At 51.2% G+C, this 230,686-nt stretch carries 203 protein-coding genes, 6 tRNA genes, 5 other RNA genes, 3 pseudogenes and 1 riboswitch (2 of these 218 running past the window's edge); of the genes and pseudogenes, 103 read left to right on the forward strand and 114 right to left on the reverse strand.

The genetic code is table 11. From position 1 onward, the window contains the following. The 6 genes from dmsA to lrp form a co-directional block, all read right to left on the reverse strand. On the reverse strand, window positions 1–2,223 hold the 5' portion of the coding sequence (gene dmsA / locus ACK8NJ_RS15400) for a dimethylsulfoxide reductase subunit A (RefSeq protein ID WP_000850305.1). Its footprint begins 222 nt before the window's first position; 2,223 of the gene's 2,445 nt are visible here — the first part of the coding sequence; its start codon is at window positions 2,221–2,223; the stop codon falls past the left edge of the window. 238 nt (window positions 2,224–2,461) lie between these two features. Further along, window positions 2,462–3,754, reverse strand: a complete 1,293-nt coding sequence (serS, locus tag ACK8NJ_RS15405) for a serine--tRNA ligase (protein WP_000886683.1) — start codon at window positions 3,752–3,754, stop codon at window positions 2,462–2,464. 90 nt (window positions 3,755–3,844) lie between these two features. After that, a complete protein-coding gene (gene rarA, locus ACK8NJ_RS15410; protein ID WP_000067755.1) occupies window positions 3,845–5,188 on the reverse strand; it encodes a replication-associated recombination protein RarA in 1,344 nt (447 codons plus the stop codon). A 10-nt stretch (window positions 5,189–5,198) separates the two neighbouring features. Then, window positions 5,199–5,810 carry an outer membrane lipoprotein chaperone LolA gene (gene lolA / locus ACK8NJ_RS15415; protein WP_001295343.1) on the reverse strand — a complete coding sequence of 204 codons (612 nt, stop codon included), beginning with the start codon at window positions 5,808–5,810 and terminating at the stop codon, window positions 5,199–5,201. A 158-nt stretch (window positions 5,811–5,968) separates the two neighbouring features. Next, window positions 5,969–10,114, reverse strand: a complete 4,146-nt coding sequence (ftsK, locus tag ACK8NJ_RS15420) for a DNA translocase FtsK (protein WP_411961773.1) — start codon at window positions 10,112–10,114, stop codon at window positions 5,969–5,971. 134 nt (window positions 10,115–10,248) lie between these two features. Next, window positions 10,249–10,743, reverse strand: coding sequence for a leucine-responsive transcriptional regulator Lrp (lrp, locus tag ACK8NJ_RS15425; protein ID WP_000228473.1), 495 nt, complete (start codon window positions 10,741–10,743; stop codon window positions 10,249–10,251). A gap of 544 nt (window positions 10,744–11,287) precedes the next feature. Here lrp and trxB point away from each other — a divergent pair. From trxB to ACK8NJ_RS15460, 10 genes are all read left to right on the forward strand, one after another. After that, the gene (gene trxB, locus ACK8NJ_RS15430) at window positions 11,288–12,253 is read left to right on the forward strand and encodes a thioredoxin-disulfide reductase (protein ID WP_411961774.1); all 966 of its coding nucleotides are present in this window, start codon (window positions 11,288–11,290) and stop codon (window positions 12,251–12,253) included. 122 nt (window positions 12,254–12,375) lie between these two features. Then, on the forward strand, window positions 12,376–14,142 hold the full coding sequence (gene cydD, locus ACK8NJ_RS15435) for a heme ABC transporter permease/ATP-binding protein CydD (RefSeq protein ID WP_001043582.1): 1,767 nt from the start codon (window positions 12,376–12,378) through the stop codon (window positions 14,140–14,142). Further along, entirely contained in the window at window positions 14,143–15,864 is a 1,722-nt protein-coding gene (gene cydC / locus ACK8NJ_RS15440; RefSeq protein WP_097438618.1) for a heme ABC transporter ATP-binding protein/permease CydC, read from the forward strand. Between the two features lie 41 nt (window positions 15,865–15,905). Next, window positions 15,906–16,610 (forward strand): leucyl/phenylalanyl-tRNA--protein transferase, encoded by a 705-nt coding sequence (gene aat / locus ACK8NJ_RS15445; RefSeq protein WP_001241678.1) that lies wholly within the window; start codon window positions 15,906–15,908, stop codon window positions 16,608–16,610. 284 nt (window positions 16,611–16,894) lie between these two features. Further along, window positions 16,895–17,113, forward strand: coding sequence for a translation initiation factor IF-1 (infA, locus tag ACK8NJ_RS15450; RefSeq protein ID WP_001040187.1), 219 nt, complete (start codon window positions 16,895–16,897; stop codon window positions 17,111–17,113). Between the two features lie 253 nt (window positions 17,114–17,366). Then, window positions 17,367–17,454: transfer RNA gene (locus ACK8NJ_RS15455), tRNA-Ser, on the forward strand. Window positions 17,455–17,496: 42 nt separating this feature from the next. Next, window positions 17,497–17,633, forward strand: a non-coding RNA gene (locus tag ACK8NJ_RS23880) — RtT sRNA. Window positions 17,634–17,675: 42 nt separating this feature from the next. Beyond that, window positions 17,676–17,812, forward strand: a non-coding RNA gene (locus ACK8NJ_RS23885) — RtT sRNA. A gap of 42 nt (window positions 17,813–17,854) precedes the next feature. Then, window positions 17,855–17,991, forward strand: a non-coding RNA gene (locus ACK8NJ_RS23890) — RtT sRNA. 41 nt (window positions 17,992–18,032) lie between these two features. Next, window positions 18,033–18,169, forward strand: a non-coding RNA gene (locus tag ACK8NJ_RS15460) — RtT sRNA. A gap of 331 nt (window positions 18,170–18,500) precedes the next feature. Here the strand turns inward: ACK8NJ_RS15460 and tnpA are convergent. The 4 genes from tnpA to yljB all read right to left on the reverse strand — a co-directional run bounded on the left by tnpA (window position 18,501) and on the right by yljB (window position 21,964). Then, on the reverse strand, window positions 18,501–18,959 hold the full coding sequence (gene tnpA / locus ACK8NJ_RS15465) for an IS200/IS605-like element IS200C family transposase (protein ID WP_000526135.1): 459 nt from the start codon (window positions 18,957–18,959) through the stop codon (window positions 18,501–18,503). 204 nt (window positions 18,960–19,163) lie between these two features. Next, window positions 19,164–21,440, reverse strand: coding sequence for an ATP-dependent Clp protease ATP-binding subunit ClpA (gene clpA / locus ACK8NJ_RS15470; protein ID WP_000934041.1), 2,277 nt, complete (start codon window positions 21,438–21,440; stop codon window positions 19,164–19,166). A gap of 30 nt (window positions 21,441–21,470) precedes the next feature. Beyond that, a complete protein-coding gene (clpS, locus tag ACK8NJ_RS15475; protein WP_000520781.1) occupies window positions 21,471–21,791 on the reverse strand; it encodes an ATP-dependent Clp protease adapter ClpS in 321 nt (106 codons plus the stop codon). Between the two features lie 98 nt (window positions 21,792–21,889). Beyond that, window positions 21,890–21,964 carry a protein YljB gene (gene yljB, locus ACK8NJ_RS15480; RefSeq protein ID WP_001406719.1) on the reverse strand — a complete coding sequence of 25 codons (75 nt, stop codon included), beginning with the start codon at window positions 21,962–21,964 and terminating at the stop codon, window positions 21,890–21,892. A gap of 149 nt (window positions 21,965–22,113) precedes the next feature. On the opposite strand from yljB, the gene cspD reads away from it, so the two are divergent. Continuing rightward, window positions 22,114–22,338, forward strand: coding sequence for a cold shock-like protein CspD (gene cspD, locus ACK8NJ_RS15485; RefSeq protein WP_000410785.1), 225 nt, complete (start codon window positions 22,114–22,116; stop codon window positions 22,336–22,338). Window positions 22,339–22,410: 72 nt separating this feature from the next. Here cspD and macB read toward each other — a convergent pair whose 3' ends face one another. Together macB and macA are read right to left on the reverse strand one after the other, a co-directional pair. Further along, complete coding sequence (gene macB, locus ACK8NJ_RS15490; RefSeq protein WP_000188136.1) at window positions 22,411–24,357, reverse strand: macrolide ABC transporter ATP-binding protein/permease MacB; 1,947 nt, start codon at window positions 24,355–24,357, stop codon at window positions 22,411–22,413. Beyond that, complete coding sequence (macA, locus tag ACK8NJ_RS15495) at window positions 24,354–25,469, reverse strand: macrolide transporter subunit MacA (RefSeq protein ID WP_000746460.1); 1,116 nt, start codon at window positions 25,467–25,469, stop codon at window positions 24,354–24,356. The genes macB and macA overlap by 4 nt, the downstream gene beginning before the upstream one ends. 150 nt (window positions 25,470–25,619) lie before the next feature. On the opposite strand from macA, the gene ACK8NJ_RS15500 reads away from it, so the two are divergent. Continuing rightward, window positions 25,620–26,576: a VirK/YbjX family protein gene (locus ACK8NJ_RS15500; RefSeq protein WP_411961775.1), complete on the forward strand. Its 957-nt coding sequence runs from the start codon at window positions 25,620–25,622 to the stop codon at window positions 26,574–26,576. Here the strand turns inward: ACK8NJ_RS15500 and ACK8NJ_RS15505 are convergent. Continuing rightward, window positions 26,573–28,231: an ATP-dependent endonuclease gene (locus tag ACK8NJ_RS15505; RefSeq protein WP_000599806.1), complete on the reverse strand. Its 1,659-nt coding sequence runs from the start codon at window positions 28,229–28,231 to the stop codon at window positions 26,573–26,575. The genes ACK8NJ_RS15500 and ACK8NJ_RS15505 overlap by 4 nt on opposite strands. 425 nt (window positions 28,232–28,656) lie before the next feature. Between ACK8NJ_RS15505 and aqpZ the strand changes: the two genes are divergently transcribed. The 8 genes from aqpZ (at window position 28,657) to ACK8NJ_RS15545 (ending at window position 38,953) form a co-directional block, all read left to right on the forward strand. Further along, window positions 28,657–29,352 carry an aquaporin Z gene (gene aqpZ, locus ACK8NJ_RS15510; protein WP_000488716.1) on the forward strand — a complete coding sequence of 232 codons (696 nt, stop codon included), beginning with the start codon at window positions 28,657–28,659 and terminating at the stop codon, window positions 29,350–29,352. Window positions 29,353–29,835: 483 nt separating this feature from the next. Beyond that, window positions 29,836–30,735, forward strand: a complete 900-nt coding sequence (gene lysO / locus ACK8NJ_RS15515; RefSeq protein WP_001338421.1) for an L-lysine exporter LysO — start codon at window positions 29,836–29,838, stop codon at window positions 30,733–30,735. A 143-nt stretch (window positions 30,736–30,878) separates the two neighbouring features. Next, complete coding sequence (gene hcp / locus ACK8NJ_RS15520) at window positions 30,879–32,531, forward strand: hydroxylamine reductase (RefSeq protein WP_000458817.1); 1,653 nt, start codon at window positions 30,879–30,881, stop codon at window positions 32,529–32,531. Between the two features lie 11 nt (window positions 32,532–32,542). Then, on the forward strand, window positions 32,543–33,511 hold the full coding sequence (gene hcr, locus ACK8NJ_RS15525) for an NADH oxidoreductase (protein WP_001558898.1): 969 nt from the start codon (window positions 32,543–32,545) through the stop codon (window positions 33,509–33,511). A gap of 132 nt (window positions 33,512–33,643) precedes the next feature. Continuing rightward, window positions 33,644–35,362: a ubiquinone-dependent pyruvate dehydrogenase gene (gene poxB, locus ACK8NJ_RS15530; protein ID WP_000815339.1), complete on the forward strand. Its 1,719-nt coding sequence runs from the start codon at window positions 33,644–33,646 to the stop codon at window positions 35,360–35,362. 36 nt (window positions 35,363–35,398) lie between these two features. Further along, a complete protein-coding gene (gene ltaE, locus ACK8NJ_RS15535; RefSeq protein ID WP_411961776.1) occupies window positions 35,399–36,400 on the forward strand; it encodes a low-specificity L-threonine aldolase in 1,002 nt (333 codons plus the stop codon). Between the two features lie 10 nt (window positions 36,401–36,410). Beyond that, window positions 36,411–37,841 carry an SDR family oxidoreductase gene (locus tag ACK8NJ_RS15540; RefSeq protein WP_411961777.1) on the forward strand — a complete coding sequence of 477 codons (1,431 nt, stop codon included), beginning with the start codon at window positions 36,411–36,413 and terminating at the stop codon, window positions 37,839–37,841. 98 nt (window positions 37,842–37,939) lie between these two features. Beyond that, window positions 37,940–38,953, forward strand: a complete 1,014-nt coding sequence (locus tag ACK8NJ_RS15545; protein WP_001305933.1) for an NAD-dependent epimerase/dehydratase family protein — start codon at window positions 37,940–37,942, stop codon at window positions 38,951–38,953. Here ACK8NJ_RS15545 and amiD read toward each other — a convergent pair. The 3 genes from amiD to ACK8NJ_RS15560 all read right to left on the reverse strand — a co-directional run bounded on the left by amiD (window position 38,950) and on the right by ACK8NJ_RS15560 (window position 42,080). After that, complete coding sequence (amiD, locus tag ACK8NJ_RS15550) at window positions 38,950–39,780, reverse strand: N-acetylmuramoyl-L-alanine amidase AmiD (protein WP_409023413.1); 831 nt, start codon at window positions 39,778–39,780, stop codon at window positions 38,950–38,952. The genes ACK8NJ_RS15545 and amiD overlap by 4 nt on opposite strands. Beyond that, window positions 39,777–40,100, reverse strand: coding sequence for a heavy metal-binding domain-containing protein (locus ACK8NJ_RS15555; protein WP_409023414.1), 324 nt, complete (start codon window positions 40,098–40,100; stop codon window positions 39,777–39,779). Before ACK8NJ_RS15555 ends, amiD begins: the two co-directional genes overlap by 4 nt. 210 nt (window positions 40,101–40,310) lie before the next feature. Continuing rightward, the gene (locus tag ACK8NJ_RS15560) at window positions 40,311–42,080 is read right to left on the reverse strand and encodes a pentapeptide repeat-containing protein (protein WP_411962541.1); all 1,770 of its coding nucleotides are present in this window, start codon (window positions 42,078–42,080) and stop codon (window positions 40,311–40,313) included. Window positions 42,081–42,726: 646 nt separating this feature from the next. On the opposite strand from ACK8NJ_RS15560, the gene ACK8NJ_RS15565 reads away from it, so the two are divergent. The 6 genes from ACK8NJ_RS15565 (at window position 42,727) to artJ (ending at window position 47,285) form a co-directional block, all read left to right on the forward strand. Then, on the forward strand, window positions 42,727–43,242 hold the full coding sequence (locus tag ACK8NJ_RS15565) for a lipoprotein (RefSeq protein ID WP_001270657.1): 516 nt from the start codon (window positions 42,727–42,729) through the stop codon (window positions 43,240–43,242). Between the two features lie 217 nt (window positions 43,243–43,459). After that, window positions 43,460–44,188: an arginine ABC transporter ATP-binding protein ArtP gene (gene artP, locus ACK8NJ_RS15570; protein WP_000027205.1), complete on the forward strand. Its 729-nt coding sequence runs from the start codon at window positions 43,460–43,462 to the stop codon at window positions 44,186–44,188. A 17-nt stretch (window positions 44,189–44,205) separates the two neighbouring features. Continuing rightward, window positions 44,206–44,937, forward strand: coding sequence for an arginine ABC transporter substrate-binding protein ArtI (gene artI / locus ACK8NJ_RS15575; protein WP_000756575.1), 732 nt, complete (start codon window positions 44,206–44,208; stop codon window positions 44,935–44,937). A gap of 6 nt (window positions 44,938–44,943) precedes the next feature. Continuing rightward, entirely contained in the window at window positions 44,944–45,660 is a 717-nt protein-coding gene (artQ, locus tag ACK8NJ_RS15580; protein ID WP_001001690.1) for an arginine ABC transporter permease ArtQ, read from the forward strand. Beyond that, on the forward strand, window positions 45,660–46,328 hold the full coding sequence (artM, locus tag ACK8NJ_RS15585) for an arginine ABC transporter permease ArtM (RefSeq protein ID WP_000464491.1): 669 nt from the start codon (window positions 45,660–45,662) through the stop codon (window positions 46,326–46,328). The genes artQ and artM overlap by 1 nt, the downstream gene beginning before the upstream one ends. Window positions 46,329–46,553: 225 nt before the next feature. Then, window positions 46,554–47,285 carry an arginine ABC transporter substrate-binding protein ArtJ gene (gene artJ, locus ACK8NJ_RS15590; RefSeq protein ID WP_001295905.1) on the forward strand — a complete coding sequence of 244 codons (732 nt, stop codon included), beginning with the start codon at window positions 46,554–46,556 and terminating at the stop codon, window positions 47,283–47,285. A 28-nt stretch (window positions 47,286–47,313) separates the two neighbouring features. On the opposite strand, the gene rlmC is transcribed toward artJ, so the two are convergent. The 10 genes from rlmC to ACK8NJ_RS15640 form a co-directional block, all read right to left on the reverse strand. Beyond that, window positions 47,314–48,441 carry a 23S rRNA (uracil(747)-C(5))-methyltransferase RlmC gene (rlmC, locus tag ACK8NJ_RS15595; protein ID WP_411961779.1) on the reverse strand — a complete coding sequence of 376 codons (1,128 nt, stop codon included), beginning with the start codon at window positions 48,439–48,441 and terminating at the stop codon, window positions 47,314–47,316. Between the two features lie 40 nt (window positions 48,442–48,481). Next, window positions 48,482–48,970 (reverse strand): YbjO family protein, encoded by a 489-nt coding sequence (locus ACK8NJ_RS15600; protein ID WP_000389260.1) that lies wholly within the window; start codon window positions 48,968–48,970, stop codon window positions 48,482–48,484. Window positions 48,971–49,029: 59 nt separating this feature from the next. After that, entirely contained in the window at window positions 49,030–49,875 is an 846-nt protein-coding gene (potI, locus tag ACK8NJ_RS15605) for a putrescine ABC transporter permease PotI (RefSeq protein WP_001061658.1), read from the reverse strand. Beyond that, complete coding sequence (gene potH / locus ACK8NJ_RS15610) at window positions 49,872–50,816, reverse strand: putrescine ABC transporter permease PotH (RefSeq protein WP_000105416.1); 945 nt, start codon at window positions 50,814–50,816, stop codon at window positions 49,872–49,874. The genes potI and potH overlap by 4 nt, the downstream gene beginning before the upstream one ends. 9 nt (window positions 50,817–50,825) lie before the next feature. Next, window positions 50,826–51,959: a putrescine ABC transporter ATP-binding subunit PotG gene (potG, locus tag ACK8NJ_RS15615; RefSeq protein WP_000996007.1), complete on the reverse strand. Its 1,134-nt coding sequence runs from the start codon at window positions 51,957–51,959 to the stop codon at window positions 50,826–50,828. A 94-nt stretch (window positions 51,960–52,053) separates the two neighbouring features. Next, complete coding sequence (gene potF / locus ACK8NJ_RS15620; protein ID WP_000126075.1) at window positions 52,054–53,166, reverse strand: spermidine/putrescine ABC transporter substrate-binding protein PotF; 1,113 nt, start codon at window positions 53,164–53,166, stop codon at window positions 52,054–52,056. A gap of 350 nt (window positions 53,167–53,516) precedes the next feature. Beyond that, entirely contained in the window at window positions 53,517–53,993 is a 477-nt protein-coding gene (locus tag ACK8NJ_RS15625; protein ID WP_000203025.1) for a YbjN domain-containing protein, read from the reverse strand. Window positions 53,994–54,080: 87 nt separating this feature from the next. Next, on the reverse strand, window positions 54,081–54,983 hold the full coding sequence (rimK, locus tag ACK8NJ_RS15630; RefSeq protein ID WP_000684321.1) for a 30S ribosomal protein S6--L-glutamate ligase: 903 nt from the start codon (window positions 54,981–54,983) through the stop codon (window positions 54,081–54,083). A 60-nt stretch (window positions 54,984–55,043) separates the two neighbouring features. Continuing rightward, window positions 55,044–55,766: a nitroreductase NfsA gene (gene nfsA, locus ACK8NJ_RS15635; RefSeq protein ID WP_001599617.1), complete on the reverse strand. Its 723-nt coding sequence runs from the start codon at window positions 55,764–55,766 to the stop codon at window positions 55,044–55,046. After that, complete coding sequence (locus tag ACK8NJ_RS15640; protein WP_001201580.1) at window positions 55,750–56,037, reverse strand: DUF1418 family protein; 288 nt, start codon at window positions 56,035–56,037, stop codon at window positions 55,750–55,752. The genes nfsA and ACK8NJ_RS15640 overlap by 17 nt, the downstream gene beginning before the upstream one ends. A gap of 159 nt (window positions 56,038–56,196) precedes the next feature. Here ACK8NJ_RS15640 and grxA point away from each other — a divergent pair, with 159 nt between their 5' ends. Next, entirely contained in the window at window positions 56,197–56,454 is a 258-nt protein-coding gene (gene grxA / locus ACK8NJ_RS15645; protein WP_180565933.1) for a glutaredoxin 1, read from the forward strand. A 29-nt stretch (window positions 56,455–56,483) separates the two neighbouring features. On the opposite strand, the gene ACK8NJ_RS15650 is transcribed toward grxA, so the two are convergent. Next, window positions 56,484–56,861: an inner membrane protein YbjM gene (locus ACK8NJ_RS15650; RefSeq protein WP_000681108.1), complete on the reverse strand. Its 378-nt coding sequence runs from the start codon at window positions 56,859–56,861 to the stop codon at window positions 56,484–56,486. Window positions 56,862–57,130: 269 nt separating this feature from the next. On the opposite strand from ACK8NJ_RS15650, the gene ACK8NJ_RS15655 reads away from it, so the two are divergent. Next, window positions 57,131–58,816, forward strand: coding sequence for an aspartate:alanine antiporter (locus ACK8NJ_RS15655; protein ID WP_001024876.1), 1,686 nt, complete (start codon window positions 57,131–57,133; stop codon window positions 58,814–58,816). Between the two features lie 174 nt (window positions 58,817–58,990). Here ACK8NJ_RS15655 and rcdA read toward each other — a convergent pair whose 3' ends face one another. Beyond that, window positions 58,991–59,527 carry a DNA-binding transcriptional regulator RcdA gene (rcdA, locus tag ACK8NJ_RS15660; RefSeq protein ID WP_001295289.1) on the reverse strand — a complete coding sequence of 179 codons (537 nt, stop codon included), beginning with the start codon at window positions 59,525–59,527 and terminating at the stop codon, window positions 58,991–58,993. An 83-nt stretch (window positions 59,528–59,610) separates the two neighbouring features. On the opposite strand from rcdA, the gene ACK8NJ_RS15665 reads away from it, so the two are divergent. From ACK8NJ_RS15665 to ybjH, 3 genes are all read left to right on the forward strand, one after another. After that, window positions 59,611–60,819 carry an MFS transporter gene (locus ACK8NJ_RS15665; RefSeq protein WP_000217859.1) on the forward strand — a complete coding sequence of 403 codons (1,209 nt, stop codon included), beginning with the start codon at window positions 59,611–59,613 and terminating at the stop codon, window positions 60,817–60,819. After that, window positions 60,819–61,634, forward strand: coding sequence for a 5-amino-6-(5-phospho-D-ribitylamino)uracil phosphatase (gene ybjI / locus ACK8NJ_RS15670; protein WP_001308518.1), 816 nt, complete (start codon window positions 60,819–60,821; stop codon window positions 61,632–61,634). Before ACK8NJ_RS15665 ends, ybjI begins: the two co-directional genes overlap by 1 nt. An 85-nt stretch (window positions 61,635–61,719) precedes the next feature. Further along, complete coding sequence (gene ybjH, locus ACK8NJ_RS15675) at window positions 61,720–62,004, forward strand: protein YbjH (RefSeq protein WP_000605487.1); 285 nt, start codon at window positions 61,720–61,722, stop codon at window positions 62,002–62,004. Window positions 62,005–62,044: 40 nt separating this feature from the next. Here the strand turns inward: ybjH and mdfA are convergent, their stop codons facing one another. Next, window positions 62,045–63,277 (reverse strand): multidrug efflux MFS transporter MdfA, encoded by a 1,233-nt coding sequence (gene mdfA, locus ACK8NJ_RS15680; protein WP_001308516.1) that lies wholly within the window; start codon window positions 63,275–63,277, stop codon window positions 62,045–62,047. A 284-nt stretch (window positions 63,278–63,561) separates the two neighbouring features. On the opposite strand from mdfA, the gene ybjG reads away from it, so the two are divergent. Together ybjG and deoR are read left to right on the forward strand one after the other, a co-directional pair. After that, window positions 63,562–64,158 carry an undecaprenyl-diphosphate phosphatase gene (ybjG, locus tag ACK8NJ_RS15685; protein WP_000892317.1) on the forward strand — a complete coding sequence of 199 codons (597 nt, stop codon included), beginning with the start codon at window positions 63,562–63,564 and terminating at the stop codon, window positions 64,156–64,158. A gap of 57 nt (window positions 64,159–64,215) precedes the next feature. Then, complete coding sequence (gene deoR / locus ACK8NJ_RS15690; protein ID WP_000450121.1) at window positions 64,216–64,974, forward strand: DNA-binding transcriptional repressor DeoR; 759 nt, start codon at window positions 64,216–64,218, stop codon at window positions 64,972–64,974. 46 nt (window positions 64,975–65,020) lie between these two features. On the opposite strand, the gene dacC is transcribed toward deoR, so the two are convergent. After that, window positions 65,021–66,223: a serine-type D-Ala-D-Ala carboxypeptidase gene (dacC, locus tag ACK8NJ_RS15695; protein WP_000195961.1), complete on the reverse strand. Its 1,203-nt coding sequence runs from the start codon at window positions 66,221–66,223 to the stop codon at window positions 65,021–65,023. Between the two features lie 246 nt (window positions 66,224–66,469). Here dacC and gstB point away from each other — a divergent pair, with 246 nt between their 5' ends. After that, window positions 66,470–67,096 carry a glutathione S-transferase GstB gene (gene gstB, locus ACK8NJ_RS15700; protein ID WP_001295292.1) on the forward strand — a complete coding sequence of 209 codons (627 nt, stop codon included), beginning with the start codon at window positions 66,470–66,472 and terminating at the stop codon, window positions 67,094–67,096. Here the strand turns inward: gstB and yliI are convergent. Together yliI and bssR are read right to left on the reverse strand one after the other, a co-directional pair. Next, on the reverse strand, window positions 67,093–68,208 hold the full coding sequence (gene yliI, locus ACK8NJ_RS15705) for an aldose sugar dehydrogenase YliI (RefSeq protein ID WP_000555031.1): 1,116 nt from the start codon (window positions 68,206–68,208) through the stop codon (window positions 67,093–67,095). The two genes, gstB and yliI, sit on opposite strands and share 4 nt — an antisense overlap. A 110-nt stretch (window positions 68,209–68,318) precedes the next feature. Continuing rightward, the gene (bssR, locus tag ACK8NJ_RS15710; protein WP_000497137.1) at window positions 68,319–68,702 is read right to left on the reverse strand and encodes a biofilm formation regulator BssR; all 384 of its coding nucleotides are present in this window, start codon (window positions 68,700–68,702) and stop codon (window positions 68,319–68,321) included. A gap of 212 nt (window positions 68,703–68,914) precedes the next feature. Here bssR and rimO point away from each other — a divergent pair, with 212 nt between their 5' ends. Continuing rightward, window positions 68,915–70,240, forward strand: a complete 1,326-nt coding sequence (rimO, locus tag ACK8NJ_RS15715) for a 30S ribosomal protein S12 methylthiotransferase RimO (RefSeq protein WP_000049367.1) — start codon at window positions 68,915–68,917, stop codon at window positions 70,238–70,240. A gap of 46 nt (window positions 70,241–70,286) precedes the next feature. Here rimO and ACK8NJ_RS15720 read toward each other — a convergent pair whose 3' ends face one another. The 7 genes from ACK8NJ_RS15720 to iaaA all read right to left on the reverse strand — a co-directional run bounded on the left by ACK8NJ_RS15720 (window position 70,287) and on the right by iaaA (window position 80,382). Then, entirely contained in the window at window positions 70,287–71,615 is a 1,329-nt protein-coding gene (locus tag ACK8NJ_RS15720; protein WP_247840482.1) for a GGDEF domain-containing protein, read from the reverse strand. Between the two features lie 7 nt (window positions 71,616–71,622). Further along, window positions 71,623–73,971 carry a sensor domain-containing phosphodiesterase gene (locus ACK8NJ_RS15725; RefSeq protein WP_407228071.1) on the reverse strand — a complete coding sequence of 783 codons (2,349 nt, stop codon included), beginning with the start codon at window positions 73,969–73,971 and terminating at the stop codon, window positions 71,623–71,625. Between the two features lie 177 nt (window positions 73,972–74,148). Then, window positions 74,149–75,060: a glutathione ABC transporter permease GsiD gene (gene gsiD / locus ACK8NJ_RS15730; RefSeq protein ID WP_407228072.1), complete on the reverse strand. Its 912-nt coding sequence runs from the start codon at window positions 75,058–75,060 to the stop codon at window positions 74,149–74,151. Between the two features lie 2 nt (window positions 75,061–75,062). After that, a complete protein-coding gene (gene gsiC / locus ACK8NJ_RS15735) occupies window positions 75,063–75,983 on the reverse strand; it encodes a glutathione ABC transporter permease GsiC (protein ID WP_000936052.1) in 921 nt (306 codons plus the stop codon). Window positions 75,984–76,000: 17 nt separating this feature from the next. Then, window positions 76,001–77,539 (reverse strand): glutathione ABC transporter substrate-binding protein GsiB, encoded by a 1,539-nt coding sequence (gene gsiB, locus ACK8NJ_RS15740; RefSeq protein WP_000090158.1) that lies wholly within the window; start codon window positions 77,537–77,539, stop codon window positions 76,001–76,003. Between the two features lie 19 nt (window positions 77,540–77,558). Beyond that, the gene (gene gsiA, locus ACK8NJ_RS15745) at window positions 77,559–79,430 is read right to left on the reverse strand and encodes a glutathione ABC transporter ATP-binding protein GsiA (protein ID WP_085459470.1); all 1,872 of its coding nucleotides are present in this window, start codon (window positions 79,428–79,430) and stop codon (window positions 77,559–77,561) included. Further along, window positions 79,417–80,382, reverse strand: coding sequence for a beta-aspartyl-peptidase (iaaA, locus tag ACK8NJ_RS15750; RefSeq protein ID WP_328116955.1), 966 nt, complete (start codon window positions 80,380–80,382; stop codon window positions 79,417–79,419). Before iaaA ends, gsiA begins: the two co-directional genes overlap by 14 nt. 203 nt (window positions 80,383–80,585) lie before the next feature. On the opposite strand from iaaA, the gene moeA reads away from it, so the two are divergent. Both moeA and moeB read left to right on the forward strand, forming a co-directional pair. Further along, window positions 80,586–81,821 carry a molybdopterin molybdotransferase MoeA gene (gene moeA / locus ACK8NJ_RS15755; protein ID WP_411961781.1) on the forward strand — a complete coding sequence of 412 codons (1,236 nt, stop codon included), beginning with the start codon at window positions 80,586–80,588 and terminating at the stop codon, window positions 81,819–81,821. Continuing rightward, the gene (gene moeB, locus ACK8NJ_RS15760) at window positions 81,821–82,570 is read left to right on the forward strand and encodes a molybdopterin-synthase adenylyltransferase MoeB (protein WP_000829255.1); all 750 of its coding nucleotides are present in this window, start codon (window positions 81,821–81,823) and stop codon (window positions 82,568–82,570) included. Before moeA ends, moeB begins: the two co-directional genes overlap by 1 nt. Before the next feature lie 87 nt (window positions 82,571–82,657). On the opposite strand, the gene fsa is transcribed toward moeB, so the two are convergent. Continuing rightward, on the reverse strand, window positions 82,658–83,320 hold the full coding sequence (fsa, locus tag ACK8NJ_RS15765) for a fructose-6-phosphate aldolase (RefSeq protein WP_001305948.1): 663 nt from the start codon (window positions 83,318–83,320) through the stop codon (window positions 82,658–82,660). 130 nt (window positions 83,321–83,450) lie between these two features. Here fsa and ACK8NJ_RS15770 point away from each other — a divergent pair, with 130 nt between their 5' ends. From ACK8NJ_RS15770 to ACK8NJ_RS15785, 4 genes are all read left to right on the forward strand, one after another. Continuing rightward, window positions 83,451–84,350: a glycyl-radical enzyme activating protein gene (locus ACK8NJ_RS15770; RefSeq protein WP_256270585.1), complete on the forward strand. Its 900-nt coding sequence runs from the start codon at window positions 83,451–83,453 to the stop codon at window positions 84,348–84,350. 5 nt (window positions 84,351–84,355) lie between these two features. Beyond that, window positions 84,356–86,788, forward strand: a complete 2,433-nt coding sequence (locus ACK8NJ_RS15775; RefSeq protein ID WP_000209345.1) for a glycyl radical protein — start codon at window positions 84,356–84,358, stop codon at window positions 86,786–86,788. A 145-nt stretch (window positions 86,789–86,933) separates the two neighbouring features. Continuing rightward, a complete protein-coding gene (gene ybiV, locus ACK8NJ_RS15780; RefSeq protein WP_000114269.1) occupies window positions 86,934–87,749 on the forward strand; it encodes a sugar-phosphatase YbiV in 816 nt (271 codons plus the stop codon). A gap of 151 nt (window positions 87,750–87,900) precedes the next feature. Next, window positions 87,901–89,160 carry a DUF1479 domain-containing protein gene (locus ACK8NJ_RS15785; protein WP_256270584.1) on the forward strand — a complete coding sequence of 420 codons (1,260 nt, stop codon included), beginning with the start codon at window positions 87,901–87,903 and terminating at the stop codon, window positions 89,158–89,160. A 240-nt stretch (window positions 89,161–89,400) separates the two neighbouring features. Here the strand turns inward: ACK8NJ_RS15785 and ACK8NJ_RS15790 are convergent, their stop codons facing one another. After that, on the reverse strand, window positions 89,401–90,993 hold the full coding sequence (locus ACK8NJ_RS15790) for an ABC-F family ATPase (RefSeq protein WP_411961782.1): 1,593 nt from the start codon (window positions 90,991–90,993) through the stop codon (window positions 89,401–89,403). Between the two features lie 218 nt (window positions 90,994–91,211). Between ACK8NJ_RS15790 and ldtB the strand changes: the two genes are divergently transcribed. Further along, on the forward strand, window positions 91,212–92,132 hold the full coding sequence (ldtB, locus tag ACK8NJ_RS15795) for a L,D-transpeptidase (RefSeq protein ID WP_001056384.1): 921 nt from the start codon (window positions 91,212–91,214) through the stop codon (window positions 92,130–92,132). 57 nt (window positions 92,133–92,189) lie between these two features. On the opposite strand, the gene ACK8NJ_RS15800 is transcribed toward ldtB, so the two are convergent. Both ACK8NJ_RS15800 and mntR read right to left on the reverse strand, forming a co-directional pair. Then, window positions 92,190–93,308, reverse strand: a complete 1,119-nt coding sequence (locus ACK8NJ_RS15800; RefSeq protein WP_411961784.1) for an anion transporter — start codon at window positions 93,306–93,308, stop codon at window positions 92,190–92,192. Beyond that, entirely contained in the window at window positions 93,305–93,772 is a 468-nt protein-coding gene (gene mntR, locus ACK8NJ_RS15805) for a manganese-binding transcriptional regulator MntR (RefSeq protein WP_000091016.1), read from the reverse strand. The genes ACK8NJ_RS15800 and mntR overlap by 4 nt, the downstream gene beginning before the upstream one ends. Window positions 93,773–93,957: 185 nt before the next feature. Between mntR and mntS the strand changes: the two genes are divergently transcribed. Both mntS and opgE read left to right on the forward strand, forming a co-directional pair. Continuing rightward, entirely contained in the window at window positions 93,958–94,086 is a 129-nt protein-coding gene (gene mntS, locus ACK8NJ_RS15810; protein ID WP_001001761.1) for a manganase accumulation protein MntS, read from the forward strand. Between the two features lie 271 nt (window positions 94,087–94,357). Next, complete coding sequence (gene opgE / locus ACK8NJ_RS15815) at window positions 94,358–95,941, forward strand: phosphoethanolamine transferase (RefSeq protein ID WP_001562815.1); 1,584 nt, start codon at window positions 94,358–94,360, stop codon at window positions 95,939–95,941. 48 nt (window positions 95,942–95,989) lie between these two features. Here opgE and ompX read toward each other — a convergent pair whose 3' ends face one another. Continuing rightward, window positions 95,990–96,505, reverse strand: a complete 516-nt coding sequence (ompX, locus tag ACK8NJ_RS15820; protein WP_001295296.1) for an outer membrane protein OmpX — start codon at window positions 96,503–96,505, stop codon at window positions 95,990–95,992. 52 nt (window positions 96,506–96,557) lie between these two features. Then, complete coding sequence (locus ACK8NJ_RS15825) at window positions 96,558–96,623, reverse strand: protein YliM (protein ID WP_120795379.1); 66 nt, start codon at window positions 96,621–96,623, stop codon at window positions 96,558–96,560. A gap of 234 nt (window positions 96,624–96,857) precedes the next feature. Here ACK8NJ_RS15825 and rhtA point away from each other — a divergent pair, with 234 nt between their 5' ends. The 6 genes from rhtA (at window position 96,858) to ybiO (ending at window position 103,556) form a co-directional block, all read left to right on the forward strand. Next, entirely contained in the window at window positions 96,858–97,745 is an 888-nt protein-coding gene (gene rhtA / locus ACK8NJ_RS15830) for a threonine/homoserine exporter RhtA (protein WP_001295297.1), read from the forward strand. A 298-nt stretch (window positions 97,746–98,043) separates the two neighbouring features. Next, a complete protein-coding gene (gene dps / locus ACK8NJ_RS15835) occupies window positions 98,044–98,547 on the forward strand; it encodes a DNA starvation/stationary phase protection protein Dps (RefSeq protein ID WP_000100800.1) in 504 nt (167 codons plus the stop codon). Window positions 98,548–98,950: 403 nt separating this feature from the next. After that, on the forward strand, window positions 98,951–99,697 hold the full coding sequence (gene glnH / locus ACK8NJ_RS15840) for a glutamine ABC transporter substrate-binding protein GlnH (protein ID WP_000843866.1): 747 nt from the start codon (window positions 98,951–98,953) through the stop codon (window positions 99,695–99,697). A 138-nt stretch (window positions 99,698–99,835) separates the two neighbouring features. Continuing rightward, window positions 99,836–100,495, forward strand: coding sequence for a glutamine ABC transporter permease GlnP (glnP, locus tag ACK8NJ_RS15845; protein ID WP_001159065.1), 660 nt, complete (start codon window positions 99,836–99,838; stop codon window positions 100,493–100,495). Further along, window positions 100,492–101,214: a glutamine ABC transporter ATP-binding protein GlnQ gene (glnQ, locus tag ACK8NJ_RS15850; protein ID WP_000569080.1), complete on the forward strand. Its 723-nt coding sequence runs from the start codon at window positions 100,492–100,494 to the stop codon at window positions 101,212–101,214. Before glnP ends, glnQ begins: the two co-directional genes overlap by 4 nt. Before the next feature lie 116 nt (window positions 101,215–101,330). Next, window positions 101,331–103,556, forward strand: coding sequence for a mechanosensitive channel protein (gene ybiO / locus ACK8NJ_RS15855; RefSeq protein ID WP_001267274.1), 2,226 nt, complete (start codon window positions 101,331–101,333; stop codon window positions 103,554–103,556). Here the strand turns inward: ybiO and rlmF are convergent. Further along, window positions 103,553–104,479 carry a 23S rRNA (adenine(1618)-N(6))-methyltransferase RlmF gene (rlmF, locus tag ACK8NJ_RS15860; protein ID WP_166741100.1) on the reverse strand — a complete coding sequence of 309 codons (927 nt, stop codon included), beginning with the start codon at window positions 104,477–104,479 and terminating at the stop codon, window positions 103,553–103,555. The genes ybiO and rlmF overlap by 4 nt on opposite strands. Window positions 104,480–104,754: 275 nt before the next feature. On the opposite strand from rlmF, the gene mcbA reads away from it, so the two are divergent. The 5 genes from mcbA (at window position 104,755) to ybiJ (ending at window position 109,146) form a co-directional block, all read left to right on the forward strand. Beyond that, entirely contained in the window at window positions 104,755–105,015 is a 261-nt protein-coding gene (gene mcbA, locus ACK8NJ_RS15865) for a DUF1471 family periplasmic protein McbA (protein WP_000710619.1), read from the forward strand. Window positions 105,016–105,279: 264 nt separating this feature from the next. Next, window positions 105,280–107,562, forward strand: a complete 2,283-nt coding sequence (locus ACK8NJ_RS15870; RefSeq protein ID WP_000429996.1) for a catecholate siderophore receptor Fiu — start codon at window positions 105,280–105,282, stop codon at window positions 107,560–107,562. Between the two features lie 41 nt (window positions 107,563–107,603). Next, complete coding sequence (gene ybiX / locus ACK8NJ_RS15875; RefSeq protein ID WP_000990177.1) at window positions 107,604–108,281, forward strand: PKHD-type hydroxylase YbiX; 678 nt, start codon at window positions 107,604–107,606, stop codon at window positions 108,279–108,281. Window positions 108,282–108,354: 73 nt separating this feature from the next. Beyond that, a complete protein-coding gene (gene ybiI / locus ACK8NJ_RS15880) occupies window positions 108,355–108,621 on the forward strand; it encodes a C4-type zinc finger protein YbiI (RefSeq protein ID WP_000146357.1) in 267 nt (88 codons plus the stop codon). A 264-nt stretch (window positions 108,622–108,885) separates the two neighbouring features. Beyond that, window positions 108,886–109,146, forward strand: coding sequence for a DUF1471 family protein YbiJ (ybiJ, locus tag ACK8NJ_RS15885; RefSeq protein ID WP_000849301.1), 261 nt, complete (start codon window positions 108,886–108,888; stop codon window positions 109,144–109,146). 13 nt (window positions 109,147–109,159) lie between these two features. Here ybiJ and ybiE read toward each other — a convergent pair whose 3' ends face one another. From ybiE to rhlE, 6 genes are all read right to left on the reverse strand, one after another. After that, window positions 109,160–109,219, reverse strand: a complete 60-nt coding sequence (gene ybiE, locus ACK8NJ_RS15890) for a hypothetical protein (protein ID WP_212734104.1) — start codon at window positions 109,217–109,219, stop codon at window positions 109,160–109,162. 66 nt (window positions 109,220–109,285) lie between these two features. Further along, the gene (hcxB, locus tag ACK8NJ_RS15895; protein WP_411961785.1) at window positions 109,286–110,371 is read right to left on the reverse strand and encodes a hydroxycarboxylate dehydrogenase HcXB; all 1,086 of its coding nucleotides are present in this window, start codon (window positions 110,369–110,371) and stop codon (window positions 109,286–109,288) included. Between the two features lie 140 nt (window positions 110,372–110,511). Continuing rightward, entirely contained in the window at window positions 110,512–111,474 is a 963-nt protein-coding gene (ybiB, locus tag ACK8NJ_RS15900; RefSeq protein WP_411961786.1) for a DNA-binding protein YbiB, read from the reverse strand. A gap of 27 nt (window positions 111,475–111,501) precedes the next feature. Beyond that, window positions 111,502–113,652, reverse strand: coding sequence for an ATP-dependent DNA helicase DinG (gene dinG / locus ACK8NJ_RS15905; protein WP_411961787.1), 2,151 nt, complete (start codon window positions 113,650–113,652; stop codon window positions 111,502–111,504). 283 nt (window positions 113,653–113,935) lie between these two features. Next, on the reverse strand, window positions 113,936–115,948 hold the full coding sequence (locus tag ACK8NJ_RS15910) for a type III effector (protein WP_411961788.1): 2,013 nt from the start codon (window positions 115,946–115,948) through the stop codon (window positions 113,936–113,938). A 607-nt stretch (window positions 115,949–116,555) separates the two neighbouring features. Continuing rightward, entirely contained in the window at window positions 116,556–117,917 is a 1,362-nt protein-coding gene (rhlE, locus tag ACK8NJ_RS15915) for an ATP-dependent RNA helicase RhlE (RefSeq protein WP_000007113.1), read from the reverse strand. A gap of 228 nt (window positions 117,918–118,145) precedes the next feature. Between rhlE and cecR the strand changes: the two genes are divergently transcribed. From cecR to ACK8NJ_RS15940, 5 genes are read left to right on the forward strand one after another with little or no spacing between them, the layout of a single operon-like run. Beyond that, window positions 118,146–118,817: a DNA-binding transcriptional regulator CecR gene (gene cecR, locus ACK8NJ_RS15920; RefSeq protein ID WP_001296991.1), complete on the forward strand. Its 672-nt coding sequence runs from the start codon at window positions 118,146–118,148 to the stop codon at window positions 118,815–118,817. Between the two features lie 2 nt (window positions 118,818–118,819). Further along, the gene (gene hlyD / locus ACK8NJ_RS15925; protein ID WP_131199705.1) at window positions 118,820–119,815 is read left to right on the forward strand and encodes a secretion protein HlyD; all 996 of its coding nucleotides are present in this window, start codon (window positions 118,820–118,822) and stop codon (window positions 119,813–119,815) included. Beyond that, window positions 119,808–121,544 carry an ATP-binding cassette domain-containing protein gene (locus ACK8NJ_RS15930; RefSeq protein ID WP_024216620.1) on the forward strand — a complete coding sequence of 579 codons (1,737 nt, stop codon included), beginning with the start codon at window positions 119,808–119,810 and terminating at the stop codon, window positions 121,542–121,544. The genes hlyD and ACK8NJ_RS15930 overlap by 8 nt, the downstream gene beginning before the upstream one ends. Next, a complete protein-coding gene (locus ACK8NJ_RS15935) occupies window positions 121,537–122,670 on the forward strand; it encodes an ABC transporter permease (protein ID WP_000070131.1) in 1,134 nt (377 codons plus the stop codon). The genes ACK8NJ_RS15930 and ACK8NJ_RS15935 overlap by 8 nt, the downstream gene beginning before the upstream one ends. Window positions 122,671–122,680: 10 nt before the next feature. Then, the gene (locus tag ACK8NJ_RS15940; RefSeq protein WP_000469031.1) at window positions 122,681–123,787 is read left to right on the forward strand and encodes an ABC transporter permease; all 1,107 of its coding nucleotides are present in this window, start codon (window positions 122,681–122,683) and stop codon (window positions 123,785–123,787) included. On the opposite strand, the gene ACK8NJ_RS15945 is transcribed toward ACK8NJ_RS15940, so the two are convergent. Then, complete coding sequence (locus ACK8NJ_RS15945) at window positions 123,749–124,159, reverse strand: YbhQ family protein (RefSeq protein ID WP_000871982.1); 411 nt, start codon at window positions 124,157–124,159, stop codon at window positions 123,749–123,751. The two genes, ACK8NJ_RS15940 and ACK8NJ_RS15945, sit on opposite strands and share 39 nt — an antisense overlap. A 132-nt stretch (window positions 124,160–124,291) precedes the next feature. On the opposite strand from ACK8NJ_RS15945, the gene ACK8NJ_RS15950 reads away from it, so the two are divergent. The 3 genes from ACK8NJ_RS15950 to ACK8NJ_RS15960 are packed head-to-tail and all read left to right on the forward strand — an operon-like array spanning window position 124,292 to window position 127,247. Continuing rightward, window positions 124,292–125,053: an endonuclease/exonuclease/phosphatase family protein gene (locus ACK8NJ_RS15950; protein WP_001113348.1), complete on the forward strand. Its 762-nt coding sequence runs from the start codon at window positions 124,292–124,294 to the stop codon at window positions 125,051–125,053. Beyond that, window positions 125,050–126,291, forward strand: coding sequence for a cardiolipin synthase ClsB (clsB, locus tag ACK8NJ_RS15955; RefSeq protein WP_411961789.1), 1,242 nt, complete (start codon window positions 125,050–125,052; stop codon window positions 126,289–126,291). The genes ACK8NJ_RS15950 and clsB overlap by 4 nt, the downstream gene beginning before the upstream one ends. Continuing rightward, on the forward strand, window positions 126,291–127,247 hold the full coding sequence (locus ACK8NJ_RS15960; protein WP_000045450.1) for a lysylphosphatidylglycerol synthase domain-containing protein: 957 nt from the start codon (window positions 126,291–126,293) through the stop codon (window positions 127,245–127,247). Before clsB ends, ACK8NJ_RS15960 begins: the two co-directional genes overlap by 1 nt. Window positions 127,248–127,282: 35 nt before the next feature. Here the strand turns inward: ACK8NJ_RS15960 and ACK8NJ_RS15965 are convergent, their stop codons facing one another. The 7 genes from ACK8NJ_RS15965 to moaA form a co-directional block, all read right to left on the reverse strand. After that, window positions 127,283–127,672, reverse strand: coding sequence for a hypothetical protein (locus tag ACK8NJ_RS15965; protein ID WP_000446922.1), 390 nt, complete (start codon window positions 127,670–127,672; stop codon window positions 127,283–127,285). A 204-nt stretch (window positions 127,673–127,876) separates the two neighbouring features. Beyond that, window positions 127,877–128,581: a Bax inhibitor-1/YccA family protein gene (locus ACK8NJ_RS15970; RefSeq protein ID WP_000373624.1), complete on the reverse strand. Its 705-nt coding sequence runs from the start codon at window positions 128,579–128,581 to the stop codon at window positions 127,877–127,879. Between the two features lie 136 nt (window positions 128,582–128,717). Next, window positions 128,718–129,170 carry a molybdopterin synthase catalytic subunit MoaE gene (moaE, locus tag ACK8NJ_RS15975; RefSeq protein ID WP_411961790.1) on the reverse strand — a complete coding sequence of 151 codons (453 nt, stop codon included), beginning with the start codon at window positions 129,168–129,170 and terminating at the stop codon, window positions 128,718–128,720. Window position 129,171: 1 nt separating this feature from the next. Beyond that, window positions 129,172–129,417 (reverse strand): molybdopterin synthase sulfur carrier subunit, encoded by a 246-nt coding sequence (gene moaD, locus ACK8NJ_RS15980; protein WP_000598613.1) that lies wholly within the window; start codon window positions 129,415–129,417, stop codon window positions 129,172–129,174. Further along, window positions 129,410–129,895 (reverse strand): cyclic pyranopterin monophosphate synthase MoaC, encoded by a 486-nt coding sequence (gene moaC, locus ACK8NJ_RS15985; RefSeq protein ID WP_000080885.1) that lies wholly within the window; start codon window positions 129,893–129,895, stop codon window positions 129,410–129,412. The genes moaD and moaC overlap by 8 nt, the downstream gene beginning before the upstream one ends. Window positions 129,896–129,897: 2 nt before the next feature. Continuing rightward, a complete protein-coding gene (moaB, locus tag ACK8NJ_RS15990) occupies window positions 129,898–130,410 on the reverse strand; it encodes a molybdenum cofactor biosynthesis protein B (protein WP_000084639.1) in 513 nt (170 codons plus the stop codon). Between the two features lie 21 nt (window positions 130,411–130,431). Continuing rightward, window positions 130,432–131,421, reverse strand: a complete 990-nt coding sequence (gene moaA, locus ACK8NJ_RS15995) for a GTP 3',8-cyclase MoaA (RefSeq protein ID WP_054496068.1) — start codon at window positions 131,419–131,421, stop codon at window positions 130,432–130,434. Continuing rightward, window positions 131,409–131,553, reverse strand: a riboswitch (molybdenum cofactor riboswitch). (Overlaps the previous gene by 13 nt.) Window positions 131,554–131,817: 264 nt before the next feature. Here moaA and yvcK point away from each other — a divergent pair. Continuing rightward, the gene (gene yvcK, locus ACK8NJ_RS16000) at window positions 131,818–132,726 is read left to right on the forward strand and encodes a uridine diphosphate-N-acetylglucosamine-binding protein YvcK (RefSeq protein ID WP_264106217.1); all 909 of its coding nucleotides are present in this window, start codon (window positions 131,818–131,820) and stop codon (window positions 132,724–132,726) included. Window positions 132,727–132,763: 37 nt separating this feature from the next. Here the strand turns inward: yvcK and uvrB are convergent, their stop codons facing one another. The 5 genes from uvrB to bioB all read right to left on the reverse strand — a co-directional run bounded on the left by uvrB (window position 132,764) and on the right by bioB (window position 138,967). Next, the gene (gene uvrB, locus ACK8NJ_RS16005; RefSeq protein ID WP_000042533.1) at window positions 132,764–134,785 is read right to left on the reverse strand and encodes an excinuclease ABC subunit UvrB; all 2,022 of its coding nucleotides are present in this window, start codon (window positions 134,783–134,785) and stop codon (window positions 132,764–132,766) included. 578 nt (window positions 134,786–135,363) lie between these two features. After that, complete coding sequence (gene bioD / locus ACK8NJ_RS16010; protein WP_411961791.1) at window positions 135,364–136,041, reverse strand: dethiobiotin synthase; 678 nt, start codon at window positions 136,039–136,041, stop codon at window positions 135,364–135,366. Next, window positions 136,034–136,789, reverse strand: a complete 756-nt coding sequence (bioC, locus tag ACK8NJ_RS16015) for a malonyl-ACP O-methyltransferase BioC (RefSeq protein ID WP_411961793.1) — start codon at window positions 136,787–136,789, stop codon at window positions 136,034–136,036. The genes bioD and bioC overlap by 8 nt, the downstream gene beginning before the upstream one ends. Next, window positions 136,776–137,930 (reverse strand): 8-amino-7-oxononanoate synthase, encoded by a 1,155-nt coding sequence (bioF, locus tag ACK8NJ_RS16020; RefSeq protein ID WP_112066372.1) that lies wholly within the window; start codon window positions 137,928–137,930, stop codon window positions 136,776–136,778. The genes bioC and bioF overlap by 14 nt, the downstream gene beginning before the upstream one ends. Beyond that, complete coding sequence (gene bioB / locus ACK8NJ_RS16025) at window positions 137,927–138,967, reverse strand: biotin synthase BioB (protein ID WP_000951213.1); 1,041 nt, start codon at window positions 138,965–138,967, stop codon at window positions 137,927–137,929. Before bioB ends, bioF begins: the two co-directional genes overlap by 4 nt. Before the next feature lie 86 nt (window positions 138,968–139,053). On the opposite strand from bioB, the gene bioA reads away from it, so the two are divergent. The 3 genes from bioA to ACK8NJ_RS16040 all read left to right on the forward strand — a co-directional run bounded on the left by bioA (window position 139,054) and on the right by ACK8NJ_RS16040 (window position 142,313). Continuing rightward, window positions 139,054–140,343: an adenosylmethionine--8-amino-7-oxononanoate transaminase gene (gene bioA, locus ACK8NJ_RS16030; protein WP_085459458.1), complete on the forward strand. Its 1,290-nt coding sequence runs from the start codon at window positions 139,054–139,056 to the stop codon at window positions 140,341–140,343. A gap of 58 nt (window positions 140,344–140,401) precedes the next feature. Then, a complete protein-coding gene (locus ACK8NJ_RS16035; protein ID WP_000767389.1) occupies window positions 140,402–140,878 on the forward strand; it encodes a kinase inhibitor in 477 nt (158 codons plus the stop codon). Window positions 140,879–141,029: 151 nt separating this feature from the next. After that, window positions 141,030–142,313, forward strand: a complete 1,284-nt coding sequence (locus tag ACK8NJ_RS16040; RefSeq protein WP_001091559.1) for a putative acyl-CoA thioester hydrolase — start codon at window positions 141,030–141,032, stop codon at window positions 142,311–142,313. A 69-nt stretch (window positions 142,314–142,382) separates the two neighbouring features. On the opposite strand, the gene ACK8NJ_RS16045 is transcribed toward ACK8NJ_RS16040, so the two are convergent. The 3 genes from ACK8NJ_RS16045 to ACK8NJ_RS16055 form a co-directional block, all read right to left on the reverse strand. Beyond that, window positions 142,383–144,644: a hydratase gene (locus tag ACK8NJ_RS16045; protein ID WP_000593905.1), complete on the reverse strand. Its 2,262-nt coding sequence runs from the start codon at window positions 144,642–144,644 to the stop codon at window positions 142,383–142,385. A gap of 182 nt (window positions 144,645–144,826) precedes the next feature. After that, window positions 144,827–146,260, reverse strand: a complete 1,434-nt coding sequence (locus tag ACK8NJ_RS16050; protein ID WP_001036475.1) for an anion permease — start codon at window positions 146,258–146,260, stop codon at window positions 144,827–144,829. A 75-nt stretch (window positions 146,261–146,335) separates the two neighbouring features. After that, window positions 146,336–147,388, reverse strand: a complete 1,053-nt coding sequence (locus ACK8NJ_RS16055; RefSeq protein WP_411961794.1) for a 4-oxalomesaconate tautomerase — start codon at window positions 147,386–147,388, stop codon at window positions 146,336–146,338. 183 nt (window positions 147,389–147,571) lie between these two features. Here ACK8NJ_RS16055 and ACK8NJ_RS16060 point away from each other — a divergent pair, with 183 nt between their 5' ends. After that, window positions 147,572–148,525 carry a LysR family transcriptional regulator gene (locus ACK8NJ_RS16060; protein ID WP_000679972.1) on the forward strand — a complete coding sequence of 318 codons (954 nt, stop codon included), beginning with the start codon at window positions 147,572–147,574 and terminating at the stop codon, window positions 148,523–148,525. Between the two features lie 40 nt (window positions 148,526–148,565). Here the strand turns inward: ACK8NJ_RS16060 and pgl are convergent, their stop codons facing one another. Beyond that, on the reverse strand, window positions 148,566–149,561 hold the full coding sequence (gene pgl / locus ACK8NJ_RS16065) for a 6-phosphogluconolactonase (RefSeq protein ID WP_000815435.1): 996 nt from the start codon (window positions 149,559–149,561) through the stop codon (window positions 148,566–148,568). 154 nt (window positions 149,562–149,715) lie between these two features. Here pgl and ybhA point away from each other — a divergent pair, with 154 nt between their 5' ends. Next, the gene (gene ybhA / locus ACK8NJ_RS16070; protein WP_000213425.1) at window positions 149,716–150,534 is read left to right on the forward strand and encodes a bifunctional pyridoxal phosphate/fructose-1,6-bisphosphate phosphatase; all 819 of its coding nucleotides are present in this window, start codon (window positions 149,716–149,718) and stop codon (window positions 150,532–150,534) included. Here ybhA and modC read toward each other — a convergent pair whose 3' ends face one another. From modC to acrZ, 4 genes are all read right to left on the reverse strand, one after another. Further along, window positions 150,535–151,593 (reverse strand): molybdenum ABC transporter ATP-binding protein ModC, encoded by a 1,059-nt coding sequence (gene modC / locus ACK8NJ_RS16075; RefSeq protein ID WP_000891692.1) that lies wholly within the window; start codon window positions 151,591–151,593, stop codon window positions 150,535–150,537. It abuts the gene before it with no gap. A gap of 2 nt (window positions 151,594–151,595) precedes the next feature. Next, complete coding sequence (gene modB / locus ACK8NJ_RS16080) at window positions 151,596–152,285, reverse strand: molybdate ABC transporter permease subunit (protein ID WP_000604034.1); 690 nt, start codon at window positions 152,283–152,285, stop codon at window positions 151,596–151,598. Next, the gene (modA, locus tag ACK8NJ_RS16085) at window positions 152,285–153,058 is read right to left on the reverse strand and encodes a molybdate ABC transporter substrate-binding protein (protein ID WP_042096230.1); all 774 of its coding nucleotides are present in this window, start codon (window positions 153,056–153,058) and stop codon (window positions 152,285–152,287) included. Before modA ends, modB begins: the two co-directional genes overlap by 1 nt. A gap of 166 nt (window positions 153,059–153,224) precedes the next feature. Then, a complete protein-coding gene (acrZ, locus tag ACK8NJ_RS16090) occupies window positions 153,225–153,374 on the reverse strand; it encodes a multidrug efflux pump accessory protein AcrZ (protein WP_000891515.1) in 150 nt (49 codons plus the stop codon). Window positions 153,375–153,502: 128 nt separating this feature from the next. Between acrZ and modE the strand changes: the two genes are divergently transcribed. From modE to gpmA, 7 genes are all read left to right on the forward strand, one after another. Then, window positions 153,503–154,291, forward strand: coding sequence for a molybdenum-dependent transcriptional regulator (gene modE / locus ACK8NJ_RS16095; RefSeq protein WP_001147439.1), 789 nt, complete (start codon window positions 153,503–153,505; stop codon window positions 154,289–154,291). 67 nt (window positions 154,292–154,358) lie between these two features. Continuing rightward, window positions 154,359–155,831: a molybdate ABC transporter ATP-binding protein ModF gene (gene modF, locus ACK8NJ_RS16100; protein WP_001599578.1), complete on the forward strand. Its 1,473-nt coding sequence runs from the start codon at window positions 154,359–154,361 to the stop codon at window positions 155,829–155,831. Between the two features lie 261 nt (window positions 155,832–156,092). Continuing rightward, the gene (gene galE / locus ACK8NJ_RS16105; protein WP_001265443.1) at window positions 156,093–157,109 is read left to right on the forward strand and encodes a UDP-glucose 4-epimerase GalE; all 1,017 of its coding nucleotides are present in this window, start codon (window positions 156,093–156,095) and stop codon (window positions 157,107–157,109) included. 9 nt (window positions 157,110–157,118) lie between these two features. After that, window positions 157,119–158,165, forward strand: coding sequence for a galactose-1-phosphate uridylyltransferase (gene galT / locus ACK8NJ_RS16110; protein ID WP_000191508.1), 1,047 nt, complete (start codon window positions 157,119–157,121; stop codon window positions 158,163–158,165). A 3-nt stretch (window positions 158,166–158,168) separates the two neighbouring features. Next, window positions 158,169–159,317 carry a galactokinase gene (galK, locus tag ACK8NJ_RS16115; RefSeq protein WP_000053412.1) on the forward strand — a complete coding sequence of 383 codons (1,149 nt, stop codon included), beginning with the start codon at window positions 158,169–158,171 and terminating at the stop codon, window positions 159,315–159,317. Continuing rightward, window positions 159,311–160,351: a galactose-1-epimerase gene (gene galM / locus ACK8NJ_RS16120; protein WP_000931389.1), complete on the forward strand. Its 1,041-nt coding sequence runs from the start codon at window positions 159,311–159,313 to the stop codon at window positions 160,349–160,351. Before galK ends, galM begins: the two co-directional genes overlap by 7 nt. A gap of 202 nt (window positions 160,352–160,553) precedes the next feature. Next, window positions 160,554–161,306, forward strand: coding sequence for a 2,3-diphosphoglycerate-dependent phosphoglycerate mutase (gene gpmA, locus ACK8NJ_RS16125; RefSeq protein WP_001295305.1), 753 nt, complete (start codon window positions 160,554–160,556; stop codon window positions 161,304–161,306). 165 nt (window positions 161,307–161,471) lie between these two features. Here the strand turns inward: gpmA and aroG are convergent, their stop codons facing one another. Continuing rightward, window positions 161,472–162,524 carry a 3-deoxy-7-phosphoheptulonate synthase AroG gene (gene aroG / locus ACK8NJ_RS16130; protein WP_001109181.1) on the reverse strand — a complete coding sequence of 351 codons (1,053 nt, stop codon included), beginning with the start codon at window positions 162,522–162,524 and terminating at the stop codon, window positions 161,472–161,474. A gap of 315 nt (window positions 162,525–162,839) precedes the next feature. On the opposite strand from aroG, the gene ACK8NJ_RS16135 reads away from it, so the two are divergent. Both ACK8NJ_RS16135 and zitB read left to right on the forward strand, forming a co-directional pair. Next, window positions 162,840–163,220, forward strand: a complete 381-nt coding sequence (locus ACK8NJ_RS16135; protein WP_411961795.1) for a YbgS-like family protein — start codon at window positions 162,840–162,842, stop codon at window positions 163,218–163,220. A gap of 113 nt (window positions 163,221–163,333) precedes the next feature. After that, window positions 163,334–164,275, forward strand: a complete 942-nt coding sequence (zitB, locus tag ACK8NJ_RS16140; RefSeq protein WP_000951276.1) for a CDF family zinc transporter ZitB — start codon at window positions 163,334–163,336, stop codon at window positions 164,273–164,275. Here zitB and pnuC read toward each other — a convergent pair. The 19 genes from pnuC to cydA all read right to left on the reverse strand — a co-directional run bounded on the left by pnuC (window position 164,272) and on the right by cydA (window position 176,184). Then, a complete protein-coding gene (pnuC, locus tag ACK8NJ_RS16145) occupies window positions 164,272–164,991 on the reverse strand; it encodes a nicotinamide riboside transporter PnuC (RefSeq protein WP_000345406.1) in 720 nt (239 codons plus the stop codon). The two genes, zitB and pnuC, sit on opposite strands and share 4 nt — an antisense overlap. A gap of 37 nt (window positions 164,992–165,028) precedes the next feature. Next, window positions 165,029–166,072, reverse strand: coding sequence for a quinolinate synthase NadA (nadA, locus tag ACK8NJ_RS16150; RefSeq protein ID WP_000115263.1), 1,044 nt, complete (start codon window positions 166,070–166,072; stop codon window positions 165,029–165,031). 247 nt (window positions 166,073–166,319) lie between these two features. Continuing rightward, a non-coding RNA gene (locus ACK8NJ_RS16155) (RtT sRNA) lies at window positions 166,320–166,445 on the reverse strand. A gap of 30 nt (window positions 166,446–166,475) precedes the next feature. Continuing rightward, a tRNA-Lys gene (locus ACK8NJ_RS16160) sits at window positions 166,476–166,551 on the reverse strand. A 33-nt stretch (window positions 166,552–166,584) separates the two neighbouring features. After that, a tRNA-Lys gene (locus ACK8NJ_RS16165) sits at window positions 166,585–166,660 on the reverse strand. A 146-nt stretch (window positions 166,661–166,806) separates the two neighbouring features. Continuing rightward, a tRNA-Lys gene (locus tag ACK8NJ_RS16170) sits at window positions 166,807–166,882 on the reverse strand. 3 nt (window positions 166,883–166,885) lie between these two features. Then, window positions 166,886–166,961: transfer RNA gene (locus ACK8NJ_RS16175), tRNA-Val, on the reverse strand. Window positions 166,962–167,012: 51 nt separating this feature from the next. After that, window positions 167,013–167,088, reverse strand: a tRNA-Lys gene (locus tag ACK8NJ_RS16180). Window positions 167,089–167,252: 164 nt separating this feature from the next. Then, on the reverse strand, window positions 167,253–168,044 hold the full coding sequence (cpoB, locus tag ACK8NJ_RS16185) for a cell division protein CpoB (protein ID WP_000097572.1): 792 nt from the start codon (window positions 168,042–168,044) through the stop codon (window positions 167,253–167,255). A gap of 9 nt (window positions 168,045–168,053) precedes the next feature. Continuing rightward, window positions 168,054–168,575, reverse strand: a complete 522-nt coding sequence (pal, locus tag ACK8NJ_RS16190) for a peptidoglycan-associated lipoprotein Pal (RefSeq protein ID WP_001295306.1) — start codon at window positions 168,573–168,575, stop codon at window positions 168,054–168,056. Between the two features lie 34 nt (window positions 168,576–168,609). Continuing rightward, complete coding sequence (tolB, locus tag ACK8NJ_RS16195) at window positions 168,610–169,902, reverse strand: Tol-Pal system beta propeller repeat protein TolB (RefSeq protein WP_001295307.1); 1,293 nt, start codon at window positions 169,900–169,902, stop codon at window positions 168,610–168,612. Between the two features lie 132 nt (window positions 169,903–170,034). Beyond that, window positions 170,035–171,300, reverse strand: a complete 1,266-nt coding sequence (gene tolA / locus ACK8NJ_RS16200) for a cell envelope integrity protein TolA (RefSeq protein WP_000030637.1) — start codon at window positions 171,298–171,300, stop codon at window positions 170,035–170,037. 64 nt (window positions 171,301–171,364) lie between these two features. After that, window positions 171,365–171,793 carry a colicin uptake protein TolR gene (gene tolR, locus ACK8NJ_RS16205; protein WP_000090097.1) on the reverse strand — a complete coding sequence of 143 codons (429 nt, stop codon included), beginning with the start codon at window positions 171,791–171,793 and terminating at the stop codon, window positions 171,365–171,367. Between the two features lie 3 nt (window positions 171,794–171,796). Beyond that, window positions 171,797–172,489 (reverse strand): Tol-Pal system protein TolQ, encoded by a 693-nt coding sequence (gene tolQ / locus ACK8NJ_RS16210; protein ID WP_000131314.1) that lies wholly within the window; start codon window positions 172,487–172,489, stop codon window positions 171,797–171,799. Next, complete coding sequence (gene ybgC, locus ACK8NJ_RS16215) at window positions 172,486–172,890, reverse strand: tol-pal system-associated acyl-CoA thioesterase (protein WP_001098384.1); 405 nt, start codon at window positions 172,888–172,890, stop codon at window positions 172,486–172,488. The genes tolQ and ybgC overlap by 4 nt, the downstream gene beginning before the upstream one ends. Window positions 172,891–173,039: 149 nt before the next feature. Continuing rightward, window positions 173,040–173,333 (reverse strand): cyd operon protein YbgE, encoded by a 294-nt coding sequence (gene ybgE / locus ACK8NJ_RS16220; RefSeq protein ID WP_000034602.1) that lies wholly within the window; start codon window positions 173,331–173,333, stop codon window positions 173,040–173,042. Further along, on the reverse strand, window positions 173,333–173,446 hold the full coding sequence (cydX, locus tag ACK8NJ_RS16225; protein ID WP_000270282.1) for a cytochrome bd-I oxidase subunit CydX: 114 nt from the start codon (window positions 173,444–173,446) through the stop codon (window positions 173,333–173,335). The genes ybgE and cydX overlap by 1 nt, the downstream gene beginning before the upstream one ends. 14 nt (window positions 173,447–173,460) lie before the next feature. Further along, entirely contained in the window at window positions 173,461–174,600 is a 1,140-nt protein-coding gene (gene cydB, locus ACK8NJ_RS16230) for a cytochrome d ubiquinol oxidase subunit II (protein WP_000568275.1), read from the reverse strand. A gap of 15 nt (window positions 174,601–174,615) precedes the next feature. Next, window positions 174,616–176,184: a cytochrome ubiquinol oxidase subunit I gene (cydA, locus tag ACK8NJ_RS16235; RefSeq protein ID WP_000884361.1), complete on the reverse strand. Its 1,569-nt coding sequence runs from the start codon at window positions 176,182–176,184 to the stop codon at window positions 174,616–174,618. An 805-nt stretch (window positions 176,185–176,989) separates the two neighbouring features. Between cydA and ACK8NJ_RS16240 the strand changes: the two genes are divergently transcribed. The 11 genes from ACK8NJ_RS16240 (at window position 176,990) to cobO (ending at window position 189,028) form a co-directional block, all read left to right on the forward strand. Continuing rightward, a complete protein-coding gene (locus tag ACK8NJ_RS16240; RefSeq protein WP_064762122.1) occupies window positions 176,990–177,934 on the forward strand; it encodes a hypothetical protein in 945 nt (314 codons plus the stop codon). 80 nt (window positions 177,935–178,014) lie between these two features. After that, window positions 178,015–178,437: a hypothetical protein gene (locus tag ACK8NJ_RS16245; RefSeq protein WP_000613115.1), complete on the forward strand. Its 423-nt coding sequence runs from the start codon at window positions 178,015–178,017 to the stop codon at window positions 178,435–178,437. 547 nt (window positions 178,438–178,984) lie between these two features. Continuing rightward, a complete protein-coding gene (glmS, locus tag ACK8NJ_RS16250; RefSeq protein ID WP_054250112.1) occupies window positions 178,985–179,434 on the forward strand; it encodes a methylaspartate mutase subunit S in 450 nt (149 codons plus the stop codon). Beyond that, a complete protein-coding gene (glmL, locus tag ACK8NJ_RS16255) occupies window positions 179,434–180,822 on the forward strand; it encodes a methylaspartate mutase accessory protein GlmL (protein WP_236936856.1) in 1,389 nt (462 codons plus the stop codon). The genes glmS and glmL overlap by 1 nt, the downstream gene beginning before the upstream one ends. An 18-nt stretch (window positions 180,823–180,840) precedes the next feature. Further along, a complete protein-coding gene (locus tag ACK8NJ_RS16260) occupies window positions 180,841–182,286 on the forward strand; it encodes a methylaspartate mutase subunit E (RefSeq protein ID WP_236936855.1) in 1,446 nt (481 codons plus the stop codon). Beyond that, on the forward strand, window positions 182,286–183,527 hold the full coding sequence (locus tag ACK8NJ_RS16265; protein ID WP_328116061.1) for a methylaspartate ammonia-lyase: 1,242 nt from the start codon (window positions 182,286–182,288) through the stop codon (window positions 183,525–183,527). Before ACK8NJ_RS16260 ends, ACK8NJ_RS16265 begins: the two co-directional genes overlap by 1 nt. Before the next feature lie 3 nt (window positions 183,528–183,530). Next, window positions 183,531–184,901 (forward strand): acyclic terpene utilization AtuA family protein, encoded by a 1,371-nt coding sequence (locus ACK8NJ_RS16270; RefSeq protein WP_000124264.1) that lies wholly within the window; start codon window positions 183,531–183,533, stop codon window positions 184,899–184,901. After that, the gene (locus ACK8NJ_RS16275) at window positions 184,898–185,215 is read left to right on the forward strand and encodes a DUF4387 domain-containing protein (protein WP_000813947.1); all 318 of its coding nucleotides are present in this window, start codon (window positions 184,898–184,900) and stop codon (window positions 185,213–185,215) included. Before ACK8NJ_RS16270 ends, ACK8NJ_RS16275 begins: the two co-directional genes overlap by 4 nt. A gap of 160 nt (window positions 185,216–185,375) precedes the next feature. Beyond that, window positions 185,376–186,656, forward strand: a complete 1,281-nt coding sequence (locus ACK8NJ_RS16280; RefSeq protein ID WP_000724203.1) for a dicarboxylate/amino acid:cation symporter — start codon at window positions 185,376–185,378, stop codon at window positions 186,654–186,656. A 107-nt stretch (window positions 186,657–186,763) separates the two neighbouring features. Next, on the forward strand, window positions 186,764–188,416 hold the full coding sequence (locus ACK8NJ_RS16285) for a class I fumarate hydratase (protein ID WP_328116056.1): 1,653 nt from the start codon (window positions 186,764–186,766) through the stop codon (window positions 188,414–188,416). Window positions 188,417–188,425: 9 nt separating this feature from the next. Further along, window positions 188,426–189,028, forward strand: a complete 603-nt coding sequence (gene cobO / locus ACK8NJ_RS16290; RefSeq protein WP_000388202.1) for a cob(I)yrinic acid a,c-diamide adenosyltransferase — start codon at window positions 188,426–188,428, stop codon at window positions 189,026–189,028. 33 nt (window positions 189,029–189,061) lie between these two features. Here the strand turns inward: cobO and ACK8NJ_RS16295 are convergent, their stop codons facing one another. The 9 genes from ACK8NJ_RS16295 to sdhC form a co-directional block, all read right to left on the reverse strand. Next, a complete protein-coding gene (locus ACK8NJ_RS16295; protein ID WP_001214260.1) occupies window positions 189,062–189,967 on the reverse strand; it encodes a LysR substrate-binding domain-containing protein in 906 nt (301 codons plus the stop codon). Window positions 189,968–190,632: 665 nt separating this feature from the next. After that, on the reverse strand, window positions 190,633–191,502 hold the full coding sequence (gene sucD / locus ACK8NJ_RS16300; RefSeq protein WP_000025458.1) for a succinate--CoA ligase subunit alpha: 870 nt from the start codon (window positions 191,500–191,502) through the stop codon (window positions 190,633–190,635). Continuing rightward, window positions 191,502–192,668 (reverse strand): ADP-forming succinate--CoA ligase subunit beta, encoded by a 1,167-nt coding sequence (gene sucC / locus ACK8NJ_RS16305; RefSeq protein ID WP_001048602.1) that lies wholly within the window; start codon window positions 192,666–192,668, stop codon window positions 191,502–191,504. Before sucC ends, sucD begins: the two co-directional genes overlap by 1 nt. A 93-nt stretch (window positions 192,669–192,761) precedes the next feature. Continuing rightward, window positions 192,762–193,979: a 2-oxoglutarate dehydrogenase complex dihydrolipoyllysine-residue succinyltransferase gene (gene odhB / locus ACK8NJ_RS16310; RefSeq protein WP_000099823.1), complete on the reverse strand. Its 1,218-nt coding sequence runs from the start codon at window positions 193,977–193,979 to the stop codon at window positions 192,762–192,764. A gap of 14 nt (window positions 193,980–193,993) precedes the next feature. After that, window positions 193,994–196,795, reverse strand: coding sequence for a 2-oxoglutarate dehydrogenase E1 component (sucA, locus tag ACK8NJ_RS16315; protein WP_001181473.1), 2,802 nt, complete (start codon window positions 196,793–196,795; stop codon window positions 193,994–193,996). 203 nt (window positions 196,796–196,998) lie between these two features. Next, window positions 196,999–197,715 (reverse strand): succinate dehydrogenase iron-sulfur subunit SdhB, encoded by a 717-nt coding sequence (gene sdhB / locus ACK8NJ_RS16320; protein ID WP_001235263.1) that lies wholly within the window; start codon window positions 197,713–197,715, stop codon window positions 196,999–197,001. 15 nt (window positions 197,716–197,730) lie between these two features. Next, window positions 197,731–199,497, reverse strand: coding sequence for a succinate dehydrogenase flavoprotein subunit (gene sdhA, locus ACK8NJ_RS16325; protein ID WP_130222244.1), 1,767 nt, complete (start codon window positions 199,495–199,497; stop codon window positions 197,731–197,733). Continuing rightward, the gene (sdhD, locus tag ACK8NJ_RS16330; protein WP_328115482.1) at window positions 199,497–199,844 is read right to left on the reverse strand and encodes a succinate dehydrogenase membrane anchor subunit; all 348 of its coding nucleotides are present in this window, start codon (window positions 199,842–199,844) and stop codon (window positions 199,497–199,499) included. Before sdhD ends, sdhA begins: the two co-directional genes overlap by 1 nt. Continuing rightward, window positions 199,838–200,242, reverse strand: a complete 405-nt coding sequence (sdhC, locus tag ACK8NJ_RS16335; RefSeq protein WP_000263355.1) for a succinate dehydrogenase cytochrome b556 subunit — start codon at window positions 200,240–200,242, stop codon at window positions 199,838–199,840. Before sdhC ends, sdhD begins: the two co-directional genes overlap by 7 nt. Before the next feature lie 380 nt (window positions 200,243–200,622). On the opposite strand from sdhC, the gene ACK8NJ_RS16340 reads away from it, so the two are divergent. From ACK8NJ_RS16340 to ACK8NJ_RS16370, 7 genes are all read left to right on the forward strand, one after another. After that, window positions 200,623–200,730, forward strand: coding sequence for a hypothetical protein (locus tag ACK8NJ_RS16340; protein WP_001305582.1), 108 nt, complete (start codon window positions 200,623–200,625; stop codon window positions 200,728–200,730). A 205-nt stretch (window positions 200,731–200,935) separates the two neighbouring features. After that, entirely contained in the window at window positions 200,936–202,219 is a 1,284-nt protein-coding gene (gene gltA, locus ACK8NJ_RS16345; RefSeq protein ID WP_000785834.1) for a citrate synthase, read from the forward strand. Between the two features lie 389 nt (window positions 202,220–202,608). Beyond that, window positions 202,609–203,175 (forward strand): fimbrial protein, encoded by a 567-nt coding sequence (locus tag ACK8NJ_RS16350; protein WP_001558845.1) that lies wholly within the window; start codon window positions 202,609–202,611, stop codon window positions 203,173–203,175. Window positions 203,176–203,225: 50 nt separating this feature from the next. Further along, a complete protein-coding gene (locus tag ACK8NJ_RS16355) occupies window positions 203,226–205,685 on the forward strand; it encodes a fimbria/pilus outer membrane usher protein (protein WP_328115486.1) in 2,460 nt (819 codons plus the stop codon). 15 nt (window positions 205,686–205,700) lie between these two features. After that, complete coding sequence (locus ACK8NJ_RS16360) at window positions 205,701–206,432, forward strand: fimbrial biogenesis chaperone (protein WP_223024480.1); 732 nt, start codon at window positions 205,701–205,703, stop codon at window positions 206,430–206,432. Further along, window positions 206,429–207,490 (forward strand): type 1 fimbrial protein, encoded by a 1,062-nt coding sequence (locus ACK8NJ_RS16365; RefSeq protein WP_411961797.1) that lies wholly within the window; start codon window positions 206,429–206,431, stop codon window positions 207,488–207,490. Before ACK8NJ_RS16360 ends, ACK8NJ_RS16365 begins: the two co-directional genes overlap by 4 nt. A 151-nt stretch (window positions 207,491–207,641) precedes the next feature. Continuing rightward, complete coding sequence (locus ACK8NJ_RS16370) at window positions 207,642–208,688, forward strand: AbrB family transcriptional regulator (protein WP_328115490.1); 1,047 nt, start codon at window positions 207,642–207,644, stop codon at window positions 208,686–208,688. Here the strand turns inward: ACK8NJ_RS16370 and nei are convergent. The 5 genes from nei to ybgI are packed head-to-tail and all read right to left on the reverse strand — an operon-like array spanning window position 208,685 to window position 212,584. Next, entirely contained in the window at window positions 208,685–209,476 is a 792-nt protein-coding gene (gene nei, locus ACK8NJ_RS16375) for an endonuclease VIII (protein WP_001558838.1), read from the reverse strand. The two genes, ACK8NJ_RS16370 and nei, sit on opposite strands and share 4 nt — an antisense overlap. 35 nt (window positions 209,477–209,511) lie before the next feature. Beyond that, window positions 209,512–210,246 carry a 5-oxoprolinase subunit PxpA gene (pxpA, locus tag ACK8NJ_RS16380; protein ID WP_411961798.1) on the reverse strand — a complete coding sequence of 245 codons (735 nt, stop codon included), beginning with the start codon at window positions 210,244–210,246 and terminating at the stop codon, window positions 209,512–209,514. Beyond that, window positions 210,236–211,168, reverse strand: coding sequence for a 5-oxoprolinase subunit PxpC (gene pxpC / locus ACK8NJ_RS16385; RefSeq protein ID WP_000912722.1), 933 nt, complete (start codon window positions 211,166–211,168; stop codon window positions 210,236–210,238). The genes pxpA and pxpC overlap by 11 nt, the downstream gene beginning before the upstream one ends. Next, window positions 211,162–211,818 (reverse strand): 5-oxoprolinase subunit PxpB, encoded by a 657-nt coding sequence (gene pxpB, locus ACK8NJ_RS16390; protein WP_001188343.1) that lies wholly within the window; start codon window positions 211,816–211,818, stop codon window positions 211,162–211,164. Before pxpB ends, pxpC begins: the two co-directional genes overlap by 7 nt. A 22-nt stretch (window positions 211,819–211,840) precedes the next feature. After that, window positions 211,841–212,584: a radiation resistance protein YbgI gene (gene ybgI, locus ACK8NJ_RS16395; RefSeq protein ID WP_000798871.1), complete on the reverse strand. Its 744-nt coding sequence runs from the start codon at window positions 212,582–212,584 to the stop codon at window positions 211,841–211,843. A gap of 270 nt (window positions 212,585–212,854) precedes the next feature. On the opposite strand from ybgI, the gene dtpD reads away from it, so the two are divergent. Further along, entirely contained in the window at window positions 212,855–214,336 is a 1,482-nt protein-coding gene (dtpD, locus tag ACK8NJ_RS16400) for a dipeptide permease DtpD (protein ID WP_001032697.1), read from the forward strand. Window positions 214,337–214,378: 42 nt separating this feature from the next. Here dtpD and phrB read toward each other — a convergent pair whose 3' ends face one another. The 3 genes and pseudogenes from phrB to ACK8NJ_RS16415 form a co-directional block, all read right to left on the reverse strand. After that, complete coding sequence (phrB, locus tag ACK8NJ_RS16405) at window positions 214,379–215,797, reverse strand: deoxyribodipyrimidine photo-lyase (RefSeq protein ID WP_411961800.1); 1,419 nt, start codon at window positions 215,795–215,797, stop codon at window positions 214,379–214,381. After that, the gene (locus ACK8NJ_RS16410; RefSeq protein ID WP_219390933.1) at window positions 215,794–216,303 is read right to left on the reverse strand and encodes a YbgA family protein; all 510 of its coding nucleotides are present in this window, start codon (window positions 216,301–216,303) and stop codon (window positions 215,794–215,796) included. The genes phrB and ACK8NJ_RS16410 overlap by 4 nt, the downstream gene beginning before the upstream one ends. Before the next feature lie 141 nt (window positions 216,304–216,444). Then, window positions 216,445–216,966 (reverse strand): annotated as a pseudogene (locus ACK8NJ_RS16415) (ISAs1 family transposase); the annotation flags it as partial. A gap of 149 nt (window positions 216,967–217,115) precedes the next feature. Between ACK8NJ_RS16415 and ACK8NJ_RS16420 the strand changes: the two are divergent. Continuing rightward, window positions 217,116–217,520 (forward strand): annotated as a pseudogene (locus tag ACK8NJ_RS16420) (transposase); the annotation flags it as partial. A 125-nt stretch (window positions 217,521–217,645) separates the two neighbouring features. On the opposite strand, the gene ACK8NJ_RS16425 reads toward ACK8NJ_RS16420, so the two are convergent. The 4 genes and pseudogenes from ACK8NJ_RS16425 to ACK8NJ_RS16440 form a co-directional block, all read right to left on the reverse strand. After that, window positions 217,646–217,972 carry a hypothetical protein gene (locus ACK8NJ_RS16425; protein ID WP_001039055.1) on the reverse strand — a complete coding sequence of 109 codons (327 nt, stop codon included), beginning with the start codon at window positions 217,970–217,972 and terminating at the stop codon, window positions 217,646–217,648. Between the two features lies 1 nt (window position 217,973). Beyond that, window positions 217,974–222,608: an RHS repeat-associated core domain-containing protein gene (locus ACK8NJ_RS16430; protein WP_411961801.1), complete on the reverse strand. Its 4,635-nt coding sequence runs from the start codon at window positions 222,606–222,608 to the stop codon at window positions 217,974–217,976. Between the two features lie 18 nt (window positions 222,609–222,626). After that, a pseudogene (locus tag ACK8NJ_RS16435) lies at window positions 222,627–222,830 on the reverse strand (DcrB-related protein); the annotation flags it as partial. 780 nt (window positions 222,831–223,610) lie between these two features. Then, entirely contained in the window at window positions 223,611–223,817 is a 207-nt protein-coding gene (locus ACK8NJ_RS16440) for a YbfA family protein (protein ID WP_000424924.1), read from the reverse strand. Between the two features lie 312 nt (window positions 223,818–224,129). Between ACK8NJ_RS16440 and kdpF the strand changes: the two genes are divergently transcribed. The 5 genes in view from kdpF to kdpD are tightly spaced (at most 22 nt apart) and all read left to right on the forward strand, a layout consistent with a single transcriptional unit that may run on beyond the window. Further along, a complete protein-coding gene (gene kdpF, locus ACK8NJ_RS16445; protein WP_277137656.1) occupies window positions 224,130–224,219 on the forward strand; it encodes a K(+)-transporting ATPase subunit F in 90 nt (29 codons plus the stop codon). Further along, entirely contained in the window at window positions 224,219–225,892 is a 1,674-nt protein-coding gene (gene kdpA, locus ACK8NJ_RS16450) for a potassium-transporting ATPase subunit KdpA (RefSeq protein ID WP_328180612.1), read from the forward strand. The genes kdpF and kdpA overlap by 1 nt, the downstream gene beginning before the upstream one ends. A gap of 22 nt (window positions 225,893–225,914) precedes the next feature. Then, on the forward strand, window positions 225,915–227,963 hold the full coding sequence (kdpB, locus tag ACK8NJ_RS16455) for a potassium-transporting ATPase subunit KdpB (protein ID WP_089647020.1): 2,049 nt from the start codon (window positions 225,915–225,917) through the stop codon (window positions 227,961–227,963). Window positions 227,964–227,971: 8 nt separating this feature from the next. Then, complete coding sequence (kdpC, locus tag ACK8NJ_RS16460; RefSeq protein ID WP_048969678.1) at window positions 227,972–228,544, forward strand: K(+)-transporting ATPase subunit C; 573 nt, start codon at window positions 227,972–227,974, stop codon at window positions 228,542–228,544. Then, window positions 228,537–230,686: the 5' portion of a two-component system sensor histidine kinase KdpD gene (kdpD, locus tag ACK8NJ_RS16465; RefSeq protein ID WP_411961802.1), read on the forward strand. The gene runs 535 nt beyond the window's last position; the window shows 2,150 of its 2,685 coding nt (coding positions 1–2,150); the start codon lies at window positions 228,537–228,539; the stop codon falls past the right edge of the window. The genes kdpC and kdpD overlap by 8 nt, the downstream gene beginning before the upstream one ends.

Consider the following 230,686-nt stretch of genomic DNA (forward strand, 5'->3'; position numbering starts at 1 on the left):
TTTATCGCCGTTGTTGATACCGCGTTTTTGTGCATCAAGCGGGTTGATCCACATTTCCTGACGGCAAGCTGCTTTCAGCACATCAACGTTGCCGTAAGTTGAGTGAACGCGAGATTTGTAGTGGAAGCCAGTAAGCTGCAGCGGATATTGTTTGTTCAGCGGATCCTGATAACTTTCAAAGCCCGGCGTATAGATCGGCAGTGGATCGATCACATCGCCTTCTGGCAATTCCCAGGTCGCGGCAATGTCAGCCAGCGCCTGCGAATAAATCTCAATTTTACCCGATGGCGTGGTCAGTGGATTTGCCTGAGGATCTTCACGGAAAGCTTTATAAGCAACGTGGTGCCCTTGTGGGTCGCGCTTTTTAAAGATCCCCTGCTTGCGGAACTCTTCAAACGTTGGCAGTTCAGGAATCGCTTCCCGCGACTGGGCATACAGATGCCGCATCCACTCTTCCTGTGTACGGCCTTCAGTAAACTGTTGCTCAACGCCAAGACGTTTTGCCAGTTCGCTGGTCATTTCATAGATGGTCTTACATTCAAAGCGCGGTTTAATCACCTGATCGTTGAAAATCACGTAAGACATATTCCCGCAGGATGCATCCAGTGCAAAGTCCATCTGTTCGGAAGCGGTGCAGTCAGGCAGCAGGATGTCAGCATATTTCGCTGATGAGGTCATGTGGCAGTCGATAACCACAATCAGCTCGCACTTCTTATCATCCTGAAGGATTTCATGGGTACGGTTGATTTCAGAATGCTGGTTAATCAGGCAGTTACCGGCATAGTTCCAGATCATTTTGATCGGCACATCCAGCTTATCTTTCCCGCGCACACCATCACGCAGCGCTGTCATTTCCGGGCCACGTTCAATGGCATCGGTCCACATAAACATAGAAATGCTGGTCTGGATCGGGTTTTCGAGGGTCGGCATACGCACAAACGGTAAGCTGTATGAACCTTCACGCGCGCCGCTGTTCCCTCCATTAATACCAACGTTACCGGTCAGAATCGCCAGCATCGAGATAGCACGGGTTGCGATTTCACCGTTAGCGTGACGCTGCGGGCCCCATCCCTGGCTGATAAACGCCGGTTTGGTACTACCGATTTCACGAGCCAATTTGATGATTTTGTCTGCCGGAACACCGGTGATTTGCGAGGCCCATTCCGGCGTTTTAGCCACGCCATCTGGTCCTTCACCCAGAATATAAGCTTTATAGTGACCATTTTTCGGCGCACTGGCTGGCAGTGTTTTCTCGTCGTAGCCAACGCAATATTTATCGAGGAATGCCTGATCCACCAGGTTTTCGGTGATCATGACATACGCCAGACCGTTAACCAGTGCGGCATCTGTTCCCGGACGAATGGGGATCCACTCATCTTCGCGCCCGGCTCCGGTGTCGGTATAGCGCGGATCGATGATGATCATGCGAGCATTAGATTTCTGACGCGCCTGTTCAAGATAGTAAGTCACCCCACCGCCACTCATTCGCGTTTCGCCAGGGTTATTACCAAACAGCACTACCAGTTTACTGTTTTCGATATCCGACGGGCTGTTACCATCTGCCCAGCCGCCGTAGGTATAGTTCAAACCTTCCGCAATTTGCGCGGAAGAGTAGTCACCGTAATGGTTCAGATAACCGCCGCAGCAGTTCATCAGGCGAGCGACCAGGGTATTTCCCGGCGGCCAGGAGCGGGTCATGGTGCCGCCCAGCGTACCGGTACCATAGTTCAGATAGATAGACTCGTTGCCGTACTCTTTGATCAGGCGCTGCATATTGGTCGCGATGATGTCGTAGGCTTCTTCCCAGCTAATGCGCTCGAATTTGCCTTCACCGCGCGCCCCGACTCGTTTCATCGGATATTTCAGGCGGTCCGGATTGTAGACACGGCGACGCATGGAACGCCCACGCAGACAGGCGCGCACCTGGTGCAGGCCGTCATAGTTGTCATCGCCGGTATTATCCGTTTCAACATATTTAATTTCACCGTCCACAACGTGCATACGTAGCGGGCAGCGACTACCACAGTTAACTGTACAGGCGCTCCAGATAACCTTTTCGTCTGATTTTGTTGGAATGGCGCTATCGACAGCGTGCGCAATCCGACTAAAAGGTAATGTTAATGCGCTGCTGGCCATTGCCAGGCCGCCGATCGCTGTCGTTTTTACCAAACCACGGCGACTCACCTCAGCAGCCAATACCGCATCAGGGATTTTCGTTTTCATAATGGCTCACTCAAGCTTGCTCACGATTGATTCCAGTAACAAACCGTATTGTGTAATTATTTCTATAGCAGGTCGCTATATAGGTTTGTATACATCGAATAATTTGAAAATCAAAGAGATAGGTAGATTTTCACTCGAAAGTAGTATTACGTGTAAGTGAGGAGTAATTATTGTTCGGTATCAAAGGGAGACAAAAAAAGCGCCCGCAGGCGCTTTTTAGATTCAGAAAAATTGGGTATTAGCCAATATATTCCAGTCCGTTCATATACGGACGCAGAACTTCTGGTACTTCAATACGACCATCAGCCTGCTGATAGTTTTCCATAACCGCAACCAGCGTACGACCAACAGCCAGACCAGAACCGTTCAGGGTATGAACCAGACGGGTTTTCTTGTCCGACTTGCTGCGGCAACGTGCCTGCATACGACGTGCCTGGAAATCCCAAACGTTGGAGCAGGAAGAGATCTCACGGTAGGTGTTCTGTGCCGGGATCCATACTTCCAGGTCGTAAGTTTTGCAAGCGCCAAAGCCCATGTCGCCAGTGCAAAGGATGATTTTACGGTACGGCAGGCCCAGCAACTGCAGGACTTTTTCTGCATGACCAGTCATCTCTTCCAGCGCCGCCATTGAGTCTTCCGGGCGCACGATCTGCACCATTTCAACTTTGTCGAACTGGTGCATACGGATCAGACCACGGGTGTCACGACCATATGAACCGGCTTCAGAACGGAAGCATGGGGTGTGGGCGGTCATCTTAATTGGCAGATCATCTTCATCGATGATTTCACCGCGTACCAGGTTGGTCAGCGGAACTTCTGCCGTTGGGATCAGCGCATAGTTACTGGTGTCTGCTTCTTCTTCCAGCGGACGAGTATGGAACAGATCGCCAGCAAATTTCGGCAGCTGACCCGTACCGTACAGCGTGTCCTGGTTAACCAGGTACGGAACATAATTCTCACTGTAGCCATGCTGTTCGGTATGCAGATCCAGCATAAACTGCGACAGTGCGCGGTGCATGCGAGCAATCTGCCCTTTCATTACCACAAAGCGGGAACCGGTCAACTTAACTGCGGCTGCAAAGTCCAGGCCAGAGTGCATTTCACCCAGCGTCACGTGGTCACGAACTTCGAAGTCAAACTCACGCGGGGTACCCCAGCGGCTGACTTCAACGTTGTCATTTTCATCTTTACCTACCGGCACTTCATCTGCTGGCAGGTTAGGGATTGTCAGCGCGATATCGCGAATTTCAGCCTGTAAAGCATCCAGCTCGGCTTTTGCTGCATCCAGCTCTTCGCCCAGTTTGTTCACTTCCAGACGTAAAGGCTCGATATCTTCCCCGCGCGCTTTCGCCTGGCCAATGGATTTCGATCGGGAGTTACGCTCCGCTTGCAGGTTTTCCGTTTTGACCTGCAATACTTTACGACGCTCTTCAAGAGCGCCCAGCTTATCTACATCCAGCTTAAAGCCCCGGCGTGCCAGTTTTTCAGCGACTGCGTCTGGCTCATTACGCAGCAGATTGGGATCGAGCATGCTTATCCTGTGCTTATCGAATTAAATGGGAGATGTGGCCACAGCCTGCGACCACAGGGATACAGTAACAACATTACCGCAACGATAACATTAACGGTAGCGTTTTATGGGGCTATTTTGATCCTGTTCAGCCAGCCAGGCGAGCTTTTCGCCAATCTTGCCTTCAAGGCCCCTGTTTGTCGGGAAATAATAGCGTGTTTGTGCTATTTCCGGCGGGAAATAAACCTCACCGGCAGCATAAGCGTTTGCTTCATCATGAGCGTAACGATATTCCTGCCCGTAGCCCATTTCCTTCATTAATTTCGTCGGCGCATTACGCAAATGAACCGGCACGTCATAATCCGGACGTTCGCGAGCATCGGCCAGCGCGGCTTTAAACGCAGTGTAGACAGCGTTGCTTTTTGGCGCGCAGGCCAGGTAAACAATCGCCTGAGCAATGGCGCGTTCACCTTCCGCCGGGCCAACTCGGGTAAAGCAATCCCAGGCCGCAATTGCCACCTGCATCGCTCGTGGATCAGCATTACCCACATCTTCCGACGCTATCGCCAGACAGCGACGCGCGACATATAACGGATCGCCACCGGCAGTAATAATTCGTGCATACCAGTACAGCGCCGCATCGGGTGCGCTACCACGTACCGACTTATGCAGTGCGGAAATGAGATCGTAAAAGCGATCGCCTTTGTTATCAAAGCGGGCGCTACGTTCACCGGCGATTTCGGTCAGTAATTCAGGCTTCAGGACCCGCTTACCGCTATCATCGACTTCGGCCATATCCGCCATCATTTCCAGCGTATTTAACGCCCGGCGCGCGTCGCCATTCACCAGTTCAGCAATGGCGCGTCGTGTTTCATCTGGCAGAACAATATCCTGACCACCATAGCCACGGGTTTTGTCTTCCATCGCCTGAGTCAGTACTTGCTCAATATCCTCTGTACTCAGGGATTTCAGCAGATAGACACGGGCACGGGAAAGCAGTGCCGAATTAAGCTCAAATGACGGGTTTTCAGTGGTTGCACCAATAAAAGTGATGGTGCCGTCTTCAATATGTGGCAGAAACGCATCCTGCTGGCTTTTGTTGAAACGGTGAACTTCGTCAACAAAAAGAATAGTGCGGCGACCAGCATTGCGGTTTTGCCGAGCGCGCTCGATCGCCTCGCGAATCTCTTTCACGCCAGAAGTAACGGCAGAAATACGTTCCACATCAGCGTTCGCATAGCGGGCAATCACTTCAGCGAGGGTTGTTTTGCCGGTACCCGGTGGCCCCCAGAGGATCATAGAATGCAAATGCCCGGCTTCGATAGCACGCGGCAACGGCTTCCCCGCAGCCAACAAATGTTGTTGGCCGATATACTGTGCTAAATTTTCTGGCCGCATACGCGCGGCCAGAGGTTGAAAAGTATTATCCGAAAAATCGAGCGACAGATTGCTCACTCAGGTGCCTCTACTTACGTTGATCATCTACCGTGACGCCTTGCGGCGGGGTGAAGGTAAATTTCGCTGCATCCACAGCCCCATTTTGCTGGGATTTCAGTTGATAACTGCTGCGCTGATCGTCCTGCTCCACCGCGCTAAACTGATGGATTGTGCCATCACGTCCCACGTTAATGGTGAACTGCTTCAGATTGCCATTGCTGGCTTTCGGCGTCAGGACAAAGTCATCGCCATTCTGTTTGATATTGTACTGCTGCCAGTCGCTGGACTGGTTGCGGGCAATCAGCATAAACGGCGTATTACCGGTGGCATCTTTCAGCCAGGTTGCCGTAGCTTGCTCAACGAACGGGTTATAGAACCACAGTGTTTTACCGTCAGAAACCAGAATGCTTTCATCAGGTTGAGTCATATGCCAGTTGAATAAGTTTGGACGTTTCACCCACAGATCGCCCTGACCTTCCTGCACCGCCGCGCCGCTACCGTCAGTCACTTTTTGTGTGAAGCTGGCGTGGAAGCTGCTGACTTTATCCAGGCGGCTTTTCAGATCGCTTGCGGCATCAGCCCAAACGCTGCTTGCTACTAAGCTTGAGAGTAATGCACAGGTGATGGCAATTTTTTTCATCATTATTCCTCAAATTACGTCACTCCCGACCGGGAGTTCCCTCTACTCTCTATTCCAGGCTAATAATCAGCTTGAGGAAAGAAGAAAATACTGAATTTTCAGTTGATAGAGTGCCGGATGCGACGCTACCGCGCCTTTTCCGGCATACGATGCATTAATTAGTCAAACGGCGGTGGGGCCAGCACTTCACGATTACCGTTGTGCCCCTGTTCGCTGACAATCCCCTGCGCTTCCATCTGTTCGATAATACGCGCTGCACGGTTATAACCAATGCGGAACTGACGCTGTACGCCTGAAATTGATGCTTTGCGTTTTTCAGTGACAAACTGCACCGCCTGATCGAACAACGGATCCAGTTCTTCAGCGCCATCGAAACCGCCCGCGCCACCTTCGCTTTCACTGTCGGAGGTGATGCCATCAACATACTGTGGGCGACCACGCGCTTTCCAGTCCTGCACCACGGCATGAACTTCCTGATCGCGAACAAAAGCACCATGGACACGTACCGGCAACGTGGAGTTCGGCCCAGAGTAAAGCATATCCCCCATACCCAGCAGTGATTCCGCGCCAGCCTGATCAAGAATGGTACGTGAGTCAATCTTACTGGATACGGTAAAGGCGATACGGGTCGGAATATTCGCTTTAATCAGACCAGTAATAACATCAACCGATGGACGCTGAGTTGCCAGTACGAGGTGGATACCCGCGGCACGGGCTTTTTGCGCCAGACGTGCTATCAGCTCTTCCACTTTTTTACCTACGGTCATCATCAGGTCGGCAAATTCGTCCACCAACACCACAATGTATGGCTCTTTTTTCAGCACCGGATGCTGAGCATCCATACTGTCACCCGGCTTCCAGTACGGGTCTGGAATCGGACGCATCATGCGATCGGCTTCAGCAATTTTTTCGTTATAACCCGCCAGATTACGCACACCTAGGGCGGACATCAGCTTATAACGACGTTCCATTTCATTTACGCACCAGCGCAAAGCGTTGGCAGCATCTTTCATGTCGGTAACGACTTCCGTTAACAGATGCGGAATGCCTTCATAAACCGAAAGCTCCAGCATTTTCGGGTCGATCATGATGAAACGCACATCTTCTGGCTGTGCTTTATAAAGCATGCTCAGGATCATCGCGTTCACACCGACAGACTTACCGGAACCGGTAGTCCCCGCAACCAACAAGTGCGGCATTTTCGCCAGATCGGCAACCACCGGCTCACCGGCGATATCTTTACCCAGCACCACGGTTAATGGCGACGGATTATCGCGGAATTTGGCGTTATCCAAAACTTCGCGCAGATAAACGGTTTGTCGTTTTTTATTCGGTAACTCCAGACCTACATAGGGTTTGCCAGGAATAACTTCAACGACACGCACCGCCACCGTCGAAAGTGAACGGGCAAGGTCACGTGACAAGTTAGAAATACGCGCCGCTTTTACGCCCGGTGCCAGGTTCAATTCAAAGCGAGTGATAACCGGCCCCGGAGAATAATTGACGACATCGGCTTTAATACGGAAATCAGCCAGACGCGCTTCCACCAGACGCGCCATTTGTTCAAGCGCAAAGGTATCTACCGGCTCCACTTCGCTCGGCGGAGGTGTCAACAAATCCAAAGAAGGCAGCGGCGTCGTCGGTTTATGCAACGGACGGCTGTCGCCATTACGCATCAACAGCGGATGAAGCAGGGTATCCTGCGGCTGTGGCGCAACTGGCTGTTGTGGCTGCTGATACTGCGGCTGCGGTGCAACCGGTTGTTGCGGCTGTTGATACTGCTGCTGCGGCGCAACTGGTTGTTGCGGCTGTTGATACTGCTGCTGCGGCGCAACTGGTTGTTGCGGCTGCTGATATTGCTGCTGTGGCGCAACCGGTTGTTGCGGCTGCTGATATTGTGGCTGCGGCGCAACCTGCTGTTGTGGCTGCTGATACTGCTGCTGCGGCGCAACCGGCTGTTGCGGCTGCTGATATTGCTGCTGTGGCGCAACCGGCTGTTGTGGCTGCTGATACTGCTGCTGCGGTGCAACCGGTTGTTGCGGCTGCTGTACAGGTTCAACAATTGGCGTAAACAACGGTTCGTGTGGACCATCATCCAGCAACGCTTTCATTGGCGAAAATTCAAAATCATCCAGCGAGAACGGATTCGCCCCAGCCGGTTGTTCGCCGGAATAACGTTGTTGTTGAGTTTGCGCAAACTGACGAGCCAGTTCAGCCTCTGCCGCAGCATCTGCATCTTCTGCGTTTACGGGCACATCATGTTGATACTGTTCGCCATAGCGTTGCTGCTGTGTCTGGGCGAACTGACGTGCCAGTTCATCCTGCTGCATCGCATCGATTTCATCATCGTTGTACTGATCGCCAGAATCGTACTGATTGCGCTGGGCTTCACGGGCTTTTTCTTCTGCCGCACGCTGTGAGGGCAGCTTAATACCGTAAGACGCCAATTCACGACGAGTTGGCACGCGGATACGTTTCGGTCGTGGCAACTGCGGGCCAATCCCCTCTTTGACCTGCGGACGCGGTCCACCGCTATTTGCCAGACTGAAGACTGGCGCGGCAACGGTTGCGGCAGCCCCCGTCGCCAGTGTCGCTTTTTTCACGCCAGATGCCAGCGGAGAAACAGCGGCAGCGGCTTCTACTGGAGGTACTGCTGCAACAGAAGGTGCTTTCAGCGAAGATTTGATCGGTTCTGGTTCTTTAACCGGTTCTGGAATCGGTTGATACCAGGCCGCAAGTTGTTCACGTTCACGGGCTCGCTTCTCTTCCACTTCTTCAAAGTAGTAAAGCGGCGGACGCGCGGGTTTTGTCTCTTCTACAACGGGTTCAGGCTCCACAACAGGCTGCTGTTCAACAGGTTGCGGCTGTTGGTACAACGGCTCCTGAGCGACTGGCTGCTGATAAGTTTGCTCAGTCTGGTATGTAGACTGTGGAGCAAAAGTGGATTGCTGCTCTTCGGCTTGCCAGGCGTTACCTGCCACCGATTGTTCTGGCGCAGGGGCGTAATACGACTGTTGCGCAGACTGTTCCGGCGCAGTTGCGTAATACGGTTGCTGAACAGGTTGTTCCGCCGCAGGCGCATAATACGGCTGCTGTGGCTGTACAGGTTGTTGCAGCGGCTCATTATATTGCACTGCAGGCTGCGCATATTGTGGCTGCTGTGGGTAACCTTCCGGTGCAGGAGCAATCACCGGCTCTCCCGTTTGTGGCCCCGGTACAGGCTGCCAGGCTACTGTAGGTTGTGCAGGTGCAACATCAACAGAGGCAACAGGTGGCGTCTGAGTCACAGGTTCAACCGGTGCAGCCCAGCTTTGCGTCGCCGTGGTAGCAGCAGCTGCTACAGCAACAGGTTCGGTAATTGGCGCACCGTTTAATAATGGATCGTACTCGTCATATTCTGGCTGCGTTGCACGATTGCCCGAAAAGAGGACGTCGTCAGGGTCGGCAGCCACACCGCGTGCAGTGTAGGTAATCTCTTCGTCATCATCCATCCGCTTACCGGAGAACAACGCAGCGTCTGTTTGCCGCCCCATCGGATTAATGAATTTTTCCGCCAACCGTTTACGACGCGCTAGCGCGCCGCGAAGAATACGAGCACGGCGTGATTCATGCTGTTTGCCGTGATTTTCATCTTCATACTCTTCGTCATCTTCATACTCATCTTCATCGACCCAGGTATCATCGCGACGGGTACGATTACTGGCGAAGGTGAGAATGTTTAAAATCCAGCCGCCGAGTTTTTCAGCAATGGTCACCCATGACCAACCGGTGAACAGCGTCAGGCCCGCTGCCCAAACGCAGAGCAGCGCAATAGTTCCCCCGCTACTGTGTAGCAGTGGTTGTAGCGTAGTGCTTAGTAAGCTGCCAATGACGCCACCGGAAGCAAAATACCAGATATCGTCAGCGTTGATTGCCGCCAGACCACAGGAGGTAAGGATGAGCGCCAAAACGCCAATGATGCGTAGCGAAACGGCAAAATAATCAATGTATTCGTCGCTGGACTGATGACGCCAGGCAAACCAACAACCGCCGACAATAATGACGGGAATGGTGTAAGCCATCACGCCAAAAATAAAGAACAGCGTATCTGCCAGCCACGCACCGGGCATCCCACCTAAATTATGGATAGGTTCATGCCAGGCCGTTTGAGACCAGCTGGGGTCCGAAGGGTTAAAGCTTAGTAAGGCAGCCATCAACCAGACGGCAAACAGGACAATAAGGATCAGCAACGCCTCCAGAAGGCGGCGGCCGCTACTTAACTTTGTCAATGTGACTTCTTTGTCTTCAGTGTATTCCTGGCTCAAGAAAGGCTCTCCAGGTTACAGGCTTTTCCTGCCCGATGCTAAAACGGACAACAGTACCAGGTTACCCCAGTACTGTTGCTGTATGGATTAACAGGAGTGTAATCAAAATACGCCGATTTTGCACCTGTTCCGTGTTAGCGCGTCTTAATAACCAGACGATTACTCTGCTTGACTTCTTCCATAACAACGTATGTCCGTGTGTCATTGACGCCAGGCAGACGCAGCAGGGTTTCCCCCAACAACTTACGGTAAGCTGACATATCCGGCACGCGTGTTTTCAACAGGTAGTCGAAATCACCGGATACTAAATGACACTCCTGAATTTCTTCAAGTTTTTGTACAGCGGTATTGAATTGTTCAAACACATCCGGTGCGCCACGATTCAGAGTAATCTCAACGAATACCAGAAGTGATGCATCCAGATAATGAGGGTTCAGCAGCGCCGTATAGCCCTGAATAAACCCTTGTCTTTCCAGCCGACGCACACGCTCAAGGCACGGCGTTGGGGAAAGTCCCACACGTTTAGAAAGCTCGACGTTAGAAATACGCCCATCCTTTTGCAACTCATTAAGAATGTTACGATCGATACGGTCGAGATCTTTGCCAGGGCGCTTCTTGCTATCTACCATTATTATTGTCTCTCTGTATTCCTTCCCTACTCCTGTCTGACCCTGAAACATCACTGTTCAGAGTCGCTACCCGTCACGATAGACCGAAATCATGAAGATTCACGGCGCGCAATGCCTGGGTCTACGGTGAGAAGACCGTTGCCTTGTGGCAGCTATCGACATCACGAATGGCGTCTGTCCACGCCATACGTAGATTTCACTAGCACGGTAAACATGGTATTTACATGCATGGTTATGCGCATATAAGAATACTGTTTTTTTTCTTCCTCGAATGTTTTCGCAAAACACCAGGGGATTGTCAAAGCAAAACATCGATTTTTAGTACAACATGCCAGATATTCATTACCAGGGGCGTTTATTCATCATTTAATCGGCTTATAAAGCGGGAAATTTAAGTAGCAGAGGTGATAATGACGGGAGAATTTGACCGTCTTATCGATGCTGCCGATTGCACAAATTGTTAACAAAATCGTCATACTCTTTTTTTACGTCTGTAAATTCCCTACAATCCTGCTCATTGTCTGCCAACAACTATGGGGATCTCATGGGCACGACCAAACACAGTAAACTGCTTATCCTGGGTTCAGGCCCGGCGGGATACACCGCTGCTGTCTACGCGGCACGCGCCAACCTGCAACCTGTGCTGATTACCGGCATGGAAAAAGGCGGCCAACTGACCACCACCACGGAAGTGGAAAACTGGCCTGGCGATCCAAACGATCTGACCGGTCCGTTATTAATGGAGCGCATGTACGAACATGCCACCAAATTTGAAACTGAAATCATCTTTGATCACATCAACAAAGTTGATTTGCAGAATCGTCCGTTCCGTCTGACTGGCGATAGCGGCGAATATACTTGCGACGCGCTGATTATTGCCACCGGAGCTTCTGCACGCTATCTCGGCCTGCCATCTGAAGAAGCCTTTAAAGGCCGTGGAGTTTCTGCTTGTGCAACCTGCGACGGTTTCTTCTATCGCAACCAGAAAGTTGCGGTCATCGGCGGCGGCAATACCGCGGTTGAAGAGGCGCTGTATCTGTCTAACATCGCTTCGGAAGTGCATCTGATTCACCGCCGTGACGGTTTCCGCGCGGAAAAAATCCTTATTAAGCGTCTGATGGATAAAGTGGAGAACGGCAACATCATTCTACACACCAACCGTACGCTGGAAGAGGTGACCGGCGATCAGATGGGCGTCACTGGCGTTCGTCTGCGCGATACGCAAAACAGCGATAACATCGAGTCACTCGATGTTGCCGGTCTGTTTGTTGCTATCGGTCACAGCCCGAATACTGCCATTTTCGAAGGGCAGCTGGAACTGGAAAACGGCTACATCAAAGTACAGTCGGGTATTCATGGTAATGCCACCCAGACCAGCATCCCTGGCGTCTTTGCCGCAGGCGACGTGATGGATCACATTTATCGCCAGGCTATTACATCTGCTGGTACAGGCTGCATGGCAGCACTTGATGCGGAACGCTACCTCGATGGTTTAGCTGACGCAAAATAATTTTACAAATCAGTAACAAAAGTAAAGAAGGCGACACCATGCGACTATGGGTCGCCTTTATTTTTTCCTCGTTGTAACATTGCTCTGCAAATAATTCTGATAACTCACCTGCTAAGCGTGCAATGAATAAATCCCGTCAAAAAGAGTTAACCCGCTGGTTAAAACAGCAAAGCGTCATCTCCCAACGTTGGCTGAATATTTCTCGTCTGCTGGGCTTTGTGAGCGGCATATTGATCATTGCCCAGGCCTGGTTCATGGCGCGAATTCTGCAACATATGATTATGGAGAATATTCCCCGTGAAGCCCTGCTGCTTCCCTTTACGTTACTGGTTCTGACCTTTGTACTGCGCGCATGGGTGGTCTGGTTACGCGAACGGGTGGGTTATCACGCCGGGCAGCATATCCGCTTTGCCATCCGCCGTCAGGTTCTCGACCGTCTGCAACAAGCAGGGCCAGCGTGGATTCAGGGCAAACCGGCGGGGAGCTGGGCGACGCTGGTACTCGAGCAAATTGACGATATGCATGATTACTATGCACGCTACCTGCCGCAAATGGCGCTGGCAGTGTCGGTGCCGTTGCTGATTGTGGTGGCTATCTTCCCCTCTAACTGGGCTGCGGCGCTCATTCTGCTGGGCACTGCTCCGTTAATTCCGTTGTTTATGGCGCTGGTTGGAATGGGGGCTGCCGATGCTAACCGACGTAACTTTCTCGCTCTTGCTCGCTTAAGTGGGCATTTTCTCGATCGCCTGCGCGGCATGGAAACATTGCGTATTTTTGGTCGTGGTGAAGCTGAAATTGAAAGTATTCGCTCTGCTTCGGAAGATTTCCGCCAACGGACAATGGAAGTGCTACGGCTGGCGTTTTTATCCTCCGGCATTCTCGAATTTTTTACCTCGCTGTCAATTGCTCTGGTGGCGGTCTACTTTGGTTTTTCCTATCTCGGCGAGCTGGATTTTGGTCACTATGATACTGGCGTGACGCTGGCTGCGGGTTTTCTGGCCCTGATCCTTGCGCCGGAGTTTTTCCAGCCATTACGCGATCTCGGTACGTTTTATCATGCTAAAGCCCAGGCTGTTGGCGCAGCTGACAGTCTGAAAACGTTTATGGAAACCCCGCTCGCCCATCCGCAACGTGGTGAGGCGGAATTAGCATCAACCGATCCGGTGACCATTGAAGCCGAGGATCTGTTTATTACATCACCAGAAGGTAAAACGCTGGCTGGACCGCTGAACTTTACTTTGCCAGCAGGCCAACGTGCAGTGTTGGTTGGTCGCAGCGGTTCAGGTAAAAGCTCACTGCTGAACGCGCTTTCTGGTTTTCTCTCATATCAGGGATCGCTACGAATCAACGGGATAGAATTACGCGATTTATCACCGGAATCATGGCGTAAACATCTCTCCTGGGTTGGGCAAAACCCACAATTACCGGCAGCAACACTACGGGATAACGTACTACTGGCACGACCTGATGCCAGCGAACACGAGTTACAAACAGCGCTGGATAACGCCTGGGTCAGTGAGTTTCTACCGCTCCTGCCACAAGGCGTTGATACGCCTGTTGGCGACCAGGCTGCCCGCCTTTCCGTGGGGCAGGCACAGCGCGTGGCGGTGGCCCGAGCATTACTAAATCCCTGTTCGCTATTACTGTTGGATGAACCCGCTGCCAGCCTTGATGCTCACAGTGAACAGCGCGTAATGGAGGCGCTTAATGCCGCCTCTCTGCGCCAGACAACGTTAATGGTCACCCACCAGTTAGAAGATCTTGCTGACTGGGATGTCATTTGGGTAATGCAGGATGGTCAGATTATTGAGCAAGGATGTTACGCGGAATTAAGTGTGGCTGGTGGCCCATTCGCCACATTACTGGCCCATCGTCAGGAGGAGATTTAAATGCGCGCTTTGCTACCCTATCTGGCACTGTATAAACGTCATAAATGGATGTTAAGTCTTGGTATTGTGCTGGCAATTGTCACGCTGCTCGCCAGTATCGGTCTGTTGACACTTTCCGGCTGGTTCCTCTCGGCCTCAGCGGTAGCGGGGGTTGCCGGACTGTACAGCTTCAACTATATGCTACCCGCTGCGGGCGTGCGTGGTGCAGCAATCACCCGTACTGCCGGGCGCTATTTTGAACGTCTGGTAAGTCACGACGCGACTTTCCGCGTGTTGCAGCATCTGCGCATTTATACCTTCAGCAAATTGCTGCCCCTCTCCCCTGCCGGGCTGGCGCGCTATCGTCAGGGCGAATTGCTCAACCGCGTGGTGGCGGATGTTGATACGCTCGATCATCTTTACCTGCGCGTTATCTCGCCGCTGGTGGGCGCTTTTGTGGTGATTATGGTGGTGACAATCGGGTTAAGTTTCCTTGATTTCACCCTCGCCTTTACGCTGGGCGGCATTATGTTACTGACGCTTTTCCTTATGCCACCACTGTTTTATCGTGCGGGAAAAAGCACCGGGCAAAATCTGACTCATCTTCGCGGGCAGTATCGCCAACAACTGACGGCCTGGCTGCAAGGGCAAGCTGAGCTGACCATTTTTGGTGCCAGCGATCGTTATCGCACGCAGTTAGAGAATACCGAAATTCAGTGGCTGGAAGCGCAACGTCGTCAATCTGAACTCACCGCATTGTCGCAAGCGATAATGCTGCTCATTGGCGCGTTAGCGGTGATCCTGATGCTGTGGATGGCGTCTGGCGGCGTTGGCGGCAATGCTCAACCCGGCGCGTTAATTGCCCTGTTTGTCTTCTGCGCGTTAGCCGCGTTTGAAGCACTGGCACCAGTAACGGGTGCATTTCAGCATCTGGGGCAAGTCATTGCCTCTGCCGTTCGGATCACTGATTTAACGGATCAAAAACCGGAAGTCACCTTCCCTGAAACCCAAACTCGTGTTGCCGCTCGCGTTTCGCTGACGTTACGGGATGTTCAGTTCACTTATCCGGAGCAATCCCAACAAGCACTTAAAGGGATTTCTCTTCAGGTAAATGCCGGGGAACATATTGCGATTCTTGGGCGAACCGGATGCGGCAAATCAACACTGTTACAACTGCTGACCCGCGCATGGGACCCGCAACAAGGCAAGATTTTGCTTAACGATAGCCCCATAGCCAGCCTGAATGAAGCGGCTCTACGACAGACCATCAGCGTTGTTCCTCAGCGAGTGCATCTGTTTAGCGCCACGCTGCGTGATAATCTGTTACTCGCCTCACCTGGCAGTAGTGATGAGGCTCTGGCGGAGATCTTGCGTCGCGTTGGTCTGGAGAAGCTGCTCGAGGATGCAGGTCTCAACAGTTGGTTGGGTGAAGGCGGACGCCAGCTCTCCGGTGGTGAACTGCGCCGTCTGGCTATCGCCCGTGCGCTGTTACATGATGCGCCGCTGGTATTGCTGGATGAACCTACAGAAGGCTTAGATGCCACAACCGAAAGTCAGATCCTTGAATTGCTTGCAGAAATGATGCGTGAGAAAACGGTGTTAATGGTCACCCATCGACTTCGCGGACTCTCTCGTTTCCAACAAATAATAGTGATGGACAACGGGCAAATTATTGAGCAAGGTACTCACGCAGAACTGCTTGCCAGACAGGGGCGTTATTACCAGTTCAAGCAGGGTTTGTAAGCTATTATTGAACGATCCGACTTGCGTGGAGTTTTGCGGTCATGCGCCTGGTTCAGCTTTCTCGCCATTCAATAGCCTTCCCTTCCCCGGAAGGCGCATTACGTGAGCCTAACGGCCTGCTGGCACTGGGGGGCGATCTTAGCCCTGCGCGCCTGTTAATGGCTTACCAGCGTGGTATTTTTCCGTGGTTTTCTCCAGGTGACCCCATCCTCTGGTGGTCTCCCGATCCCCGCGCGGTGCTTTGGCCTGAATCACTGCATATCAGCCGTAGTATGAAGCGATTTCATAAACGCTCGCCCTATCGAGTCACGATGAATTACGCTTTTGGTCAGGTCATTGAAGGCTGTGCCAGCGATCGCGAAGAAGGAACCTGGATCACGCGTGGCGTGGTCGAAGCCTACCATCGCCTTCACGAACTCGGTCATGCCCACTCTATTGAAGTCTGGCGTGAAGATGAGCTTGTCGGCGGTATGTACGGCGTGGCCCAGGGAACGCTATTTTGTGGCGAGTCCATGTTCAGCCGGATGGAAAATGCGTCTAAAACGGCGCTTCTGGTATTCTGTGAGGAATTTATTGGTCATGGCGGTAAACTTATCGACTGCCAGGTCCTTAACGATCACACAGCGTCGCTTGGTGCCTGCGAAATTCCCCGCCGGGATTACCTCAATTATCTCAATCAAATGCGCCTCGGACGATTGCCGAATAATTTCTGGGTACCACGGTGCTTGTTTTCACCACAAGAATGAATGTTTTCGGCACATTTCTCCCCAGAGTGTTATAATTGCGGTCGCAGAGTTGGTTACGCTCATTACCCCGCTGCCGATAAGGAATTTTTCGCGTCAGGTAACGCCCATCGTTTATCTCACCGCTCCCTTATACGTTGCGCTTTTGGTGCGGCTTAGCCGTGTGTTTTCGGAGTAATGTGCCGAACCTGTTTGTTGCGATTTAGCGCGCAAATCTTTACTTATTTACAGAACTTCGGCATTATCTTGCCGGTTCAAATTACGGTAGTGATACCCCAGAGGATTAGATGGCCAAAGAAGACAATATTGAAATGCAAGGTACCGTTCTTGAAACGTTGCCTAATACCATGTTCCGCGTAGAGTTAGAAAACGGTCACGTGGTTACTGCACACATCTCCGGTAAAATGCGCAAAAACTACATCCGCATCCTGACGGGCGACAAAGTGACTGTTGAACTGACCCCGTACGACCTGAGCAAAGGCCGCATTGTCTTCCGTAGTCGCTGATTGTTTTACCGCCTGATGGGCGAAGAGAAAGAACGAGTAAAAGGTCGGTTTAACCGGCCTTTTTATTTTGTGATATGTATGAAGTACTTTGGAAGTATAAGTCCATAACTTGTCTCGATGTAGATATACTGCACAACTTGTTTACAGTATGAGCAAACAATAATTATCATTAAAATTCTTCTTGACCGTTTTACTCCAACTCCCTATAGTAGCGCCCCGTTGCCACCCATGAGGTTTGGTAGCAAAACAATTTGGTGAGGTGTCCGAGTGGCTGAAGGAGCACGCCTGGAAAGTGTGTATACGGCAACGTATCGGGGGTTCGAATCCCCCCCTCACCGCCATATTCAAAGAAGAGCTCGTACGAAAGTGCGAGCTTTTTTTTCGCATATTGCACTCCAGGGGGGATGAGAAGCCCCGACCGGGGTTCGACAACTGGCGCAGCCAGTTGGACAGACCACGAACACAGTGAGTGGGCTGCCCGCAGGGCGAGCGAAGCGAGTCAATCCCCCCCTCACCGCCATATTCAAAGAAGAGCTCGTACGAAAGTGCGAGCTTTTTTTTCGCATATTGCACTCCAGGGGGGATGAGAAGCCCCGACCGGGGTTCGACAACTGGCGCAGCCAGTTGGACAGACCACGAACACAGTGAGTGGGCTGCCCGCAGGGCGAGCGAAGCGAGTCAATCCCCCCCTCACCGCCATATTCAAAGAAGAGCTCGTACGAAAGTGCGAGCTTTTTTTTCGCATATTGCACTCCAGGGGGGATGAGAAGCCCCGACCGGGGTTCGACAACTGGCGCAGCCAGTTGGACAGACCACGAACACAGTGAGTGGGCTGCCCGCAGGGCGAGCGAAGCGAGTCAATCCCCCCCTCACCGCCATATTCAAAGAAGAGCTCGTACGAAAGTACGAGTTTTTTTTCGCATATTGCACTCCAGGGGGGATGAGAAGCCCCGACCGGGGTTCGACAACTGGCGCAGCCAGTTGGACAGACCACTCACGCAGTGAGTGGGCTGCCCGCAGGGCGAGCGAAGCGAGTCAATCCCCCCCTCACCGCCATATTCAAAGAAGAGCTCGTACGAAAGTACGAGTTTTTTTTCGCATTTTATCTGCCTGTACGGCAGTGAACTCAAATACTACACGTCTAGCCCGTTGTTAATAAAGCAAAACCATCTCATTTTCCTGCTACCACCCTTTTTTATCCTTACCTTCCCGCAGCACTAATTATCAACAACTTACCATCATCATCAAAAAAAGGGTCTGAACCTCCTCCACCCCATAAATAAATATCCTCCGGCATAGCCGGAGGTTTTTCAAATGCGCCTATAAGGCTCTCTTACCAGCCGCGCCCTAACAGGCGCACACGATCTGATATTTGTATCCAACTTCGTTACTTACGGCCCGTAAACGGGCTGCCCGGATAGGGAATCGATAACTGCTCTCCCATTTTATCCTCTTCAAGCTGGTGCTTTATGTAATCCTGTATCTTCGCCGTGTTCTTACCCACCGTATCGACGTAGTACCCTCTGCACCAGAACTCCCTGTTCCTGTATTTGAATTTCAAATCACCAAACTGCTCGTAAAGCATCAGACTGCTTTTCCCTTTCAGATATCCCATAAAGCCGGATACGCTCATTTTGGGCGGGATCTCCACAAGCATATGGATATGATCTGCACAGCATTCAGCTTCCAGAATCCGTACACTTTTCCACTCACACAGCTTTCTCAAAATACTGCCTATTGCTCTACGCTTCTCTCTGTAGAACACCTGTCTTCGGTATTTTGGCGCAAAAACTATGTGATATTTACAGTTCCATCGGGTGTGCGCTAAGCTCTTTTCGTTCCCCATTGGGACCCCCTTTTGATTTCTTGTTTGACACTTGCAGTTGCCAGACCGCAAGGTGTTTTAACAAATCAAAAGGGGTTTTAATAACTGGCTTAAAGCTGAAAGCTTTCCGGAACCCCCAGCCTAGCTGGGGGTTTTCTGTGCACAACAAAAAGTCCGTAACCTCTTTCGAGATTACGGACTTCACCAACCTACCTAACAATCAGATTAATGCGCTGCTTCCGCCTTGTGCTTTTGTGCACTCTGGAATCCGTAAGTCAGCTCATTTTTCTCTTTATCCAGCGCGACGGTGACCTGACCGCCGTCCACCAGCGAACCAAACAGCAGTTCGTTGGCGAGCGGTTTTTTCAGGTTGTCCTGGATGACACGCGCCATCGGACGTGCGCCCATTGCCCGGTCGTAACCTTTCTCGGCCAGCCAGTTACGCGCTTCCTGGCTCACTTCCAGAGAAACACCTTTCTGATCCAGCTGAACCTGCAACTCGACGATGAATTTATCCACTACCTGATGGATCACGTCGGTGGAGAGATGATCGAACCAGATAATGTTGTCGAGACGGTTACGAAACTCCGGCGTAAAGATCTTCTTGATCTCTTCCATCGCATCGGTACTGTTGTCCTGGTGGATAAGACCAATCGATTTACGCTCAGTTTCTCGTACCCCAGCGTTGGTGGTCATCACCAATACCACGTTACGGAAGTCCGCTTTGCGTCCGTTGTTATCGGTCAGCGTACCGTTGTCCATCACCTGCAACAGAATATTGAACACGTCCGGGTGCGCTTTCTCGATTTCGTCCAGCAGCAGCACCGCATGTGGATGCTTGATGACCGCATCAGTCAGCAAACCGCCCTGATCAAAACCAACGTATCCCGGAGGCGCACCAATCAGACGGCTGACGGTATGGCGTTCCATATACTCGGACATATCAAAGCGCAGAAGCTCAATGCCCAAAGCTTTCGAAAGCTGTACCGTCACCTCTGTTTTCCCGACCCCGGTAGGGCCTGCAAACAGGAACGAACCGACCGGTTTATGTTCGTGACCTAAACCTGCACGCGCCATCTTAATGGCTTCAGTCAGAGCCTCAATGGCTTTATCCTGACCGAAGACCAGCATTTTCAGGCGATCGCCGAGGTTTTTCAGGGTATCGCGGTCACTCTGAGAAACACTCTTCTCTGGAATGCGTGCAATACGGGCCACCACGGACTCAATATCCGCCACATTAACGGTTTTCTTGCGTTTGCTTACCGGCATCAGGCGTGCGCGAGCGCCCGCTTCGTCGATAACGTCAATGGCTTTATCCGGCAGATGACGATCGTTAATGTATTTCACCGCCAGCTCTACCGCTGCACGCACCGCTTTTGCGGTATAACGCACGTCGTGGTGCGCTTCATACTTCGGTTTCAGGCCATTGATGATTTGAACAGTTTCTTCGATCGACGGTTCAGTAATATCAATTTTCTGGAAGCGACGCGCCAGAGCACGGTCTTTCTCGAAAATGTTGCTGAACTCCTGATAGGTTGTCGAACCAATTACGCGAATTTTACCGCTGGAGAGCAGCGGTTTGATCAGGTTAGCCGCATCGACCTGGCCACCAGAGGCTGCACCCGCACCGATAATGGTGTGGATCTCATCAATAAACAGGATGCTGTTAGTATCCTGCTCCAGCTGCTTGAGCAACGCTTTAAAACGTTTTTCAAAGTCGCCGCGATATTTTGTACCCGCTAACAGAGAACCGATATCGAGAGAGTAAATCGTACAGTCAGCCATCACTTCCGGCACATCACCCTGAACAATTCGCCAGGCAAGACCTTCTGCAATCGCGGTTTTACCGACACCAGATTCCCCCACCAGCAGCGGGTTGTTTTTACGGCGACGGCAGAGAACCTGAATAGCACGCTCCAGCTCCTTCTCACGACCAATCAGTGGGTCGATTCCGCCCACGCGTGCAAGCTGATTCAGGTTCGTCGTGAAATTCTCCATACGTTCCTCCCCACCAGCTTGTTCTTCGCTGTTTGGCTGGCTGCCAGGATCAGAAGACTGTGTCGGCTCGTCTTTACGCGTGCCATGAGAGATAAAGTTCACCACATCGAGACGGCTGACTTCATGTTTACGCAACAGATATGCCGCCTGCGACTCCTGTTCGCTAAAGATAGCGACCAGAACGTTTGCACCGGTAACCTCATTGCGACCGGAGGACTGGACATGGAAGACCGCACGTTGCAGTACACGCTGAAAACTCAGCGTCGGCTGTGTGTCGCGCTCCTCTTCACTGGCAGGCAGAACGGGTGTGGTTTGTTCAATAAAGGCTTCCAGTTCCTGACGGAGCGCAACCAAATCCACAGAACACGCTTCCAGCGCCTCCCGGGCAGATGGGTTACTGAGCAGCGCCAGTAACAAGTGCTCGACGGTCATAAACTCATGACGGTGCTCGCGCGCTCTGGCGAAAGCCATATTTAAACTGAGTTCCAGTTCTTGATTGAGCATAGGCACCTCCCCCAATTTTTATGCCTGCATTCAGGCTTTTTCTAGCGTACACAGCAATGGATGCTCATTCTCCCTCGCGTACTTGTTCACCATCGCCACTTTGGTTTCTGCAACCTCGGCGGTAAAGACTCCGCAAATGGCCTTCCCCTGGTAGTGAACAGCGAGCATCAATTGCGTTGCACGTTCTACATCATAAGAAAAGAATTTTTGTAACACGTCAATAACAAACTCCATCGGAGTGTAATCATCATTGACTAATATCACTTTATACATAGATGGCGGTTTTAGCGCGTCGCGAACTTTTTCTTCCGCCAGTTGATCAAAGTCCAGCCAGTCGTTCGTTTTACCCATTGTCAGTTATCATCTTCGGTTACGGTTATCGGCAGAACGCCCTGCCGCTGACAAGAGCTTATTTGCCTGACCAATCTACTCCACATGATAGATAACTATCATCTATCGTTGGCATCAGCGACATCTGTCACATTCCTGTCAATAGCGTTAACTGCTTCAAATTTTTGATTCATACCTGCCCCCTGGCCCCTGTCAAATGCTTGACGGCTCGCCCTAATTCTCTAAATTGTATTTCTAGAGTTGGCGAGGTTTTGAACAGCCCCCTCTCTGACCCCGGTTTATTCCATCTTACTTGTATAAGATTTGCGAAGGATGTCGAAGCATGGAAAAGGGTACTGTTAAGTGGTTCAACAATGCCAAAGGGTTTGGTTTCATCTGCCCTGAAGGCGGCGGCGAAGATATTTTCGCTCATTATTCCACCATTCAGATGGATGGTTACAGAACGCTAAAAGCTGGACAATCCGTTCAGTTTGATGTCCACCAGGGGCCAAAAGGCAATCACGCCAGTGTTATTGTGCCCGTCGAAGTAGAAGCGGCAGTCGCATAGCTCTTCTGTCTCATTGTGTACATCCTAAAGGCAAAATGCCAGCCCGATCGGCTGGCATTTTTATCTCAAAAATTACTCTCGTGCCAGAGCATCTACTGGATCCAGTCGTGCCGCATTTCGTGCGGGTAACCAGCCAAATAAAATCCCGGTGACCGTCGAGCAGAGAAACGCCAGCAGCAGCGCCAACGGTGAAAAACCAATCTCCCAGCCGGGTAAGAAAAGCTGCAAGGTGAAAGCAATTAACAGTGACAGTGTTATTCCCAACGCGCCACCGACCAGGCAAACCAGTACGGCTTCGATCAGAAACTGTTGCAAAACATCGCTTGCTCGCGCACCTACAGCCATGCGAATGCCAATTTCCCGCGTCCGCTCGGTCACTGACACCAGCATAATATTCATTACACCAATACCGCCCACCACCAGTGAAATCACCGCCACCAGCGTCAGAAACAGTTGTAAAGTACGTGTGGTCTTTTCAACGGTTTTCAAGACGCCGTCCATGTTCCAGGTAAAGAAATCCTTCTTACCGTGGCGCAGTGAAAGTAAACGCGTGAGTTGCTGTTCCGCCTCAGCGCTGTCAAATCCTTCTTTCACCCTGACAGTAATGGAGTTCAGCCACGACTGGCCCATAACTCGCCCGGACATCGTGCTGTAAGGTAGCCAGACACGCAGCACTTTACTGCTACCAAACATCGACTGTTTTTCTTCCGCCACACCAATGACTCTGGCGGGCATATTGCCGACCAGAATCACCTCGCCAACCACATCTGCTTTATGGGGGAAAAGCTGGCGGCGAGTATTACTGTCGAGAACTACGACCTGCGCACGACCGTTCAGCTGCTCCTGATTAAAGGTGTTCCCTTCACTGAAGGTCATGCCATAGACATTAAAATAATCGCCGCTCACGCCATTGGCACTGGCAGCAACATCAACATTGTTATAACGCAGGCGCAGGTTTTGCGAGACGGCAGGTGTGGCTGAGGCGACCCACGGTTGTTTTTGAATGGCGATTAAGTCGTCGTACTTCAGCGCCTGCTGATATTGCGGATCGTCATCGCCAAAATCTTTTCCGGGATAGACATCAATAGTATTCGTACCAATAGAACGAATATCCGCCAGCACCATTTGTTTGGCGGCGTCGCCCACCACGACAATGGAAACCACCGACGCAATACCGATAATAATCCCCAGCATGGTCAGTAAAGTACGCATTTTATTCGCTGCCAGCGCCCGCCATGCCATCGTCAGCGCCTCGTTAAAACCGCTGACAAACTGCCGCCAGCCAGAGGCCGTGTTGACAACAGGTTCCGTCCCGCCAGCAACATTCACTTTTTCAATGGCGGGAGGATTGCGCACAATTTCGCCGTCGCGAATTTCGATCACCCGCTCGGCCTGAGCAGCGACCTGCGGATCGTGGGTAACGATAATCACCGTATGCCCGCGATCGCGCAGCTGATGCAGGATCGCCATCACCTCTTCGCCAGAATGGCTGTCCAGTGCGCCGGTCGGTTCATCGGCAAGAATTACCTGACCGCCGTTCATCAATGCCCGCGCGATGCTGACGCGCTGTTGCTGACCACCCGAAAGCTGTGCCGGATAATACTCTGTACGGTCTTCCAGCCCCAGTCGTTGCAGCAACTCCTGGGCGCGAAGCAGCCGCTGTTTCCGCTCAAGACCGGCATAGACGGCGGGTACTTCAACGTTCTGCTCGGCGGTTAAATGCGAAAGCAAATGGTAACGCTGGAAAATAAAGCCGAAATGCTCGCGGCGCAGTTGCGCCAGCGCATCGGCGTCCAGCGTGGCAACATCCTGACCGGCTACGCGATAGGTGCCGCTGGTGGCCTTATCCAGGCAGCCGAGAATATTCATCAGGGTCGATTTACCGGAACCCGAAGCGCCAACAATCGCTACCATCTCACCCGCATAAATATCGAGGCTGATGCCCTTCAGCACCTCAACCTGCTCATCACCGGCAGGATAGCTGCGACGAATATCCTTTAATTCGAGCAAAGGCGTCATTGTGCAGCTCCTGGTTTGGCCTCACCAATCACCACTTCATCGCCCGCTTCCAGCCCTTTGACAATCTCAACATCGGTATCGTTACGTGCGCCAATCGTCACTTCACGCTCGCGTGTTTCACCATTACGCAACAATTTGACTTTATAACGATTATCGCCAACCGGATCGCCTAACGCCGACAGAGGGATCGTCAGCACATTTTTCACATCGGTGAGCTGAATATGCACTTGCGCGGTCATATCCAGCCGCAGCAAACCATTGGGGTTGGGGACTTCAAAACGGGCGTAATAGAAAATAGCGTCGTTAACCTTTTCCGGCGTCGGTAGCACATCCTTGATTTGTCCCTCATAGCGCGTCAGCGGATCGCCAAGCACCGTAAACCAGGCTTTTTGCCCCGGCTTCAGGTGGATTACATCCGCTTCAGAAACCTGCGCTTTTACCAGCATGGTGCTCATATCTGCCAGCGTCAGAATGTTCGGTGCTTGTTGTGCGGCAATCACCGTCTGGCCTTGCAGAGTGGTGATTTGCGTGACTTCCCCGGCCATCGGAGCAACGATGCGGGTGTAATCGAGATTGGTTTTAGCCGTATCGAGAGAGGCCTGATTGCGCTTGATTTGCGCGTCAATGGTGCCAATTTGCGCCTGTTTCACAGCCATCTCCGTCGCGGCGGTATCGAGATCCTGCTGTGAAACCGCTTGCGTTTGTGCAAGACGTTGCTGACGGGAATACGTCACCCGCGCCAGTTTCAGCTCCGCTTCCGCCTGCTGCCGCTGCGCGCGTAGCTCCATCAGCGTTGCTTCCACCTCCTTAATCTGGTTTTCAGCCTGTTCAGGATCAATAACCCCTAAAAGCTGGTCTTTTTTTACTTTATCGCCAATCGCCACCGACAGCGTTTTCAACTGACCGCTGACCTGCGCGCCCACATCAACCTTACGCAGCGCGTCCAGCTTTCCGGTCGCCAGCACGCTTTGCTGTAAATCACCGGGGCGCACAATCAGCGTCTGATAAGTCGGCACGGGTGCGTTAAGAATTCTCCATAACGTAATCAGCCCGGCGATGACTATCACCAGCGCAATAACGTAACGCTTCTTCACGGTTTTCCGCTTTTTCATAAATATTCTGAATACTCCATATGCCAATCCGGGTCATTAACTTCAACGAAATATCAACAAAACCCTAAAATTTACGTTAGTAATCACACTATTGATGTTTGGTTAAGATACGCAATGGTGAAATCGACGTCATGTATAACCATTGATTTCATGAATATGTCGCAGCTAACTGAACGGACCTTTACGCCATCTGAATCTCTCAGCAGCCTGTCACTTTTTCTTAGTCTGGCACGTGGACAGTGTCGGCCGGGTAAATTCTGGCATCGCCGTAGTTTTCGCCATAAATTTTTGCTGCGCTCGTTGATTATGCCGCGTTTAAGCGTTGAGTGGATGAACGAACTTTCCCACTGGCCTAATCTCAATGTGTTGTTAACGCGCCAGCCGCGACTGCCTGTGCGTCTGCATCGCCCTTACCTTGCGGCGAATCTTAGCCGTAAGCAATTGCTGGAGGCGTTACGTTACCATTATGCGTTACTCCGCGGGTGTATGTCGGCGGAAGAATTCAGCTTATATTTGAATACCCCCGGGCTGCAACTGGCTAAACTGGAAGGCAAAAACGGCGAGCAGTTCACGCTTGAGCTGACCATGATGATCTCAATGGATAAAGAAGGTGACAGCACAATCCTGTTCCGCAACAGCGAAGGTATTCCTCTGGCAGAGATCACGTTTACCCTGTGTGAATATCAGGGGAAAAGAACAATGTTTATTGGCGGACTGCAAGGCGCAAAATGGGAAATTCCACATCAGGAAATCCAGAATGCGACGAAAGCCTGCCACGGGCTATTTCCCAAACGCCTCGTGATGGAAGCGGCCTGTCTGTTTGCCCAACGTTTGCAGGTAGAGCAGATTATTGCCGTCAGCAATGAAACGCATATTTACCGCAGCCTGCGTTATCGCGATAAAGAAGGCAAGATCCATGCCGATTACAACGCGTTCTGGGAGTCGGTTGGCGGCGTATGTGATGCTGAACGCCATTACCGCCTTCCGGCACAGATAGCACGAAAAGAGATTGCCGAAATCGCCAGTAAAAAACGGGCTGAATACCGTCGGCGCTATGAGATGCTCGACGCTATTCAGCCACAAATGGCCACGATGTTTCGCGGTTAATCCGCGCGACCGCGCGCCAGCCACAGCACGCGTGAGAACATTTTTTTCAGCAGCGTCGGTACGGAATCCACACCACGACGTCCTGCCTCCATTGCCACTTCAATGGCAAGATCGGGTTTGGAAGAGCGATGGATCGCTTTCGAGATAATTTTGCGCAGATTCATCGGTACATTTTCCGGGATTTGCGCCACGCGGTGGAACACATCGGAAAATCCCTGGCGATACATAAAATGTTCCATATCCAGCGCCGGTAACGCCGTTAAATGTTCTCGTTCGGCTTCCCGATCGTTATTCAACAGGCTGCGTACCGTAGCGGCATATTTCTTCCCTGCTTCATCGCCATCGACCAGTACATGCCATTCAATCCCCATTCGCCGGGCAAATTTAACCAGTGGCTTTAGCCCGGACTGGGCAAACTCAATGACCTTGATCCCTTCGGCATCAAAATGATGTCCGCACTGACGCGCCAGTTCATTGATAACCCAGGTTTCCGTTTCGCCTTCCACCAGCAGCCAGCAGCGTGCAAACAACGATGACGGACGATTAAAACGAATATGGAAAGAGATGCGTCGGCTGTCTTCGGTACTCAAACCACTCGGCCCCAGACGCCAGGCGGCAACGCGCGAGGACTCACGTACCAGTCGGCAAACATGCTCTACCGGCGTTAACGAAAGCAACTCACCCGAGTTGGTGGTGGCAATGCGCTGCAATGGTAGAAGATTCAACAGATGCCAGGCAACTGAAAGCATAATGGGGTGTAAACGGGTTTCTGGATCTTCGATCAGCAACAATGGACGGGCGTCTTTATCCAGCCGCAATGTGCCTTTTGCCTGCAATAAAGTAGCAAACAGGCCGAGCAAAATAACCCGATACGAGCGCCCTCCAGGTCGGTCAATCATCCGGTTGATGATATCCAGATAGCGCCAGCTTCGTTGCTCATTGCTGGCTCGCCGCCGCATTAAACGATATCGCGCCTGTCCGGCCCCCTGCTCAGAGAAATAATGCTCAAGCAGCTGTACCATTGCGGAAAGTCCCTGACGAATCTGCCCATCAGAGAGATTTTGCGGATGTGAGGACAACTCACGGGCGAGGAAATCGAGCTGGCGCGCGGTGACTTCCACATTAGGGACATTTGGCACCGTGCCGTTACGAATACGGCGCATAAAACGGGCATCACGCAAGCGCAGCACCGGCATTAAACGCACCAGATGGCGTGCCTGATCGTTAATATCCTCGACATCAATCGGATGTCCGTCTTTATCGAGAAAACTGCGCAGTGTCATCACGCTGCCGTCTTCCGCACTCTCCCCTTCCAGACGATAAAAAATACGGTGATAGCCATCGGTGCATGGCGTCCAGCACGCTTCCAGCGGCCGATAGCGGCGAACCCGATGTCGGCCTGGCAGCGATTCGCGGAAGGTCAAAATAATATGCAGATGATGTTCTCGCCCGTTGATATCTCCCGGCGGGAACCAGAAATCGTCGCGCTCAAAATGGTAGAGATCTGATTCTGGCGATAGCAGCAGGGTTAAGGCGTCCAGCAAGCTGGATTTACCCCACGCGTTCTCCCCAATCAGGACGTTGTTTTGTTCCAGCATCAACGACAAACGGTTGATACCGCGAAAACCCACAATTTCAACGCGCTCAAGAATCATATCCCCTCCAGAAATATGTGACTTATCCTTTACGCTGGCAGTATAACGGGAAAGGCCTTACTAATACGTGATGACATCACATTTAAGCATGGCAAATGTCTGAAAAATGAGCGAATAATCGCGTTATACTCCCTCTTGCTGATAAGCCTGCAAAAACAACAAAATCAAATAATTAGCATGATAAATTATTTTTTATTACGCCTAAAGGATTAAATCTTTCGCTTGCACTACACTGTCAATCAGACAAATGACTATATGGGGCAACCCGCTGTTGCCCTAAATCAAATTTACTGGATTTATTTATCTGGCGAATGATTTGCCTTCGTTTTTAAAATAGCCGCGCATTATTTCCGTCGTCACTTTTTTACGACGACCCTATAAAACGACCATATTTTTCACAGGGTCAATTTTTAATTGAGGTGGATATGTTCAGAAAATTAGCAGCTGAATGTTTTGGTACTTTCTGGCTTGTTTTTGGTGGCTGTGGTAGTGCCGTACTGGCCGCAGGCTTCCCGGAATTAGGCATTGGTTTTGCCGGCGTGGCGCTGGCATTCGGTCTGACCGTTCTGACGATGGCCTTTGCTGTTGGTCATATTTCTGGTGGTCATTTTAACCCGGCGGTCACTATTGGTTTATGGGCTGGCGGACGTTTCCCGGCAAAAGAAGTCGTTGGCTACGTAATTGCCCAGGTTGTCGGCGGTATTGTTGCGGCGGCGCTGCTGTATTTAATTGCCAGTGGTAAAACGGGTTTTGACGCGGCAGCCAGCGGTTTTGCTTCTAACGGTTATGGCGAGCATTCGCCAGGCGGTTATTCCATGCTTTCCGCACTGGTAGTTGAACTGGTATTGAGTGCAGGTTTCCTGCTGGTGATCCACGGCGCAACCGACAAATTCGCTCCTGCTGGTTTTGCGCCGATCGCTATTGGTCTGGCCTTAACCCTGATTCACTTAATCAGTATTCCGGTGACTAACACTTCTGTTAACCCGGCGCGCAGCACCGCGGTTGCTATCTTCCAGGGCGGCTGGGCATTAGAACAACTGTGGTTCTTCTGGGTGGTGCCAATTGTCGGCGGTATTATCGGTGGTCTGATTTACCGGACCCTGCTGGAAAAACGTAATTAATTAACGCAGAAGGCCTGGCGCAATGTCAGGCCTTTTTTAAATATATTGATTCATCTTCCTGTTGCGCTCCTTGATGTGTTAAGCCACATATAGTCACTGGCGCAGGGAGCGCGCAGGGGGCGGCCAATCGCCGCCGCCCCCTGCACCCCCGGGCTCTGGCGAACAAAATCGCCGCTGCGCGGTGCCCTCGACTTATCCCTTGCGGCTACCGGGTCGGGCGCGAGGTAACATCCCTGTAAAACGCGCCCTCAGCCCACATCCATGTGGGCTGCCCCGGCCTTCAGGGAACGCCTCGGCGATTTTGACGCCACCAACACCGGTGCGGTTTGTAATTAAAGCGCAAGAATATCTTTAAATGAAAATGAATACCCTACCGATCCTTATGCATAACATTTCCTTTTAATTGCAACTTTACTCGTCCTTCCGCTTTCAGTAGTGTGTCATCGCGCATTTCGACTTCATCTTTGCAAGGACTGGGTTTTCATGTTTTCTGGGCTGTTAATCATTCTGGTTCCCCTGATTGTGGGTTACCTCATTCCTCTTCGCCAAAAAGCTGCATTAAAAGTTATTAATCAGCTATTAAGCTGGATGGTTTACCTTATCCTCTTTTTTATGGGTATCAGTCTGGCGTTTCTCGATAACCTCGCCAGTAACCTGTTGGCGATTCTGCATTATTCTGCCGTCAGTATTACCGTTATTTTACTGTGTAATATTGCCGCCCTTATGTGGCTGGAGCGAGGCCTGCCATGGCGCAATCACCATCAGCAAGAAAAACTCCCGTCGCGTATTGCGATGGCGCTGGAGTCGCTAAAACTGTGCGGCGTAGTAGTGATTGGTTTTGCCATTGGCCTGAGTGGACTGGCTTTCTTACAACATGCGACCGAAGCCAGTGAATACACCTTAATTCTGCTACTTTTCCTCGTCGGTATTCAGTTGCGCAATAATGGCATGACCTTAAAGCAGATTGTCCTTAATCGCCGGGGAATGATTGTCGCCGTGGTGGTGGTTGCCAGTTCATTAATTGGTGGTTTAATTAACGCCTTTATTCTTGATCTTCCCATCAATACCGCGCTGGCAATGGCCTCTGGTTTCGGCTGGTATTCTCTTTCCGGTATTTTATTGACTGAATCTTTTGGTCCGGTAATCGGGAGCGCGGCGTTTTTTAATGATCTGGCCCGTGAGCTGATTGCAATTATGTTGATCCCTGGGCTGATTCGCCGCAGCCGCTCTACCGCACTGGGCTTATGCGGTGCGACGTCGATGGATTTCACCCTGCCCGTTCTTCAACGTACTGGCGGGCTGGATATGGTCCCGGCGGCAATTGTTCACGGTTTTATTCTTAGCCTGTTAGTGCCGATCCTCATCGCCTTTTTCTCTGCGTAATACCTCTCTGGCGGTAGATCCCTGCCGCCAAAATTGCGCTAAATCAATCTCCCTTAAAGTTGCATGAAAAATCCCTTTTATCCCTGCGTTAAGCGTCTTAACCTTAAACATGTATATTAAATATAACTTTAAAAGGTGTGATCATGTTTTGTGTGCAATGTGAACAAACTATCCGTACTCCGGCAGGAAACGGCTGCTCATACGCGCAGGGGATGTGTGGTAAAACGGCGGAAACCTCTGACCTTCAGGATTTACTCATCGCGGCGCTGCAAGGGCTTTCGGCCTGGGCGGTAAAAGCGCGTGAATACGGCATCATCAACCACGATGTAGACAGCTTTGCGCCACGCGCATTTTTCTCAACCCTGACCAACGTTAACTTCGATTCTCCGCGTATAGTCGGCTACGCTCGTGAAGCGATTGCCCTGCGCGAGGCGCTGAAAGCACAATGCCTGGCTGTAGATGCCAACGCCCGCGTCGATAACCCGATGGCTGACCTGCAACTGGTGAGCGATGATCTCGGCGAGCTGCAACGTCAGGCAGCAGAATTTACCCCTAACAAAGATAAAGCGGCGATTGGCGAAAACATTCTCGGCCTGCGTCTGCTGTGCCTGTATGGCCTGAAAGGTGCGGCGGCCTATATGGAACACGCACACGTTCTCGGTCAATACGACAATGATATTTACGCCCAGTACCATAAAATCATGGCGTGGCTGGGGACCTGGCCTGCCGATATGAACGCGCTTCTTGAGTGTTCAATGGAAATCGGCCAGATGAACTTCAAAGTGATGAGCATTCTGGATGCAGGCGAAACCGGTAAATACGGTCACCCGACGCCAACCCAGGTCAACGTCAAAGCGACGGCGGGTAAATGCATTCTGATTTCCGGTCACGATCTCAAAGATCTCTACAACCTGCTGGAACAGACCGAAGGCACGGGCGTTAATGTCTACACCCACGGCGAAATGCTGCCTGCGCATGGCTACCCGGAGCTGCGTAAATTCAAGCATCTGGTCGGTAACTACGGCAGCGGCTGGCAGAATCAGCAAGTGGAGTTCGCTCGTTTCCCTGGCCCCATCGTGATGACCTCGAACTGCATCATCGACCCAACCGTAGGCGCTTATGACGATCGTATCTGGACCCGCAGCATCGTTGGCTGGCCGGGTGTGCGTCATCTGGATGGCGAAGATTTCTCTGCGGTCATTGCCCAGGCGCAACAAATGGCGGGCTTCCCGTACAGCGAAATTCCGCACCTGATCACCGTCGGTTTTGGCCGCCAGACGCTGCTTGGCGCAGCGGATACGCTGATTGATCTGGTGAGCCGTGAAAAACTGCGTCATATCTTCCTGCTTGGTGGCTGTGACGGCGCACGCGGCGAACGTCACTACTTCACCGATTTCGCCACCAGCGTGCCGGATGACTGCCTGATCCTGACTCTCGCCTGTGGTAAATATCGCTTTAACAAACTTGAGTTTGGCGATATCGAAGGTCTGCCTCGTCTGGTGGATGCCGGTCAGTGTAACGATGCTTACTCAGCAATTATTCTGGCGGTTACGCTGGCAGAAAAACTGGGCTGCGGTGTCAACGATCTGCCGCTGTCGCTGGTGCTCTCCTGGTTTGAACAGAAAGCGATTGTCATTCTGCTGACGCTGCTTTCTCTGGGCGTGAAAAATATCGTCACCGGCCCGACTGCACCAGGTTTCCTGACACCAGATCTGCTGGCGGTGCTGAACGAGAAATTCGGCCTGCGTTCTATCACCACTGTTGAAGAAGACATGAAGCAACTGTTGAGCGCGTAAGGAGTTTGTCGATGACGATGCCAACGAATCAATGCCCGTGGCGGATGCAGGTTCATCACATTACGCAAGAAACGCCGGATGTGTGGACGATTTCCCTGATTTGCCACGATTACTACCCATATCGCGCCGGGCAATATGCACTGGTCAGCGTGCGAAACTCAGCGGAAACGCTGCGTGCTTACACCATTTCCTCCACGCCAGGCGTCAGTGAATACATCACCTTGACTGTGCGGCGGATTGATGACGGTGTCGGCTCCCGGTGGCTGACGCGCGATGTAAAACGCGGTGATTATCTCTGGCTTTCAGACGCAATGGGGGAATTTACCTGCGACGATAAAGCAGATGATAAATTCCTGTTGCTGGCGGCAGGCTGCGGCGTCACGCCGATTATGTCGATGCGTCGCTGGCTGGCGAAGAACCGTCCGCAGGCCGATGTGCAGGTGATCTACAACGTGCGTTCGCCGCAGGATGTTATTTTCGCCGATGAGTGGCGCAACTATCCGGTGACGCTGGTGGCAGAAAATAACGTTACCGAAGGCTTTATCGCTGGTCGTCTCACTCGCGAACTGCTGGCAGGTGTCCCTGACTTAGCTTCACGTACCGTGATGACCTGCGGCCCGGCTCCGTATATGGATTGGGTAGAGCAGGAAGTGAAAGCGCTCGGCGTGACGCGTTTCTTTAAAGAGAAATTCTTCACCCCAGTAGCGGAAGCGGCGACCAGCGGTCTGAAATTCACCAAACTGCAACCGGCACGAGAATTTTACGCCCCGGTTGGTACCACGCTACTGGAGGCGCTGGAAAGCAATAACGTTCCGGTTGTCGCCGCCTGCCGTGCAGGTGTTTGCGGCTGCTGTAAGACGAAAGTGGTTTCCGGTGAATATACGGTGAGCAGCACAATGACGCTGACCGACGCCGAAATCGCTGAAGGTTACGTACTGGCCTGCTCCTGCCATCCGCAGGGGGATTTGGTTCTCGCATAATCGCCTTATGCCCGATGATATTCCTTTCATCGGGCTATTTAACCGTTAGTGCCTCCTTTTTCCCCCATCCCTTCCCCCTCCGTCAGATGAACTAAACTTGTTACCGTTATCACATTCAGGAGATGGAGAACCATGAAACAAACTGTTGCAGCTTATATCGCCAAAACACTCGAATCGGCAGGCGTGAAACGCATCTGGGGAGTCACGGGCGACTCTCTGAACGGTCTTAGTGACAGTCTTAATCGCATGGGCACCATCGAGTGGATGTCCACCCGCCATGAAGAAGTGGCGGCCTTTGCCGCTGGCGCTGAAGCACAACTTTCAGGAGAACTGGCGGTCTGTGCCGGATCGTGCGGCCCCGGAAACCTGCACTTAATCAACGGCCTGTTTGATTGCCACCGCAATCACGTTCCGGTACTGGCGATTGCCGCTCATATTCCCTCCAGCGAAATTGGCAGCGGCTATTTCCAGGAAACCCACCCACAAGAGCTATTCCGCGAATGTAGTCACTATTGCGAGCTGGTTTCCAGCCCGGAGCAGATCCCACAAGTGCTGGCGATTGCCATGCGCAAAGCGGTGCTTAACCGTGGCGTTTCCGTTGTCGTGTTACCGGGCGACGTGGCGTTAAAACCTGCGCCAGAAGGGGCAACCTCGCACTGGTATCATGCGCCACAGCCAGTCGTGACGCCGGAAGAAGAAGAGTTACGCAAACTGGCGCAACTGCTGCGTTATTCCAGCAATATCGCCCTGATGTGTGGCAGCGGCTGCGCGGGGGCGCATAAAGAGTTAGTTGAGTTTGCCGGGAAAATTAAAGCGCCTATTGTTCATGCCCTGCGCGGTAAAGAACATGTCGAATACGATAATCCGTATGATGTCGGAATGACGGGATTAATTGGCTTCTCGTCAGGTTTCCATACCATGATGAACGCCGACACGTTAGTGCTACTCGGTACTCAGTTCCCCTACCGCGCCTTCTACCCGACCGATGCCAAAATCATTCAGATTGATATCAACCCAGCCAGCATCGGCGCTCACAGCAAGGTGGATATGGCACTGGTCGGCGATATCAAGTCGACTCTGCGTGCATTGCTGCCATTGGTGGAAGAAAAAGCCGATCGCAAGTTTCTGGATAAAGCGCTGGAAGATTACCGCGACGCCCGCAAAGGGCTGGACGATTTAGCTAAACCGAGCGAGAAAGCCATTCACCCGCAATATCTGGCGCAGCAAATTAGTCATTTTGCCGCCGATGACGCTATTTTCACCTGTGACGTTGGTACGCCAACAGTATGGGCAGCGCGTTATCTGAAAATGAACGGCAAGCGTCGCCTGTTAGGTTCGTTTAACCACGGTTCGATGGCTAACGCCATGCCGCAGGCGTTGGGTGCGCAGGCAACCGAGCCGGAACGTCAGGTGGTCGCCATGTGCGGCGATGGCGGTTTTAGCATGTTGATGGGCGATTTCCTCTCAGTAGTGCAGATGAAACTGCCGGTGAAAATTATCGTCTTTAATAACAGCGTGCTGGGCTTTGTGGCGATGGAGATGAAAGCCGGAGGCTACCTGACAGACGGTACTGAGCTGCACGACACCAACTTTGCCCGCATTGCCGAAGCGTGCGGAATTACGGGTATTCGCGTGGAAAAAGCCTCTGAAGTCGATGAAGCCCTGCAACGCGCCTTTTCCATCGACGGTCCGGTGCTGGTGGATGTGGTGGTCGCCAAAGAAGAATTAGCCATTCCACCGCAGATCAAACTCGAACAGGCCAAAGGTTTCAGCCTGTATATGCTGCGCGCAATCATCAGCGGACGCGGCGATGAAGTGATCGAACTGGCGAAAACAAACTGGCTAAGGTAAAAAGGGTGGCATTTCCCGTCATAATAAGGACATGCCATGATTGATTTACGCAGTGATACCGTTACCCGACCGAGCCGCGCCATGCTCGAAGCGATGATGGCCGCCCCGGTTGGGGACGACGTTTACGGAGACGACCCTACCGTTAATGCTCTGCAGGACTATGCAGCAGAGCTTTCCGGTAAAGAAGCCGCCATTTTTCTGCCTACCGGCACTCAGGCCAACCTGGTCGCTCTGCTCAGTCACTGTGAACGCGGCGAAGAGTATATTGTCGGTCAGGCCGCGCATAACTATCTGTTTGAAGCCGGTGGTGCGGCGGTGCTGGGCAGTATTCAACCGCAACCCATCGACGCGGCTGCCGACGGCACGCTACCGCTGGATAAAGTGGCGATGAAAATCAAACCCGACGATATCCATTTCGCCCGCACCAAATTACTCAGTCTGGAAAACACCCACAACGGCAAAGTGTTGCCGCGTGAATACCTTAAAGATGCATGGGAATTTACTCGCGAGCGCAATCTGGCGCTGCATGTTGACGGTGCGCGCATCTTTAATGCCGTGGTGGCTTACGGCTGCGAACTGAAAGAGATCACGCAATATTGTGATTCGTTCACCATTTGCCTGTCGAAAGGTCTTGGGACGCCAGTCGGTTCGTTACTGGTCGGTAACCGTGACTACATTAAACGTGCAATTCGCTGGCGGAAAATGACCGGTGGCGGGATGCGCCAGTCCGGCATTCTGGCAGCCGCCGGGATGTATGCGCTGAAAAATAACGTCGCACGCTTGCAGGAAGACCACGACAACGCCGCCTGGATGACGGAGCAGCTGCGTGAAGCAGGCGCAGATGTGATGCGTCAGGACACCAATATGCTGTTTGTTCGCGTCGGGGAAGAAAATGCTGCCGCGTTAGGCGAATACATGAAAGCGAGAAACGTGCTGATTAACGCCTCGCCGATTGTCCGCCTGGTGACCCATCTTGACGTCTCGCGTGCACAACTGGCGGAAGTCGCCGCCCACTGGCGCGCATTCCTGGCGCGTTAAGGAGGGAGACGTGCCGCAACGCATTTTAGTTCTCGGTGCCAGTGGCTACATTGGTCAGCATCTGGTGCGCACACTCAGCCAGCAAGGGCATCAGATCCTGGCGGCGGCACGTCATGTCGACAGGCTTGCAAAGCTGCAACTGGCAAACGTCAGTTGCCATAAAGTCGATCTCAGCTGGCCGGATAACCTTCCGGCCCTGTTGCAGGATATCGATACCGTCTATTTTCTGGTGCACAGCATGGGCGAAGGCGGCGATTTAATCGCTCAGGAGCGCCAGGTGGCTCTCAACGTCCGCGATGCGCTACGCGAAGTCCCTGTTAAGCAATTAATCTTCCTCAGTTCGTTGCAGGCCCCGCCACATGAGCAGTCTGACCATCTGCGCGCCCGTCAGGCTACGGCGGATATTCTTCGTGAAGCGGGTGTCCCGGTGACCGAATTGCGTGCCGGAATAATCGTTGGCGCAGGTTCAGCGGCGTTCGAAGTCATGCGCGATATGGTCTACAACCTACCAGTGTTAACGCCGCCACGCTGGGTTCGTTCACGCACCACGCCCATCGCGCTGGAAAACTTGCTGCACTATCTGGTGGCGCTGTTAGATCATCCGGCCAGCGAACATCGCATCTTCGAAGCCGCCGGACCAGAAGTGCTCAGTTATCAGCAACAGTTTGAACATTTTATGGCGGTGAGCGGTAAGCGCCGCTGGTTGATCCCCATCCCCTTTCCGACCCGCTGGATTTCGGTGTGGTTTCTCAATGTGATTACTTCCGTACCGCCCACCACCGCCAAAGCGTTGATTCAGGGGCTGAAACACGATCTGCTGGCAGATGACACCGCGTTACGTGCACTCATCCCACAACGGCTGATTGCTTTCGATGACGCGGTACGTCGCACCCTGAAAGAGGAAGAAAAGCTGGTCAACTCCAGCGACTGGGGATACGACGCTCAGGCCTTTGCCCGCTGGCGACCGGAGTACGGTTATTTCGCCAAACAGGCGGGGTTTACCGTTAAAACGTCCGCCAGCCTTGCGGCTTTATGGCAGGTGGTGAATCAAATCGGCGGTAAAGAGCGTTATTTCTTTGGCAATATTTTGTGGCAGACACGGGCGTTGATGGACCTTGCGATCGGTCATAAGTTAGCGAAAGGCCGCCCGGAGCGTGAATATTTGCAGACCGGAGATGCGGTGGATAGCTGGAAAGTGATTGTCGTTGAACCGGAAAAACAACTTACGCTGTTATTTGGCATGAAAGCGCCGGGGCTGGGACGACTGTGTTTTACCCTGGAAGATAAAGGTGACTATCGTACTATCGATGTTCGCGCATTCTGGCATCCGCACGGTATGCCGGGGCTGTTTTACTGGTTATTGATGATCCCCGCGCATCTGTTTATTTTTCGCGGAATGGCAAAACGAATCGCCAGACTGGCAGAACAAAGCACAGATTAATCGACAAAACCTGCGTTATTCTTTCATGTTTCCCATTGCATCATGGGGGAAATCACGGAAGAATGCGCACGTCATTTTCTCAACAACAGTGGATTGATATGAAGGTACTGGTTACCGGCGCCACCAGCGGCTTAGGTCGAAACGCGGTAGAGTTTTTATGCCAGAAAGGCATCAGCGTGCGAGCGACCGGTCGCAACGAGGCAATGGGTAAATTGCTGGAAAAAATGGGCGCAGAGTTTGTTCCGGCGGATCTGACCGAGCTAGTCTCATCACAAGCTAAAGTGATGCTCGCGGGCATTGATACGCTGTGGCACTGCTCCAGCTTTACCTCGCCCTGGGGGACACAACAGGCTTTCGATCTGGCTAACGTTCGCGCCACTCGCCGCCTGGGTGAATGGGCTGTCGCCTGGGGTGTGCGTAACTTTATTCATATCTCTTCCCCCTCCCTGTACTTCGATTATCACCATCATCGCGATATTAAAGAAGATTTTCGCCCTCACCGCTTCGCTAACGAGTTTGCCCGTAGCAAAGCAGCCAGCGAAGAAGTGATCAATATGCTTTCGCAGGCGAATCCACAAACGCGCTTTACTATTCTGCGCCCACAAAGTCTGTTCGGACCGCACGATAAAGTCTTTATCCCCCGTCTGGCGCATATGATGCACCACTATGGCAGCATTCTGTTACCGCATGGCGGCAGTGCGCTGGTCGATATGACCTACTATGAAAATGCCGTGCACGCCATGTGGCTGGCAAGCCAGGAAGCCTGCGATAAGCTACCTTCCGGGCGTGTGTACAACATCACCAACGGCGAGCATCGCACACTGCGCAGCATCGTGCAGAAGCTAATCGACGAGTTGAATATTGACTGTCGTATTCGTTCCGTCCCCTACCCGATGCTGGATATGATCGCCCGCAGCATGGAGCGTTTAGGCCGCAAGTCAGCAAAAGAGCCGCCGCTGACCCACTACGGCGTCTCCAAGTTGAATTTTGACTTTACGCTGGATATTACGCGTGCGCAGGAAGAGTTAGGTTATCAACCAGTCCTCACCCTGGATGAAGGTATCGAGAAAACTGCCGCCTGGCTACGCGACCACGGAAAACTGCCGCGCTAATCCTGCCCGTATTTCTCCAGCAACGCTTCGGCAATCGCCTGAGTTTCTGCATCCGCTTCGCCGTTGTATAACGTCGGGCGGAAATGCATCTGGAACGCCATAATCACGCGCCGCTGCTCGCGCGGTGTCATATCAGGTTTAACGTCATAACCGTAGCACGCCAAAAGCTCCAGCAATGATGCGGTATCTACCGGTGTGTGCGGCGCGCGCCCGGCAAGGTAAAAGTTCACCCGCTGCGCATCGGGCCAGGCACCAATCCCCTGCTGCGCCAGTTGTTGCCAGGGGAATAACGGCCCCGGATCGTCTTTGCGCTGCGGCGCAATATCCGCATGCGCCACTACGTTTTCCGGCTTGATGTGATAACGGGCAATAATATCTTTCGCCAGCGGAATAAGCGCCTGAATCTGTGCCTGTTCAAACGGGGCAAAATATTTCACTCCGGATGATTTCTGCCAGCCACGGTTTTCCAGCTCAATGCCAATAGAGGTGTCGTTAAGGCGCGTTGCCCCGCGCCAGGCGCTAATCCCCGCATGCCAGGCCAGCTCCTGTTCCGGCACCAGTTGCCAGATGCGCGGTTTACCGTTGTATCGCGGTGGCACAGCAGGCACCAGATAATGCGAACTGACCTGCTTATCGGTCAGTGTCGCCAGCGAGCTATCAAAATCATCTGCGGTGTAGTGGATAACCAGCACTTTAATGCGCGGATACGCCGCCTGCGCCTGGCGTCGGGTATCAAGCTGATATCCCTCTTTCTCGACAATGCCCTTTTCGCCGGCACACCCTGCCAGTAACAGAGCGGCGGCGACCAGCCAGAAGACTCTTCTCATCGACGCGTTTTCACCGCCGTACCGCTGACGCTAACCATCAGCATACTGCCATTTTGCCCGACCGTTTCGTAGTCGATATCAATACCGACTACGGCATCAGCCCCCAGCGCCCGGGCCTGATCGCCGAGCTCCTCAAAGGCAATCTCCCGCGCTTTACGCAATTCTTTTTCATAAGCCCCGGAGCGTCCGCCAACGATATCGCGGATACCGGCAAAGAAATCACGGAAAATATTGGCACCTAAAATCGCTTCGCCGGTCACCACACCGCAATATTCGACGATGGTCTGGCCTTCCAGAGTTGGGGTTGTAGATAATTGCATGATCGATCTCCTTGTTTGTTAAGCCTTCGATCTCTAAAGCATTATCGGACTGATATGCCATGTTGGGAAGAAGGTTTTGATCAGTTTAGGAAATCATCTCATTGTGTCAAAAACACCCACTTAAGTCTTTACGATTATCCGTTGCATAACCCGATATTGGTTTCATTATAGGGTACCGCTTACCTGTCTTATTATGTTGCACCAACAACATTAATGAGCGGAAAGAGGCAACTTATATTGTAAATGACTCCTAAAGTCTTCCCCATCTTGTGACTGAGGTATATACCTCTGGATTGCTTTTTGGTCAGACGCCGCAAAACAAGAAAGTAATAAGATCTCAATGCTTTTGTCATTAATATAAGCGAAGATCATTCTTGCAAATTCGTAAATAAACGCCCGATCCTGAGCGCTTAATAGTTTAATGCAATATTTATTCTTAAGAGAGAAAATAATTTCAAGGAAAGCATCCGCAGCAACCTTCACGTTATTCCCGGCGCTCATATTATATATATCCCTTGCACAGATAGAGTACAGAGATAGTAAACAGCCATAAAAATAATCATTTATTAACTCTTTTGTCCATTTTACTGGCAACCAGGGTTTTATCTTGACACCATGCATACTACAGTCATGAAAAAGACATTTGCTGAAATTAACTCTTATCATATCAACATAAAAAAAATGGCAGTTAATAAATTTTAAAGAATGAGTATTTACGTTGTTAATTTTAACAGATCTAAACGAAATATTTTTGAATACATTATTTATGATATTACTATTTGTTATTTTAACATCACCTAAACTGCCGTTTTCAAAACAACATTTTTTCAATATGCTTTCATTCACAACAGTGTGTGATAAATAGAGATTACTTATGTTTTGTTTTATTAATGCCACGTCATTAAAATGACTATATTTAATAAAGCAACCATCATTGAGTAGTGTTTTAAGATTGACTAAATTAGTTACATCTTCACGAACCATCGTGGCAACTGGAACAGGCAGAGACATGAAAACTTCTTCATTCACCATCAAGTGGATCATACATTGCGTTCCCTTTGTCATATCCACACTTACGCTACAAATATCGTGGTAATGCGAAGAGTGCATTTCAGGAAACAGATTAAACACGGTATCTTGAAAGGCACTAAATCGTGTTAATAAATCCTGATAATGAACAGGTTTTGTTTCAAAATTATCATCAGCAAATCCAAGCACTATTGTATGCTCTACATCTAACGCAGTTTCAAATGACTCTTCTTCTGTAAAATCATTATTTAAAACCTCACCTGACGTATTATCACTGTCATAAAAAGTGCTCATCAATGCGATATTGTTTGTTACAGCGTCTTTTTCGATATTCTCATTAATTGCATATCGCGTGCTATAATCATAAAAATGAATAAACGCGTCCTTTATAAAGGATATATATTGTTCTTTGTTAAAGTCAATACGACTGTATAACTTTTCAAAAATCACATTCGCAATCTTACTACCAATGGTATACCTGTATAATAATGGGTGCGATTCAATCGTAAAATGCTTATCTAATTGTTCTTGTAATTTATTCTCATACTCTAGTGGGAAAAGAAATTTTTGTCTTTCAAGTTTTCCATTCGATACATTACGTATTCCAATAGAGATTCTTTCATTACCCGCCTTTATTTCAACTTCGTTATCTTCTGATTTACCCAGATATTTTTTAACATCAGTTTCGAAAGCATTGCTAAAAAATGTATTAAACTGGTAATTCGCTGATAGAATATTTTCCGCGAGCAACACATCATTTTTTATGAGATCACTGTCAGCATTTATTGCTAATATCAGATGCAAGTAGATGGTGTCCCATGTAGACAACTCCCCCCTACGACTAGAATTTAATATCGCGAAAAATTCCCTCAGTGAATCCAGGAAATTATCACTTTGATTCAGTTGTGTGCCTGAAAATGATGATGCTTGATCAGATATATTGTTTATCATATTAAAAATCACCCAAGGGAAAAGATATTCCACTGAACTCCTCGTGCTTTATTATTATAAAAGCACAACGCATTTATACTCATATTAATTAACGAAACACTGATACAGTTTGATTTATTCTTCGCTCAAATTCATTAGCTTAAATTCTTTACCCACAACTGTAGCATATATAATATTATCAAAAGTCAAAGCTGGGACTATCAAATTTCGCTCATTTTCAAAAATACAATGTAATTTTGGCAATCATCTTAATCGCAGGATCTCTTATCGCATGTGAAAGTTTTGTAATGATTAGACAATAACCGCGTTCATTTATCACGCGTTATAAATGTGAAACTGGCTTCTTGCAGATGCTCTTAACCTCTACAGGAGGATTTATACCACCATTTCAGAACTATCATATTTACCTTAAATGATCATTTCAGCCATATAACACGCTCAACCTCACAAATGGTTTACACTGTCTATTGTTTGGGTAATTTAAGTAAGTCAGCTACGAGCAACCTTGAGTGGGTAGCCAGCAATGGACTCAAACCCAATCAGGTGTTCAGATTATTTCAGAATTGTATTAAAAACAATGTATTAAATAATCTGATAGCGTTTGGTCGTAGTGTGACGCAGACAGCAAGCTAATAAGGAAATGATTATGCGCTACCGTTCACTATCTCTACTTATTCCATGTGCACTGCTGCTGAGTGCCTGTACCACCGTCACGCCAGCTTATAAAGATAACGGCCCCCGCACCGGTTCCTGTGTCCAGGGTGGCCCTGACAGCGTGGCTCAACAATTCTATGACTACCGCATTCAACATCGCAGCAATGACATTACCGCCCTGCGCCCCTATTTGAGTGACAAACTGGCAACCCTACTTAGCGATGCCAGCCGCGATAACAGTCATCGTGAATTGTTAAGCAGCGATCCGTTCTCCAGTCGAACCACCTTGCCAGACAGCGCCCACGTTGCCAGTGCATCGACTATCCCTAATCGTGATGCCCGTAACATTCCATTGCGCGTGGATCTCAAACAGGGTGACCAGGGCTGGCAGGATGAAGTGTTAATGATTCAGGAAGGCCAGTGTTGGGTCATCGACGATGTGCGCTACTTAGGCGGTAGCGTTCATGCCACAGCGGGTACGCTCCGTCAGTCCATCGAGAATCGCTAACGCCTTGATCAACCAATAAACCCCGTAAATTGTCCGGCATTTCGTGAGGAATGCCGACATTTATGCTCGCCGACCACCGCCCCCGTTATTTTGTGCTATGTTTATTGAATAATGCGCTTTGCTTTTAACTTTTAAAGCAGAAATATTGCATAATTATTCTGTCAAAGGTACTATCTTCGACCTCAATAGCTATCAGACTGCCAGTATACGAGTGTCAATGAGTATTCAATTAAACGGCATTAATTGCTTCTACGGCGCGCATCAGGCGCTGTTCGATATCACGCTGGATTGCCCACAGGGCGAAACGCTGGTGTTACTTGGCCCCAGCGGCGCGGGTAAAAGCTCGCTGCTGCGTGTACTCAATCTGCTTGAGATGCCGCGCTCCGGTACGCTCAACATTGCAGGCAACCATTTCGATTTCACCAAAACACCCTCTGACAAAGCGATTCGCGATTTGCGTCGTAACGTTGGCATGGTGTTTCAGCAATACAACCTGTGGCCGCATCTGACCGTGCAGCAAAACCTGATTGAAGCGCCCTGCCGTGTACTGGGGTTGAGCAAAGATCAGGCGCTGGCCCGTGCAGAAAAACTGCTGGAACGTCTGCGTCTCAAACCTTATAGCGATCGTTACCCGTTGCATCTTTCTGGTGGTCAGCAGCAGCGTGTTGCTATTGCCCGTGCGTTGATGATGGAACCGCAGGTACTGCTGTTCGATGAACCGACCGCCGCACTGGACCCGGAAATTACGGCACAAATCGTCAGCATCATTCGTGAGTTGGCAGAAACGAATATTACCCAAGTGATCGTCACCCACGAAGTTGAAGTGGCGCGTAAAACCGCCAGCCGAGTGGTGTATATGGAAAACGGTCATATCGTAGAACAAGGCGACGCGAGCTGCTTTACCGAGCCGCAAACCGAAGCATTTAAAAACTATCTCTCTCACTAATATTCGGGATAACAACAATGAAAAAAGTTCTGATTGCCGCGTTAATTGCAGGTTTTAGTCTTTCCGCCACAGCTGCCGAAACCATTCGTTTTGCTACCGAAGCCTCCTATCCTCCGTTTGAATCGATTGATGCAAACAACCAGATCGTTGGTTTTGACGTCGACCTGGCACAGGCGCTGTGTAAAGAGATTGATGCAACCTGTACTTTCTCTAACCAGGCGTTTGACAGCCTGATCCCAAGCCTGAAATTCCGTCGCGTGGAAGCGGTGATGGCCGGGATGGATATCACCCCAGAACGTGAAAAGCAGGTGCTGTTTACCACGCCGTACTATGACAACTCTGCCCTGTTTGTGGGTCAGCAAGGCAAATACACCAGTGTTGATCAGCTGAAAGGCAAAAAAGTCGGCGTTCAGAACGGGACGACACACCAGAAGTTCATTATGGATAAGCACCCGGAAATCACCACCGTTCCGTATGACAGCTACCAGAACGCAAAACTGGATCTGCAAAACGGCCGTATCGACAGCGTATTCGGTGACACTGCAGTGGTCACCGAGTGGCTGAAAGACAACCCGAAACTGGCGGCAGTGGGCGATAAAGTGACCGATAAAGATTACTTCGGTACTGGCCTCGGCATCGCAGTACGCCAGGGCAACACTGAACTGCAGCAGAAACTCAACACTGCGCTGGAAAAAGTGAAGAAAGATGGCACTTACGAAACCATCTACAACAAATGGTTCCAGAAGTAATTCCTGATGAATGAATTTTTTCCTTTAGCAAGCGCCGCCGGGATGACCGTCGGCCTTGCCGTTTGTGCATTGATTGTCGGGCTGGCGCTGGCGATGTTCTTTGCGGTATGGGAGTCGGCAAAATGGCGTCCTGTCGCGTGGGCAGGTTCAGCGCTGGTAACCATTCTGCGTGGCCTGCCAGAAATTCTGGTGGTGCTGTTTATCTATTTTGGCTCCTCGCAGCTGCTGCTGACGCTTTCGGATGGCTTCACTATCAATCTTGGGTTCGTGCAGATCCCGGTGCAGATGGACATTGAGAACTTCGACGTTAGCCCGTTCCTTTGTGGTGTCATCGCTCTGTCACTGCTGTATGCCGCCTATGCCTCGCAAACGCTGCGTGGTGCATTAAAAGCGGTGCCGGTGGGTCAGTGGGAATCCGGTCAGGCGCTGGGGCTGTCGAAATCAGCTATCTTTTTCCGTCTGGTGATGCCGCAAATGTGGCGTCATGCGCTGCCGGGTCTCGGTAACCAGTGGCTGGTGCTGCTGAAAGATACCGCGCTGGTCAGTTTGATTAGTGTGAATGATTTAATGCTACAAACCAAAAGCATCGCTACCCGTACCCAGGAACCATTTACCTGGTACATTGTGGCGGCGGCGATTTACCTGGTGATCACCCTGCTCAGTCAGTACATTCTCAAACGCATTGACCTGCGCGCGACACGTTTTGAGCGGAGGCCTGGCTAATGTTTGAGTATTTACCCGAACTGATGAAAGGGCTGCACACCAGCCTGACGCTAACCGTTGCCTCGCTGATTGTGGCACTGATTCTGGCGTTGATTTTTACCATCATCCTGACGCTGAAAACGCCGGTACTGGTGTGGCTGGTGCGGGGTTATATCACGCTGTTTACCGGTACGCCGCTGCTGGTGCAGATCTTCCTGATTTATTACGGGCCGGGCCAGTTCCCGACGTTGCAGGAGTATCCGGCACTGTGGCATTTGCTGTCAGAACCGTGGCTGTGTGCGCTGATTGCGTTGTCGCTGAACAGTGCGGCGTATACCACGCAGCTGTTTTACGGTGCAATTCGTGCGATCCCGGAAGGTCAGTGGCAGTCCTGTAGCGCCCTGGGAATGAGCAAAAAAGATACGCTGGCGATCCTGCTGCCGTATGCCTTTAAACGCTCGCTCTCTTCTTATTCCAACGAAGTGGTGCTGGTGTTCAAAAGTACCTCTCTGGCTTACACCATTACGCTGATGGAAGTGATGGGATACAGCCAGTTGTTGTACGGACGCACCTACGATGTCATGGTGTTCGGTGCGGCAGGGATTATTTACCTGGTCGTCAACGGCCTGCTGACGCTGATGATGCGTCTGATCGAGCGCAAAGCACTGGCATTCGAACGGCGGAATTAATGTAGCTGCGTGCTGATGCCGGATGCGTCGTGGACGTCTTACCCGACCTGCATAGTGCATAAATTCTTATAATGAAGACGGTCAACCCACTAAGTTGTCCGTCTTTTTTTATTTTATATAAATTATTTAATCATATTTATTGCATATAAATTCACTTGATGGCATTGTTATCCCATGCCGCAGACACGGCCAAAAATCATAAGATTGACAGACGGGAGTTCCATCATGAAAAAGTTAGTTCTTGCCGCTTTACTTGCTTCCTTTACTTTCGGTGCTTCTGCCGCAGAGAAAATCAATTTTGGCGTTTCAGCCACCTATCCCCCCTTTGAATCTATAGGTGCTAATAATGAGATTGTCGGCTTTGATATCGACCTGGCAAAAGCCTTGTGTAAACAAATGCAGGCAGAATGTACTTTTACGAATCACGCTTTCGACAGCCTGATCCCGTCACTGAAATTCAGAAAATATGACGCCGTAATCTCCGGTATGGATATCACCCCGGAGCGTAGCAAACAGGTATCGTTTACCACGCCCTACTATGAAAACTCAGCCGTCGTGATTGCCAAAAAAGATACCTACAAAACGTTTGCCGATCTGAAAGGCAAACGTATTGGGATGGAAAACGGCACCACGCACCAGAAATATATTCAGGATCAGCACCCGGAAGTGAAAACTGTCTCCTATGACAGTTATCAGAATGCCTTTATCGATCTGAAAAATGGCCGTATTGATGGGGTATTTGGTGACACAGCGGTGGTTAATGAATGGCTGAAAACCAACCCGCAACTGGGCGTTGCGACTGAAAAAGTGACCGATCCGCAATACTTCGGCACCGGCCTGGGTATCGCTGTACGTCCGGATAACAAAGCTCTGCTGGAAAAACTGAATAATGCGCTGGCAGCAATTAAAGCTGACGGTACATATCAGAAAATCAATGACCAGTGGTTCCCACAGTAAGATTCAGAAAGCCGCACCTGCGGCTTTTTTATTGCTTAACCAGCAGTGTCAGCACTTCGTAATGCGCAGTGTGCGGGAACATATCAAAAAGCTGTACCCGTTCAATACGGTAACCTGGCAGTTCGCGGATATCTTTCGCCATGGTTTGGGCGTTACAGCTGGAGTAGATGATAAAACGCGGTGCCATCGTTGAGAGATAATCACATAGCGGTTTACCAATGCCACGTCGCGGCGGGTTAACCAGCACCAGCTCAGGCACTTCCCCCTGGGCGGTGGCAAACTGAGTGGAGTCCAGCGCCTGAAATTGCAAACGCGTTAAGCCCAGTTCAGCGGCTGACTGCTTCGCACAGGCAATGGCCTCTGGTGCAATTTCGATCCCGGTTAACTGCATGTCAGGCGTCGCGCAGTGTAAACCAAACCCCCCCACACCGCAGAAGAGATCCCACATATGTTTAACCGGCAGCTGTCGTACCCAGTCGCGCGCGGTGGCGTACAACTGGCTGGCAACCGCCGGATTAGTCTGGAAGAAACTTTGCGGACGGATCCACAGCGGTACGTCATTAAAACGCTCTACCAGTGCCTGTTGTTCGGTCAGGTAGATCTCCGTCTCCCCTTCCATAATCGCCATATGTACCGGCTGAATATTGACGGTAATAACTTTCAGCTGCGGTAGTTGTTCGTGTAACCACGGCAGCGCCTTACGCAGTTGCGCCAGCTTGGTATCAGAACGCAGTACAAAGCGCAGCATCATGCCGCCATCACTCTGGCTTTCAGTCAGCAGAATGTATTTCAGTTCGCCACGCTTACGCGCCACGTTGTAGGGCGTTAACCCCGCTCGGGCGATAAACGGTTTTAGCGCCGCAAAAACGGGCGCAAATGAGGCAGGATAAAGCGGGCAGTCACAAAGGTCTTCTGGTGTGCCGTCTCGATGCAGCATACCGAGCAGTGGTTTTTCAACGCTACCACTCACCACCATTTTGGCTTTATTACGAAACCCTTGTTCCGGGCCTGACACCGGCGCGCACCATTCCTCAACCGGAAAGTCGGCGAGCAGATTTTTAAGATCGGCGGTTTTAGCGGAGAGTTGCTCTGGAATCGGCTGCGTTATCCACTGACAGGAACGACAGCGACCCGCGTCGTAAAGTGCGCACTGCATACATTGACCTTCACATCATCAGGGGCGACGATTATACACATTATTGCAACTGGAAGAACCGCCGACTGGTCGAGGGAACGAACAGCAGCATCAGGATGAGCATATCCGGCAGCTTCTGCAGCATCAGGCTATGGAAGATTTCACGTTTTGATTCACCGGGAATGCTGAACAGCTCCGGATAACCATACCCCAGCGAAGCCGCCCACAAGTAACTTGCGGCCGTGATTTGTGTCAACAGATACAGCCAGCGCGCCCAGCGACGCCCTTTCACCAGTGAAAACGCACACCAGATCTCAATAAAAACCAACACCAGACTGCTTAAAAAGACCAGCGTTAAACTCCAGGTTTGTACGCTGCGATGAATGAACTCGCCAATACCGCGCACGCCCAGCGTATTGAAAATCATCAGCACGTCGAGGCCACGGATCATAATAATGGCGAGCGCCGCCACCTGCACCAGCGCAGGCACATTCAGGCGAGCATGAGATGAAGATGTTTTCTTAAAAAATCCCAACGTTTCGTCTTCCATGAAAACAATGCCGCGACATGCGCGGCATTATGTAGCCAGGTTGGCAAATTTTAGTGTCTTCAGCCACGTCTTGCACGCTGGATGTCGCGTATCCGCTGTTTTTCTGCGCGAGCCATCAGATACCAGGCGATAAATCCGACAATTCCGACCGCGCCGAGGATCAATGTTGCCAGGGCGTTGATTTCCGGATTCACCCCCATCCGCACGCTGGAAAAGACCAGCATCGGTAACGTGGTGGCTCCCGGCCCGGAAACAAAGCTGGCGATCACCAGATCATCAAGCGACAAAGTAAAAGCCAGTAACCAGCCAGAAATGATCGCGGGCATGATCATCGGTAGCGTAATGACGAAAAACACTTTCAGCGGCGTCGCACCGAGATCCATCGCTGCTTCTTCTATCGAGCGATCCAGTTCCCGCAGACGCGACGAAATAACGACTGCCACATAAGCCGTACAGAAAGTGACATGCGCCAGCCAGATGGTGAGCATACCGCGGTCCGCAGGCCAGCCAATGGCATGAGCAAGCGCGACGAATAACAACAATAGCGACAAGCCCGTGATGACATCTGGCATCACCAGCGGCGCGGTGATCATAAAGGCAAAACCATTTGATCCGCGAAACCTGCCAAAGCGCACCAGCACGACCGCCGCAATCGTCCCGAGGATCGCCGCCGCCGTCGCCGCACAGGCCGCAATTGTCAGGCTTAAACCAACCGCACTCATCATTGCGTCATCGCGCAATAACTCACCATACCAGCGTGTTGACCAGCCGGCCCACACCGTCACCAGCTTCGAGCTGTTGAATGAATAGATCACCAGCATCAGCATTGGCGCGTAGAGAAAGGTGAAGCCCAGCAGCAAAATCACAATCCGCCAAGGCGAACGAACTACCGGTAAATTATTCATCCGTGTTCTCCCACGCTTTTTTGCTGATGCTTGTGGAACCACATTATCGGCACAATTAGCAGCAGCAACATGATGATCGCTACCGCTGAGGCCACCGGCCAGTCGCGATTGTTAAAGAACTCCTGCCATAGCACGCGCCCGATCATGATGCTGTCCGGGCCACCGAGCAGTTCAGGGATCACAAACTCGCCCACAGCCGGGATAAACACCAGCATCGATCCGGCAATAATCCCGCCTTTGGTCAGCGGCACGATCACAGTAAAGAACGTTTTCAGCGGTCTTGCACCGAGATCCAGTGCCGCTTCCACCAGCGAATAATCAATACGAATCAACGCGGTATAAATCGGCAGCACCATAAACGGCACATAGGCGTAAACAATGCCAATATAAACGGCCAGATTGGTATGCAGAATGGTCAGAGGTTGATCGATAACCCCCAGCCACAGCAGAAAATTATTCAGCACGCCGTTATTTTTTAATATTCCCATCCAGGCATAAACGCGAATCAGAAACGAGGTCCACGACGGCAGGATCACCAGTAGCAATAAGATATTACGGGTCGAAGGCTTACTGTGCGCCACCGCCCACGCCAGCGGATAGCCGATCAGTAAACAGCAAATAGTCGAAATCGCCGCCACCTGTAGCGACTGGAGATAAGCATCGAAATAGAGCGGATCGTCGGTCAGTTGCAGGAAATTACCGAGATTAAGAGTGATGGAAAGTTGCCCGTCAGCCCACTCCATCAGTTCGGTATAAGGTGGAATGGCGCGCGCCATCTCCGCCAGGCTTATTTTAAAGACGATCAGAAATGGCAGCAGAAACAGCAGGATTAGCCAGATATAGGGCAGCGCAATCACCAGTTTGCGCCCATGCTTCATTTGCAACTGCGACAGCCACAGCTTAAAGGGTTTTGGCTGGGCAGCAGGTTCAAGTGTACTCATCTTTGCTCCTTAAACCGTCAGCACCACACAGCTGTCCACTTCCCAGCACAAACGCACTTCGTCGCCCCAGGTCGGTAACCCTTTACGATGACGATGGGCGTTTTGTAGCTGGGCGCTAATCATTTGCCCACTTTTCAGACGAACGTGATACACCGAAAGATCGCCGAGATAGGCAATGTGTATCACCTCCCCCACCGCGAAGTTACAACCATTGGCGGGCGGCTCTTCGCAAAGCATGATTTTTTCCGGACGCAGCGCTACGTGTACCGGCACGTTATCAACCACTGAAGCATCTGCATCGACTTTCAGTGGGTGCACCAGTCCCGGCGAATAAAGCACCAGACCATCTTCCTGACGCTCTTTGAGTACACCTTCAAAGACATTAACCGAACCGATAAATTCAGCGCTATAGCGGGTGGTCGGATGCTCATAGATCTCTTCCGGTTCGCCAATCTGGACAAATTTCCCTCGATTCATAATGGCGATACGCCCCGCCATGGTCATCGCCTCTTCCTGATCGTGAGTAACCATCACGCAGGTCACACCGACGCGCTCCAGAATATCCACCACTTCAAGCTGCATCCGGTCACGCAGCTTTTTATCCAGCGCGCCCATAGGCTCATCGAGCAGTAATAGTTTCGGGCGCTTGGCAAGGCTTCGGGCCAGTGCCACACGCTGTCGCTGACCGCCGGAAAGCTGATGCGGTTTGCGTTTGGCGAACTCCTGCATATGCACCAGCCCGAGCATCTCATTGACCCGGCTGGCAATTTCCGCTTTCGGCAATTTGTCCTGTTTCAGGCCAAAAGCGATATTCTGTTCCACGGTCATATGCGGAAACAGCGCGTAAGACTGAAACATCATATTGATGGGGCGCAGGTAAGGCGGTACCTGTGACAAATCGACGCCATCAAGCATGATCTGCCCGGCAGAAGGTTGTTCGAAACCTGCCAGCATACGCAGCAGCGTGGACTTGCCACAGCCGGATGCGCCCAGCAGCGCGAAGATTTCGCCTTTATAGATGGTCAGGCTGACATCATCGACCGCATGCTGACCATCGTAAGATTTAGTCAGATTACGGATTTCTAATAGCGGCGTCAGCGCCTTACGGGTTTTCGCCTGCGGGCGAGGGATAGCGTCATTCACGGCTGCTCTCCGGCATTGAATGTGTGCAAGCGCACCATAATGGTGCGAATTGCCGGCGGGTGTGGTGCGCCCGTCCGGCATCTACGACTGCGGATTATTTTCCGCTCTTCACTTTGGTCCACGCGCGGGTGCGCACACGGTCTATTTTTGGATCCTGCACTTTCAGAGTGAACAACTTCGCACGAACGTCCGCCGGAGGATAAATCCCTGGATTATCACGGACTTCCGCGCTTACCAGCGGCGTAGCTTCTTTGTTCGCATTGGCATAGAACACATGGTCGGAAATATGCGCCACCACATCCGGGCGCAGCAGGTAATTCAGGAATTGATAGGCTTCGTCTTTATTTTTGGCATCCGCAGGCATGGCGAAGACATCAAAGAACGCCATCGCCCCTTCTTTCGGAATCGAGAACGAGACATTAACGCCATTCTTCGCTTCCTTCGCGCGGTTTGACGCCTGCCAGACATCGCCCGCCCAGCCAATAGCGACGCAGATATCGCCGTTTGCCAGGTCGTTAATGTATTGAGATGAATGGAAATAACGAATGTTCGGGCGCAGCTTTAACAGCAGATCGGTTGCCGGTCCGGTGTAATCATCTGCTTTAGTGCTGTTGGGATCTTTACCGAGATAATTCAGCACGGTAGCAAACACTTCTTCCGGTGCATCAAGGAAAGAGACGCCGCAGCTTTTCAGTTTTTCCAGATTTTCAGGTTTGAGGATCAAGTCCCAGCTATCGACGGGCGCGTTTTCGCCCAGCACCGCTTTAACTTTATCGACGTTATAACCAATCCCGGTCGTCGCCCACATATAGGGCATAGCAAATTTATTATCCGGGTCGTGTTTGGCGACCAACTTCAGCAGTTCCGGGTCGAGATTCTTCCACTCCGGCAATTTGCTTTTATCCAGCGGCTGGAAAACTCCCGCAGTCAACTGGCGCTCCAGAAAGCTGGCAGATGGAACCACCAGGTCAAAGCCGGTGCTCCCTGCCATTAATTTGCCTTCCAGTACTTCGTTAGAGTCGAAAACATCGTAGACGACTTTAATACCGGTTTCTTTTTCAAAATTGGCCACCGTGTCCGGGGCGATATAATCAGACCAGTTATAAATGTGGAGTGTTTTTTGTTCAGCCGCGAGCGTGCCGACAGAGACGGCCATCAGAGCACCCGCAACCAGACCCGATAGCCATTTTTTATTTAAGGCGGTCATATCTCTTTCCTTCTGAAAGTTCGTTAACAAACGAACAAAAGTTGTCACACTGAAAGATATGCAATAAACGTGCATATTTTTTATCGGCGCGGTGTAAGAAAAGAGAACTCTCTCCCGGCCAGCACTGCTCGCTATATAAAAGCATCGCAAGAATAACTTTAGCCAGGGTTTGAGACTATAGCTCGGATTAAAAAACGGTATTTAACAAATTTTTATGCGTATTTGCTCTATGTGATAAAGCCAAATCGGCACAAGGGAAGTGAAATAATCTTTAAGAAAAGGTTAAAAACAGCAGATAATTTTGCAGCACGCAGTCACTGCGGCAGCGACTGCGTACTCGAAAGGAGTTATCAGTGGAGGAAATAGTTTTCGGTAACGTTGTTTTGCCCTTCATCGTCAGTCGGTAACAGCAGTTGATGGGCATTAGCTTCAAGAATGACCATCGAAATCTGCTCTTCGCTCTGACGCACGAACCATGCAAACTGCTCATAGGTTACGCCCTGCATAACGGATAAAGACTGGCAAACCACCAGCTTTGGCAGATTATCATCCTGCATATCAAGAAATGCTTTCACGGTCAGCGAACTGGCATTGATGGCAGATAAATCCGCCGCCAGCGGCAATACGGCTGAAGGTCGGACTTCCGCCATGGCAGAAAACAGGATCGTGTTATCGATCAGATCGATTTTGGCATCAAAGACACCGTCGAAATTCTGCATATGGGGCAGATGCAGAGCCTGACAGTTATCACATTCAAAAAAACTCATCCCCAGGTCATCGAGCCATTGACGCAACGTATCCAGACCAGGAACGACCAGCGATGTCATAATTTTGTACAACCTCTTTCGATAAAAAGACCGGCACAGCTTACGCAAAAAGCGCAGGCAAAACCATGATCAGTAATGTGATTGCGACTAACCACCCGTTTTCAGGCAATATTCTGTCGTAGCGTGGCGTTCGATCCAGCGGATCATTTTACCCGCGATGTCGATACCGGTGGTTTTTTCTATTCCTTCCAGCCCCGGCGACGCATTCACTTCCATCACCAACGGCCCGCGATTAGCACGCAGAATATCCACACCAGCAACGTCCAGCGCCATCGTTCGCGCGGCTTTTATCGCGATTTCACGCTCCTGTGGTGTGATACTGGCGACGCTTGCCGCGCCGCCACGATGCAAATTGGAACGAAAATCGCCCTCTTTCGCCCGCCGTTCAATCGCCGCGACCACTTCATCGCCAACAACCAGACAGCGGATATCGCACCCTTGCGCCTCTTTGATATATTCCTGCACCAGAATATGCGCGTTCAGACCGCGGAAAGCGTCAATCACGCTTTCCGCCGCCTGACGCGTCTCCGCCAGCACGACGCCAATTCCCTGCGTGCCTTCAACCAGCTTGACCACCAGCGGCGCACCACCGACCATGTCAATTAAATCGCTGGTATCATCCGGCGAATGCGCAATGCCCGTGACAGGCAGGTCGATGCCCTGACGCGCCAGCAGTTGCATGGAACGCAATTTGTCACGCGCCCGGGCAATGGCGACCGACTCATTGAGCGGATAGCTCCCCAGCATCTCGAACTGGCGCAGTGCCGCCGTCCCATAAAAGGTAATGGCGGTGCCAATACGCGGGATCACTGCGTCAAAATGGGGTAACTTGCGGCCTTTGTAGTGAATAGAAGACGCCGCAGGATTTATGTTCATGTAGCAAGAAAGCGGATCAAGAATTTCAACCAGGTGACCGCGCTGTATAGCGGCTTCACGCAGCCGCTTACACGAATAGAGCGTTCCATCCCGGGACAATATGGCAATTTTCACCCTGCACCTCTCTGTCAGACCTGGTCAAAAGCCCGCGTATCATACATCGGCGTGGCGGTTTTAGCGCGTTGCCCAACCCTGTTTGTGCAAATAATCCAGAATAAATGGGCGGCTTTCTTTAATGATTGTTCGGCGGATATGATCGCTCCAGGTATCCCGGCGATTATTGCTGCCACGGGTGAGGTAATATTCCGCCAGTTGTTCGTCATACTGCGCCAGTGCGTCTTTATCCAGCGGTTGATAGCTGTTTTCATGCACCAAAATGGAGGCCGGTAAACGCGGCTTAAGATCTGGATTATCCGCAGGCCAGCCAAGGCACAGCCCAAACAGCGGCAGAACATGCTGCGGTAATTTCAGCAGCTCCGTCACCGCTTCAATATTATTGCGCAGGCCGCCGATATATACCCCGCCCAATCCCAGCGATTCCGCTGCGGTTAACGCATTCTGCGCCATCATTGCCGTATCAACGACACCGAGCAACAGTTGTTCCGCCAGGCCAAGTTGTGCATCCGGACAGATCTGTAAATGGCGGTTAAAGTCGGCACAGAACACCCAGAACTCCGCCGCTTGCGCTACGTGTTTTTGCCCGCCGGTCAGCGTCACCAGTTCATCACGTAACGCTTTGTCGGTAATGCGAATAATGCTACTGCACTGCAAAAAACTGGAACTGGACGTCGCACGGGCGCTGTTAATAATCGCCTCACGCTGCGCTTCGGAAATGGGTTCATCAGTGAAATGGCGAATGGAGCGATGGCCACAAATAAGTTCAATGGTTGGCGTCATTATCTTTTTCTCTTTCTGAACGTGAATATTGCGGTGGACGGTTCATCAGCTGTGGGGCAAGACGTTTTGCCACCTGAAGAATAACCACCACCGCAGCGGGAAGCATGAGCAAAACACCGAGAAAAATCATCAGAATCTGCACTTCTGGCCGAGAAAATGGCTCAGGCAGCGACAGGGAGCCGCTTACCGACAGCAGCGCCACCGCCAGCAACATCATTCCGATAAATTCCAGTATCAACACGCTTTTAGGCAATTTACCGATCGCGCGCATACGCTTCCCTCTGCAAAGTGAGCCTTCAGTCTAAAACTTTTCACTGTATTGTGTTTAACAGTTATAGCTTTTAGCAATTAATGCAACAGGTTAAACCTACTTTCAGCGAATACATTTTAGCGTGATCATTACAGGCATAAATCTATGAGGAGAGAAATAATGCAAACCGTTATTTTTGGTCGTCCGGGTTGCCCTTACTGTGTGCATGCAAAAGATCTGGCTGAGAAATTGAGCAATGAACGCGATGATTTTCAGTATCAGTATGTTGATATTCGTGCGGAAGGGATCACTAAAGAAGATCTACAACAAAAGGCAGGTAAACCCGTAGAAACCGTGCCGCAGATTTTTGTCGATCAGCAACATATCGGCGGCTATACCGATTTTGCTGCATGGGTGAAAGAGAATCTGGACGCCTGATCGTCTGACAAGCCCTCGCGTTGAGGGCTTTATTGATTTTTTCTGTGCTGTGGTTTAAACAAACTACTGATAAATAAGAAACACAGTGCCCCCAGCGCACACCAGAACACCGCACTTAATAACCATGCCAGCTCTTGCCAGAATGAGCGCGTCGGTGAAAAAAACAGCCGCATAATAAGCATTGAACAGGGTGCCGCCAGCATTGCGCCAAACAGAGGTTTCAGGACTTCTCTACGCTGTGAAAAGAAGCTGGCAACTGCTCCAGGAAGAATGAAAAACAGCAAGCCGATTTCAGGATGCCCGGCAGCCCGAAAAGCGCCTTTCATGTGCGTCGCCAGAAAAAGGCACACCACAATGAAGAGGACAAAACAGCAGATTGCCCCCGCCCAACGTTGTTTGTGTTTCACTCGTTCCTCCTGACACTGCGTCTATCGAACACATTTTTCGCCAGTGTGGCGTTCAGTAAGATAAAGCCGCTTCGCATTCCATGCTAATATAGGCCAACGCAATTCATATAGCCGTTGATACCTAATGTGATTACACTAGTAAAATATATTGTTACTTTACTATCGTTTAGGTGCGCTGAATGAATCTGCGCCCTGAATTCTGGTAAAAAACATTATCGTAAATTACCATTTCTTTCAACAGCTTACTAGTAAACAAGAAGTTAGCCTCCGTGAATATAAACGTCGCCGAATTGTTAAATGGGAATTACATTCTGTTATTATTTGTGGTCCTCGCACTTGGGCTATGTCTCGGGAAATTACGACTTGGTTCGATCCAACTGGGTAATTCCATTGGCGTTTTAGTCGTATCGCTGTTATTAGGCCAACAACATTTCAGCATTAACACCGACGCGCTTAATCTTGGCTTTATGCTGTTTATTTTCTGCGTCGGGGTCGAAGCCGGACCGAACTTTTTTTCCATTTTTTTTCGCGATGGGAAAAATTACCTAATGTTAGCACTGGTGATGGTTGGCAGTGCGCTGGTCATCGCCTTAGGGTTAGGTAAGCTGTTTGGCTGGGATATTGGCCTGACGGCCGGTATGTTAGCAGGCTCTATGACGTCAACACCGGTTCTGGTCGGTGCTGGCGATACACTGCGTCATTCCGGCATGGAAAGCAGGCAACTCTCACTGGCACTGGATAATCTGAGCCTCGGGTATGCCTTAACCTATTTAATCGGTCTGGTGAGTTTGATTGTTGGTGCGCGTTACTTGCCTAAATTGCAGCATCAGGACTTACAGACCAGCGCCCAGCAAATCGCCCGCGAACGTGGCCTGGACACAGATGCCAACCGTAAGGTTTATTTGCCGGTGATCCGCGCCTACCGCGTCGGCCCGGAGCTGGTAGCCTGGACCGACGGCAAAAATCTGCGTGAACTGGGTATTTATCGACAAACTGGCTGTTACATTGAACGTATTCGGCGTAACGGGATTCTGGCAAATCCAGACGGTGATGCCGTACTACAAATGGGCGATGAAATAGCGTTGGTAGGCTATCCCGACGCCCACGCCCGACTCGATCCCAGTTTCCGTAATGGCAAAGAAGTTTTCGATCGTGACCTTCTCGACATGCGTATCGTCACTGAAGAAGTGGTCGTTAAAAACCATAACGCTGTTGGCAAACGCCTGGCACAACTGAAGTTGACCGATCACGGTTGCTTCCTTAACCGCGTCATTCGTAGCCAGATTGAGATGCCGATTGATGACAACGTCGTGCTTAACAAAGGTGACGTTTTACAAGTCAGCGGCGATGCCCGCCGGGTAAAAACCATCGCCGATCGCATCGGCTTTATCTCGATTCACAGCCAGGTCACTGACTTGCTGGCATTCTGCGCCTTCTTTGTTATTGGGCTGATGATCGGGATGATCACCTTCCAGTTCAGCACATTCAGTTTCGGTATGGGGAACGCTGCCGGGTTGTTATTCGCCGGAATTATGCTGGGCTTTATGCGTGCTAACCACCCGACCTTCGGTTACATTCCGCAGGGTGCATTAAGCATGGTGAAGGAGTTCGGCTTGATGGTGTTTATGGCAGGCGTTGGTCTGAGCGCTGGTAGCGGTATTAATAACGGCCTGGGCGCGATTGGCGGTCAGATGTTGATTGCCGGATTGATTGTCAGTCTGGTGCCCGTGGTTATCTGCTTCTTGTTCGGTGCTTATGTATTGCGAATGAACCGCGCACTGTTGTTCGGCGCAATGATGGGCGCACGCACCTGCGCGCCGGCAATGGAGATCATCAGTGATACAGCTCGCAGTAATATCCCGGCGCTGGGCTATGCGGGCACTTACGCAATCGCCAACGTCCTGCTGACGCTGGCAGGGACAATCATCGTCATGGTATGGCCAGGATTAGGATAAAACTGAAGTTGCCCTGAAAATGAAATTTTTTTGCACAACCGCAGAACTTTTCCGCAGGGCATCAGTCTTAATTAGTGCCACTGCTTTTCTTTGATGTCCCCATTTTGTGGAGCCCATCAACCCCGCCATTTTGGTTCAAGGTTGATGGGTTTTTTGTTATCTAAAATTTATCTACTACCCTGCAACCCTCTCAACCATCCTCAAAATCTCCTCGCGCGATAGCGGCTTACGGTCGGTGACAAAATGCAGCGTCATCCCCTCAATAAACGCATCAAGCGCGCGGGCGGTTCCGGGTTCAAACCATTGTTCGAGCGTTTGCTGACTGCGCTGCATCCAGTTTTGCATTACCGTTTTTAATAGCGGTTTTCGGCTAGCCAGCGCGTAGAGCTGGTACATCAGCTCCATGTTATCCGGCGTTGCAACCTGTGAGCTGTAAATCATATCGGTGATAGCCTGGCATGCGCCCGGAGCATCACTAACATCGCTAAAAAATGCCTGATATTGCCGGGACATGATCTCAGTAAAACTGCTGAACGCCTCCAGCAACAACTCATCAATTCCTGAAAAATAGTAGGTCATCGACCCTAACGGTACCCCGGCAAGGGTAGCAATTTTGCGGTGCGTAACAGCATGTATTCCATAAAGTTTCACCGCCTCCAGCGTGGCCTGGATAATTTTTTCTCGCCGTTGCGGATCGTTAGCGCGACGCATGTCATTTCCTCTCTCTGCAATTGTGTACAAATGTACACAACCTTGCTAATGTTGTCTTCCCTCTTCTTATTTTGACGTGATCTATGACCGTAAATTCTTCACGTAATGCATTGAAACGCCGAACCTGGGCGCTGTTTATGTTCTTCTTTTTGCCGGGCCTGTTAATGGCGTCCTGGGCAACCCGTACGCCTGCTATCCGCGATATTCTTTCTGTTTCGATCGCTGAAATGGGCGGAGTCCTCTTTGGTCTGTCGATCGGTTCAATGAGCGGTATTCTCTGCTCGGCGTGGTTAGTGAAACGCTTTGGCACGCGTAATGTCATCCTGGTCACGATGTCCTGCGCATTGATCGGGATGATGATACTAAGTCTGGCACTCTGGCTAACATCGCCCTTGCTCTTTGCCGTTGGTCTCGGCGTCTTTGGGGCAAGTTTTGGTTCTGCGGAAGTGGCGATAAACGTTGAAGGTGCTGCCGTTGAGCGAGAAATGAATAAAACGGTTTTGCCGATGATGCACGGTTTTTATAGCCTGGGCACGCTGGCAGGCGCAGGTGTCGGGATGGCACTGACGGCCTTTGGCGTTCCGGCAACGGTGCACATTTTATTGGCGGCGCTGGTAGGCATCGCGCCTATTTATATCGCCATTCAGGCAATCCCTGATGGTACGGGCAAAAATGCTGCCGATGGCACCCAGCATGGTGAAAAAGGCGTACCTTTTTATCGCGATATCCAGTTGCTGCTGATTGGTGTTGTAGTGCTGGCGATGGCCTTTGCCGAAGGTTCTGCCAACGACTGGTTACCCTTATTAATGGTTGACGGTCACGGTTTTAGCCCTACTTCCGGCTCGCTGATTTATGCCGGTTTTACCCTGGGGATGACTGTTGGGCGCTTTACCGGCGGTTGGTTCATCGACCGTTACAGTCGCGTTGCCGTGGTTCGGGCCAGTGCACTAATGGGAGCGTTGGGTATTGGGCTGATTATTTTTGTCGATAGCGCCTGGGTCGCAGGAGTGTCTGTTGTACTTTGGGGACTAGGTGCCTCGCTGGGCTTCCCACTGACCATTTCTGCCGCCAGCGATACCGGCCCCGATGCACCAACCCGCGTCAGTGTGGTAGCAACGACCGGTTATCTGGCTTTCCTCGTCGGGCCGCCGCTGCTGGGCTATCTCGGCGAACATTATGGATTACGTAGTGCAATGCTGGTTGTACTGGCGCTGGTTATTCTCGCGGCTATTGTCGCGAAAGCCGTCGCCAAACCCGATACCAAAACGCAGACGGCGATGGAGAATAGTTGATGAGCATTAAATTAATTGCGGTAGACATGGATGGTACTTTCTTAAGCGATCAAAAAACCTATAACCGTGAGCGGTTTATGGCTCAGTATCAGCAAATGAAAGCACAAGACATTCGCTTTGTGGTCGCCAGCGGGAATCAATATTATCAGTTGATCTCTTTCTTCCCTGAAATTGCTAATGAAATTGCCTTTGTGGCTGAAAACGGCGGCTGGGTAGTGAGTGAAGGCAAAGATGTTTTTAATGGCGAGCTGTCGAAGGATGCGTTTGCTACTGTCGTGGAACATTTGCTGACGCGCCCGGAAGTGGAAATTATTGCCTGCGGAAAAAATAGCGCCTATACGCTCAAAAAATATGACGATGCCATGAAAACGGTGGCGGAAATGTATTATCACCGTCTGGAATACGTCGATAACTTTGACAACTTAGAAGATATCTTCTTTAAGTTTGGCCTGAATCTTTCCGATGAACTGATTCCACAAGTACAAAAAGCATTACATGAGGCCATCGGCGATATTATGGTGCCGGTCCACACCGGCAACGGCAGTATCGATCTGATTATCCCCGGCGTACATAAAGCCAATGGCCTTCGCCAACTGCAGAAATTATGGGGAATAGACGACAGCGAAGTGGTGGTCTTTGGCGATGGCGGTAACGATATTGAGATGCTGCGTCAGGCAGGCTTTAGTTTTGCAATGGAAAATGCCGGCAGCGCGGTCATCGCAGCGGCAAAATACCGGGCAGGCTCCAATAACCGTGAAGGCGTACTGGATGTGATCGATAAAGTTCTTAAACACGAAGCGCCATTTAACCAATAAAAACGGCAGCACGCCCGGCAACACAATGCCTGAATGAAGGCTGCATAATTCGCGGAAATTAACCCGCTGCATTATTTCAGGCGAAATGATTATGAAAAATTGTCTACTGTTGGGCGCGCTTTTAATGGGCTTTACTGGTGTGGCGATGGCGCAAAGTGTCACCGTCAATGTGCCGAGTGGATACAAAGTGGTTGTGGTTCCTGATTCAGTCAGCGTTCCACAAGCGGTCAGCGTCGCGACTGTGCCGCAAACCGTCTATGTGGCTCCTGCGCCAGCTCCGGCTTACCGCCCGCATCCTTATGTTCGCCATCTTGCCAGCGTAGGTGAAGGGATGGTTATCGAACACCAGATTGACGACCATCACCATTAATTCGAGAATGCCTGATCGCACAAAGCAATCAGGCATTTTTTTACCCTTCGTGCGAATTTCCCATCTGTTTATCTTTTAAAAAGATAACCATCAGCAACAGCCACAAAATTCCGTTGACAAGGTTGAAGAGATTAAACAGTCCGTTGCCCCCGTTCAGCCAGGCATGTTTGCTGATTTCAATACCGACGGTAAAGATCAGCATTTGCAGCATCCCCATCGCCGCAGAAACCGTACCTTTACTCATATCGCTGGCAAACAGAGTTAATCGCACCAGTCCCGCATTCGCCAGACCAATACCGAAAGCATAAATACTTAACCCGGCGGTCATCCATAAATACGCGTGCGATGAGATAACCGTTGCCGCAGCAGCGACCAACAGACCAATCATAATCGGCCAGCCGCCCATAATAATCAGCGAACGTACGGTGCGACGCGAGGTCAGACGCGCTAACAGCAAGTTACCCGCAATTAACGCCCCGAAAATAGGCACTTGCAGCAAGCCATATTCATAGCTGCTCAACTGCTCACCGGTAATGATGATAATCGGCGACTGAGCGATCCACGCCAGCAACGGCAGGCTAACGAATCCCAGCGCCAGCGCCCCCGCAACAAAGCGACCGTTCTTCAGCACCAGCTTATAGTCACGACCGAGTTCTTTCAGCGACAGTTTCTCGCCTATACGCGTGGCGGTTTCAGGCATGGCTCGTTGCAGACCGAAAAAGGAGATCGCTGCCAATGCGGCAAACAAGACGAACATCCCTTCCCAGGGCAGCACATGGATCCACGCCGCGCCCACCAGCGGACCAAGTAGCGGAGCAATCAGCGCCACGTTCGCCATCAGCGCGGTGATCTTGATACAAACCGCCTCTTCGAAGGATTCCTGAATTGCGGCGTATCCCACAGCGCCAATGAAACAGAGGCTTATGCCCTGCAAGAAGCGCAACAGAGTGAATTGTTCAATGTTTTGCGCCAGTAATATTGCCAGACAGGTGATGATAAACCACACCACCCCCGCCAGCATCACCGGACGGCGACCAATACGATCCGACAGCGGCCCCAGGAGCCATTGTAAAAACATCCCGCCCGCCAGATATGCGGTCATCGAAGTAGGAACCCAATCAATGCCCGCCTGATATTGTTCCACCACGGCCAACATACCGGGTTGAATCATATCGTTGCCGATATAGGTTGAAAATTCGTACAGCACCAGACAGAGAGGGAAAAGTAACGCCTGACGTCCAAGCCTGGCACCGGAAGCTAATTTATTTTGCATGCAATTTCTTCGCCAATAATAATCGCGCAAAGTTTAATAAAAGCGCAGCTAACGAGAAAGCAAATTTTGTAGCTGAAACCACGGTTAAGCACATTCTTACATTATTGCGAGTATAGCTACGCTTTCTTTAAGTTTTATTTAACCTATGCCCGTTACAATCACCCACCGTAAACAGGCCGCTTGAGGGAAATAAGACGATGCCGCTTTACCCAGTTTAACCTGCACTTTATTCTCAACGACTTGCCTGTATTGGCTCCCTTTTAATCACTTTGCGTCGGGAAGTTATGCTGGAAAATTTGAATCTCTCTCTATTCTCTCTTATTAACGCGACGCCAGACTCTGCGCCGTGGATGATCTCGTTGGCGATTTTTATTGCTAAAGATTTGATTACCGTGGTACCGCTGCTGGCCGCAGTACTTTGGTTGTGGGGGCTTACAGCACAACGGCAACTGGTGATAAAAATCGCTATCGCGCTGGCGGTCAGCCTGTTTGTGTCCTGGACGATGGGGCATCTTTTTCCGCACGACCGACCCTTTGTCGAAAATATCGGCTATAACTTCCTGCATCATGCGGCGGATGACTCATTCCCGAGCGATCACGGTACGGTGATTTTCACCTTTGCACTGGCATTTTTATGCTGGCATCGCCTGTGGTCCGGCTCACTTTTAATGGTGCTGGCCGTCGTCATTGCCTGGTCGCGCGTTTATCTTGGCGTCCACTGGCCGCTGGATATGCTCGGTGGATTGCTGGCAGGTATGATTGGCTGTCTTAGCGCCCAGATTATCTGGCAAGCGATGGGGCATAAACTCTATCAACGTCTGCAATCGTGGTATCGTTTCTGTTTTGCATTACCGATCCGCAAAGGCTGGGTGCGTGACTGATCTCTGTTAAAAAGTGTAGTATTGAGCGGCTCGCTTCAATAACTATTCAGAGGGATTATGGAAACACGTCGCGAAGAGCGTATCGGGCAGCTGCTGCAAGAATTAAAACGCAGCGATAAGTTACATCTTAAAGACGCCGCCGCCCTGCTTGGGGTTTCGGAGATGACGATTCGTCGCGATCTGAACAACCACAGTGCGCCCGTCGTTTTGCTCGGCGGCTATATTGTTCTGGAACCGCGCAGCGCCAGCCATTACCTGTTAAGCGATCAAAAATCCCGCCTGGTGGAAGAAAAACGCCGGGCGGCAAAACTGGCTGCGACGCTGGTAGAACCCGATCAGACCCTCTTTTTTGACTGTGGCACCACCACGCCGTGGATTATTGAAGCGATTGATAATGAAATCCCTTTCACCGCCGTTTGTTATTCGCTAAATACCTTTCTGGCACTGAAAGAGAAACCCCATTGCCGCGCGTTTCTTTGCGGTGGTGAATTTCACGCCAGCAACGCCATTTTCAAACCCATCGATTTTCAGCAAACGCTGAATAATTTTTGCCCGGATATCGCTTTTTATTCCGCTGCGGGCGTGCATGTCAGTAAAGGCGCTACCTGCTTTAATCTTGAAGAGTTGCCGGTAAAACACTGGGCCATGTCGATGGCGCAAAAGCATGTGCTGGTTGTCGACCACAGTAAATTTGGCAAGGTGCGTCCGGCGCGCATGGGTGACCTGAAACGCTTTGATATTGTTGTGAGCGATTGTTGCCCGGAAGATGAGTATGTGAAGTACGCGCAGACGCAGCGTATTAAGTTGATGTATTAACAACGAATAACCGGATGACGTTTCGCGCCATCCGGCTATCAGAAGATTAAGAGAACCAGCTGCCGAACCACTGATGGAATTTCATCATCACGAAATCCCACATCCGACCAAAGAATCCGCCCTCTTCCACATTTTCCATCACGATCAGCGGACGCTGCTCAATGGATTTACCGTTAAGCTGGAAATCAATGGTCCCGACAACCTGACCTTTTTTCAGCGGTGCGGTAAGCTGCGGTTCCGTTAACGTGTAGCTCGCTTTCAGGTTTTTCAGCTGCCCACGCGGTATGGTCACTGAGCCCGCTTCGCCTGCCCCGAGATTCACTTCGCTCTTATCACCAAACCAGACGCGCTGAGTCACAAAGGTGGCATCAGGTTTAATTGGCGTCACGGTTTCAAAGAAGCGGAAACCCCAGGTCAATAATTTCTCAGACTCATTAAAACGGATACGGTCAGTTTTCGCACCCAGTACTACGGAGATCAAACGCATATCGCCCTGGGTAGCCGAAGCAACCAGATTATATCCCGCGCCTGCCGTGGTTCCTGTCTTCATGCCATCAACATTCAGATTGCTGCTCCACAGCAGACGGTTACGGTTAGGCTGACGAATTTTGTTGAAGGTGAACTCTTTCTCTTTATGAATGGCGTACTCTTCCGGCACATCGTGGATTAATGCTTTACCCAGCAATGCCATATCGCGCGCGGTACTGAACTGCCCCGGCGCATCCAGACCGTGCACCGTCTGGAAGGTAGTGTTGGTGAGACCCAGTTTTTTGGCATAACCATTCATCAGACCAATAAATGACTCCTGACTCCCGGCAACGTAATCGGCCAGCGCAATACAGGCGTCATTACCGGACTGGATAATCACACCTTTGTTCAGGTCTGCCACCGAAACCTGATCGCCCGGTTTAAGGAACATTACCGATGAACCACGCAGTGCCGGATTTCCCGTCGCCCAGGCATCTTTACCGACCGTCACCATATCGGTGAGTTTAATCTTATCGGCCTTAAGCGCCTGCCCAACCACATAGCTGGTCATGATTTTAGTCAGGCTCGCGGGGTCCAGTTTTTCATCCGCATTGCCTTCTGCCAGCACTTTACCGCTGGCGTAATCCATTAAAATCCATGCACGCGCATCCACGCTCGGCGCTTCAACGGTTTGTTCCGCCGCGAATGCCGTTGGGGCAAAAAGAAATAAAAATGCAGAACCCGCTGCAAGACCACGAAGGAGAGAGGAGTATTGCGTCATAAATGCCACCCGAGTATCCATTCAAAAAAAATACGTTATATCGCCGTATGATAAGTTCGGTGATTAATAACGCACACACAAACTTAAAGAAACCGTAAGTTGGTAAAGTTTTTAAAGTTTATGCAATATCCTGCCGCTTCGCTGCTTCTGGTGTCATTTTTTTGCCAGCTGTTGCTTAAAAGTTAACTTTACTTCACCATCGGAGTCCTGTTCAGCCTGTGGCTGCCTGTCGGAAAAGGGGTGAGTATGATTACGCTGTGGGGTCGGAATAATTCAACCAACGTAAAAAAAGTATTGCTGACGCTCGAAGAACTGGAACTACCTTATGAGCAAATTCTCGCGGGCCGTGAGTTTGGGATAAATCACGATGCTGATTTTCTGGCGATGAACCCTAACGGGCTGGTGCCGTTGTTGCGTGACGACGAAAGTGATCTCATTCTTTGGGAATCAAACGCTATTGTCCGCTATCTGGCGGCACAGTACGGGCAAAAACGCCTGTGGATCGACTCACCGGCACGTCGTGCGGAAGCAGAAAAATGGATGGACTGGGCAAACCAGACGCTCAGTAATGCTCATCGCGGGATCCTGATGGGATTAGTCAGAACACCACCGGAAGAGCGCGATCAGGCCGCCATTGATGCCAGTTGTAAAGAGTGCGACGCCCTGTTTGCCCTGCTCGATGCGGAACTGGCAAAAGTAAAATGGTTCTCTGGCGACGAGTTTGGTGTGGGCGATATCGCTATCGCTCCGTTCATCTACAATTTGTTTAACGTTGGCCTGACCTGGACACCGCGTCCAAATCTGCAACGCTGGTATCAGCAACTCACTGAACGCCCCGCAGTGCGCAAAGTGGTGATGATTCCCGTTAGCTAATTGCGTGGGCTAACTTTAAGTAATTCCCCACTGGACTCGTCGGTGAGAACGTATAAATAACCGTCGGGTCCAGTGCGAACATCACGAATTCGCTGCCCTCTGTCCGTTAAAATACGGCCATCTTCTGTCACTTTGTCGCCGTTGACGCTCATCACAATGACATCTTTATCTTTCAGCGCGCCAATAAATAATTTTTGCTGCCACTGGGGGAATTTATCGCTGTTATAGAAGGCCATGCCGCTCACGGCGGGCGAATCTTTCCAGTAAAAAACAGGTTGCTCGGTCCCGGCGACGATCTCCCCTTTCGCTTCCGGTATCTTAAAGCCTGAATAGTTGATTCCCCAGGTTGCCAGCGGCCAGCCGTAGTTTTTGCCTTTTTGCGGGATATTAATTTCATCGCCACCGCGCGGGCCATGTTCATTCAGCCATAGTGCATTACTCCACGGATTCATCGCCATTCCTTGCGGATTACGAATGCCATAAGACCAGATCTCGGCGCGCGCACCGGATTCCTTTATAAAAGGATTATCATCCGGGATTTCGCCCTGGTCGGTCAGACGCACCAGTTTGCCCTGTAATTTATCCAGATCCTGCGCCGTCGGGCGCTGATTGTTTTCGCCCAGAGCAATAAAAAGATAACCTTTACCGTCGAATACCAGCCTCCCGCCAAAATGGTTGCCGGTAGACAGTTTTGGCATCTGGCGAAAGACGGTGCGGAAGTCGGTCACCTTTGAGAGATCATCACTTAAGCGGCCATAACCCACAGCAGTTCCGGCTTTGCCATCATCGCCAACTTCGGAATAACTTAACCAGATGCGGCGCGACTGAGCAAAATCAGGCGCTAAAACCACGTCCAGCAGACCGCCCTGCCCGTGCGCCCAAACGTCCGGCACTCCGGAAAGCGGCGCAGATAATCCTTTTCCTGCTTGCCAGTGACGCAACTCGCCGCCGCGCAGAGTGATTAACATACCGTGATTGTCGGGTAAAAAGGCCAGCGCCCAGGGATGGTCGAGTTTGTCCTGCAGTACTTCGACATTTACCGTTGCAGGAGCCGCCCAGAGAGCGGAAGAAAGACAAATAAGGGGCACAAGGAAAAAGGATTGTCGATGCATAACGCCTCCGGATTGACTCTGGCTTAAAGCGTAGTCAGTGGAGGAGATAACAAATTCATTTTTACAAAAACTTAAACATGAAGGGGGAGACGCTTTCTCCCCCTTAGTTTTCAGGCCTTCTCAAGCATGGCGTGCTTCTGCAGGCTCTGGATACTCAGCGTTAAGCTCATCAGACAATTTTCAAGCTTATCGGCGTTGACGGTAATAACAGTCGGGCAATCATGGTGCCCACTCATCAAACATACTGCGGCTGTCGCTAATGCTTCTTCAGCATGATGAAGAGCACTCCACTCTTCCTGATCCAGATGAAGATTCAACCGCAGCGATTTATCGTGCAGTTCGCGATTCAGTTTAAAAAAGTTATCTCGTAGATGATTGCTTTCGCTGACGGACATGTATCCTTTTGCCTTCCTCAGTTGCACGTATGCAGCGAGGTCAACGCGTGCGTCGATCAACCGGTTCAGCAGATCGATTCGCTGTCTGTCAACGAACATACTTCGATCCTCCTCTTTCCAGCCTTGTTGCAATTAAATAGTATGGCTATTTTTTGAGCAAAATGCTGTCCAGGATCAATTCTTCACGCCGAATTAACAAAATTTACATTTCCTTCGCCTCCGCCAGCGAATGAGATTGCGATACAAATTTTATCCAGAACTCTGTAGAATCCCTGCCCTGACCTTTCCTGTAACTGAATATTTTTTAAGCTATGAGCAAAGTAACTCCCCAGCCGAAAATCGGCTTTGTTTCCCTTGGCTGTCCGAAAAACCTTGTCGATTCAGAGCGTATTCTCACCGAACTACGCACTGAAGGTTATGACGTGGTACCGAGCTATGACGATGCGGACATGGTGATCGTCAACACCTGCGGCTTTATTGACAGCGCGGTACAAGAATCACTGGAAGCCATTGGTGAAGCGTTGAATGAAAACGGCAAGGTAATTGTGACCGGTTGTCTGGGGGCAAAAGAAGATCAGATCCGCGAAGTCCACCCGAAAGTGCTGGAAATCACCGGGCCTCATAGCTATGAGCAGGTTCTGGAGCACGTTCATCACTACGTGCCAAAACCGAAACACAACCCATTCCTGAGCCTGGTGCCAGAACAAGGCGTGAAACTGACGCCGCGTCATTATGCCTATCTGAAAATTTCTGAAGGCTGTAATCACCGCTGCACCTTCTGCATTATTCCGTCTATGCGCGGCGACCTGGTGAGCCGTCCGATTGGCGAAGTGTTAAGTGAAGCGAAACGTCTGGTAGATGCGGGCGTTAAAGAGATTCTGGTGATCTCGCAGGATACTTCCGCCTATGGCGTTGATGTTAAACATCGTACTGGCTTCCACAACGGCGAGCCGGTAAAAACCAGCATGGTCAGCCTGTGCGAACAGTTATCGAAACTGGGGATCTGGACACGTCTGCACTACGTTTACCCTTATCCGCATGTGGACGACGTCATCCCACTGATGGCAGAAGGCAAAATCCTGCCGTATCTGGACATTCCGTTGCAGCACGCCAGCCCGCGCATTCTCAAACTGATGAAGCGTCCGGGTTCTGTAGATCGCCAACTGGCGCGTATCAAACAGTGGCGCGAAATCTGCCCGGAACTGACCCTACGCTCAACCTTTATTGTCGGCTTCCCTGGCGAGACAGAAGAAGATTTCCAGATGCTACTCGACTTCCTGAAAGAAGCGCGTCTGGATCGCGTTGGCTGCTTTAAATACAGCCCGGTTGAAGGTGCAGACGCCAATGCCCTGCCTGACCAGGTTCCGGAAGAAGTGAAAGAAGAACGCTGGAACCGTTTCATGCAGCTGCAGCAGCAGATTTCCGCCGAGCGCCTGCAAGAGAAAGTGGGCCGTGAAATTCTGGTGATTATCGACGAAGTGGACGAAGAAGGCGCGATTGGTCGCAGCATGGCAGATGCACCGGAAATCGACGGCGCGGTTTATCTCAATGGTGAAACCAACGTTAAGCCGGGTGATATCCTGCGTGTGAAAGTCGAGCACGCCGATGAGTACGATTTGTGGGGTAGCCGGGTTTAATTAATTCAGGCCGGGCAAAATCATTTGTCCGGCCTGCGAATAATGATTACTGCCAGCTAATCTGAGCCCTGCCGTTTTTCTTACTCTTATACAACCGCTCATCCGCCAGCATTTTCAAGCGTTCGACGGTGGTACATTCATTGGAATGCGCTACACCGATACTGGTGCTTAAATTAATGCTTCCCACCTGGAAATGAACGATTTCTTTTAGAATCGATAGCAACTCTTCCAGCGTGCCGCCAGTATAAATCACCGCAAATTCGTCACCGCCGAAGCGGTAGACTTTACCTTTATCTACCGGGATCTGTGATTTAAGGATTTTCACCACTTTCATCAACACTTCATCGCCCAGCAAATGACCGAAGGTGTCGTTAATGTTTTTGAATTTATCGACGTCAAACAGGCACAAATAACCGCCTTTTTCCGGCAGCGCTTTTAAATCTTCGTCAAAAGATTTTCTGCCCATCGCTTTGGTCAGATCGTCCAGGAATGCCGAGTTATACATACTGTAGAGTTTTTTGACATCGGCAGCCGAAAAGAAAAGCCCGCCATCCAGTACGCGTTCAAAATGGTTATTAATAATGGCTTCTTTCTCCACAATACCACGATTAATCACTCTGCGTACCAGATAGAGGCAACTGGCACCCGATATCACTGCCACCAATGCGGCAAAGAAAATAATCAATGTACAAACCCGCAAATAAACATCTTTTTTATACGCAAATACGTACAACCCGGTCGGCAAATAGGAGAAGTGCTCCATTGCTTCCGAAACGGTGAAGATGGCGTTTTTAGCGTTATATTCATCACCGGTCACCGATTTACCGTTCTTGAACAGGGAGAACATCAGGTTCTCGCTATCCATCGCCAGCGATTTTGACAGTAAAGAAAAACGTTCCAGACCAAGCAAAAATATCAGACTACGATTGTGAGTTACCGGATAGAGGTAATAGACGAAGGTTTTACCGTCAAAAGAGATAAACCCTGTATTTTTGACATGTCGATACTTCACAACCTGCATAATATCTGCACAATAATTTTTCTCGAACTCCTTTACCTGAATACATTCGTCACTGGAAATCAGATAAGGACCGACATCGTACAAATAAGAGGGTGAAACCGAGTCGGCGTAAGCTGTGCGCAAACCAACCAACAGCTGTTCCTCCGTGGGGTTTAGCGTGTTGATGAGATCAATTGCCACGCTACGCCGATATTCAGCAATATTTGCCACCGCAAAAGCAGTATCAATAACGGACTGTTTCAGGCCATACACCCGTTCCTTTACCATTTGAGTGTAGATCCCGCAGGCAACTGCTGAAATCATGATAAAAATCAGCAGACTGACTGTAAGTACGAACTTATTGATTCTGGACATACGTAAACTACTCTTTTACTAATTTTCCACTTTTATCCCAGGCGGAGAATGGCATGGGTTTCTGGTACAGATACCCCTGAGCCTGAACACATCCTAATTTGATTAATTCACGCGCAACGTCTTCGCTCTCTACGCCTTCCGCAATCACCGGGATCCGGTTATAGCGTGCCAGATCGAAAATAATGCGCACAATTTTTCCCGCAGTACCGAAAATATCGCTGGTAAATTGTGAGTCCACTTTTATGCTATCTGGATTAATTTCATAAAAACGTTTCAGGTTTGACAAACCGGTGCCAAAGTCATCAATCGATATCCGTACCCCTTGTTTACGCAGTTGTTCAATATTGAGATAAAAATGTTCATTAATTCGCTCGATCACGGTTTCAGTGATCTCAACACAGAGGCTGTTCTCCTTCAGGCCATTTTCTTTCATGATGGTGGTAAAACGCTCATGAAAGTGTGGTTCGTTTAACTGCCAGGGCGAAACATTAATATGCAGTAAGAAATCATCCTTCAGCGACGCACGCTGGCTAAAATGTCTGAATTCACCCATTGCCGTTTTAATAATCTGATAACCCAGCTCATTGATAAACCCGATATCTTCAGCAATGGTAATGAACTTCAGCGGTGAAATGATCCCCCGCTCCGCAGACACCCAACGGCACAACGCCTCCGCGCCCAGAATGGCGCGGGTGTTAATATCAACGATCGGTTGATAGACGAGGAATAGTTCGCCAATTTCCATTGCATGGCGAATATTACGCGCAATCCAGATATTCTCTTCTATTTCGTTGAGTTTCGCGTCATCACAGAAAATAAACTCTGAGAACATATGGTCACGGATACTGGAAATCGCCAGTTTCAGTTTTTCTGCGTAACTCCAGGCGTTTTCTCCCTGCAAAGGTTCACAAATGGCAGACTTATGGATGCGCAGATTGCGGTAGCCAAAGCTGCTGTCAAAATCGTTTACCATCGCTATTTTACGGGTAAATGTCTGTACATTTTCCCGGCACAGAAGTAAATAGAGATCGGCATTAAATGTCACGATATCGCAGCATTGCGCATATTTCTCGGCAATTCGCTGACACAATTTCCTGACGATTTTATTGCGTTCATCAACACCAAACACCGCTTCCACGGCTTCCAGACCACACAGTTTGATGATCCCCACAGCCAGATACTGATTATTGTTGGACTCAATAATCGCCATATTTTTAATAAAACCGCTTTCCTGATCGTAAGAGATCAGTGAGAGCAATTTATTTGACCGTTCAATTTCGGCATCTTTCATTTCCGCGATCGAATTTTTGATGCTGATAATCTCTTTCGCATCGCCTTCGCGAATTTTCAGAGCCTCGATTTGATCCGTTGAGTCAGGCAAAAACGCCAGCGTATTAACCAGCTCTGTCATTTCAGAAAATTGCCGACGGAACACACGAGTGGTCATTAAATAAACCACCAGCAATACGATAATAATGAAAGCAAACGGCAGATAAAAAAGTTTATCTGATGCGTTCAATAAATTACCACCAGGATAATAAAAATAGATTTCGAATAATGCGTTGTTTGGCACCGCTGAAGTTTTTTCGATATATTCAGTATCGACAGAATCAATAATATTATAATTACCTTCGCTATTATAAATAATTAGTTTTTCACGAGCGAGTTGATTCTTGGCAATGATCTCATGGCCTTGTTTTAAAAATAGAACTTCATCATTAGCGCTGATTTGATCAAGATACTCGTTCAGATATCGCCAGTTCAAATCGACGTGAATTTTATCCACCGCTAACAAATCGTGATCTTTGCCGTTGATGTGTAGCGTAAAAGAGATACATTTTTTACCCGGACGATCAAAGCAATTGTATGCCGGATTCCAGCTGTTGTTAGAGTCATCTGAAGCCACCGACCATGGTCGTTTCGATGGATTAAAATCGGCAAAAATAACCCGCCCTGACTCGTCGACAAGCGGTCCATTTACTTGTTCCTGATGATAAACAACGATTTTATCATTCGCCCTCCGCGAAAAGAGATAATATTTATTATCATCAAGTACCAGTCCCACCGAGTCTAAAAATGGCATCATTTCCATTTTCAGGATCACTGCGCGTTGAATCTCCTCTGTATTTTTTAATAAATACAGTGAGTCCTTTAATGTCAGGGCCGAGCGTTCAATATCTTTAAAGAAATAGCCAACGTTTTTCTGAATAAGTTCAAAGCGGCTATCGGCACGTTTTACCGCGCGCTCCGATACCAGTTGATAGTTAATGATGAAAAAAAGACCAATAAATGACAGTGCTGCCAATAAAAATAAAATTATCAGCCTTATCTTTATCTTTTCGTATAAACTCAGCATGTTAATACATTTAACAAAATAACTATCTGAACGCTGTGCCGCTGCAAAAATTGTCCCTTGCTGCGGCTTTTTAACCAAATTACCCGATTCTACAAAATCAGCAGAAAGTTACAACACTTGCTTAGGGCAATAATTTCCTGTGAGGTGATTACCCTTTCAAGCAATATTCAAACGTAACTATCCTTTAATTTTCGGATCCAGCGCATCGCGTAAACCATCGCCCAACAAATTGAACGCCAGTACGGTCAGAAAAATAGCCAGGGCCGGAAAAACAGCGACATGCGGCGCGATAACCATATCCGCTCGTGCCTCATTGAGCATTGCTCCCCACTCTGGTGTCGGCGGCTGCGCACCGAGGCCGAGAAATGACAGGCTGGCGGCAGAGATAATCGAGGTACCGATGCGCATGGTGAAAAACACCACGATAGACGAGACGGTCCCAGGCAAGATATGACGCAATAAAATGGTCATATCGCTGGCACCAATACTGCGTGCGGACTCAATAAAGGTTTGCTGTTTCAACACCAGCGTGTTGCCGCGCACCAGTCGGGCAAACGCGGGGATGGAAAAAATGGCGACTGCAATAATCACGTTAGCAATGCCGCTTCCCAACACCGCAACAACAGCGATCGCCAGTAAAATACCCGGAAAGGCAAACAGCACATCGCAAATGCGCATGATCAGCCGATCCCACCAGCCTTCATAATATCCAGCAAGCAAGCCCAGCAACGTCCCGATCGCCGCACCGATAAACACGGCAAACACACCCGCCGCCAGTGAGATTTGCGCACCAACCAGGACACGGCTGAAAATGTCACGCCCCAGTGAATCAACGCCAAACCAGTGCTGCAAAGAAGGTCCGTTATTCAGATTGTCATAATCAAAATAATTTTCGGCGTCATAGGGAGCGATCCAGCGTGCAAAAATAGCCACCACAATCAATAAAATAACGAACAATGCGGCGGTCATCGCCATATGCTGACGGCAAAATCGTCGCCAGAATTCATGCCACGGTGTACGTACCTGGTCAGGTTTGACCAGTGGCATGGCGTTTAACACCGCCTGACGTCGCCAGTTAAATAGTCGCATCCTTACTTGTACCTGATAGCCGGGTTAATGGCGGCGTAAAGCACATCCACCACTAAGTTGATAAGAATAAATTCCAGTGAGAACAGCAGAATTTCCGCCTGAATCACCGGGTAATCGCGCATTTCTACGGAGTCAACGAGTAAGCGTCCAAGTCCGGGCCAGTTGAAAACTTTCTCCACCACGATGGAACCACCGAGCAAAAAGCCAAACTGTAAGCCCATCATGGTCACTACCGGGATCATCGCGTTGCGTAGCCCGTGTTTGAGGACAACCCAGGTTTCGCTCACCCCTTTCGCCCTCGCGGTACGCATATAATCTTCGCTTAAAACATCGACAAACGACGCGCGGGTAAAGCGCGCCATCACGGCTGCCACTGCCGCGCCGAGCGTCAGGGAGGGTAAAATGTAGTGCTGCCAACTGTCTGCTCCCACGGTAGGCAGCCAGCCCAGTTCAACGGAGAATACCTGAATTAAAAGCATCCCCAGCGCAAATGCCGGAAACGAGATCCCCGACACCGCAATGGTCATACTCAATCGATCCGGCCAACGATTACGCCAGACGGCGGCGATAATTCCCGCCGCCATACCAAATATCACCGCCCAGACCATACTGGTTATGGTCAGCCACAGCGTTGGCATAAAGCGGCTGGCAATCTCATCGCCAACCGGACGACGCGACACCATCGACAGGCCAAAATCCCCCTGCACAGCATTGCTGATATAGTGCCAGAACTGGTGATACAGCGGCTGATCCAACCCCAGCTGCTGACGCACCAGTTCTATAACCTGCGCATCAGCTTCGGGCCCGGCAATCAATCGCGCCGGATCGCCGGGCAGCATATGGACAAATAAAAACACCAGCACCGAGACGATAAACAGCGTTGGAATCAACCCCAGTAAGCGTTTGATAACGTAATTAAGCATTCCACTCCCTGCGTTGCTTATTGCAAATCCGCGTCTTCAAAGCTGAAACCGGTGTCTGGCATGATCCAAAAACCGGTCAGGTTTTTACTGTGTGCCGACACCAGTTTTTCTACCACCAGCGGGATCCACGGCGACTCTTGCCAGATGATATCCTGCGCCGCCTTATATAAACGGGTCTTTTCTGCCGGATCATTAGTTTTCAGTGCCTGAGCCAGGAAGTCATCCACCTGTTTATTGCTGTAAAACGCGGTATTAAACAGCGTCGGTGGCCAGTTTTGCGATGCAAACAGCGGCGATAGTGCCCAGTCAGCTTCGCCGGTTGAAGCCGACCAGCCAGTGTAGAACATCCTCACGCCGCTCTCTTTTTGCCCTTTACCTTCAACTTCTGCCGCCCGCTGTCCGGCATCCATCGCAGTCACCTGGGCTTTAATCCCGACCTGCGCTAACTGCTGCTGGGTAAATTGCAGCACTTTCTGCGCGGTGCTGTGGTTATGTGACGACCACAGCGTGGTACTGAAACCGTTGGGATATCCCGCCTCTTTCAGTAATTCGCGCGCTTTCACTGGATCGTAAGGCCACGGTTTATAACTTTGCGCGTAGGCGATACTCGGCGGTACCACACCAGTAGCTGGCGTTGCATAGCCCGCGAAGGCTACTTTCACCAGCGCCGGGCGGTTAATGGCGTAATTCAGCGCCTCACGGACCTTCGGGTTATCGAACGGCTTTTGCGTCACGTTCATACTGATATAACGCTGCATAATTGACGGACTGGCCATCAACTCGATATTTTTGTTTTTCTCCAGCAGTGCGGCCTGCTCGTAGGGAATGGGGAAAGCAAACTGCGCTTCACCGGTTTGCAGCATTGCCGCGCGGGTATTGTTATCCGCCACCGGACGCCAGGTTATGCTGTCCAGTTTGGGCAATCCTGGCTGCCAGTAACCCGCGAATTTTTTCACCTTCACAAAATCGGTCTGATTCCAGGTATCCAGTTCATACGGCCCGGTTCCCACTGGATGAAAACCAATCTCCTTGCCATATTTTTCCAGCGCTGCCGGCGAAATCATCGCGGTCGCCGGATGGGCAAGAATATTAATAAACGCTGAGAACGGCTGTTTGAGGGTAATCTTTACCGTTGTCGGATCGATCGCTTCCGTTTTGGCAATATTCTTATACAGGTTATAGCGTTTAAGATGATTCGCCGGATCGCTGGCCCGGTCCAGATTCGCTTTTACCGCCGCTGCGTTGAAGTCGGTGCCATCCTGGAATTTAATTCCTTCCCGCAGTTTCACGGTGTAAGTAAGGCCGTCATCGGAAACGGTATAACTCTCCGCCAGCACGTTTTTCAGTTTCATCTCTTTATCGAGACCGAACAGCCCCTGGTAAAACGATTTCGCTACGGCCTGAGATAACGTGTCATTCGCGTCATATGGATCGAGCGTGGTGAAGTTCGATCCTACCGCCACCACCACATCTTTGGCAGCGAATGCACAAGATGCCATCAACGCTGTCGCAATGCCCAGCGCCACTAACCCACTACGGTGTACAGCTCTTGCCATTTTATTCTCCGCCTGAATGTTATCTACGCATGAATGCGTATTCTGATTGTGGTTGTGCGACGTAATGCCCCGGCCCGACGCATTGCAACGAGACGGCTGCCACCTCTTCGCCACGCAGATGAATATTGCTGGGAAGATCGTCCGACAGCAGTACACGCTGCGGTCGTTGTCGGGACGGTTCAGCGACCGGAACTGCCGCCAGTAATTTACGCGTATAAGGATGCTGCGGGTTTTCGAAGACCGCGCGCCGTGGACCAATTTCAACAATTTGCCCTAGATACATCACCGCCACACGATGACTAATCCGCTCTACCACAGCCATATCGTGGGAGATAAACAGATACGCAATGCCGAAATCACGCTGGAGATCGAGCAACAAGTTGATAATCTGCCCGCGAATAGAAACATCCAGCGCCGAAACGGCTTCGTCGGCAATGATCACTTTTGGATTCAATGCCAACGCGCGAGCAATGCAGATGCGCTGGCGCTGACCGCCGGAAAACTCATGCGGGTAACGCCAGGCATGTTCAGGTAACAGGCCCACGCGCTCCAGCAACCACGCAACGCGGGCAGCCGCTTCTTTACCTGGCAATAAACCGTGTACGCGCAGCGGTTCGATAATCGAATCACCGATGGTCTGACGTGGGTCCAGCGAAGCGTAAGGGTCCTGAAAAATAAACTGAATATCGCGGCGCAATGCCTGAAGTTTGCCGGGTGACAAGGTATCGATTCGCTGACCGTTAAAGATAATTTCGCCGCCCTGCGATTCGACCAGGCGCAGCAACGCCCGCCCGGTAGTGGATTTACCGCTGCCAGACTCGCCCACCAGCGATAGCGTTTCGCCAGGCCAGAGATCAAAACTGACTTTCTCAACGGCATGCACTTCCCGCGTTACGCGATTCAACAAACCGCTGCGCAAAGGGAAACGGGTGACCAGATTACGCACCCGTAAAACAGGTTCGCCATCCACCACCGTTTTCTGCTCGATGGGTGGTTCCTGTTTCGCTGGATGTTCAAGCGATATCAATGGGAAACGTCGGGGATAATCTAACCCTTTCATCGCACCAAGTTGCGGAACAGCAGCTAACAGCGCACGGGTGTAAGGATGTTGCGGTGCATGAAAAATCTGTTCGACGCTACCCGTTTCCACCGCCTCGCCCTGATACATCACCAGTACCCGATCGGCAATCTCTGCCACCACGCCCATATCGTGAGTGATAAAGATAACGCCCATCGACATCTCTTTTTGCAATACTTTGATTAATTGCAGGATCTGCGCCTGAATAGTGACATCCAGCGCGGTGGTTGGCTCATCGGCAATCAGCACCGCCGGGCGGCATGACAGTGCCATCGCAATCATCACTCGCTGGCGCATCCCGCCAGAGAGTTGATGCGGATAACGTGAAAGAATGGTTTGTGCCTCCGGAATGCGTACCTGATCCAGCATCCGCTTCGCCTCGACCATTGCTTCTTCACGACTGGCGTTTTGATGCAGACGAATTGATTCGGCAATCTGTTCACCCACAGTAAATACCGGGTTCAGCGATGTCATCGGCTCCTGAAATATCATCGCCATATCCGCACCGCGCACATGGCGCATTTGTGCAGCGCTCTGCTCGCTAAGTTCAATCACTTCGCGACTGCGCCGCCGCAACAGCATTTGATCGCACTGCACTAAACCGCCCGCCTGTTCCAACAGGCGCATCAATGCCAGCGCAGTCACTGACTTACCGGAGCCGGATTCGCCAACAATTGCCAGCGTCTCACCGCGTTGCAGGCTAAAAGAGAGATTGCGGACCGCAGCTATTTTCTGCTGGTCCTGCATAAAGGCAATATTCAGATTTTCAACCGCCAGCACATCACCGGCATCAAGTTCATCACTGTGTGGCAACGGTGTCCCCTTTTTCACGGTAGATACCGGTGGTTGGCGTATCGCCTGCGTAGCCCCAGGCGCGATACATTCCTTCGGTGTTAAACGGTAGCGCGATATTACCTTCATGGTCGATAGCGATTAAGCCACCGCTACCGCCAAGCGCAGGGAGTTTTTCCATTACTACCCGCTCGCAGGCTTCCGCGAGACTTAATCCGCCGTAATCCATTAACGCGGCGATGTCATATGCCGCCAGCGCGCGGATGAAGACTTCGCCCGTGCCGGTACAAGAAACCGCCACACTGGCGTTATTGGCGTAGCATCCGGCACCCACTAAGGGGCTATCGCCAACTCGTCCGGGTAATTTATTGGTCATTCCGCCCGTGGACGTGGCTGCCGCCAGATTGCCGTCTAAATCCAACGCCACGGCCCCCACGGTGCCCATTTTCTGTTTTTCATCCAGTGGCGCACCGCTATGGTCGAGAACCATTGCCCCTTCCTCGCGCGCTGCCAGTAGTTGTTCATAACGCAAAGGCGTGGAGAAAATCTCCGGCGAGACGCGCTCCATGCCATGAGCAAACGCAAAATTTTCTGCCCCTTCGCCAATCATCATCACATGCGGGCTTTGCTCCATCACCAGCCGGGCGGCAAGAACCGGATTACGCAGATGACTAACGCCCGCCACCGCACCGGCTTTCAGGGTGTTACCATCCATCACACAGGCGTCCAGTTCATGGGTTTCATCACGCGTAAAGACAGCGCCAATTCCGGCGTTAAACAGTGGACACTCTTCCAGCAGACGCACCGCTTCCGTCACCACATCCAGCGCACTTTCGCCCGCTTCCAGCATTTTCTGCCCGGTTTCAACAATGGCAGACAGCGCCTCGATGTAGCGTAATTCCTGTTGCAGACTCATCTGCGCGCGGCTAATTGCACCTGCGCCGCCATGAATTGCAATGACTGCTTTGCCCATAGTATTCGTCCATTAAGGGTGGCTCGCCACTTTTGCTATAAATATCAGAATTTTTATGAATTACTCATTCAATTTTTGAATATAGAAAGATGGATATGGCATGTAAAGGCAGGAGCCAGCGCTACGCCCGAGGTGGCATACAGTCTGTGGCGTTTTTCTGACATAATAGGCAAATTCGATTTTGCCTCCGCAGGAGTGTTTTCATGGAATTTACCACCGGATTGATGTCGCTCGACACCGCGCTTAATGAGATGCTTTCTCGCGTTACCCCACTGACCGCCCAGGAAACGCTGCCACTGGTACAGTGTTTTGGTCGTATTCTGGCGAGCGATGTCGTTTCGCCACTGGATGTCCCGGGGTTTGATAACTCCGCAATGGACGGCTACGCGGTGCGTTTAGCCGATATTGCCTCCGGGCAACCGCTGCCCGTTGCCGGTAAATCCTTTGCCGGTCAGCCATACCATGGTGAATGGCATGCGGGTACCTGCATTCGTATTATGACCGGTGCGCCGGTGCCGGAAGGCTGCGAAGCGGTGGTGATGCAGGAACAGACTGAACAAACGGACAATGGCGTGCGTTTTACTGCTGAAGTGCGTAGCGGGCAAAATATTCGCCGTCGCGGTGAAGATATCTCTGCAGGTGCGGTTGTTTTCCCGGCGGGAACTCGCCTGACTACCGCTGAACTGCCAGTGATTGCTTCACTGGGGATTGCCGAAGTTCCGGTGATTCGTAAAGTGCGTGTAGCGCTGTTTTCTACCGGTGATGAACTCCAGTTGCCAGGCCAGCCGCTGGGCGACGGCCAAATCTACGATACAAACCGTCTCGCCGTACACCTGATGTTAGAACAGCTGGGATGCGAGGTAATCAACTTAGGGATTATCCGCGACGATCCCCATGCCCTGCGCGCCGCTTTTATTGAAGCCGACAGCCAGGCGGATGTGGTGATCAGTTCCGGCGGTGTTTCAGTGGGTGAAGCGGATTACACCAAAACCATTCTTGAAGAGCTGGGGGAGATCGCCTTCTGGAAGCTGGCGATTAAACCAGGTAAACCGTTCGCGTTCGGAAAACTTTCTAATAGCTGGTTCTGCGGCCTGCCGGGCAACCCGGTTTCAGCGACGCTGACCTTCTATCAACTGGTACAGCCTTTGCTGGCAAAACTAAGCGGTAACACCGCCAGCGGCCTGCCCGCGCGCCAGCGCGTACGCACAGCGTCCCGCCTGAAAAAAACGCCAGGTCGCCTTGATTTCCAGCGCGGCGTGCTGCAACGCAACGCTGACGGTGAGCTGGAAGTTACCACCACCGGGCATCAGGGTTCACATATTTTTAGTTCTTTTAGTCTCGGTAACTGCTTTATCGTGCTGGAGCGCGATCGCGGCAATGTTGAAGCGGGCGAATGGGTGGAAGTAGAACCGTTTAACGCGTTGTTCGGAGGCCTGTAATGGCGGAACTCAGCGATCAGGAGATGCTGCGCTACAACCGGCAAATCATTCTGCGCGGCTTTGATTTTGACGGCCAGGAGGCGCTGAAAGATTCTCGCGTGCTGGTAGTGGGCCTGGGCGGCCTCGGCTGTGCAGCCTCGCAGTATCTGGCAAGCGCCGGTGTCGGCAACCTGACGCTGCTCGACTTCGACACGGTTTCGCTCTCGAATCTGCAACGCCAGACTCTGCACAGTGATGCCACGGTCGGGCAACCGAAGGTGGAATCCGCCCGTGACGCCCTGACGCGGATCAACCCACATATCGCGATTACGCCAGTCAATGCACTGCTGGATGACGCAGAACTTGCTGCGATGATTGCAAAACACGATCTGGTGCTCGACTGTACGGATAACGTTGCGGTACGCAATCAACTGAACGCAGGCTGTTTTGCCGCGAAGGTGCCGCTGGTTTCCGGCGCGGCAATTCGTATGGAAGGGCAAATCACGGTCTTCACTTATCAGGACGGCGAACCGTGCTATCGCTGCCTTAGCCGTTTGTTTGGCGAGAACGCGTTAACCTGCGTAGAAGCAGGCGTGATGGCACCGTTGATCGGCGTAATTGGTTCGTTGCAGGCAATGGAAGCGATCAAACTGCTGGCAGGTTATGGCAAACCGGCCAGCGGGAAAATCGTCATGTACGATGCGATGACCTGTCAGTTTCGTGAAATGAAACTGATGCGCAATCCGGGGTGTGAGGTGTGCGGGCAGTAATTGCCACCTCCAGGCCTGATAAGACGTGGCAGGCATCGGTGCACTCCGCCACGTCATCAGCAATTTATGAGGATGCAGAACGTCCGGTTAAATCGACGTTCTGCCAAACGCTCCCTGCCAGTCCTGCTCAAACTTCGCCACAGCGGCATCAACCGCCGGATAGCTAATCATCTGTTGTGCCACATCCAGTGGCAGAGTAATTGATTCACATCCTGCCAGTAAGCAGTCCAGCGCCTGACGCGGGGTTTTGAAACTCGCTGCCAGCACTTTCGCCTGCGGCGCATGCATTTTCAATAACTGGTGTAAGTCGGTCACAGTCTGAATGCCGCTACCGCCCTGAGCATCAATACGATTAACGTAAGGCGCAACATATTCCGCACCTGCCAGCGCCGACAGCAGCCCTTGTGCTGCGCCATATACCGCGGTTCCCAGCGTCGGAATCCCTTCCGCTTTTAACATCTTAATCGCTGCCAGCCCCTCGGCGGTCACCGGAACTTTCACCACGATATCCGCAATAATAGAACGCAATTTACGTGCGTCATTCACCATCCCTTCAGCAGTGGTAGCCATTACCTGGGCAAACAGACGCCCCTGACCGCCCATCGCTTCATGAAGTTCCGGAAGCACAACCTCCAGCGGTTTTTTACCCGCGGCGATAATGCTTGGGTTAGTGGTCACACCCGCCAGCGGAAAAATACGTGACAGCGCCTTCACCGCAACAACGTCTGAAGTATCCAGATACAGTTCCATAACCATCCTCAAAATGTACTTTTTGTCTGAATGTAGACTATCACGGGAAAACTCTCTGAACAGTTGACGCACATCAATCTAACTTTCATTCGAAAGTATTTTAATGTTTGAACGAAACAGAGAGGCAACTATGATTTTCAATATTCAGCGCTACTCGACCCATGATGGCCCCGGTATCCGCACGGTCGTATTTCTTAAAGGCTGTTCGCTGGGCTGCCGCTGGTGTCAGAACCCGGAAAGCCGCGCCCGCACGCAGGATCTGCTGTATGACGCACGACTGTGTCTGGAAGGCTGCGAGCTGTGCGCTAAGGCCGCGCCGGAAGTGATTGAGCGCGCGCTGAATGGTTTGCTTATTCATCGGGAAAAGTTAACCCCGGAGCATCTGACGGCGTTAACCGACTGCTGTCCGACACAGGCGTTAACCGTGTGTGGTGAAGTGAAAAGCGTTGAGGAGATCGTGGCGACCGTTTTGCGCGATAAACCGTTTTACGATCGCAGCGGCGGCGGCTTAACGCTTTCTGGCGGTGAACCCTTTATGCAGCCGGAAATGGCGATGGCGCTACTGCAAGCCAGCCACGAGGCAGGCATTCATACTGCGGTAGAAACCTGCCTGCATGTGCCGTGGAAATATATCGCCCCTTCTCTGCCCTATATCGATCTGTTTCTTGCCGATTTAAAACACGTTGCCGACGCACCGTTTAAACAGTGGACCGACGGTAACGCCGCCAGGGTGCTGGATAACCTGAAAAAACTCGCCGCTGCGGGCAAAAAAATCATTATCCGCGTGCCGCTGATTCAGGGCTTTAATGCCGACGAAACCTCTGTAAAAGCCATTACCGATTTTGCCGCCGACGAGCTGCACGTTAGCGAAATTCATTTCCTGCCCTACCACACGCTGGGCATCAACAAATATTACTTACTTAATCTGCCCTATGACGCCCCGGAAAAACCGCTTGATGCGCCAGAACTGCTCGACTTTGCCCAGCAGTATGCCTGCCAGAAAGGGTTAACCGCGACCTTACGAGGATAACAACCATGACCACACTGAAACTGGACACGCTCAGCGACCGCATTAAAGCGCACAAAAATGCGCTGGTGCATATTGTGAAACCGCCGGTCTGTACCGAGCGCGCGCAGCACTATACTGAGATGTATCAACAACATCTCGATAAGCCGATCCCGGTACGTCGCGCGCTGGCGCTGGCGCATCACCTGGCGAATCGCACCATCTGGATCAAGCACGATGAGTTGATCATTGGCAACCAGGCAAGCGAAGTTCGCGCCGCGCCGATCTTCCCGGAATATACCGTCTCCTGGATCGAAAAAGAGATTGATGATCTGGCGGATCGTCCGGGTGCTGGTTTTGCGGTGAGCGAAGAGAACAAACGTGTTCTGCATGAAGTGTGCCCTTGGTGGCGCGGTCAGACGGTACAGGATCGCTGCTACGGCATGTTTACCGATGAGCAAAAAGGTCTGCTGGCGACCGGAATCATTAAAGCGGAAGGCAATATGACCTCCGGCGATGCGCACCTGGCGGTGAATTTCCCGCTACTGCTGGAAAAAGGTCTTGATGGTCTGCGCGAGAAAGTAGCGGAACGTCGCTCGCGCATCAACCTGACGGTGCTGGAAGATTTGCACGGCGAGCAGTTCCTGAAAGCGATTGATATCGTGCTGGTGGCAGTCAGTGAACACATTGAACGTTTCGCTGCCCTGGCGCGTGAAATGGCCGCGACCGAAACCCGCGAAAGCCGTCGCGATGAACTGCTGGCGATGGCAGAAAACTGCGATCTTATCGCCCACCAGCCGCCGCAGACTTTCTGGCAGGCGCTGCAACTGTGTTACTTCATCCAGTTGATTTTGCAGATCGAATCTAACGGTCACTCAGTATCTTTTGGTCGTATGGACCAGTATCTGTACCCGTATTATCGTCGCGACGTTGAACTCAACCAGACGCTGGATCGTGAACACGCCATCGAGATGCTGCATAGCTGCTGGTTGAAACTGCTGGAAGTGAACAAAATCCGCTCCGGCTCGCACTCGAAAGCCTCTGCGGGAAGTCCGCTGTATCAGAACGTCACCATTGGCGGACAAAATCTGGTTGATGGTCAACCAATGGACGCGGTGAATCCACTCTCTTACGCGATCCTCGAATCCTGCGGTCGCCTGCGTTCCACTCAGCCTAACCTCAGCGTGCGTTACCATGCAGGAATGAGCAACGATTTCCTCGACGCCTGCGTACAGGTGATCCGTTGCGGCTTCGGGATGCCGGCGTTCAACAACGACGAAATCGTGATCCCGGAATTTATTAAACTCGGTATTGAACCGCAGGACGCTTACGACTATGCAGCGATTGGTTGTATCGAAACCGCCGTCGGTGGCAAATGGGGCTATCGCTGTACCGGCATGAGCTTTATCAACTTCGCCCGTGTGATGCTGGCGGCGCTGGAAGGCGGTCGTGATGCCACCAGCGGCAAAGTGTTCCTGCCACAAGAAAAAGCGTTGTCGGCAGGTAACTTCAACAACTTCGATGAAGTGATGGACGCGTGGGATACGCAAATCCGTTACTACACACGCAAATCAATCGAAATCGAATATGTCGTCGACACCATGCTGGAAGAGAACGTACACGATATTCTCTGCTCGGCGCTGGTGGATGACTGTATTGAGCGAGCGAAAAGTATCAAGCAAGGCGGCGCGAAATATGACTGGGTTTCTGGCCTGCAGGTTGGCATTGCTAACCTCGGCAACAGCCTGGCGGCAGTGAAGAAACTGGTGTTTGAACAGGGCGCGATTGGTCAGCAACAGCTGGCTGCCGCACTGGCGGATGACTTCGACGGCCTGACTCACGAGCAGCTGCGTCAGCGGCTGATTAACGGTGCGCCTAAGTACGGCAACGACGATGATACTGTCGATACGCTGCTGGCTCGCGCTTATCAGACCTATATCGACGAACTGAAACAGTACCATAACCCGCGCTACGGTCGTGGTCCGGTTGGCGGCAACTATTACGCGGGTACGTCGTCTATCTCCGCTAACGTACCGTTTGGCGCGCAGACTATGGCAACGCCGGACGGGCGTAAAGCCCACACCCCGCTGGCAGAAGGCGCAAGCCCGGCTTCCGGTACTGATCATCTTGGCCCTACTGCGGTCATTGGCTCGGTGGGTAAACTGCCTACGGCAGCGATTCTCGGCGGCGTGTTGCTCAACCAGAAACTGAATCCGGCAACGCTGGAGAACGAATCTGACAAGCAGAAACTGATGATCCTGCTACGCACCTTCTTTGAAGTGCATAAAGGCTGGCATATTCAGTACAACATCGTTTCCCGCGAAACGCTGCTGGAAGCGAAAAAACATCCGGATCAGTACCGCGATCTGGTAGTGCGTGTCGCGGGTTATTCCGCCTTCTTCACCGCGCTCTCTCCAGACGCACAGGACGATATCATCGCCCGTACTGAACATATGCTGTAACTCTTCCGCCCGGCGGCCACCGTCGCCGGGCCAAATCATTCACATCATCAATTTCAGCCTCGCTTTCATTCGAAATATAATTTGTGCTCTGCGTCACATTGTTATTACACTGTTACGGTTTCATTTTCGAGCCAGGAGCACACCTATGAGCGTAAAAGTTATCGTCACAGACATGGACGGTACTTTTCTTAACGACGCCAAAACGTACAACCAACCACGTTTTATGGCGCAATATCAGGAACTGAAAAAGCGCGGCATTAAGTTCGTTGTCGCCAGCGGTAATCAGTATTACCAGCTTATTTCGTTCTTTCCTGAGCTAAAGGATGAGATCTCTTTTGTCGCGGAAAACGGCGCACTGGTTTACGAACATGGCAAGCAACTGTTCCACGGCGAACTGACCCGACATGAATCGCGGATTGTTATTGGCGAGTTGCTAAAAGATAAGCAACTCAATTTTGTCGCCTGCGGTCTGCAAAGTGCATATGTCAGCGAAAACGCCCCCGAAGCATTCGTCGCACTGATGGCAAAACACTACCATCGCCTGAAACCTGTAAAAGATTATCAGGAGATTGACGACGTACTGTTCAAGTTTTCGCTCAACCTGCCGGATGAACAAATCCCGTTAGTGATCGACAAACTGCACATAGCACTCGATGGCATTATGAAACCCGTCACCAGTGGTTTTGGCTTTATCGACCTGATTATTCCCGGTCTACATAAAGCAAACGGTATTTCGCGGTTACTGAAACGCTGGGATCTGTCACCGCAAAATGTGGTAGCGATTGGCGACAGCGGTAACGATGCGGAGATGCTGAAAATGGCGCGTTATTCCTTTGCGATGGGCAATGCTGCGGAAAACATTAAACAAATCGCCCGTTACGCTACCGATGATAATAATCATGAAGGCGCGCTGAACGTGATTCAGGCTGTGCTGGATAATATCGCTCCTTTCAATAGTTGATCTTCCCCCTGGCCGAAGTGACCACTTCGGCCTCTCTCCTTTTTGCTCGCTTTGTGCACTGACTCAAGATTTTTATCTTGCGTTAACTTATTTTTAACTTAATGTATCAATCGTAATCATTTTACTTTCGAATGAAAGAAGCGAGGTTGATATGACTTTTTCCTGTGAGACGCTGCCCACAGATGCGAAAGCAGCTATCCGAGAGATGAAAGCTGCGCTGCGGGAACAGCTCAGTGATGTGCAACAGGTTTTCGATACACTCTCTGCAAAAATCGAAACGCGTGTTGCTGAAATCGATGCCCTAAAAGCGCAAGGGCTGCCGGTTTGGCCGGAAGTTTCTTATAGTGATATTGCCGCAGGTACAGTAAGCGATGCCACTCGCAATGAAATTAAACGTCGCGGCTGTGCAGTCATAAAAGGCCATTTCCCTCGCGAGCAGGCGATGGCGTGGGATCGTGCCATGCTCGATTATCTTGATATCAATCATTTTGATGATGTTTATAAAGGCCCTGGCGACAGTTTTTTCGGCTCGCTGGAGGCTTCTCGTCCCGAAATCTATCCCATTTACTGGTCGCAAGCACAGATGCAGGCGCGGCAGAGCGAAAACATGGCTGCTGTGCAATCTTTTCTAAACCGACTGTGGACGTCTGAAAGCAACGGCAAACAGTGGTTTAATACTGATATCAGTGTGATTTATCCAGACAGGATCCGCCGCCGCCCTCCAGGTACTACATCTAAAGGCCTGGGCGCGCATACCGATTCTGGTGCGCTGGAACGGTGGTTATTACCCGCTTATCAGCGCGTTTTTGCCAATGTGTTTAATGGTAATTTCGATGATTACGATCCCTGGGATGCTGCACACCGGACCGATGTCGAAGAGTACACGGTAGATAACACTACAAAATGTTCGGTGTTCCGCACGTTTCAGGGCTGGACGGCGCTCTCTGATATGTTATCGGGTCAGGGATTGTTACATGTGGTGCCTATCCCGGAAGCGATGGCGTATGTTTTATTGCGCCCGCTGCTGGATGACGTACCGGACGATGAACTGTGCGGGGTTGCACCTGGCAAAGTTCTGCCCATTTCAGAGAAATGGCATCCACTACTGCTTAAAGCGCTGACTTCCATTCCCGCGATAACAGCAGGGGATTCCGTCTGGTGGCACTGCGATGTGATTCACTCCGTCGCGCCAGTAGACAATCAACAGGGTTGGGGCAACGTGATGTATATCCCTGCTGCGCCAATGTGCGAGAAAAATCGGGCTTATGCACACAAAGTCAAAATGGCGCTGGAAAAAGGCGCATCACCTGGCGACTTCCCGCGGGAAGATTATGAAGCAAACTGGGAAGGCCGCTTTACGCTGGAGGATCTGAACATTCACGGTAAGCGCGCACTGGGCATGGATGTTTGAGAGTTAATGGAAGTGAATTGATGTGGGATTAAGAAAATCGATTCGACGTTACTCAGATTGCTGACAAATGCGCTTTGTTAATGCCTGATGCGGCGTTAACGCCTTATCCGGCCTACAAAGTCCTGCAGATTCAATATATTGCAGGTACTGCGTAGGCCTGATAAGCATAGTGCATCAGGCAATCTTGCGTTTGTCATCAGCCGCCGTCACCCCGACAGTATCGGGCTGACGGATAATAACTTACTCGATCCCTTTACTACGCAGATAATCTTCGTAATTACCGCTAAAGTCGATCACGCGTTCCGGGGTGATTTCCAGAATTCGGGTCGCCAGGGAGCTTACAAACTCACGGTCGTGAGAAACAAAGATCAGCGTGCCCTGATACAGTTCCAGCGCCATGTTCAGCGACTCAATGGATTCCATATCCAGGTGGTTGGTCGGCTCGTCCATGATCAGAATGTTCGGCTTCTGCATCATTAATTTACCAAACAGCATCCGCCCTTTTTCCCCACCGGAAAGCACTTTAGCTGGCTTTTTGATGTCGTCCTGGCTGAACAGCAAACGACCGAGAATGCTGCGTACCGCCTGCTCGTCATCGCCTTCCTGCTTCCACTGGCTCATCCATTCGAACACGGTCAGATCATTTTCAAACTCATATTCGTGGTCCTGGGCGTAGTAACCAATGCGTGCGTTTTCAGACCATTTTACGGTGCCGCTGTCCGGTTGCAGATCGCCCACCAGCGTTTTCAGCAGCGTTGATTTACCGACGCCGTTGGTACCCAGTACCGCAAGTTTTTCACCGACCTCCAGCAGCAGGTTGAGATTTTTAAACAGCGGACCGTTATAAAACCCTTTGGTCAGACCTTCCACTTCCAGCGCGTTACGGAACAGTTTCTTATCCTGTTCAAAACGGATGAACGGGTTCTGACGGCTGGAGGCTTTCACCTCTTCCAGTTTGATTTTATCAATCTGGCGCGCGCGCGAAGTTGCCTGGCGAGATTTCGAGGCGTTGGCGCTAAAGCGGCTAACGAAAGATTGCAACTCAGCAATCTGCGCTTTCTTCTTGGCATTATCAGCCAGCAGACGTTCACGCGCCTGAGTCGCCGCCGTCATGTACTCATCGTAGTTGCCCGGATAAACGCGCAGCTCGCCGTAATCCAGATCCGCCATGTGGGTACAAACCATGTTAAGGAAGTGACGGTCGTGCGAGATGATGATCATGGTGCTGTCACGCTCGTTCAGCACCTGTTCCAGCCAACGAATGGTGTCGATGTCGAGGTTGTTGGTCGGTTCGTCGAGCAGGAGAATGTCTGGATCAGCAAACAGCGCCTGCGCCAGCAGCACACGCAGCTTCCAGCCAGGAGCAACTTCACTCATCGGGCCATAGTGCTGTTCCACTGGAATTCCCACGCCAAGCAACAGTTCACCGGCGCGAGCTTCCGCAGAGTAACCGTCCATTTCGCCGTATTTCACTTCCAGATCGGCCACTTTATAGCCGTCTTCTTCACTCATTTCCGGCAAAGCATAGATGCGGTCGCGCTCCTGCTTCACTTCCCACAACTCTTTATGCCCCATGATCACCGTATCCAACACAGTGAACTCTTCAAAGGCAAACTGATCCTGACGCAGTTTACCAATGCGCTCGTTGGGATCGAGGGAAACGTTACCCAGCGTCGGCTCAAGGTCGCCGCCGAGGATCTTCATAAAGGTGGATTTACCACTACCGTTCGCGCCAATCAGGCCGTAACGGTTGCCGCCGCCAAATTTGACGGAAATGTTTTCAAACAACGGCTTACTGCCGAACTGCATGGTGACGTTACTGGAAACTAACACAGGCGTATCCTGAAAAGAGATATGACAAACCGCGCATTATGCCATAAGTCTGAAAGAAGATCCTGCTCCTCGCTTAAGGTCTACACTCAAGCCAAAGGCAAAAAATGTGATTTCGTACACATCTGATTTCACTGTGAGCTGGAATGAACTTATAATGCGCTTCCAATACTCTAATATTCTCAACCCAATGGCCTGCCAGGCACAAAATCTCGCTTAACATGAATATGAAATTGAAAACATTATTCGCAGCGGCCTTCGCTGTTGTCGGCTTTTGCAGTACCGCCTCTGCGGTAACTTATCCTCTGCCAACCGACGGGAGTCGCCTGGTTGGTCAGAATCAGGTGATCACCATTCCTGAAGGTAACACTCAGCCGCTGGAGTATTTTGCCGCCGAGTACCAGATGGGGCTTTCCAATATGATGGAAGCGAACCCGGGTGTGGATACCTTCCTGCCGAAAGGCGGTACTGTACTGAACATTCCGCAGCAGCTGATCCTGCCGGATACCGTTCATGAAGGCATCGTCATTAACAGTGCAGAGATGCGTCTGTATTACTATCCGAAAGGGACCAACACCGTTATCGTGCTGCCGATCGGCATTGGTCAGTTAGGCAAAGACACGCCTATCAACTGGACCACCAAAGTTGAGCGTAAGAAAGCAGGCCCGACCTGGACGCCGACCGCCAAAATGCACGCAGAGTACCGCGCTGCGGGCGAACCGCTTCCGGCGGTCGTTCCGGCTGGTCCGGATAACCCGATGGGGCTGTATGCACTCTACATCGGTCGCCTGTACGCTATCCATGGCACCAACGCCAACTTCGGTATCGGCCTGCGCGTAAGTCATGGATGTGTGCGTCTGCGTAACGAAGACATCAAATTCCTGTTCGAGAAAGTGCCGGTCGGTACTCGCGTACAGTTTATTGATGAGCCGGTGAAAGCGACTACCGAGCCAGACGGCAGCCGTTATATTGAAGTCCATAATCCGCTGTCTACCACCGAAGCCCAGTTTGAAGGTCAGGAAATTGTGCCAATTACCCTGACGAAGAGCGTGCAGACAGTGACCGGTCAGCCAGATGTTGACCAGGTTGTTCTTGATGAAGCGATCAAAAATCGTTCCGGGATGCCGGTTCGTCTGAATTAATCGTCAAAACGTAAAACAAAGGCGGACTCATAATCCGCCTTTTTAATTTGCCAGACCTTATCCCGCCGGGATCATAACCAACAAAACATATCCCACCAGCGCCGCCCACAACAGCATCGGTATTGAATAGAGATGGAAACGCCACCAGATACGGCGATCGTTCGCCATCCGTAACGCAATCAAATTTGCCAGCGATCCGGGTAATAAACCAAAGCCCCCCACGTTTACCGCCCATGCCAGCAGCAACGACGGCGGCACATAGTTCAGCAACAATATGGTACTCGGCACGTTACTGATCACCTGCGATAGACCGATTGCCGTTAACCATAATCCGGGTTCGGATAAATGACTCACGTTACTTAACACCCCCTGCAAAGCTGGCAGTTGGGTTAGTAAATGGACGTCGATAAACATCGCCATAAACACCAGCAGCAGCGTCCAGTCCACACTGAGCACCACGCGACGTGCCAGCAGCGCAAAGCCCACCGCCACAATCACCAGTCCCCACAGCTCTTGTTTTAACTCCAGCGCCATCAGAAAGACGATATACAGCCCCAGACAACTCCACACCAGCCGCGGTTTCCACTCCGGCGTTTGCGCCCCCGTATGGTATTGCAGCGCCTTTCCAGGGAAACAACACCAGCACAACAGCAGGAGTGTCAGCATCATTGCGCCAGCCAGCGGTGCCATTTGGGCAATAAATCCGGCAAACGAAAGACCAGAACGTCCCCATATAAGAATATTTTGCGGGTTGCCAATTGGCGTCAGTAGCGAACCAGCGTTGACTGCCAGCGCTTCAAAAATAATCAGCCGATTAACCGGGATCTCACACAGTCTTTTTAGCGTGATAGTCAGCGGAACAACAATAAACAGCGCGACATCGTTGGTCAGAAAGGTAGAAAGCAGCGCCGCCGCCAGCACCATAAACATCGCCAGCCGACGCTCCGTAGCAAAGCGGCGCACCATTTTGCGCCCCAGCACATCAAAATAACCGCTTAACTCCACACCTTTGGTCAGCAGCATCAGGCCGCTTAAGGTGATGATGGTGTGCCAGTCGATAGCAGCAGGCCAGGATTTCGGTGCAAAGGGAACAAAAAAACTTAATCCGACGCCAACAAGAATTAATAACTGAAAAAAACGATCGCCTTGCAGCGTGCGTAAAAAAGGCAGGCTCATTTGGCACCGTGTTTCTGGGTAAACAAACGAAAGGCATCCAGCGTCTCTTCACTAACATGGTGCTCCATGCCTTCCGCGTCGCGACGGGCGATTTCCGGACTGACGCCCAACACCAACAAGAAATTTTCGACTATCTGATGTCGCTCGCGGCTTTCCTGCGCCAGTTTCTCTCCTTCTGCCGTTAAAAACACGCCACGCCAGGGGATCATTTCAATCAGCCCCATGGTTGCCAGCCGCTTAAGCATTTTCGCCACCGTCGGTTGCGAAACCCCCAGACGAGCAGCCATGTCCACCTGACGAGCTTCCCCCACTTCCCTGATCAAGTCAGAAATCAGCTCAACGTAATCATCAATAAGCTCGCGCCGATGCGCCTCTCTGACCTGGCGGAACCCTTCAACGTGCTCTTCCACGTTCACTAACTGCGTCACTTTTTTTGCTGTTGGCGTACCTGCGCGACGACTCATTGTGCTTCCTCATTATGGTGACGCATACATAGCGTTCTCATTTCGTGCGCACATTGTAAACCAGAGTTGCGAAGGTACAAAAAATTAACGTTTTAGCAATAGCTATATAATATAGCCTGTGCTATATCTGTATGTAATGCAATCATCCCTCAAGGATCGACGGGATTAGCAAGTCAGGAGGTCTTATGAATGAGTTCAAGAGGTGTATGCGCGTGTTTAGTCATTCTCCCTTTAAAGTACGGTTAATGCTGCTCTCTATGTTGTGCGATATGGTCAACAACAAACCGCAGCAAGATAAACCTTCCGATAAATAGCGGCGTCGCGGTACGCCGCTTCACTCCTGCTTTTATGCAGGCACAACGCGTTTTGGTCTGAAAAACCCCACTTTTTGTCGGATTTGCAATCCCCTTCGCAAAAGATTTGTTCGTCAGTAGTTGACCTGAACGGCGGCTCGCTCTATCTTCTTGCAGCCCTGCGTATATTGCGGCTCGCGGATGCGGACCCCTTTCCCCTCTCCACGCACTCTTGCAGGTATTGACCCTTGACGCCAGGGTAAGCACATGGCGTTTGTTACGATAGTGGCATATGAATTTAACCCTCAAAGAATCGCTTGTTACCCGTAGCCGGGTATTTAGCCCGTGGACTGCGTTCTACTTTTTACAGTCGCTATTAATTAACCTCGGCTTAGGTTACCCCTTCAGTTTGCTCTACACCGCCGCATTTACGGCTATTTTGCTTTTACTATGGCGAACATTGCCTCGCGTACAAAAAGTTCTGGTCGGTGTCAGTTCGCTGGTGGCGGCTTGTTATTTCCCTTTTGCTCAGGCCTACGGCGCACCTAATTTCAATACATTGCTGGCATTGCACTCCACCAATATGGAAGAGTCGACCGAAATCCTGACGATTTTTCCGTGGTACAGCTACCTGGTCGGCTTATTTATTTTTGCGCTCGGCGTAATAGCAATCAGGCGGAAAAAAGAGAGTGAAAAAGCGCGCTGGAATACCTTCGACAGCCTGTGTCTGGTATTCAGTGTGGCGACATTTTTTGTTGCTCCCGTGCAAAACCTGGCCTGGGGCGGCGTATTTAAACTGAAAGATACTGGCTATCCGGTATTTCGTTTTGCTAAGGATGTCATCGTCAATAATAACGAGGTGATTGAAGAGCAAGAACGGATGGCAAAACTTTCCGGAATGAAAGATACCTGGACGGTCACTGCCGTTAAGCCGAAGTATCAGACCTATGTGGTGGTGATCGGTGAAAGCGCGCGTCGCGATGCCCTCGGTGCCTTTGGCGGTCACTGGGACAATACCCCGTTTGCCAGCAGTGTTAACGGTTTGATATTTGCTGACTACATTGCCGCCAGTGGCTCCACGCAGAAATCGCTTGGCTTAACGCTCAATCGCGTTGTCGATGGCAAACCACAGTTTCAGGATAACTTTGTCACCCTGGCAAATCGCGCGGGCTTCCAGACCTGGTGGTTTTCCAACCAGGGCCAAATCGGCGAATACGATACCGCCATCGCCAGCATCGCCAAACGAGCAGATGAAGTGTACTTCCTGAAAGAAGGTAATTTTGAAGCAGATAAAAACACGAAAGACGAAGCGTTACTGGATATGACCGCTCAAGTGCTGGCGCAAGAGCACTCGCAACCGCAGCTGATTGTTTTACATCTGATGGGCTCACATCCGCAGGCCTGCGACCGGACACAAGGCAAATACGAAACCTTTGTGCAATCGAAAGAAACGTCGTGCTATCTCTATACCATGACGCAAACAGACGATTTACTGCGCAAGCTGTACGATCAGTTACGCAACAGCGGCAGCAGCTTCTCGCTGGTTTACTTTTCTGACCACGGTCTGGCCTTTAAAGAGCGTGGCAAAGACGTGCAATACCTTGCCCATGATGATAAGTATCAGCAAAATTTCCAGGTGCCTTTTATGGTCATTTCGAGCGACGATAAAGCGCATCGGGTGATTAAAGCCCGCCGCTCTGCCAATGACTTCTTAGGCTTTTTCTCGCAGTGGACGGGAATTAAAGCGAAGGAAATTAACATCAAATACCCGTTTATATCTGAGAAGAAAGCCGGGCCGATATACATCACCAACTTCCAGTTACAGAAGGTGGATTACAACCATCTCGGAACCGATATTTTCGACCCGAAACCTTAAAACAAAAAATCCGCCCCGAGAGGCGGATTTTTTATATCACCGAAGTGATTAGAAGCGGTAACCAACACCGGCAATCCAGGTGCCTACGTCAACGCTACGAATACGGCTCTGCTCGTAAGAGAAGTCCAGAGCAACGTTTTCCATCGGGTTGAACTGCAGACCAGCACCGTAGGAGAAACCGTAGTCGCTGGTGTCGTGTTTGTAGGTCGGGTATTCAGTGGTCTGGAATTTACCATAACCCACACCCACTACACCGTAGATGCTTGCCCAGTCGTTAATGCGGTAAGCCGGACCAGCAGTGATGCCGTAGTACTGGTTTTTGTTGTAGTCACCAGAGCTTGCAGTACGGCTTTTCTCGGTGTAAGTGAAAGAACCGATCACACCCAGCGGGCTGTTGTCTTCTTCATAGCGGTATTTCAGGTTGAAACCGCCCATTTTGTTCATTTGGCCCTGAGCGTCGCTCTGTGCGTAACCGCCAGTTACGGTAGAAGTTGCAGCTACGGAAGTACCTGCGGTGAAAGCCAGAACTGCGGCCAGTGCTGAAAGACATGCAATTTTTTTCATAACCACCTCAAATGTGATTCAAATAAGTCCTAAGTTTTAAATATATCAAAAATTAATGGGAAACTCTTCGCGATTTGTGATGTCTAACGGGCCATTTCATGTAACAGAACGTTTCCATACACCGCTATCCATCTAAATTTAAATCACTTTTTCAGAGAACTGCGTAAGTATTACGCATGTTTTCCCGGTCATTCATCCAGATTATTCCTAATCACCAGACTAATGATTCCATCAATCCTGGCGCATTTTAGTCAAAACGGGGGAAAATTTTTTCAACAAATGCTCAACCAGCATTGGGTATATCCAGTACACTCCACGCTTTACTTAAGTCTAGATATTTGTGGGAGAAAGGATGCCTGGTTCATTACGTAAAATGCCGGTCTGGTTACCAATAGTCATATTGCTCGTTGCCATGGCGTCTATTCAGGGTGGAGCCTCGTTAGCTAAGTCACTTTTTCCTCTGGTGGGCGCACCGGGTGTCACTGCGCTGCGTCTGGCATTAGGAACGCTGATCCTCATCGCGTTCTTTAAGCCATGGCGACTGCGCTTTGCCAAAGAGCAGCGGTTACCGCTGTTGTTTTACGGCGTTTCGCTGGGGGGGATGAATTATCTTTTTTATCTTTCTATTCAGACGGTACCGCTGGGTATTGCGGTGGCGCTGGAGTTCACCGGACCACTGGCGGTGGCGCTGTTCTCTTCTCGTCGCCCGGTAGATTTCGTCTGGGTTGTTCTGGCGGTTCTTGGTCTGTGGTTCCTGCTACCGCTGGGGCAAGACGTTTCCCATGTCGATTTAACCGGCTGTGCGCTGGCTCTGGGGGCCGGGGCTTGTTGGGCTATTTACATTTTAAGTGGGCAACGCGCAGGAGCGGAACATGGCCCTGCGACGGTGGCAATTGGTTCGTTGATTGCAGCGTTAATTTTCGTGCCAATTGGAGCGCTTCAGGCTGGTGAAGCACTCTGGCACTGGTCGGTTATTCCATTGGGTCTGGCGGTCGCTATTCTCTCGACCGCTCTGCCTTATTCGCTGGAAATGATTGCCCTCACCCGTTTGCCAACACGGACATTTGGTACGCTGATGAGCATGGAACCGGCGCTGGCTGCCGTTTCCGGGATGATTTTCCTCGGAGAAACACTGACACCCATACAGCTGCTGGCGCTCGGCGCTATCATCGCCGCTTCAATGGGGTCTACGCTGACAGTACGCAAAGAGAGCAAAATAAAAGAATTAGACATTAATTAAATTTACATTTCTGCATGGTTATGCATAACCATGCAGAATTTCTCGCTACTTTTCCTCTACACCGTCTTTATATATCGAATTATGCAAAAGCATATTTATTCCGAAAATTCCTGGCGAGCCAATAAATAAGAATTGTTCTTATCAATATAACTAACCCATTGAATTTTTATTAGTTTTGTTTTTCACGCTTGTTACCACTATTAGTGTGATAGGAACAGCCAGAATAGCGGAACACATAGCCGGTGCTATACTTAGTCTCGTTAATTACTGGGACATAACATCAAGAGGATATGAAATTATGAGTACCGCTAAATTAGTTAAATCAAAAGCGACCAATCTGCTTTATACCCGCAACGATGTCTCTGACAGCGAGAAAAAAGCAACAGTAGAGTTGCTGAATCGCCAGGTTATCCAGTTTATTGATCTTTCTTTGATTACCAAACAAGCGCACTGGAACATGCGCGGCGCTAACTTCATTGCCGTACATGAAATGCTGGATGGCTTCCGCACCGCACTGATCGATCATCTGGATACCATGGCAGAACGTGCAGTGCAGCTGGGCGGTGTAGCTCTGGGGACCACTCAAGTTATCAACAGCAAAACCCCGCTGAAAAGTTACCCGCTGGACATCCACAACGTTCAGGATCACCTGAAAGAACTGGCTGACCGTTACGCAATCGTCGCTAATGACGTACGCAAAGCGATTGGCGAAGCGAAAGATGACGATACCGCAGATATCCTGACCGCCGCGTCTCGCGACCTGGATAAATTCCTGTGGTTTATTGAGTCTAACATCGAATAAATCCATCGCTGATGGTGCAGAACTTTAGTACCCGATAAAAGCGGCTTCCTGACAGGAGGCCGTTTTGTTTTGCAGCCCGCTTCAACGCACTTATTTAGTGCATCCATCTGCTATCCCCAGCTGGTTAAGTAAATTTTTTGTATCCACATCATCACACAATCGTTACATAAAGATTGTTTTTTCATCAGGTTTTACGCTAAATAATCACTGTGTTGAGTGCACAATTTTAGCGCACCAGTTTGGTGCCCCAGAATGGTGCATCTTCAGGGTATTGCCCTATAAATCGTGCATCACGTTTTTGCCGCATCTCGAAAAATCAATGAGTTGCAAAACTGGCACGATTTTTTCATATATGTGAATGTCACGCAGGGGATCGTCCCGTGGATAGAAAAAAGGAAATGCTATGAAGTCTGTATTAAAAGTTTCACTGGCTGCACTGACCCTGGCTTTTGCGGTTTCTTCTCATGCCGCGGATAAAAAATTAGTTGTCGCGACGGATACCGCCTTCGTTCCGTTTGAATTTAAACAGGGCGATAAATATGTGGGCTTTGACGTTGATCTGTGGGCTGCCATCGCTAAAGAGCTGAAGCTGGATTACGAACTGAAGCCGATGGATTTCAGTGGGATCATTCCGGCACTGCAAACCAAAAACGTCGATCTGGCGCTGGCGGGCATTACCATCACCGACGAGCGTAAAAAAGCGATCGATTTCTCTGACGGCTACTACAAAAGCGGCCTGTTAGTGATGGTGAAAGCTAACAATAACGATGTGAAAAGCGTGAAAGATCTCGACGGGAAAGTGGTTGCTGTGAAGAGCGGCACTGGCTCCGTTGATTACGCGAAAGCAAACATCAAAACAAAAGATCTGCGTCAGTTCCCGAACATCGATAACGCCTATATGGAACTGGGCACCAACCGCGCAGACGCCGTTCTGCACGATACGCCAAACATTCTGTACTTCATCAAAACCGCCGGTAACGGTCAGTTCAAAGCGGTAGGTGACTCTCTGGAAGCACAGCAATACGGTATTGCGTTCCCGAAAGGTAGCGACGAGCTGCGTGACAAAGTCAACGGCGCGTTGAAAACCCTGCGCGAGAACGGAACTTACAACGAAATCTACAAAAAATGGTTCGGTACTGAACCGAAATAATAACGCTACGCCTGTAAAGCGCACTGGCAGTTCCCTCTCCCCTCTGGGGAGAGGATTAGGGTGAGGGGCGCAAACCCGCTCCGGGGCCATTAATTACCCTGAATTTGATTATTTACACCACGGTAACAGGAACAACATATGCAGTTTGACTGGAGTGCCATCTGGCCTGCCATTCCGCTTCTGATTGAAGGTGCCAAAATGACCCTGTGGATCTCGGTCCTCGGTCTGGCTGGCGGCCTGGTGATCGGATTGCTGGCAGGTTTTGCACGCACCTTCGGTGGTTGGATAGCCAACCACGTCGCGCTGGTCTTTATTGAAGTGATCCGCGGCACACCTATCGTCGTCCAGGTGATGTTTATCTATTTCGCCCTGCCGATGGCGTTTAACGACTTACGCATCGACCCGTTTACTGCGGCGGTGGTCACCATCATGATCAACTCCGGCGCATACATTGCGGAAATCACGCGTGGTGCGGTGCTGTCTATCCACAAAGGTTTTCGTGAAGCAGGACTGGCGCTTGGTCTTTCACGTTGGGAAACCATTCGCTACGTCATTTTACCGCTGGCACTGCGTCGTATGCTGCCGCCGCTGGGTAACCAGTGGATCATCAGCATTAAAGACACCTCGCTGTTTATTGTTATCGGCGTGGCGGAACTGACCCGTCAGGGGCAAGAAATTATTGCCGGTAACTTCCGCGCCCTTGAGATCTGGAGCGCCGTGGCGGTGTTCTATCTGATTATTACCCTGGTGCTGAGCTTTATTCTGCGTCGTCTGGAAAGAAGGATGAAAATCCTGTGATTGAATTTAAAAACGTCTCCAAGCATTTTGGTCCAACCCAGGTGCTGCACAATATCGATTTGAACATTGCTCAGGGCGAAGTCGTGGTGATTATCGGGCCATCCGGTTCCGGTAAATCGACCCTGCTGCGCTGCATCAACAAACTGGAAGAAATCACTTCCGGCGATCTGATTGTCGATGGCCTGAAGGTTAACGATCCGAAAGTTGACGAGCGCCTGATTCGCCAGGAAGCAGGTATGGTGTTCCAGCAGTTTTACCTCTTCCCGCATCTGACGGCGCTGGAAAATGTGATGTTTGGTCCGCTACGCGTGCGTGGCGCGAACAAAGAAGAGGCGGAAAAACTGGCGCGTGAGCTGCTGGCGAAAGTCGGCCTGGCAGAACGCGCTCACCACTACCCTTCCGAGCTTTCTGGTGGTCAGCAACAGCGTGTGGCGATTGCCCGTGCGCTGGCGGTAAAACCGAAAATGATGCTGTTCGATGAACCGACTTCCGCTCTTGACCCGGAACTGCGCCATGAAGTGCTGAAGGTTATGCAGGACCTGGCTGAAGAAGGGATGACGATGGTGATCGTGACCCACGAAATCGGTTTTGCCGAGAAAGTAGCTTCGCGCCTGATCTTTATCGACAAAGGCCGGATTGCGGAAGATGGCGATCCGCAGGTGTTGATCAAGAACCCACCGAGCCAGCGCTTGCAGGAATTTTTGCAACACGTCTCTTAACTTCTCAGCCTCCCTTTCCCCCGAAAGGGAGGCACACCAGATTCCTCTCATTTAAAATCGCCCCTCCCCCAGCATCTATACTTATCTTTTTGCTCTGTTTTCTCACTGGAGGAGTCATGCGGTGGATCCTGTTCATCCTCTTCTGCCTGCTGGGCGCACCTGCCCAAGCGGTATCCATACCCGGCGTTACAACCACAACGACAACGGACTCAACGACTGAACCGGCCCCGGAACCGGATATCGAACAAAAAAAAGCGGCCTATGGCGCACTGGCGGATGTGCTGGATAATGACACCTCGCGTAAAGAGTTGATCGACCAGTTGCGCACCGTCGCCGCGACGCCCCCTGCGGAACCCGTACCGAAGATCGTGCCGCCGACGCTGGTTGAAGAGCAAACCGTTCTGCAAAAAGTCACCGAAGTCAGCCGCCATTATGGTGAAGCCCTTTCCGCCCGCTTCGGGCAACTTTATCGCAATATCACCGGCTCCCCGCATAAGCCGTTTAATCCACAAACCTTCAGCAATGCGTTGACCCATTTTTCAATGTTAGCGGTATTAGTGTTTGGTTTTTACTGGCTGATTCGTCTGTGCGCACTGCCGCTGTATCGCAAAATGGGCCAGTGGGCGCGGCAAAAAAATCGCGAACGCAGCAACTGGCTGCAGCTTCCGGCGATGATTATCGGGGCGTTTATTATCGACCTGCTGTTACTGGCACTGACATTATTTGTCGGCCAGGTATTAAGCGACAACCTGAATGCGGGCAGTCGCACCATCGCTTTCCAACAAAGTTTGTTTCTCAACGCCTTTGCCCTGATTGAATTTTTCAAAGCTGTACTACGCCTGATTTTTTGCCCAAACGTGGCGGAACTGCGCCCGTTCACGATTCATGACGAGACCGCCCGTTACTGGAGCCGTCGCCTGAGCTGGTTAAGCAGCCTGATTGGCTATGGCCTGATTGTGGCCGTGCCGATTATCTCTAATCAGGTGAATGTACAGATAGGTGCGCTGGCGAACGTCATCATTATGCTGTGCATGACGGTCTGGGCGTTGTACCTGATCTTTCGTAATAAAAAAGAGATTACCCAGCATTTGCTCAACTTCGCGGAGCATTCGCTGGCCTTTTTCAGCCTGTTTATCCGCGCCTTTGCGCTGGTGTGGCACTGGCTGGCAAGCGCCTATTTTATCGTGCTGTTTTTCTTTTCGTTGTTCGATCCGGGCAACAGCCTGAAATTTATGATGGGTGCAACGGTGCGCAGCCTGGCGATTATTGGTATCGCAGCGTTTGTTTCCGGTATGTTTTCCCGCTGGCTGGCGAAAACCATCACTCTCTCGCCACATACTCAGCGTAACTATCCGGAGCTGCAAAAACGGTTGAATGGCTGGCTGTCGGCGGCGCTGAAAACGGCGCGTATTCTGACCGTCTGCGTGGCGGTAATGTTGCTGTTGAGCGCATGGGGATTGTTCGATTTCTGGAACTGGCTGCAAAACGGCGCGGGGCAGAAAACCGTAGATATCCTGATCCGTATCGCACTCATCCTTTTCTTCTCGGCGGTTGGCTGGACGGTGCTCGCCAGTTTGATCGAAAACCGGCTGGCTTCGGATATTCATGGCCGCCCGCTACCCAGCGCCCGTACGCGTACCCTGCTGACGCTGTTCCGTAACGCGCTGGCGGTGATTATCAGTACCATCACCATCATGATTGTGTTGTCGGAAATCGGCGTCAATATCGCGCCATTGCTGGCAGGTGCCGGGGCATTAGGTCTGGCTATCTCGTTTGGTTCGCAAACGCTGGTAAAAGATATCATTACCGGGGTGTTTATTCAGTTTGAAAACGGCATGAACACTGGAGATTTGGTGACTATCGGGCCGTTGACCGGCACTGTGGAACGGATGTCGATTCGCTCCGTGGGCGTGCGCCAGGATACCGGGGCGTATCACATCATTCCGTGGTCTTCGATTACCACCTTTGCTAACTTTGTCCGCGGCATTGGTTCGGTAGTGGCAAATTATGATGTTGATCGCCATGAAGATGCTGATAAAGCCAATCAGGCACTGAAAGATGCGGTAGCGGAATTAATGGAAAACGAAGAAATTCGCGGGCTGATTATTGGTGAACCGAATTTTGCCGGGATTGTCGGCTTAAGCAATACCGCGTTTACACTGCGTGTTTCGTTCACCACGCTGCCACTCAAACAGTGGACGGTACGCTTTGCCCTCGACAGCCAGGTGAAAAAACATTTCGACCTGGCGGGTGTTCGCGCGCCGGTGCAGACTTATCAGGTGCTGCCTGCTCCGGGCGCGGCCCCGGCTGAACCGCTGCCGCCGGGGGAGCCAACGCTTTAACGCTGGCGATTGACAAAACGGCGGCGCTGCTCGTCGTTCATAAAGGTCCAGGCAATAAAGCGACTCTGCTTTTGCCCCTGGGCCATCTCTTTTTTTACCACCTTCACCGCGCCCACGTCCGTCAGGGCACGATACAACGGCGGTAGGTTTTCACCACGAGATACCAGTGAGGTAAACCACATCACGTGCTTCGCGAAGCCTTTGCTCTCTTCAATCATCTTTTTGATAAAAGCGACTTCACCGCCTTCACACCACAACTCCTGTTGCTGACCACCAAAGTTCAGTGCATCGTCTTTGTTTAGCCCCAGGTTACGGCGTTTACGTTCACTACCTGCCCGTGCCGCAGCGGCGGAATCGTGGAATGGCGGGTTACACAAGGTCGCGTCGTATTGCTCGTTTTTATGGATGATGCCGTTAAAAATCGCCCCACTCTCTTTTTGCCGACGCAGACGAATGGCGCGGTTAAGCCCCGGATTAGCACTGATGATCGCCTGCGCACTGCTTAACGCCTGGCTGCTGGTTTCACTACCAGTAAAACGCCAGCCATATTCATGTACGCCAATCAGCGGGTAAATACAGTTCGCACCAACGCCGATATCCAGAATGCTGGCATTAGCTGGAATTGATCCGCTTGCTTCTGCCAGTAAATCGGCAAGGTGATGAATATAATCCGCCCGGCCCGGTACTGGCGGGCAGAGAAAACCGTCGGGGATATCCCAGTTCGCTACGGCGTAAAAATGGGCCAGCAACGCCTTATTGAGCGCCTTCACCGCCAGCGGATTGGCAAAGTCTACGCTTTGCTCCCCGGCGGGTGTAAGCGTGAGGAATTGCCTGAGTTCAGGATTGACCTGACAAAGCGTGGCGAGATCGTAGCGGCTGTGATGACGGTTGCGCGGATGCAACCCCGGTTTCTGGGCGGACATAGCATTCTCCTTTAAGCAGCGGCGTAAGATACCCGCATAACGCGACAGGGTAAATATCTGGCTGCGTTTATCATTTCTATAAACCTTCACATGGCTATGGTTTATGGCAATTCACCATAAAAATCAGCATCATGCATGTCATTGATTTGTCTTATTTTGTAAAAATATATCGTTCAAAAAACAAGCACATCTCTGTCAATTTTTTGCGTCATTTTCATCGTCCAGGCGACCTACACTTATCAGGCACTACCCGTTGTATTTATGAGGATGTCATTATGAAAAAGTGCCTCACACTACTGATTGCCACCGTCCTGAGCGGAATCTCTCTCACGGCTTATGCCGCGCAACCGATGAGTAACCTGGACAGCGGTCAGCTACGGCCCGCCGGTACCGTTTCGGCAACTGGCGCATCAAACCTAAGCGATCTGGAGGATAAACTGGCAGAAAAAGCGCGCGAACAAGGCGCGAAAGGTTATGTCATTAATTCCGCGGGCGGAAATGACCAGATGTTCGGTACTGCAACCATCTACAAATAACCCCACCAACGTAACTGCATTCGCCTCTGGATGCAGTTTTCGCCTGTTTTGTAATCAAAAAACATCAAATATGAACGCAATGTAAATAAATGTATTTCTTTTTCGCGCAATGGGTGATAGAAAATCGCGCCAAGTGATAATGCTTATCAAAATTATTATCACTTGCACGAACACTATCACGGGATTAACAGTGGCATCGCATCCGCAGAGAGGCTTTCTCGTGTCAGTGAAAATTTCAACATATAAGAAAAAGTCACCTGCAAAATGGAAAACAATCGCAATTTCCCTGCCAGACAATTTCATTCGCTCACGTTCTTTGCCGGTCTTTGTATTGGTATTACGCCTGTGGCACAGGCACTCGCCGCCGAAGGGCAAGCTAACGCGGATGACACGCTGGTTGTCGAAGCATCAACGCCTTCGCTTTATGCGCCACAACAATCTGCTGATCCGAAATTCTCGCGTCCGGTAGCGGATACTACCCGCACGATGACGGTGATTTCTGAACAAGTGATTAAAGATCAGGGCGCAACCAACCTTACCGACGCGCTCAAAAACGTCCCCGGCGTGGGTGCGTTTTTTGCGGGTGAGAACGGTAACTCCACCACTGGCGACGCCATTTATATGCGCGGTGCCGATACCTCTAACAGTATTTATATCGATGGCATTCGCGATATCGGCAGCGTCTCGCGCGACACCTTCAATACCGAGCAGGTCGAAGTAATTAAAGGGCCGTCCGGCACCGACTACGGGCGCAGCGCACCGACGGGCTCGATCAATATGATCAGCAAACAGCCGCGCAATGATTCCGGCATTGACGCCTCCGCCAGTATTGGCAGCGCCTGGTTCCGCCGCGGCACGCTGGACGTCAATCAGGCCATTGGTGATACCACCGCGGTGCGCCTGAATGTAATGGGCGAAAAAACGCACGATGCCGGACGCGACAAAATCAAAAATGAGCGTTACGGCGTCGCCCCTTCTGTCGCTTTTGGCCTTGGTACAGCGAATCGTTTGTATCTTAATTATCTGCATGTCACCCAGCACAACACGCCAGACGGTGGCATTCCGACTATCGGTTTGCCGGGCTATTCTGCCCCATCTGCGGGAACAGTGGCCCTGAATCATTCCGGAAAAGTTGATACTCATAACTTTTACGGCACGGATTCCGATTACGACGATTCGACCACCGACACCGCTACCATGCGTTTTGAGCACGACATCAACGATAACACCACCATTCGCAATACTACCCGTTGGTCGCGCGTGAAGCAGGATTACCTGATGACGGCGATTATGGGCGGGGCGTCGAATATTACCCAGCCCACCAGCGATGTGAATAGCTGGACCTGGTCACGCACGGCGAATACCAAAGATGTGAGTAATAAAATTCTCACCAACCAGACCAACCTGACCTCGACGTTCTATACCGGTTCTATCGGTCATGATGTCAGTACCGGCGTGGAATTTACCCGTGAAACGCAGACTAACTACGGCGTTAATCCGGTGACGTTACCTGCGGTAAATATTTATCATCCTGACAGCAGCATTCATCCCGGCGGCCTGACGCGCAACGGCGCAAACGCCAATGGTCAGACGGATACCTTCGCAATTTACGCCTTCGATACGCTGCAAATCACCCGTGATTTTGAGCTGAACGGCGGGATCCGTCTGGATAATTATCATACTGAATATGACAGTGCCACCGCCTGCGGCGGCAGCGGACGCGGTGCCATCACCTGCCCTGCTGGCGTGGCAAAAGGTTCTCCGGTCACCACCGTCGATACCGCTAAGTCGGGCAATCTGGTGAACTGGAAAGCCGGGGCGCTGTATCACCTGACGGAAAACGGCAATGTCTATATTAACTATGCCGTTTCCCAGCAGCCTCCGGGCGGCAACAACTTCGCCCTTGCGCAGTCTGGCAGCGGTAACAGCGCCAACCGCACCGATTTTAAACCGCAAAAAGCCAACACCAGCGAGATTGGCACCAAATGGCAGGTTCTGGATAAACGCCTGTTGCTCACCGCCGCGCTGTTCCGTACTGATATCGAAAATGAAGTTGAGCAAAATGATGACGGAACTTACTCGCAATACGGTAAGAAACGCGTCGAAGGCTATGAGATATCCGTGGCCGGGAATATCACTCCCGCGTGGCAGGTGATTGGCGGCTATACCCAGCAAAAAGCAACCATCAAAAACGGCAAAGATGTTGCCCAGGATGGTTCCTCATCGCTGCCGTATACCCCGGAGCACGCCTTTACCTTATGGAGCCAGTATCAGGCAACCGATGATATCTCTGTTGGCGCAGGCGCACGCTATATCGGTAGTATGCACAAAGGTTCAGACGGCGCGGTGGGAACGCCAGCGTTTACCGAAGGTTACTGGGTCGCCGACGCTAAACTGGGGTATCGGGTTAATCGCAATCTCGACTTCCAGCTAAACGTCTACAACCTGTTTGATACCGATTACGTCGCCTCAATCAACAAGAGCGGCTACCGTTATCACCCGGGCGAGCCAAGAACCTTCCTGCTCACGGCCAATATGCATTTCTGATTCAGATGTGGGGCGCAGGCCCCACTTTTTGGAGAGCTTGTATGATGTACCACATTCCCGGCGTGTTATCGCCACAGGACGTCGCCCGGTTTCGCGAACAACTGGAACAAGCCGAATGGGTTGATGGACGCGTCACCACCGGCGCACAAGGTGCGCAAGTTAAGAACAATCAACAGGTAGACACCCGCAGCACGTTATACGCTGCCCTGCAAAATGAGGTGCTGAACGCGGTTAACCAACATGCTTTGTTCTTTGCCGCTGCCTTACCGCGTACCCTTTCCACGCCGCTGTTTAATCGCTATCAGAACAATGAAACCTATGGTTTTCATGTGGATGGCGCAGTACGCAGTCACCCACAAAACGGCTGGATGCGCACTGACCTTTCTGCCACGCTGTTTTTAAGCGATCCACAAAGCTACGATGGCGGCGAACTGGTCGTTAATGACACCTTCGGGCAACATCGGGTAAAACTTCCGGCAGGCGATCTGGTGTTGTATCCCTCCAGCAGCTTGCATTGCGTGACACCCGTAACCCGCGGCGTACGAGTGGCATCATTTATGTGGATCCAGTCGATGATCCGTGATGATAAAAAGCGCGCCATGCTGTTTGAACTGGACAACAATATTCAGTCGCTGAAAAGCCGCTACGGCGAAAGTGAAGAGATCCTGTCGCTGCTCAATCTTTATCATAATCTGCTGCGGGAATGGTCGGAGATCTGACGCTTGAACTGCCCGAGTTCGCCCCTATATTAGCTACACTTAACTGTACAAGTATTGATATGGGGAGGACGATATGGCATCCGGTTGGGCTAACGATGACGCCGTCAACGAACAGATCAACAGTACAATTGAAGATGCGATTGCCCGCGCTCGGGGTGAAATTCCGCGTGGCGAAAGCCTGTATGAATGTGAAGAGTGCGGAGCCCCCATCCCGCAAGCCCGTCGGGAAGCCATTCCTGGTGTGCGCTTATGCATTCATTGTCAGCAGGAGAAAGATTTACAAAAACCAGCTTATACAGGATATAATCGCAGAGGTTCGAAAGACAGCCAGTTACGTTAACTACAACTGGCGGGATGTATAGCGAGTATAGTTTGTATTTTGCGTGGCATTCCGTGCCTTTAACGCTGTCGTGACTGCCACGCTGCATAAAACAAGTCCATAAGTTCAACAAATAAATGGATTATCAGTATGTTAGATATCAATCAATTTATTTGAACAAGGCGGTCAATTCTCTTCGATTTTATCTCTCGAAAAAAAACGTGATACTCATCACATCGACGAAACAACGTCACTTATACAAAAATCACCTGCGAGAGATTAATTATGAAAACTATCAATACTGTTGTTGCTGCTATGGCTCTTTCAACTCTGTCATTTGGCGTGTTTGCCGCGGAACCGGTAACGGCATCCCAGGCACAGAACATGAATAAAATCGGCGTGGTTTCTGCCGATGGCGCATCCACCCTCGATGCCCTGGAAGCTAAACTGGCTGAGAAAGCTGCGGCAGCCGGTGCCAGTGGATACAGCATCACTTCTGCCACCAACAACAATAAATTAAGCGGTACTGCGGTAATTTATAAGTAATTCGTAAGCCGGATCAGGCGTTTACGCTACGTTCAGCACAAGTATTTCCCTGTCTGTTTGCCGACAGACGCATATGCTCTAACCCTCATTGATCCTATGTTACCCTTGTTTGCCCGTCCGCCACTGGACGGGCTTTTTTTTAGCTGGCTAACTGCTGACAGAAAGCCTGCAACGTCTCTTCCGGCATACCAACCTTTCGCGCCGCATCACAAATGGCCTGCCAGCTTCCCGCATCCAATGGAATCCCCTGCTCCTGCCGTTCGCGACGCGTGTTCACTTCCCACTCGCCCGGGAGCAAAATCGGCTTATCGTCATCATGCGGCGAGGCTTTCACCCACTCGGCAAAGGCTTCGGTCTGCGCGCTACAATCCGGCGCGCCGAACAGTTCCGGGTTGATGATGATAGTGGTCATGCAGTTAAGAATGGCATCGGGACTGGTTTGTAACGTTTCCTGATGCGTCGTTTTACCGCCAGAAAGCGCCCCACCAAGAATTTCACACATTGCTGCAAGGGCGTAGCCTTTATGTTCGGCAAAGGTCAACAGCGAACCCAACGGCGACTCCTGCATTACCGCCGGATTTGTCGTCGGCACGCCGTTAACGTCAATCAGGCAACCTGGCGGCACGGGGACGCCTTTATGCCAGGCGACGCGGGTTTTACCAAATGCAATGGCGCTGGTGGCGTAATCGAGCAACAGCGGAAAGTCATCTTTACGTGGGAAAACCACACAGAACGGATTGGTGCCAAAGCGGCTGTCGCGACCGTGGAACGGCGCGACCATTGGAATACCAACCACGCTAACAAAGTGGATAGAGACAAACCCCGCCGCTGCACACTGCTCCGCCCAGTAACCGATACGGCCGATATGATGCGAGTTATGTAGCGCCACGGCAGCAATACCGTGCTGATGCGCTTTCTCAATCCCCAGCGCCATCGCTTCATGTGCCGCGACCTGACCAAATGCGCGATCGCCATCGAGCGTGACCGCCGCCCCCGCCTCTTTAACGATTTTGGCATGATGGTTAATTTGCAGATGCCCCTGACTCCAGGAACGCACATAGCTTGGGATCATGCCAATACCATGTGAATCATGCCCTGCATGGTTTGCCGCGATTAAATGATCTGCAACTAATTTCGCTTCTTGTTCCTCGCTACCCATCTGACGAAATACAGCCTGAATAAAACTGTGCAACGTCTGAGCATCAAAGCGATGACCACTTTCCATGGTTAACTCCTGTTTATGTTATGTGTTTGTTGTTTTTTTATGCTGCACGCCGGGCGCGGGAAGGTCAATAAAGATGCAGGAATTTCATATTGCGGTGGGGTAAAAGCCGGATGACGTGGCTCATCCGGCTGAGATAAAAATTAAAATGCCTGATTAACGCGCGCCAGGCCATCGCTGATAGTTGCCGCTTCCCCCGTAGCCACCAGGCAGCAAGCCATCTGGATTTTCAGCGATTCGGGAATCGGTTCGCTGCCAGCCAGGCAACGCTCAATCCACTGCGACGTGGTTTCCGGATCTTTTGCTTGTGGCAGTAACTCGCTACCAGCAGGGTCCTGTTTTTCATACAGCACCCGCATCCCTTCACGGTCAATGAGATTGATCTGCGGGCAGCGCTGCGGATTAGCATACACTTCGCCTTCAGTACCATGCATTAGTAGCGCCCGCCCGCCGATATCGCTAAAGAACTTCGCGACGCGTCCAATGTATTCCGGATGCGAAACGCTGGAAAGACGCAGTGCCTCACCTTCGGCAAATGGCGTCGCCAGTTTCGCCAGGGTATGTGCACTGTTACGCACGCCCATCCGCCAGCGCATCGCCAGTTGTTTTTCCAGCGGCGGGCAAAACGCGCCGACAGGCATAAACACCGGTTGATGTTCGTCGAGCTTCGCCTGCGCCTGCCCGCCGTGCAACGTTGGCGTAATACCCATCAGTTCGAAAATGGTTTCTGTCAGCACGCGGGTTGGATCTTCGCTAACCCCGTGAACCACCACAGGAAAACCGAGTTTGTGCAGGAGAATCGCCAACAACGGCGTCAGGTTGGCCTGTTTACGCGCGCCGTTGTAACTGGGGATGACAATCGGCATCGGCTTGTCTGCAGGCGGCGTCAGCTTGATGGTGTGATTTTGCATGGCTTCGTAAAAGCCGAGCATCTCTGCTTCCCCTTCCCCTTTGATACGCAGCGCAATCAATACGCCGCCCAACTCAAGGTCAGGGACTTCACCATTGAGCATATGGGCATACAGACCGCGCGCAGTATCCCGATCTAAATCGCGCGCGTGGTTTTTCCCGCGCCCGATCTCTTTAATGATTTTGCGATAGTCCATTTACGACTCCTTACCTGACTCACATCATTAACGCCGCCGACGGCGTGGGGATTTCGTTTTTTCTTTCTTTTTAACTATACCTTCAGGGACTTCCGGTTGCTCTATCGGAAATACCGGTAATGCATCCAGTAGCCGCTTGCCGTAGTTTTTGGTGAGCAAGCGTTTATCGTAAATCACCACTTCGCCCCAGCAACCGTGGCTTCGAATCAGTCGCCCAACCTGCTGAATCAGGTTAAACGAGGCGCTCGGCAGGCTTTGCACCTCAAACGGATAGCGGTTGAGGCTTTTCAGCCATTCCCCTTCGGTGATCACCACCGGGCTGTCGATGGGCGGAAAAGCGATTTTGTGGATATGCACCTGGCTGAGCAGATCACCTTTCAAATCAAGCCCTTCGGCAAAGGACTGTAAGCCCACCAGCACACTACGCTCACCGTTGGCAACGCGTTTGCGGTGCAGTTCAACTAAGCGATAACGCGGCTGATCGCCCTGCACCAGCAACATCAGGCGTAAATCCGTCACATAGTCGAGAAAGCGCTGCATCGCCCGTCCGCTGGCAAACAGTACTAACATACCGAGATGTTTTTTGCTCTCCACCTGCTCACGGAAAAAGGCCGCCATTTCGGCAATATGCTGCTCTTCGTTGTCGATGGAAGGCTCAACGCGCATCCGGGGAATAACAATTTTGCCCTGTTCGCAATGGTTGAAGGGGGAATCCAGCGCCACAAAACGGTCGCCCGCTTTCTCTTTCAGCCCGCTCATCTCCTGCAAACGCGAAAAACTGTTCAGCGAACGTAAGGTCGCGGAAGTGACAATAATGTGCGGAATACTGCGCCACAGCAGCCTTTCCAGCTGATCGCTGACACGTATCCCCACGCAGTGAAACCAGAGATGCAGTTGCCCTTCGCGCTCTTCCCGCGTCGCCCATTTGGTCACCGGCGCACCGGAAGATTGCGCCAGAGACGCCAGCCGCCAGAGTTTGCTTTGCGCCTCGAACATCCCCAACGCGCGGTTCATCTGCAAAATCAACCGATGCAGACGTACAATGTCATGGCTGCCGGTTTTCTCACTTAAATCGTTAAGAAATAACTCAGCCAGGCCACGCAGCATCTCGGTGAGTTTTGCCAGCCGCTGGCAGATCTCCAGCACTTCATCTGGCAGTTCGCCCATCGCAAAACGGTGCTCTGCCTCCTGCCCGGCAGGCATGTAGAGATTGAGAATGTTGTTTAACGTGGCGATAAGCTCATACAACTCTTCACAATGCGCATTCAAACGTTCAGGGATCGCCAGCGGCGGGATGGTCTTCGGGCGAAACTGCTCCATGCAGGTAGCGACCAGTTTCGTGAACAAGTCCAGCTGTAGTCGATACCAGGGCGCGGTGATTTCGGCACTCATCTCCAGCGCATCCCGCGCCACATCTGGCAGGTGATGGCCTTCGTCCAGCACCAGCAGTAAATTTTTCGGGTCAGGCAATACGGCTTCGCTTTCCATCGCCGCCATCACCAGCGCATGGTTTGCCACCACCACTTCCGCTTCCTGAATCTCCCGACGAGCAACAAAAAACGGGCATTCACGATAGTAGTAACAGTTGCGGTTGAGGCAGCTGGCTTTGTCGGTACTTAAACGACGCCAGAGATCGTCATCTATAGCGATATCAGTATGATCGCGCAGACCATCCCATTTATAAGTGTCGAGATCGCCCTTCAACTTTGCACAACGCTTTTGCTCTTCCTGATTGTTCGGCGTCAGCTCGTCGTCAAGAAACGCCAGCAGATCCTGTTGCGTGGGCTCAGTGCTGGCAAGCGCCGTCAGATTACGCGGGCAAACGTAGCGCCCACGCCCAAAAGCGGCAGTGAATTTAAGATCGGGAATGATCTTTTTCAGCAGTGGCAAATCTTTGCTGTAGATCTGATCCTGCAATGCTACGTTGGCGGTACTCACCACCAGCGTTTTTTGCTCTTCGCGGGCAATGGCGATACCGGGGATCAAATAGGAGAGCGTTTTCCCAACGCCGGTGGGGGCTTCAATCGCCAGATGCCGCCCTTCTTCTCCGGCCAGCGTTTTGGCGACGTCCGCAATCATCTGCCGCTGCGGCGCACGGGGAATAAAGTCGGGGATCTGTTCCTGAAGCGCCTTATACCAGGCGGCAATTTGCGCTTTAAGCGCGGCGGTTAATGCCATGAGAAAACCTGAAATACTGTATAAACAGCCAATATTGTGGCATTTTTCGGTTTTCAGGGGTAATGGTTTTTCTGTTTCTGGAAAGCGGCTCGCAAAGACGCCCTCTCGCAATATATTTGATTGAAAGTTCGACGGCACAGTGAGCGCCAGTCTTCAGGGCAGAAAACAGCAAGTGATACCGCATTTCGTGGTTACACTTGCCGCCGTCATCGCTTCGCAGGTGCCGGTATTGACCGCCCTGGCCTGAGCCAGGGCCATCAATGCCATTATCCTGCTGCGATCTTTACAGCCATGCGTCTGGCGTCCACTCGGATAAAACTTTAGAAAAACGATATTGTGCGTAGCGGACCATATCACGATATAACGAACTTATACGCAACTGGTTGGCCTCTTCATTAGACAGATTATTGAAATCAAGCAATACCGTTTTGTATGTATTAAAAGTTTGACTGCTTATCATACTTTCATCTAAAGAATAAGCTTTCGCCAATAAAGCAAATGCATAACGTTTTAAAGTTTTTGACGCATCAGGAATACCGTTAAAGACATTACTGTGAGAAATATTTGCAAATATGGCAGACAGACAGAAAAATATTTTAGATTTATCACTTTCACTGGCCTCTTTGAGATCCAGCATCGTTAATAGATTAGTGTAATGTTTTTCTTTCAAAGTATGCTGTTGCCATTGGTCTGAATCGGTCATCAAAGAGGAAAATAATGATTTAAATTCTGTCGATTGATTATCCGATTCTGGCACAAAATCTGTTTTTCGCATTATTGCTGACATAAATATATCACGAATATAACCTTTCAATCCAAGAGCATTGAGAATCAATTGATGTTTCTTATTTTTCTGCGCATATTCCCATCCTTTTGCAAATAAAGGAAATGCACGCATACAAATCGTTTCTGGATCATCTCTGACAACTTCATGGGTATCCTGCAAAGATGGATATATAGAGTAATTATTCCAGATAGTCTTTTTCTTAACCTCTGGCTCAAGCATTGAGATTAACGTCTGGTGCGATAAGCGCATTACTCGCCCAGAGTTATCGGATGACAACAGGATATAACATTTATTATCTTTGTCTAACAATCCTTGCTGCTCATTGAAATTCAATTTTATTTCTGCAGTAACGAATTGTTTTATTTCAGGTAATGCAAGATAATTGTGATAAAGGTCAAATGCTAAGTTTTTCTCTTCAACACTTCCGTTTTCAAAAAGCAAATCAATAAATTGAATAAATCTATAATTTTCAGAAACCATCAACTCTGGTTTCTTTAAAAAGAGAGCATGGAAAAAGTTGATTATTTCCGCATCGTTACTCAGATTTTTATTTTTGAAGTAGCACAGATACGTATCCAGTGCGTGCGTAACAAGTTCATGATCGCTATTAAGTGGAGATTTTATTAATTTTGCTATTATGGACGATGGGAATGCCACTATGTCTCGCAGCGTGAAGAGTTCCATGCCATCAGTTAATTGCGTTAACAAATCTTTTACTGTTTGTATGTTATCAGTATTTTCATTGAAAGATTCGTCTACCAGAGAATCCAGTTTTTCTATCATTCCTCCGATAACAAATATATCTTTTTCGCTCTCCACATCATGATTAGACATTTCATCGACGATATCTTTAACTTTACTATCACTTTCAAATAGTTTTTCTCTCACACCATTATTGGCGTTTACTACAGAAGTCGCATCATAATAGGATGGCGGAATAATAACAGAGAATTCGTTAGTGAATATAGAATGATATGCAAGATTATCATCATTCAATTTCTCGCCATCGTTTAGCGAATTAACATTCCTCAGAATATGCATCTCAATCTGACTGTCAGAAAGACTTTTAGAAAAACCACTACCTTCAGTCAGTTCAATTTTCATCCTGAGTATTTTATTTTTGAGGTCGGAAAATGTATTTACATAGGGAATAAAAACATCTGACAAAGTAGAGTTGCTTTTCTTTCCATTAATATTATCTATTCGGACGGTGATCCCTTTTTCATCACGAGGAATTGCATCATTCATATTTATAGAGATAACATTTTCATGTCTGGATTCCCCGGTTTTAATCGTCATATTGATATCGTTTGCGCTGATCTCCGAAATCTCACTGACGAATTTTTTAAATGCATTATAGCGCTGGTGGCCAGCATTAAATTTGCCAAATGAAACATAATATGCGAAATGTTCAAGGAAACCATGTAATTCCAGTAAATTAACCGGGTCAGAACCCTGCACCATATTTAATAACATCGTCGCATAACCATTGCATTTTGAACAATCCATACATCGCTCCTTTGCACTTGAATGATCTGCGAATCATAAGCCTGGCAAAATAGGGAATCTTACAGAAATCGCTCATTTTTAACTTTTCGTACTGCAAACTCAGGATCAACCGGTTGTGAAAGTTTGCTGCTGCACCGCTCTAAACAGACTGGCGATCAATCTTTCTATCAATAAGCAGAAATGAGCGATTTTTGATAGTTTATTGGAACTGCTAAAGATATATGGTAATGAAACGACTGCACACTTTATTTTGCTTAGGGAGATAGTCGGATACACTATAGACAATGAAAATAATAAAATCAGGGACAGAATCAAGCTAATACTAAATCACATATCTCATAATAATTTTCCAGATAATGAACAAACACTTTATGCAATAGCATGTTTATTCCAGACTTTCCCAGAATTTATTTATGAATATCAGCAAATGTTATTAACAATAAGTGAAATTGCAAGAAAAAATAATTTCATTGCCATTTTAGATACACTAGATAGATCATAAAGCAAATTTATTAAAAACAATAAAATCAAACATGACATGCATGTCTGACCGTGTTATCTGAATAAAGGGCAAAAGCCGGTGATACGCTTTTGCCCTTACATGGTATTACTGCGCAGCAGCAGGTTTACGCGGACGGCGGCGACGTTGTTGTTCGCCTGCCGGTTTGGCATCGCCGAGACGACGAGACGGTTTTTCTGCAGGTTTCGCGCTCGCAGATTTCGCGCCACCTTCAGCGCGGCGCGGCTGCTGTTGACCGCGACCACCGCCCTGTCCACGACCGCCGCCACGTTGCTGGCGACCGTTCTGGATCGGTTCGGCTTTGATTGACGGGTCCGGCTCATAGCCCGGAATCGCAATGCGCGGGATCTCTTTTTTCAGCAGCTTTTCGATATCACGCAGCAGTTTGTGTTCATCAACACACACCAGCGACAACGCTTCACCGGTAGCAGCCGCACGACCGGTACGCCCGATACGGTGGACATAATCTTCCGGTACGTTTGGCAGTTCATAGTTGACGACGTGCGGCAACTCTTCGATATCCAGACCGCGCGCAGCGATGTCAGTTGCCACCAGTACACGAATATCGCCCGATTTAAAATCTGCCAGCGCACGGGTACGCGCACCTTGCGATTTATTACCGTGGATCGCCGCACTACGGATGCCATCTTTATTGAGCTGTTCAGCCAGATGGTTAGCGCCATGTTTGGTACGGGTAAACACCAGCACCTGCTGCCAGTTCCCTTTCCCAATCATGTGCGACAACAATTCGCGTTTGCGTTTCTTATCAACAAAGTGAACATGCTGGGTCACCTGATCAGACGCGGTATTGCGGCGTGCCACTTCGATTTCCAGCGGGTTGTGCAACAGTTTTTCCGCCAGAGCTTTAATATCGTCAGAGAAGGTCGCGGAGAACAACAGGTTCTGGCGCTTCGCAGGTAGTTTTGTTAACACGCGACGGATATCGTGGATAAAGCCCATGTCGAGCATGCGGTCAGCTTCATCGAGGACGAGGATTTCAACCTGATCCAGCTTCACCGCATTCTGATGTTCCAGGTCCAGCAGACGTCCCGGCGTTGCCACCAGCACATCAACGCCGCCGCGCAACTTCATCATCTGCGGGTTAATGCTGACACCGCCAAACACCACCAGCGAACGAATGTTCAGGTATTTGCTGTAATCACGGACGTTTTCGCCAATCTGCGCCGCCAGTTCACGGGTCGGGGTAAGAATGAGCGCACGTACCGGACGACGCCCTTTGGCGTGCGGCTGGCGAGTGATCAGGTGTTGCAACAGCGGCAGCGTAAAGCCCGCTGTTTTGCCGGTACCGGTCTGGGCACTGGCCATCAGGTCGCGGCCTTCCAGCACCGCAGGGATCGCCTGCTGCTGAATAGGGGTGGGTTCACGGTAACCCTGCTCGGCAACGGCGCGCAGGATATCAGGGCTTAAACCCAAAGAATCGAAAGACATAACTACTCCGAACCGCCCCGACCGTTACCGGTGTAGTTTTCAGGGAGATACTGAAAAGGAAAATGACAAAAACCACAATGTCATGAGGGAGCGGAGTGTAGCAGTTTTTGTGACGCAGCGCATAAATTATCCCTGTGACTGGCGTAGCTAAAATTCCTGGTCATACTGGACAACTCCCCTATGGAGTCATAATCTTAATCAATCATTTGATTAAGAATGGACTGTGTGATGAATAATCCTGCCATGACAATCAAGGGTGAACAGGCGAAAAAACAGCTGATTGCTGCCGCACTGGCGCAGTTTGGTGAATATGGAATGAACGCCACCACCCGCGAGATAGCCGCCCAGGCCGGGCAGAATATCGCTGCCATCACCTACTACTTCGGTTCGAAAGAGGATTTGTACCTCGCCTGCGCCCAGTGGATTGCCGATTTTATTGGCGAGCAGTTCCGTCCGCACGCCGAAGAGGCCGAACGCTTGTTCGCACAACCACAGCCAGATCGGGCTGCCATCCGTGAACTGATCCTTCGCGCCTGCAGGAACATGATTAAGCTGCTCACCCAGGATGACACTGTCAACCTCAGCAAATTTATCTCCCGTGAGCAGCTCTCTCCCACGGCAGCCTATCACCTGGTGCACGAACAGGTGATTAGTCCGCTACACAGCCACCTTACACGCCTGATTGCCGCCTGGACCGGCTGCGACGCCAATGATACCCGCATGATCCTTCATACCCATGCGTTGATTGGTGAGATTCTGGCGTTTCGTCTTGGCAAAGAAACAATTCTGTTACGTACCGGCTGGACCGCGTTCGATGAAGAAAAGACCGAACTGATCAACCAGACGGTGACCTGTCATATCGACCTGATTTTGCAAGGATTATCGCAAAGGAGTTTGTAGTGATGAAAAAACCTGTCGTGATCGGACTGGCGGTAGTAGTACTTGCCGCCGTGTTTGCCGGAGGCTACTGGTGGTATCAAAGCCGCCAGGATAACGGCCTGACGCTGTATGGCAACGTGGATATTCGTACGGTGAATCTTAGTTTCCGTGTTGGGGGGCGCGTTGAGTCGCTGGCAGTGGACGAAGGTGATGCGATCAAAGCGGGCCAGGTGCTGGGCGAACTGGATCACAAGCCGTATGAGATTGCCCTGATGCAGGCGAAAGCGGGCGTTTCGGTGGCTCAGGCGCAGTATGACCTGATGCTTGCCGGGTATCGCGATGAAGAAATCGCTCAGGCCGCCGCAGCGGTGAAACAGGCGCAAGCTGCCTATGACTATGCGCAGAACTTCTATAACCGCCAGCAAGGACTGTGGAAAAGCCGCACCATTTCGGCAAATGACCTGGAAAATGCCCGCTCCTCGCGCGACCAGGCGCAGGCAACGCTGAAATCGGCACAGGATAAATTGCGTCAGTACCGTTCCGGTAACCGCGAACAGGATATCGCCCAGGCAAAAGCCAGCCTCGAACAGGCGCAGGCGCAACTGGCGCAGGCGGAGCTGAATTTGCAGGACTCAACGTTGATAGCCCCGTCTGATGGCACGCTGTTAACGCGCGCGGTGGAGCCAGGCACGGTTCTCAATGAAGGTGGCACGGTGTTTACCGTCTCGCTAACACGTCCAGTGTGGGTGCGTGCCTATGTTGACGAACGTAATCTTGACCAGGCCCAGCCGGGGCGCAAAGTGCTGCTTTATACCGATGGTCGCCCGGACAAGCCGTATCACGGGCAGATTGGTTTCGTTTCACCGACTGCTGAATTTACCCCGAAAACCGTCGAAACGCCGGATCTGCGTACCGACCTCGTCTATCGCCTGCGTATTGTGGTGACCGACGCCGATGATGCGTTACGCCAGGGAATGCCAGTGACGGTACAATTCGGTGACGAGGCAGGACATGAATGATGCCGTTATCACGCTGAACGGCCTGGAAAAACGCTTTCCGGGCATGGACAAGCCCGCCGTCGCGCCGCTCGATTGCACCATTCATGCCGGTTATGTGACGGGGCTGGTAGGGCCGGACGGTGCAGGTAAAACCACGCTAATGCGGATGCTGGCGGGATTACTGAAACCCGACAGCGGCAATGCCACGGTGATTGGCTTTGATCCGATCAAAAACGACGGCGCGCTGCACGCCGTGCTCGGCTATATGCCGCAGAAATTCGGTCTGTATGAAGATCTCACGGTGATGGAGAATCTCAATCTGTACGCAGATTTGCGCAGCGTCACCGGCGAGGCACGGAAGCAAACTTTTGCTCGCCTGCTGGAGTTTACGTCTCTTGGCCCGTTTACCGGACGCCTGGCGGGCAAGCTCTCCGGTGGGATGAAACAAAAACTTGGCCTGGCCTGTACCCTGGTGGGCGAACCGAAAGTGTTGCTGCTCGATGAACCCGGCGTCGGCGTTGACCCTATCTCACGGCGTGAACTGTGGCAGATGGTTCATGAGCTGGCGGGCGAAGGGATGTTAATCCTCTGGAGTACCTCGTATCTCGACGAAGCCGAGCAGTGCCGTGACGTGTTACTGATGAACGAAGGTGAATTGTTGTACCAGGGAGAACCGACGGCCCTGACACAAACCATGGCCGGACGCAGCTTTCTGATGACCAGCCCGCACGAGGGCAACCGCAAACTGTTGCAACGCGCCTTGAAACTGCCGCAGGTCAGCGACGGCATGATTCAGGGGAAATCGGTACGTCTGATCCTCAAAAAAGAGGCCACACCAGACGATATTCGCCATGCGGACGGGATGCCGGAAATCAACATCAACGAAACTACGCCGCGTTTTGAAGATGCGTTTATTGATTTGCTGGGCGGTGCCGGAACCTCAGAATCGCCGCTGGGCGCAATATTACATACGGTAGAAGGCACACCCGGCGAGACGGTGATCGAAGCGAAGGAACTAACCAAGAAATTTGGTGATTTTGCCGCCACCGATCACGTCAACTTTGCCGTTAAACGCGGGGAGATTTTTGGTTTGCTGGGACCAAACGGCGCGGGTAAATCGACCACCTTTAAGATGATGTGCGGTTTGCTGGTACCGACCTCTGGCCAGGCGCTGGTGCTGGGCATGGATCTGAAAGAGAGTTCCGGTAAAGCGCGCCAGCATCTCGGCTATATGGCGCAAAAATTTTCGCTCTACGGCAACCTGACGGTCGAACAGAATTTACGCTTTTTCTCTGGTGTGTATGGCTTACGCGGTCGGGCGCAGAACGAAAAAATCTCCCGTATGAGCGAGGCGTTCGGCCTGAAAAGTATTGCCTCACACGCCACCGATGAACTGCCATTAGGTTTTAAACAGCGGCTGGCACTGGCCTGCTCGCTGATGCATGAACCGGACATTCTGTTTCTCGACGAACCGACGTCCGGCGTTGATCCCCTCACCCGCCGTGAATTTTGGCTACATATCAACAGTATGGTAGAGAAAGGCGTCACGGTGATGGTCACCACCCACTTTATGGATGAAGCGGAATATTGCGACCGCATCGGCCTGGTGTACCGCGGGAAATTAATCGCCAGCGGCACACCGGACGATTTGAAAGCGCAGTCGGCCAACGATGAGCAACCCGATCCCACTATGGAGCAAGCCTTTATTCAGTTGATCCACGACTGGGATAAGGAGCATAGCAATGAGTAATCCGATCCTGTCCTGGCGTCGCGTGCGGGCGCTGTGCGTCAAAGAGACACGGCAGATCGTTCGCGATCCGAGTAGCTGGCTGATTGCGGTAGTGATCCCTCTGCTGCTGCTGTTTATTTTTGGCTACGGCATTAACCTCGACTCCAGCAAGCTGCGGGTCGGGATATTGCTGGAACAGCGTAGCGAAGCGGCGCTGGATTTCACCCACACCATGACAGGTTCGCCCTACATCGACGCCACCATCAGCGATAACCGTCAGGAACTGATCGCCAAAATGCAGGCGGGGAAAATTCGCGGTCTGGTGGTTATTCCCGTGGATTTCGCCGAACAGATGGAGCGCGCCAACGCCACCGCACCGATTCAGGTGATCACCGACGGCAGTGAGCCGAATACCGCTAACTTTGTGCAGGGGTATGTCGAAGGGATCTGGCAGATCTGGCAAATGCAGCGAGCGGAGGACAACGGGCAGACTTTTGAACCGCTTATTGATGTACAAACCCGCTACTGGTTTAACCCGGCGGCGATAAGCCAGCACTTTATTATCCCGGGTGCGGTGACCATTATCATGACGGTCATCGGCGCGATTCTCACCTCGCTGGTGGTGGCGCGAGAATGGGAACGCGGCACCATGGAGGCTCTGCTCTCTACGGAGATTACCCGCACGGAACTGCTACTGTGTAAGCTGATCCCTTATTATTTTCTCGGGATGCTGGCGATGTTGCTGTGTATGCTGGTGTCGGTGTTTATTCTCGGCGTGCCGTATCGCGGTTCGCTGCTGATTCTGTTTTTTATCTCCAGCCTGTTTTTACTCAGTACCCTGGGGATGGGGCTGCTGATTTCCACAATTACCCGCAACCAGTTCAATGCCGCTCAGGTCGCCCTGAACGCCGCTTTTCTGCCGTCGATTATGCTTTCCGGCTTTATTTTTCAAATCGACAGTATGCCCGCGGTGATCCGCGCGGTGACGTACATTATTCCCGCTCGTTATTTCGTCAGCACCCTGCAAAGCCTGTTCCTCGCCGGGAATATTCCAGTGGTGCTGGTGGTAAACGTGCTGTTTTTGATCGCTTCGGCGGTGATGTTTATCGGCCTGACGTGGCTGAAAACCAAACGTCGGCTGGATTAGGGAGAAGAGCATGTTTCATCGCTTATGGACGTTAATCCGCAAAGAGTTGCAGTCGCTGCTGCGCGAACCGCAAACCCGTGCGATTCTTATTTTACCCGTGCTGATTCAGGTGATCCTGTTCCCGTTCGCCGCCACGCTGGAAGTGACTAACGCCACCATCGCCATCTACGATGAAGATAACGGCGAGCATTCGGTGGAGCTGACCCAACGTTTTGCCCGCGCCAGCGCCTTTACCCATGTGCTGCTACTGAAAAGCCCACAGGAGATCCGCCCAACCATCGACACACAAAAGGCGTTACTCCTGGTGCGTTTCCCGGCTGACTTCTCGCGCAAACTGGATACCTTCCAGACCGCGCCGTTGCAGTTGATCCTCGACGGGCGTAACTCCAACAGTGCGCAAATTGCCGCCAACTACCTGCAACAGATCGTCAAAAATTATCAGCAGGAGCTGCTGGAAGGAAAACCGAAACCTAACAACAGCGAGCTGGTGGTACGCAACTGGTATAACCCGAATCTCGACTACAAATGGTTTGTGGTGCCGTCGCTGATCGCCATGATCACCACTATCGGCGTAATGATCGTCACTTCACTTTCTGTTGCCCGCGAACGTGAACAAGGTACGCTCGATCAGCTACTGGTTTCGCCGCTCACCACCTGGCAGATCTTCATCGGCAAGGCCGTACCGGCATTAATTGTCGCCACCTTCCAGGCCACCATTGTGCTGGCGATTGGTATCTGGGCGTATCAAATCCCCTTCGCCGGATCGCTGGCGCTGTTCTACTTTACGATGGTGATTTACGGTTTATCGCTGGTGGGATTCGGTCTGTTGATTTCATCACTCTGTTCAACACAACAACAGGCGTTTATCGGCGTGTTTGTTTTTATGATGCCCGCCATTCTCCTTTCCGGTTACGTTTCTCCGGTGGAAAACATGCCAGTATGGCTGCAAAACCTGACGTGGATTAACCCTATTCGCCACTTTACGGACATTACCAAGCAGATTTATTTGAAGGATGCGAGTCTGGATATTGTGTGGAATAGTTTGTGGCCGCTACTGGTGATAACGGCCACGACAGGGTCAGCGGCGTACGCGATGTTTAGACGTAAGGTGATGTAACTTCTTATCTTTCGCCAGCAAAGACACTACCGCCGGGCCGGCAAGGATTGCCAGCCCTGCAATTGCCAGCAAAAAGTTGTTTTCCAGTACACGGGACAACAGCCACAGCACAATCAGCGCTGCGCCAAAATACCAGGTCGTGGTCAGCTCTTCCAGCACGTCTGCCACCTCACGCCAGCGTTGCTCGGGGTGGCGCTGAAACACCAGCATCATCACTACCGTGACACAATACAGTGCGCATAATCCCACGCCGACGTGAACCAGAGTCTTACTCATCCAGCCCACCACCAGCAGCGCCACTACCAGTAAATGCAACATAATCTGCCAGCAACTTAGACCCGTTGCGACACGAACACGTTGTTGCCACTTCATGGCTTCTCTCCTGAAGAATTTATCTCTACTTACTCAGAGTACCGAACTTTACGGAAAATTCCGTAAGACCGCACCTTTTTGTGACGCCGACTACACTATTTCAATGAGATAAGAGGCAAAGACAGGAAAATTATGCCCGATCAAACACAACAATTTTCGTTCAAGGTGCTCACCATCAATATTCACAAAGGCTTTACCGCGTTTAACCGACGCTTCATTTTGCCGGAACTTCGCGACGCCGTGCGTACCGTCAGCGCCGATATTGTTTGCCTGCAGGAAGTGATGGGCGCGCACGAAGTTCATCCGCTGCATGTGGAAAACTGGCCCGATACCTCGCACTACGAGTTTCTCGCCGACACCATGTGGAGCGATTTCGCCTACGGTCGCAATGCCGTATACCCGGAAGGACATCACGGTAACGCCGTTCTTTCACGTTATCCCATTGAACATTATGAGAATCGTGATGTTTCGGTCGATGGTGCGGAAAAGCGCGGCGTGCTCTACTGCCGCATTGTGCCGCCGATGACCGGGAAAGCGATTCATGTGATGTGCGTACATCTGGGCCTGCGTGAGGCGCACCGTCAGGCGCAGCTTGCGATGCTCGCCGAATGGGTGAATGAGCTGCCGGACGGCGAACCGGTATTGGTGGCGGGTGATTTCAACGACTGGCGGCAAAAAGCTAATCATCCGTTAAAAGTGCAGGCCGGACTGGATGAGATTTTTACCCGCGCCCACGGACGCCCGGCGCGCACGTTTCCGGTGCAATTTCCTCTACTACGACTGGACAGGATCTACGTCAAAAATGCCAGCGCCAGCGCGCCAACCGCGTTGCCGCTGCGGACATGGCGACACCTTTCTGATCATGCCCCTTTAAGTGCGGAGATTCATTTATGAAATGTAGCTGGCGCGAAGGCAATAAGATCCTGTTGCTGGAAAACGGCGAGCAATATTATCCCGCGGTGTTTAAGGCGATTGGCGAGGCGCAAGAACGCATCATTCTTGAAACGTTTATCTGGTTTGAGGATGACGTCGGCAAACAGCTGCATGCGGCGCTACTGACAGCAGCGCAACGCGGGGTGAAAGCGGAAGTCTTGCTGGATGGCTACGGTTCGCCGGATCTCAGCGATGAGTTTGTCAATGAATTGACGGCAGCTGGCGTGGTATTTCGCTACTACGATCCCCGTCCTCGCCTTTTTGGTATGCGCACCAATGTGTTTCGCCGGATGCATCGCAAAATTGTGGTGATCGACGCGCATATCGCCTTTATTGGCGGGCTGAATTACTCCGCCGAGCATATGTCCAGCTACGGTCCAGAGGCTAAACAGGATTACGCGGTGCGCCTTGAAGGGCCGATTGTCGAAGATATTCTGCAATTTGAACTGGAAAACCTGCCAGGACAGAGCGCGGCACGACGCTGGTGGCGACGTCATCACAAAGCGGAAGAGAACCGCCAGCCGGGAGAAGCGCAGGTATTGCTGGTCTGGCGCGATAACGAAGAACATCGCGATGATATCGAACGCCACTATCTGAAAATGCTCACTCAGGCGCGGCGGGAAGTGATTATCGCCAACGCCTACTTCTTCCCCGGCTATCGATTTTTGCACGCCTTGCGTAAAGCGGCACGGCGCGGAGTGCGGATCAAACTGATCATTCAGGGCGAACCGGATATGCCGATTGTCAGAGTCGGCGCGCGCTTGCTGTATAACTATCTGGTTAAAGGCGGCGTTCAGGTGTTTGAGTACCGCCGCCGTCCGCTACATGGCAAAGTGGCATTGATGGACGATCACTGGGCGACAGTAGGGTCCAGTAATCTCGATCCGCTCAGTTTGTCACTGAATCTCGAAGCAAATGTCATCATCCACGATCGTCATTTTAACCAGACGCTGCGCGATAATCTGAACGGGATCATCGCCGCAGATTGTCAGCAGGTGGATGAAACCATGCTGCCCAAACGCACCTGGTGGAACCTGACTAAAAGCGTGCTGGCGTTCCACTTTTTACGCCACTTCCCGGCGCTGGTTGGCTGGCTTCCGGCACACACGCCACGTCTGGCGCAGGTTGACCCGCCCGCTCAGCCGACAATGGAAACGCAGGATCGGGTAGAAACTGAAAACACGGGGGTAAAACCCTGATGAGTAAATCACACCCACGCTGGCGCTTAGCAAAGAAGATCCTCACCTGGCTGTTTTTTATCGCGGTGATAGTGTTGCTGGTGGTCTACGCCAAAAAGGTGGACTGGGAAGAGGTCTGGAAGGTCATCCGCGACTACAATCGCGTTGCGTTGCTCAGTGCGGTCGGGCTGGTGGTCGTCAGTTATCTGATTTACGGCTGCTATGACCTGCTCGCCCGCTTTTACTGCGGTCACAAACTGGCGAAGCGCCAGGTGATGCTGGTGTCGTTTATCTGCTACGCCTTCAACCTGACGCTCAGTACCTGGGTCGGCGGCATTGGTATGCGCTATCGCTTGTACTCCCGGCTAGGGTTACCGGGCAGCACTATCACGCGGATTTTCTCGCTGAGTATTACCACCAACTGGCTGGGCTATATTTTACTGGCAGGGATTATCTTTACCGCAGGCGTGGTGGAGTTGCCGGATCACTGGTATGTCGATCAAACCACGCTGCGCATTCTCGGCATTGGCTTACTGATGATTATCGCGGTTTATTTGTGGTTTTGCGCTTTCGCGAAGCACCGCCATATGACCATCAAAGGACAAAAACTGGTGCTGCCTTCATGGAAATTTGCCCTCGCCCAGATGCTGATTTCCAGCGTTAACTGGATGGTAATGGGGGCGATTATCTGGCTGTTACTTGGTCAAAGCGTGAACTATTTCTTTGTACTGGGCGTGTTGCTGGTTAGTAGTATTGCTGGCGTCATCGTGCATATTCCGGCGGGGATTGGTGTGCTGGAAGCGGTGTTTATCGCACTACTGGCTGGGGAGCATACATCCAAGGGCACAATTATCGCCGCCCTACTCGCTTACCGTGTGCTGTATTACTTTATCCCACTGCTGCTGGCGCTGATCTGTTACCTGCTACTGGAAAGCCAGGCGAAGAAGCTACGAGCGAAAAATGAAGCGGCGATGTGAAGTTTAGTTAAGTTCTTTAGTATGTGCATTTACGACTAATGAAAAAAACGCGTATGCCTTTGCCAGACAAGCGTTATAGCTATCGCGGCAAGTATCCCAAAGAAGCCGATAAAATAGTAATAGAGTGTTAATGCACCTGTAAAAGCGCAACGAACCGGACTCCACAACTCTTCGCTATGGCATTTTCCTGCCAGTTCAAGGAGCTTATTTCGTCCATGCGAGATAATGCCTGACCATAACACAATCATTAAGCAACTTATTACCCAAACGGGTCGTTCACTCATTAATGCGGCATCCATGATGATCACCAGGGCCAGCTCTGCGGTTGCCACCATACCCAAAGCGGTAATGAGCCATATACCGTTTAATATCCTGGCCTCGTGCTGAAAATCTAATTTATTGCTGTTTTGCGAGTATGATTCCATTCTTTTAGTTGTCCTTAGAAAAAATATTAATATTCACCATCAATAAATTTAAAACCACGCATACAAAATACTTTTGTATTTATGGATACGGAAAACACTTCCACTCGGCCATAAGGCGTATTTTATACCTGGTACTTGTTAAGTGTCGTTTTTAGTAAGAAAAAAATCCCGACACATGGCCGGGATATTGATGGTGAAAAAGAATTAACGGCGGTTGCCGAAGATCCGCAACAACATCAGGAACAAGTTGATGAAGTCCAGATACAAGGTTAACGCGCCAAGAATGGAATATTTGCGCAGGTTCGACGTGTCGCGGGTATCAATCTGCTCACCCATATTTTTCAATTTCTGAGTGTCATACGCCGTCAATCCGACAAAGACAATCACGCCGATGTAGGTAACTGCCCACATCAATGCTTCGCTTTTCAGCCAGAAGTTGACCAGCGATGCCAGCACAATGCCGATTAACGCCATAAACAGCATATTGCCAAAGCCGCTTAGATCGCGCTTCGTGGTGTAACCGTACAGGCTCATTGCGCCAAACATCCCGGCAGTAACGACGAAAGTACTGGCGATAGAAGCAGCGGTATAGACAATGAAAATACTGGAAAGCGTAAGACCCGTCAGCGCCGAATAAAGCATAAAGAGCATCGTCGTTACACCTGCGCTCAGCTTTTGAATCATCGCTGATAACACAATAACCAATGCTAATTGCGCGATGATCAGACCGATTAAAAAGACACGGTTAGTGAACAACAGCTCCATCACGGCCGCGGAATTAGCCGCATACCAGGCAACAAATGCGGTCAGCAACAAGCCAACGGTCATCCAGCCATAGACTTGCGCCATATAAGTTTGCAAGCCAGCCCGGGGTTGTACAATTGAATCAGAACGTGGGAATCTGTCCATGACGATCTCCTGAAGATATAAGGAATATCTTAAGGATACTGCAAAATGATGAGGCTGTGCATTGACGCAGCGTAAACGCATGTACTGAGCGGTGAAATTGCCGGACGCAGCGGTGCCTTATCCGGCTAACAAAAAACTACCAGCGTTTTGCCGCCTGCTGATCGCTCTCCCGAGCTTCAACCCAGCGGTCGCCTTCCGGCGTGGCTTCACGCTTCCAGAACGGTGCGCGGGTTTTGAGATAATCCATAATAAACTGCCCGGCTTCAAACGCACTGCTGCGATGCGCACTGGTGACACCGACAAAAACGATTTCATCTCCCGGCCATAATTCCCCGATGCGGTGAATCACTGTGACGCGCCCCAGCGGCCAGCGGTTACGCGCTTCATCGACAATTTCTGCCAGTGCTTTTTCAGTCATCCCCGGATAGTGTTCGAGGGTTAATGCTTTGACGCTGTCACCAAGGTTATGGTTGCGCACCTTACCGGTAAAGGTGACTACCGCACCGTCTTCGTCACACTCAGCCAGCCACGGGTACTCTTCACCTACACTGAACGGCTGCAGGCCGACAACAATTTTGGTTTCTGCCATCTTAACCTCCGGTTACCGGCGGGAAGAAAGCTACTTCGTCGCCGTCAGTCAGCGAATGGTCAAAACTCACCAGCGTCTGGTTGACGGCAGCCAGCAATTTGCCATCTTCCAGCGCCAACGCCCAGCGATCGCTCTGCGCAGCCAGATGTTGGCGTAACGCTTCAACGGTTGGGAAATCCGCAGCCACTTCGGTTGCATCTGTTCCCACCAACTCGCGCACCTGGGCGAAAAAAAGAACTTTAATCATCCGCTTCCACCTTAAAGTCACCCGACTTGCCGCCACTCTTCGCCAGCAAACGTACCGGACCAATTACCATATCTTTTTGCACCGCTTTGCACATGTCATAAATGGTCAGCGCCGCCACGGAGGCCGCGGTTAACGCTTCCATTTCGACACCGGTTTTCCCGGTCAGGCGGCATAAGGTTTCTATACGTACCCGATTGTGCTCCGGCTCGGCCTGTAAATTGACTTCAACTTTGCTGAGCATCAGCGGGTGACAGAGCGGGATCAGATCCCAGGTGCGTTTTGCCGCCTGAATACCGGCAATACGCGCAGTGGCAAATACGTCGCCTTTGTGGTGGCGACCATCAATAATCATCGCCAGCGTCTCGCTGCGCATGGTGACAAAGGCTTCGGCGCGCGCTTCACGCACGGTTTCCGCTTTGGCGGAGACATCCACCATGTGCGCTTCGCCAGCGGCGTTGATATGGGTCAGTTGCGACATACTTATTTCTTCAAATGTGGATGGAAATTACACGGACGCGTACGGGCATCCAGCTGCGGCGCGATGATATTTTCCCACGCGGTGCGGCACGCTTTGGTCGAACCCGGCATGGCGAAAATCAGCGTTTTGTTAGCGACGCCCGCTACCGCACGAGATTGCAACGTGGAAGTGCCAATCTCTTCGAACGACAACATCCGGAACACTTCACCAAAACCTTCAACTTCACGGTCGAACAACGGCAGCAGCGCTTCGGGAGCCTGATCTCCTTCCGTCAGGCCAGTCCCCCCCGTAATCAATACCACTTGTACATCGTCGCTGGCGATCCACGCAGATACCTGAGCGCGAATAGCGTAGCGGTTTTCTTTCACAATGGCTTTATCGACAACGTGATGGCCCGCTTCTTGCGCCGAATCGCGCAGATAGTGACCGGAGGTATCGTCTTCTTCACCGCGACGATTAGAAACCGTAAGAATAGCAATACGGGTCGGGATAAATTCAGTGCTTACCTGACTCATCTGATCTCTCCTTTTGACGTTTTAGCCGCCAATGTACGATAAGTTTTGCGTAATACCGGTGTTGTTTTGATGCAGGAAATGGGTCTGTTTCTTCTCCCGCAGCGCCGCTGAAATACGCGCTTCCAGCGCCTGTTGCTGGGTATCGTCTTCCAGCAGATCGCGCAGGTTAACGCCACCTTCACCAAACAGGCAGAGATGGAGTTTACCAGTGGAGGAAACGCGCAGGCGGTTGCAAGTGGCGCAGAAGTCTTTTTCATACGGCATGATAAGGCCAATCTCTCCGGCGTAATCCGGATGACAAAAGACTTGCGCGGGACCGTCGCTGCGTTGACGTAATTGGTGGATCCAGCCGCGACGCAGTAACTCGTCACGCAGAACCTGACCAGAGATGTGATGCTTACGGAAGAGCTCGCTGCCCTCGCCCGTTTCCATCAATTCGATGAAACGCAGCTGGATAGGGCGATGCTGGATCCAGTTCAGAAAGGTGTCGAGCTGATGATGATTAACATCACGCATCAGCACGGTATTGACTTTGACCTTCTCAAAACCGGCCTCAAATGCAGCATCGATCCCTGCCATGACCTGGTTGAATTTATCCTGCCCGGTAATGGCATGAAACTGGCGAGCGTCAAGGCTATCAACGCTGACGTTGATGCCAGTAAGTCCCGCATCGCGCCAGTTCGCCACATCGCGTTCCAGACGGTAACCATTGGTGGTGACCGCAATCTGGCGGATAGCGTCGTTTTCCCGCACAGCGGCGATGATATCGGTAAAGTCGCGGCGTAAAGACGGCTCACCGCCTGTCAGGCGCACTTTTTCGGTGCCCAGACTGGCAAAGGCGCGCGTAACCCGGCGAATTTCATCGACGGTAAGAAAGCCTTTATTGGTGACGCCGCTCGGTTTGTAGCCATCCGGCAGGCAGTAGGTGCAACGAAAGTTACACACATCAGTAATCGACAGGCGCAAGTAGTAAAACTTACGCGCAAATGCATCAGTCAGTTGTGAAGCCATGTACACCTTTCCAGATACGGGAGGCGAAGTCATTTCTTCCTTCGCCCTGGTGGCAATCTTTACGAGCATTGTCACGGCCAAAGCACCGTATCAGTTGACCCAGGTGCAGAGGCTAGAGTGTTTAGTGGTTAAGCCGATACTAGCGTGTAAATGAGATTTTTACCATCCACACTTTCGCTATGTAATCATGTATATAGCGTCATGATCGTGCTATTTCGCTACAGAATAAGGGAAAATGGCGGTTTTACTTTGATATACATCATCAGGAAGGCATAGCGTACATCGTCCTTTAGAGGTAGAAGAAAATAGTTTGTATCCTCAATATTGGCAGGTTAATTGCTGTTTCCCCGCAATTTGCGCTACTGTAGCGCGGATAATCTGACTCCAGGAAACTATATGCGCAATCGTACGCTGGCTGACCTTGATCGTGTCGTTGCTCTCGGCGGAGGGCATGGACTGGGACGCGTTCTCTCATCACTTTCGTCTTTGGGTTCTCGTTTAACGGGTATCGTCACCACCACCGATAATGGCGGATCGACGGGGCGTATTCGCCGCTCAGAAGGCGGTATTGCCTGGGGCGATATGCGTAACTGCCTCAACCAGCTGATAACTGAACCCAGCGTCGCTTCTGCAATGTTTGAATATCGTTTCGGCGGTAATGGCGAACTTTCCGGGCACAACCTTGGAAACCTGATGCTGAAGGCACTGGATCACCTTAGCGTGCGACCTCTTGAAGCAATCAATCTGATTCGCAATCTGCTGAAAGTGGACGCACATTTGATTCCGATGTCGGAGCATCCGGTGGATCTGATGGCGATTGACGCTCAGGGGCATGAAGTTTACGGCGAGGTCAATATCGACCAGTTAACTACGCCGATTCAGGAGTTACTGTTAACGCCGAATGTACCCGCAACGCGTGAGGCTGTTCACGCTATCAGTGAAGCGGATCTCATCATTATTGGGCCTGGCAGTTTTTACACCAGCCTGATGCCAATTCTGCTGCTGAAGGAAATCGCACAGGCATTACGCCGCACGCCAGCGCCGATGGTCTATATCGGCAATCTGGGGCGTGAGTTGAGTTTACCTGCGGCTAATTTGAAGCTGGAAAGCAAGCTGGCAATTATGGAGCAGTATGTCGGTAAAAAGGTCATTGATGCGGTCATCGTCGGGCCAAAAGTGGATGTCTCGGCGGTGAAAGAGCGGATTGTGATTCAGGAGGTACTGGAGGCCAGCGATATTCCGTATCGTCATGACCGCCAGTTGTTGCATAGCGCGCTGGAAAAGGCATTACAGGCTTTAGGTTAACACGAAGCCGGAAGAATATTCCGGCTTCGTCATCTTGTCACGACGCGGCAATAAACAGCTCACGCAACTGATGCAACTGGTCACGAATTTGCGCCGCTTCTTCGAACTCCAGATTCTGCGCGTGTTGCATCATCAACCCTTCCAGTTCATGGATCTTCTGCTGTAACGCTTTAGGCGACATATCCATCGGCACATTATCCGGCTCAACAATTGGGCGCGATTTTCCTCTGCCCTTCGCTTTGGTTTTGGCAATGTTCTGCCCCAGCGCCAGGATATCGACCACTTTCTTGTTCAAGCCCTGCGGCGTAATACCGTGTTCCTCGTTGTACTTCTGCTGTTTCTCGCGGCGACGTTCGGTTTCGCCAATCGCTTTCGCCATTGACGGGGTGATCTTATCGCCGTAGAGAATCGCTTTACCGTTAACGTTACGCGCCGCACGACCAATAGTCTGGATCAACGAACGTTCAGAACGCAGGAAGCCTTCTTTGTCGGCGTCGAGGATCGCCACCAGCGACACTTCTGGCATATCCAGACCTTCGCGCAGTAAGTTGATCCCCACCAGCACGTCGAACTCGCCCAGACGCAAGTCGCGGATAATCTCCATACGCTCGACGGTGTCGATATCGGAGTGAAGATAACGCACGCGCTCGCCGTGTTCTTCGAGATATTCCGTGAGATCTTCCGCCATTCGCTTGGTCAGAGTTGTAACCAGTACGCGTTCGTTAATTGCCGCTCGCTGACGAATCTCCGAAAGAAGATCATCAACCTGTGTCGCCACTGGCCGCACTTCGATAATCGGATCAAGCAATCCGGTTGGACGCACCACCTGATCCACCACATCGCCGCCCGATTTTTCCAGCTCGTAATTACCCGGCGTCGCCGAAACATAGATGGTTTGCGGCGCTAATGCTTCGAACTCTTCAAACTTCAGCGGACGGTTATCCAGCGCTGATGGCAGGCGGAAGCCGTACTCCACCAGCGTCTCTTTACGCGCCCGGTCACCGCGATACATGCCGCCAATTTGCGGAATGGTGACGTGTGATTCATCGACCACCAGCAGCCCATCGGCAGGCAGGTAATCAAACAGCGTCGGCGGTGGCTCACCCGGTCCACGACCGGAGAGGAAGCGCGAGTAGTTCTCAATCCCGGAACAGTAGCCCAGCTCGTTCATCATCTCCAGATCAAACTGGGTACGCTGGGTCAGCCGCTGCTCTTCAAGCAACTTGTTGTTCTCCAACAGCACTTTGCGTCTGGCGGCCAGTTCTTCTTTGATCTCTTCCATCGCCTGTACGATGCGCTCGCGCGGCGTGACGTAGTGCGTTTTCGGGTAGATGGTAAAACGTGGAATAGTGGAAACAATCTGCCCGGTGAGCGGGTCAAATAACGACAATCGTTCCACTTCCTCGTCAAACAGCTCCACGCGAAGTGCAATGTCATCCGATTCTGCCGGGAAGATATCAATCACCTCACCACGAACGCGGAAAGTACCACGCTGGAATGCCTGATCATTACGAGCGTATTGCAGCTCCGCCAGTCGGCGCAGGATCGCGCGCTGATCGATAATCATGCCGACCGTGAGATGGAGCATCATCTTGAGATATAAATCAGGATCGCCCAGACCATAAATCGCGGAAACAGAGGCCACTACAACCACATCACGCCGCTCCAGCATCGCTTTGGTGGCGGACAAACGCATCTGTTCAATATGTTCGTTAACCGAGGCATCTTTCTCAATGAAGGTGTCGGAACTCGGTACATAGGCTTCCGGCTGATAGTAGTCGTAGTAGGAGACGAAATATTCCACCGCGTTTTCCGGGAAGAACTCTTTCATTTCGCCATACAACTGGGCCGCCAGCGTTTTGTTTGGCGCAAGTACCATGGTAGGGCGCTGAAGATCAGCAATGACATTGGCAATGGTGAAGGTTTTCCCGGAGCCAGTCACGCCAAGTAACGTCTGGTGCGCCAGGCCATCTTCCAGCCCCTCTTCGAGACGTCGAATCGCCTCTGGCTGATCGCCAGAAGGTTTAAAAGCGGAATTCAGTTTGAACGGTTTACTCATGAGTCGCTACCTGAAGGAGTTGGGCGGGCAGGTATGTAATTTTACTCGTCGTACTTAATTATGCCAACAAATTATACTGGATAAAAAAACAGTTCCTCACCATAATATTTCTGTTACAGCGTAAACTCCGCTGTCAATCATGAGCAAAATTTACTCTGTGGCGAGATAAAACTCCGGCCTTACCGGGTTATCCCCAAAGCAACGGCTTTTTTAACATTTGTCAAGATGAGTGATGACAGTTTTATGGCAAGAGATGCCTCTTCAGTGACTGCCATTGCAATTATCTAACCAGTTAAAAAATAAAAGATATTTCTTTGAGCCGTCTTTAACGCCAATTCGCGTGCAAGCCGCGTATTCTCTCGCTTGCCTCGTGTTTTCTAACTCTAATACACATGGTTATCCACAGGAATAGTGGATAACTGTCTGCAGCCCCTATCCCCCGCCGCCTGGGCAATTCCCACATTCATCGCATGATGCGGAAGTAAAATTTTTTTCGTGATTATTTTAGAATTTAATTGGTTAAATTGCAGTCAATCGAAGACGCGATCTCGCTCGCAATTTAACCAAATACAGGATGGCTACAACAAGGCAAGGTTTATGTACTTTCCGGTTGCCGCATTTTCTGGATTTTCTGCAAGCCAAGGAATTTCGCCCACCAGCGGAGCGGGAATCATGCGGGTGAGCGTGGTCATATATTCAGCGTGACGTTTTCCCTGAGGCGTGACATCATTCGCCACCCAACCCGCCAGAGTCAGTCCGGCGTGTTGTATTGCCTGTGCCGTCAACATCGCGTGATTAATACAGCCGAGTTTCACACCAACTACCAGTATCACCGGCAGTTGTTCCTGTGTTACCCAATCTGCAAAAGTGAAAGTGTCAGAAAGCGGCGTAAACCAGCCGCCAGCACCTTCCACTAACACCCAGTCAGCCTGTTGTTCAAGCGCGCGTAATCCGGCGCTCATTACCAATGATTCTATCGGCCTGCCCTCTTGTGCGCTGATGATGTGCGGCGAAGTGGGTTCTGCGAAGGTGTAAGGATTTACCGTTGCGTAATCCAGCTGCAGGCTGCTGTTGCGCTGTAACGCCAGCGCGTCACTATTACGTAAGCCTTCCGGGGTCTTTTCGCTGCCAGAGGCGACCGGTTTATAACCTGCCGTCCGATAACCTGCTGCCTTCGCGGCTTGTAAAAGTGCACAACTGGCGACAGTTTTCCCCACTTCGGTATCCGTTCCGGTGACAAAATAACGTTTACTCACGAGCAATCACTCCCAAAAAAAGATGATACGTCAGAGGATATCGCCCCTGTTTTTGTGGCCAGGCCAGTTGCAATCGCTGCAACTGCGAACGCGTTAATATCCGCGGGTCGCGCCCTTCATGAAGATGCGTGGCACCGATGCCTTTCAGCGAACGCATGGCACTGAGCGCATCATCAAACCACAGCGTGATGGGCTGAATATGATGTTGATAATGCACGCCGTTCAGCGACTGTTCGATTTCATCTGGCGGTAAAAAGCGATTAGCATGCGGGCGCTCGTCCACCGCCTGCCACGCCTGATGTAATTCAGGGAGCGATCCCTGCACCAGCGTGGTAAACGCGACCACGCCTCCGGGGCGCACCACCCGATACAGCTCGCGAAGTGCCGTGGATAAATTACCGCACCACTGCACCGCGAGATTGCTCCATGCAAGATCGAACGTTGCAGTCGCTAACGGCAGGGATTCGATATCTCCCGCCAGATAATGGTCTGCGGCATCTTTATGGCGTGCCTGAACAAGCATTGGCGGCGAGAGATCTAACGCCGTCACCTGCGCGTGACGCTCTCTCCAATGGCGGCTCATCCAGCCAGGTCCACAACCCGCGTCCAGTACGTGGGTGTATTTACGCTGTGGAAGCATTGCCAGTAAGACGTCAGCACTCTGGCGCTGTAGATCCGCATGTTGCTCATAGTGCGCGGCTGCCCGACCAAATGCCGCTGCAATGGCTTGTTTATTAACCGTTGCCATGCAGCACCTCCAGCAGACGGTCGATATCCTGCATTTCATGCGCGGCGGTTAGTGTTAAGCGCAGTCGCGCAGTACCAGCAGGTACGGTTGGTGGGCGAATCGCCGTGACCCAGCAGCCTTGCTGGCGCAGTTTTTCTGCCAGTTGTAACGCACGGCTGTTATCACCGACGATCAATGGCTGGATGGCGCTGCATGAATCAGCAAGCGTAAACGGCAAATCCTGTACTCCGGCACGAAAACGCGTAATGAGTGCCGCCAGTTTTTCGCGCCGTGCATCACCCTCATCACTGCGAATGACCGCCAGCGACGCACGTAATGCCTGCGCCTGAGCGGGCGGCATACTGGTGCTGTAAATAAGATGGCGGGCAAATTGCAGTAGATAATCCGCCACCGCATCGGAGCAAAGCACCGCTGCCCCGCTGACGCCAAATCCTTTGCCAAAAGTCACCACCAGCAATTCTGGATTTACCTTTTGCAGCCAGCAGCTGCCGCGCCCCTGCTCCCCGATAACGCCCGTGCCGTGGGCATCATCAACCATCAACCAGCCATTGTGCTGTTGCGTTACCTGCTGGATTTCCGCCAGTGGCGCACTATCGCCGTCCATGCTGAACACGCCTTCTGTCACCACCAGTTGCTGCCCCGGACAGGGGGAAGCAAGCAGTCGCGCCAGATGAGTGACATCGTTATGGGTAAAACGGCGAAGCTGCGCCGGGCTTAAACTGGCAGCTTCCAGCAATGAGGCATGGCTAAGCCGGTCGGCAACAATACGGTCCTCTTTCGCCGTCATCGCGGTAATAACTGCCTGGTTAGCGGCAAAACCAGAGATAAACAGCAGTGCCCGCGAATAGCCCAGCCACTCGGCCAGTTCTTCTTCCAGCGCCTGATGTGCCACGCTATAACCGCTGACGTGACCGGAGCCGCCGCTACCGACGCCAAATTGCTCCGCACTCTGCTTCCAGGCACGGATAATTTGCGGATGATGGCTTAAACCTAAATAATCGTTACTGGAAAAGTTCAGATACTGGCGTTCGTCCGCCACCAGCCAGCGTCCGGCCCCTTGCGCCACCGGATAACGGCGACGCAGGGCATCGGCAGCACGCCGCGCATCGAGCGCCGCGTTGATTTTCTCCTGCCAGCTCATAGTGCTGCCGCGTTGTAATATTCGTCAGTGTCCGGGGTCATCAGTGCCTGCTCCAGACGCTGCTGTTGTTCGTTATCCCCTGCCAGCACGGCAGTTTGCTGCGGATTTAGCCCCAGTTTGCGGAACAGTTGCAGGTCTTTATCTTCTTCCGGATTCGGCGTAGTCAGCAGTTTGCAACCGTAGAAAATTGAGTTAGCCCCGGCCATAAAGCACATCGCCTGAGTCTGTTCATTCATCTGCTCGCGTCCGGCAGAAAGGCGCACGTATGAGGTCGGCATCATGATCCGCGCTACGGCAATGGTGCGAATAAAATCAAAGGCATCGACATCATCGTTATCCGCCAGCGGTGTGCCTTTCACCTTCACCAGCATGTTGATTGGCACGCTTTCCGGCGGCGTCGGCAGGTTTGCCAGTTGCAGTAATAATCCGGCGCGATCTTTCACCGTTTCGCCTAAGCCCACAATGCCACCTGAGCAGACTTTGATCCCGGCATCGCGCACTTTTTCCAGCGTATCAAGGCGTTCCTGATAAGTGCGTGTGGTGATGATATTGCCGTAAAACTCCGGCGAGGTGTCGAGGTTGTGGTTGTAGTAATCCAGCCCGGCGTTCGCAAGGCGCTGCGCCTGAGATTCACTCAACGTACCCAGCGTCATACACGCTTCCAGCCCCATCGCTTTTACTCCCTGCACCATTTGTTCCAGGTAGGGCATATCGCGTTCGTGGGGATTCTTCCACGCCGCGCCCATGCAGAAGCGCGTCGATCCTGCCGCTTTCGCTTTGCGCGCCGACTCCAGCACCTGTTCAACTTCCATCAACCGCTCGGCTTCCAGCCCGGTTTTGTAGCGCGAGCTTTGCGGGCAGTATTTGCAATCTTCCGGACAAGCTCCGGTCTTAATTGACAGCAAAGTGCTGACCTGCACCTGACGTGGATCGAAATGCTGACGATGCACCTGCTGCGCTTCAAACAGCAGATCCAGCAACGGTTTTTCAAATAATTCTGTGACTTGCGACAATGTCCAGCGTGGGCGGTGAGCCATGGGGCTTCTCCAAAACGTGTTTTTTGTTGTTAATTCGGTGTAGACTCGTAAACCTAAATCTTTTCAATTTGGTTTACAAGTCGATTATGACAACGGACGATCTTGCCTTTGACCAACGCCATATCTGGCACCCATACACATCCATGACCTCCCCGCTACCGGTTTATCCGGTGGCGAGCGCCGAAGGTTGCGAGCTAATTTTGTCTGACGGCAGACGCCTGGTTGACGGTATGTCGTCCTGGTGGGCGGCGATCCACGGCTACAATCACCCGCAGCTTAATGCGGCGATGAAGTCGCAAATTGATGCCATGTCGCATGTGATGTTTGGTGGTATCACTCATGCGCCAGCCATTGAGCTGTGCCGCAAACTGGTGGCGATGACGCCGCAACCGCTGGAATGCGTTTTTCTCGCGGACTCCGGTTCCGTAGCGGTGGAAGTGGCGATGAAAATGGCGTTGCAGTACTGGCAAGCCAAAGGCGAAGCGCGCCAGCGTTTTCTGACCTTCCGCAATGGTTATCATGGCGATACCTTTGGCGCGATGTCGGTGTGCGATCCGGACAACTCAATGCACAGCCTGTGGAAAGGCTATCTGCCAGAAAACTTGTTTGCTCCCGCCCCGCAAAGCCGCATGGATGGTGAATGGGATGAGCGCGATATGGTGGGCTTTGCCCGCCTGATGGCGGCGCATCGTCATGAAATCGCGGCGGTGATCATTGAACCGATTGTCCAGGGCGCAGGCGGGATGCGCATCTACCATCCGGAATGGTTAAAACGAATCCGCAAAATGTGCGATCGCGAAGGTATCTTGCTGATTGCCGACGAGATCGCCACCGGATTTGGTCGTACTGGCAAACTGTTTGCCTGTGAACATGCAGATATCGCGCCGGACATTTTGTGCCTCGGTAAAGCCTTAACCGGCGGTACAATGACCCTTTCCGCCACACTCACCACGCGCGAGGTTGCAGAAACCATCAGTAACGGTGAAGCCGGTTGCTTTATGCATGGGCCAACTTTTATGGGCAATCCGCTGGCCTGCGCGGCAGCAAACGCCAGCCTGGCGATTCTCGAATCTGGCGACTGGCAGCAACAGGTGGCGGATATTGAAGTACAGCTGCGCGAGCAACTTGCCCCCGCCCGTGATGCCGAAATGGTTGCCGATGTGCGCGTACTGGGGGCCATTGGCGTGGTCGAAACCACTCATCCGGTGAATATGGCGGCGCTGCAAAAATTCTTTGTCGAACAGGGTGTCTGGATCCGGCCTTTTGGCAAACTGATTTACCTGATGCCGCCCTATATTATTCTCCCGCAACAGTTGCAGCGTCTGACCGCAGCGGTTAACCGCGCGGTACAGGATGAAACATTTTTTTGCCAATAACGAGAAGTCCGCGTGAGGGTTTCTGGCTACACTTTCTGCAAACAAGAAAGGAGGGTTCATGAAACTCATCAGTAACGATCTGCGCGATGGCGATAAATTGCCGCATCGTCATGTCTTTAACGGCATGGGTTACGATGGCGATAATATTTCACCGCATCTGGCGTGGGATGATGTTCCTGCGGGAACGAAAAGTTTTGTTGTCACCTGCTACGACCCGGATGCGCCAACCGGCTCCGGCTGGTGGCACTGGGTAGTTGTTAACTTACCCGCTGATACCCGCGTATTACCGCAAGGGTTTGGCTCTGGTCTGGTAGCAATGCCAGACGGCGTTTTGCAGACGCGTACCGACTTTGGTAAAACCGGGTACGATGGCGCAGCACCGCCGAAAGGCGAAACTCATCGCTACATTTTTACCGTTCACGCGCTGGATATAGAACGTATTGATGTCGATGAAGGTGCCAGCGGCGCGATGGTCGGGTTTAACGTTCATTTCCACTCTCTGGCAAGCGCCTCGATTACTGCGATGTTTAGTTAATCACTCTGCCAGATGGCGCTATGCCATCTGGTATCACTTAAAGGTATTAAAAACAACTTTTTGTCTTTTTACCTTCCCGTTTCGCTCAAGTTAGTATAAAAAAGCAGGCTTCAACGGATTCATTTTTCTATTTCATAGCCCGGAGCAACCTGTGAACACATTTTCAGTTTCCCGTCTGGCGCTGGCATTGGCTTTTGGCGTGACGCTGACCGCCTGTAGCTCAACACCGCCCGATCAACGTCCTTCTGATCAAACCGCGCCTGGTACCTCTTCTCGCCCGATTCTGTCGGCAAAAGAAGCGCAGAATTTCGATGCTCAACACTATTTTGCATCCCTGACACCAGGTGCGGCAGCGTGGAATCCTTCCCCGATTACCCTGCCTGCACAACCTGACTTTGTTGTCGGCCCGGCGGGTACTCAAGGTGTAACGCATACCACGATTCAGGCGGCGGTAGATGCGGCAATTATCAAGCGTACCAACAAGCGCCAGTATATTGCCGTGATGCCTGGTGAGTATCAGGGAACGGTATATGTCCCTGCCGCTCCGGGTGGAATTACTCTGTACGGTACAGGTGAAAAACCGATTGATGTGAAGATTGGGCTTTCCCTTGATGGGGGCATGAGCCCTGCCGACTGGCGTCATGACGTCAACCCGCGCGGCAAATATATGCCAGGTAAACCAGCGTGGTATATGTACGATAGCTGCCAGAGCAAACGCAGCGACAGTATCGGTGTTCTCTGCTCTGCGGTCTTCTGGTCACAAAACAATGGCCTGCAACTGCAAAATCTGACCATCGAAAACACGCTGGGCGATAGCGTAGATGCGGGTAACCATCCGGCGGTGGCACTGCGTACTGATGGTGACAAAGTGCAGATCAATAACGTCAACATTCTCGGTCGTCAGAATACCTTCTTTGTCACCAACAGTGGTGTGCAAAACCGTCTGGAAACCAACCGTCAGCCGCGTACTCTGGTGACCAACAGTTACATTGAAGGGGATGTGGATATCGTTTCTGGTCGCGGCGCAGTGGTGTTCGATAATACCGAATTCCGCGTGGTGAACTCTCGTACTCAGCAAGAAGCTTATGTGTTTGCACCGGCAACACTGTCTAACATCTATTACGGTTTCCTCGCCGTAAACAGCCGTTTCAATGCTTCAGGTGATGGCGTGGCGCAACTGGGCCGCTCGCTGGATGTTGATGCTAATACCAACGGTCAGGTGGTGATCCGTGATAGTGCCATCAACGAAGGTTTTAACACGGCGAAACCGTGGGCCGATGCGGTGATTTCCAATCGTCCGTTTGCGGGTAACACCGGCAACGTTGATGATAACGACGAAGTACAGCGTAATCTGAATGACACTAACTACAACCGCATGTGGGAATACAATAACCGCGGCGTGGGTAGCAAAGTGGTTGCAGAGGCGAAGAAGTAAAAAAGAAAACCCGATAGTCTGAACCATCGGGTTAATGAAACTGGGCGCTATATTTCATAGCGCCTTTTTTTACATCTGACGGTTTTTATTGAAGTTAATCAAACTACCCGCCTTGATAATCTCGCGCTCTTCAGCAGTCAGACTTTCCATATAGAGCGTAATCTCTGTTACTGGCGCATCTTCATGGATCACATAACCTTTAAACGTCGTACCCGGATTATCCAGCGCCGCTTTAATGCCAGGGATGTAAATGTAATCCCCCACTTCAAACGTTGGTGCTTCCGCCATCTGCAGCGGTAACATCCCCCAGTTGATGACGTTAGAACGGTAGCGTTTAGTCGCGTACTCCTCGGCAATATTCGCCAGACCGCCAATCACACGCTGGCAGCTCGCCGCCTGCTCACGCGCAGAACCATCGCCTGGTTTCACCGCATAGACCATGCTGCCAATTTCAGTTTGCAGCGGATCAATATGCTCCTGACCAGCAATCTGCTTAATGCGCGCAAACACCTCTGTCAGCTCGCTGACATTCCCCGCCAGACGCTGATTTTCCAGCTCAGCAGTCGCTTTACTTCTGCCAACATAACCTGGATCGCGGCGTGACAGGGTAAACTCCGCCAGACCAATCGGATTTGAACGATAAGAAGAGGTTTCACCGGAAGGGATCAGTTCGTCGGTGGTGGTCACTTCGTCGAGGATCTTCGAGCACACTTTGAGGACGATATTGTCAGTCAGCGCACCTAATTCCGGCCAGTCTTTAATGTTCGGTCCGTAAATCAGCGGTTGCTGAGTTGCCCCTTTCACAAAGCCCTGATAAACACGGTTTTTATACGGCGTTACATCGAAGGCGTACTCCGGCACGTTGTCCCAGCAATCGAGTTCGCTGGCAGAAGTTAAATAGCCACCGTTTGCCGCAGTCGCAGCGATAGAACGAGCGTCCATCAACGCCACCGCTGACATCTGCCCATTGGCTGGCTTAGAGCCTTCGCGGTTCGGGAAGTTACGCGTGGTGTGGCGAATGCTCAAACCGTTGTTGATTGGCGTATCGCCCGCGCCAAAGCATGGGCCGCAGAACGCGGTTCTGATGATTGCGCCTGCGCCAATCAAATCTGCTACCACACCTTTTTTGGCGAGATCCATAAACACCGGCTGTGATGACGGATAAACCGCCAGCGAGAAGGTGTCATTGCCACAGGATTGACCGCGCAGTGCATTCGCCGCCGCGATGACGTTTTCGTAGTTACCGCCAGAACAGCCCGCGATAATCCCCTGCTGCACTTTCAGGCGACCGTTTTCGACTTTATCCAGCAGCGAGAGTTTGGCTTTACCGTGCGCCACGCGCTCGGACTCAATTTCAATCTCACGCAGAATATCGGTCAGGTTCTGGTTCAGCGTGTCGATTTCATATACGTTGCTCGGGTGGAACGGCAGCGCAATCATTGGTTTGATGGCGCTTAAATCAACGCTGATGCAGCCATCGTAGTATGCCATCGGTTGAGGGTTAAGCTGGCAGTAATCCTGGCCGCGACCGTGCAGCGCCAGCCAGTTATGGACTTCTTCATCGGTTTGCCAGACAGAACTTAAACAGGTCGTTTCAGTGGTCATAACGTCAACGCTGTTACGGAAATCGGTAGAGAGCGCAGCAACACCGGGACCTACGAATTCCATCACTTTGTTTTTGACGTAGCCGTTTTTGAACACGGCACCGATGATAGCCAGCGCCACATCCTGTGGCCCCACATACGGCGCTGGTTTTCCGGTCAGATGCACCGCAACAACTCCCGGATAGTCGATATCCCAGGTGTCATTAAGCAGCTGTTTTACCAACTCACCGCCACCCTCACCGACTGCCATTGTCCCTAATGCACCGTAACGGGTGTGGCTGTCTGACCCGAGGATCATTTTGCCCCCGCCTGCCATCATCTCACGCATATATTGATGGATGACCGCAATATGCGGAGGCACAAAAATACCGCCATAACGCTGCGCTGCCGATAAACCAAAAACATGGTCATCACCGTTAATGGTGCCGCCGACGGCACAGAGTGAGTTATGGCAGTTGGTCAGCACATACGGCAGCGGGAAACGTTCCATTCCGGACGCTTTAGCAGTCTGTACAATACCAACAAAGGTAATATCGTGAGAGGCTAATGAATCAAACTTAATTTTAAGTTTATCCATATTTCCGGACGTATTATGAGAAGAGAGAATAGACCAGGCAATAGTGCCTTTTTTTGCTTCTTCTTTTTTAATTTCGCCGGTGAAATGTTCTTCGGCAATTATTTCGTTATTACTGGCGAGAAACACGCCTTTTTCAGATAACTTGATCATCAAATGCTCCAGATATCTGCGCACCGGAAAGTGCGCAGAAAGATAATAAATGGATATACTCTAAATAATTCGAGTTGAAGGAAGGCGACAAGCGAGTGAATCCCCAGGCGCTTACATAAGTAAGTGACTGGGGTGAGCGAACGCAGACGCAGCACATGCAACTTGAAGTATGACGAGTATATTTACAGCATGTTCCAGCCGATCAGCATATTCCACCACCACACGCCAAGGGTGATATGCACCAGGAAGGTTAATATCGTCAGTACCGCACCGACCAACCACCAGGATTTAATATCGTTATAACCCACGCCAAAGATGACCGGACCTGCCGCGCCGCCATAGTGAGTAACCATGCCGCCATAGGAGTTGGAGAACAACAGTGCCAGCGCGGTTAACATTAACGGTGCGCCGGAGACGTTCGCCAGCATGGCAAATACCGGTAACATAGCAACGATATAGGCACTACCGGAAGCGAAGAAATAACGCACGATGATGCTGAGGAAAATAATAACGAAGAAAGCAACGTTACCGTGACCATCAAATGCCAGGTTATTTTTAAAGACTTCAGCTAACCATTCGAAGAATTTAACTTTCGATAATAAGGAGCTTAAGCCGATAATACCGCCGTACCAGATTAAGGTATTCCAGCCGCCTTTATTTTTAACCACGTCTTCCCAGGTAACGATACCCAGCAGCAGCATGGTCGCCATAACAACGATTGCCACGGTGGATTCATCAACCCCCAGGGACTTACTGAAAATCCAGCCCAGCAGCGCCAGCACAAAGACACCGAGCAGCATTTTTTCGCGGATTTTCATCGGTCCCAGTTCGGCAAGGCCCGCTTTGGCGATGGTTTTATTATCCACCTTCTTAATTTCTGGCGGATACATGGTGTAAATCACCAGCGGGGTGACCAGCAGCATAATGATGCCCGGCAATCCGGCGGCCAGCGCCCATCCACCCCAGCTAATTTGCAGGTGCAGAATGTCGTTGATCATTTTCAGCGCCAGAATGTTCCCCGCCATTGCGGTAAAGAACATATAGCTGGTGGTTTTGGTGACCATGTAAATGGACATCATCAGGTAATGTCCGACACGACGCGGACTTTTTTCCGGTTCGGACCCCAAAGCCACCGCCACGCTGTTGATGATCGGTAACACAATGCCGCCCGCACGCGCGGTGTTAGACGGTGTTGCCGGAGCCAGTACCAGATCGAGGAATACCGTAACGTAACCCAGACCCAGCGTGGTGTTACCGATTTTACCAATCAGCAGATAGGCGATACGTTTACCTAAACCGGTGGTCACAAATGCGGCGCTTAAGGTAAACGCCGAGAACACCAGCCAGGTGGTACCTGAAGAGTAACCGCTTAATACGGCGGTGGTTTTAAACGCACCGTCGGATAAGTTACCGACCACCACCATGGAGGCAGCAACGGCAATTAACAGTACGACAGGTTCCGGGAAAGGCTTGATAACCAACCCCACAATGGCCGCCAGGTAAATACCAAAAAGCACCCACGCCAGTTCGCTTAATCCTGCCGGAGCTGGCATAAAGCCAATAATACATGGGATCGCTAATATCAGAATTAGCTTCCATAACGATTTTTTATTCATTTAAAATCCTGTTCTTTCTGTATGACTCATACAGAAGTCCTTTATTGATTGTCCTTATCCTGACAACGAATTTTTTCAGGGAAGAAAAACTTCACCGGAAAATATTTTTCTGGTTGTCCGAATAACAGATGCGCGTAACGTCGTGGCATCCTGACCTTCATTACTTAAATGAACGTCGAGCGCACCACTGGGGTGTTCAATATTGATATTGCCGTATCCTACAGAAGGGACGATTTGTCGGGTGACGGTGCCTTCCAATGCACAACTACTGGAAATGGCAATAGCACCGGTTATCGCCAGCGCGCGATGGCAAGAATGCGGCATAAAATAACGCACATTAATTGCTCCGCCTTTCTGCGCTGGAGAAATAAGCACAGGTTTAGGGATAACCATATTACTGACATCGCCTAAGCCCATTGCTTTACCCGCTTGTAGACGGATAGATTCAATGCGGGCTAATAATGCTTTGTCGGCATCCAGCTCCGCCGGTAATTCATAGCCTGTTTTTCCCAGATATTCAGCAGGAATAATGACAACTGGCATCGCCATATCGATACAGGTCACCGGGACATCGTCAAAATAATCAATCTGATTATCCGTCGGGAAGACTTTTCCGGTTTTGGTTCCGGCGGCATTCAGGAAAGTGAGCGCAACCGGTGCGGCAGTACCCGGTACGCCGTCAATTCTGGCGCTACCCTCGTACTCGACAACACCATTTGGCGTTTGCACATCAGCTTCGATGAACGTACCCGTATTGACGTTGCGGATACGTACGCGGGTAACTGGCGAAGTCGCTGCAATCAAACCATTTTCAATAGCGAATGCCCCAACGCCAGACAGCATATTGCCGCAGTTAGGCGTGGTATCGACACGTTGCTCATGGACGATAACTTGAGCAAACAGATAATCGACATCAGCACGCGGATCGTCGGAACGGCTAATAATGGCGACTTTACTGGTCAGCGGATTACCGCCGCCAATACCGTCAATTTCCAGATCGTTACCGGAACCCATAATTGCCATCAATATTTTATCGCGCTGCGTTTGATCTTCGGGTAGATGTTCCGCTAACAGGAACGCGCCCCTCGAGGTTCCACCTCGCATCATCACGCAGGGTATTTTTTTCATAATAATGCCCTCAATTTAAAAACATAACTTATTGCGATATGGTTACATTAAGGGCAAAGCATCTCTAATGACTTTAGCTCAACGATTAATAACATTTTTTCATTAATTTAAGTTAGCTAAATGCAGTTAAAATTTTTAACGGCCAGTCACCCAAAATCGACGTTTCCATTTTCCGGAGTAATAATGAAGCATGAATTATCAAGTATGAAGGCATTTGTCATACTGGCAGAGTCCAGTTCATTTAACAATGCCGCTAAATTACTCAATATTACGCAACCTGCATTAACGCGAAGAATAAAAAAGATGGAGGAAGATTTACATATCCAACTATTTGAGCGTACAACTCGCAAGGTTACGTTAACAAAAGCAGGAAAAAGATTGCTCCCGGAGGCGCGGGAATTAATAAAGAAATTCGATGAAACGCTTTTTAATATTCGTGATATGAATGCTTATCATCGTGGTATGGTGACATTAGCGTGTATTCCGACCGCAGTATTTTATTTTTTACCGCTGGCAATCGGTAAATTTAATGAGCTTTATCCCAATATTAAAGTGCGGATTCTGGAACAAGGTACGAATAATTGCATGGAATCGGTGCTGTGTAACGAATCAGACTTTGGCATAAACATGAACAACGTCACAAATTCATCCATCGATTTTACCCCACTGGTCAACGAGCCGTTCGTGCTGGCCTGTCGGCGTGACCATCCATTGGCCAAAAAGCAGCTTGTAGAATGGCAGGAGTTAGTGGGTTACAAAATGATTGGCGTACGCTCCTCCAGCGGCAACCGACTGTTGATAGAACAACAGCTAGCCGACAAGCCCTGGAAGCTGGACTGGTTTTACGAAGTGCGTCATCTTTCGACGTCATTAGGACTGGTGGAGGCAGGACTGGGGATTTCGGCGCTTCCTGGTCTGGCAATGCCCCATGCGCCCTATTCTTCGATTATTGGTATCCCACTGGTGGAACCGGTTATACGTCGGACATTGGGGATTATTCGCCGCAAAGATGCCGTGCTTTCTCCGGCAGCTGAACGCTTTTTTGCCTTGCTGATTAATTTGTGGACTGACGATAAAGACAATTTGTGGACCAATATCGTCGAACGCCAGAGACATGCGTTACAGGAGATAGGTTAATACACCGGCGCAGAAGAGACTGCGCCGGGTAAATCAGCGGTTAGTGTGCGTTAACCACCACCCACATTGGTCCCTGCCCGACCGCATAGCGGCCTTTTTCATGCAGTAGCCCCTGCTCGCCAACAATTTCGTATACCGAGATGTGGTGAGATTTTTGCCCGGCGGCAATCAGATACTTGCCGCTGTGATCAACATTGAAGCCGCGCGGCTGGGTTTCCGTTGGCTGGAAGCCTTCTTTACTCAACACGCTGCCATCTTCCGAAACGCTGAAAACGGTAATCAGACTGGCGGTACGGTCGCAGGCGTATAAATGACGACCATCCGGGGTGATATGAATATCAGCCGCCCAACGGGTGTCGGAGAAGTTTTCCGGCATCATATCCAGCGTCTGGACACATTCGATATTGCCGTGCGGATCTTTCAGTTCCCAGACATCCACTGAGCTGTTTAACTCATTGACGCAATACGCATATTGTTCGTTTGGATGGAATACCATATGACGCGGACCGGCCCCTTCAACGGTAGTCACTTCCGCAGGATCCTGCGCCACCAGATGACCATCATCGCTGACCGTAAACAGGCAAATGCGATCCTGCTTTAATGCCGGAACCCACAGCGTACGGTTGTCCGGTGAGATATTGGCGGAATGGCAACCGTCCAGCCCCTCGACCACATCGACGACGCCCACTGGCAGGCCATCTTCCAGACGCGTTACGCTCACGTTACCCGCATTGTAAGAACCGACAAAGACAAACTGCCCCTGGTGATCGGTGGAAATATGCGTCGGACTACCCGGCAGCGCAGACTCTGCGGCAAAGGTCAGTGCGCCATCGTCTGGGGCGATACGATACGCCAGGACGCGAAACTCAGGGCGCACACCAACATAGAGATAACGTTTGTCCGGGCTGACCACCATCGGCTGCACCTGCCCCGGCACATCGACAACCTGTGTCAGCGTCAGTGCGCCTTCATGATTCAGGTTCCAGACGTGAATTTGCTGGCTCTCAGGGCTGGCGATATAAACTGTTTGCTTCATGAATGCTCCTTTGCATTTAGCAACTGACTGTAACAGCTAAAATTAGTCGCTTTTGGCGGTGAATGCTGAATTAAAACGCAGAATTTTGTCCGATAGTGGTATCGGTGTACCATTCGCGCAGAAGAAAATTCTTAACCTTAATCTGGAATACGCCATGACCACACGCGTGATTGCTCTCGACTTAGACGGCACCTTATTGACCCCGAAAAAGACCTTGCTTCCATCATCGATAGAAGCCCTGGCCCGCGCTCGCGAAGCAGGCTATCAATTAATCATCGTCACAGGTCGCCATCACGTCGCTATTCATCCTTTTTATCAGGCGCTGGCGCTGGATACACCTGCTATTTGCTGTAATGGCACCTATTTGTATGATTATCATGCAAAAACCGTGCTGGAAGCGGACCCAATGCCCGTTAATAAAGCCCTGCAACTCATTGAGATGCTGAATGAACACCACATTCACGGTCTGATGTATGTGGATGACGCGATGGTTTATGAGCACCCGACCGGGCATGTCATTCGCACGTCTAACTGGGCGCAAACCCTGCCGCCGGAACAGCGTCCGACTTTCACACAAGTCGCTTCTCTGGCTGAAACGGCGCAACAAGTTAACGCCGTATGGAAGTTCGCCCTGACGCACGATGACCTGCCGCAATTGCAGCATTTTGGTAAGCATGTCGAACATGAACTGGGACTGGAGTGTGAATGGTCCTGGCACGATCAGGTTGATATTGCACGCGGCGGCAACAGCAAAGGTAAACGTTTGACGAAATGGGTTGAGGCGCAAGGTTGGTCGATGGAAAACGTCGTGGCGTTCGGCGATAACTTTAATGATATCAGTATGCTGGAAGCCGCTGGTACAGGCGTGGCGATGGGCAACGCCGATGACGCGGTAAAAGCGCGCGCCAACATTGTGATTGGTGATAACACCACCGACAGCATTGCCCAGTTCATTTATAGCCACCTGATTTAATCAGGCAGTTATCGACACACTTTTAATTTGCGCGTACAACCACAGGCCAGGTTTGATCGCCAGTTCATCCCTGGCCCACGGACTTATTCGCGCCCACAGCGTTTTACCGCCGACTTCCAGTTCAACTTCCACCTGACCGTTGTCGTCATAACTATTAACAACTTTTGCCCGCAATACGTTACGAATGCTGGTTTGCTGCGGCGGTTGTAAAACCAGCGAGACATCGGAAGCCTGAATGCGGATACGTAGCGCAGCTTGCAGCGGTTCGTCCAGCTTATTGACCCACAAATGCTGATCGCCCAGCGCCAGCGCGGTCATCGCGTAATGCGGATGATGCTCAAGCACCGTCACTTTCAGAATGCTACTTTGTTGCTCTTTCGGCAGCCACGGATTCATCACGCTACTGCCCCACACTTCCTCCAGCGCGCCAAAGGCTTTCACCTGACCGTTTTCCAGTACCATCACTCTGTCTGCCAGATGGAGGATCTCATCCAGCGAATGGCTGACATACAACATCGGAATGTTGATTTCCCGTGTCAGCCGTTGCAGATAAGGCAACAGTTCGCGTTTACGCGGAATATCCAGTGACGCCAGCGGTTCATCCAGCAACAGCAATTCCGGTGCTGTCAGCAAAGCCCGACCAATCGCCACGCGCTGTTTTTCGCCTCCGGACAGGCTGCCTGGTAAACGGTCAAGCAACGGTTCAATGCCTAAAAGCGCCACCAGCTTATCGAACTGATCGACCATACTTTTCGACATGCCGTAGCGCAGATTGCCACGCACTTTGTAATGCGGGAACAGCCGCGCATCCTGAAAAACATAGCCAACGCGACGCTTTTCCGGCGTCAGGCAGATACCTTTTTCGGCATCATTTAGTACCCGCCCATTGAGGACAATCCGCCCTTTTTGCGGGCGCGTCAGTCCACTGATGGCGTTAATCAGCGAAGTTTTTCCGGCACCGGAGACGCCAAAGATAGCAGTGATGCCATTGGCGGGCAGCGTTTCATTAATGGTCAGGCAATGGTTGCCCAACGTCTGGGAAAAATTCAGTTCCAGCATGATTAGCGCCCCGCCCGTTCACGGCTGATTCTGGCCAGCCATTCTGAAATCAACAGGGAGATCATCGCCAGCGCAATAGAAATAATGCACAGTCTCGCCGCGCCACTTTCCCCGCCGGGGGTCTGGATCAGGGTATACATGGCAGAAGGAATGGTTCGCGTTTCACCAGGAATGTTCGACACAAAGGTGATGGTTGCACCAAACTCACCGAGAGAACGAGCAAAAGCCAGTACCGTACCAACAATAATGCCCGGTAAGGTCAGCGGTAACGTGATAGTAAAGAAAACGCGCCAGCGCCCGGCACCCAGTGTTCTTGCGGCCTGTTCCAGTTTGACATCAACCCCTTCCAGCGCCAGACGAATTGCCCGCACCATCAGCGGAAACGACATGACGGCGGCAGCGAGAACCGCGCCGCGCCAGCTAAAGGCGAAGGTAATGCCAAACCAGTCATACAGACGTTCACCGATAAATCCGCGCCGTCCCATCGAAACTAATAATAAGTAGCCGACGACCACGGGCGGTAACACCAGCGGTAGATGCAGTACGCTATCGAGCAGAGCTTTGCCCGGAAACGTGCAACGCACCAGTAACCAGGCAAAAAAGATCCCAAACGGCAGGCTAAACAGCACAGCCAGGGAAGAAACTTTCAGGCTTAATAAAACTGCCTGCCATTCTGGATCGGTCAGTATCATTACTTGGTTGTAAATCCGTAACGTTTAAAGATTTCCGCAGCCTGCGGCCCCTTCAGATAATCATAAAATGCTATCACTGTCGCATTATTATGCCCTTCCACAACAGCAACCGGATATTCCACTTTTTTATGTGAATCTTCCGGGAAGGTGGCAACCACTTTTACCCCTTTGCTGGCAACTGCGTCAGAACCGTAAACAATACCCAGCGGCGCTTCATTGCGTTCGACCAACGCCAGCGCGCCACGAACATCTTCCGCCGGAGCCAGTTTCGGGGAGAGCGTATCCCATGCGCCCAGTTTTTGCAGTGCTTCTTTTGCATAAATGCCAGCAGGGACATGTTCCGGATCGCCAACCGCGAGGCGACCGCCATTCAGCAGCGAAGTCCAGTTAGTTTTGCTGTCGATGGTGAAATCTTTCTGCTCGCTGGCTTTCGGTGCTACAACGACCAGGCTATTGCCGAGCAGTGTCTGGCGCGAAGCCGTATCGATCGCTTTTTTATCAACCGCATAATCCATCCATTTCTGATCGGCAGAAATAAACAGATCCGCAGGGGCACCCGCTTCAATCTGACGGGCGAGAGTAGATGACGAAGCGAAAGAAGAAACCACATCCACGCCTTTCTCTTTTTTATACTGCGTAGCAATGTCCTGCATTGCGTTAGTCAGTGATGCGGCGGCGAACACCGTGATTTTCCCTTCATCTGCCACTGCATTGCCAGCAACAGCGAAAGAGAGTGCCGCCCCGGCAAACAAGTTCAACCATTTACGAGCCATTGGTAACCCCTTAATGTAACGTTATGTAGGCGACAATATAACGACTAACTCGGAATTTTCCCAGCAGTTATTGCTAACCTTTGTGAGGTAGTTAAGAAAAAATATCGGCAGGAAAAGCAGGAAGTTGAGAAAAAGAAAATGCCCGACTAAGCGGGCATTCAGGGAATCAATGATTTTGTCCGGGCTGGTCTTTTTTACCAACACCAGAAAAGATGTTGAATACTTCACCAAGACCGTAAATCAGACCCAGGATGATGGCCATCACGACAGGTACCATGATTACGGCGAATACCAGACTTTTTAATAACTCTAACATGGTCAACTCCAGATATAGTCATGAGACTATTCTAACCGCTAAGCACAGAAAAGCACTCCCCTTTTGTGCGGTCAGCTTTGCGTGGCGTTCGTTTTCCGTCACAATAAGACTTTTGCCAGGACATTGTTATGCAGGCCGAAATCCTTCTCACCCTTAAGCTCCAACAAAAATTATTCGCCGACCCGCGCCGCATTTCGCTACTAAAACACATTGCGCTTTCCGGTTCCATTAGCCAGGGAGCGAAAGATGCCGGTATCAGCTACAAAAGCGCCTGGGATGCCATTAACGAGATGAATCAGTTAAGTGAGCATATTCTGGTTGAGCGCGCAACAGGCGGTAAAGGTGGAGGCGGCGCAGTACTGACCCGCTATGGTCAGCGACTGATTCAGCTCTATGACTTACTGGCGCAAATCCAGCAAAAAGCCTTTGATGTGTTAAGTGACGATGACGCCCTGCCACTGAACAGCCTGCTGGCCGCGATCTCACGTTTTTCACTGCAAACCAGCGCCCGTAACCAGTGGTTCGGTACCATCACCGCCCGCGATCATGATGACGTTCAACAGCATGTTGATGTCTTACTGGCTGATGGAAAAACACGCCTGAAAGTCGCAATTACCGCACAAAGCGGCGCGCGTCTGGGGCTGGATGAAGGCAAAGAAGTGTTGATATTGCTAAAAGCGCCGTGGGTAGGCATTACTCAGGACGAAGCGGTCGCACAAAACGCCGACAACCAATTACCGGGTATTATTAGTCATATTGAGCGCGGCGCAGAGCAGTGCGAAGTATTAATGGCGCTACCGGACGGGCAAACACTGTGCGCCACAGTGCCGGTAAATGAAGCGACTTCTCTTCAGCAAGGACAGAATGTCACGGCCTACTTTAATGCCGACAGCGTGATTATCGCCACGCTGTGCTAAGCGTGTTGACAATTTGTTATGAAACACGTATCCCTGTCAGTAATCGCTGCACAAAGTGGGATATAAAATGTCATCGTTGCAAATTTTGCAAGGCACGTTTCGTCTTAGCGACACAAAAACGCTGCAATTGCCTCAGCTAACGTTAAACGCGGGTGATAGTTGGGCGTTTGTCGGTTCGAATGGAAGCGGGAAATCGGCCCTGGCCCGCGCGCTGGCGGGGGAACTTCCGCTTTTGAAAGGTGAACGGCAAAGCCAGTTTTCCCACATCACTCGTCTCTCCTTCGAGCAATTGCAAAAGCTCGTCAGCGACGAATGGCAGCGGAATAACACCGATATGCTCGGCCCTGGCGAAGATGACACCGGGCGTACCACGGCTGAGATCATTCAGGATGAAGTAAAGGATACTCCGCGTTGCATGCAACTGGCGCAGCAGTTCGGTATTACCGCCCTCCTCGACCGACGCTTTAAATACCTTTCCACTGGCGAGACGCGAAAAACCCTGCTGTGTCAGGCGCTGATGTCGGAGCCTGACTTGTTGATTCTTGATGAGCCGTTCGATGGCCTGGATGTTGCCTCACGTCAGCAGCTGGCTGAGCTACTCGCCTCGTTACATCAGTCCGGTATTACTCTGGTACTGGTGCTCAATCGCTTCGATGAGATCCCAGAATTTGTCCAGTTTGCTGGCGTGCTGGCGGATTGTACGTTAGCGGAAACGGGCGCTAAAGAGGAACTGCTCCAGCAAGCACTCGTCGCGCAACTGGCGCATAGCGAACAGCTTGAAGGTGTACAACTGCCGGAGCCGGATGAACCTTCAGCACGTCACGCCTTACCCGCCAACGAACCGCGCATTGTGCTGAACAATGGCGTGGTTTCTTATAACGATCGCCCCATTCTTAATAACCTTAGCTGGCAGGTGAATCCAGGCGAACACTGGCAAATTGTCGGGCCAAATGGCGCGGGAAAATCGACGTTATTAAGCCTGATTACTGGCGATCATCCGCAAGGTTACAGCAACGATTTGACGCTTTTCGGACGACGTCGCGGCAGCGGCGAAACCATCTGGGATATCAAAAAGCATATCGGTTACGTCAGCAGTAGTTTGCATCTGGATTACCGGGTCAGTACTACTGTGCGTAATGTGATTCTTTCTGGCTATTTTGATTCGATTGGCATTTATCAAGCCGTTTCGGATCGCCAGCAAAAACTGGTGCAGCAGTGGCTGGATATTCTCGGCATTGATAAACGCACGGCTGACGCTCCTTTCCATAGTCTTTCCTGGGGGCAACAACGCCTGGCGCTGATTGTCCGCGCACTGGTGAAACATCCGACGTTGCTTATTCTCGATGAACCACTACAGGGGCTTGATCCGCTCAATCGCCAGCTTATCCGCCGTTTTGTTGATGTGCTGATTAGCGAAGGTGAAACGCAATTGTTGTTTGTTTCGCACCACGCTGAAGATGCGCCTGCCTGTATTACCCATCGTCTTGAGTTCGTGCCGGACGGTGAACTCTATCGCTATGTGCTGACAAAAATAAACTGAGTCGGTAATGCTGACTGTACCGGAGGCGGCCTAAGCGCCCTCTCCGGCCTACAGTACGAGGCATGCAGGCATGAAACCGCGTCTTTTTTTCAGATAAAAAGCGCAATCATTCATAAAGCCGCTGTTTTATAATCACTTAATCGCGCATAAAAAACGGCTAAATTCTTGTGTAAACGATTCCACTAATTTATTCCATGTCACACTTTTCGCATCTTTGTTATGCTATGGTTATTTCATACCATAAGCCTAATGGAGCGAATTATGAGAGTTCTGGTTACCGGTGGTAGCGGTTACATTGGAAGTCATACCTGTGTGCAATTACTGCAAAACGGTCATGATGTCATCATTCTTGATAACCTCTGTAACAGTAAGCGCAGCGTACTGCCCGTTATCGAGCGTTTAGGCGGCAAACATCCAACGTTTGTTGAAGGCGATATCCGTAACGAAGCGTTGATGACCGAGATCCTGCACGATCACGCTATCGACACTGTGATCCACTTCGCCGGGCTGAAAGCCGTTGGCGAATCGGTACAAAAACCGCTGGAATATTACGACAACAATGTCAACGGCACTCTGCGCCTGATTAGCGCCATGCGCGCCGCTAACGTCAAAAACTTTATTTTTAGCTCCTCCGCCACCGTTTATGGCGATCAGCCCAAAATTCCATACGTTGAAAGCTTCCCGACCGGCACACCGCAAAGCCCTTACGGCAAAAGCAAGCTGATGGTGGAACAGATCCTCACCGATCTGCAAAAAGCCCAGCCGGACTGGAGCATTGCCCTGCTGCGCTACTTCAACCCGGTTGGCGCGCATCCGTCGGGCGATATGGGCGAAGATCCGCAAGGCATTCCGAATAACCTGATGCCATACATCGCCCAGGTTGCTGTAGGCCGTCGCGACTCGCTGGCGATTTTTGGTAACGATTATCCGACCGAAGACGGTACTGGTGTACGCGATTACATCCACGTAATGGATCTGGCCGACGGTCACGTCGTGGCGATGGAAAAACTGGCGAACAAGCCAGGCGTACACATCTACAACCTCGGCGCTGGCGTAGGCAGCAGCGTGCTGGACGTGGTTAATGCCTTCAGCAAAGCCTGCGGCAAACCGGTTAATTATCATTTTGCACCGCGTCGCGAGGGCGACCTTCCGGCCTACTGGGCTGACGCCAGCAAAGCCGACCGTGAACTGAACTGGCGCGTAACGCGCACACTCGATGAAATGGCGCAGGACACCTGGCACTGGCAGTCACGCCATCCACAGGGATATCCCGATTAAGGAACGACCATGACGCAATTTAATCCCGTTGATCATCCACATCGCCGCTACAACCCGCTCACCGGGCAATGGATTCTGGTTTCACCGCACCGCGCTAAGCGCCCCTGGCAGGGGGCGCAGGAAACGCCAGCCAAACAGGTGTTACCTGCGCATGATCCAGATTGCTTCCTCTGCGCAGGTAATGTGCGGGTGACAGGCGATAAAAACCCCGATTACACCGGGACTTACGTTTTCACTAATGACTTTGCGGCCTTGATGTCTGACACGCCAGATGCGCCAGAAAGCAACGATCCGCTGATGCGTTGCCAGAGCGCGCGCGGTACCAGCCGGGTGATCTGCTTTTCACCGGATCACAGTAAAACGTTGCCAGAACTCAGCGTTGCGGCATTGACGGAAATCGTCAAAACCTGGCAGGAGCAAACCGCAGAACTGGGGAAAACATACCCATGGGTGCAGGTCTTTGAAAACAAAGGTGCGGCGATGGGCTGCTCTAACCCGCATCCGCACGGACAGATTTGGGCAAATAGCTTCCTGCCTAACGAAGCTGAGCGCGAAGACCGCCTGCAAAAAGAATATTTTGCCGAACAGAAATCACCAATGCTGGTGGATTATGTTCAGCGCGAGCTGGCAGACGGTAGCCGTACCGTTGTCGAAACCGAACACTGGTTAGCCGTCGTGCCTTACTGGGCTGCCTGGCCGTTCGAAACGCTACTGCTGCCCAAAGCCCACGTTTTACGGATCACCGATTTGACCGACGCCCAGCGCAGCGATTTGGCACTGGCGTTGAAAAAGCTGACCAGTCGTTATGACAACCTCTTCCAGTGCTCCTTCCCCTACTCTATGGGCTGGCACGGCGCGCCATTTAATGGCGAAGAGAATCAACACTGGCAGCTGCACGCGCACTTTTATCCGCCTCTGTTGCGCTCCGCCACCGTACGTAAATTTATGGTTGGTTATGAAATGCTGGCAGAGACCCAGCGAGACCTGACCGCAGAACAGGCAGCAGAGCGTTTGCGCGCAGTCAGCGATATCCATTTTCGCGAATCCGGAGTGTAAGAAATGAGTCTGAAAGAAAAAACACAATCTCTGTTTGCCAACGCATTTGGCTACCCTGCCACTCACACCATTCAGGCGCCTGGCCGCGTGAATTTGATTGGTGAACACACCGACTACAACGACGGTTTCGTTCTGCCCTGCGCGATTGATTATCAAACCGTGATCAGCTGTGCGCCACGCGATGACCGTAAAGTTCGCGTAATGGCAGCCGATTATGAAAATCAGCTCGACGAGTTTTCCCTCGATGCGCCCATTGTCGCGCATGAAAACTATCAATGGGCGAACTACGTTCGTGGCGTGGTGAAACATCTGCAACTGCGTAACAACAGCTTCGGCGGTGTGGACATGGTGATCAGCGGCAATGTGCCGCAGGGTGCCGGGTTAAGTTCTTCCGCTTCACTGGAAGTCGCGGTCGGAACCGTATTGCAGCAGCTTTATCATCTGCCGCTGGACGGCGCACAAATCGCGCTTAACGGTCAGGAAGCAGAAAACCAGTTTGTTGGCTGTAACTGCGGGATCATGGATCAGCTAATTTCCGCACTCGGCAAGAAAGATCATGCCTTGCTGATTGACTGCCGCTCACTGGGGACCAAAGCAGTTTCCATGCCCAAAGGTGTGGCTGTCGTCATCATCAACAGTAACTTCAAACGTACCCTGGTTGGCAGCGAATACAACACCCGTCGTGAACAGTGCGAAACCGGTGCGCGTTTCTTCCAGCAGCCAGCGCTGCGCGATGTCACCATTGAAGAGTTCAACGCTGTTGCGCATGAACTGGACCCAATCGTGGCGAAACGCGTGCGTCATATCCTGACTGAAAACGCCCGCACCGTTGAAGCTGCCTGCGCGCTGGAGCAAGGCGACCTGAAACGTATGGGCGAGTTGATGGCGGAGTCTCATGCCTCTATGCGCGATGATTTCGAAATCACCGTGCCGCAAATTGACACTCTGGTAGAAATCGTCAAAGCTGTGATTGGCGACAAAGGTGGCGTACGCATGACCGGCGGCGGATTTGGCGGCTGTATCGTCGCGCTGATCCCGGAAGAGCTGGTGCCTGCCGTACAGCAAGCTGTCGCTGAACAATATGAAGCAAAAACAGGTATTAAAGAGACTTTTTACGTTTGTAAACCATCACAAGGAGCAGGACAGTGCTGAACGAAACTCCCGCACTGGCACCCGATGGTCAGCCGTACCGACTGTTAACTTTGCGTAACAACGCAGGGATGGTAGTCACGCTGATGGACTGGGGTGCGACTTTACTTTCAGCCCGTATTCCGCTTTCCGATGGCAGCGTCCGCGAGGCGCTGCTCGGCTGTGCCAGCCCGGAATGCTATCAGGATCAGGCCGCGTTTCTGGGGGCCTCTATTGGTCGTTATGCCAACCGTATCGCCAATAGCCGTTATACCTTTGACGGTGAAACCGTGACGCTTTCGCCAAGTCAGGGCGTTAACCAGCTGCACGGCGGCCCGGAAGGGTTCGACAAACGTCGCTGGCAGATTGTGAACCAGAACGATCGTCAGGTACTGTTTGCCCTGAGTTCAGATGATGGCGATCAGGGCTTCCCGGGTAATCTCGGTGCGACGGTGCAATATCGTCTGACCGACGATAACCGTATCTCCATTACTTATCGCGCCACAGTTGATAAACCTTGCCCGGTGAATATGACTAATCACGTCTATTTCAATCTTGACGGCGAGCAGTCTGACGTGCGCAATCACAAGTTGCAGATTCTGGCGGACGAATATCTGCCGGTTGATGAAGGCGGCATTCCGCACGACGGCCTGAAATCTGTCGCCGGAACGTCTTTTGATTTCCGCAGCGCCAAAATCATCGCCAGTGAGTTTCTTGCCGACGACGATCAGCGCAAAGTGAAAGGTTACGATCACGCGTTCTTGTTACAGGCCAAAGGCGATGGCAAGAAAGTGGCGGCGCATGTCTGGTCAGCAGATGAAAAATTGCAGCTGAAGGTCTACACCACCGCTCCGGCTCTGCAATTCTACTCCGGCAACTTCCTCGGCGGCACACCGTCGCGGGGAACCGAACCTTACGCCGACTGGCAAGGGCTGGCTCTGGAAAGCGAGTTTCTGCCGGACAGCCCGAACCACCCTGAATGGCCGCAACCGGACTGCTTCCTGCGTCCTGGCGAAGAGTATTCCAGCCTGACGGAATATCAGTTTATTGCTGAGTAATGTTAAGCCCTCGTCATGAGGGCTTTATCTTCATATTGTTCAAATCACCAGCAAACACCGACATATTTGCAACTCAATATTCACAACAACCTTACACTGCGACACTATTTTCGCTATGGTTATGCGTAAGCATTGCTGTTGCTTCGTCACGGCAATATAATGAGAATTATTATCATTAAAAGATGATTTGAGGAGTAAGTATATGGCTGTAACTAAGCTGGTTCTGGTTCGTCATGGCGAAAGTCAGTGGAACAAAGAAAACCGTTTCACCGGTTGGTACGACGTGGATCTGTCTGAGAAAGGCGTAAGCGAAGCAAAAGCAGCAGGTAAGCTGCTGAAAGAGGAAGGTTACAGCTTTGACTTTGCTTACACCTCTGTGCTGAAACGCGCTATCCATACCCTGTGGAATGTGCTGGACGAACTGGATCAGGCATGGCTGCCCGTTGAGAAATCCTGGAAACTGAACGAACGTCACTACGGTGCGTTGCAGGGTCTGAACAAAGCGGAAACTGCTGAAAAGTATGGCGACGAGCAGGTGAAACAGTGGCGTCGTGGTTTTGCAGTGACTCCGCCGGAACTGACTAAAGATGATGAGCGTTATCCGGGTCACGATCCACGTTACGCGAAGCTGAGCGAGAAAGAACTGCCACTGACGGAAAGCCTGGCGCTGACCATTGACCGCGTGATCCCTTACTGGAATGAAACTATTCTACCGCGTATGAAGAGCGGTGAGCGCGTAATCATCGCTGCACACGGTAACTCGTTACGTGCGCTGGTGAAATATCTTGATAACATGAGCGAAGAAGAGATTCTTGAGCTGAATATCCCGACCGGCGTGCCGCTGGTTTATGAGTTTGACGAGAACTTCAAACCGCTGAAACGCTATTATCTGGGTAATGCTGACGAGATCGCGGCGAAAGCAGCGGCCGTTGCGAACCAGGGTAAAGCGAAGTAAACGTCATTCGCTTAAAAATGAGAAAGCCGACTGCAAGTGAGTCGGCTTTTTTGTTTGTCGTTGCTAACAATGGAGCACATTGCCTGATGCGACGCTGCGCGTCTTGCCAGGGCTACGGTGATTCATCGGATACGCCACTCTGACGGCGCATCCGACAATTAAACCTTACCCGCGACGCGCTTTTACTGCATTCGCCAGTTGACGTAACAGAGCATCGGTATCATCCCAGCCAATGCAGGCATCGGTGATGCTCTTGCCATAGGCCAGCGGTTCCCCACTCTCGAGGCTCTGATTGCCTTCCACCAGATGGCTTTCCACCATCACGCCAATAATGGCCTTTTCGCCACCGGCAATCTGCTGGCAAACGTCAGCACAAACATCCATCTGCTTTTTGAATTGTTTCGACGAGTTAGCATGGCTGAAATCAATCATCACCTGTGCTGGCAGGCCTGCTTTGTTCAGTCCTTCTTTCACTTCAGCAACGTGCTTCGCGCTGTAGTTAGGCTCTTTACCGCCGCGCAGAATGATATGGCAATCGCCGTTACCGCTGGTATTCACAATCGCCGAATGCCCCCATTTCGTTACGGACAGGAAGCAGTGCGGCGCACCGGCGGCATTAATGGCATCGATAGCCACTTTAATCGTACCGTCGGTGCCATTTTTGAAGCCGACCGGACAAGAAAGACCAGACGCCAGTTCGCGGTGCACCTGCGATTCGGTGGTACGTGCGCCAATTGCGCCCCAGCTCATCAGGTCAGCAAGATATTGTGGGGTAATCATATCCAGAAACTCACCCGCCGCTGGCAGACCGCTGTCGTTAATATCGAGCAGCAATTTTCGGGCAATACGCAGACCGTCGTTGATCTGGAAGCTGTTATCCATATGCGGATCGTTAATCAGCCCTTTCCAGCCCACCGTAGTACGCGGCTTTTCAAAATAGACGCGCATCACGATTTCCAGCTCATCTTGCAGCTCTTCACGCAGCGTCAGCAAGCGAGCGGCATACTCTTTAGCCGCGACAGGATCATGAATTGAGCACGGACCAATCACAACCAACAGGCGATCATCATTACCTTTCAGGATCTTATGGATCGCTTTGCGGGCATGGGCGACCGTATTCGCGGCATTTTCAGTAGCGGGGAATTTTTCCAGCAATGCGACAGGAGGAAGTAACTCTTTGATTTCTTTGATGCGTAAATCGTCGTTCTGATAATTCATGTCTGTTCCAGTGTTGCCATACTTATCTTAGTGAATGCAATACTTCCAATCTATATCTTCCGTCAGAATGTGTAAACGGGGTTTTACACTATGAACGGATTAATCCTGGAATTAGCAAGAAAAACGCCAGATTGTCGCGAAAAACGAGATCTCTCCTACAATTTCTAACTGTAACTCCTTTGTTTGTTAATTATTTCAAGATTCTCTGCTGGGTACCTTTGCCTGGCTGAAATCTTAAACCATTGCCTTATATTCACCTGCAAATGCACTGTTGGAAGAGGTTATCCGACATAACGATCATAACAGGAGCATCCTATGAAAATGACAAAACTGGCCACATTATTTCTGACTGCCACTCTAAGCCTTGCCAGCGGTTCCGCACTGGCTGCCGATAGCGGAGCGCAAAGCAATAACGGCCAGGCAAACGCCGCCGCTGATGCGGGCCAGGTAGCCCCTGATGCCCGTGAAAATGTCGCGCCAAATAACGTCGACAATAACGGGGTAAATACCGGTTCTGGCGGCACAATGCTGCATCCGGATGGTTCTTCAATGAACAATGACGGCATGACCAAAGATGAAGAGCACAAGAACACCATGTGCAAAGATGGTCGCTGTCCGGATATCAATAAAAAAGTCCAAACCGGTGATGGCATCAACAATGATGTCGATACCAAAACCGACGGTACCACGCAGTAACCCTGCGAAATAGCCAATAATGGGAGAGCGGAGTCTCTCCCTTTTAATTTTTCCCTTCTAAAAGCAGTATGATGTCATAAAGTTAAGTGAGAATAATTAAGGGATGACTCGTCATGGCGCACTCACACTCACACACTTCCTCACACCTGCCAGAAGATAATAATGCTCGTCGCTTGTTGTATGCTTTCGGCGTGACTGCCGGGTTTATGCTGGTAGAAGTCATTGGTGGTTTTCTTTCCGGTTCTCTGGCATTGCTGGCCGATGCGGGTCATATGTTGACCGATACTGCCGCCCTGCTTTTCGCCCTACTCGCCGTGCAATTTTCCCGTCGTCCTCCCACCATTCGCCACACTTTCGGTTGGCTAAGATTGACCACGCTCGCGGCGTTTGTGAATGCCATCGCCCTGGTGGTGATTACTATTTTGATTGTCTGGGAGGCGATAGAACGCTTCCGCACTCCGCGTCCGGTCGAGGGCGGCATGATGATGGCAATTGCCGTGGCTGGGCTGCTGGCAAATATACTTTCTTTCTGGTTACTTCATCACGGCAGCGAAGAGAAAAACCTCAACGTGCGAGCAGCGGCACTGCATGTGCTCGGGGACCTGCTGGGTTCGGTTGGGGCTATTATTGCCGCGTTGATTATTATCTGGACCGGCTGGACACCTGCTGACCCGATTCTCTCAATACTGGTGTCGCTTCTGGTTCTGCGTAGCGCGTGGCGACTGTTGAAAGATAGCGTGAATGAATTACTTGAAGGTGCACCGGTATCGCTGGATATTGCCGAACTGAAGCGTCGTATGTGCCGGGAAATCCCGGAAGTCCGCAATGTGCACCATGTACATGTATGGATGGTAGGCGAGAAGCCGGTGATGACGCTGCATGTGCAGGTGATCCCGCCACACGATCACGATGCCTTGTTAGATCAGATCCAACACTACCTGATGGATCACTATCAGATTGAGCACGCCACTATTCAGATGGAATATCAACCTTGTCATGGGCCAGACTGCCACCTGAATGAAGGGGTGTCTGGCCATTCACATCATCACCATTAATGGGACAGCGCGCGTGAACCTCTTTCGCGTGCGCTGTTGATCCACATCCGGCTGCCGTTGAGGGCAATAAAGGTCAGGATGATGTACTCCAGAGACATGGCGTAAACGCCCTGAAGTGCAAAAATAACGACGCTAATCACGTTAATAATCACCCACAACAGCCAGTTTTCCACATACTTACGCGTCATCAGAATCATTGCCACGATAGATAACACCATCATGCATGAATCCCAGAACGGGAAAGCGTCCGGCTGTAGTTCAGGCATCGCAACCTGTAATCCTAATGCTTGCATGATCATGACTGCCACGCGGGTCAAAAATGCAAACACCGGATTGATAAATACCGTCATCAGACCAATCGAAACAACGCAAACCGCCAACCAGCTGAGCGCCTTCGGCAATGGCAACCAGCGAATTTTCAACTCCGCCTCGTTCTGACTGGTTTGTCGCGACCACGCATACCAGCCGTAAATATTCGCGGCAAAGAAAAACACCTGTAATAGCAGGCTGGCATACAGCTGAATCTGAAAGAAAATAATGCCAAACAAGGTGACGTTGATCAGGCCAAAGAAGTAGTTGCTGATCTTCTCCAGACTGGCAAGGCCAATACACAGCAACCCAGCGATCGTGCCTACCGCTTCGATCCATGAGAGATCATAACCGCCTGCTCCTATTGGTATATGTACCAGAATATTCTGCACACTAAAAAAATCCATCTTTCCCCCAAAGCGTAACGTTACGCCTTATTATTCGTTATCCACGTAGTGTAGCCGCAAAATCCAGCATACGATTGAGCGGCACCAGCGCCCTCTCTCGCAGCCTTTCATCAACATGAACCTCGTGATTGCTTCCTTCCTGTTCTAATGCCTCTGCGATGGCCTGAAGGCCATTCATGGCCATCCACGGACAATGCGCGCAGCTGCGGCAGGTTGCACCCTCACCTGCGGTTGGTGCTTCCAGTAACTCTTTATCTGGCACCGCCTGCTGCATTTTGTAGAAAATACCCCGATCGGTTGCCACAATAAGCCTCTGATGTGGCAATGTTTTCGCAGCAGCGATCAGTTGACTGGTGGAACCGACCGCATCCGCCATCTCTACAATAGCTTGCGGTGATTCTGGATGCACCAGTATGGCAGCATCCGGGTATTCTTCTTGCAAGCGGGTTAACGCCTGAGTCTTAAATTCATCATGCACAATGCAGGCACCCTGCCAGCATAAAATGTCTGCGCCCGTCTGTTTTTGCACGTAACGCCCCAGATGTTTGTCGGGTGCCCAGATGATTTTTTCACCCAAACTATCCAGATGATCAATAAGTTCGACGGCAATGCTTGAAGTTACCACCCAATCTGCCCGCGCTTTTACCGCAGCAGAAGTGTTGGCGTAGACGACGACAGTATGATCGGGATGGGCATCGCAAAATGCGTTAAATTCTTCAACAGGGCAGCCGAGATCCAGTGAACATTCAGCCTGAAGTGTCGGCATCAGAATTGTTTTTTCCGAACTGAGAATTTTGGCGGTTTCTCCCATAAATCTCACCCCAGCGACTAACAACGTAGAAGCGGGATGCTTTGCACCGAAGCGCGCCATTTCCAGAGAATCAGAAATACAGCCACCGGTTTCTTCTGCCAGTTGTTGAATTTCGGGATCGGTATAGTAATGGGCAACCATCACCGCATTACGTTCTTCTAGCAGACGTTTTATCTTCTCGCGGTAATACGCTTTTTCATCAATGCTTAACGGCGTCGGCTTCGGGGGGAAAGGATAAATCGCCGTGTCTGGATCAAACATCACGCTCATCTTACCATCTCGTTTTACAGGCTTAACGTTAAAACCGACATGAGCGTAATATTCGCTGTTATCGGTGAAATTTGTTTTATATGCTAAACAAGATAGTCGAATGGTGGGGAAAAGTCACTCGAATTACGCCTAATTCCACCGACGTAGAGTTGCTTGCAAAGTAAGCTCTGAAGATGTCATCAGGTTACAAAGTGAAATTGAGGATGCCTGAATAGCAAAAAAGCGCCTTTAGGGCGCTTTTTTACATTGGTGGGTCGTGCAGGATGACTCGCTTCGCTCGCCCTACGGGCCGTCGCCGCGAGCGGCTCCGTTGTTTCGCTGCGCTCAACTCGAACCTGCTGCAGGTTCGAATCTTTGAGTATCGCAGATAGCAAAAAAGCGCCTTTAGGGCGCTTTTTTACATTGGTGGGTCGTGCAGGATTCGAACCTGCGACCAATTGATTAAAAGTCAACTGCTCTACCAACTGAGCTAACGACCCCTTGCGGGATTATGCTGCTTTAATCATTCAGGATGGTGGGTCGTGCAGGATTCGAACCTGCGACCAATTGATTAAAAGTCAACTGCTCTACCAACTGAGCTAACGACCCATACGGGTGTTACCTGAAAGATTTCTACTCGGAACCAATCTTTAAAATTGGTGGGTCGTGCAGGATGACTCGCTTCGCTCGCCCTACGGGCCGTTGCTAGCGCAACGTTATCCTTCACGCTTAACATCTGAGTTTGATGTTAAAATTGGTGGGTCGTGCAGGATTCGAACCTGCGACCAATTGATTAAAAGTCAACTGCTCTACCAACTGAGCTAACGACCCGAGTGGTGGGTGATGACGGGATCGAACCGCCGACCCCCTCCTTGTAAGGGAGGTGCTCTCCCAGCTGAGCTAATCACCCGATACTGCGCTGGATACTACAAACTACTTCCACCGAACCCACCGTAATTAGTGGTGGGTCGTGCAGGATTCGAACCTGCGACCAATTGATTAAAAGTCAACTGCTCTACCAACTGAGCTAACGACCCACTTTTTCGTTGCTTTCGGTTTGTTTGATATCCCGTGGCAACGGCGGCATATATTACTGATTTCAGACTTGAGCGCAACAAAAATTTCGATGTAGATCACTCAACTGCTTATGATTCGCACGACACGACCAGAAATAATGCGACTTCTGGTCGTGTGTTATGCATTACATCGCGTTCAGACGTTTTTGCGCCTGTTTAGCGCCATCCGTACCAGGGTATTTACTGATAACCTGCTGGTATACGGCTTTCGCTTTTGCGCTGTCACCTTTGTCCTGCATGATGACGCCGACTTTAAACATCGCATCTGCAGCCTTCGGTGACTTCGGATAGTTTTTCACTACCGAAGCAAAATAATACGCCGCATCATCTTTTTTACCCTTGTTGTAGTTTAACTGACCCAGCCAATAATTGGCGTTTGGCAGGTAAGTTGAATCAGGGTAATTTTTGATGAAATTCTGAAATGCCACCATTGCGTCATCCTGGCGGGATTTATCCTGCACCAGCGCAATTGCTGCATTGTAATCCGTGTTTGCATCGCCGCTTTTCACCGGCGCGCCAGCATTCGCAGTACCAGCATCAGCTGTCGGCGTCGTTGATGTCGCCGCACCGCTTTGATCACCGCTGGTTGATTGCGCCGCTGCACCACCGCTGCTGAGGCTGTCGATCTGCAACAGGATCTGCTTTTGCCGCTCCACGACCTGATTCAGTTGATACTGATTTTCCTGAATCTGACCACGCAGGGAATCAATATCGGATTGATTATCAGAGAGTTGTTGCTGGAGTTGGGTTAAAAGCTGGCTGTGAGCATTTGAAATACGCTCAAGTTGAGTGACGCGGTCTTCGACCGAGCCTGAGCCGACACTACTGATTGGTGCCTGAGCAAAAGCGGCCCAGGGGGCCGCTATACCAACCAGTAACGACAGACTCAATAGTTGATGTCTGAAGTTACTGCTCATGCAATTCTCTTAGTAAACCAGTACCGCACGACGGTTTTTGGAGTATGCCGCTTCGTCATGACCCAGTACTGCAGGTTTTTCTTTACCGTAAGAAACGATGGAGATCTGGTCTGCAGAAACGCCTTTACCCTGCAGGTACATCTTAACGGCGTTCGCACGACGTTCACCCAGGGAGATGTTGTATTCCGGAGTACCACGTTCGTCCGCGTGACCTTCTACGGTGACTTTGTAAGACGGGTTGCTACGCAGGAAGTTTGCATGTGCATCCAGCATTTGAGCGAAGTCAGAACGGATATCGTACTTGTCCAGATCGAAGTAAACGATGTTGTTCTGCTGCAGCTGTTGCATTTGCAGACGAGCCTGCTCTTCGGAAGACATGTTGCCGTTGCCGCCGTTCGCATCCATACCAGTGCCGGCACCCAGCATGCCTTCGCTGCCGTCATTGCTGGCGTTCTTGTTGGAAGAACATGCCGCAATTGCCATAACAGGCAGAGCAATCATCAGCCCTTTCAGCACTTTGTTCAGTTGCATTTCAATGATTCCTTTACTATTCAATTAATTATTATCACAGATACGGCGACCAGGCAGGGAATTTGACCTGTCCATCAGTTGCCGGAAGACGCGCTTTGAAACGCCCATCTGTAGAAACCAAATTCAGCACGGATCCCATCCCCTGAGAAGAGCTGTAGATTACCATAGTGCCGTTAGGTGCCAGACTTGGCGTTTCATCCAGGAACGTGGACGACAGAACTTGTACGCCTCCCGTTGCCAGATCTTGTTTGGCAATGTGCTGCTGCCCACCATTGGAGCTGACCATTACCATAAATTTACCGTCGCTGCTGACATCCGCATCCTGGTTCTGCGAACCTTCCCAGGTAATACGTTGTGGCGCACCGCCGTTGATATTCACTTTATAAACCTGTGGACGACCGGCCTGGTCAGAAGTAAATGCCAGGTTCTGGCTGTCCGGGAACCAGGTCGGTTCGGTATTGTTACTGCGACCATCCGTCACCTGGCGGATCTGACCAGAAGCCAAATCCATTACGTACAGGTTCAGACTACCGGTTTTCGACAAGGCGAATGCCAGTTTGCTGCCGTCTGGCGAGAATGCAGGTGCACCGTTGTGACGCGGGAATGAAGCCACCTGACGTACAGCGCCATTTGCCAGCGTTTGGATGACCAGCGCGGAACGACCGCTTTCGAAGGTCACATAAGCCAGTTTAGAACCGTCTGGTGACCACGCCGGAGACATCAGCGGCTGCGGTGAACGGTGAACGACAAACTGGTTGTAACCGTCATAGTCAGATACGCGCAGTTCATACGGGAACTGACCGCCGTTGGTCTGAACAACGTAGGCAATACGGGTACGGAACGCACCTTTAATGCCGGTCAGTTTTTCAAACACTTCATCACTGGCGGTATGACCAGCATAACGCAGCCACTGCTTGTTCACTTTGTACGAGTTCTGAGCAAGTACAGTACCCGGTGCGCCGCCAGTGTCAACAAGTTGATAAGCAACATTGTAAGAACCATCCGGATTCGGAGTGACCTGACCGACAACTACAGCGTCAATGCCCAGTGCGGACCATGCAGCTGGTTGTACTTCCTGCGCACTACCCGGCTGCTGTGGCAGACGAGCGCGATCTAACGGATTAAATTTACCGCTGTTACGCAAGTCAGCAGCAACGATGCCGCCAATATCTTCAGGTGCCGCACCAGGACCCGCCCACTGGAAAGGAACAACACCAATAGGACGACCGGAATCTACACCGCTGTCGATCACAATGCGGACTTCAGCATGCAGAACTGATGCCCACAGTATGAGAAAACCAAATGCTACTCGTAATGCCTGCTTCATCATATCTCCCTTATCTGGACCGATGGCCCACGATAATTTAGCAGAATGTTAACAAACTAAAATACACAAAACTACCAGAACCCCGTGGCAACCGGTGCCTGATGTTGACCGTCGGAACAGTCAACATCGCGATTACGGTTTGAAGTCCAATGGCGCGTTTTTGAACACTTCATATACTGCCTGGCTTGGTGGTTTCGGGATCTTCGCAAGTTTAGCTGCTGCCAACGCAGCCTGACAAAGTGCGGGATCGCCACCTTCAGGTTTGATATCCAGTAACATACCATCGGGTGCCAGTTTTATGCGCAGCGTACAGGTTTTGCCTGCATAGGACGATGCGTCGTAGAACTTACTTTCGATAGCAGATTTAATCTGCCCGGCATAGTTATTGATATCGGCCCCTGATGCGCCATTGTTTTTAGTATTACCACTCCCAGCAGGCGAAGCATTGTTCCCTTTCGCCCCTCCCCCCGTTTTCGGTGCATTCTTACCAGAGCTTAGCTCACCGAAAATATCATCTGCCTCTGCGGCAGCTTTTGCTGCAGCGGCTTTTTCAGCTGCTGCTTTTGCCGCTGCCGCTTTTTTGTCTGCGGCGGCTTTTTCTGCCGCTGCTTTCTTATCAGCAGCTGCCTTTTCAGCAGCCGCTTTTTCTGCTGCTTTTTTGTCGGCTGCAGCTTTCTCTGCTGCCGCTTTCTTATCAGCTGCAGCCTTTTCAGCAGCCGCTTTCTTCTCAGCTTCTGCCTTGGCTTTTTCAGCAGCTTCAGTTGCCGCTTTCTTTCTTGCTTCAGCTGCAGCTGCTTCTGCCGCTTCCGCTTTCTTCTTCAGTGCCGCCGCGGCTGCCTCGGCTTTTTTCTGCGCTTCGGCTGCGGCTTTGGCGGCTTCTGCTTCTGCTTTTTTCTTCGCGTCTGCAGCCGCTTTCTTCGCAGCTTCTTCCGCAGCTTTAGCATCCGCTTCGGCCTTCGCTTTAGCATCTGCCGCCGCTTTCGCTGCCGCTTCTTCCGCTTGCTTCTGCTTTAACTCGGCCTGTTTTGCGGCTTCTTCAGCCTGCTTTTTCTGTTCCTGAGCAGCTAACCGCTCTTTCTCAAGTTGCTTCAGGCGTTCCTGTTCAGCCGCTTGTTTCTCACGCAGTTCTTCAGCAGCCTGCTGTTCCTTCATCTTGCGCTGCTCATCAGAACGCTTCGCGCTTGATTCCTGGCTTTGCATGCGTTTGTACTGCTCAACTACCGCACCTGAATCAACCATGACAGCGTCGATGGATGAACCACCGCCGCCTCCGGCTGAAGCTTCTATATTCTCATCGAACGAACTCCAGATCAGCGCCGCAAATAAGATGACATGCAGCACTGCTGAAATAATTATCGCCCGCTTGAGCTTGTCGTTTTGTTCGGTTGCCTTTGACACTCTCGGTTTCCAAAAACTGTTCGCCTGTTACCCGCTCTCTTTCAAGCAAGGGAAACGCAGATGTTTAGATAGGCTGCGTCATTAAACCAACCGATTTCACACCCGCACTATGTAACAAGTTCAGTGCTTTAATTATTTCATCGTAAGGCACATCTTTTGCGCCACCGATCAGAAAGACCGTTTTCGGGTTGGCCTTGAAACGGCTGGACACTTCCGCCACCACCTGCTCTGGTGGTAAACGCTCCAGGCGATCTTTCTCAACCACCACGGTGTACTGACCAATACCAGACACTTCAACAATCACTGGCGGATTATCGTTACTGCTCACCGCCTGTGATTCAGTAGCGTCTGGCAGATCGACCTCCACGCTCTGGGTGATGATGGGCGCTGTCGCCATAAAGATCAGCAACAGCACCAGCAGTACGTCCAGCAACGGTACAATGTTGATTTCGGACTTGAGATCGCGACGACCTCGTCCACGCGCTCTGGCCATGGCTTACCCCTTGTTGCTCTCGCTAACGGTAAACGCCTGGCGGTGCAGAATCGCGGTAAACTCTTCCATAAAGTTGTCGTAATTCAGTTCCAGTTTGTTTACGCGCTGGTTGAGGCGGTTGTAGGCCATAACCGCCGGAATTGCGGCGAACAGACCAATTGCCGTCGCAATCAACGCTTCTGCGATACCGGGCGCAACCATTTGCAGTGTTGCTTGTTTTACCGCCCCGAGGGCGATAAAGGCGTGCATGATCCCCCAGACCGTACCAAACAGACCAATATACGGGCTGATGGAGCCAACCGTACCGAGGAACGGAATGTGCGTTTCCAGATTTTCAAGTTCACGGTTCATGGAGATACGCATAGCACGCGACGCCCCTTCCACTACGGCTTCCGGCGCATGGCTATTGGCACGATGCAGGCGCACAAACTCTTTGAACCCGCTGTAAAAGATTTGTTCCGAACCAGTCAGATTATCCCGTTTCCCCTGGCTCTCTTGATAGAGGCGAGAGAGTTCGATTCCAGACCAGAATTTATCTTCAAACGCTTCGGCTTCGCGCGCCGCTGCGTTAAGAATACGGGTCCGCTGGATAATAATGGCCCAGGATGCGATTGAAAAACCAATCAAAATCAACATGATAAGTTTAACCAGAAGGCTAGCCTTCAGGAACAAATCAAGGATATTCATGTCAGTCACTGCTTAAACTCCGCGACAATAGACTTGGGAAGCGCACGAGGCTTCATTTTGAGTGGGTCAACGCAAACAACCAGAACCTCTGCTTCATTCAGCAAAGTATTCTCGGCGTTGACAATACGTTGCGTGAAAACCAAAGAGGTGCCACGCATTGATGTTATTTCAGTCTGTATTTCGAGCATATCGTCGAGCCGCGCAGGTGCGTAATATTCCACCGTCATTTTACGTACCACAAAGGCAACGCGTTCAGCCATCAGCGCCTGTTGACTGAAGTGATGATGACGCAGCATCTCTGTGCGTGCTCTTTCATAAAAAGCGACGTAACTGGCGTGGTACACCACACCACCGGCATCAGTATCTTCATAGTAGACACGAACCGGCCATCGAAACAGCGTTGTATTCACTTTACATCCCGGTAATGCAACAAAAGTTAGAGCTTTTAAACGCTGCTACTATACGCGCGCGATTGAGGTTTGGGAATGAGGGCAAGTTAAGGGAGCGTAAAAATTTATGGGCCTGGAGCGGCCCATAATTTTTTAAAGAGAATTCTGATTTAAAAGAAGAAGAAAATCAGCCCGACAATGAGAACAATATCGGCAAGCAATGGGCAAAAAATCCCTTGCCAAAGAACCTTCTGCGGACGAAAGCCCACGCCGTGAATCACACCAGCACAGACGGCCCACATCAGCAATAAACCATGCCAGATTTCCAGTTCACTGGTCTTCGCGGCGAAACGTGATGGGTCCCAAAACATACATCCTGCTAACAGAAGCGCCATCACGAAGGAAAGCGCCCGCAGGGGGCGCTTGTCCATTACCGCATACAAGGTTGCGATAATCTTACTCATCAGATGTCTTCTTGACCGGCTTTGCCTGATTCGACGTGCTCAAGCGCCAGCGCGGTGATTACCCCAAACGAACAGGCAAGAAGCGTTCCCAGAATCCATGCGAAATACCACATTTTTAGCTCCTTACTTAGTACAGAGAGTGGGTGTTACGTTCAATATCTTCTTTGGTGATACGACCGAACATTTTCCAGTAACACCAGGCGGTGTAGAGCAGAATGATCGGTACCAGAACCACCGCAACCCAGGTCATGACGTTAAGCGTCAGCTGGCTGGAAGTTGCATCCCACATTGTCAGACTTGCGTTCATCATGGTGCTGGACGGCATCACAAACGGGAACATTGCGATACCGGCTGTCAGGATGATGCAGGCCAGCGTCAGGGAGGAGAACACAAACGCCCACGCGGCTTTATCCATACGTGCAGTCAGGATGGTCAGCAGCGGCAGAACCACACCCAGTGCCGGAATAGCCCACAGAATTGGCGTGTTGTTGAAGTTAACCAGCCATGCGCCAGCTTCACGAACCACTTCTTTATTCAGTGGGTTAGAGGCTGCGTAATGGTCCATTGTCGATTTCACGACATAACCATCGATACCGTACATCACCCATACGCCAGCCAGTGCGAAACAGACCAGTGTCACGAGTGCCGCCACCTGAGCCGTTGCACGGGTACGCAGGTGCAGTTCGCCCACGGTACGCATTTGCAGATAGGTTGCGCCCTGAGTAATGATCATCCCTACGCTCACCACGCCTGCCAGCAGGCCGAACGGGTTAAGCAGCTGGAAGAAGTTACCGGTGTAGTACAGACGCAGATATTCATCAACGTTGAACGGTACGCCCTGCAACAGGTTACCGAACGCTACACCAATCACCAGCGGCGGAACGAAGCTACCAATGAAGATGCCCCAGTCCCACATGTTACGCCAGCGGGTTTCTTCAATCTTGGAGCGGTAGTCAAAACCGACCGGACGGAAGAACAAAGACGCCAGCACGAGGATCATCGCCACATAGAAGCCGGAGAACGCAGCGGCATAGACCATCGGCCAGGCAGCAAAGAGTGCGCCGCCTGCGGTGATCAGCCAAACCTGGTTACCGTCCCAGTGTGGTGCAATGGAGTTAATCATAATTCGACGCTCGGTGTCGTTACGACCGAGGAAACGGGTGAGCATGCCCACCCCCATGTCGAAACCGTCAGTGACTGCAAAACCAATCAGCAGAACGCCAACCAGCAGCCACCAGATAAAACGCAATACTTCATAATCGATCATTTGACGACTCCTGTCTTAGCGTGCCGGCTGAGTAGTCGTGGAAGACTGCTCAAAGTGATAGCGACCGGTTTTCAGGCTGCTTGGGCCGAGGCGTGCAAATTTGAACATTAAGAACAATTCTGCCACCAGGAACAGGGTATACAGGCCGCAAATCAGCACCATTGAGAAGATGAGATCGCCTGCGGTCAGTGACGAGTTCGCCACAGCTGTCGGCAGCACTTCACCGATAGCCCACGGTTGGCGGCCATATTCAGCCACGAACCAGCCCGCTTCTACAGCAATCCACGGCAGCGGAATACCGTACAGCGCGGCGCGCAGCAGCCATTTTTTCTCGCCAATGCGGTTGCGGATGACACTCCAGAAAGAGAGCGCGATGATTGCCAGCAGCAGGAAGCCACACGCCACCATGATACGGAACGCGAAGTACAGCGGCGCTACACGCGGAATGGAGTCTTTGGTTGCCTGTTGAATCTGCGCTTCAGTCGCATCAGCCACGTTTGGCGTATAGCGTTTCAGCAGCAGACCGTAACCGAGGTCTTTCTTCATGCTATTGAACTGGTCACGAACCGCCTGGTCGGTAGAACCAGAACGCAGTTGCTCGAGCAGAGAGTACGCCTTCATCCCGTTACGAATGCGTTCTTCATGCTGCACCATCAGTTCTTTCAGGCCGATAACTGGAGTATCCACGGAACGCGTTGCAATGATGCCCAGCGCGTAAGGGATCTGGATCGCAAATTTGTTCGTCTCCTCTTCCTGATCAGGAATGCCGAACAGAGTAAAGGCAGCAGGCGCAGGTTGCGTTTCCCACTCGGCTTCAATAGCAGCCAGTTTGGTTTTCTGCACGTCGCCCATTTCGTAACCAGATTCATCACCCAGAACAATAACAGACAGAACGGCAGCCATACCGAAGCTGGCAGCGATAGCAAAGGAGCGTTTAGCGAAGGCGAAGTCACGACCTTTCAGCATATACCATGCGCTGATACCGAGGATGAACATCGCGCCAGTCACATAACCAGACGCTACAGTGTGAACGAATTTCACCTGAGCAACCGGGTTAAGCACCAGCTCGGAGAAGCTCACCATCTCCATACGCATAGTTTCAAAGTTGAAATCGGACGCGATTGGGTTTTGCATCCAGCCGTTCGCAACCAGAATCCACAGTGCGGACAGGTTTGAACCGAGCGCCACCAGCCAGGTGACACACATATGCTGAACTTTACCCAGACGATCCCAACCGAAGAAGAACAGACCTACAAAGGTGGATTCGAGGAAGAAGGCCATTAGACCTTCGATTGCCAGCGGCGCACCGAAGATATCCCCTACATAGTGGGAATAGTAAGACCAGTTAGTCCCGAACTGGAACTCCATGGTCAGACCGGTAGCCACACCCAGAGCGAAGTTGATACCAAACAACTTGCCCCAGAACTTGGTCATATCTTTATAAATCTGTTTGCCGGAAAGGACGTAGACCGTTTCCATAATGGCCAGCAGGAACGCCATACCGAGCGTCAGTGGCACAAAAAGGAAGTGGTACATCGCGGTCAAGGCAAACTGTAAGCGCGACAGTTCGACTATATCTAACATCATGACTCCTTGCTCATCGCATGAAGACTCCGAGAGTGAACCCCGTTAGAAAGGGTCACACGCATGCCCCAATACAAAATTATTTGCTCGCCTCTATCGTTGCCATTTCATCAAAAGAGGAAAAGACAATGATAAAAAAGTTACAAATATGTTAATGAATAAACCAAATTGATCCCGTAATTATATTACGCCGCAAAATCCTTACAATAAACAGGTTTTTATTGAGCAAATTTGCATTTTTCGACAGTGATCAATTTATAGCGAAATTGTCACGATCTCACCAATTTGATCTACGACAATTTATCGTGTTTTGCAGATTTTTTTCAAGAATTAAAAATTGATTTATATCAAAACCAACCAAATATGTTAATTATGTATAAACCATAGATCATTGGTGATTTTATTGTTAATTTATTGTGAAATATTTATGCAACACAATTATTACAATGAAAAGGTATAGATAAAAAACCAGTGTTTTATTTAACAGAACCGCCTTATCCACTTTTTATAATACCAATTGATTAGATTAGCCAATTTGTTGCTATTTTACATAACATATTTTTATCAAAGTTAATTGATTGTTGCCTTTATGAGCACCGGCCGTAAGCCCGTTATGTTATTGTTTCATTAGTAATAATCACTTAAATGTATCGATGAAACAGGTATGACTTAGCGGGAGTGATTGTTTCTGAGTGAACAGAGACCACTTTCGCCTGATAAATGAAAAATGAGCGATTTTTGCAAGTTAGTTTTTCTATAGCCGAGTACGCTCAGCGCCTCGCTTGATTACAATGAGGTTGCTGCTATGAGTCCTGATAATATCAGTTCTGCTGTCAATCGCTTCTCAGGTTGGCCATCTAATGATCCTCTAAAAACAGATAAAGAATCAATGACATCACCCATGACTGTGCAGGTAATAAAGATGATTGCCGCCATCCTTGATCCACATCGGATAGTCGTTGGAATCGATACACTTTATACAACGCAGCGCGAAACATTTACCTCAGAGAGCCAACAGTTCATTGAATCAGCATTGCAAACACTTCATGTGATGAATTTAAATAACCTGGAAACAAATCTCGATGAGGAAGGTCACTATCTGGCTTTTGGATATAACGTTGACACTCCTGACAGAATAACCGTTTCTGCTTATAATGAAAAAAAGCCTGGCTGCTATGGTCAATGTCTTTTAATACAGGATGACGAAACAGACTTATTTAACCTGATAAAAGTTAAAATTTTTGAAGCCAGGCATAATTATGTCGCTCAATTGATGAGCGATCCGGAATTTATGTTCAAATTTAGTTATAGCGCTCAACAAAATAGATTAGAACCTCATCTTCTGGTTCCCACTTATTTCCCTCTAAAAACAAACGAACCGGTTACGCAAGAGGATGTACTGTTACTTTATCGTTTCTTTAAAATGGATGGTGATTTTAATATATTAACATCAGATGAATACATGAGTATCATGACACCTCTGATGAAGTGTGAGCGCAGCATCCACGACCACAACAGGTATGTGACGGGCAAAGATACCCTTCTTCTGGACTATCCTCCTTCTGGTAACCAGATATATTTCCATATTTTTCCTGACGAATCAGCAACACTAGTCCTTTATTTTTCAAACAATGACATTGAATGTTTCGTCTTTGAAAGAGATATTCCGAGCCAGTATCGCTTTTTCAAAATGTTTACCAATCTGGCACTGGTTATTGATCAGTTAACCGATGCCAATCAAATACTTTAATTTTTATATATTCCCTGTGGCAAATATTGCTAAACAATGCCCGGGGATTAATTTTTATTACTCACGGAAAGATTTAAATAATGATCCCATCTCAAATCTCTTTCAACACCCTTCCTGTCAATGCAACATACGCTTCAGAGACAACAGTTGACACACAAAAATTCTCTGACATCCTCTACTCAGCGGGGTGTTCCCTAAAGGATCTGGCTTATCTGAGCAGATGTCTGGCATCAATACATCCGACTATCGCCAAAAACATTTATGAAACAGAAAATCTCAGCGATCAAAAATTACTACATATTGATTGCCGTAGTACAAATGAAATCAAGATAAATATCTTTTTTGGTCAACAACGAGAAGGATTAATTGAAATTAGTTCTGACACAGTCATTTTTTCGATACTGTCTTCATTGATTGACTCCACCATTTCTAAATTTCAACACCAAAACCCCGTTAACGGTTCTGTAAATCCTGACCTATTGTATGAGGATTATACTGATTAAATCCCTCCTGTCGCGAAAAATGGCCTGCGTTATTGCCAGACGTAATAAAACTTTTGATTAACGTTTCTCGTACTGGTAGCACCTTCATGTACTTTTCTTTTTTACGAAAAATCAAAAGAGCTAACAAAGGTCATAATTCGCATGAATCATTAATTATTTGTTATTTTCAACATTATTTTTACATTAAGCAGAGATGAATTGCAGTGAAATTCGACTTAACTTTTATGAAATGCATTTACTCATGGCTAAAGCCACGTCACAAAAATGCAAATTAGAAGTTGATCACAATTATCTCAATACATCAAATCAAGTTAATTTTAAAAATTTAACATTCATGACATTCGTTGACATAACACACTGAATTAAAATGAGAATTTGAAAACACACTTTAAACAATCATTTCCCGAAAGACATTTTGAAAATAGATCAATTGCAACATTACGGTCAGATAAAGACACTCCTGTGATATTAAACCTGTGCCGTTATGAACGGCCATAAATACGACGTGTGTAACTTATTTTACTCTCTGTCTTACAAAGGATTACCCATGAAGAAAGCAACACTTGTGATTGGCGTTATTGGCGCGGACTGCCATGCAGTAGGCAATAAAGTTCTGGACCGCGTTTTTAGCAACCATGGCTTCAGAGTCATTAATCTGGGCGTAATGGTCAGCCAGGACGAATATATTGATGCTGCCATTGAAACTGGTGCTGACGCGATTGTCGTCTCCTCTATCTATGGGCATGGCGATATCGACTGTCTGGACATGCGCGAACGCTGCATCGAGCGTGGACTGGGGGACATCCTGCTCTATGTGGGCGGTAACCTGGTGGTCGGAAAACATGACTTCGCTGACGTGGAAACCAAATTCAAAGAGATGGGATTTGATCGCGTCTTTGCCCCAAGTCATGACTTAGAAGATGTTTGTCAGCTGATGGCCCACGATATCAACCAACGTCATGACGTTGATACTCGTATTCTTGAAGAGGCAATCTGATGCAAATCGTCTCTGTCGATATTGGATCGACGTGGACCAAAGCAGCCCTCTTCGCCCGGGAGGGGGACGCGTTAACGTTGGTTAACCACGTACTGACCCCAACCACCCCCCATCATCTGGCGAAGGGGTTTTTCTCCAGTCTGAACCTGGTGTTAAACGTAGATGATGCCCTCCCCCTGTTTAACAGCGGTGAGGTTGCATTGAAGTATTCCTCCTCTGCCAAAGGTGGGCTGGCGGTTGCCGCAATGGGATTGGTGCCTTCTATCACCCTGGAAACCGCGAAAGTAACCGCTCACTCTGCGGGGGCTAAAATTGCGCAATATTACGCCTACAAGCTGAACCGCCGTGATATCCAGGCACTGGAAGAAACGCAGCCCGATATTCTCTTGTTCACCGGCGGCACCGACGGCGGAGAAGAAAGCTACGGCCTGAATAACGCCCGTGTGCTGGCAGAATCCAAACTCGACTGCGCCATTATTTATGCCGGAAACCGGGATATTCAGGACGAGGTGCAGGAGATCCTCGGGCATAAAGACCTGACCATCGTCGACAACGTTCTGCCCGATCTTGACCATCCGAACCCTTTAGCTGCACGCCAGGCTATCTGCGACATATTCCTTAAACGCATCGTTAAAGGGAAAGGGCTGGATGTCATTGTTGATAAAACAGGCGAAGAACCAATGCCGACACCATGGACGGTCTTTGAACTGGTTAAGGCAATCAGTAACGTCGATCACAGCTGGAAAGAGTTCATGCTGATCGACATGGGCGGCGCAACCACCGATGTCTATTCCGCCTGTGCCAACACGCTCTCGCCCGACACTGTTTTACATGGCGTACCGGAACCCTTCGTGAAACGGACGGTGGAAGGCGATCTGGGAATGCGCGTCTCGGCAATGGTGGTTGGTGAAAGTGCGAAAGAGTTAGTCAATGTGAATTTTGCTCAGCAACCCGCACAGCTGGACGCTTTTTATCATTACCTCCGTCATTTAGTCGCTCATCCCGACTACTTACCCGCAAATGCAGAAGAAAAATATTTCGATACCGTCCTGGCCGGACTGTGTGTGGGTTATGCCACCGAAAGACATGCGGGCACCAAAAAAGAGGTCTGCACCTGCGTCGGCAATGTCGATTTACAGATGGGACGTGACCTGACAACCGTGCGTAAAGTCGTGGGTTCCGGCGGATGGCTCTCGCGTGCCAGTCAGTTCGATATGCATCACTGGTTGAAATACCGCGAGTTAAACGACGACGGTAAACGCATTCTCTTACCGACCGAATTTGAATATTACCGCGATTCCCGGGGGCTATTACCACTGCTGGCAAACGTCGCCAGAGTCGATCCACTGGCCGCCGCGCGCACCAGTATTCAATGCTTAACCCTATAACAATTAAGGCTGCAATCAATGGAACTTCGAAATAAGAAATTAACCCATGACGAATTCATGACCGAGCGGCAACAGGTACTGAAAACCTGGGAAACCGGCAAGGATGTTGAAAACTTTGAAGATAGCGTTAAATACCAACAAACCATTCCTGAGCATAAACGCTTCTCTCTTGCGCTGTTGAAAGCAGACAAGGAAGGTAAAACCCTTAGCCAACCGCGCGCAGGTGTGGCGCTGATGGACGAACACATCGAACTACTGAAAACACTACAAGAAGAGTGCGATCTGCTGCCGAGCACTATCGATGCATATACCCGTCTGAATCGGTACGAAGAAGCGGCTGTAGGGATTAAAAAATCCATCGAAGCCGGAACCTCTAAACTGAACGGTTTGCCGGTAGTTAACCATGGCGTCGCAGCTTGCCGTCACCTCACCGAAGCCCTGCAAAAACCGCTACAGATCCGCCACGGCACGCCAGATGCGCGTCTGCTGGCTGAAATCTCGATGTCCAGCGGCTTTACCAGTTACGAAGGCGGCGGCATTTCCTACAATATTCCGTATGCCAAGCGCGTAACGCTGGAAAAATCGATCCGCGACTGGCAGTACTGCGACCGTTTAATGGGGATGTATGAAGAACACGGGATCCGCATCAACCGCGAACCATTTGGCCCACTAACGGGTACGCTGATCCCGCCGTTTATCTCGCACTCTATCGCGATAATCGAAGGATTACTGGCGCTGGAACAGGGTGTGAAATCTATCACCGTTGGTTATGGACAGGTCGGCAGCCTGACGCAGGATGTCGCGGCGATCCAGTCTCTGCGTGAACTTGCACACGAATACTTTCAGAACTATGGCTATACCGACTATGAATTAAGTACCGTATTTCACCAGTGGATGGGCGGCTTTCCGGAAGACGAATCGAAAGCGTTCGCCATTATCTCCTGGGGTGCAGCCGTCGCGGGGATGTCTGGTGCCACCAAAGTCATCACCAAAAGCCCTCACGAAGCCTGGGGAATCCCGACTGCCGCTGCCAATATTCAGGGGCTGAAAGCCTCCCGCCAGATGCTCAACATGGTCAATGAGCAGAAATTCCCGCCGTGCCCTGCGGTTGAACTGGAAATTGAACTGATTAAGAGCGAGGTTCGCGCGGTACTGAATAAAGTGTTCGAACTGGGTAATGGTGATATTGCGCGCGGTACGGTGCTGGCATTTGAAGCGGGCGTACTGGATGTGCCATTTGCTCCAGCCGCGTGTAACGCGGGCAAAATTCTTCCGGTCCGTGACAACACCGGCGCGATACGCGTACTGGAAGCCGGAGCCGTTCCATTGCCAAAAGATATTCTCGACCTCCACCACGATTACGTTGCTGAACGCGCACGCTTTGAAGGACGCCAACCGACATTCCAGATGGTTGTAGATGACATCAATGCTGTATCCCACAGTAAATTAATAGGAAGACCATAATGAAAATAAAACAGGCCCTTTTTACCGCTGGGTACTCCTCATTCTATTTCGATGACCAGCAGGCGATAAAAAACGGAGCGGGTCACGACGGTTTTTTTTATACCGGGGAGCCAGTAACACAGGGGTTTAACGCCGTACGTCAGGCCGGGGAGTGCGTATCGGTACAGTTGATTCTGGAAAACGGCGCGGTCGCCGTAGGTGACTGTGCTGCCGTACAGTATTCCGGGGCAGGTGGTCGCGATCCACTGTTCCTCGCTGAGCACTTTATTCCGTTCCTCAACGACCATATCAAGCCATTACTGGTAGGCCGCGATGTGGATGCTTTCCTGCCGAATGCCCGTTTCCTCGACAAATTGCGTATTGACGGCAACTTGCTGCATACCGCCGTGCGCTACGGATTATCACAGGCTCTGCTTGATGCTACCGCGCTGGCAACCGGCCGTCTGAAAACTGAAGTGGTCTGTGATGAATGGCAGTTGCCACGCGTGGCGGAATCCATTCCATTATTTGGTCAGAGCGGGGACGATCGATATATCGCCGTCGATAAGATGATCCTTAAGGGCATCGACGTGCTGCCCCATGCACTGATTAATAACGTCGAAGAGAAACTGGGCTTTAAAGGTGAAAAACTGCGCGAATATGTCCGCTGGCTGTCGGATCGTATTCTGAGCAAGCGCACCAGCGCACGCTACCACCCTACCCTGCACATCGATGTATACGGCACTATCGGTCTGATCTTCGATATGGATCCGCTTCGCTGTGCGCAATACATCGCCAGCCTGGAAAAAGAAGCGCAAGGCCTGCCGCTCTACATTGAAGGGCCGGTCGATGCCGGTAACAAAACCGATCAAATTCGCCTGCTTACCGCGATTACCAAAGAGCTGACGCGCCTCGGTTCCGGCGTGAAAATTGTGGCGGATGAATGGTGTAACACCTACCAGGATATTGTTGATTTCACTGATGCCGCCAGTTGCCACATGGTGCAAATCAAAACCCCGGATCTGGGCAGTATTCACAACATCGTCGATGCAGTTCTTTATTGCAACAGCCACAGCATGGAAGCGTACCAGGGCGGCACCTGCAATGAAACTGATGTCAGTGCCCGCACCTGTGTCCACGTCGCCCTTGCCGCTCGCCCCATGCGTATGCTGGTAAAACCAGGGATGGGCTTTGACGAAGGCCTCGATATCGTCTTCAACGAAATGAATCGTACTATCGCGCTGTTGCAGGCTAAGGATTAACAAATGGCTCGTTCTTTTAAAGTCTTATCGCCAACGGCAATCCTCGGGTATGGATTCCCGGAGGAGAGCTTCCGCAAAGCGATGGCAGAATCGCCCGATCTGATCGCCGTTGATGCTGGCTCTTCCGATCCTGGCCCCCACTACCTTGGGGCGGGCAAACCGTTTACCGATCGCGCAGGGGTCAAGCGCGATCTGCGCTATATGATCACCGCAGGCGTGCAAAATAATATACCGGTGGTGATCGGAACGGCCGGCGGTTCTGGTGCCGCTCCACACCTGGAGTGGTGCCGAGAAATAATTCATGAGATTGCCCGGGAAGAGCACCTCTCGTTCTCGATGGCGCTGATCCCGGCAGACGTTGACAAAGCCATCGTCCACCAGGCGCTGGATAACGGCAAAATCACGGCGCTGGATTTTGTCCCGCCGTTAACCCACGACGCGATTGACGAAAGTACGTATATCGTCGCGCAAATGGGCATCGAACCCTTCCAGCAGGCGCTGAAAGAAGGCGCGCAAGTGGTGCTGGGCGGGCGCGCTTACGACCCGGCCTGCTTTGCTGCGCTACCGATCATGCAAGGCTTTGATGAAGGTCTGGCGCTGCATTGTGGGAAAATCCTTGAATGCGCGGCAATCGCCGCAACGCCCGGCTCAGGCTCTGACTGTGCGATGGGCATCATTGATGACAACGGCTTTACGCTGAAGACATTTAATCCGAAGCGTAAATTTACCGAAACGTCAGCAGCTGCACACACACTGTATGAGAAATCCGATCCCTACTTCCTGCCTGGACCTGGCGGCGTGTTGAACCTGAAAGGCTGCACATTTAAAGCGGTCAATGACAGCGAAGTGTACGTCAGCGGTTCTAAGCATGAAGAAACGCCGTATTCCCTGAAACTGGAAGGTGCGCGACGGGTGGGCTTCCGCTGTCTGACCATCGCCGGAACGCGCGACCCGATCATGATCGCCGGGATCGATAAAATCATCGATGAAGTCAAAACCAGCGTTTCGCGTAACCTGTCGCTCGACGATGACAGCATTCACATCAATTTCCACCTGTACGGCAAAAACGGGGTGATGGGCGACCATGAACCGATGCAAACTGCCGGGCATGAGCTGGGGATTGTCCTAGATGTAGTTGCGCCGACCCAGGAAATTGCCAACAGCGTTTGCTCGCTGGTGCGCTCTACCATGCTGCACTACGGTTATGAAAACCGCATCGCTACCGCAGGCAATCTGGCGTTCCCGTTCTCCCCTTCTGATATCCAGGGCGGGCCGGTATACGAATTTTCCATATATCACCTGATTGAAGCCAACGACGCTCTGCGTTTTGATTTCCATATTGAACAGGTGACGCCAGAAGGAGTTCAGGCATGAAACAGTCAATTGTCTCACTGGCGCAAGTCATTCGTTCGAAAAATGCCGGACCTTACGAACTGGTTTTAGATATTTTATTTAAAACGAAAGAAAACTATGAGCGAGTTAAATCATCAGGGCAATTAACCCCAGAACTGATTGCGCGCTTATATCATGTTGAACCTGACTTTATTCACCGTATTGTCTGGTTTGATCCTTCTAACGCAGTAAAAATCGTCATGCCACGAGATATTATATCCGGGAATGTAGGTGACAATGATGTCTATGGTGCACAGCAACATGCACCTTTATTAAATATGAGTTTCGATTTGTAAAAATCCGAATACTTTTAGCCAACTGACATCCCGTCACTTATTGCAGTTCAACACTTCAGCTATTTGTAAGGTTGTAATAGCAGGTAGATGCCTGAATCTCTATTCAGGCATCTACTTCTCCTGATTCTGATTTATCGCCGTGCACCTGATGGAGGAAAAAATGAAGAAAATAAGTTTAACCACGATGATTCTTTTGGCGCTGGTACTTGGAATGATTATCGGCGTAGTGCTCAATAACACTGCTTCACCGGAAACCGCAAAACTCTATGCGCAAGAAATATCGATATTCACGACGATTTTCTTACGACTGATAAAAATGATTATCGCTCCGTTAGTGGTCTCTACCCTGGTGGTAGGTATAGCTAAAATGGGCGATGCCAAAGCCCTTGGTCGTATTTTTTCTAAAACACTCTTTTTATTTATTTGCGCCTCATTGCTGTCAATTGCCTTAGGCTTGATAACAGTAAATTTCTTCATGCCAGGCACAGGAATTAATTTTGTTGCACACGGAGCCGAAACCACCGGAGTGGTCGCGTCAGAACCCTTTACGCTAAAAGTATTTATTTCGCATGCTTTCCCCACCAGCATTGTCGATGCCATGGCGCACAATGAAATTTTGCAAATCGTGGTGTTCTCAATTTTCCTCGGCTGTAGCCTGACGGCGATTGGCGAGAAAGGCAGCGCCATCGTTCACGCCTTAGATTCGCTGGCACATGCCATGTTAAAGCTCACTGGCTACGTCATGCTCTTCGCTCCCCTGACCGTATTCGCTGCTATTTCAGCATTGATTGCTGAACGAGGACTGGCAGTTATGGTGAGCGCCGGGATCTTTATGGGTGAATTTTATTTCACCATGTTATTACTTTGGGTGCTGCTTATCGGTCTGGCCATCGTTTATGTCGGCCCCTGCATCAGACGCCTGACCCGCGCCCTTTCGGAACCCGCCCTGCTGGCATTTACCACATCCAGTTCTGAAGCGGCTTTTCCGGGAACGCTTGAAAAACTGGAGCAATTTGGCGTTTCCCCCAAAATTGCCAGCTTTGTCTTACCCATTGGCTACTCATTTAATCTCGTTGGATCAATGGCCTACTGCTCCTTCGCCACAGTTTTCATCGCCCAGGCCTGCAATATCCATTTATCCATCGGTGAGCAAATCACCATGCTGTTGATCCTGATGTTGACCTCGAAAGGAATGGCTGGCGTACCACGCGCCTCAATGGTGGTTATCGCCGCCACGCTCAACCAGTTCAATATTCCGGAAGCGGGGCTGATCTTGCTGATGGGCGTTGATCCGTTCCTTGATATGGGGCGTTCCGCGACAAACGTCATGAGCAACGCAATGGGCGCTGCGATGGTGAGTCGGTGGGAAGGCGAACATTTCGGCGAGGGCTGTCGGGGTAAAGCATTAAAACCCAATGAATCGAACATTGCTCTGCCCTGAGGGGGATCTTAAGCAATCAGAAGCCAATGACTACGCATTTTTATAAGCCGGATCATGAAGTTAGACGGCAATTAAGTAACACTAACGTTTAAGGTGAAAAGTGAAATATGTCCAAACCATTTATCTGGCAAGAACCGTTTCTACAAAATAAAGACGGTACAGAATATACATTAATTAGCGATCAACATATTACAGTAACGGAATTAGACGGCGAAGAAGTGATAAAAATCGCTCCTGAAGCATTAACGCTGCTTGCCCGGCAGGCATTTTATGAAGCCTCTTTTTTCTTACGTTCCGCTCATTTGCAACAGGTCGCCAGAATTCTTAACGATCCGCAGGCCAGTAGTAATGATAAATACGTTGCGTTGCAGTTATTACGTAATGCTGAAGTCTCAGCAAAAGGGGTATTACCCAACTGTCAGGATACCGGCACCGCAACTATTGTTGCCAGTAAAGGGCAACAGATATGGACGGGAGGTAACGACGCTGAAGCCTTAAGCAAAGGCATTTACAGTACTTTCCAGGAAAATAATCTGCGCTTTTCACAAAATGCGCCGCTGGATATGTATACCGAAGTCAATACGCAAACCAATCTCCCGGCGCAGATTGATATCAGCGCTGTCGCTGGTAATGAGTACCATTTTCTCTGTGTTAATAAAGGGGGCGGCTCCGCCAATAAAGCCGCACTTTATCAGGAAACCAAATCCTTATTGCAACCAGAAAAACTGACCGCATTTTTAATCGAAAAAATGAAATCGCTGGGCACCGCTGCCTGCCCGCCTTACCACATCGCCTTTGTCGTCGGAGGGCTTTCAGCCGATCAAACCTTAAAAGTTGCCAAGCTGGCCTCTACGAAATATTACGACAATTTGCCCACCAGCGGAAACGAGCAGGGACAAGCATTCCGTGATATTGAGCTGGAAAAAGTGTTGCTCGAGGTCAGTCAGCAATTTGGTATTGGTGCGCAATTTGGGGGTAAATATTTCGCTCATGATATTCGCGTCATTCGTCTGCCGCGTCACGGTGGCTCTTGCCCGATAGCTATGGCGCTCTCCTGTTCTGCCGATCGCAATATCAAAGCAAAAATTAACAAGCACGGTATCTGGCTGGAAAAACTCGAACACAATCCGGGGCAATATATTCCAGCCTCACTGCGGGAAGAAAATCACGCGCAACATGTACAACTGGATCTAAACCGTCCGTTGCGTGACGTGATGCAGGATCTCGCCAGATTACCGGTAGGCACCCGCGTGTCGTTAAGTGGTCCCATCGTAGTGGCACGCGATATCGCCCACGCCAAAATAAAAGCGCGGCTGGATAACGCCGAACCGATGCCGGATTACCTGAAGCATCATATTGTCTATTACGCTGGCCCGGCGAAAACACCGGAAAACATGGCCTGCGGTTCACTGGGTCCAACCACGGGCGGTCGAATGGACGGTTATGTCGATACCTTCCAGGCGGCTGGCGGCAGTCTGGTGATGTTATCGAAAGGTAACCGCAGCCAGCAGGTCACCGATGCCTGTCACAAACATGGTGGCTTCAATCTGGGTAGTATTGGCGGTGCAGCTGCGTTACTGGCGCAAGAATATGTCAAAAGTCTGCGTTGCCTGGAATACCCGGAGCTGGGTATGGAAGCGGTGTGGATGATGGAAGTGGAAAATCTGCCCGCATTCATCCTGGTAGATGATAAAGGCAATAATTTCTTTAGTCAGTTTGAGCAGCAACACCGCTGCGCCAGTTGCCCTGCGGGACATTAAGGAAAATGAATGGAAGCGCGAATTTCAACTGAACGGCATGTGCAACGCCAGCAGAAATTGAAGGAACAGGTCGATACGCGCATCGCGGCGGCGATAGAGAAAAAAGGGATTTTGATTGTTTTCACCGGCAATGGCAAAGGGAAATCCACTGCCGCGTTTGGTACTGTGACGCGCGCGGTGGGTCATGGCAAAACGGTGGGGGTTGCGCAGTACATCAAGGGGCAATGGGACAACGGCGAATACAACCTTCTCCAGCCGCTCGGGGTTGAGTTTCATATTATGGGAACCGGTTTTACCTGGGAGACACAGAACCGGCAAGCGGATATCGACGCGGCGAAAGAGGTCTGGTCGGAAAGCAAACGGATGCTGGCTGACAAGCGTTACGACTTAGTGGTGCTTGATGAGCTGACCTATATGCTGGCTTACCATTATCTGGACACCGAAGAAGTGATCGCTTCTCTGCAAAACCGCCCGGCACAACAAAGTGTCATTGTCACCGGACGCGGTTGCCACAGTCAGATATTAAAAATGGCGGATACGGTCAGCGAAATCCGCCCCGTCAAACATGCTTTTGATAACGGCATTCAGGCGCAGCCGGGTATCGACTGGTAATAACTGCGCCTGGCATCCCGCCAGGCGCAGGTTTTACATCTCCTGCGGTACAACCGATTTCGCCAGCAACCATTCACGAAATTGCTGCAAGTGCGGTGAGTCAGACTTCTCTTCCTGCCACGTCATAATAAAACGATTACCGGTACGAATAGGCACATCACAGGGGATCACCATATCGCCACTATCCAAATCATGTTGAATAGCGAAACGTGGTAACAGCGCCACGCCGAGATTAGAGCGCACGGCGGCAATCAGCATTGAAAGCAAATCGAAACGTGGTCCGTTGTTGACCAGCGGACTGCTAACGCCAGATAAGGCAAACCACTCTTCCCAGCCAGTAATACGGGTACTTTGATGCAGAAGTGGTAACTCTGTAAGCAGTTCTGCCACTGACAGTTTTTGATCGGACATTGCAAGCAAACTGCCGCTGCATACCGGCAAAATCTCTTCTTCAAAGAGATATTCTACTTCCGCCCAGGGCGCGCAAAAATTTTCGCGCATAATGACAGCATCGTACTCCCGATTAAGAAAATCGCCGTTATTAGCTAAAGAGTGAATATTAACAATAATATCGGGATGTAACTTTGTGAATTCATGTAAATTTGGGATTAACCAGTGGGTACTAAACGTAGGATTCACGGCAAGTTCAATAACCTGAACCGTAGGCTGCCAGGTCATAATGGTATTGGTATCGCGTTCCAGCTTATTTAATGTTTCTTTTACTATCCCCAGGTAATACTTCCCTGCATCATTAAGAAAAATACGTTTTTTAGAGTGTGAAAATAACGGAGTATGTAAAAATTCCTCCAGCGCACTCACTTGTCTGAATACTGCACTTTGGGTCAACGCTAACTCCTCTGCCGCTCTGGTATAACTTTCATGACGTGCGACGACCTCAAAAGTCACCAGCAGTTCCGTTTTAGGTATTTTCCCTCGCATAATGCCGTCCCTTAAAAATAGTTTAAACCATCAAAAATACATTACTTATTACGAAGTAATGGTAACCAAAGCAGCAATAAATAATTTATAAGAATCATGATTGACATTTATAACCCAGTAAGCCTGGCGTGACAAATATCTTAATCAGATAATAATAATCCGAAAAGCACAGCGCCTTTCGAATTATCCGGAATCACATTAAATAAAAATTATTAAATTGATATCATTTATCATATCTGTGGATATTATGATAAACAATCAACAAAGATTTTATTTTTGATTTATAGCATATCCCTCTAAGAATTTTTGCGATGCTGCAATATCCGGGGTAAAGACCCGATCCTGGCTGACAAATGGCACGACTTGACGATAAGCGGTGAACATCGCTTTTGTTGATTTACTTAACGCTACGGTCAAACGCTGGGAAGCCAGTGCATCAGGTAACGATTCGAAATTCGCCGTCGTTCTTATTCGTGGCTTGCGGTCGGTTGCGGCAATCCACAGTGGCTGTGGTCATGCAGTCAAGCCAGCGGTCAGATTTCGACTGTGGTTAACATTTAAGGCATAAAAAAGGCCATCATACGATGGCCAACCATGTCGAAACCGACAGCCCTTCGCCATTCCTGTAGAGGGAAGCGGCGAGGGCTATTTCTTATTACAGATATTTATTTCAGAACAGTTTTCAGTGCTTCACCGATATCCGCCAGGCTGCGAACGGTTTTCACGCCTGCGGCTTCCAGAGCAGCGAATTTCTCATCCGCAGTCCCTTTCCCACCGGCAATGATGGCACCCGCGTGGCCCATACGTTTGCCTTTCGGCGCAGTCACACCAGCGATGTAACCCACAACAGGCTTGGTAACGTGCTCTTTGATGTACGCAGCCGCTTCTTCTTCAGCGCTACCGCCGATCTCACCGATCATCACGATCGCTTCGGTCTGCGGATCTTTTTCGAACATTTCGAGGATGTCGATAAAGTTAGAGCCAGGGATCGGGTCGCCGCCGATACCAACACAGGTCGACTGACCGAAACCGTAATCCGTGGTCTGTTTAACTGCTTCATAGGTCAGTGTACCGGAACGGGAAACGATACCCACTTTACCCGGTTTGTGAATGTGACCAGGCTGGATACCGATTTTGCATTCACCCGGAGTGATAACGCCTGGGCAGTTCGGGCCGATCATGCGAACGCCCGCTTCATCCAGTTTCACCTTCACGGTCAGCATATCCAGCGTCGGGATGCCTTCAGTGATGGTGATAATCAGTTTGATGCCTGCATCAATAGCTTCCAGAATGGAGTCTTTGCAGAACGGTGCTGGTACGTAGATAACAGAAGCGGTAGCGCCAGTAGCAGCAACAGCTTCACGCACGGTGTTGAACACCGGCAGGCCGAGGTGGGTGGTGCCGCCTTTACCTGGGGTTACGCCGCCAACCATTTTAGTGCCGTATGCAATGGCCTGTTCTGAGTGGAAAGTCCCCTGGCTACCGGTAAAGCCCTGGCAGATAACCTTGGTGTTTTTATCAATTAAAATGGACATTATTTCCCCTCCACTGCGGCAACAACCTGCTGAGCTGCATCCGTCAGACCTTTTGCTGCAATAATATTCAGGCCGCTGTCAGCCAGTTTCTTCGCGCCGAGTTCGGCGTTGTTACCTTCCAGACGTACCACGACCGGTACGTTAACACCCACTTCCGCTACCGCGCCGATGATACCGTCAGCGATCAGGTCGCAACGAACGATACCGCCGAAGATGTTAACCAGAACGGCTTTCACTTTGTCGTCAGAGAGGATGATTTTGAACGCTTCGGTTACACGTTCTTTGGTTGCGCCGCCGCCAACGTCAAGGAAGTTAGCTGGTTCGCCGCCGTGCAGTTTAACGATGTCCATCGTACCCATCGCCAGACCTGCGCCGTTAACCATACAACCGATGTTACCGTCCAGCGCAACGTAGTTCAGTTCCCACTGTGCAGCCTGTGCTTCACGTGGATCTTCCTGCGACTGGTCACGCATTTCGCGCAGATCAGGCTGGCGGAACAGTGCGTTGCCATCAGCGCCCAGTTTGCCGTCGAGGCAAATCAGATCGCCCTGTTTGGTGATGACCAGCGGGTTGATTTCGATCAGCGCCAGGTCGCGCTCCAGGAAAATGGTCGCCAGGCCCATGAAGATTTTGGTGAACTGCTGAACCAGTTTACCTTCCAGACCCAGTTTGAACGCCAGCTCGCGTCCCTGATACGGCATCGGGCCAGTCAGCGGATCAAGCGCAACTTTGTGGATCAGGTGCGGAGTTTCTTCCGCCACTTTTTCGATTTCCACGCCGCCTTCGGTGGAGGCCATAAAGACCACACGACGGGAACTACGGTCAACAACGGCACCGAGATACAGCTCTTTAGCGATATCGGTCGCTGCTTCAACCAGAATCTGGTTAACCGGTTGGCCATTGGCATCTGTTTGATACGTTACCAGACGCTTGCCCAGCCAGTTTTCTGCAAAAGCACGGATGTCTTCTTTGCTGTTTACAACTTTCACACCGCCCGCTTTACCGCGGCCACCAGCGTGAACCTGACATTTCACTACCCACGGACCGGCACCGATTTTTGAAGCGGCTTCTTCTGCTTCGCGCGGAGTAGTACAGGCATAACCCACCGGTGCTGGTAAGCCATAGCGGGCAAAAAGTTGTTTTGCCTGATATTCATGTAAGTTCATGTGTTCTGTCCATCCTTCAGTAATCGTTATCTTTTAAACCGTAGACCGACACCCTATCCACGTCGGTCTACAGTGCAGGTGAAGCTTAAACTACTACACGTCCAGCAGCAGACGCGTCGGATCTTCCAGCAGCTCTTTGATCGTTACCAGGAAGCCCACGGATTCGCGACCATCGATCAGACGGTGATCGTAGGACAGCGCCAGGTACATCATCGGCAGGATCTCAACCTGACCATTCACCGCCATCGGACGATCTTTGATAGCGTGCATACCCAGAATTGCGCTCTGCGGCGGGTTGATGATCGGCGTAGACATCAGGGAACCGAACACACCACCGTTGGTGATGGTGAAGTTACCACCGGTCAGATCTTCAACCGTCAGCTTGCCGTCACGGCCTTTAACTGCCAGCTCTTTGATTTTCTTCTCGATGTCTGCCATGCCTAGGGTATCGACATCACGCAGTACCGGCGTCACCAGGCCGCGCGGCGTAGAAACCGCCATGCTGACGTCGAAATAGTTGTGGTAAACCACATCATCGCCGTCGATAGACGCGTTCACTTCCGGGTAACGTTTCAGGGCTTCAACCACCGCTTTCACGTAGAAGGACATAAAGCCCAGACGAATACCGTGACGTTTTTCAAACGCTTCACCGTACTGCTTACGCAGATCCATAATCGGCTTCATGTTGACTTCGTTGAACGTGGTCAGCATGGCGGTGGAGTTTTTCGCTTCCAGCAGACGCTCTGCCACACGCTTACGCAGGCGAGTCATCGGCACACGTTTTTCGCTACGTGCAGCCAGAGCCGGTTGCGCCGCCGGAGCAGCCGCTGCCGGAGCAGACTCTTTCGCCGGGGCTTTCGCCAGATGTTTTTCCACATCTTCACGAGTCAGACGACCACCCACACCGGTGCCTTTAATGGCGCTGGCGTCGAGGTTGTGTTCCGCCAGCAGGCGACGGATCGCCGGGCTTAACGCATCGTTGTTTTGCTCTTCCAGAGACGCCTGCTGGCGTTGCGCCGGAGTGGACGCTTTCTCTTCAGATTTGGCGCTGGTTTCTTTACCCGCGCTGTTGCCTTCACGCAGGCGACCAAGGATCTGACGAGACGTTACCGTTGTACCTTCATCTTCCAGAACCGCATCCAGAATGCCGTCTGCTGATGCCGGTACTTCCAGTACCACTTTGTCAGTTTCGATTTCTACCAGCACTTCATCACGTACGACTGCGTCGCCGGGTTTTTTATGCCAGGTTGCGACGGTGGCATCGGCTACGGATTCAGGCAGGTCAGGGACCAGAATATCTACGCTACTCATTGTGTATCCTTTATTTATTCGACGTTCAGCGCGTCATTAACCAGATCTTGTTGCTGTTTCTGGTGAACGGACATATACCCTACCGCCGGAGAGGCGGAGGCCGGGCGGCCTGCATAACGCAGAGAAGCCCCAAACGGAATCACTTCACGGAAATGATGCTGGCTGCAGTACCATGCGCCCTGGTTGAGCGGCTCTTCCTGGCACCAGACAAAATCCTTGACGTGAGCAAACTGCTGCAACACTTCCTGCATCGCTTTATGCGGGAACGGGTAGAGTTGCTCGATACGCACAATGGCGACATCGTGTTGATTGTTCTTACGGCGTTGTTCCAACAGGTCGTAATAAACCTTACCAGAACACATCACTACGCGCTTCACACCCTTCGGATCAAGCTCGTCGATTTCACCAATGGCAGGCAGGAAGGTGCCGTTCGCCAGTTCTTCGAGGCTGGAAACCGCCAGCGGATGACGCAGCAGGGATTTCGGCGACATCACGACCAGCGGACGACGCATCCCGCGCAGCGCCTGACGACGCAGCATGTGGTAAACCTGTGCCGGGGTAGACGGTACGCACACCTGCATGTTTTGCTCAGCACAAAGTTGCAGATAACGTTCCAGACGCGCGGAGGAGTGCTCCGGCCCCTGCCCTTCGTAACCGTGCGGCAGCAACATCACCAGACCACACATCCGGCCCCATTTCTGTTCGCCAGAGGAGATGAACTGGTCGATAACCACCTGAGCACCGTTAGCGAAGTCACCGAACTGTGCTTCCCAGATAGTCAGAGTGCGTGGTTCTGCGGTGGCATAACCGTATTCAAACGCCAGCACGGCTTCTTCTGACAGTACGGAGTCCCAGACACGAAACGCGCCCTGACCGTTATGGATGTGTTGCAGCGGCGTGTAAGTGGAACCGTTAGACTGGTTGTGGATCACCGCGTGGCGGTGGAAGAAGGTACCGCGACCGGAGTCTTCACCCGACAGGCGAACCGGAATGCCTTCGTCAACCAGCGTGGCGTAAGCGAGGTTTTCCGCGCCGCCCCAGTCGAACAGTTTCTCACCAGCTGCCATCGCCTGGCGATCGCCATAAATCTTGGCAACGCGAGACTGCATTTCAACTGCTTCCGGCACCGTGCTGATGCGTTTAGCCAGTTCCTGCAGGCGCTTCATCTCAACTTTGTTCGGGTACTCTTCGTCCCATTCGTGGTTGAGGTACGGCGACCAGGTGAAAGAGTGCATGTTCATCGGACGCCACTCTGCCACTACGCAATCGCCAGCATCCAGCGCATCGCGGTACAGGTTAACCATCTCGGTGGCATCTTCGAGCGTCGCCACTTTTTCTTGCTCCAGCTTGTCAGCGTAGATTTTGCGCGGCGTCGGATGTTTTTTGATTTTCTGATACATCAGCGGCTGAGTTGCGCTCGGCTCGTCGGCTTCGTTATGGCCATGACGGCGGTAGCACACCAGGTCGATGAAGACATCACGTTTAAAGGTGTTACGGAAATCGAGCGCCAGACGGGTCACAAAGGCAACGGCTTCCGGATCATCCGCGTTAACGTGGAAAATCGGTGCCTGAACCATCTTACCGATATCAGTACAGTACGGCGTCGAACGGGCATCCAGCGGGTTAGAGGTGGTGAAGCCAACCTGGTTGTTGATAACGATACGTACCGTACCGCCAACTTCATAACCACGCGCTTTCGACATGTTCAGGGTTTCCTGAACCACGCCCTGCCCGGTCACTGCGGCGTCACCATGAATGGTGATTGGCAGCACTTTGTTGCTGCTCGGCTCATCAAGTCTGTCCAGACGGGCACGAACTGAACCGATAACGACCGGGCTTACAATCTCAAGGTGAGACGGGTTAAACGCCAGCGCCAGGTGCACCAGGCCGCCATCGGTCTGGAAGTCAGACGAGAAGCCCATGTGGTATTTCACGTCGCCCGTGCCGAGGTGTTCTTTATGTTTACCGGCAAACTCGTCGAACAAGTCTTGCGGTTTTTTACCCAGCACGTTCACCAGCACGTTCAGACGGCCACGGTGCGCCATCCCGAGAACCACTTCGCGGGTGCCGCTGTTGCCAGCGTGGCGGATCATCTCTTTAAGCATCGGGATTAACGCGTCACCGCCTTCCAGCGAGAAGCGTTTTGCGCCAGGGAATTTTGCGCCGAGGTAACGTTCAAGGCCTTCAGCGGCGGTCAGTTCGCTTAAGAAGCGTTTTTTCTCTTCGCTATTGAAAGTCGCGCGACCAGACTCGATACGCTGTTGGATCCAGCGTTTTTCTTCGGTGCTGGTAATATGCATATACTCGGCACCAATCGGGCCGCAGTAGGTTTGCTTGAGGGCTTCCAGCAGCTCGCCGAGTTTCATGGTTTCTTTGCCGCTGGCAAATGAACCGACGTTGAAGGTCTCCTGGAAGTCTGCTTCGGTCAGATCGTGGAAAGACGGATCCAGATCGGCCACTTTATCTTGCTGCCACAGTCCCAGCGGATCGAGATTCGCATGCTGGTGACCACGGAAGCGGTATGCGTTAATGAGCTGCAGGACTTTAACCTGCTTCACATTGGTGTCAGGGTCGGAGATCGTTGAAGAGTAACGTGAAGCGTCTTTCGCCAGGCGGCGGAAATATTCACGCGTTTGAGAGTGGAATTGATCCGGTTTGACTCCCGTACCAGGTAACTGCTGGAACGTCGAACGCCAGTTAGCGTCAACCGAGTCAGGATCGGTTAAGAAGTCTTCATAGAGCTGTTCTATCCAGCTCTGGTTTGCGCCAGAGAGGTAAGAAGAGTCCAACCAGGCTTTCAAAGCGCTGTTCTGCATCGTGATCCCTTAAGCATCTTTTTTATGCTTACTTCGCCGTGGATACTACCACGCACAGTGATGTGCGTGCCGGGGTTCACTTGTTGCGGACTTGTCGTGTTTTCTGCGTCCGCTAAGGAACCTTTAAAAACTGTCTTAGTGTCAGGGGCAGTTTTTAAAGATTTCCTGAATAGCCGGGGGATTTCCCCGGCATCAACATTTAATTACGCATTACGTTGCAACAACATCGACTTGATATGGCCGATGGCACGCGTCGGGTTCAGTCCCTTCGGACATACACTGACGCAGTTCATGATGCTGTGACAGCGGAATACGCTGAATGCATCGCTCAAACCGTCGAGGCGGCTGTCAGTCTCGGTATCACGGCTATCGATCAGGAAACGATATGCCGCTAACAAGCCTGCCGGGCCGATAAACTTATCGGGATTCCACCAGAAAGACGGACAAGAGGTTGAACAACATGCGCAGAGAATACATTCATACAGCCCGTCGAGTTTTTCGCGCTGCTCTGGCATCTGTAAATGCTCGCGAGCTGGCGGATTTTGTCCATTATTCAACAGGTAAGGCTTAATTTTCTCATATTGCGCATAGAATTGTCCCATGTCTACCACCAAATCGCGGATCACCGGTAAACCTGGCAGCGGGCGAATCACAATCTTCTTGCCCGGCTGGTTGAGTGCCGAAATCGGGGTAATACAGGCCAGACCATTCTTGCCGTTCATGTTCAGACCGTCGGAACCGCACACACCTTCACGGCAGGAGCGACGGAACGACAGGCTGGGATCTTTCTCTTTCAGCTGGATAAGCGCATCCAGCAGCATCATGTCACGACCTTCTTCCGCTTCCAGGGTGTAATCCTGCATACGCGGAGCATCATCAACATCCGGGTTATAGCGATAAATTGAAAACTCGAGTCTCATTTTCCTGTCTCCGCATTAGTAAGTACGAATCTTCGGCGGGAATGCCGGGCGCAGTTTCGGTTCCATGTTGACGCTTCGGCGCGTCATGGATTCCGACTCTGGCAGATACAGGGAGTGGCACAGCCAGTTTTCATCATCACGATCCGGGAAGTCGAAGCGGCTATGCGCGCCACGGCTTTCGGTACGGAAGTTGGCAGAAACAGCCGTTGCATACGCCGTTTCCATCAGGTTATCCAGTTCCAGGCACTCAACGCGTTGGGTATTGAACTCACTTGAAGTGTCATCCAGACGGGCATTTTTCAAACGCTCGCGGATCACTTTCAACTGCTCAAGCCCTTTCGCCATCGCATCACCTTCACGGAAGACCGAGAAGTTATGCTGCATACATTCTTGCAGTGCTTTACGGATCGCCACCGGATCTTCACCGTTACGGTTATTGTTCCAGCGATTCAGACGATCCAGAGACGCTTCTACATCAGACTCGCTGGCATCGCGCAGTGCGCCCTGCTCGGCAATTGACTCTTGCAGATGCAGACCTGCCGCACGACCAAAGACCACCAGGTCCAGCAGCGAGTTGCCGCCCAGGCGGTTTGCGCCGTGTACCGATACGCAGGCAATTTCACCTACCGCGAACAGCCCAGGGATCACCACATCTTCGCCTTTCTCGTTCACGGTCAGCGCCTGACCGGTCACTTTGGTCGGAATACCGCCCATCATATAGTGGCAAGTAGGGATAACCGGAATCGGCTCTTTCACCGGATCAACGTGAGCGAAGGTGCGGGAGAGTTCAAGGATACCCGGCAGACGGGATTCGAGAACTTCTTTACCCAGATGGTCAAGTTTCAGTTTTGCGTGTGGCCCCCACGGACCATCACAGCCGCGACCTTCACGGATTTCGATCATGATGGAACGCGCCACCACGTCACGGCCCGCCAGGTCTTTGGCGTTCGGCGCATAACGCTCCATAAAGCGTTCGCCATGTTTGTTCAGCAGATAACCGCCTTCACCACGGCAACCTTCGGTGACCAGTACGCCCGCACCGGCAATACCGGTCGGGTGGAACTGCCACATTTCCATATCCTGTACCGGTACGCCTGCACGGATAGCCATGCCGACACCGTCGCCAGTGTTAATGTGGGCGTTGGTGGTGGACTGATAAATACGCCCTGCCCCGCCAGTCGCCAGCACTGTCGCGCGAGCTTTAAAGTAAACCACTTCACCAGTTTCGATGCACAGTGCGGTACAACCGACCACTGCGCCATCGGCGTTTTTCACCAGATCCAACGCATACCACTCGGAGAAAATAGTGGTGTGGTTTTTCAGGTTCTGCTGATAAAGCGTGTGCAGCAGTGCGTGACCGGTACGGTCGGCAGCCGCCGCAGTACGTGCCGCCTGCTCGCCGCCGAAGTTTTTCGACTGGCCGCCAAACGGACGTTGATAGATACGACCATCATCAAGGCGCGAGAACGGCAGGCCCATGTGTTCCAGTTCCAGAATCGCTTCTGGCCCGGTTTTACACATATATTCAATCGCGTCCTGATCGCCGATATAGTCCGACCCTTTTACGGTGTCGTACATATGCCATTCCCAGTTATCTTCATGGGTATTACCCAGCGCAACGGTAATGCCGCCCTGCGCAGAAACGGTATGGGAACGGGTCGGGAAGACTTTAGAGAGCAGCGCACAGGTCTGGCCGCTCTGGGAAATTTGCAGCGCCGCGCGCATACCTGCGCCTCCGGCACCAATCACAACGGCATCAAATTCTCTGACTGGCAATTTCATCACACACCCCACACCACAACGAATCCATAAATCACGTAAACCACCAGTGCAACGACAATCACCAGTTGCAGAATCAGGCGCACGGCCAATGGTTTAACGTAGTCGGTCAACACCTGCCACATGCCGATCCAGGCATGGATCAAAATGGAAAACAGTGCCAGCAGAGTGAAGACTTTAGTGAACGCAGAGGCAAAGAAACCAATCCAGACGTCATATGTCAGTTCGCCACTGATAGCAAAAAAACCGACCATATAAATGATGTAAAGCGTCAGGACGAGAGCAGTAGCGCGAACGAGGATGAAATCATGTACGCCATTGCGTCCTAATGCGGAGGCGTTGCTTACCATACGAGGACTCCTGCGAGAAGTGAAAGCACGACAGTAATAACAAAGGAGATTTTGGCGGAGCGTTTACCCGCTTCGAATGTTTCTTCCAGATAGCCAAAATCCATCATCATGTGGCGAATACCTACGACGACGTGATACGCCAGAGCGGTAAGGATGCCCCACATGATAAATTTGACGAAGAAGCTGCCCATAATCGCAGAAGCTTGCTCGAAACCTTCAGGGGAAGAGAGGCTGGTACCCAGAAGCCACAGCAGGATGCCCACTGCAACAAAGGTGATCACACCGGAAACGCGATGGAGAATGGACGCTATCGCCGTGACGGGGAACCGGATGGTCTGTAGGTCCAGATTAACAGGTCTTTGTTTTTTCACATTTCTTATCATGAATAACGCCCACATGCTGTTCTTATTATTCCCTGGGGACTACGGGCACAGAGGTTAACTTTCTGTTACCTGGAGACGTCGGGATTTCCTTCCTCCGGTCTGCTTGCGGGTCAGACAGCGTCCTTTCTATAACTGCGCGTCATGCAAAACACTGCTTCCAGATGCGAAAACGACACGTTACAACGCTGGGTGGCTCGGGATTGCAGGGTGTTCCGGAGACCTGGCGGCAGTATAGGCTGTTCACAAAATCATTACAATTAACCTACATATAGTTTGTCGGGTTTTATCCTGAACAGTGATCCAGGTCACGATAACAACATTTATTTAATTTTTAACCATCTAATTTGACAATCATTCAACAAAGTTGTTACAAACATTACCAGGAAAAGCATATAATGCGTAAAAGTTATGAAGTCGGTATTTCACCTAAGATTAACTTATGTAACAGTGTGGAAGTATTGACCAATTCATTCGGGACAGTTATTAGTGGTAGACAAGTTTAATAATTCGGATTGCTAAGTACTTGATTCGCCATTTATTCGTCATCAATGGATCCTTTACCTGCAAGCGCCCAGAGCTCTGTACCCAGGTTTTCCCCTCTTTCACAGAGCGGCGAGCCAAATAACAAACGGGTAAAGCCAGGTTGATGTGCGAAGGCAAATTTAAGTTCCGGCAGTCTTACGCAATAAGGCGCTAAGGAGACCTTAAATGGCTGATACAAAAGCAAAACTCACCCTCAACGGGGACACAGCTGTTGAACTGGATGTGCTGAAAGGCACGCTGGGTCAAGATGTTATTGATATCCGTACTCTCGGTTCAAAAGGTGTGTTCACCTTTGACCCTGGCTTCACTTCAACCGCATCCTGCGAATCTAAAATTACTTTTATTGATGGTGATGAAGGTATTTTGCTGCACCGCGGTTTCCCGATCGATCAGCTGGCGACCGATTCTAACTACCTGGAAGTTTGTTACATCCTGCTGAATGGTGAAAAACCAACTCAGGAACAGTATGACGAATTTAAAACTACGGTGACCCGTCATACCATGATCCACGAGCAGATTACCCGTCTGTTCCATGCTTTCCGTCGCGACTCGCATCCAATGGCAGTCATGTGTGGTATTACCGGCGCGCTGGCGGCGTTCTATCACGACTCGCTGGATGTTAACAATCCTCGTCATCGTGAAATTGCCGCGTTCCGCCTGCTGTCGAAAATGCCGACCATGGCCGCGATGTGTTACAAGTATTCCATTGGTCAGCCATTTGTTTACCCGCGCAACGATCTCTCCTATGCCGGTAACTTCCTGAATATGATGTTCTCCACGCCGTGCGAACCGTATGAAGTTAATCCGATTCTGGAACGTGCTATGGACCGTATTTTGATCCTGCACGCTGACCATGAACAGAACGCCTCCACCTCCACCGTGCGTACCGCTGGCTCTTCGGGGGCGAACCCGTTTGCCTGTATCGCAGCAGGTATTGCTTCACTGTGGGGACCTGCGCACGGTGGTGCTAACGAAGCGGCGCTGAAAATGCTGGAAGAAATCAGCTCCGTTAAACACATTCCGGAATTTGTTCGTCGTGCGAAAGACAAAAATGACTCTTTCCGCCTGATGGGCTTCGGGCACCGCGTGTACAAAAATTACGACCCGCGCGCCACCGTAATGCGTGAAACCTGCCATGAAGTGCTGAAAGAGCTGGGGACCAAAGATGACCTGCTGGAAGTGGCTATGGAGCTGGAAAACATCGCGCTGAACGATCCGTACTTTATCGAGAAGAAACTGTACCCGAACGTCGACTTCTACTCTGGTATCATCCTGAAAGCGATGGGTATTCCGTCTTCCATGTTCACCGTCATTTTCGCAATGGCACGTACCGTTGGCTGGATCGCCCACTGGAGCGAAATGCACAGTGACGGTATGAAGATTGCCCGTCCGCGTCAACTGTATACAGGATATGAAAAACGCGACTTTAAAAGCGATATCAAGCGTTAATGGTTGATTGCTAAGCCGTTTACTTTCCGGACCCGCCTTTAATAGAGCGGGTTCTTTTTTATATGGCTGAACATAATAAATTGTAAAAATTAAACCAGATGCAAATACCCATTAATAAGGTGAAAAAATGTGACAAGTCACATACTGAGCAGAATGATAAGTTTATTTTTATACTTTCCTGCCGGTAGCATTGTTAACCCAATGAAAATTATGCATATCCATCCCACCCCATCTTTCATCTCATTAAACAATAAATTTATACACTCAATTATTCCATTCTTTATATAACAAGCTTTTTAATATTGTTAAATAAAACCAAATACATTCAACTGTCAGTTAATATATTCTTGCCTCGCAACACTCTATCTCATTATTTAAAGGACTCAGCTATGTTTAAAGGACAAAAAACATTGGCCGCACTGGCCATATCTCTGCTATTCACAGCACCTGTTTATGCGGCTGATGAAGGATCCGGTGAAATTCACTTTAAAGGTGAAGTTATTGAAGCACCGTGTGAAATACATCAGGATGATATTGATAAAGAGGTTGAACTCGGTCAGGTGACCACCAGCCACATTAATCAGTCGCATCACAGCGATGCCGTTGCTGTCGACCTGCGCTTAGTCAACTGCGATCTGGAAAACTCCAACAACGGTTCCGGCGGCAAGATTTCTAAAGTTGCAGTCACCTTTGACAGCTCAGCGAAAACCACCGGCGCAGATCCGATTCTCAACAACACCAGCACGGGTGAAGCGACCGGTGTCGGCGTGCGTTTAATGAATAAAGATCAAAGCAATATCGTTTTAGGCACCGCTACTCCAGATATCGACCTGGCACCAACCTCCAGCGAACAAACGTTAAATTTCTTTGCGTGGATGGAACAAATTGATCAGGCTACGCCCGTAACACCAGGCGCAGTTACGGCGAATGCGACCTACGTACTGGATTATAAATAAGTATCACTTTGGCGGCGTCATCGCCGCCTTTCTTCAAATATTTATCAGGTATGGACACCGTGAATATTTATCGACTCTCTTTTATATCCTGCCTGGTCATGGCGATACCTTCCGCATTGGCGGTCGAATTCAACCTGAATGTCCTCGATAAATCGATGCGAGATCGCATTGATATTTCATTATTAAAGAAAAAAGGGGGCATTGCTCCCGGTGAATATTTTGTTAGCGTTGCAGTAAATAACAACCAAATCAGTAACGGACAAAAAATTGACTGGAAAAAGAACGGTGACCAAACCATTCCGTGTATTAATGATTTACTGGTAGATAAATTTGGTTTAAAACCTGAAGTTCGTCAGTCGTTACCACGGTTAAACCAGTGCGTCGATTTTAGCTCCCGGCCTGAAATTCTCTTCATTTTTGATCAGGCTAGCCAGCAACTGAATATCACTATTCCACAAGCCTGGCTGGCCTGGCACTCAGATAACTGGACTCCCCCCTCAACATGGAAAGAAGGTGTCGCCGGCGTCCTGATGGACTACAACCTGTTTGCCAGCAGCTACCGCCCACAGGATGGTAGCAACAGCACTAACCTGAACGCCTATGGAACAGCCGGAATTAACGCGGGAGCATGGCGTTTACGCAGTGATTACCAATTGAATCAGACCGATAGCGATGATAACCATGAACAGTCAGGCGAAATATCACGCACCTATCTTTTTCGTCCATTACCGCAATTAGGTTCAAAATTAACCCTTGGTGAAACGGATTTCAGTTCCAATATTTTCGACGGCTTTTCTTATACCGGCGCGGCACTGGCAAGTGACGATCGGATGTTACCGTGGGAGCTACGCGGCTACGCCCCACAAATCAGCGGCATTGCACAAACCAATGCCACGGTGACGATCAGTCAATCAGGCCGCGTCATTTACCAGAAAAAAGTCCCGCCAGGCCCGTTTATTATTGATGACCTCAATCAGTCTGTTCAGGGCACGCTGGATGTCAAAGTGACGGAAGAAGATGGTCGGGTGAACAATTTCCAGGTTTCGGCAGCATCGACGCCTTTCCTTACGCGCCAGGGGCAGGTTCGCTATAAACTTGCTGCCGGTCAGCCGCGAACATCTATGTCTCATCAAACTGAAAATGAAACCTTTTTTAGCAATGAAGTTTCCTGGGGGATGCTGTCAAATACCTCGCTGTACGGCGGCCTGCTGATTTCGGGTGACGACTACCATTCTGCCGCAATGGGTATCGGGCAAAATATGCTCTGGCTTGGTGCATTGTCGTTTGATGTCACCTGGGCCAGTAGTCAGTTTGATACTCAGCAGGACGAGCGGGGCTTAAGTTACCGCTTTAATTACAGCAAACAAGTGGATGCCACTAACAGCACGATTTCGCTCGCCGCTTATCGCTTCTCAGATCGTCATTTTCACAGCTACGCCAACTATCTGGATCACAAATACAACGACAACGATGCGCAGGACGAACAACAGACGATCAGCTTATCCGTGGGGCAACCGATTACCCCACTGAACCTCAATCTGTACGCCAACCTGCTGCATCAAACCTGGTGGAATGCAGACGCCTCCACGACCGCCAACATCACGGCGGGTTTTAATGTTGATATTGGTAACTGGAGAGATATCTCGATCTCGACGTCATTCAATACAACCCATTACGAAGATAAAGATCGCGACAATCAGATTTACCTGTCGATTTCGCTCCCCTTCGGTAACGGGGGGCGGGTCGGTTATGACATGCAAAACAGTAGTCACAGCACCACACACCGCATGTCGTGGAATGATACGTTAGATGAACGTAATAGCTGGGGCATGTCTACCGGACTGCAATCCGACCGTCCGGATAATGGAGTCCAGGTGAGCGGTAACTATCAGCACCTGAGTTCAGCGGGTGAGTTGGATATTTCTGGTACCTATGCCGCCAATGATTACAGTTCCGTCAGCAGCAGCTGGAGCGGTTCTTTCACGGCAACTCAATATGGTGCGGCGTTCCATCGTCACAGCTCCACCAATGAACCACGTCTAATGGTCAGTACCGATGGCGTGGCAGATATTCCGGTTCAGGGCAATCTCGACTACACCAACCATTTTGGCATTGCGGTGGTGCCGTTGATTTCCAGTTATCAGCCTTCCACCGTGGCGGTGAACATGAATGACTTACCCGACGGCGTAACAGTGGCAGAAAACGTTATCAAAGAAACGTGGATTGAAGGCGCGATAGGTTACAAATCGCTGGCTTCCCGTTCCGGTAAAGACGTTAACGTCATCATTCGCAACGCCAGCGGTCAGTTCCCTCCCCTCGGTGCGGATATCCGCCAGGATAACAGCGGCATTAGCGTGGGGATGGTTGGCGAGGAAGGACATGCCTGGTTAAGCGGAGTCGCTGAAAATCAAATGCTTACCGTGGTCTGGGGTGATAGTCAGCATTGCTCGCTCCATCTTCCTGAACATATGGAAGACACCGCAAATCGCCTGATTTTACCTTGTCATTAATTAAGGAAATGAAAAATGACATTTATGAAAGGACTTCCCCTTTTGTTGTTGATTGCCAGTCTGTGCAGCTACGCTGCGCTACAACCCGATCGCACTCGCATTGTGTTTAACGCTAATGATAAAGCCACCAGCCTACGAGTGGATAATCGTAGCGATAAACTCCCCTACCTCGCTTATTCCTGGCTCGAAAATGAAAAAGGGGAGAAAAGCGACGATCTTCTGGTCGCCCTGCCACCGATACAACGTCTGGAACCGAAAGCAACAACGCAGGTACGGATAGTAAAGCAAGCCTCGACCACAAAATTACCGGGCGATCGCGAAACGCTATTTTTCTACAATATGCGTGAAATTCCTCCCTCCCCAGAAAAAAACAGCGGCCATGCCGTTCTGCAGGTCGCCATCCAGAGTCGTATCAAGGTGTTCTGGAGACCGTCTGCGTTACGCAAGAAAGCAGGAGAAAAAGTCGAGCTACAGTTACAAGTCAGCCAGCAGGGCAATCAACTTAACTTAAAAAACCCGACCGGCTATTACCTGACAATCGCCTACCTGGGACGAAATGAGCAAGGTATTCTCCCGGGCTTCAAAACCGTGATGGTTGCGCCTTTTAGTACAGTAATTACAAACACCGGAAGTTATAACGGCAGTCAGTTTTATCTCGGTTATATGGATGATTACGGCGCGTTACGCATGACGACGCTCAATTGCAACGGACATTGCCGTTTACAAGCAGTGGAGACGAAGAAATGAGTACTGGCAAAGGATTGTTGCTCGTCATCTGTCTGTTATTTCTGCCATTGAAGTCTGCGCTAGCGCTGAACTGCTATTTTGGTACTTCCGGCGGAACGGTAGAAAAATCGGAAGCGATTCAACCCTTTGCTGTGCCAGGTAATGCCAAACCCGGCGATAAGATCTGGGAATCTGACGATATTAAAATTCCCGTCTATTGTGACAACAATACCAACGGCAACTTTGAAAGCGAACATGTCTACGCATGGGTAAACCCCTACCCGGGGGTACAGGATCGTTATTATCAACTCGGCGTGACATACAATGGTGTCGATTACGATGCCAGTCTGGGGAAAAGCCGCATCGACACCAACCAGTGTATCGACAGTAAGAACATTAACATTTATACCCCTGAGCAGATTATCGCGATGGGCTGGCAGAACAAAATATGCTCGGGTGACCCCGCTAATATTCACATGTCGCGAACCTTTCTCGCTCGTATGCGGTTATACGTTAAGATTCGCGAAATGCCGCCGCATGATTATCAAAGTACGCTTAGCGACTACATCGTCGTGCAATTTGATGGTGCCGGTAGCGTTAACGAAGACCCTACCGCCCAAAACCTGAAATATCATATTACTGGTCTGGAAAACATTCGCGTGCTGGATTGCAGCGTCAATTTTTCCATTTCACCGGAAACACAGGTGATTGATTTTGGTAAATTTAATTTGCTGGATATTCGTCGCCACACAATGTCGAAAACATTCAGTATTAAGACGACAAAATCACAAAATGACCAATGCACCGACGGATTTAAAGTCAGTTCCTCCTTTTATACCGAAGAAACGTTGGTTGAAGAAGATAAAGCATTGTTGATTGGTAATGGTCTGAAGCTACGTTTGCTGGATGAAAACGCCTCGCCTTATACCTTCAATAAATATGCTGAATACGCCGATTTCACCAGCGATATGCTGATCTACGAAAAAACCTATACGGCTGAACTTTCGTCCATTCCAAGTACCCCCATCGAGGCTGGCCCCTTCGATACAGTGGTGCTTTTTAAGATTAACTATAACTGATTTGCCATGATGCCCTTTGCAGCCGGAAAGGGCATCTCTTTCAGAAAATTGCTGATTTTCCCCTTTTCCTTGATTGCTGTTATTTTTTCCTGGCCCGGCTTTCTTTATGCTGTATCGATACACCAAAGAAAAAATAATGAGGGAGCGAAGGATGCCAGTTTTGCAGTGGGGAATGTTATGTGTGCTCTCACTTCTCCTTTCTATTGGCTTCCTCGGATTACATCTCCCGGCGGCGCTATTACTTGGACCGATGATCGCCGGGATCATCTTCAGTATGCGCGGAATTACTTTACAACTCCCCCGCTCCGCTTTTCTCGCCGCGCAGGCCATTCTTGGCTGTATGATTGCGCAAAACCTCACTGGTTCGATTCTCACCACGTTGGCCGCCAACTGGCCGATAGTGTTAGCCATTTTACTGGTGACGCTGCTTTCCAGCGCCATCGTGGGTTGGTTATTGGTGCGCTATAGCTCACTGCCTGGAAATACCGGTGCCTGGGGTTCTTCTCCTGGCGGCGCGGCGGCAATGGTCGCTATGGCGCAAGATTACGGCGCAGATATTCGCCTGGTGGCGTTTATGCAATATCTGCGAGTGCTGTTCGTCGCGGGGGCCGCTGTTCTGGTCACCCGCATGATGCTGGGCGATAACGCTGAAGCGGTTAACCAGCAGATCGTCTGGTTTCCGCCAGTGAGCATTAATCTCCTGCTTACGATTTTGCTCGCGGTCGTTGCTGGTACGGCGGGATGCTTGCTACGTCTTCCTTCCGGCACGATGCTCATCCCGATGCTGGCGGGCGCAGTGCTCCAGTCTGGTCAGCTCATCACCATCGAACTACCAGAATGGCTGCTGGCGATGGCGTATATGGCAATTGGCTGGCGGATTGGTCTTGGTTTCGATAAGCAAATCTTACTGCGGGCATTGCGCCCGCTGCCACAAATCTTGCTGTCGATTTTTGCTCTGCTGGCTATTTGTGCAGGTATGGCGTGGGGACTGACCCGGTTTATGCATATTGATTTTATGACTGCCTACCTCGCCACCAGCCCCGGCGGGCTTGATACCGTGGCGGTCATCGCCGCAGGGAGCAATGCCGATATGGCGCTTATTATGGCGATGCAAACCCTGCGCCTGTTCAGTATTTTGCTGACGGGACCTGCCATTGCGCGGTTTATTTCAACCTATGCGCCGAAACGTACGGCCTAGTGCTGACAGCCTGGGCACCAGTAAAACGGGCGAGATGACAGCGTGGTTTTCTCAATGATGCTGCCACAGCGTTCACACGGTTCGCCATCACGATGAAAAACCTTAAAGCGAAACAACGCCCCATGATGTTTATTCTCATCCACCTGCCCCCGCGTAGCGTAAGAAAGTCGAGGAATATCCAGTAACGCGTGTGCGAGTGCATCTAGTTGCGCCGCACTGAGATCTTTCACTTTATGATTGCCGGTTAACCCAACCTGCCAGAGGATCTCCACCCGCAAATAATTGCCAAGCCCAGCCAGAAACGCCTGATCGAGTAGTAATCCAGCAAACTGACGGTTACGAAAGCGCGGCGACAATAACCGTTCCTTTACCACCTCCGGCGTCAGATTCGGATCCAGCACATCGGGACCAACGCGTTGTAAAAACGGATGCGTGGTCAGTTGTTCCGGGGTCAACATCTCAATATCCGAGGCGCTATAAAGCAGAATGGTTTTGTCAGCCGTTTGCAGTTTTACCCGCAATACTCGCGTGGTCTGCGGCTCTTCGCCGGTATCAACCACGCGCCAGACGCCGTAAAGCTGATTATGGCTGTAGAGCGTTAAACCGTTGGAAAAATGAGTTAACAACGCCTTACCTCGCGTTTCCACATGGCTAACGTGTTGACCGATAAGTTGTGATTGATAAGGTTTTAACTGCGGGAAGGCAAACCAGACATCAGTTAGTGGTTTGCCTTTGATCGCCGCCTCCAGGTTATCCGCTGCACGGCGGATCTCCGGGCCTTCAGGCATGGTGATATCCTTTTTTCATTCTTTATTAAGCGGGGTTATGCTGCGACAACAATCCCCTTTTCGGCAAATGTAGAGCGTAGTCGGCGGGCGAACGCCAGTGCGTGCTCGCCATCGCCATGCAGGCAGACCGTTTGCGCCGTGACCGTTGCCCATTCGCCGTTGATACTTTTGACTCTGCCGTGTTGCACCATCTCCAACGTTTGCGCCAGCGCCTGTTCTTCGTTTTCAATCAACGCGCCTGGCTGGCTTCGCGGCACCAGCGAGCCGTCAGCCTGATAACCGCGATCGGCAAACACTTCCTCGCGCGTTGTCAGGCCATATTGCTTGCCTGCACGAATCAGCTCGCTTCCCGCCAGCCCGACGAGAATCAATGCCCGATCGCAAGCGTATACCGCTCTGGCGATGGCGTCTGCCAGTTGTGCCTCTTTCGCCGCCTGGTTGTATAACATGCCGTGCGGTTTGACATGACGCATTACGCCGCCTTGCGCACGGGCAATCGCTGCCAGCGCGCCAATTTGATACAGCGTCTGGGCGTAAACGGTTTCTGGCGGCAGCTGCATGGCACTGCGACCAAAATTTTCCCTGTCGGGAAAACTCGGGTGAGCGCCAATCGCGACACCATTTTTTATTGCTTCACGCACGCAAGCCTGCATGGTTTGCGCATCGCCTGCATGAAATCCACAAGCAATATTGGCAGAGGAAACCAGCGTTAATAGCTCTGCGTCGCTGGCGCAGCCTTCGCCCAGATCGGCGTTCAGATCAATTTTCATTGTGCAGCCGCCACGCTAATTGTTCGAAATAACGTTGCTGATCTTGCCGTGCTTTCAGTGCCTCTTCCAGTGAACACTGGACAAAATGAATCGGCTGACCGAGCGGAATTTGCGCCAGATGGTACATATCAGCCTCAATGATACAGGCAATACGCGGATAACCACCGGTGGTCTGTGCGTCGTTCATCAACACAATCGGCTGCCCGTTATGTGGCACCTGCACCACGCCCGGTAACAAACCGTGAGATAACAGTTCACGATCGGTGGTGCGTTTTAAAATTTGCCCCTGTAAGCGATAGCCCATTCGGTTACTTTGCGAGCTAAGCTGCCAGGGCGAACGCCAGAATGCATCCTGCGAGGCGCGATCGAACTCATGATATTCCGGCCCCGGCAAGGCGCGAATGCGGTTGCCCCACAGCAGCTGTTTAACGCCCTGCGCTTCCATAAAATCACGCTTCGATTTGCCAATCGGGAGTCGGTCACCATCCTTCAGTAAACGGCCTTCCAACCCACCAATCCCCACTTTGAGATCGGTGCTGCATGACCCCATTACCGGCGGAACATCAATACCCCCCGCGACCGCCAGATAACTGCGCATCCCGTGCTGCGGGCGTTTAAGCGTTAAACGCTGGCCTGCTTTCATCGGCAATCGCCAGCCAGTCCAGACGGCATTATCATCCAGCCGCGCTTCGCAACCTGCCCCCGTCAGGGCAAACCAACCATCAGTTTCGAACTCTACCGTTAACTGACCGAGCGTTATCTCCAGCGCGGGGGCATTGGCGTCATTACCCACCAGCAGGTTAGCAATGCGTAACGCAGGCATATCCAGTGCGCCGCAGTGGCTGATACCCGACTGGCGAAAACCGTGACGACCGCCATCCTGCACAGTGGTATACATGCCCGCACGAATAATCTTCAGCATACTCCCTCCTTCTGCGGTACAAAGCGCACGCTGTCTCCCGGACGTAATAAGATGGGTTCGTCACGCGCCGGATCAAACAGGCTGAGTGAGGTATGACCAATCAACTGCCAGCCACCCGGCGTTGCCAGCGGATAAACACCAGTCTGCGGCCCGCCGATCCCGACAGAACCTGCCGGAACGAGCAAGCGCGGTTCAGCGCGCCGTGGCGTGTGTAGTTGTTCCGGCAAACTCCCGAGATACGGGAAGCCCGGTTGAAAACCTAAAAACCAGACCACGTATTCCACGGAGGAGTGCAATTCAACAACCTGTTTCTCACTCAACCCACAATGCGCCGCGACCACCGCTAAATCCGGTCCGCCTGCACCACCGTAAACCACCGGAATTTCAATAAAGCGAGACTCCGGCTCCAGCGCCTCACTCTCCTCCCACCAGCGTTGCAAACGCTCTATGGCATCCAGCGCCAGCGACTCAGGATTACGCAAAATCACCGTGATATTGTTCATGCCGGGAATGGCTTCAACCACATTCGGCATATCCACCAGACGCTGTGCCAGTCGCCAGATCCGTTTCTGGCTAGCCAGCGTCACCGGCGGTTCCAGTTCCAGCACTACCGCCGTTTCACCTATCAGATAACAACGCGCTCGTTGCACTTTCGATCCCTCTGATTATTCGTTATGCAGGATTAGGAATATCAATAAAGGTCACATCAAGATCGGTATTTTCATTCAGCCACTCGCTCAACGCGCGAATACCACCACGTTCAGTGGCATGGTGACCCGCAGCATAAAAATGCAATCCCTGCTCGCGGGCTGAATGAATGGTCTGTTCAGAAACTTCGCCAGTAATAAAAGCATCCACGCCAAAACGCGCGGCGCTATCGATAAAACTTTGCCCGCCGCCCGTGCACCAGGCAACGCGCTGGACCACCTCAGGTCCGGTATCGCCACACCATAACGGCTTACGTCCCAGACGCGCTTCAATCCAGGAGGCTAGTTCCAGTCCCGGCACAGGCATGGTCAGTTCGCCCCACGGCACCAACGGCTCAATTTCGCCCATGACCGTGATCCCCAGTAACGCCGCCAGCTGTGCGTTATTGCCCAGCTCAGGATGTGCGTCAAGCGGCAAATGCCAGCCATACAGGTTGATATCATTTGCCAGCAACGTTTTTAAACGGTTACGCTTCATTCCGCGAATGACCGGAGATTCGCCTTTCCAGAAGTAGCCATGATGCACAATGACCGCATCCGCGCCCAGACGCACTGCCTCATCGAGCAAAGCCTGGCTGGCAGTGACACCGGTAACAATTTTTTGCACCGTCTCTTTGCCTTCCACCTGCAAACCATTCGGCGCGTAATCACTAATCGCCGCGCTGTTCAGTTTTTCGTTAATCAGTTGTTCCAGTTCGGTGTTTTTCATCTTCGCGCCTTCCGTATTCTGATAGCTACACCGTTAACATAGCGTTACCTCGCCTGTTCGTCGATAGCCAATCTTTTGACATATTAAGAAACAAACCCGACGCCAAAAGACGCAAATTGTTTATATCATCACGCTTCAGCTAATGTATATTTATGCAATCAGACAGCATATTGCATAAATAATCAGATCTGTATCAAAGTTTTAACTTTAAGGAAACACAAGCACGCCGCGCAACTATTACGTGACGTTGCAGTCAATTGTGGAATTATTATGAATAAACACGCATCACAGCCGCGCGCTATTTACTATGTCGTTGCGCTGCAAATCTGGGAATATTTTAGCTTTTACGGCATGCGTGCCCTGCTGATTCTCTATCTCACCAATCAACTAAAATACAACGATACTCACGCCTACGAGTTATTTAGCGCCTACTGTTCGCTGGTGTATGTCACGCCAATCCTCGGTGGCTTTTTGGCGGATAAAGTTCTCGGCAATCGCATGGCGGTGATGCTGGGGGCGTTGTTGATGGCGATCGGTCATGTGGTGCTGGGTGCTAGTGAGATCCATCCGTCATTCCTCTATCTGTCCCTGGCGATTATCGTCTGCGGCTATGGCCTGTTTAAATCTAACGTAAGCTGTCTGCTCGGCGAGCTGTATGAGCCAACCGATCCGCGTCGTGATGGCGGTTTCTCGCTGATGTATGCGGCGGGTAACGTGGGGTCTATTATCGCACCTATCGCCTGTGGTTACGCCCAGGAAGAGTATAGCTGGGCGATGGGCTTTGGCCTGGCGGCGGTTGGCATGATCGCGGGTCTGGTCATTTTCTTATGTGGCAATCGTCATTTCACTCATACCCGCGGCGTTAACAAAAAAGTACTGCGTGCGACAAACTTTCTCCTGCCGAACTGGGGATGGCTGCTGGTTCTGCTGGTGGCAACGCCTGCGCTGATTACCGTATTGTTCTGGAAAGAGTGGTCGGTATACGCCTTAATTGTCGCGACTATTATTGGCCTGGGTGTACTGGCAAAAATTTATCGCAAAGCAGAAAATCAGAAACAGCGTAAGGAGCTGGGGCTGATTGTGACGCTCACCTTCTTCAGTATGTTGTTCTGGGCCTTCGCACAGCAGGGCGGCAGCTCGATTAGCCTTTATATCGACCGCTTCGTTAATCGCGATATGTTTGGTTATACCGTTCCGACCGCGATGTTCCAGTCGATTAATGCCTTCGCAGTTATGCTGTGCGGTGTGTTCCTGGCGTGGGTGGTAAAAGAGAGTGTCGCGGGTAATCGTACCGTGCGCATCTGGGGAAAATTTGCTCTTGGTCTCGGCCTGATGAGCGCCGGATTCTGCATTCTGACCTTAAGCGCCCGCTGGTCCGCAATGTATGGTCACTCTTCTCTGCCACTAATGGTGTTAGGCCTGGCGGTGATGGGCTTTGCGGAACTGTTTATCGACCCGGTTGCTATGTCGCAGATTACGCGCATTGAAATCCCTGGCGTGACTGGCGTATTAACTGGCATTTATATGCTGCTTTCCGGCGCGATTGCGAACTATCTGGCTGGCGTGATTGCCGATCAGACATCGCAGGCTTCGTTTGATGCTTCCGGGGCGATCAACTACTCCATCAATGCATATATTGAAGTATTTGATCAAATTACCTGGGGCGCACTGGCGTGTGTAGGAGTGGTGTTGATGATTTGGCTGTATCAGGCGCTGAAATTCAGAAACCGCGCGCTGGCGCTGGAGTCTTAACAGGCCAGCACCGATGCCTGATAAAACGCTCGCTGCGTTTTATCAGGCTCCTTTCCTCGCTTCTTCGTACGCTGCCAGCGTTCGCAGCCTTGCCTCTTTGTGATCAACTATCGGTTGCGGATAATCCAGCGTCACACCTGCTTTCTGCGCCCACTTCCACGGCTCATGCACCGCTTTCCCTGGTACATCGCGCAGTTCCGGTAGCCACCGGCGGATAAACTCGCCTTCGCGGTCAAATTTCTCGCCCTGGGTTGTCGGGTTAAAAATACGAAAATACGGCGCTGCATCGGTTCCGGTTGAAGCGGCCCACTGCCAGCCACCGTTATTAGCTGCCAAATCACCATCAATCAGCTGCGACATGAAATATCGCTCGCCTTCGCGCCAGTCGATCAACAAATCTTTCACCAGAAAACTGGCTGTAATCATCCGTAGCCTGTTATGCATCCAGCCAGTGCTGTTAAGCTGACGCATGGCAGCATCGACAATCGGGTATCCCGTTTTGCCTTCCTGCCAGGCCTGTAAATGTGCGGGATTGCTCTGCCACTGCACACGATCCGTCCAGGCAATAAACGGACAATGTTTACACAACGAGGGGTAATACGTCATCAGATGACGGTAGAACTCGCGCCAGATCAGCTCACTAAGCCAGACACTACCGGCCCCACCGTCCAGCGCCTGCGGCTGTTCCGCCAACAAGCGATGCAAACACTGGCGAGGCGATAACCCGCCCGTTGCCAGGCTGGCGGACAAACGACTGGTGCCTTCCACTGCCGGAAAATCTCGTTGTTGCTCATATTCTCCGGCACCGTTCTGGCAAAACTGGCGTAATTGCGCAATCGCAGCTTTTTCTTCCACCGGGAAATGCGCAGTATCGAAAGGCTGACGAGGATAATTCAGCGTAATGGATGGCGCGGGATCTATCGATCCACTACTACGTACTTTTGGCGCAGCGACGCACTCCGGCATCCCTTCCCGCAGCCGTTTCAGCCAGGCGTTTTTAAATGGCGTAAAGACTTTGTACATCTCATGATTGCCAGTCATCACCGCCCCCGGCGGCAGGATCACGCTGTCGTCAAATCCTTCACACACCACGTTACGCAGCGTTCTCTCAACCTGCGCATCCCGCGCCCGCTCATTCACCTCATACTGATAGTTATAAAACAGATGGGTAACACGATTTTCCGCGCACACCTGTTTAACTATTTCGACGCTGGCAGCAAAGTCATCCACTTCATGAAACAGCAAAGGAATGCCTTTTTCCGCCAGCGCGATTTGTAGCCCATTCAGTTGAGCATTGATAAGTTCAGCCTGACGCGGCGACACATTATGCGCCGCCCACTGGCGTGGGGTAGCGATATACAACGCCAGCACGCGCGCAGACGAATTGCGGCAGGCGGCAGCCAGCGCGAGATTATCGTGCTGACGTAAATCCTGGCGAAACCAGACCAGATGGGTAGTCATAAAACTCCTGCATGGCGCAAGTTAATCACACGCGGCCAAAGTTCGAAATAACGCTGCCCTGAAAGCCAGGCGTCAGGATAAAGCGCCATATAGTGTTTGATACGCATCAGCGGCGCAAGAAGCGGTTGCTCGCCACGGCGATAACTGTCGATAAGCGCCGCCAGCTGCTGGCGTTCTGTGGAATCAATATGCGGGCGAAAATACCCCTGAACGTGCATCAAAACGTTGGTGTGATCGCGCGGGTTGGCGGGATGAGAAAGCAAAACAATTACGCGTTGGCGGTACTGGCTGTAAAAATCATCCAGATTTTGCCACTGATGAATATCAGCCACAAACGGGCCAAGTTTGCGGTACTCCGGCTGGGAATGGGCCAGAAAGACGAGTTTATAGCGGCTGTGATAATCGTTGAGCGCCCCGCGCGTTAAGCCATGTTCTTTCAGTCGATGTAACTCATAAAGCGCGAAGATACGGATTAGGGTGCTTTCATCAAATCGTTGCTGATTCATTACTGCTCCTGAGATATTAACAGGAGTAAGTGTAGACGTTGGGAAATGATGTTTGTGAAGTTAATCCTGTTGTAGCAGGGCAAGATTACGAAAGCACGCTCCCCGCAAGGACTGACGCCAGATAGTTTCTGTCCATGGCTGCCCTTTCCATTCAAACGTGAAATCAATAAGTTCATCAGGGACATCGCAAACAATATGAAGTCAGATTTCTTCTCTGCCGTGACTCTTTTCACTCATTGCGTAACTGTCATGCTCTGGATTATTTAATTCTTTCAGTGGAATTTTTTCCTCAAAGGCTTTATTTAGCCGCCCCTGATTTCCTTTTACAGCGAATAAATAATCACCTCCCTGTTTTTGTATCTTCTCTGCAATATCTTTCTGGCAACCCATCGCATCAGTTGTGATAATTTTTCCTTTAATATCAAACATGTTAAGAAGTTCAGGGATAGCTGTAATCTCAATACCATTTTCAAAATCACCATATTGCTTCAAAAAATCGAGATGTGTTTCCCCGAAATCCTCTATATCTTCCCAACCTTCTGCACCAGAAATAACGTCACAAATAGTCAACAGTAGAATATCAGACAATTTATGTTCCACTTTCCAGGCTTGTCTGTAATCTGGGATAATAGAAATATGCTCCATCAATTTTTTAAGTTCCATTTTGTTCTCCTTAATTATGTAAGGAGTATTTGATCATGTATAAGCAATAAAAAACAGCTTTAGGTAATGAGGAATATCTCAAATCTTAAACATAAAATGCCAATTATTTAGTACAAAAAAGTAGCGTTACGTGATCTTTCCCTAAAACGCAGACCCAGTTGTGCATAGTACACATGGTACGCAACAGCCTGCGGTTCGTGACGTGGAAAGACTATAAAGCGGTAACCCGTGACCTGAAACAGGTTTACCGCGCGGCCACGGCAGAAGGCGTGTTGCAGGCGCTGGATGCGTTCGGGAAGGAATGGGATGCACGGTACCCGCAGATAAGTCGCAGCTGGCGGGCAAACTGACCGAATGTTGCCACCTTCTTCGTGTACCCGGAGGCGATCCGAAAGGTTATCTACACCACTAACGCAATCGAATCGCTGAATAGCGTCATCAGACATGCGATAAAGAAAAGGAAAGTGTTCCCGACAGATGAATCGGTGAAAAAAGTGTTGTGGCTGGCTATCCAGTCAGCCTCACAGAAATGGACGATGCCACTTCAGGACTAGCGGATAGCCATGAGTCGCTTTATTATCGAGTTCGGTGACCGCCTTGACGGTCACTTCTGAGAAAGGCATTTACACAGAATGATGGACAGGCTCAACGGGAAGGCTACATGCCTTCCCGTTTTATATTAATCACCCGGCTTCTCCCAACATTTTATTTTTTCTATTTCTCTCTCAATATCATCCATATCATCATCTCCAAGATCGGTATTAAAATTTTCAGTAATAACCCTTCTTATTTCAGCCAACCGATGTGTAATATTTTTATCATCAATAAATTTAGTGGTTTCTTTAAAGTAAGAATTCAACAATTTATCATCAATAACGTTCTGTTCTATACCATTGAAATAATACCTTGCAATATTCTTAAGTGATATCAATATGTACTCTACCTCACTTAGAATATAAAGGGCATCCTTCCCGGGTATATTAATTACATCATTGTTTTTATTCATATTATTTACGCCGAGTTATTTTTGCATTATCAGAAAGAACAATATCACCTTTCACAGTCAATTCATCTATATGGTATCGAGGGTTTGTTACCCACTCTAATTGCTCGTTAGGTACATCTGTTTCCACATAATCTCTACCTTTCCCACGACCTATTTGATATTTCGCCTCTATGTCTACTTGACTGAGTGGTTTTTTATTCGCAGGTTCCAAATATACACGACCGTTATCATGCGCCTTAATTATCCCACTTTCAGCAATCGCATTTGAACCTTTACGATTAGTATAATGCCGCACACGAGTAGTTCCATTACAGAGCTCTTTTTTTAATCCGAGTGGATCAATATATTTCAGCGGATTAGGCGCATAAGCATATAAGTTCAGCCCACCCGCCAGCCCTATCGGATCCGTTACCATGAACCGCCCGACATCCGGATCATAGTACCTGTGCAGATTGTAATGCAGCCCTGTTTCCCTGTCGAGGTACTGTCCCTGGTAGCGCAGGTTCTGCTCCACCCCGCCGTGGTCCTTCTCCTGTATCGTGTTACCCCAGACCTGATACCCCGTCTCCCACACGATTTTCCCGTCACTGCCCGTCATCTCTTCCGGCGCACCGTTCACATCCGTGTGAAAATACAGTATCCGGTTCGGGCCCTCTTTGCCCGCCTTATCCACCCGCGCCAGCGGTTCATAACTCCCCGGGTCGCTGTAGATATACAGGCTGCTTATTCCCTCCGGCCTGCTCTCCTGCGCCAGCCGCATTCCGTCCCATAAAAATGCCGTCCGGTTGTACGGTTTACCGTCAGGGCTGATGTGCTGTTTTTCCGTCCGCCTCCCCAGCGCATCGTACACATACCGGTACGTTCCCCGCGCTGTCGTCACTTCCACCATCCGGTGTTCCGCATCATAACGGTAACTCTGCGTGCCGCTCCGCCCCTCCTTTTCCACCGTCCGGCCAAATTCGTCGTAACGGTAGTGCACACCACGGTAAGACATCAGCCGGTTGAACGGCACCACGCTGTTTTCTGCCGTGGCCCTTTCCCCCGCGCGCCGCGCCAGCAGGTTTCCCGCCGCGTCGTACTCCCAGCTCGCCAGATACCCCTCATCCTCCGAGCGGCACGCCGTGATGCGCCCCGTGGGGTCGTAGAAGTAATCCGTTTCCCCCCGCCGGCTGTGCCGCGTCTTCAGCAGTTCATCCTCGCCGCTGTAGCTGTACTGCCGGTCCGTGAACGTCTCCGGTACCACCCCGCGCATCCCGCTGTATGTCTCCCTGCGCTTCAGCCGCCCGGCGGGGTCATAAAGCTGCCGCGTGCTCAGTCGCCCCTGGCTTCTGAGCACTTCACGGTGCAGGTGGTCGCGCGTGAACTCGCTGATGACTTCCCGGTCCAGATTTATCTGCTGGAGATGGCCGCTGCCGTAGTACAGATGACGCTGCGTTCTGCCGTCCGGAAAGGTGGTGGCTGTCCGGTTGCTGAGTTCATCGTACTGATGGGTCAGGACGCCCTGCGCCGTCTCCTCGGTCAGCATCCGCCCCAGTCTGTCGTAACTGAAACGGATAATCTCCGGTGCGTCTGTTTCCCCGGCATCCGACCGTCGGCGGCGGATTTCCAGTAGCTGGTCTGCCGCATCATGGACGTATTCCGTACGGCTATCGGCTGTCTCCTTTGCCGTGAGCCGGCCCGCCGCATCACGCTCCAGCCGGTGGCGGATTTCAACGCCCCGGTCCCCGGTGAACACCACTTCCGTGACCGCGTTCAGCGCGTTGTAACGGTACGTCTGGCGGCAGCCGTCCGGGTTTATCTGCTCCGCCAGACGGTCCAGCACATCATGGCGGAACCGGTAGCTTTCTCCGTTCTCGTTTGTCAGCGTGACCAGACGCCCGTAAGCATCGTACCCGAACGCCGTCCTGCGCCCCGTCGCGTCCGTCCGGCTGCGCACCCGGCCCTGCCCGTCCCGCTGCCAGCGCGTTATCCTCCCCATCGGGCTGGTGTACTTCACCAGCCTGCCCGCCGCGTCCGACTGGTAATTCACCGTGCGGCCGTCCGCCAGTATCACCTCCGTCAGGTGGCCGCTGTCGTCATACCCGTAGCGCGTGCTGTGGCTCTGCGCGTCTGTCATCCGTATCAGCCGCGTGCGTTCGTCGTAGAACCAGGCCGTCTGCGAGCCGGAACAGTCCGTGTGCCGCATGAGCTGTCCGTCTTCGTTCCACTGAAGGTATTTATTCCCCCCACGGGCATCGGTTATCTGCACCACCTGACCGTGGCGGTCATACTGATACCGGGTGTTCTGCTGCAGCGGGTCGGTTACCGCAAGAAGATTGCCGCGTTCATCGTACTCACAGCACCAGCTGTTCCCCGCCGCGTCCACCTCCGTTTCCGGCTGGTGCCACACCGGGTGCCACTGTGTCTGTGCCACCCGCCCCAGCGGGTCGTGCGTCTCCGTGATATGCCCCTGCCGGTCATACACATAGCGCCATTTGCCGCCCTGCGCATCGGTCATTCCCAGTAACAGCCGTTCTTCGTCGCTCCAGCGGAACGTCGTCACCTGCCCGGCTTCGTCCTGGTACGCCGTCACCTGGTTCTGCGCGTCCCACTGATGATAACGCGTGCGCCCCAGCCCGTCCGTCACGCACAGCCTGCGTGCCGCCAGGCTCCACGCCAGCCGGTACTGTTCACCGCTGTCCGTGTGGTGCCCCGTCACGCGCCACGCTGCGTCATCCGGGCCTTCATACCAGCCCCACTGGTAATAATACCCTTCGCCGCCCGGCTGGCGGTGCAGGGTCATGCAGTGGTTTTCGTCGTAAGCAAACTCACGCAGCAGGTGCCCCGTGCTGTCGTACACGCCGTTCAGGTCGCCGGCCTCGTCATAGCGGTAACGACGCAGCAGTAAAGGAGCCGTCTCAGGGAAATGCTGATAAATCTGTGTCACCCGCCGGGGATGCGCCGCCAGTTCATAATGCAGACGGATGCACGGGCGCTGCTGTTCACCGCTGATTTGCGTGATGCGCCCCAGCTCGTCGTAGTACAGATTCAGACAGTTGCTGTTGCGGTCGCCCAGCATTTTCAGCCGCTGGCGCTGCGGGTGACGCGGGTCGGCCTCAAACAGAAAAAACTGCCCGTCATCGCTGCTGATAAGCCAGTGCCCCTGCTCACCCCGCCGTACTGCCAGTCCTTCGCCGGGGCTGTAAAACCCGCTCCCCGGCAGCACGGCCTCCATATCCAGGCGTCGTCCCATGCCCGACACAAAGGTCATACAGTTTTCGTCAGCAGTACCCGGCGTGCGCTCGAGGCTGACTTCATACATCACACTCCAGCCCTGACCGAACATCCCTTCCGTGCGGTCGTCACGACTGCTGTACACGCGCTGCCAGTCCAGCGGAAAGTGGCCCGGCAGACTGAAATCGAAGTCATCGTCATCGGCCAGGTATTTGGCCCCGGTGGCGGCATTGACCGGATGCGGAAGGGCACTGATGGCCTTCTGCGTCATCACCCCCATCCCGACACTGGCAGCAAAACAGGCGATTTTAGAAAGCATTTTGCCCGGGCGAAGAAACATCAGCGCCACGGTTGCCACCAGGGTTATCTGCGACCTGCCGCTTCTGATATCCCTGACCACCAGTAACGGACCGCCAATGCGGACATCCGGTGACACAAACGCCCCGTTCCCCGGCTCATTCACCACCCTGGCCTCGCAGGTACAGCGTGCCCCGCTGCGCGCCGCCGGCTGGCTGTTGATACGCACATCCCGCGCGCCTTCCGCGATATATTCCGCTGCGGGCGGTTCATCATCGCCTTTGAACAGATTACTGATGCTGCCAATAACCGCATTCACTCCCTGAAAGGCGGTTTCCAGCATACCGCCCGGACTCAGCAGGTTAAGGGCCGTTCCCAGGGGGTCATCCAGAAAGGCGGCTTTTTTTTGTGCGAGAAACTGCGTCAGTGAGGAGGGATGTTTATGGCAGTCGATTTTATCGTCAGGGGTCGGGGTGGAGCCCGGGGCCGCACTGGCCACGGTGGGCTGCCATAGTTCCGACACAAAATGTGTCACGCCATCCACCATTTCAGAACGCCCTTCTTCCGTACTGAGCTGGTCGTGCAGCGCCCGGGACATCAGCACAGGCCCTGTCACCGGGTTAACCGCCAGGGCTATGGCCCCCGCCATTTCCAGATATTCCCCGGCCACATCCAGGAACGTTCTGGCATCCTCCTGACGCTGCGCTTCTTCCTGTTCCGCCTTCGCCTGCGCCTCCTGCGCCTCAATGTCCTGCCGCGATGCCGCAGTCGCCGCGGCCCGCGCGGCAGGTTTGCTGTTGATCCATGTGTCGCCAGAGCCGGTGAGGATGTAACCTTCAATCTGAGGCGGGAAAAGCATATTTGCGAGGTCTGAACAGACTTCGCTGACCGTGTCTGTCACGCCGGTGTACACCATCGCCACACCCGCCACAAAACCGGTCAGCACGACGGCCGTGCACCCCATCGTGATCCCCACTGACGCCGCCAGTAACGAGGTTGTGCCGACAATGAGGGCATCAATAACGACATTTGCGGCCACCTCCAGCACCGCCCCCAGCACATCTGCCATAAACGACGTATGCAGCAGGGCATCACCCTGCCTTGCCGCCCAGAATGCCTCTTCCATGTCCCGTTCCCTGTGTGATTAATTCGTCCCGGCTTCCTGCCGCATCCTGAAGCGCAGATTCTTTTTAATTTCAGCCCAGCGCGTCATATCTGCCGGGGTCAGCGGTGTGGTTCTGGCGTAGGTGAAGGCCATCATGACCCGCTCACCCGGCAATACAAATGCCACCTGACACTGGTACACCTGCTCGTTACCCCGGAGAAACTGGCTCTGTATTTGCAAACCGCCTCATTGAGATAATATTCCGGCATAATAGAAGTCGTCCTTTTTAATAAATGAATTATTTATTGACAGGTTCTGTTTTTTAATCATGAATGTAATGTCTATCACCGCTTTACAGCACTCTTTATCTTTCAAGCCGTAATCACTAATAACATTAAGCAATTACCCATATTTACAATGACCGGAACTGATATGCCGTTATGTATTTAACAATCCCAACATATTCACCATACCAATAAAATCACGAGTAACAAACACGCTACCGCCTCCATATAAAAAATGGACAGCTTATAAAATTGCATCTTGCATAGAAAGGGCTGAGATATCGAGTGTATTTTAATTATCAACTATAAATGTTGAATATTTTCATTAACGGAAACACATCTTATCCCATTAGATATGTTAACAATCAATTATTCTTAACATATCACTAAAGTATATATTACTCTCTTTACTATCTGTTTTTATTGCGGTAGCGATATTAATAGCAAAATTCGGAATTTATTTAGATGCTGGAATAAGAAAAAGTGATGGCGGCTTTCTCATCTTACCCTGTAGTTTCAGGAAAGTGTGTAAGAAAGGATGCAACCTGACTGGAGATTTATGAGGATCTAGTTGCTTAGAGCGACAATGAAGGTGAACGCATCCAGAGTAGTCCTATGAAAGGATACTATTGAAAATTGATGCTAAAACAGTGATTAAATGAACAACACCATGGAACCCGTTGATTCAAAACGCCTAAACCAGCCCCCTGATACGAGGCTGGCTTAAACGCGCAGACAATCAGTAAAAATCACCAGTTGCCTTTTCGGCCTGATCCATCCACACCGGTTTATCGCTGGTTTTCGACCAGACGCGGTGCAGGTAGCTGTAAAAGCGGGCGCGATCTTTCCAGAAAAGCATGAAAGGCAGCGCCAGAACGCCCGCTGCAACCGCATAAGTACGGCGTAAAAAGATAAGCCATGCAGGATATTCTCTGTAGAGTTCCATACTTTTCTCCCCCTTTTGTATCTACCCGGTGAATGGCACCGGAAAAATGAATTTGTTTATCTGATGAAAATAGTACCGCCTTTTGTGTAATTTTACTACTCATCCGACCACTTATTTTTGCTTATTGATGGTTTATTTACATTCACACTGTAATTAAGTTACACAAAGGTTAAATTAATACTAAACATTAGTTAAATCATGGCTTTTGCCATTTTTATACTTTTTTTACACCCCGCCCGCAGATTTTTGCGAAATCTTTGCAGCCAGAATTCTACTCTTCCGGTATCACTTTTAGGCCACTGGAGGTGCACTGTGAGTGCAGGCGTGATAGCCGGCATGTTGCTGGTGTTTTTATTACTGGGTTATCTGGTTTATGCCCTGATCAATGCGGAGGCGTTCTGATGGCTGCGCAAGGGTTCTTACTTATCGCCACGTTTTTACTGGTATTAATGGTGCTGGCGCGTCCTTTAGGCAGCGGGCTGGCGCGGCTGATTAATGACATACCTCTTCCCGGTACAGCGGGTGTTGAACGCGTACTTTTTCGTTTACCTGGCGTCTCTGACCGTGAGATGAACTGGAAGCAGTATCTCTGTGCCATTCTCGGCCTGAACATGCTGGGGCTGGCGGTGCTGTTTTTTATGTTGCTCGGTCAGCACTATCTGCCGCTTAATCCACAGCAGTTGCCAGGGCTGTCGTGGGATCTGGCGCTGAATACCGCCGTCAGCTTTGTCACCAATACCAACTGGCAATCTTATAGCGGTGAAACCACGTTGAGCTATTTCAGCCAGATGGCTGGCTTAACGGTGCAAAACTTTCTTTCTGCCGCCAGCGGGATTGCGGTGATTTTTGCCCTCATCCGTGCGTTTACCCGCCAGAGCATGAGCACACTCGGGAATGCCTGGGTCGATCTGCTACGCATCACGTTATGGGTGCTAGTCCCTGTGGCGTTGTTGATCGCACTGTTTTTTATTCAACAAGGTGCGCTGCAAAACTTTCTGCCCTATCAGGCGGTGAATACCGTTGAAGGAGCGAAACAGCTGTTACCAATGGGTCCGGTGGCTTCTCAGGAAGCGATCAAGATGCTCGGCACTAACGGCGGTGGCTTCTTTAATGCCAACTCGTCGCATCCGTTTGAAAACCCAACCGCACTGACCAACTTCGTGCAGATGCTGGCGATCTTCTTGATCCCAACAGCGCTGTGCTTTGCCTTTGGTGAAGTGGCGGGCGATCGCCGCCAGGGGCGCATGTTGCTGTGGGCGATGTCAGTGATTTTTATCATCTGCACAGGCGTGGTGATGTGGGCAGAAGTTCAGGGTAATCCGCATCTGCTGGCACTGGGCGCGGACAGCAGCATCAATATGGAAGGTAAAGAGAGCCGTTTCGGCGTGCTGGTCAGTAGCCTGTTTGCGGTCGTGACTACGGCGGCTTCCTGTGGCGCGGTGATTGCGATGCATGATTCGTTTACCGCTCTCGGTGGCATGGTGCCGATGTGGCTGATGCAAATTGGTGAAGTGGTATTCGGCGGTGTCGGTTCTGGTCTTTACGGCATGATGCTGTTTGTTCTGCTGGCGGTGTTTATTGCCGGGCTGATGATTGGTCGTACACCGGAATATCTGGGTAAAAAAATCGACGTACGTGAGATGAAACTGACTGCACTGGCGATTCTGGTTACTCCAACACTGGTGCTGATGGGCGCTGCGTTGGCGATGATGACCGACGCCGGACGTAGCGCCATGCTCAACCCTGGCCCGCATGGTTTTAGCGAAGTGCTGTACGCCGTGTCATCCGCCGCTAACAACAACGGCAGCGCCTTTGCCGGATTAAGCGCCAACTCCCCGTTCTGGAACTGTTTACTGGCGTTCTGCATGTTTGTCGGTCGCTTCGGGGTGATTATCCCGGTGATGGCAATTGCCGGTTCGCTGGTGAGTAAAAAGAGCCAACCCGCCAGCTCCGGCACGCTGCCAACGCACTGCCCGCTGTTTGTTGGCCTGTTAATCGGCACCGTATTGCTGGTTGGCGCACTGACCTTTATCCCTGCCCTGGCGCTTGGTCCGGTGGCGGAATATCTCTCCTGATGATATTGAGTGAGCACTGAATATGAGTCGTAAACAACTGGCGCTATTCGAACCAACACTTGTCGTTCAGGCGCTGAAAGAAGCGGTGAAAAAATTAAACCCGCAGGCGCAATGGCGCAATCCGGTGATGTTTATCGTCTGGATCGGCAGTCTGCTGACCACCTTTATTAGCATCGCAATGGCAAGCGGTGCGATGCCTGGCAATGTGCTGTTTAGCGCGGCAATTAGCGGCTGGCTGTGGGTCACCGTACTGTTCGCTAATTTCGCCGAGGCGCTGGCAGAAGGCCGCAGTAAAGCGCAGGCCAACAGTCTGAAAGGGGTGAAAAAAACTGCCTTTGCCCGCAAGCTGCGTGAGCCGAAATATGGCGCTGCGGCGGACAAAGTTCCCGCCGATCAACTGCGTAAAGGCGATATCGTACTGGTGGAAGCTGGCGATATTATCCCCTGCGATGGTGAAGTCATTGAAGGGGGCGCATCGGTCGATGAAAGCGCCATCACCGGGGAATCGGCACCGGTGATCCGTGAATCCGGCGGCGATTTTGCCTCCGTCACTGGCGGCACGCGTATTCTTTCTGACTGGCTGGTGATTGAGTGTAGCGTTAACCCCGGCGAGACATTTCTGGATCGGATGATCGCGATGGTGGAAGGCGCACAGCGACGTAAAACGCCGAACGAGATTGCCCTGACCATCCTGCTGATTGCCCTGACTATCGTCTTTTTACTGGCAACCGCCACGCTGTGGCCATTTTCCGCGTGGGGCGGTAATGCAGTCAGCGTAACGGTACTGGTGGCGCTGCTGGTCTGTCTGATCCCAACGACCATTGGCGGTCTGTTGTCAGCGATCGGCGTCGCCGGGATGAGTCGGATGCTGGGCGCGAATGTGATTGCCACCAGCGGACGTGCAGTTGAAGCGGCGGGTGACGTTGACGTCCTGCTGCTGGATAAAACCGGCACCATCACACTCGGTAACCGTCAGGCGTCGGAGTTTATCCCCGCGCAGGGCGTGGATGAAAAAACGCTGGCTGACGCCGCACAACTGGCTTCGCTGGCTGATGAAACGCCGGAAGGCCGCAGTATTGTGATCCTCGCCAAGCAACGTTTTAACCTGCGCGAGCGCGATGTGCAGTCGCTCCATGCCACCTTTGTACCGTTTACTGCGCAAAGCCGGATGAGCGGGATCAACATCGACAACCGCATGATCCGTAAAGGTTCTGTCGATGCCATTCGCCGCCATGTTGAGGCTAACGGTGGTCACTTCCCTGCCGATGTCGATCAAAAAGTCGATCAGGTTGCGCGTCAGGGGGCCACGCCGCTGGTGGTGGTGGAAGGTTCCCGTGTGCTGGGCGTTATTGCGCTGAAAGATATCGTCAAAGGCGGTATTAAAGAGCGCTTCGCCCAGCTGCGCAAAATGGGCATTAAAACGGTGATGATTACCGGCGATAACCGTCTGACTGCCGCCGCGATTGCTGCGGAAGCGGGCGTCGATGATTTCCTCGCCGAAGCGACACCGGAGGCCAAGCTGGCATTGATTCGTCAGTATCAGGCAGAAGGCCGTTTAGTGGCGATGACCGGCGATGGCACCAACGATGCTCCGGCGCTGGCGCAGGCAGATGTCGCGGTGGCGATGAACTCCGGTACTCAGGCGGCGAAAGAAGCGGGCAATATGGTGGATCTCGACTCTAACCCGACCAAGTTGATCGAGGTGGTACATATTGGCAAACAGATGCTGATGACCCGTGGCTCGCTGACCACCTTCAGCATTGCCAACGATGTAGCGAAATACTTCGCCATTATTCCGGCGGCGTTCGCGGCAACGTATCCGCAGTTAAATGCGCTGAACATCATGCGCCTTCATTCGCCCGACTCCGCCATTCTCAGTGCGGTCATTTTCAACGCCTTGATTATCGTCTTTTTGATTCCCCTGGCGTTAAAAGGCGTGAGTTATAAACCGCTTACCGCTTCTGCCATGTTGCGCCGTAACTTATGGATTTATGGTCTGGGTGGGCTGCTGGTGCCGTTTATTGGTATCAAAGTCATTGATTTACTGCTGACCGTTTGCGGTCTGGTGTGAGGTTTACCATGCGTGGATTACGTCCGGCATTATCGACATTTATCTTTCTGTTATTGATTACTGGCGGCGTTTACCCGCTGCTAACCACCGCGCTGGGGCAATGGTGGTTTCCCTGGCAGGCCAACGGTTCGTTGATTCGTGAAGGTGATACGGTGCGCGGTTCGGCATTAATCGGGCAGAATTTTTCCGGCAACGGCTATTTTCATGGTCGCCCGTCGGCAACGGCAGAAATGCCCTATAATCCACAGGCTTCTGGCGGGAGCAATCTGGCGGTCAGTAACCCTGAGCTGGATAAACTAATAGCCGCACGCGTTGCTGCATTACGGGCCGCTAACCCGGATGCCAGCGCGAACGTTCCGGTTGAACTGGTGACGGCGTCGGCAAGCGGGCTGGACAATAACATCACCCCGCAAGCGGCAGCCTGGCAGATCCCACGCGTGGCGAAAGCGCGTAATCTCAGCGTTGAACAGCTCACGCAACTGATCGCAAAATACAGCCAACAACCGCTGGTGAAATATATCGGCCAGCCGGTCGTCAACATTGTCGAACTCAATCTGGCGCTGGATAAACTTGATGAATAACGAACCCTTACGTCCCGACCCCGATCGTCTGCTGGAACAAACTGCCGCGCCGCATCGGGGGAAGCTGAAAGTTTTCTTCGGTGCCTGTGCGGGCGTCGGGAAGACCTGGGCGATGCTGGCAGAGGCCCAGCGACTGCGGGCGCAAGGGCTGGATATTGTGGTTGGCGTGGTTGAAACCCACGGGCGGAAAGATACCGCCGCAATGCTGGAAGGGCTGGCTGTTCTGCCGCCCAAACGCCAGGCGTACCGTGGGCGGCACATCAGCGAGTTTGATCTCGATGCCGCCCTCGCCCGCCGTCCGGCACTGATCTTAATGGACGAACTGGCGCACAGTAATGCGCCAGGTTCTCGTCATCCTAAACGCTGGCAGGACATCGAAGAGCTGCTGGAAGCTGGCATTGATGTTTTCACAACCGTCAACGTTCAGCATCTGGAAAGTCTGAATGATGTGGTCAGCGGCGTCACCGGAATTCAGGTACGGGAAACCGTGCCCGATCCTTTTTTCGATGCCGCCGACGACGTGGTGCTGGTGGACTTGCCCCCGGACGATCTGCGTCAACGGCTGAAAGAAGGCAAAGTCTATATTGCCGGGCAGGCGGAACGCGCCATTGAACATTTTTTTCGCAAAGGCAATCTGATCGCCCTGCGCGAACTGGCACTGCGCCGTACTGCCGATCGCGTAGATGAGCAAATGCGCGCCTGGCGGGGGCATCCTGGCGAAGAGAAAGTCTGGCACACGCGCGACGCGATCCTTTTATGCATCGGCCATAACACCGGCAGCGAAAAACTGGTCCGCGCGGCGGCGCGGCTGGCGTCACGGCTGGGAAGCGTCTGGCACGCGGTGTATGTTGAAACCCCTGCCCTACACCGCTTACCGGAGAAAAAACGTCGGGCAATTCTCAGCGCCTTACGTCTGGCGCAGGAGCTGGGCGCAGAGACGGCAACGCTTTCTGATCCAGCGGAAGAGAAAGCGGTAGTGCGTTATGCCCGTGAACATAATCTCGGCAAGATTATTCTCGGTCGCCCGGCCTCGCGCCGCTGGTGGCGTCGGGAAACGTTTGCTGACCGACTGGCGCGAATCGCCCCCGATCTCGATCAGGTGCTGGTCGCGCTTGATGAACCACCCGCCCGCACGATTAACAACGCGCCGGATAGCCGCTCTTTTAAAGACAAGTGGCGGGTACAGATTCAGGGATGCGTGGTTGCCGCCGCGTTATGCGCCGTTATCACCTTAATTGCCATGCAGTGGCTGATGGCGTTTGATGCCGCCAACCTGGTGATGCTGTATCTGCTTGGCGTGGTGGTGGTGGCACTATTTTATGGACGCTGGCCTTCGGTGGTTGCCACCGTCATTAATGTGGTGAGTTTCGATCTCTTTTTTATCGCCCCACGCGGCACGCTCGCCGTCTCTGATGTGCAATATCTGCTGACCTTCGCGGTGATGTTAACCGTCGGGCTGGTGATCGGGAACCTTACTGCTGGCGTGCGTTATCAGGCGCGGGTAGCCCGTTACCGCGAGCAACGCACACGGCACTTATATGAAATGTCGAAAGCTCTGGCTGTGGGCCGCAGTCAGCAGGACATCGCCGCCACCAGCGAACAATTTATTGCTTCCACGTTTCATGCCCGCAGTCAGGTGTTGTTGCCCGATGACAACGGTAAATTGCAGCCGTTAACACATCCGCAAGGAATGACGCCGTGGGACGATGCCATCGCGCAGTGGAGCTTTGATAAAGGCCTGCCTGCGGGCGCGGGCACCGACACGTTACCCGGTGTACCGTACCAGATTTTGCCGTTAAAAAGCGGTGAGAAAACCTACGGACTGGTGGTGGTGGAGCCGGGGAATCTGCGCCAGTTGATGATCCCGGAACAGCAACGCCTGCTGGAGACGTTTACGCTGTTAGTCGCCAATGCCCTTGAGCGGCTGACACTGACCGCCAGCGAAGAACAGGCGCGGATGGCAAGCGAACGAGAACAGATCCGCAACGCCCTGCTGGCGGCGCTTTCGCATGATTTACGCACGCCGCTTACGGTGCTGTTCGGTCAGGCAGAAATCTTAACGCTCGATCTGGCGAGCGAAGGATCGCCCCACGCCCGCCAGGCCAGCGAGATTCGTCAGCATGTGCTGAACACCACCCGACT

Source organism: Escherichia sp. F1 (assembly GCF_046764225.1).
GTDB lineage: Bacteria > Pseudomonadota > Gammaproteobacteria > Enterobacterales > Enterobacteriaceae > Escherichia > Escherichia coli.

Excerpts from the sequence above, each read along its gene's own strand:
- serS (WP_000886683.1), bottom strand. The coding sequence starts at position 3,754 with ATGCTCGATCCCAATCTGCTGCGTAATGAGCCAGACGCAGTCGCTGAA.
- lolA (WP_001295343.1), bottom strand. The coding sequence starts at position 5,810 with ATGAAAAAAATTGCCATCACCTGTGCATTACTCTCAAGCTTAGTAGCA.
- lrp (WP_000228473.1), bottom strand. The coding sequence starts at position 10,743 with ATGGTAGATAGCAAGAAGCGCCCTGGCAAAGATCTCGACCGTATCGAT.
- trxB (WP_411961774.1), top strand. The coding sequence starts at position 11,288 with ATGGGCACGACCAAACACAGTAAACTGCTTATCCTGGGTTCAGGCCCG.
- cydD (WP_001043582.1), top strand. The coding sequence starts at position 12,376 with ATGAATAAATCCCGTCAAAAAGAGTTAACCCGCTGGTTAAAACAGCAA.
- cydC (WP_097438618.1), top strand. The coding sequence starts at position 14,143 with ATGCGCGCTTTGCTACCCTATCTGGCACTGTATAAACGTCATAAATGG.
- aat (WP_001241678.1), top strand. The coding sequence starts at position 15,906 with ATGCGCCTGGTTCAGCTTTCTCGCCATTCAATAGCCTTCCCTTCCCCG.
- infA (WP_001040187.1), top strand. The coding sequence starts at position 16,895 with ATGGCCAAAGAAGACAATATTGAAATGCAAGGTACCGTTCTTGAAACG.
- tnpA (WP_000526135.1), bottom strand. The coding sequence starts at position 18,959 with ATGGGGAACGAAAAGAGCTTAGCGCACACCCGATGGAACTGTAAATAT.
- clpA (WP_000934041.1), bottom strand. The coding sequence starts at position 21,440 with ATGCTCAATCAAGAACTGGAACTCAGTTTAAATATGGCTTTCGCCAGA.
- clpS (WP_000520781.1), bottom strand. The coding sequence starts at position 21,791 with ATGGGTAAAACGAACGACTGGCTGGACTTTGATCAACTGGCGGAAGAA.
- cspD (WP_000410785.1), top strand. The coding sequence starts at position 22,114 with ATGGAAAAGGGTACTGTTAAGTGGTTCAACAATGCCAAAGGGTTTGGT.
- macB (WP_000188136.1), bottom strand. The coding sequence starts at position 24,357 with ATGACGCCTTTGCTCGAATTAAAGGATATTCGTCGCAGCTATCCTGCC.
- macA (WP_000746460.1), bottom strand. The coding sequence starts at position 25,469 with ATGAAAAAGCGGAAAACCGTGAAGAAGCGTTACGTTATTGCGCTGGTG.
- ACK8NJ_RS15500 (WP_411961775.1), top strand. The coding sequence starts at position 25,620 with ATGAATATGTCGCAGCTAACTGAACGGACCTTTACGCCATCTGAATCT.
- ACK8NJ_RS15505 (WP_000599806.1), bottom strand. The coding sequence starts at position 28,231 with ATGATTCTTGAGCGCGTTGAAATTGTGGGTTTTCGCGGTATCAACCGT.
- aqpZ (WP_000488716.1), top strand. The coding sequence starts at position 28,657 with ATGTTCAGAAAATTAGCAGCTGAATGTTTTGGTACTTTCTGGCTTGTT.
- lysO (WP_001338421.1), top strand. The coding sequence starts at position 29,836 with ATGTTTTCTGGGCTGTTAATCATTCTGGTTCCCCTGATTGTGGGTTAC.
- hcp (WP_000458817.1), top strand. The coding sequence starts at position 30,879 with ATGTTTTGTGTGCAATGTGAACAAACTATCCGTACTCCGGCAGGAAAC.
- hcr (WP_001558898.1), top strand. The coding sequence starts at position 32,543 with ATGACGATGCCAACGAATCAATGCCCGTGGCGGATGCAGGTTCATCAC.
- poxB (WP_000815339.1), top strand. The coding sequence starts at position 33,644 with ATGAAACAAACTGTTGCAGCTTATATCGCCAAAACACTCGAATCGGCA.
- ltaE (WP_411961776.1), top strand. The coding sequence starts at position 35,399 with ATGATTGATTTACGCAGTGATACCGTTACCCGACCGAGCCGCGCCATG.
- ACK8NJ_RS15545 (WP_001305933.1), top strand. The coding sequence starts at position 37,940 with ATGAAGGTACTGGTTACCGGCGCCACCAGCGGCTTAGGTCGAAACGCG.
- amiD (WP_409023413.1), bottom strand. The coding sequence starts at position 39,780 with ATGAGAAGAGTCTTCTGGCTGGTCGCCGCCGCTCTGTTACTGGCAGGG.
- ACK8NJ_RS15555 (WP_409023414.1), bottom strand. The coding sequence starts at position 40,100 with ATGCAATTATCTACAACCCCAACTCTGGAAGGCCAGACCATCGTCGAA.
- ACK8NJ_RS15560 (WP_411962541.1), bottom strand. The coding sequence starts at position 42,080 with ATGATAAACAATATATCTGATCAAGCATCATCATTTTCAGGCACACAA.
- ACK8NJ_RS15565 (WP_001270657.1), top strand. The coding sequence starts at position 42,727 with ATGCGCTACCGTTCACTATCTCTACTTATTCCATGTGCACTGCTGCTG.
- artP (WP_000027205.1), top strand. The coding sequence starts at position 43,460 with ATGAGTATTCAATTAAACGGCATTAATTGCTTCTACGGCGCGCATCAG.
- artI (WP_000756575.1), top strand. The coding sequence starts at position 44,206 with ATGAAAAAAGTTCTGATTGCCGCGTTAATTGCAGGTTTTAGTCTTTCC.
- artQ (WP_001001690.1), top strand. The coding sequence starts at position 44,944 with ATGAATGAATTTTTTCCTTTAGCAAGCGCCGCCGGGATGACCGTCGGC.
- artM (WP_000464491.1), top strand. The coding sequence starts at position 45,660 with ATGTTTGAGTATTTACCCGAACTGATGAAAGGGCTGCACACCAGCCTG.
- artJ (WP_001295905.1), top strand. The coding sequence starts at position 46,554 with ATGAAAAAGTTAGTTCTTGCCGCTTTACTTGCTTCCTTTACTTTCGGT.
- rlmC (WP_411961779.1), bottom strand. The coding sequence starts at position 48,441 with ATGCAGTGCGCACTTTACGACGCGGGTCGCTGTCGTTCCTGTCAGTGG.
- ACK8NJ_RS15600 (WP_000389260.1), bottom strand. The coding sequence starts at position 48,970 with ATGGAAGACGAAACGTTGGGATTTTTTAAGAAAACATCTTCATCTCAT.
- potI (WP_001061658.1), bottom strand. The coding sequence starts at position 49,875 with ATGAATAATTTACCGGTAGTTCGTTCGCCTTGGCGGATTGTGATTTTG.
- potH (WP_000105416.1), bottom strand. The coding sequence starts at position 50,816 with ATGAGTACACTTGAACCTGCTGCCCAGCCAAAACCCTTTAAGCTGTGG.
- potF (WP_000126075.1), bottom strand. The coding sequence starts at position 53,166 with ATGACCGCCTTAAATAAAAAATGGCTATCGGGTCTGGTTGCGGGTGCT.
- ACK8NJ_RS15625 (WP_000203025.1), bottom strand. The coding sequence starts at position 53,993 with ATGACATCGCTGGTCGTTCCTGGTCTGGATACGTTGCGTCAATGGCTC.
- nfsA (WP_001599617.1), bottom strand. The coding sequence starts at position 55,766 with ATGACGCCAACCATTGAACTTATTTGTGGCCATCGCTCCATTCGCCAT.
- ACK8NJ_RS15640 (WP_001201580.1), bottom strand. The coding sequence starts at position 56,037 with ATGCGCGCGATCGGTAAATTGCCTAAAAGCGTGTTGATACTGGAATTT.
- grxA (WP_180565933.1), top strand. The coding sequence starts at position 56,197 with ATGCAAACCGTTATTTTTGGTCGTCCGGGTTGCCCTTACTGTGTGCAT.
- rcdA (WP_001295289.1), bottom strand. The coding sequence starts at position 59,527 with ATGCGTCGCGCTAACGATCCGCAACGGCGAGAAAAAATTATCCAGGCC.
- ACK8NJ_RS15665 (WP_000217859.1), top strand. The coding sequence starts at position 59,611 with ATGACCGTAAATTCTTCACGTAATGCATTGAAACGCCGAACCTGGGCG.
- ybjI (WP_001308518.1), top strand. The coding sequence starts at position 60,819 with ATGAGCATTAAATTAATTGCGGTAGACATGGATGGTACTTTCTTAAGC.
- ybjH (WP_000605487.1), top strand. The coding sequence starts at position 61,720 with ATGATTATGAAAAATTGTCTACTGTTGGGCGCGCTTTTAATGGGCTTT.
- mdfA (WP_001308516.1), bottom strand. The coding sequence starts at position 63,277 with ATGCAAAATAAATTAGCTTCCGGTGCCAGGCTTGGACGTCAGGCGTTA.
- ybjG (WP_000892317.1), top strand. The coding sequence starts at position 63,562 with ATGCTGGAAAATTTGAATCTCTCTCTATTCTCTCTTATTAACGCGACG.
- deoR (WP_000450121.1), top strand. The coding sequence starts at position 64,216 with ATGGAAACACGTCGCGAAGAGCGTATCGGGCAGCTGCTGCAAGAATTA.
- dacC (WP_000195961.1), bottom strand. The coding sequence starts at position 66,223 with ATGACGCAATACTCCTCTCTCCTTCGTGGTCTTGCAGCGGGTTCTGCA.
- gstB (WP_001295292.1), top strand. The coding sequence starts at position 66,470 with ATGATTACGCTGTGGGGTCGGAATAATTCAACCAACGTAAAAAAAGTA.
- yliI (WP_000555031.1), bottom strand. The coding sequence starts at position 68,208 with ATGCATCGACAATCCTTTTTCCTTGTGCCCCTTATTTGTCTTTCTTCC.
- bssR (WP_000497137.1), bottom strand. The coding sequence starts at position 68,702 with ATGTTCGTTGACAGACAGCGAATCGATCTGCTGAACCGGTTGATCGAC.
- rimO (WP_000049367.1), top strand. The coding sequence starts at position 68,915 with ATGAGCAAAGTAACTCCCCAGCCGAAAATCGGCTTTGTTTCCCTTGGC.
- ACK8NJ_RS15720 (WP_247840482.1), bottom strand. The coding sequence starts at position 71,615 with ATGTCCAGAATCAATAAGTTCGTACTTACAGTCAGTCTGCTGATTTTT.
- ACK8NJ_RS15725 (WP_407228071.1), bottom strand. The coding sequence starts at position 73,971 with ATGCTGAGTTTATACGAAAAGATAAAGATAAGGCTGATAATTTTATTT.
- gsiD (WP_407228072.1), bottom strand. The coding sequence starts at position 75,060 with ATGCGACTATTTAACTGGCGACGTCAGGCGGTGTTAAACGCCATGCCA.
- gsiC (WP_000936052.1), bottom strand. The coding sequence starts at position 75,983 with ATGCTTAATTACGTTATCAAACGCTTACTGGGGTTGATTCCAACGCTG.
- gsiB (WP_000090158.1), bottom strand. The coding sequence starts at position 77,539 with ATGGCAAGAGCTGTACACCGTAGTGGGTTAGTGGCGCTGGGCATTGCG.
- iaaA (WP_328116955.1), bottom strand. The coding sequence starts at position 80,382 with ATGGGCAAAGCAGTCATTGCAATTCATGGCGGCGCAGGTGCAATTAGC.
- moeA (WP_411961781.1), top strand. The coding sequence starts at position 80,586 with ATGGAATTTACCACCGGATTGATGTCGCTCGACACCGCGCTTAATGAG.
- moeB (WP_000829255.1), top strand. The coding sequence starts at position 81,821 with ATGGCGGAACTCAGCGATCAGGAGATGCTGCGCTACAACCGGCAAATC.
- fsa (WP_001305948.1), bottom strand. The coding sequence starts at position 83,320 with ATGGAACTGTATCTGGATACTTCAGACGTTGTTGCGGTGAAGGCGCTG.
- ACK8NJ_RS15770 (WP_256270585.1), top strand. The coding sequence starts at position 83,451 with ATGATTTTCAATATTCAGCGCTACTCGACCCATGATGGCCCCGGTATC.
- ACK8NJ_RS15775 (WP_000209345.1), top strand. The coding sequence starts at position 84,356 with ATGACCACACTGAAACTGGACACGCTCAGCGACCGCATTAAAGCGCAC.
- ybiV (WP_000114269.1), top strand. The coding sequence starts at position 86,934 with ATGAGCGTAAAAGTTATCGTCACAGACATGGACGGTACTTTTCTTAAC.
- ACK8NJ_RS15785 (WP_256270584.1), top strand. The coding sequence starts at position 87,901 with ATGACTTTTTCCTGTGAGACGCTGCCCACAGATGCGAAAGCAGCTATC.
- ldtB (WP_001056384.1), top strand. The coding sequence starts at position 91,212 with ATGAATATGAAATTGAAAACATTATTCGCAGCGGCCTTCGCTGTTGTC.
- ACK8NJ_RS15800 (WP_411961784.1), bottom strand. The coding sequence starts at position 93,308 with ATGAGCCTGCCTTTTTTACGCACGCTGCAAGGCGATCGTTTTTTTCAG.
- mntR (WP_000091016.1), bottom strand. The coding sequence starts at position 93,772 with ATGAGTCGTCGCGCAGGTACGCCAACAGCAAAAAAAGTGACGCAGTTA.
- mntS (WP_001001761.1), top strand. The coding sequence starts at position 93,958 with ATGAATGAGTTCAAGAGGTGTATGCGCGTGTTTAGTCATTCTCCCTTT.
- opgE (WP_001562815.1), top strand. The coding sequence starts at position 94,358 with ATGAATTTAACCCTCAAAGAATCGCTTGTTACCCGTAGCCGGGTATTT.
- ompX (WP_001295296.1), bottom strand. The coding sequence starts at position 96,505 with ATGAAAAAAATTGCATGTCTTTCAGCACTGGCCGCAGTTCTGGCTTTC.
- rhtA (WP_001295297.1), top strand. The coding sequence starts at position 96,858 with ATGCCTGGTTCATTACGTAAAATGCCGGTCTGGTTACCAATAGTCATA.
- dps (WP_000100800.1), top strand. The coding sequence starts at position 98,044 with ATGAGTACCGCTAAATTAGTTAAATCAAAAGCGACCAATCTGCTTTAT.
- glnH (WP_000843866.1), top strand. The coding sequence starts at position 98,951 with ATGAAGTCTGTATTAAAAGTTTCACTGGCTGCACTGACCCTGGCTTTT.
- glnP (WP_001159065.1), top strand. The coding sequence starts at position 99,836 with ATGCAGTTTGACTGGAGTGCCATCTGGCCTGCCATTCCGCTTCTGATT.
- ybiO (WP_001267274.1), top strand. The coding sequence starts at position 101,331 with ATGCGGTGGATCCTGTTCATCCTCTTCTGCCTGCTGGGCGCACCTGCC.
- rlmF (WP_166741100.1), bottom strand. The coding sequence starts at position 104,479 with ATGTCCGCCCAGAAACCGGGGTTGCATCCGCGCAACCGTCATCACAGC.
- mcbA (WP_000710619.1), top strand. The coding sequence starts at position 104,755 with ATGAAAAAGTGCCTCACACTACTGATTGCCACCGTCCTGAGCGGAATC.
- ACK8NJ_RS15870 (WP_000429996.1), top strand. The coding sequence starts at position 105,280 with ATGGAAAACAATCGCAATTTCCCTGCCAGACAATTTCATTCGCTCACG.
- ybiX (WP_000990177.1), top strand. The coding sequence starts at position 107,604 with ATGATGTACCACATTCCCGGCGTGTTATCGCCACAGGACGTCGCCCGG.
- ybiI (WP_000146357.1), top strand. The coding sequence starts at position 108,355 with ATGGCATCCGGTTGGGCTAACGATGACGCCGTCAACGAACAGATCAAC.
- ybiJ (WP_000849301.1), top strand. The coding sequence starts at position 108,886 with ATGAAAACTATCAATACTGTTGTTGCTGCTATGGCTCTTTCAACTCTG.
- hcxB (WP_411961785.1), bottom strand. The coding sequence starts at position 110,371 with ATGGAAAGTGGTCATCGCTTTGATGCTCAGACGTTGCACAGTTTTATT.
- ybiB (WP_411961786.1), bottom strand. The coding sequence starts at position 111,474 with ATGGACTATCGCAAAATCATTAAAGAGATCGGGCGCGGGAAAAACCAC.
- dinG (WP_411961787.1), bottom strand. The coding sequence starts at position 113,652 with ATGGCATTAACCGCCGCGCTTAAAGCGCAAATTGCCGCCTGGTATAAG.
- ACK8NJ_RS15910 (WP_411961788.1), bottom strand. The coding sequence starts at position 115,948 with ATGGATTGTTCAAAATGCAATGGTTATGCGACGATGTTATTAAATATG.
- rhlE (WP_000007113.1), bottom strand. The coding sequence starts at position 117,917 with ATGTCTTTCGATTCTTTGGGTTTAAGCCCTGATATCCTGCGCGCCGTT.
- cecR (WP_001296991.1), top strand. The coding sequence starts at position 118,146 with ATGAATAATCCTGCCATGACAATCAAGGGTGAACAGGCGAAAAAACAG.
- hlyD (WP_131199705.1), top strand. The coding sequence starts at position 118,820 with ATGAAAAAACCTGTCGTGATCGGACTGGCGGTAGTAGTACTTGCCGCC.
- ACK8NJ_RS15930 (WP_024216620.1), top strand. The coding sequence starts at position 119,808 with ATGAATGATGCCGTTATCACGCTGAACGGCCTGGAAAAACGCTTTCCG.
- ACK8NJ_RS15935 (WP_000070131.1), top strand. The coding sequence starts at position 121,537 with ATGAGTAATCCGATCCTGTCCTGGCGTCGCGTGCGGGCGCTGTGCGTC.
- ACK8NJ_RS15940 (WP_000469031.1), top strand. The coding sequence starts at position 122,681 with ATGTTTCATCGCTTATGGACGTTAATCCGCAAAGAGTTGCAGTCGCTG.
- ACK8NJ_RS15945 (WP_000871982.1), bottom strand. The coding sequence starts at position 124,159 with ATGAAGTGGCAACAACGTGTTCGTGTCGCAACGGGTCTAAGTTGCTGG.
- ACK8NJ_RS15950 (WP_001113348.1), top strand. The coding sequence starts at position 124,292 with ATGCCCGATCAAACACAACAATTTTCGTTCAAGGTGCTCACCATCAAT.
- clsB (WP_411961789.1), top strand. The coding sequence starts at position 125,050 with ATGAAATGTAGCTGGCGCGAAGGCAATAAGATCCTGTTGCTGGAAAAC.
- ACK8NJ_RS15960 (WP_000045450.1), top strand. The coding sequence starts at position 126,291 with ATGAGTAAATCACACCCACGCTGGCGCTTAGCAAAGAAGATCCTCACC.
- ACK8NJ_RS15965 (WP_000446922.1), bottom strand. The coding sequence starts at position 127,672 with ATGGAATCATACTCGCAAAACAGCAATAAATTAGATTTTCAGCACGAG.
- ACK8NJ_RS15970 (WP_000373624.1), bottom strand. The coding sequence starts at position 128,581 with ATGGACAGATTCCCACGTTCTGATTCAATTGTACAACCCCGGGCTGGC.
- moaE (WP_411961790.1), bottom strand. The coding sequence starts at position 129,170 with ATGGCAGAAACCAAAATTGTTGTCGGCCTGCAGCCGTTCAGTGTAGGT.
- moaD (WP_000598613.1), bottom strand. The coding sequence starts at position 129,417 with ATGATTAAAGTTCTTTTTTTCGCCCAGGTGCGCGAGTTGGTGGGAACA.
- moaC (WP_000080885.1), bottom strand. The coding sequence starts at position 129,895 with ATGTCGCAACTGACCCATATCAACGCCGCTGGCGAAGCGCACATGGTG.
- moaB (WP_000084639.1), bottom strand. The coding sequence starts at position 130,410 with ATGAGTCAGGTAAGCACTGAATTTATCCCGACCCGTATTGCTATTCTT.
- moaA (WP_054496068.1), bottom strand. The coding sequence starts at position 131,421 with ATGGCTTCACAACTGACTGATGCATTTGCGCGTAAGTTTTACTACTTG.
- yvcK (WP_264106217.1), top strand. The coding sequence starts at position 131,818 with ATGCGCAATCGTACGCTGGCTGACCTTGATCGTGTCGTTGCTCTCGGC.
- uvrB (WP_000042533.1), bottom strand. The coding sequence starts at position 134,785 with ATGAGTAAACCGTTCAAACTGAATTCCGCTTTTAAACCTTCTGGCGAT.
- bioC (WP_411961793.1), bottom strand. The coding sequence starts at position 136,789 with ATGGCAACGGTTAATAAACAAGCCATTGCAGCGGCATTTGGTCGGGCA.
- bioF (WP_112066372.1), bottom strand. The coding sequence starts at position 137,930 with ATGAGCTGGCAGGAGAAAATCAACGCGGCGCTCGATGCGCGGCGTGCT.
- bioB (WP_000951213.1), bottom strand. The coding sequence starts at position 138,967 with ATGGCTCACCGCCCACGCTGGACATTGTCGCAAGTCACAGAATTATTT.
- bioA (WP_085459458.1), top strand. The coding sequence starts at position 139,054 with ATGACAACGGACGATCTTGCCTTTGACCAACGCCATATCTGGCACCCA.
- ACK8NJ_RS16035 (WP_000767389.1), top strand. The coding sequence starts at position 140,402 with ATGAAACTCATCAGTAACGATCTGCGCGATGGCGATAAATTGCCGCAT.
- ACK8NJ_RS16045 (WP_000593905.1), bottom strand. The coding sequence starts at position 144,644 with ATGATCAAGTTATCTGAAAAAGGCGTGTTTCTCGCCAGTAATAACGAA.
- ACK8NJ_RS16050 (WP_001036475.1), bottom strand. The coding sequence starts at position 146,260 with ATGAATAAAAAATCGTTATGGAAGCTAATTCTGATATTAGCGATCCCA.
- ACK8NJ_RS16055 (WP_411961794.1), bottom strand. The coding sequence starts at position 147,388 with ATGAAAAAAATACCCTGCGTGATGATGCGAGGTGGAACCTCGAGGGGC.
- ACK8NJ_RS16060 (WP_000679972.1), top strand. The coding sequence starts at position 147,572 with ATGAAGCATGAATTATCAAGTATGAAGGCATTTGTCATACTGGCAGAG.
- pgl (WP_000815435.1), bottom strand. The coding sequence starts at position 149,561 with ATGAAGCAAACAGTTTATATCGCCAGCCCTGAGAGCCAGCAAATTCAC.
- ybhA (WP_000213425.1), top strand. The coding sequence starts at position 149,716 with ATGACCACACGCGTGATTGCTCTCGACTTAGACGGCACCTTATTGACC.
- modC (WP_000891692.1), bottom strand. The coding sequence starts at position 151,593 with ATGCTGGAACTGAATTTTTCCCAGACGTTGGGCAACCATTGCCTGACC.
- modB (WP_000604034.1), bottom strand. The coding sequence starts at position 152,285 with ATGATACTGACCGATCCAGAATGGCAGGCAGTTTTATTAAGCCTGAAA.
- modA (WP_042096230.1), bottom strand. The coding sequence starts at position 153,058 with ATGGCTCGTAAATGGTTGAACTTGTTTGCCGGGGCGGCACTCTCTTTC.
- acrZ (WP_000891515.1), bottom strand. The coding sequence starts at position 153,374 with ATGTTAGAGTTATTAAAAAGTCTGGTATTCGCCGTAATCATGGTACCT.
- modE (WP_001147439.1), top strand. The coding sequence starts at position 153,503 with ATGCAGGCCGAAATCCTTCTCACCCTTAAGCTCCAACAAAAATTATTC.
- modF (WP_001599578.1), top strand. The coding sequence starts at position 154,359 with ATGTCATCGTTGCAAATTTTGCAAGGCACGTTTCGTCTTAGCGACACA.
- galE (WP_001265443.1), top strand. The coding sequence starts at position 156,093 with ATGAGAGTTCTGGTTACCGGTGGTAGCGGTTACATTGGAAGTCATACC.
- galT (WP_000191508.1), top strand. The coding sequence starts at position 157,119 with ATGACGCAATTTAATCCCGTTGATCATCCACATCGCCGCTACAACCCG.
- galK (WP_000053412.1), top strand. The coding sequence starts at position 158,169 with ATGAGTCTGAAAGAAAAAACACAATCTCTGTTTGCCAACGCATTTGGC.
- gpmA (WP_001295305.1), top strand. The coding sequence starts at position 160,554 with ATGGCTGTAACTAAGCTGGTTCTGGTTCGTCATGGCGAAAGTCAGTGG.
- aroG (WP_001109181.1), bottom strand. The coding sequence starts at position 162,524 with ATGAATTATCAGAACGACGATTTACGCATCAAAGAAATCAAAGAGTTA.
- ACK8NJ_RS16135 (WP_411961795.1), top strand. The coding sequence starts at position 162,840 with ATGAAAATGACAAAACTGGCCACATTATTTCTGACTGCCACTCTAAGC.
- zitB (WP_000951276.1), top strand. The coding sequence starts at position 163,334 with ATGGCGCACTCACACTCACACACTTCCTCACACCTGCCAGAAGATAAT.
- pnuC (WP_000345406.1), bottom strand. The coding sequence starts at position 164,991 with ATGGATTTTTTTAGTGTGCAGAATATTCTGGTACATATACCAATAGGA.
- nadA (WP_000115263.1), bottom strand. The coding sequence starts at position 166,072 with ATGAGCGTGATGTTTGATCCAGACACGGCGATTTATCCTTTCCCCCCG.
- cpoB (WP_000097572.1), bottom strand. The coding sequence starts at position 168,044 with ATGAGCAGTAACTTCAGACATCAACTATTGAGTCTGTCGTTACTGGTT.
- pal (WP_001295306.1), bottom strand. The coding sequence starts at position 168,575 with ATGCAACTGAACAAAGTGCTGAAAGGGCTGATGATTGCTCTGCCTGTT.
- tolB (WP_001295307.1), bottom strand. The coding sequence starts at position 169,902 with ATGAAGCAGGCATTACGAGTAGCATTTGGTTTTCTCATACTGTGGGCA.
- tolR (WP_000090097.1), bottom strand. The coding sequence starts at position 171,793 with ATGGCCAGAGCGCGTGGACGAGGTCGTCGCGATCTCAAGTCCGAAATC.
- ybgE (WP_000034602.1), bottom strand. The coding sequence starts at position 173,333 with ATGAGTAAGATTATCGCAACCTTGTATGCGGTAATGGACAAGCGCCCC.
- cydX (WP_000270282.1), bottom strand. The coding sequence starts at position 173,446 with ATGTGGTATTTCGCATGGATTCTGGGAACGCTTCTTGCCTGTTCGTTT.
- cydB (WP_000568275.1), bottom strand. The coding sequence starts at position 174,600 with ATGATCGATTATGAAGTATTGCGTTTTATCTGGTGGCTGCTGGTTGGC.
- cydA (WP_000884361.1), bottom strand. The coding sequence starts at position 176,184 with ATGTTAGATATAGTCGAACTGTCGCGCTTACAGTTTGCCTTGACCGCG.
- ACK8NJ_RS16240 (WP_064762122.1), top strand. The coding sequence starts at position 176,990 with ATGAGTCCTGATAATATCAGTTCTGCTGTCAATCGCTTCTCAGGTTGG.
- ACK8NJ_RS16245 (WP_000613115.1), top strand. The coding sequence starts at position 178,015 with ATGATCCCATCTCAAATCTCTTTCAACACCCTTCCTGTCAATGCAACA.
- glmS (WP_054250112.1), top strand. The coding sequence starts at position 178,985 with ATGAAGAAAGCAACACTTGTGATTGGCGTTATTGGCGCGGACTGCCAT.
- glmL (WP_236936856.1), top strand. The coding sequence starts at position 179,434 with ATGCAAATCGTCTCTGTCGATATTGGATCGACGTGGACCAAAGCAGCC.
- ACK8NJ_RS16260 (WP_236936855.1), top strand. The coding sequence starts at position 180,841 with ATGGAACTTCGAAATAAGAAATTAACCCATGACGAATTCATGACCGAG.
- ACK8NJ_RS16265 (WP_328116061.1), top strand. The coding sequence starts at position 182,286 with ATGAAAATAAAACAGGCCCTTTTTACCGCTGGGTACTCCTCATTCTAT.
- ACK8NJ_RS16270 (WP_000124264.1), top strand. The coding sequence starts at position 183,531 with ATGGCTCGTTCTTTTAAAGTCTTATCGCCAACGGCAATCCTCGGGTAT.
- ACK8NJ_RS16275 (WP_000813947.1), top strand. The coding sequence starts at position 184,898 with ATGAAACAGTCAATTGTCTCACTGGCGCAAGTCATTCGTTCGAAAAAT.
- ACK8NJ_RS16280 (WP_000724203.1), top strand. The coding sequence starts at position 185,376 with ATGAAGAAAATAAGTTTAACCACGATGATTCTTTTGGCGCTGGTACTT.
- ACK8NJ_RS16285 (WP_328116056.1), top strand. The coding sequence starts at position 186,764 with ATGTCCAAACCATTTATCTGGCAAGAACCGTTTCTACAAAATAAAGAC.
- cobO (WP_000388202.1), top strand. The coding sequence starts at position 188,426 with ATGGAAGCGCGAATTTCAACTGAACGGCATGTGCAACGCCAGCAGAAA.
- ACK8NJ_RS16295 (WP_001214260.1), bottom strand. The coding sequence starts at position 189,967 with ATGCGAGGGAAAATACCTAAAACGGAACTGCTGGTGACTTTTGAGGTC.
- sucD (WP_000025458.1), bottom strand. The coding sequence starts at position 191,502 with ATGTCCATTTTAATTGATAAAAACACCAAGGTTATCTGCCAGGGCTTT.
- sucC (WP_001048602.1), bottom strand. The coding sequence starts at position 192,668 with ATGAACTTACATGAATATCAGGCAAAACAACTTTTTGCCCGCTATGGC.
- odhB (WP_000099823.1), bottom strand. The coding sequence starts at position 193,979 with ATGAGTAGCGTAGATATTCTGGTCCCTGACCTGCCTGAATCCGTAGCC.
- sucA (WP_001181473.1), bottom strand. The coding sequence starts at position 196,795 with ATGCAGAACAGCGCTTTGAAAGCCTGGTTGGACTCTTCTTACCTCTCT.
- sdhB (WP_001235263.1), bottom strand. The coding sequence starts at position 197,715 with ATGAGACTCGAGTTTTCAATTTATCGCTATAACCCGGATGTTGATGAT.
- sdhA (WP_130222244.1), bottom strand. The coding sequence starts at position 199,497 with ATGAAATTGCCAGTCAGAGAATTTGATGCCGTTGTGATTGGTGCCGGA.
- sdhD (WP_328115482.1), bottom strand. The coding sequence starts at position 199,844 with ATGGTAAGCAACGCCTCCGCATTAGGACGCAATGGCGTACATGATTTC.
- sdhC (WP_000263355.1), bottom strand. The coding sequence starts at position 200,242 with ATGTGGGCGTTATTCATGATAAGAAATGTGAAAAAACAAAGACCTGTT.
- ACK8NJ_RS16340 (WP_001305582.1), top strand. The coding sequence starts at position 200,623 with ATGCGTAAAAGTTATGAAGTCGGTATTTCACCTAAGATTAACTTATGT.
- gltA (WP_000785834.1), top strand. The coding sequence starts at position 200,936 with ATGGCTGATACAAAAGCAAAACTCACCCTCAACGGGGACACAGCTGTT.
- ACK8NJ_RS16350 (WP_001558845.1), top strand. The coding sequence starts at position 202,609 with ATGTTTAAAGGACAAAAAACATTGGCCGCACTGGCCATATCTCTGCTA.
- ACK8NJ_RS16355 (WP_328115486.1), top strand. The coding sequence starts at position 203,226 with ATGGACACCGTGAATATTTATCGACTCTCTTTTATATCCTGCCTGGTC.
- ACK8NJ_RS16360 (WP_223024480.1), top strand. The coding sequence starts at position 205,701 with ATGACATTTATGAAAGGACTTCCCCTTTTGTTGTTGATTGCCAGTCTG.
- ACK8NJ_RS16365 (WP_411961797.1), top strand. The coding sequence starts at position 206,429 with ATGAGTACTGGCAAAGGATTGTTGCTCGTCATCTGTCTGTTATTTCTG.
- ACK8NJ_RS16370 (WP_328115490.1), top strand. The coding sequence starts at position 207,642 with ATGCCAGTTTTGCAGTGGGGAATGTTATGTGTGCTCTCACTTCTCCTT.
- nei (WP_001558838.1), bottom strand. The coding sequence starts at position 209,476 with ATGCCTGAAGGCCCGGAGATCCGCCGTGCAGCGGATAACCTGGAGGCG.
- pxpA (WP_411961798.1), bottom strand. The coding sequence starts at position 210,246 with ATGAAAATTGATCTGAACGCCGATCTGGGCGAAGGCTGCGCCAGCGAC.
- pxpC (WP_000912722.1), bottom strand. The coding sequence starts at position 211,168 with ATGCTGAAGATTATTCGTGCGGGCATGTATACCACTGTGCAGGATGGC.
- ybgI (WP_000798871.1), bottom strand. The coding sequence starts at position 212,584 with ATGAAAAACACCGAACTGGAACAACTGATTAACGAAAAACTGAACAGC.
- dtpD (WP_001032697.1), top strand. The coding sequence starts at position 212,855 with ATGAATAAACACGCATCACAGCCGCGCGCTATTTACTATGTCGTTGCG.
- phrB (WP_411961800.1), bottom strand. The coding sequence starts at position 215,797 with ATGACTACCCATCTGGTCTGGTTTCGCCAGGATTTACGTCAGCACGAT.
- ACK8NJ_RS16410 (WP_219390933.1), bottom strand. The coding sequence starts at position 216,303 with ATGAATCAGCAACGATTTGATGAAAGCACCCTAATCCGTATCTTCGCG.
- ACK8NJ_RS16425 (WP_001039055.1), bottom strand. The coding sequence starts at position 217,972 with ATGAATAAAAACAATGATGTAATTAATATACCCGGGAAGGATGCCCTT.
- ACK8NJ_RS16430 (WP_411961801.1), bottom strand. The coding sequence starts at position 222,608 with ATGGAAGAGGCATTCTGGGCGGCAAGGCAGGGTGATGCCCTGCTGCAT.
- ACK8NJ_RS16440 (WP_000424924.1), bottom strand. The coding sequence starts at position 223,817 with ATGGAACTCTACAGAGAATATCCTGCATGGCTTATCTTTTTACGCCGT.
- kdpA (WP_328180612.1), top strand. The coding sequence starts at position 224,219 with ATGGCTGCGCAAGGGTTCTTACTTATCGCCACGTTTTTACTGGTATTA.
- kdpB (WP_089647020.1), top strand. The coding sequence starts at position 225,915 with ATGAGTCGTAAACAACTGGCGCTATTCGAACCAACACTTGTCGTTCAG.
- kdpC (WP_048969678.1), top strand. The coding sequence starts at position 227,972 with ATGCGTGGATTACGTCCGGCATTATCGACATTTATCTTTCTGTTATTG.